We start from the raw sequence: 223,644 nt of genomic DNA, 5'->3' as shown, positions 1-223,644 counted from the left end.
ACGCCACGCTGTCGATCGACCTCGAAGCCAAGGAGATCCGCGGCCCGGATGGCGGCGTGGTCAAGTTCGATCTCGACGACTTCAAGCGTCACTGCCTCTTGAACGGCCTCGACGATATCGGGCTGACCATGGAGAAGGCCGGCGCCATCGCGTCCTTCGAGAAGAAGAACGCCGAGCTGCGCCCCTGGGCCTGAACGGCTGAGGCACTTGTGATAGATAGCCCGGCCGCAAGCGGCCGGGTTCGTGTGGCTGAACGGAGGGACAGTCATGACACGCCCGCTTCTGGCCGGCGCCTGCGCCTTGGCGGCGATCCTTCTGGCGGTGTCCAGGGCGACCGCGGCGCCGCAGGCGCCCGCGCCTTCCGACCAGCCCGCCGCCGATCAAGGGGCGGCCGATCAAGGCGCATCGAGCACTTCTGACGCCGCTCCCGCCGACACCGACAAACAGGCGCCGATCCCGTTCGAGGACGGCCAGCTCACCATCACGCAGCCGGAGCAGGACGGCGAGAAGATGCTCGCCTATGACGGCAAGCAGCTGGCCAGCAATTACGACGTCTCCTTCGACAGGATCGTCAAGATCGGCGACGTCAACGTGGCGCTGGTCGATGTCGGCGACGGCGGCAACCAGTGCGGCCCGGCCAAGGTCATCGTCTGGAAACCGAAGGACGGCGAGATCCGGACCACGACGGTCGAGCAGGACGAATGCGGCGCGCCGCCGGCCGCGGTTTCCGACGACGCCATCTATTTTGTGCCTTTCCTGCTGCCCGGAGCAACCAAGCCGGCCTTGCAATGGTCGCCGACCGAGGGGCTGACGACCTCCGGAAACCTGACCTACACGCCGGAACCCGGCACCGACTGGAAGGACGTCGATGCGTCGAAATACGACAACATCATCGACGCGTTCCATAACGAAGCGGTCTACAAGGCGGCGCAGGCGCTGCTGGGCGACGATATGCCCGACATGGCGACCAGCCTGCTGGTCGGCGGCGGCACCGAAAAGACCGCTTCCGGCGCCTTCTATGCCACCGGCTGCGTGCCGCATGACTGCGGCGGCAATGACGGCTTCATGGCGGTCGACCCGGTCAAGCACAAGGTCTATTTCGCCCGCCGCGGCGACAATGGGGAGCCGAATGCCTGGCCGCCGGTGAAGGACTGGCCGGCGGATATCAAGAAGGCGTATGACGACACGCAGGGGAATTAGCCCGAGCGTCAATTGCCAGCTTGCGTCCTTCGCGCCTCCCCTCTGTCCCGCCAGCATCGCGTTGTCTGGCTCACGACTGGGCTGTGGATGCGTTTCAGAATGACCTAACAAATCCTGCGAGGCCCCATGCGCAAGCTGATCTCCACCGGTTCCCCCTTCGAGAAAACCGCCGGCTATTCGCGCGCGGTGGTGCAGGGCGACTGGTGTTTCGTCTCCGGAACGACCGGCTACGACTATGCCACGATGACGATGCCCGACACGGTCGAGGCGCAGACGCGCAATTGTCTTGCCACCATCGCCAAGGCCCTTGCCGACGGCGGCTTCGACATGGCCGATGTGGTGCGGGCGCATTACTATATTACCGACCAGGCCTATGTTGACGTGGTCTTCCCGATACTCGGCGAGGCGTTCGGGGACATCCGCCCGGCGGCGACGATGATCGTCTGCCAGCTCAACAAGCCGGAGATGAAGATCGAGATCGAGGTGACGGCGCTCAGGCGCACTGTCTGATGCCTGTCGCCCAGGCTGCGAAGCGGCTGGGCACAACGACGGCGTGGAGCGAGGAGCGGCCCATGGTCAAGGTCAGACGCATCGTCGCGAATATCGAAACGCCCGACATTGCGGCGGCAAAGCGCTTCTATCAGGGCGTGCTTGGCCTCGATCAGCTCATGGATATGGGCTGGATTGCCACGTACGGCTCCCAGCAGACCATGGCCGTCCAGATCAGCTTCATGTCGCAAGGCGGGTCGGGCACGCCGGTGCCGGACCTCTCGATCGAGGTCGACGATGTCGATGATGCGCTGGACCGCATGCGCAAGGCTGGCTTTGCCGTCGAATACGGCCCGGCCGACGAGCCCTGGGGCGTGCGGCGCTTCTATGTGCGCGATCCGTTCGGGCGGCTGGTGAATATCCTGTCGCATCGGTGATGGCGCGCCTACCGGCCTCTTGCGAGATGCTGGCAGGGCAGAGGGGGGTGTGAAGGAACTCGAGGCTCGTCCCCTTGCGCGCAGCCCGCCCGGCGTTTAGCAAGACCGCGGTTCAATTCTCTCCCCAGGACGGTTCTCCATGGCTTCGAAAAATCTCCTCCTGCTCGCCGGCGACGGCATCGGCCCCGAGGCCATGGCCGAAGTGAAGAAGTTGATCGCGGCCATGAACGCGAAGCTCGGCAGCGGGTTTGCCACCGACGAGGGGCTGGTCGGCGGATGCGCTTACGACGCGCATGGCGCGGCGATCTCCGATGCCGACATGGAAAAGGCTGTTGCTGCGGATGCCGTGCTGTTCGGCGCCGTCGGCGGGCCGAAATGGGACAAGGTGCCCTACGAGGTGCGCCCCGAGGCCGGCCTGCTGCGCCTGCGCAAGGACATGGAGCTGTTCGCCAACCTGCGTCCGGCGATCTGCTATCCGGCTTTGGCCGCCTCCTCCTCGCTCAAGCAGGAGGTGGTCGAGGGCCTCGACATATTGATCGTGCGCGAGCTGACCGGCGGCGTCTATTTCGGCGAGCCGAAGCAGATCATCGACCTCGGCAACGGCCAGAAGCGCGGCATCGACACCCAGGTCTACGACACGTTCGAGATCGAGCGTATCTCCGGCGTCGCTTTCGAGCTGGCACGCACGCGCAAGAACCATGTCACCTCGATGGAAAAGCGCAACGTCATGAAGTCGGGCGTGCTGTGGAACGAGGTGGTCACCCAGACGCATCAGGCGAAATATGCCGACGTCAAGCTCGACCACATGCTGGCCGATGCCGGCGGCATGCAGCTGGTGCGCTGGCCAAAACAGTTCGACGTCATCGTCACCGACAATCTGTTCGGCGACATGCTCTCGGACATCGCCGCCATGCTCACCGGCTCGATCGGCATGCTGCCGTCGGCCTCGCTCGGCGCGCCGGACGTCAAGACCAAGAAGCGCAAGGCGCTCTACGAGCCGGTGCACGGCTCGGCGCCCGACATCGCCGGCAAGGGCGTCGCCAATCCGATCGCCATGATCGCCTCCTTCGCCATGTGCCTGCGCTATTCCTTCGGCATAACGGTGGAAGCCGACAAGCTCGAAGCGGCGATCGCCGCCGTGCTCGACGACGGCCTGCGCACCAAGGACATCATGTCCGAGGGCATGACCGAGGTCGGCACCACCGAGATGGGCGACGCCATCATCGCCAAGTTCCTGGGCTGATCCCCATGGCAGAGGCGGCGGTCGACGTCCGCTGGGCGACGACCGAAGACGCCGAGGCGCTCGCCACCGTGCTTTGCGCAATGGCGGCGCATTATCGGCAGTCACCGCTCGACCATGCCCGGGCGACGGCCACGGCAAAGCAGTGGCTCGGCGAGGAAAGCCCGGCCTATCCGCATTTCGCGCTGGCCTTCGCCGGTGGCGAGGTGGCCGGCCTGGCCTCGGTCGCGATCGCGCATCCGGGCACTGATCTCGACCGGCTGATGTTCTTGAAAGACCTGTTCGTACGCCAAGAGGCACGAAACGCGGGAGTGGGTGAGGCGCTGATCGGCTTTCTCGCCGGCTATTGCCTCGACAAGCGCATTGGCCGCATCGACCTCACCGCCGAGGACTGGAACGAGGGTGCGCTGCGCTTCTACGAGCGGCTCGGCGCCGAACGCCACGGCCAGAAGATCTTCCTCAGGCTGTCGGGCGAGGCACTAAGGACGGCGGCCGTCAGAATCTAACTCCGGTCGGCACCGGCCCCCACTTGTTGTCGCCGGCCTGGGTCGGGATCAGGCCGAAGACCAGGGTGGCGAGCCAGCCGACATAAGGCACGAAGCAGAGGATGGCGAGCCAGCCGGTCAGGCCGAGATCATGCAAGCGGCGCACGACGAGCGCGACCCACGGCAGGAACGTGAGCAGGACGTAAAGACCGAGAAGGCCGAACATGACGACCGGCTCATCGCCGCCGCCCTCGAGGTCGCCGCGCGACAGGTCTGCGGACAAGCCGACGCCGATGGCGACGACTAGACCGATCGTCCAGAACAGGCAAAAGCCCCAGAACTCCTTGCGCCGGGAGCGGCCGGAGAAGTTGACGTAGTTCGTCGTCACGCCACGCCAGAAATAGCTCCAGAGGCCGGTCGATTCCACCGTTCCGGCCTCGGCGTTGCGGCCGAAATGCGGCTGCCCCGCAGGCGAGCTGCCCGGCAGCGGACGGGCAGGAACTGGAACGGCGTTGTCAACCGGATCGATCATCCGGCCGCGGACCGAGAAAACATTGCCGGCACGTTCGCCGTTCGGCTGGAACTCGACCTGGGCTCCCCTGGCAAGCGTTGTCTCGCGACGCAGTTCCTCGCGCGCGAAACTGTAGCGCCTGCCGTCGGCGCCGCTGATGAAGCCGAAGCCCTGGTGCTCGTCATAGTGAAGAACTTCGCCGCGCATCAGATCCCCCCGAGCGTCGAATTCTTTCCCTTTGCTCGATTTGACATGAGCGCCGGCCGGCGGGCAAGAGCGATGGCGTTCAGCCGGCTATCGCAGAGGCGGCAAATCGGGATAGAAGCCGCAAGTCGCCTAATAGACCGCGAAGCAATGGCCCAGAAGGACTCGACACTGCTGCCAGAAGCGGCCGACGCTCCCCGCGGCCAAAGACGGAAAATCTGCATCGACGCCACCGGCCTGCTCGCCTGGCGCGGCGCGCTGGCCGGCATCCAGCGGCTGGAAGACTTCATGGTCAGGGCAGCGCTCGCCGATCCCGACCCGGATGTCGAGGTGGTGACGCTCGATTTCTCCAGCCATCGTTTCCGGCCGCTCGAAAAATTCGAAGTCGAGCAGTTGGGCGTCAGCGAGATCGCGCCGTTCCGGCAGCGGCCACGACTGCAAGCCACTGCCGCGCTGCGGCAGGGGTTCGAAGCGGTGCGGCGCCATCCAATGGCCAAGAGTGAAGCCGATCGCCAGCTTGCGGGAATGGTGACGAACGGCCGTCCCGGCTTCACCTTCACGGTGTCGAAGCTGTTGCTGCGGGCCTATCGCTTCTCTAGGCGAGCCCGTCTCTGGGCCGGTTTGCTTCGGGGCGATGCGGCGCAGCCGACGAAGGATGTCGGGCCTCGAACGGTGCTGATCAGCAACCAACTGCTGGTCGGCGAAAAGGTAGCGGCGGTTTGCGCCGGCCCCGACAACATAGCCTTTCTTTGCCACGACATGATCCCGACCATGCGGCCCGACCTTGTCGCCAAGAACAGATGGCAAGCCGCCTTCGGGCCCAATCTCGAACGGCTGGTGCGGTCCGGCGCGGCGGCCTTCTGCACCTCCGACACCGCGGCGACGATGCTTGGCGATCACATGCGCAAGGCCGGCATAGATCTGCCGGTCGTCCATCGCTTCCCGATGCCCTCGCTGCTGCATGAGAAGGCCGCGCGGCTGAGAATGACGTCGCGGCTCGAGGCTGGCGAGCCCTACATCCTTTATTGCTCGACCGTCGAGATCCGGAAGAACCACATCATGCTCGCCCGCATCTGGCAGCAGGCGCTCGACGAAGCCGTTTGGTTGCCGAAGCTCGTCTGCGTCGGCCGCTGGGGCTGGATGGTCGAGGAGCTCAGCGCCTATCTCAAGGCTCATCCGGGGCTGAAAGAAAAGATCATCTTCGCGGGTCCGGTCAGCGACGAGGAGCTTATCGGCTATTATCGAAGTGCCACCTTCGGCGTTTTCCCCTCGCATATCGAGGGCTGGGGCTATGCAGCTTCGGAGTGTCTGGATTTCGGAGTCCCGGTCATCGTCTCGACCACGCCGTCGCTGATCGAAGCGACCGGCGGCCTGATGCCCGCGGTCGGTTCGACCGATCAGATCGGCTGGTATCGCGCAATCCGACGGATGACAGACGACGCTGCCTGGCGCGATTTGCTGGCCGGCCGTATCGCCGAAGAGCACAGGCCGACATCGCCTGCCGAAAGCTGGGCGGCGATAAAGGCCGGGCTCAAGGCGGCAGCAGCCTGCGCCAATTGACTCTTTACGCAAAGCGCGTAAAAGCCGGCAGCGAACGGGATCGTCTTCAATGCGCGGCCATTTGGCTCTTCTGGCATTCGATGCCCCCAGCCACGATGCACAGCATTGGGCCGGGCGTTTCGACGCGTCCGTCCGTTCTCGCAAAACTACGGCCAAAACCACCACCAAAACGGTGTGATTCCCTTGGCCTAACCACCCTCTCCCGGGTTCGGCCCGGGGGACAGAACCCGCATGAGGCCGGCGGGTTTTCTCCAACAACCAAGCGGAGAGGGACAGGAGATTTCGATGAGTTTCAAGGTTGCGGTAGTCGGCGCCACGGGCAATGTGGGCCGCGAAATGCTCAACATTCTGGACGAGCGCGGCTTCCCGGCGAGCGAAGTGGTGGCATTGGCCTCGCGCCGCAGCCAGGGCACCGAAGTGTCCTTCGGCGACCGCACGCTGAAGGTCAAGGCGCTCGACACCTACGATTTTTCCGACACCGACATCTGCGTCATGTCGGTCGGCGGCAACGTCTCCAAGGAGTGGTCGCCCAAGATCGGCAAGCAGGGCTGCGTCGTCATCGATAATTCGTCGGCCTTCCGCTACGACCCTGACGTGCCGCTGATCGTGCCGGAAGTGAATCCGGACGCGGTCGAACTCTTCTCGCGCAAGAACATCATCGCCAATCCGAACTGCTCGACGGCGCAGCTCGTCGTGGCGCTGAAGCCGCTGCACGATGTCGCCACCATCAAGCGCGTCGTCGTCGCCACCTACCAGTCGGTCTCCGGCGCCGGCAAGGAAGGCATGGACGAGCTGTTCACGCAGACCCGCGCGGTCTTCGTCGCCGACCAGGTCGACGTCAAGAAGTTCACCAAGCGCATCGCCTTCAACGTCATCCCGCATATCGACGTCTTCCTCGACGACGGCTTCACCAAGGAAGAGTGGAAGATGGTCGCCGAGACCAAGAAGATGCTCGATCCCAAGATCAAGCTGACGGCGACCTGCGTGCGCGTGCCGGTGTTCATCGGCCACTCGGAAGCCGTCAACATCGAGTTCGAGAAGCCGATCACCGCCGACGAGGCGCGCGAGATCCTGCGCGAGGCTCCCGGCTGCCAGGTCTTGGACGAACGCGAGAATGGCGGCTACATCACGCCGCTCGAGTCGGCCGGCGAGGACGCCACCTTCATCTCGCGCATCCGCGAGGATTCGACCGTCGATAACGGCCTGTCGATGTGGGTCGTCTCCGACAATCTGCGCAAGGGCGCGGCGCTCAACGCCGTCCAGATCGCCGAGCTGTTGGTGGAGCGGGGCCTGATCCAGCCGAAGAAGAAGGCGGCTTAGTTCCGCTCACGGGCCGCACCGCCGCTTCGCGGCTGGCCCTCCGCGAGGGCGCCGGACGACCGGCGGCCCGCGGTCGCGGGCTCGGCCTTCGGCCGTTGGGTTCTCGCTCACGGGCCGCGCGTCGCGGGCGCCCTTCCGCCGATAGCTCTCTTTTCCCCGTTCACGGGAAAGGTCGCGGCAGGAGGATGAGGGTGGCGCCGGAATATCCAGGTGTGACGAGCGATGCCCGCTGCTTCCATGTGCTGAGGCGCTAGCCACTGCTCTCCGCAGCCAGTTGCCGCAGGAGGCCGAGCGCCTCTTCCGCCCGCTCCGCCGGGACGAACAGATGGTCGTGATAAAAGGCCGAGACCGGATTGACGCCCATGCCGGCAGCGGCGAGCCGCGTCGTGATCGCGGCCAGAAAGCCGACGGCGTCGAGCGACGAATGGATGTCGAGCGTGATCATCCGGCAGCGGAACGTGCCGGCGAGGCCGGCTAGCTTCGCTTGGTCCTCCGTCACGATCAGCGTCAGACCTTCCCGCTCGCGAAACTGCATGACCGGGTCAAGACCGTGCGGCACGGCCACACCCGGCGCCAGCGTCGCGAAAACATGGACATCGGGGAGCAGTTTCGGCGTCATCGACGCCAGTAGTCTTTGGAGATTGGTCTCGCCGGTCATTCTCTCTCCTTCGGGCATGCATTCTCACTCAATCATGCGTTCGAAAAAAGCGCACCGGCCCTTGTCGGATCGCCGCCCTGCCCGCCGTCCTTGGCTCGAAGCTGGCAAAACAGCCAGGCTCCAGCCAAGGAGGGAACACCAATGAGCATTTCAGAAGCCGCTCCTGTCTCAAATGGCGCCTTGTGGACCGGGCGCGTGCTTAGCGCCATTGTCATCCTTTTCATGATCTTCGACGGCGTCATCAAGCTGCCGCCGCTGCAGATCGTCACCGAGACGATGACACAGCTCGGCTGGCCGGATGACCCCAACATCGCGCGGCTGCTCGGCATCGTCGGTCTGATCTCGACTGTGCTTTATGCGCTGCCGCGCACGTCCGTCCTCGGCGCCATCCTGCTCACCGCCTATATGGGCGGCGCGATTTCCACGCATGTGCGCATCGGCAACCCGCTGCTTTCGCACACGCTGTTCGGCGTCTATCTCGCTGTTGTCCTGTGGGGCGGGCTCTATCTGCGCGACCCCAGAGTGCGCGCGCTGATCCCGTTCAGCCGCTGAGCCGGTTCGTTCTGGTGATTCCACCGGCTGCGGCGACCGCAAGGCTTCGAAGCCGGGTTGCCAAGCTGCGTTACCGAACGCTAATTCGTGAGCACTCTCAATGCTGTCGAGGCCGGTTGGCGCAACCCGCGCCTGCCTTCGAAACAGCAATATTCGTTCGCTTCGGGATCAAATTAGCCGTTTGCGAGTTAAAGCTTGGCGGCGAGGACGGCGATCCCGTGAGAGAGGAACTGAAATGAAGAAAGCGATTACCATTCTGGTGCTGACGGTGGCGCTGGGCGCCTGTTCGCAGACGGAAAAAGGAGCGGCGATCGGCGGCTTGGGCGGTGCTGCGGTCGGAGCGGCCGTCGCCAATGACCCGGTCGAGGGCGCAGTGGTCGGTGGCGCTGTCGGCGCCGTGGCAGGCGCGTTGATCGGCCGTGCCAGCGAAAGCGGCAAGTGCCGTTATCGGGACCGCTACGGGCGCGTTTATATTGCTCGTTGCCCGTCGGGATATTGAGATATCGACGGGCCTGACCAAAAGAACGGCGGGGTTGGCCCGCCGTTCTTTTGACCTGTTTTGACCGAGGCCGAGATTACTCGGCGGTCGCGGCTTCCGCCTCGGCGGGTGCTGCGGACGCGGCCGCAACGGCAGCGGCGGCGTCTTCCTGGGCCTTCTTCAGCAGGGCTGCGCGCTCCTGCGCCTTCTTGCCGGGCAGGGCCTTGTTCGGGTTGGAGCGGGCCGGACGCTTGGCGATGCCGGCCTCGTCCAGGAAGCGCAGCACGCGGTCGGTCGGCTGGGCGCCGTGCGAGAGCCAGTGCTTGACGCGGTCGGCATCGACCTTCACGCGTTCGCCGTCCTTCGGCAGCAGCGGGTTCCACGACCCGAGCGCCTCGATGAAACGGCCGTCGCGCGGCGAACGGGCGTCGGCGACGACGACGTGGTAATAGGGACGCTTCTTCGAGCCCGCACGGGCCAGTCTGATCTTCAGTGCCATTCTTTATCTCCTAACAAGCTCTGAGTTCGTTGATTGGGTTGCGGCTTTGGCCTTGTGCAAGTCGTAATCCCAAGACCGCTGCGCAGTTTGGGCGACATACACCAGCTTCAGCCGGTTTTCGTCACGCCGTTGTTAGCGGCGATCTGTTCGTGATGCCGGATGACTTCGCGGATGACGAAGTTCAGAAATTTCTCCGCAAAATCCGGATCGAGATGCGCATCCTTCGCCAGTTGGCGCAGGCGGGCGATCTGCTGCTGCTCGCGCGCCGGGTCGGCTGGCGGCAGGCCATGCTCGGCCTTCAGCACGCCGACCGCCTTGGTGCAGCGGAAGCGCTCGGCCAGCATATGAATGAGGGCGGCGTCGATGTTGTCGATCGAAGCGCGGTAGCCCGCCAGAACGGCGCGTGCCTCGGCCATATCCTTCTCCTCGTTCATCGCCCCCCTCACTTCTTCTTGCCAAGGCCAGGCAGCCCGCCGCCGCCGAGACCGGGAAGGCCCGGCAGTTTCATGCCGCCGGGCAGGCCCGGCAACCCGCCGCCGGGAAGTCCGCCGGGCAGCCCGCCCGGCAGGCCTTTGCCGAGACCGGCAGCCTGGGCCTGCTTCTGCAAGGCCTCCAGCTGCTTCGGGTCCATCTTGGAAAGGTCGGCCATGCCGCCGCCGGGCATCATGCCGCCAAGGCCCATCTTCGAGGCAAGGCCGCCCATCATGCCGCGCATCATGCCGCCGCCTTTGCCCTTGCCGCCCATCGCCTTCATCATGTCGGCCATGCCGCGATGCATCTTCAAGAGCTTGTTGATCTCGGCCGCGTCGGTGCCGGAGCCGGCGGCGATGCGCTTCTTGCGCGAGTGCTTCAAGATATCGGGGTTGGCGCGCTCGGCCTTGGTCATCGAGGAGATGATGGCGAGCTGCCGGCGGAACATCTTGTCGTCGAAGCCGGCCGCGGCGAGCTGGTCCTTCATCTTGCCCATGCCGGGCATCATGCCCATGATGCCGCCCATGCCGCCCATTTTCGACATCTGCTGAAGCTGCGCGGCAAGGTCGTTCAGGTCGAACTTGCCCGACTGCATCTTCTTGGCCATCGCCGCCGCCTGCTCGGCGTCGATGGTCTCGGCGGCCTTCTCGACCAGCGAGACGATGTCGCCCATGCCGAGGATGCGGTCGGCGATGCGCTTGGGGTGGAATTCCTCCAGCCCGTCCATCTTTTCGCCGGTGCCGATCAGCTTGATCGGCTTGCCGGTGACGGCGCGCATCGAAAGCGCGGCGCCGCCGCGGCCGTCGCCGTCCATGCGGGTCAGCACCAGGCCGGTGATGCCGACGCGCTCGTCGAAGCTTTTCGCTAGGTTGACGGCGTCCTGGCCGGTCAGCGAGTCGGCGACCAGCAGGATTTCGTGCGGCGACGACACCTTCTTGATGTCGGCCATCTCGACCATCAGCGGCTCGTCGATATGGGTGCGGCCGGCGGTGTCGAGGATGACGACGTCGTGGCCGCCGAGCTTTGCCGCCTGCACGGCGCGCTTGGCGATATCGACCGGGCTTTGGCCGGCGATGATCGGCAGCGTGGCGACCTTGGTCTGCTCGCCGAGCTGGAGCAGCTGCTCCTGCGCGGCCGGACGCCGCGTGTCGAGCGAGGCCATCAGAATTTTCTTGTTCTGACGCTCGGTAAGGCGCTTGGCGATTTTGGCCGAGGTCGTCGTCTTGCCGGAACCCTGCAGGCCGACCATCATGACGACGACGGGCGCGGGCGCGTTGAGGTCGATAGCGACGCCCTCGGCACCGAGCATATCGACCAGCTCGTCATGGACGATCTTGACGACCATCTGTCCGGGCTTGATCGACTTCAGCACCGCGGCGCCGACCGCCTTCTCGCGCACCTTGTCGGTGAAAGAGCGAACCACCTCGAGCGCCACATCGGCCTCAAGCAGTGCCCGGCGCACCTCGCGCAACGCCGCAGAGACGTCCGCCTCCGACAGCGCACCGCGGCCGGTCAGGCCGTTCAGGATGGAGCCAAGGCGCTCTTGTAGGGACTCAAACATTGATCAGACCGCCGTGCGAGAGCGCCTTGGATTCATGCCGATCGCTGTCGGGCCTGCGGCCCTCCACGCCTCTTGTGCGCTCCTGCAGTGATTCAAACATCTTGCTTCCTTCGATCTCGGTTCATTCGACCCGAGAGGTAGTGCGTTCGCGCCGGGTCGCCAAGCAAAAGCGCAAAGCCAAAAAGCACCCGGGGGCGCATCGCGCTGCCGGGTGTTGGCCTCCAGGATCGGTTTACAGCTCTCGCCTCAAAGAGGCTTCGGCGTCCTGGTCGGCTTTCGCGGAGAGGGTCTCGTCGCGGAATTCGTGCGCGTCTAGACAGGAAATCGGCGGCGGAGTCAAGGCTGGGGTCGTTTTGAAGAGCAAGACACCGCGCCCAAAGGCGGTTCAGGGCAGCTTTTCGCCGTCCAGGATGCGCGTATAGAGATCGAGATAGCCGTTTGCCGTCTTGGCGATGGGAAATCGCGCGGCGGCGGATGCACGGCACTGCTCAGGGGACAAGCCGGCGATGTCGGCCAAGGCCTGCGCGAACTCGGCATCGGTGTCGAAGAGGCGACCGGTGGCGCCGTCGACGATTTCGGGCAGCGCGCCGCGCCGTGTCGTCAACACCGGCGTGCCGCAGAGCATCGCTTCGACCGGCGCCATGCCGAACGGCTCTTCCCAGGCGATCGGGTTGAGAAAAGCTCTGGCTTCTCCCAGCAGGCGCAGCTTCTCGTCGCCGTCGACGACGCCGTGGTAGCGGAAGCGGCGGCCGAGGCTCTTGAAGAAGACACCCTGGCGGCGAACCTTGGTGCGCTGCAGGAGCTGCCAGCGCGAGCCGCCGGCGATATCGAGGTGGAAATCGAACGCACGGGCGAGATCGACAGCCCGGTTGAGGTTCTTGCCGGCGCGGGCGATGCCGGCCAGAAACAGAAGCCTGTCCGTCTTGCGGGCGGACAGCCGATAGGCGTCGACCGGAAAGCCGTTGTGGACGAAGGTTTCCCGCCCGTGGTTGCGCGAATGGCTGGCGCTGACGAAGTTCCAGTTTGGCCTGTTTTGCGTGAATTCCGGGTCGAAGCCGTGCATCGTATAGAGCGCCGGCCGCGAAATCTCGATGTACCAGCCATTGAAATGCACGATGTCGGTGTCGGCCGGGATCGCAGCGCGGCATTCGGCGGCCGAAGAGGCCTGCCGCACTTCGCACAGCGGATGGCTCGAGCCGCGACCGGCGATCAGGACCACCTTGTGGCCGAGACGCGAAAGCTCTGTTGCCAGCCAGTCGACCTGCCGCTCAGTGCCGCCATAGCCTTTGCAGGGAATGGTGCGTTCCGCCACCAGCGTGATGCGCATCAGGCGAGCCCGTCGGTTTTCTGGTTGACCACGGTTTGATCAAGAAACCGGCTTCCGCTTTTTTGGATCATGGCTCGTCCGGCCCGACCTTCAGGGGTGAGCGGCGATGCAGAAGCAGGAGCATCGTCAGCAGCGTGCTTACGATGCCGATCGCGGCGATGAGAACGGCGTCCCAATTGGTCCAGCCGGGGCCTTCCAGCGGCTTGGCGTTGAACAGGGCGAAGGAATTGTAGCTCTGCTGGTGCGAGATCAGCAGGAAGCCGATCAGATTGTTGCCGAGATGGGCGCCGAATGCAGCGCCGAGATTGCCGGTCACATAGACCAGCAGCGTCAGCAGCAGCGCGAAGGCGGCGATCGAGACCAGCACGCTGGCATTGATGGCAAGCGTCGAGGCCGGGCTCCAATGCAACGCGGTGAACAGAAGCCCCGGCAGCGCGGCCCAGATCAGCGGGCTGCCAAAGCGGCTGGCGAGGCCACGCAGCAGATAGCCACGGAACAGAGCCTCCTCCGATGAGGTCTGCAGAAAGGCGAGCGGCACGATCGCGAGAAGCAAGAGCAGCCAGGACGAGAACGCGATCGATCCGCGGACGATCTCCGGCTGCAGCCAATAGAGCAGCACCTCGGAGAACAAGGAGGTTGTCAGAACCGCGACCAGGCCTTTGAGAAACCCGCCGCGCGAGATGCGGCGGTCTGGGCCGATCAGCGCCGAGAGCGGCTCGCCATGAACGAAACGCATCGCGGCCCAAAGACCGATCCAGATGCCGGCAAAGGACGCCAGCGCGGTGAGGATGCCGGCGGGAGAGGCAAGGAAATCCTGGATCGGCTGTCCGGTCGCCGGGCCCGGGAGGCGCAAGACGATGAAGGCGGCGGTGCCGGCGACGAGCACGACCAGCGTCACGGCGAGCCAGAAGAGAACGACGATCGCCGTTCCGAGCAGGAACCGGAGCAGGGTGGTTTTCTCGTTCGGCGAGCGCCGGTAGCGCTCGAAGGCGGCGTTGTCGATGATCACACGGGGTCCCCTGCCGGGCGCTTTACGGTCGCATGATCTAGGGGATCGGCGTTTTCGGCGCAATCTCTCCCGTCAGATCCAGCAACCAGTTGGGCCGCTCGACCGCGGGGATCATCGAAACTGGCGGCAGATCAGCCACGGCCTTCCATCGGCGCCGGGCCACCCGTCTAACGCTGCCGCCGGGAATCCGAGCCGGTCGACAACAATTTCGGCTCTCGATTAACCGTTTTGCCGCTTTTTGCCCTTAAGAAGCTTGCCATGAAACGCGTTATCGCCATCGCCGACCGCGCGGCCCTCGTCTCGTTGAAGCTGCTCGCAGCGCTCAACCTGCTGTTTTTCCTTTCGTTCCTGCTCGTGCTGCTGCTGGCCGGCCGCGCGCATGCCGAAGCGCCCGCCTGCGGCGGCAGCGACCTGCTGGCGGGTCTTGCAAAGAGCGATCCCGCCGCCTTCAAGAAGGTCGAGACCGAAGCCGACGCCGTTCCAAACGGCCGGGGGCTGTTGTGGAAGCTCGAGAAACCAGGCGAGGAGCCGTCCTATCTCTTCGGCACCATGCACATGACGGACGCGCGCGTCACCACGCTGCCTGCCGCGGCCCAAAAAGCCTATGAAGGCGCCGACACCATCATCATCGAAACCACCGACGCCCTCGACAAGGCCAAGATGATGGCCGCCATGGCCGCCGAGCCTGGCCTGATGATGTTCACGGACAACACGACGCTGTCCTCGCTGCTGTCGCCCGAGGATGCGGCAGTACTGAACAAGGGGCTCGATGCACGCGGCATTCCGCCTCTGACGGTGGCCAAGATGAAGCCGTGGATCCTGTCGGCCATGGTGGCGCTGCCGGCCTGCGAGGTGGCGCGCCAGAGCGCCGGCGCGCCGGTGCTGGACGTCAAGCTGGCCGCCGACGCCAAAGCGTCCGGCAAGGACGTCGAGGGGTTGGAAACCGCCGTCGACCAACTGCGCGCCATGGCTTCGCTGCCGCTCGCCTACCACATGAAGGGGTTGGTCGAGACGCTGAAGCTCGGCGACAAGGTGAACGACGTCAACGAAACCATGATCGTGCTCTACCAACGCGGCGAGGTCGGCATGTTCTGGCCGCTGTTTCGCACCGTGCTGCCCGACACGGCGGACGACCAGGCCGGCTATGCCGCCTTTGAGCAGACCATGATCACCAGCCGCAACAAGGTCATGGTCGCGCATGCCATGCCGATTCTGGCCAGGGGCAATGCCTTCATGGCGGTCGGCGCGCTGCATCTGCCCGGCCCTGACGGACTGGTCGAAGATTTCCGCAAAGCGGGGTATAGTGTTACCGCCGTCAACTGAGTCGTCTGGCGGCTGGGGAGCGGAAAATGCCGGTTTTTCAGCGCTTTCCGTCCGCCTGCGTGAAACCCATTAGGGGATCCGCGCGTTGATGGCTGCTATTTGATGCCTTTCATTCCAAGGAGGACACGTTTCATGGCGAACCCTAACGACCCCTACACCCCGTCGAGCACGCCGCCCTCGAGGGGCGGTGGTGGCGGCAGCGGGTGGCTGATCGCCCTAGTTGTCATTATCCTGGCCATTGTTGCGTATTATGTTTTTGGCAGAACCGGTGGCGAGCACGCCCCCGCGACTTCCGAGCCGCCGGCCGCGACGACGCCGGCCCCGGCGCCTGCAACGCCTGAACCTGCGCCCGCAACGCCTGCTCCAGCTCCGACGCCAGCCCCGGCACCCGCGCCCACTCCGACGCCTGCCCCGGCTCCGGCACCTGCGCCGTCTCCGTGATCAGGCTATAGCTCCACGACGAACGGCCCGCCGAAAGGGGGGCCGTTTTTGTTTAACTACACCTTTGCCATCCTCGGGCGTTCGGCGCCGGCCGTGACGAGCACCTAAATATGGATCGGCTTGAAGAACGTGGCCAGCGCCGCTTCCTTGACCGCCTCCGACATGGTCGGGTGGGCATGGCAGGTGCGGGCGAGGTCTTCCGAGGAGCCGCCGAACTCCATCAGCACCGCTGCCTCGTGGATCATCTCGCCGGCGCCGAAGCCGACGATATGAACGCCGAGCACGCGGTCGCTCGCCTTGTCGGCGAGGATCTTCACGAAGCCGTCGGTGTGCAGCATGGCCCGCGCGCGGCTATTGGCGCTGAAAGGGAACTTGCCGACCTTGTAGTCGATGCCGGCCTTTTTCAGCTCCTCTTCGGTCTTGCCGACCGAGGCGATTTCGGGACTGGTGTAGACGACGCTCGGGATAACGTCGTAGTTCACATGACCGGCCTGGCCGGCGATCGTCTCGGCTACCGCCACGCCCTCGTCCTCGGCCTTGTGCGCCAGCATCGGCCCGGCAATGACGTCGCCGATGGCATAGATGCCGGGCACGTTGGTCCTCAGATGCCCGTCGGACTTGACCCGGCCGCGCTCGTCCATCTCGACGCCGGCTTCTTTCAATCCAAGGCTGTCGGCATAGGGGCGGCGTCCGGTCGCGACCAGCACGACATCGGCCTCGATCGTTTCCGCCGCGCCGCCCTTGACCGGCTCGAACGTCACGCTGGCGCCCTTCTTGGATTTGGCGACGCCGGTGACCTTGGCGCCGAGCTTGAACTCGAAGCCCTGCTTGGACAGCAGCCGCTGGAATTGCTTCGAGACCTCGCCATCCATGCCGCCGAGGATGGTGTCGAGGAACTCGACAACCGTGACCTTGGCGCCGAGCCTGGCCCAGACCGAGCCGAGCTCGAGCCCGATGACGCCGCCGCCGACCACCACAAGACTGCCCGGCACCTTGGCCAGCGACAGCGCGCCGGTCGAGGACACGATCACCTTCTCGTCGAAGTCGACCTTGACACCCGGAATGCCGGCGACGTCGGAACCGGTGGCGATGACGATGTTCTTGGTCTCGATCTCCTCGACCTTGCCGCCCTCGCCGGTGACCGACACCTTGCCGGCGCCGATCACCTTGCCGGTGCCGCGGAACGAGTCGATCTTGTTCTTCTTGAAGAGAAAAGCGACGCCGTTGACGTTGGAGGCCACGGTCGCATCCTTGTGCGCCAGCATCTTCTTCAGATTGAGTTTTGGCGCGCCGACCTCGATGCCGAGCATATCGAAGGCATGACCGGCTTCGGCGAACATCTCGGAGGCGTGGAGCAGGGCTTTCGACGGGATGCAGCCGATATTGAGGCAGGTGCCGCCGAAGGTGGCGTTCTTCTCGACCACCGCTGTCTTCAGGCCGAGCTGTGCCGCCTTGATGGCGCAGACATAGCCGCCCGGTCCCGATCCGATGATTACGACGTCATAAGCCATGATGGTGTCCTTCTGGTCTGGCCTTCAGCGGCCGCCGCTCACATTCAGGATCGCGCCCGTTATATAGGAGGCCGCGTCCGACAAAAGGTAGAGAACCGCGCTCGCGACCTCGTCGGCCGTGCCCGCGCGCTTCAGCGGCAGCAGATCCTGCATCCGCGCCACGCGCTCGGGCTGGCCGCCGGAGGCATGGATGTCGGTTTCGGTGATGCCTGGACTGACGGCATTGACGCGGATGCCTTCCAGCGCCACCTCGCGCGCCAGACCAACGGTCAGCGTGTCGATCGCGCCCTTGGAAGCGGCGTAGTCGACATATTCGCCGGGCGAGCCCAGTCGTGCCGCCGCCGAGGACAGATTGACGATGGCGCCGCCCTTGCCGCAGTGACGGGTCGACATGCGCTTGACGGCCTCGCGGGCGCAGAGGAAGGAGCCGACGACGTTGATGCGCATCATGCGCTCGATCCGCTCGGCGCTCATCTCATCGACACGCGCCTTGACGTCGACGATGCCGGCATTGTTGACGAAGGCGTCGAGCCGGCCGAAGGCCCGGTCCACCGCCTCGAACATCGCCACCACATCGGCCTCGTTGCCGACATCGCCCCTGACCGCGAAGGCCTCGCCGCCCGCGGCTTCGAGCTCGGCGACGAGCGCCTCGGCGGCGGCCCGGTTGGAGACATAGTTGATCGCCACCCCATAGCCTGCCCGACTGGCCTGCCGGCATATGGCAGCGCCGATGCCGCGGCTGCCGCCGGTGACCAGCAGCGTCTTCTTGTCGGCATTCATTCCTGGCAGCCTTTCAGGGCAAAGACGTCCCACGGTACTTTTGAGAAGCCCGCCGGACCATAAGCGGCTGACATTTCGAGCGACGGTCCGAGATCGGGAAAGATCAGGCTCTTCGGCGCATCCGCGCCCTCGGCCGGCAGCAGACCCACGACGCCCTTCTCATCGGCGCTATAGATCACGCCTTCCCAGACCGTGCAGGCGGCGAGCTCCTCGCCGGTGACGTCGCCGGTCGGGCATTTGTACATCAGCGAGCCGTGCGGCCGCCCGGCGGAGCCCTCGGTCCACATGGCGATGCCATCGAGCACGGTATTGTTGTCGAGTATCATGCGGAATGTGTTGGCGATCGTCGCCGAGGTACCCGTCGGGCTGAAATCGATCTCGGCGCCGCTTTTCGCCTCGCCATAGGCGGCAAGCTGGATCGGGCAAGCGGCCTGGGCATCGGCTGCTACGAGAGCCGCACCGGCGGCAAGCGCGACCGGCCTCGCGGTGCTGAGCCAACGGGCCTTCACTCGCCGCCCCGCCCGCGAGCCTTCATGCTCCACCTCAGAGATCGAGCACCAGCCGCTCGGGATCCTCCAGGCTTTCCTTGACGCGGACGAGGAAGGTCACCGCTTCCTTGCCGTCGACGATGCGGTGGTCGTAGCTGAGCGCCAGATACATCATCGGGCGGATGACGATCTGGCCGCCGACCACCACCGGCCGCTCCTGGATCTTGTGCATGCCGAGGATACCGGACTGCGGCGCATTGAGGATCGGCGTCGACATCAGCGATCCGTAGACGCCGCCGTTGGAGATCGTAAAGGTGCCGCCCTGCATGTCGGCAACCGAAAGCTTGCCGTCGCGCGCGGCGAGGCCCAGCCGGCCGATCTCCTTCTCGATCTCGGCGATGGACATCTGGTCGGCATCGCGCACGACCGGGACCACCAGGCCCTTGTCGGTGCCGACGGCGACGCCGACATGCGCAAAGTTCTTGTAGATGATGTCGGCGCCGTCGATCTCGGCATTGACCGCCGGGATCTCCTTCAGCGCATGGGTGACGGCCTTGGTGAAGAAGCCCATGAAGCCGAGCTTCACGCCATGCTTCTTCTCGAACACGTCCTTATACTTGGCCCTCAGCGCCATCACCGCGCTCATATCCACCTCGTTGAAGGTGGTGAGCATGGCGGCGGTCGACTGCGCCTCCTTGAGCCGGCGCGCGATCGTCTGGCGCAGCTTGGTCATGCGCACGCGCTCCTCGCGCGAAGCATCGTCGGCCGTCGACGGCGCGCGGGCCGCGACCGGTGCGGGAGCAGGAGCAGGAGCCGCTTTCGGCGTCTCGGCCGGCTGCGATGGCGCGCCCTTAGCGATGGCATCGAGGACGTCGCCCTTCAGCACTTGGCCGCGCTTGCCGGAGCCCGTCAGTTGCTCGACCGAGAGATTGTGCTCGGCGATCAGTTTGGCCGCAGCCGGCGCCGGCGGCATGGTGCGCGGCTCGACCGGGCCGGCGTCGCCGGCCATCTTGGCGGTTTCGGCGGCGGCCTGCTTGGTCGTGGATGCGGCGTCCGGACTGGACGCCTGCGCCACCGCCTGCGGCTTGGTGGCGGGAGCGGCGGCTGCGCCGCCGGCCGAAATCGAGCCGAGCAGCGCCCCGACATTGACCGTCTCGCCTTCCTTGACGGTGATCTCGGAGAGCGTCCCGGCGCCCGCGGCGGGCACCTCCACCGTCACCTTGTCGGTTTCGAGCTCGACCAGCGGCTCATCGGCGGCGATCGCGTCGCCGACCTTCTTGAACCACTTGCCGACGGTCGCCTCGGTGACGGATTCGCCGAGAGTGGGGACGCGGATTTCGGTAGCCATTGTGCCTGTCCGTTCTCTTGTCTTCTTGAGGTCTGTTTGGTCCGGGTCTGCTTACTCGCCCAGCGCGTCGTCGAGCAGGGCGGAAAGCTGGCTGAGATGCTTCGACATCAGTCCGGTGGCCGGCGAGGCCGAGGCCGGCCGGCCGGTATAGCGCACCCGCTGATGCTTGGCGTCGATATGCGCCAGCACCCATTCGAGATAAGGATCGATGAACGACCAGGCGCCCATATTCTTGGGCTCCTCCTGGCACCACACCATCTCGGCGTTGCGGAAACGCGACAGCTCGGTGATCAGCGCCTTGGCCGGGAACGGGTAGAGCTGCTCGACGCGCAACAGGTAGATGTCGGTGATGCCGCGCTTCTCGCGCTCCTCGTAGAGGTCGTAATAGACCTTGCCGGAGCAGAGCACGACACGGCGGATCTTGGAATCCTTCACGAGCTTGATCGGCTGGTCGGCCAAGAGCTGCGCATCGTCCCACAACAGTCGGTGGAACGAGCTTTCGCCCGCCATCTCCGACAGCGTCGACACCGCCCGCTTGTGGCGCAGCAGCGACTTCGGCGTCATCAGGATCAGCGGCTTGCGGAAGTCGCGCTTCAACTGCCGGCGCAGGATGTGGAAATAGTTAGCCGGCGTCGTGACGTTCGCCACCTGCATGTTGTCCTCGGCGCAGAGCTGCAGGAAGCGTTCGAGGCGGGCCGAGGAATGTTCCGGCCCCTGGCCTTCATAGCCGTGCGGCAGGAGGCAGACGAGGCCCGACATTCTCAGCCACTTGCGCTCACCGGACGAGATGAACTGGTCGAACACCACCTGGGCGCCGTTGGCGAAATCGCCGAACTGCGCTTCCCAAAGCGTCAGCGCCTTGGGCTCGGCGAGGCTGTAGCCATATTCGAAGCCGAGCACCGCCTCTTCCGAGAGCATCGAGTTGATGACTTCGTAGCCGGCCTGGGCCGCAGATAGATTGTTGAGTGGAATGTAGCGCGTCTCGTCACGCTGGTCGTAGAGCACGGAATGGCGCTGCGAGAAGGTGCCGCGCTCCGAATCCTGGCCGGAGAGCCGGATCGGATTGCCGTCGAGCAGGATGGCGCCGAAGGCCAGCGCCTCGGCGGTCGACCAGTCGATGCCGTCGCCGGACTCGATCGCCTGGCGGCGGTTCTCGAGGAAGCGCAGGATCGTTTTGTGCGCCTCGAAATCCTTCGGCACCTCGGTCAGCTTCTTGCCGATTTCCTTCAGCGTGCGGACCGGCACCGCGGTCTTGCCGCGCCGCTGTTCGTCCTGGTTGTCGGCCGTGCGCAGGCCGGACCAGGCGCCGTCAAGCCAGTCGGCCTTGTTCGGCTTGTAGGACTGGCCGACTTCCCACTCCTGTTCCAGATGCGCGCGCCAGTCGGCCCGCATCTTGTCGACCTCGGCCTGGGTGATGTGACCCTCGGCGATCAGCCGGTCGGCATAGACCTGCACAACCGTCTTATGGCTGCGGATGTTGCGGTACATGATCGGCTGCGTGAAGGACGGCTCGTCGCCTTCATTGTGGCCGAAGCGGCGGTAGCAGAACATGTCCACCACCACCGGTTTGTGGAACTTCATGCGGAATTCCGTCGCCACCTTCGCGGCATGCACCACCGCTTCCGGATCGTCGCCGTTGACGTGGAAGATCGGCGCTTCGATCATCTTGGCCACATCCGACGGATAGGGCGAGGAACGCGAGAAGCGCGGATTGGTGGTGAAGCCGATCTGGTTGTTGATGATGAAATGCAGCGTGCCGGCGACGCGGTGGCCGCGCAGGCCGGAGAGCCCGAACATCTCCGCGATCACGCCCTGGCCGGCAAACGCCGCGTCGCCATGCAGCAGCAGCGGCATTACCTTGGCGCGCTCGGACAGCGGCACGATCTCGCCGCGCTCGCGGCCAGCGAGCTGGTCCTGCTTGGCGCGCGCCTTGCCCATCACGACCGGGTCGACGATTTCCAGGTGCGAGGGGTTGGCCGTCAGCGACAGGTGCACCTTGTTGCCGTCGAACTCGCGGTCCGAGGAAGCGCCGAGATGGTACTTCACGTCGCCCGAGCCCTCGACGTCGTCGGGAGCGGCCGAGCCGCCTTTGAATTCGTGGAAGATGGCGCGGTGCGGCTTGGCCATGACCTGCGAAAGCACGTTGAGGCGGCCGCGATGGGCCATGCCGAGCACGGCCTCCTTCAGGCCGAGCTGGCCGCCGCGCTTGATGATCTGCTCCAGCGCCGGGATCAGCGACTCGCCGCCGTCGAGGCCGAAGCGCTTGGTGCCCTTGTACTTGACGTCGATAAATTGCTCGAAGCCTTCGGCCTCGACCAGCTTCGACAGGATCGCCTTCTTGCCGGTGGCAGTGAAGGTGATCTCCTTGTCGGCGCCCTCGATGCGCGCCTGGATCCAGGCCTTTTCCTCAGGGTCGGAGATGTGCATGAACTCAACGCCGAGCGTCGAGCAATAGGTGCGGGTGAGGATATCAAGCATCTGCCGGATGGTGCCGAACTCGAGCCCCAGCACATTGTCGAGGAAGATCGGCCGGTCGTAGTCGGCTTCGGTGAAGCCGTAATTCTCCGGCGACAGCTCGTTATAGTCCTCAAGCGGCTTGGCGATGCCCAGCGGGTCGAGATTGGCGTGCAGGTGGCCGCGCATGCGAAAGGCGCGGATCATCATGATGGCGCGCACCGAATCGCGCGTCGCCTGGTGAACGTCGGCATCGGAAAGGGCCGCGCCGTTGACGACCGCCTTTTCCTTCACCTTCTTTTCGATGTGCTTTTCGACCAGGCCCCAATTGCCGTCGAGCGCCGAAACCAGCTCACCATTGGCCTGCATCGGCCAGGAAGGCTTCGCCCAGGAAGCGCCCTTGGCGTTCTTGCGCACGTCGCCCGCATCGTCCTTCAGCGCGGCGAAGAAGTCCTGCCATTCCGGATCGACGGAGCCGGGGTTGTCCTCATAGGCGGCATAGAGCGCGTCGATATAGTCGGCATTGCCGCCATAAAGGAACGAGGTGAGCGAGAATTGGTCGTTGGCCTGATCTTGTCTTGCCATTTTCGTCTGCGGAGCCTGGCTCCGTCTCCTTTTATGGAAGGGAGTAGGGGAGTAAGGCAGTAGGGGAGTAGGGCATTTTTTGCCGCTGATCTTTCCCTGCTGCCCTATTCCCTTACTCCCTACTCCCTTAACCTTTGATCGCCTCGACCAGCGTCGTGCCGAGCCGCGCCGGTGACGGCGAAACCTTGATGCCGGCCGATTCCATCGCCGCGATCTTGTCTTCCGCGCCGCCCTTGCCGCCGGAGATCACCGCGCCCGCATGGCCCATGGTGCGGCCGGCGGGCGCCGTGCGCCCGGCAATGAAGCCCGCCATCGGTTTCTTGCGGCCGCGCTTTGCCTCGTCCTTCAAGAACTGCGCGGCGTCTTCCTCGGCCGAGCCGCCGATCTCGCCGATCATGATGATCGATTTGGTCTCGTCGTCGGCGAGGAACATCTCGAGCACGTCGATGAACTCGGTGCCCTTGACCGGGTCGCCGCCGATGCCGACAGCAGTGGTCTGGCCGAGGCCGACATTGCTGGTCTGGAAGACCGCTTCATAGGTAAGCGTTCCCGAGCGGGAAACAACGCCGACCGAGCCCTTGCGGAAGATGTTGCCGGGCATGATGCCGATCTTGCATTCGTCGGGGGTCAAAACTCCCGGGCAGTTCGGGCCGATCAGCCGCGAGGAGGAGCGGTCGAGCCGCGCCTTGACCTTGACCATGTCCATAACCGGGATGCCCTCGGTGATGCAGACGATCAGCGGGATCTCGGCCTCGATCGCCTCGATGATCGCTTCGCCCGCGCCTGCCGGCGGCACATAGATGACGGAGGCGTTGGCGCCGGTCTTCTCCTTGCCCTCGGCGACGGTGGCGAAGATCGGCAGGGTCTCTCCCTTCGCGCCGGTCCAGGTCTCGCCGCCCTTCTTCGGATGGACGCCGCCAACCATCTTGGTGGCGTGATAGGCCAGCGCCTGCTCGGTATGGAAGGTGCCGGTCTTGCCGGTCAGGCCCTGCACCAGCACCTTGGTATTCTTGTCGACGAGAATGGACATCGCGGCCCTTTTCTAAAAACCGTTGATCGAGGAAGGCGAAACGCGCCGGTAGAGGCCGCTCACCATGTCTTGCCAGGCGTCGCTGCCAGCGGGCTTGAAGTGCAATCGCATGCGGTAAGTATCAGTGCCGTCAAAACTGTAAGTCACGCGAGCCGAGCCGCGCGGCGACGACCGTTCCAGCACAAGCTCGTTGCCGTTCCATGTGCCCGTAGCCGGTGTGACCGGCACGAAACCCATCGAGTCGAACTGATGCATGGTGACGACGTCGTTCGGCTGATCGAAGCCGAACACATTATGCGCGCCGAACGAGATCGTGCCGTCGCGGCGCTGGCGGTAGCGCTGGACCACGAACTGGCCGCCGAACTGCGCGTCCGCAAGCACTTCCGAAGTCGCGGCGCCGGCATCGGTCCATTGCGTCGCCGCGACATCTTCCTCGCCACGCCACGCGCCGACCAGCGCCTGCAGGCGCTGGTGATCGGCCGAGAGGGATGAGAAAGGCGTCGCGTTCATGGCTCAGAGCCGCTTCAGATCGGTGACGGTGAGGTCGCTTTGGGCATTGCCGGTGTTGAGGGTGGTCGCCGGCTCGAACATAAGCACCACGGGCTCGACAGTCAGCGACCGCGGCCGATGCTCGACGCCGCGCGGCACGACAATGAAATCGCCCTCGCCGAGCTCGACCGGCCCGTCGCGGAAATCGATGGCGATCTTGCCGCGCAGCACGAGGAAGGCCTCGTCCTCGTCATCATGCGCGTGCCAGTCGAAAACCTCGCCGAACTTGGCGACCTTGGCTTGGCTGTCGTTGACGTCGCCGGCGATGTGCGGATCGAAGACCTTGGCGATCTTCGCATCCGCCGCCTCGACCAGATTTATCTTGCGCGGAGGCATCCGCTTTAGCCCTTCACCGCCTTGACGATCTTCTTGGCCGCGTCGTCGAGGTCGTCTGCCGAGACGACGTTCAAGCCGCTGTCATTGATGATCTTCTTGCCGAGCTCGGCATTGGTGCCTTCCAGCCGCACGACCAGCGGCACCTTCAGCCCGACTTCCTTGACCGCGGCGATCACGCCCTCGGCGATGACATCGCACTTCATGATGCCGCCGAAGATGTTGATCAGGATGCCTTCGACCGCCGGATCCTTGGTGATGATCTTGAAGGCCGCCGTCACTTTCTCCTTCGAGGCTCCGCCGCCGACATCGAGGAAGTTGGCCGGCTCGGCGCCGTAGAGCTTGATGATGTCCATCGTCGCCATCGCGAGGCCGGCGCCGTTGACCATGCAGCCGATATTGCCCTCGAGCGCGACATAGGCGAGGTCGTATTTCGACGCCTCGATCTCCTTCTCATCCTCTTCGGTGGTGTCGCGCAGCTCCATCACGTCGGGATGGCGGAAGAGAGCGTTGTTGTCGAACGACACCTTGGCGTCCAGCACGCGCAGCTGGCCGTTCTTCATGACGATCAGCGGATTGACCTCGAGCAGGCTCATGTCCTTCTCGACGAAGGCCCTGTAGAGCAGCGGGAACAGCGTGCCGCCGTCTTGCGCCGCATCGCCGTCGAGCTGCAGCGCGGCGTTGAGCTTCTTCACATCATCGGCCGTCACGCCCTTTTCCGGATCGATGGCGACGGTGAGGATCTTTTCCGGCGTGTCATGCGCGACCGCCTCGATATCCATGCCGCCCTCGGTCGAGACGACGAAGGCGATGCGCCCGACGGAACGGTCGACCAGGATCGACAGATAGAGCTCGCGGTCGATATCGGCGCCGTCCTCGATATAGAGGCGATTGACCTGCTTGCCGGCCGGTCCGGTCTGCTTGGTGACCAGCGTTTGGCCGAGCATCTCGTTGGCGTTGGCGACCACTTCGGCCGCCGACTTCGCCAGCCGCACGCCGCCCTTGGCGTCGGGGCCGAGTTCCTTGAACTTGCCCTTGCCGCGGCCGCCGGCATGGATCTGGCTCTTCACCACATAGAGCGGGCCGGGCAGCGTCTTGGCGGCGGCTTCCGCCTCGCTCGCCTTGAACACCGGAACGCCGCTTGCGACGGGCGCGCCGAACGACTTCAGCAGCGCCTTGGCCTGATATTCATGGATGTTCATGCGCTTGGTCTCCGGAGAGGGACGATTACTTGCCGGCGAGATGCGGGGCGATCTTGGTGCAGGCCTCGGTGAGGCCCTGCACGGCCGCCACCGAATTGTCGAACATCTTCTGCTCGGCCTTGGAGAGGTCGATCTCGATGACGCGCTCGACACCGCCGGCGCCGATCACCACGGGGACGCCGACATAGGTCCCCTTGACGCCGTACTGGCCAGACAGGTGCGCAGCGCAGGGCAGCACGCGCTTCTTGTCTTTCAGGTACGATTCGGCCATGGCGATGGCCGAGGCGGCCGGCGCGTAATAGGCTGAGCCCGTTTTCAAGAGGCCGACGATCTCGGCGCCGCCGTCGCGGGTGCGCTGCACGATCTGGTCGAGCTTGTCCTTGGAGGTCCAGCCCATCTTGACGAGGTCGGGCAGCGGGATGCCCGACACGGTCGAATAGCGGATCATCGGCACCATCGAATCGCCATGGCCGCCGAGCACGAAGGCGGTGACGTCCTCGACCGAGACCTTGAACTCTTCCGCCAGGAAGTAGCGGAAGCGGGCGCTGTCCAGCACGCCGGCCATGCCGATGACATGGCTGGTCGGCAGGCCCGAAAACTTCTGCAGTGCCCAGACCATGGCATCGAGCGGGTTGGTGATGCAGATGACGAACGCCTTCGGCGCGTATTTCTTGAGACCCGCGCCGACCTGTTCCATGACCTTGAGATTGATGCCGAGAAGATCGTCGCGGCTCATGCCGGGCTTGCGCGGCACGCCGGCGGTGACGATGCAGACATCCGCGCCCTCGATGCCGGCATAGTCGTTGACGCCTGTCAGTCTGGAGTCAAATCCGTCGACCGGCGAGGACTGGGCGATGTCGAGACCCTTGCCCTGCGGAATGCCCTCGGCGATGTCAAACAGCACCACGTCGCCGAGATCCTTCAGGCCGATCATATGGGCGAGCGTGCCGCCGATCATGCCCGAGCCGATGAGCGCTATCTTGTTGCGTGCCATGTCAGGATGTTTTCCCTTTGTCTGTGACGGTGCCGTGACGGGGGCCGGGGGCCGGAAGGAATGCGGGAAACCGCAGGATTTCGCCGAACCCAATAGCTCCGGCATGGAGAAAATTCAAACGGTTATTTTGCACCTAGTGTTTTCAATCGGTTAGATGCATTGGGAATTACGTAAACGTCAAAATTTTCGAGGTAACTGAACAGAATTTATACAATAAACGATGAAACCAGAAGGCCTTCATCCCGGCGATGACGCCGTTGTGATTTTAGGACGGGCGGACAGAGGCAAGTGGGGCGGCCGAGCGGTTTGGCAGGTGCGCATTCAAGCGACGAAGCGCTTATCGCTTCGCGTCGCTCTGTCTAAGGATGACGACTCCAGGCGGCTACGTTCACGCCTGCCGCGCCTCCGCGGGTTCCGCCCCGACTTGCCGCCTCTCCGCCCAGCCTTCCAGCCAGTCGCGGCTCTGCATTTCGATCAGTCGCGAGGCAGTGCGCTCGAATTCGAAGACTTCCGTGCCGCGCCTGGCGGTGTAGAGCCCCTCGGGGGGCGCGGCGGCGCTCATCACCAGCCGCATGTGGTGGTCGTAAAGCGTGTCGATGAGCAGAATAAAACGCTTGGCTTCGTTGCGCTTGCCTTCGCCGAGCACCGGCACATGGTCGATGAAGACGGTCGAGAAGCGGTCGGCGATGGCCAGATAGTCGCGCGCGCCGAGCGGCTTTTCGCAGAGATCGGCGAAGGAGAAACGGGCGGCATCGCCGGCAGCGCGCGGCACCACGAGCTGACGCCCTTTCAGCGTCAGCGTCATCGCCGCGGTCGGCCTGCCATGTGTCATCGTCTTCCAAGCGTCGTCGAGCGCGCGGTCGGCCGCGGCGTCGGCGGGCGTGACATAGATCGGCAAGCGGTTGAGCTTTTCCTGCCGGTAGTCCTTTTCGGCATCCAGCGTCAGCACATGCGCATGACGTTCGAGCAGGCCGATGAAGGGCAGGAAAAGCTGCCGGTTGAGGCCGTCTCGATAAAGGTCATGAGGCGCGACGTTGGAGGTGGCGACCAGCACGACGCCTTTGGAAAACAGCGCCGAGAACAGGCGCGACAGGATCATGGCATCGGCAATGTCGGTGACCGAAAACTCATCGAAGCACAGCACCCAGGCCTCCTCGGCCAGCGCCCTCGCCACCGGCGGGATCGGATCGTCTTCCTTGACATCGCCGTTCTTGCGCGCCGCCCGGTGTTTTTGGATGCGGTCCTGCACGTCGGCCATGAAATCGTTGAAATGGACGCGGCGCTTTCGCCTGACCGGCAGGAGATCGAAGAACATGTCCATCAGCATCGTCTTGCCGCGCCCGACGCCGCCATGGATGTAAATGCCCTTGACGGCCTCGCGCGGCTTGTTGCTGCGCGCGAACAGCCAGCCCAGCGCGCTCGATTTCTGCGCCAGCCTTTTTGCGGAGATCTCGTCGGTCAGCCGGTCGAGCGCGGCGACGACGCGCTCCTGCGCCGGATCGCGTTCGACCACGCCGGTTTCCACCAGATGGTCGTAGCGCTGCCTGACGGTCGCATGCGTCTGAAGGCCGTCACGCAGGTGCATAGGTCACGTCGTTCTCGGGCAATTTCGGAAAGCGGCTTGTCATCCGAAACTGCGTGAAACAATAGGGGAGGGTCCGCCCTACCTTGTAAGCGAGATCGGCTGGCCGTTGGAAGTCTGGCCGTCGAACTTTTCGCCGCCGGAGGAATAGAGCCTGGCCAGCGTGCCGCCGTTTTCGTCGTAGAGCGTCAGCTGCTTGCCGGCGACATTCCACGACTTGATGCCGTCGATCGGAGCCGGGCAATGCAGCGGACCGGCGCGGTAGCCGGCGCCGAACTTGGTCTGCGGCGTCGCCACTTTGCAGCTCTGGCCGGAGACACTGACATTCCAGACGCCGGCGACGCTGGCCGCGGTCAGGTCCGCAGCGCCCGTGGGCGCCGAACCGTCCGGCGGCAGAGAAGCCATCTGACTGTTCTTCGGCGCGGTGGGGAATTGCGACGGGTCGGTGGTGCCCGGAGCAGCCGGTGGCGGCAGCTGGTTCTGCGTCACCGTGCCGGAGGGCGCCGGCGTGAGCGGCGCCGGCTGCTGATCGTCCATCGATGAGAAGCGCGAGGTCGAGCAGCCGCTCGCAACGAGCGCGGCCAGCGATACGGCCAAAAGGCCAGTCTTCGAAAAAGTCATTCCAACCTCCGTCGGATCCGGTGGGGGGCGCCGTCCGCGTAAACACTCGCTTCACCAAGAAGGCGAAGGTGGCAGAATTTCAACCCGATATGGTTAAAATAGGGTTTTCGGAGCTGGTGTTGCAAATTTGTCGCGACGGCCTTCCTTACCGGGGCCCCAGTCGAGAAATTGGACCGTAACGTCTTGAAATTTCAGGCTTGCAGCCGCGCGCTGGGCACGAAGACATACCCGTCCGGACCAACGATATAGCATTCGCGCAAGCCATGCGGCTTGTCGATCGAGCCGGCCAGCACGATGTGGCCGAGTGCTGCGGCCTTTTTTTCGACCGCATCCGGATCGGCGCCATAGAGGCGCAGCTCGATGCCGGCGCCACGCGTTTCGGCTCCGGCGAAGACGCCGGTTATCGGATTGTCGAGATAGGAATGGTCGGCATGCAGCATGAAGATCGAGCCGAGCAGCTCGATGGCCGCGAAATCCTCGTCGGCATAGATGATGCGCGCGCCTAGCACATCGCGGCAGAAAGCCTCCATCGCCGCCATGTCGGTGACAAGCAAGTTGACGCCCAGCCCATGCGACAGCGAGCGGCCGAAATCCTCGGCCTTCATCCACGGTGTCCCGGTCCGCTTCTTCGCCACGGTGCTGTCCCTCCACACATCGTCGATCCTAGTCGAAGCCGACCGTTGGCCCTTGGCATTCCCCAGCAAAATGCTTGCGCCAGGCGGCGGCGTCCTTATTTCAGGACAAGCGACAGGGAGTGGGCGGAGAAACGATGGCCGCAAGAACAAGAGCAGCCAACCGCTACTATAGCGGCCCACTCAGCGATCATTTCGACGGTAGCCTCTTTTTCAATCCCGAGGGCAGGCCGCCGGCGCGCTTCACCGATTTGCTGAAATGGCAATTGAGCGGTGGGCGCTCGAAATGGCCGGCGGCCTGGCCGAGCCCATATCCGCAGGCGAAGCCCGAGCAACGGATCGAAGGCGCCGCGCTTCGGCTCACCATGGTGGGTCACGCCTCGCTGCTCATCCAGACAGCCGGCCTGAATATCCTGACCGACCCGGTTTGGTCCGAGCGTGCCTCGCCTTTCGGCTTCGCCGGACCGAAGCGGGTCAACGCGCCGGGCATCGCCTTTTGCGACTTGCCGCCGATCGACCTGGTGCTGCTCAGTCACAACCACTACGATCATCTCGACCTCGCGACCCTCAAGCGGCTAAAGCAAAGCCACGACCCGATGGTGATCACGCCGCTCGGCAACGATGCGATCATCGGCACTGCCGTGCCCGGCATGCGCGTGTCGGCACATGATTGGGGCGACAGCGTCGAAGTCGCCAGCGACGGCATCATCCACATCGAGCCGGTGCATCACTGGTCGGCGCGCGGCGGGCGCGACCGGCGCATGGCGCTGTGGGCGGGCTTCGTCGTCGATACGGCGGGCGGCAAGGTCTATTTCGCCGGCGACACCGGCTTCCATGGCGGCACCAACTACCGCCGAATGGCGGAAAAGCATGGCGGGTTTCGGCTGGCCATCCTGCCGATCGGCGCCTATGAGCCGCGCTGGTTCATGGCCCCGCAGCACCAGAATCCGGCGGAAGCCGTCCAGGGCATGAGGCTGTGCGGCGCCGTCCATGCTGCCGGCTGCCACTGGGGCACCTTTCAGCTCACCGACGAGCCGATCGAGGAACCGGCGCAAAAGCTCGCCGAGGCACTGACGGCCGAAGGCATTTCGCCGAAGCGTTTTCGCGCCATGCGCCCGGGCGAAGCATGGGATGTGCCGCCGCATGGCTAAGGAACCCAGCCCGGGCAAACGCGTTGGTTGCACAGCGCAAATCCGCCTCGGAGCCTTCCATGATCAAGTGGATCATCATCCTTCTTATCGTTGCCGCTGCGGCAAGCCTGCTTGGCATGCCCGCGCTCGCCGGCGCCGCCGCCACAGGTGCCCGCATCCTGATCGGTATTGTGCTGATCATCTTCCTGCTGATCGTGCTCGGCGTCTTCGCCGTGACTTAGCTCGCATATTCGCCGCGGCAGGCCAGAGCCGCGTTCCTGGCCAGGAGTCGCGTTGCACTGGTAATTCCCGCCCGTTTCCGCCATATAGCGCCAAACGGAATTGGAACGACCGGTTAGATGGCAGGCACTGCCCCATTCGCCAAGATGAACGGCATCGGCAACGAGATCATCGTCGCCGATATGCGCGGCCGTGGCGACAAGGTGACCGCAGCCGCGGCGATTGCCCTCAATGCCGACGCGGCGACCAAGTTCGATCAGATCATGGCGATCCATGATCCGCGCACGACCGGCACTGCTTATTACGTCGACATCTTGAATTCGGACGGCACCGGTGCGCAGGCCTGCGGCAATGGCATGCGCTGCGTCGTGCAGGCGCTTGCGGCCGAGACCGGCCAAAAGACCTTCACCTTCGAAACCCGCGCCGGCATTCTCAATGCTCAGGAACATGCCGACGGCTCGATCTCGGTCGACATGGGCAAGCCGCGTTTCGGCTGGCAGGAGATCCCGCTTGCCGAGGAGTTCCGCGACACCCGCATGATCGAACTGCAGATCGGCCCGATCGATGCGCCGGTGCTGCATTCGCCTTCGGTCGTCTCGATGGGCAATCCGCACGCGATCTTCTGGGTCGATCGCGACGTCTGGTCCTACGAGCTCGACCGATTCGGTCCGCTGCTCGAAAACCATCCGATCTTTCCCGAGCGCGCCAACATCACCATCGCTCAGGTCACCTCGCCGGAGACGATGATCATCCGCACCTGGGAGCGCGGCGCGGGTCTCACCAAGGCCTGCGGCTCCGCGGCCTGCGCCGCCGTGGTGGCAGCCGCCCGCACCAAGCGCACCGGCCGCAGCGTGTCGCTGGTCACGCCCGGCGGCGGCGAGCTCAATGTCGAGTGGCGCGACGACGATCACGTCATTTTGACCGGCGCCGCCGAATGGGAGTTTTCCGGCAGCTTCGACCCTTCGACCGGCGCCTGGGCCCGCGACACGGAAAGCGCCGCCTGATGTCCGCTCTTCAAAAGGGCCCGGCGCCCGAAGGGCCTATCGGCAACGGTATCGACGTGGTCACGTTCGGCTGCCGCCTCAACACCTATGAATCGGAGGTGATGCGCCGCGAGGCCGAGACCGCCGGCCTCGGCGCGCTGGAAGGCGGCGCCGTCATCTTCAACACCTGCGCCGTCACCGCCGAAGCCGTGCGCCAGGCCAAGCAGGCGATCCGCAAGGCCCGTCGCGAGAAACCTGAAGCGCGCATCATCGTCACCGGCTGCGCCGCGCAGACCGAGCCGCAGAATTTCGTCGCCATGGACGAGGTAGACCTGGTGCTCGGCAATGAGGAGAAGCTCAAGGCGAACTCCTACCGCGCGCTGCCGGACTTCGGCGTCAACGATACCGAGAAGGCGCGCGTCAACGATATCTTCTCGGTCCGCGAGACGGCGAGCCACATGGTCGACGCCATCGAGGGCCGGGCGCGCGCTTTCGTGCAGGTGCAGAATGGCTGCGACCATCGCTGCACCTTCTGCATCATTCCTTACGGCCGCGGCAATTCGCGCTCGGTGCCGATGGGCGCCGTGGTCGAGCAGGTCAAGCGTCTCGCAGCCAATGGCTATGCCGAGATCGTGCTCACCGGCGTCGACATGACCAGCTTCGGCGCCGACCTGCCGGGCAGCCCGAAACTTGGGAAGCTGGTGAAGACGATCCTGCGACAGGTGCCCGAGGTGAAGCGGCTGAGGCTGTCGTCGATCGATTCCATAGAAGCCGACGACGAGCTGCTCGACGCGATTGCCACCGAGCCGCGGCTGATGCCGCATTTGCATCTGTCGCTGCAATCGGGCGACGACATGATCCTGAAGCGCATGAAGCGCCGGCATTTGCGCGATCAGTCGATCCGCTTCTGCGAGGACGTGCGCAAGCTCCGTCCCGGCATCGTCTTCGGCGCCGACATCATCGCCGGCTTCCCGACCGAGACCGAGGCGATGTTCAAAAACTCGGAGAAAATCGTCGCGGAATGCGGCCTGACGCACCTCCACGTCTTCCCGTTCAGCCCGCGCGAGGGCACGCCCGCCGCGCGCATGCCGCAGCTTGGCCGCGAGGTGGTGAAAGAGCGTGCCGCAAGGCTGCGCGCCGCCGGCGAGGCCGCCTACCGTCGCCATCTGGCCGCCCTTGCCGGCACGCGGCAATCGATCCTGATCGAGCGCGATGGGCTAGGCCGAACCGAAGGTTTCACGCTTGCCGCGATTGGCGTTGGACAGCCGGGTGAGATCGTCGAGGCGGTTGTCACCGGCCATGACGGCGCCCGGCTGATCGCGGCGCCGCTCGCCGCGCAAGCCGCCTGAGACTGCAAGACGTATGGCTGGTTTCTTCAAGAAGATATTTTCGTTCGGCAAGAAGGAAGTCGTCGAGGAGCGCGTCGACGGGACCGCGCCCCTGCCGCCGATCAAATGGGACGCGCTCGAGGCGCTGAAACCGGAAACCGAGCAGGAGCCTGCGAAGCCCGAACCTTCACCGGACATTCCGCCGGCGCCGGAACCCGTCATCCCGCCGGCACCGGAGCCGGTCGTTCCATCCGAGCCGGAGCCGCTGCCGCAGCCCCAGCCGGAAGAAGAGCCGCGGCCCGCCCCGGAGCAGCCGCAGCCGCCTGCACCCGAGGAAGTGCCTGCTCCGCCCGAACCTGCACCTGAGCCGGTGCCCGCGCCGGCACCGCAGGAGGTGCCTGCACCCGCGCCGGCCGAGCCGGAGATCGAGCCTTCGCGTCCGGAGCCGCAGCCGGTGCCGGGGCCCGTCGAAGTGCCGACGACGCCCAGCGAAGTCCCGGCCGAGGCGCCAGCGCCGATCGAAGTTCCACCGGGCGAGGCACCTTCTATCGAGCCATCTTTAGAGGTCGGCGCCGCGCCTCATCCGCCTGCCGGCACCTTCTTCCCGTATAGTGACGGGGAGAAGGAAGAAGCGCCAACGCCGACGCCCCCTTCTCCGCGTTCTTCACGGGGAGAGGATGAGGGTGAGGCGCAGCGTCAGCCTGCGGAGGATTTGCCGCCACCGGAGCCGGCTCCGCCGGCGGAAGCCCTGCCTCCCATTCGCCAGGCTGCGCCGGTCGAGCCGGGGCGGATCCTTGCCGAGATCGCGCCCGAGCCGGAAGCCATCCCCGCGCCGCCGCCGACCCCCGCTGCCGGCAAGGTGACGGTCGCCAAAAAGGTCGAGCAGAAGGCCGAGCCGCAGAAGGCACCGGAGCCGGCCCCGCGACGCTCCTGGTTCCAGCGCATGCGCGACGGGCTTGCCCGTTCCTCGCGCGAGCTCACCGGCAACATCGCCGGCGTCTTCACCAAGCGCAAGCTGGACGAAGACACGCTGCAGGATCTGGAGGACGTGCTGATCCGCGCCGATCTTGGCGTCGAGACGGCGCTGCGCGTCACCGATTCTCTCGCCTCAAGCCGATACGGCAAGGACGTTTCCGACTCGGAGGTCCGCGCCGTGATGGCGGCGGAAGTCGAAAAAGTCCTGACCCCGGTCGCCAAGCCGCTCGAGCTCGATCTCAGCCACAAGCCGCATGTCATCCTGGTCGTCGGCGTCAACGGCACCGGCAAGACCACGACCATCGGCAAGCTGGCGGCCAAGCTGACCGAAGGCGGGCTTTCGGTCATGCTGGCGGCCGGCGACACGTTCCGCGCGGCCGCCATCGAGCAGCTGAAGATCTGGGGCGAACGCACGAAGTCGCCGGTCATCGCCACCAAGCTTGGCGCCGACGCCGCCGGCCTCGCCTACGATGCCTTCGAGAAGGCGAAGGAGGCGGGCTCCGACGTGCTGATCATCGACACGGCCGGCCGCCTGCAGAACAAGACCGAGCTGATGGCGGAGCTGGAAAAGATCGTGCGCGTGCTGGGCAAGCTCGATCCGGAGGCGCCGCACACCGTGCTGCAGACCGTCGACGCCACCACCGGTCAGAATGCGCTCAGCCAGGTCGAGATCTTCCGCAACGTCGCCGGCGTCAACGGCCTGGTGATGACCAAGCTGGACGGCACGGCGCGCGGCGGTATTCTGGTGGCGATCGCCGCCAAGCATAGATTGCCGGTCTATTTTATCGGCGTCGGCGAGCAGGTCGACGACCTCGAACCCTTCTCGGCCAGCGAATTCGCCAGAGCGATCGCCGGCGTTGCTTGAACGATCCCAAAAGCGCCGACTTTCGGGACAACAAGGACTTCCATGAACATCCTCGAACGCGACCCGTCCGACCCGCAGAAACAGAAGAAGGAGGGCATCAACCCCCCGCTCAAGCTGGTGCTCGAGCTCGGGCCGCTGCTGGTCTTCTTCTTCGCCAATGCGCGCGGCGAATGGCTGGCGCAGAAATTTCCGGCCTTGGCCGAGCTCGGCGGCCCGATCTTCGTCGCCACCGGCCTGTTCATGGCCGCCACCGCGTTGGCGCTGATCGCCTCGTGGCTGCTCACCCGCACCTTGCCGATCATGCCGCTGGTGTCGGGCGTCGTCGTCCTTATCTTCGGCGCGCTGACGCTCTATTTGCAGGACGACGTCTTCATCAAGATGAAGCCGACCATCGTCAACACGCTGTTCGGCGGCGTGCTGCTCGGCGGCCTTTTCTTCGGCAAGTCGCTGCTTGGCTATGTCTTCGACTCGGCTTTCAGCCTCGATGCCGAAGGCTGGCGCAAGCTCACCTTCCGCTGGGGCCTGTTCTTCCTCTTCCTGGCCCTCGTCAATGAAGTCGTGTGGCGGAATTTTTCAACGGATGCCTGGGTTACCTTCAAGGTCTGGGGCATCATGCCGATCACGCTTCTCTTCACCTTCAGCCAGATGCCGCTGATCATGCGCCACTCGCTGGAGGAAAAAACCAAGGAAGGGCAGGCGAGTAAATAGAGCAGGTTCCGGGAGGGGGCGGCATGGAATTCCTCACCACGCGCGATGAGTTGAGGACGATCTACAAGACGCCGCGGCCGACCGACGGGTCGATCCGCAAGGAACTCAAGGCGCTCGATGGCCACTGCCGTTCCTTCATCGGCAAGAGCCCATTCGTGCTGATCGGCTCCTCCGACGGCGCCGGCAATGCCGACGTGACCCCGAAGGGCGACAAGCCCGGCTTCACCGCCATCCTCGACAGTTCCACCATCGCCATCCCTGACCGTCCAGGCAACAACCGGCTGGACACGCTGGAAAACATCGTTCGTTACCCGTCGGTAGGGTTGCTCTTCCTCATTCCCGGCATGAACGAGACGCTGCGCGTCAACGGCGAAGCCCACATAACCATCGACGCCGGACTGCGCGCCCGCCTGGCCGTCGACGGCAAGGAGCCGCTGAGCGTCATCGTGGTGACGGTCAAGGCCGCTTACATGCACTGCGCCAAGGCCTTTATGCGCTCCGAGCTGTGGGAGCCGGAGACCTGGTATGACCGCGCGAGCCTGCCGACGCTCGGCCAGATCATCCGCGATCAGCTGGCGCTTACAGAGAGCGCCGGCGAGATCGACCGCGAACTGGACGACGATTACCGGCAGACCATGTGGTAGGCTCCCGGGCTATTCGTCCGAACCGCCCCCGTCACCCTTGCTGAACCTCCTCGCCATATCCGGCAGCCTGCGCGCCGCCTCGACCAATTCGGCCCTTGTCGCGGCGCTTGCCGCCAACGTGCCCGCGGATTGCCGCGTCACCGTCTATGACGGGCTCGGCCGCTTGCCGATCTTCAACCCGGATGAAGAGGGCGCGCGCACGCCGTGTGAGGCAAGATACCTGATCGAGGCCGTCACCCGCGCCGATGGCGTCATCGTCTCCTGTCCCGAATACGCCCATGGCGTGCCGGGCGGCATGAAGAACGGGCTCGACTGGCTGGTGTCGCGCGACGCCGCCGTCGGCAAGCCGGCGTTGCTGGTGCACGCCTCGCCGCGCTCGCTCTTTGCCCGCGCCGCCCTTGCCGAGATCATGCGCACGATGTCCTTCGCGCTTTACGAAGAGAGCGCGCTGGAGATCGCGCTGCTCGGCAAGAAGCCGTCGGAGGTGGAAGAAATCCTGGCTGAGCCGACCAGTCGGCAGGCGATGCGCGACGCGGTTCGGGCTTTCGCCGGCTTTATCCGCGGCCGCTGACGCCGATGCCGGTCAATAGGTCTTCGCCCCATTCACCATCAGCCAGACCACATAGAGCGAGGTGGTGCCGCAGATGTAGAGGCGGTTGCGCTTGGCGCCGCCGAAGACGCAGTTGGCGACGACTTCCGGCACTTTGATCTTGCCGATCAGCGTGCCGTCCGGCTCGTAGCAATGGATGCCGTCGGCGGCGCTCGTCCAGATGCGCCCGCTTTCGTCGAGCCGGAAGCCGTCGAACAGGCCGGCCGTGCAGTCGGCGAAGACCTTGCCGCCCGAGACCTTCTTGCCGGCCTTGCCGACATTGAAGACGCGGATATGCGCGGGGTTCTTGGCGCCATGGGTGCGGCCCGTGTCGGCGACATAAAGCAGGCTTTCATCGAGCGAGAAGGCGAGCCCATTGGGCCTGACCATGTCGGTGATGACGGCATCGATCTCGCCCGTGCCGGGGTCGACGCGGTAGACATTGCAGGCGCCGATCTCGCTCTCGGCGTGGTCGCCTTCATAATCGCTGTCGATGCCGTAGGCGGGATCGGTGAACCAGATCGAGCCGTCGGAACGGACGACGACGTCGTTGGGCGAGTTGAGCCGCTTGCCGCGCCATTTGTCGGCGACGGTGGTGACCGAACCGTCAGGCTCGGTGCGGCTGACGCGGCGGCCCGAATGCTCGCAGGTGATCAGCCGGCCCTGCCGGTCGACGGTATTGCCGTTGGAATTGCCGGACGGCTGGCGGAAGACGCTGACGCTGCCATCGGTCTCGTCGTAGCGCAGCATGCGGTTGTTGGGGATGTCGGACCAGACGAGGTAGCGGCCGGCGGCGAACCAGGCCGGGCCTTCCGCCCACCGGCACCCGGTGAACAGCTTCTCAACCCGCTCATTGGCGTTGAACAGCCGCGAGAAACGCGGATCGAGAAGTTCATAGTCAGCGGCCGTCATGCTTTCCCTCCCGGCAATCAAAAGACGCGCGATCAAGCCAGCACAGAGCGGAGAAGGCAAGATCGCGGATGCCTCTCACGGCATGTTGACGCGTGGAGGGGCTAAGACGCCATTAACCGGCTATGCGCTGCTTGCAATGGTGCATTGCAACATCTTTCTTTTGCAATGCACCATTCCTATGTCATTCTCGCAATCGATCAGGGAGGAATAACTCAGAAGGAACCTCGTCATGATCTTCGACAACCTCGTCACCCGCGCTCGCACCAACCTCGCCAAGCGCCGCCACTACAATCGTCTCGTCGCAGAAATCGAGAACCTGTCGAGCCGCGATCTCGCCGATCTGCGTGCCGACCGCTCCGAGATGCTCTACCAGATCCACAAGCAGATTTACGGTTGAGTCCGAGGCCGGTCGAGCCGGCCTTTGCGCCGCGTCGCTTCGCTCCTGCCTCGCACTGGAATGACGACGCAAGGGGCGCCTAACCCGAAACCGCCAGGGCCTTCTCGATCTGCGGCAACAGCAAATCCTTCGCCGATTCCGGCGTCAGCGGCCCGACATGCTTGTAGGCAATCTTGCCGTCCTTGCCGATGACGAAGGTCTCCGGCACGCCGTAGACGCCCCAGTCGATCGCCGCGCGCCCGGCCGGATCGACGCCGATCGCCTGGTAGGGATTGCCGAGATCGCCAAGGAAGCGACGGGCGTTTGCCGGCTCGTCCTTGTAGTTCAGCGCGGCAAGCGTGAACCGCTTGTCCTGCGACAGCGCCAAAAGCACCGGATGCTCTTCCCGGCACGGCGCGCACCATGATGCGAAGACGTTGACCAGCGTCACCTTGCCGGCGAAGGATCTTGAGTCCAGCCCTGGCAGGTTCGAGCCTTCGAGCGGCGGCAGGTTCGTCTGCGGCGCCGGCAGGCCGATCAGGGCCGAGGGAATTTCAGACTCGTCGCGGCCGGACAAAAGCTGCGACAGGAACAACCCCGCCAAGCCCAGGAAAACCAGCAGCGGCAGCAGCACGAACAGGCGGCGACGGGGCGACGCCGGGGCTCCGGTTTCGGCGCTCACGGCTTCGCCGTCCCGGCCTTGTCGGAGCGCCGCCGCACGCCGGCCGCGTCGAGCGCCGCGAGCTCACGCTTGCGCGCCCGCTGGTCGAGCAGGATCCAGGCGATCAGCCCGACGAGCACGATCGCGCTGATGGCATAGGCGGCGGCGACATAGAGAGCATGAGCACTCATATCAGCCGCTCCATCTGGGCACCTTCCGCGCCTGCCATGCCAATCCGTTCGACCATGCCTTCCCTTAACTCTGCGTCACATGCCGCGCAATCAGGCGCGGCGCCGCAGTTGAGAAACGCCCCAGCGCCTCAATCCGTCCCGTGCCGCAACGCCAGCGCCGCGGCCAGCGGCCCCACCACGGCAAGAAACAGCGTCAGCGCGGCAAGAATGAGGAAGGGCTGCAGGAACGGCGCGGGATCGGCCACCGCGCCATAGCTCGCCGAGACGCCGAAGATCAGCACCGGAATGGTGAGCGGCAGCACCAGCACGGAGATCAAGAGCCCGCCGCGCGGCAGCGCCACAGCCACAGCCGCTCCGGCGGCGCCGATGAAGGTTATGGCCGGCGTGCCGACAAGAAGCGTAAATGCCGTCGCGCCGATACCGAGCGGCTCCATGTTCATGAACAGGCCGAGCAAAGGTGCCGCGATCACCAGCGGCAGCACGCTGCCCGCCCAATGCGCCAGACACTTGGTCAGCACCGTCAACGCCAGCATGTGACGGTCGCTGTTGAGCACCAGAAGATCGAGCGAGCCGTCCTCCCGATCGGCCTGGAAGAGGCGATCGAGCCCAAGCAGGCAGGCGAGCAGGGCGGCGATCCACAGGATCGCCGGACCGATGCGCGACAACAGGTTGAGGTCGGGCCCGACGCCGAACGGGATCGTGGCAATCACCGCCAGGAAGAAGATGACGCCGATCAGCGCGCCGCCGCCGGCGCGGATGGAGAGGCGGATATCGCGGAGGAAGAGGGCTAGCATGACTTGATATGCCTTCGCCCAGGGGTGCCTCGCGCCGACATCAGTCACCCATCCTCAACGTCTTTGCTCCCTCGAGCCCGAGCGGCAAATGCGTGGCCGCCACGATGATGCCTCCCTCTCGGCAATGCCCTCTCATCAATCCCGCGAATCGTTCCTCCGAGGCCTTGTCCAATCCCGCGGTCGGTTCGTCGAGCAGCCAGACCGGCCGGCGGCTGACCAGGAGCTTCGCGATCGACGCGCGCCGCCTTTGCCCGGTCGAAAGGTAGCCGAACGGCAGGTGCCCGAGCCCATCCAATCCGACCGTCTCCAGCGCCTGCCCCACGCTCAAACCAGCCTCGCCCTGGAAGGCGCGCCAGAAGCCCAGGTTTTCTTCGACGCTCAATGCCGTCTTCATCGCATTGAGATGGCCGAGATAGTGCGAGGCCGAAGCGACCGATGGAAACTCGTCGCCGCCGCCCTCGACCTTCACCTTGCCTTCGGCCGGCGGCAGCAAGCCGGCGATGACCCGCAAAAGGGTCGATTTGCCGGCGCCGTTCGGCCCGGTGACGACGAGTGCCTCGCCCCTGTCGAGGGCGAATTCGATGCCGGAAAAAACCGTCTCGCCGCCGCGCTCGCCGCCCAGATTTTCGGCGATCAGCCGCATCCTTGCCCGTCCCGAAAGCACCGTTTCGCGGCCGCCGCCGCATCGCACAAATTTGCTTTTCGACTGTCTAGAACTATTCCAGAAAATTCTCTATATGCGGTTCATCCGTGCCAGCGGTCGGCGCGGGAACAGAATTAGCGCCGAACCAGCGCACGCGCCGCCTTCAACGGCTCGGGTTGCTCGGGAGCGGACAGCGGAAATGGCCGTACCCGCACCTTTGCGCGTGATTGCATGCCAACGGCGTCCGTTCCCTTTCAGGCTGAACAGACAAGGACGGATCGCCGTGACGAAATCCCTCGATAGTTTCAACTGCCGCCGCACCCTGACCGTGGGTGGCGCGGACTATGTCTATTTCGACCTCGCAGAGGCGGAGAAAAACGGCCTTGGCGGCATTGCCCAGCTGCCCTATTCGATGAAGGTGCTGCTGGAGAACCTGCTGCGCAACGAAGACGGCCGCTCGGTCACCAAGGAAAGCATCCAGGCGGTCGCGGCATGGCTCACCGACAAGGGCACTGCCGGCGTCGAGATCGCCTACCGCCCGGCGCGCGTGCTGATGCAGGATTTCACCGGCGTTCCGGCCGTTGTCGATCTCGCGGCCATGCGCGACGGCATCAGGGCGCTCGGCGGCGATCCGGAAAAGATCAACCCGTTGGTGCCTGTGGATCTCGTCATCGACCACTCCGTCATCGTCGACGAATTTGGCACGCCGATGGCCTTCGCCCGCAATGTCGAGCTCGAATATGAGCGCAACGAGGAGCGCTACAAGTTCCTGAAGTGGGGCCAGCAGGCCTTCCGCAACTTCCGCGTCGTGCCGCCGGGCACCGGCATCTGCCACCAGGTCAATCTCGAATATCTGGGACAGGTGGTGTGGACCAACGCGGAAGAGGGCGAGACCACAGCCTATCCCGACACCTGTGTCGGCACCGATTCGCACACCACCATGATCAACGGCCTGGGCGTGCTCGGCTGGGGCGTCGGCGGCATCGAGGCCGAGGCCGCGATGCTTGGCCAGCCGGTCTCCATGCTTCTGCCGGAGGTGATCGGCTTCCGCCTCACCGGCAGGCTCAAGGAAGGCGTCACCGCCACCGACCTCGTGCTCACCGTCACCCAGATGCTGCGCAAGAAGGGCGTCGTCGGCAAGTTCGTCGAGTTCTTCGGCCCAGGCCTGTCCAACATGACGCTGGCCGACCGCGCCACCATCGGCAACATGGCGCCGGAATATGGCGCCACCTGCGGCTTTTTCCCGGTCGATAGCGAGACCATCCGCTATCTGACAATGTCCGGCCGCGAGGAAAGCCGCATCGCGCTGGTCGAGGCCTATTCCAAGGCGCAGGGCATGTGGCGCGACGCCGGCTCGGCCGATCCGGTCTTTACCGATCTGCTCGAGCTCGATCTCGGCGACGTCGTGCCGTCGATGGCCGGCCCGAAGCGCCCGGAAGGCCGCGTCGCGCTGCAGGATATTCCCGCCGGCTTCGCCAAGGCGATGGAGACCGAGTACAAAAAGGCCGTCGAGATCTCGAAGCGTTACGCCGTCGAAGGCACCGCTCACGATCTCGGCCATGGCGACGTCGTGATCGCCGCCATCACGTCGTGCACCAACACCTCCAACCCAAGCGTCTTGATCGGCGCCGGCCTGTTGGCTCGCAATGCCAACCGGCGCGGCCTGAAGCAGAAGCCGTGGGTGAAGACCTCGCTGGCGCCCGGAAGCCAGGTGGTCGCCGAATATCTCGAGAAATCCGGCCTGCAGAAGGAACTCGACCAGATCGGCTTCAACCTGGTCGGCTTCGGCTGCACCACCTGCATCGGCAATTCCGGCCCACTGCCGGCGCCGATCTCCAAGACCATCAACGACAAAGGCCTGATTGCTGCCGCGGTGTTGTCCGGCAACCGCAACTTCGAAGGCCGGGTTTCTCCGGACGTCCAGGCGAACTATCTCGCCTCGCCGCCGCTGGTGGTGGCGCATGCGCTGGCCGGCACCGTCACCAAGGACCTCACCACCGAGCCGCTCGGCGAGGGCAGCGACGGCAAGCCGGTCTATCTCAAGGACATCTGGCCGACCTCGGCCGAGATCCAGGAGTTCATCGAGAAGAACGTCACGCGCGAGCTTTTCGCCCGCAAATATGCCGACGTCTTCAAGGGCGACGAATATTGGCAGAAGGTGAAGGCGCCGGAAGGCCAGACCTATGCCTGGGACGATCATTCGACCTATGTGCAGAACCCGCCTTATTTCGCCGGCATGGGCCGCGCCTTCGGCAAAGTGGGCGACATCAAGGGCGCGCGCGTGCTTGGTCTCTTCGGCGACAAGATCACCACCGACCACATCTCGCCGGCCGGCTCGATCAAGGCGGCTTCGCCGGCAGGCAAGTACCTCACCGAGCACGGCGTCGGCGTCGCCGACTTCAACCAGTACGGCACGCGGCGCGGCAACCATGAGGTGATGATGCGCGGCACCTTCGCCAACATCCGCATCCGCAACCACATGCTGGGCGAGAACGGCCGCGAAGGCGGCTACACGATCCACTATCCTTCGAAGGAGGAGATGTCGATCTACGACGCCGCCATGGAATACAAGAAGGAAGGCGTGCCGCTAGTCATCTTCGCCGGCGTCGAATATGGCAACGGCTCCTCGCGCGACTGGGCAGCCAAGGGAACCAACCTCCTTGGTGTCCGCGCCGTCATCGCCCAGTCCTTCGAGCGCATCCACCGCTCGAACCTGGTCGGCATGGGGGTCATCCCCTTCGTCTTCGAGGACGGCACCTCATGGGCTTCCCTCAACCTCAAGGGCGACGAGCTGGTCGAGATCGACGGCCTGGATGCCATCAAGCCGCGCCAGAAGATGACGGCCAAGGTCACCTATGGCGACGGCACGCTGAAGAACGTGCCGATCATCTGTCGCATCGATACGCTGGACGAACTCGACTACTTCAAGAACGGCGGCATCCTGCAATACGTGCTGCGCGATTTGGCTGCGTAGCGACAGGGAATAGGGTAGGCATAGGCAGGGGGGAGATACTCCCACTGCCTAGTGCCTACTGACGTTCTAATTAAACTGCGGCAGGCCAAGCATTCTCCGCCCGGCTCAAAGTCCAAGTCCGATTGGCGCGCAATAGAAATCCTCCGGCAGCAGCAAACTTACCCCTTCGCGGCGATGCGGTCTCGAAATCGAACCGGGTCGAAGAATGCAGTGGCCCCTCCCGTCGCCGCCTTACCTACGGTCGCGGCGACAAAATTTCACCGCAACGTGACTTCCCGTTGACTGTCCGTTCTGCCACATATTTTAGCAACCAGAACAAGGCCGGCGTGACCGGCGGGAATTGGAACGGTCATGGCATTGCGAGGACCATTGCGGCTTACGGCAGTTGCGCTGGTCCTCACGGCGTTGAGCCGCGTGGCCTCGGCAGCCGAGCTTGAGAAAGCCGCGACCGGCAAGCCGCAGACTGAAAAGCCTTTGGGCGTCGTCGAGTTGTTCACCAGCCAGGGCTGCAGCTCCTGTCCGCCGGCCGATGAATTCTTCGCCGAGCTGGCGGCGAAGGAAAATGTCGTCGCGCTCGCATATCACGTCAATTACTGGGACTATCTGGGCTGGCAGGACACGCTGAGCAACAAAGAGAACACCGAGCGGCAGTATGACTATATGCGCGCCTTTGGCAGCCGTTCGGTCTATACCCCGCAAGCCGTCATCAACGGCCGCAGCCATGTCAACGGCGCCAACCGCAAGGAGATAGACGGCGAGCTGGCCCGCATGGACAGGACCGGCGAGGGCATGCGGGTCGGCATCAAGGTGAGCCGCACCAGCGATCGGGTCATGATTGACGCCGGCGATGCCGGCAATGGGCCGACCGACGCCCATGTGGTGATCGTCTATTTCGATCCGCCGCAGATGGTGAAGATCGGCCAGGGCGAAAACAGCGGCCGCAACATGACCTATTGGAACGCCGTTTCCGACATCCAGATCGCCGGCATGTGGAACGGCAAGGCGCAGCGTTACGAGCTGCCGATGACGGAGATTGCGAAGAAGGGCGGCTGTGCCGTGCTGCTGCAGTCCGTCGGCAAAGACGGCGTCCCGGGACCCATTCTCGGCGCCGCGCTCATCCGCAAGCCTGACCGGCTCTGACGGCTCCGCTGACAAAACCTGATCGCCGACGAAAGCCGGCCGGGGCCCACGAAGCAGAGCATCCAAGGCAAAGCGACCCGAGCCGCACCCGATTCTCCTGACGACGCGGCTACGCCTGCGTCAGTTCAGGGCTGAGGACACGGATGCGATGCACGAATGCTTTGCCGACCCGGAGGCGATGCGGTTTTGGAACGCACCAGTCCAAACCAAGCGGACCGAGACCGAGCGCACCGTGCTCAGATATGTCGCCTGCACCCCGTCCTACCATCGGCACTGGGCGGTCGCCGACATTGAGACTGACCGCTGCCTCGGCCTCGTCAGCTATCACGATGGCCACATCCGCAACAAGCGTGCGGCCATCGGCTATTTCATCAACCCCGCATATCAGAGCCGGGGCATGGCCACCGAGGCTGTCTCGGCGATGCTCGACTTCTGTTTCGACCATCTCGGCCTGCACCGTCTGCAGGCGTTCATCGATCCCAACAACACCCCGTCGCGCAAATTGGTCGAGAAACTCGGATTCGGGCGCGAAGGCCTACTGCGTGATCATCTGCGTGTCGGCGGCATCTGGCGCGATGAGATCCTGTATGCGCTCCTTAGGACTGGTCGCTCATCCAGCACAGCGGTTCCAGCTCTCATTCCCTGATCGTGCATTGTGATGACGCCCGCCTAGCCGCGAAACAGGGGCCGGCGGGCCAGAGCGGACAGGCATGAAAAAACCGGCGTCAGCTTGCTTCTGACGCCGGTTATTCAGGTTTTGGGATCGTCGCACCTGATTTTTCCAAGGAAAAACCGAGGTTGGTTCGATCCGACGCTGACCCGTGGGCGGGGGGCTTGGGGTTTACGAGCCGGTGCCGGACCGAACCGTCTCAGGCAACGCGGGTAAACTCGTCGGACATTGGGGCATGAGCGCGGATAATTTGTGGCGACAATGTGGCAGAGCATCACCAATTCCAACACGCGTTTTGCAAACGTGACTGGACCTTTCGGAAACGGCGGACCGCAAGCCTGCTTCGCCGGCCCTTGCAATTCGGCCGCGAAAGCGCGAACCTTGGCCGGCGCAAGATTCAATCGAAGGATCGCGGCATGACCGATCACAGCAGCGGGACGGAGGATGGGGAAGCATCCGGAATACTGATCCCGCTGCATGAGGCGCGCAGCGCACGCCTCGACCAGCCGGTGCGCTTCGACCGGCGCGAGCTCGACCAGATCCTAAGGCTTTACGGACGCATGGTGGCGGCCAATGAATGGCGCGACTATGCGATCGACCATCTTTCCGATCGCGCTGTCTTTTCGGTCTTCCGCCGCGCCAGCGAAGTGCCGCTGTTCCAGATCGTCAAGGACCCGAAACTGGCGCGCCGACAGGGCGCCTTCGCCGTCATCGCCGCCGGCGGGCGCATCCTCAAGCGCGGCCAGGAACTCGGCCGCGTGCTCGGCGTATTCGATCCCAAGCTGAAGCTGGTCGAAGCTTAACTGTCCAATTTGCCGCGAAAACTCCGCTCCGGCAGTGACTCCGGATCCGGCGGCACTTCCGCGCCGCCGTTGAGCGGCAGCTGCATGAACACGGTGTCCAGCCAGCGCCCATGCTTGTAGCCCGAGCCTTCCAGGCGCCCGGAGTGACGAAAGCCGAGCTTCTCGTGCAGGCGCACCGAGGCGCTGTCGGCATGGCCGTCGCCGATCACCGCGACGATCTGGCGAAAGCCGGCCAGGCGCGCCGCCTCGATGAGCGCCAGCATCAGCAGGCGGCCGATGCCCTGGCCCTTGGCCTCGGGCGCCACATAGACCGAGTCCTCGACGGTGAAGCGATAGGCGGGCCGGGGCCGGAACGGTCCGGCATAGGCGTAGCCGAGCACGACGCCGTCCCTTTCAGCCACAAGATAGGGAAAGCCGCCTCGTGCCAAACTGTCGAATCGATCGCCCATTTCGGCGCGGCTGGGCGGCTCCAGTTCGTAGCTTGCGGTGCCGTGCGTGACCGCGTCCGCATAGATTTCGGTTATTCGGTCGAGGTCGGCCGCAGTAGCGGCTCTGATCGCGAGATTGCTCATAAATTGTGCAGTTCGTCCTCTTGCTTCAATAACAGCAGAGGAGCGCACAAAAGGAAAGGGCGGCCGTTGGGCCGCCCTTTCCGAAGTCTATGGTCCAGCCGGACGGCTACCGTTTAGCGGCGGTCGCCCATGAACTGCAGCAGGAACATGAACAGGTTGATGAAGTCGAGATAGAGTTGCAGCGCGCCCATGATCGCCTTGCGGCCGGCGACATCCGCGACGTCACCCTCGAAATACATCTCCTTGATGCGCTGCGTGTCGTAGGCGGTCAGACCCGCGAACACCAGCACGCCGATCGCCGAAATGGCGAAGGCCAGCGCCGACGACGCCAGGAAGATGTTGATGACCATCGCGATCAGCAGCCCGATCACGCCCATGATCAGGAACGAGCCGAACGCGCTCAGGTCGCGCCTGGTCGTGTAGCCGTAGAGCGACAGCCCGCCGAAGGCCGCGGCCGTGGCGAAGAAGGTCTGGGTGATGCTGGTGCCGGTGTAGACGAGGAAGATCGTCGACAGCGACAGGCCGACAAGGCCGGCATAAACCCAGAATGTGGTCTGCGCCGCAGCCACGCTCATCGCTTGGATCCTGAAGGACAGGAACATCACGGCAGCGAGAGGCGCCAGGATAACAACCCAGCGGAACGCGCTAGCATAGATGAGCTGGCCGAAGGCGGTGAGCTGGCCGTCGCCGGTGACGGCCAGCTGGAATGCGCCCCAGGCGGCAATGCCTGTGATGAGCAGGCCAAGCCCCATCAGGTTATAGACTTTGATCATATAGGCCCGCAGGCCCTGATCGATATCGACGCGCGCGCCGGAGGCGGCGGACGTCTGGTAGTTGCGAATGGGATCAGCCATTGGAAATCCTCTATTGCTTCTGCCCCGTCCGGTGACAGGTCCTTGGAGCGACCTCCTTGGACCAGGCGCCGCTGGCGGGACTCCAGCATGCCTAGCGCGAAATATGAGCGTTCTCGACCTCAAGAACAAGACGGTAACGAGCGGTAACGCTTCGTGAGAAGGCAAAAGCCCGATTTTCAGCCTTTTCCCGCCGGCATTCTTACCAAGATTTAACGCAGACAGGCCATCGAAGGGCGCTGCCGGATCAAAGCTCGCGCAGCACCGGCGCCGCCTTGTGGCCAAGCACCCGCCAGGTGCCGGCAAGGCCGATGCCGACGGTGACGGCGAGCGAGACGAGGATCGTCGCCACCGCAACTTCCGGCATGAAGTGCGACGGCAGCGTCATGATGCGGGCCACCACGAACCATGCCGCGACGCCGCCCGCGGCAAGCGCGAACAGCGCGGTCGCAAGACCGATCAGCACATATTCCAGCGAGAAGGCCGCAATCAGCGTCCTCCTTGTCGCGCCGAGCGTCTTCAGCACCACCGCGTCGTGGATGCGCGCCCGGTTGCCGGCGGCCAAAGCCCCGGAGAGCACCAGCACGGAGGCGATCAGCGCCACGCCGGCTGCGGCGCGGATCGCAGTGCCCAGCTGCGCGACCAGCCGGTTGACGATGTCGAGCGCGTCCTTGACCCTCACCGTCGTCACTGCCGGAAAGGCGCGGGTGACAGCGTTGAGCAGCCGCGCGTCGTCGGCCGTGGTGGCCTTTCTGTCGGTCAGCGTCGCCAGCCAGCCATGCGGCGCGCCGGCGAACGTATTGGGCGAGAAGATCATGACGAAATTGATACCCATGGTTTCCCACTCGACCTGGCGGAAACTGGCTATTCTTGCCGTCACGTTGCGGCCGAGCACGTTGATCGTGACCGTGTCGCCGAGCTTCAGCCCGATCGCTTTGCCTTCCTCGGCCGAGAACGACACCAGCGGCTCGCCGGAATAGTCCTGCGGCCACCATTTGCCTTCGGTCAGCGTAGCGTTTTCCGGCTGCTTTGCGTCATAGGTCAGCCCGCGGTCGCCGCGCAGCACCCAGGCGCCGTCGGCGGGGACCTTCACCTTGTCGACGTCGATGCCGTTGAGCGCCATGATCCGGCCGCGCAGCATCGGCACCTTGACCAGCATCCCTTGCGGCGCTTCCTTTTCGACCAGGCCGGCAAAGGCATCGACATCGCTGCTCTGGATGTCGACGAAGAAGAAGTTCGGCGCCCGCTCCGGCAGGCTGCCGGAGATCTGGCGTCTGAGATTCCCGTCGATTAGCGCCAGCGTCACCAGCAGCGTCAGGCCGAGCCCGAGCGACAGCACCACCGATGGCGTCAGCGCGCCGGGCCGATGGATATTGCCGAGCGCCAGCCTGAGAGAGACCGAGCGCAGCCGCGGGCTTCGCCGGGCCAGCCATTGGACCAGCGCCGCCACCAGCCGCAGCACCAGGAAGGCAAAGACGGTGGCGCCGACGAAGATCGAGGCGATGCGCCGATCGTCGGCGAAAAGGATGGCGAGCGCCGCCAGCGCGAGCACGATCGTCAGCGCGGCGCCGACATAGGGCAGGCGCGGCAGGCCGCGGCTTTCGAACCCCATCTCGCGAAACAGCGCCGTTGCCGGCACGTCGCGGGCGCGGCCGAGCGGCAGCAGCGCGAAGGCCAGCGTCACCAAAAGGCCGAACAGTGCCGCCATCGCAAGCGCGCCGGGATAGAAGCCGCCTTGCGCCGGCACCGGAATGACCGACTGCAGGAGCGCGCTCGCCACGAACGGCATTGCCGCACCCAGGATCAGGCCGAGCACGATGCCGAGCCCGGCAATCAAAAGGATCTGCACGAGATAGATGGCGAAGACGAAGCCGCCGGAGGCGCCGAGGCTCTTGAAGGTGGCGATGACGCCGCGCTTGCCGTCGAGATAGGCGCGGACCGCATTCGCCACGCCGACGCCGCCGACCACAAGCGCCGTCAGCCCGACCAGCGTCAGGAACTGCGAGAAGCGCTGGATGTTGGCGGAAAGCGCCGGTGCTGCGTTGCTGCGCGTGCGAATCGACCAGCCGGCCTGCGGAAAGTCTTTCGCCGCTTCGGCTTGAATGCCTTTGATCCGCGCCTCGCTCGCGCCATCGGGCAGTCGGATCTTATAGGCGTTCTCGACCAGGCTGCCGGGCTGAACCAGCCCTGACGCGACCAGCCCGTCGTGCGAAATCATCAGCCGCGGCGCGAAGCCGAAACCGTCGGAAATCACGTCGGGTTCGCTGACCAATCGGGCCCTCAGCTCGAACGTTGCGCCGCCAAGCTTCAAGCGGTCGCCGATTTGCAGATTGAGGCGATCGAACAAGAGATCGGGCGCGGCGGCGCCGAAGATGCCGGATCTCTCGCCGAACAATTCATTCCTGGGCAGCTGCGGATCGGTCTCCAGCGTGCCGTAAAGCGGATAGGCGTCGTCGACCGCCTTGGCTTCGACCAGCGCCTGGTCGGAGCCGTCCTCGAGCCGCGCCATCGAGCGCATGCCGGAATTCAGCGAGACCGTGCCGAGGCTCTTGATGAAGCCGAGCTCGGCGTCCGAAGCGCTGCGCTGGTTGATCTGGAAGCGCAGGTCGCCGCCGAGCAGCGTCTGGCCCTGGTTGGCGACGCCGGCGGTAATCGCCTGCGCCACCGAATTGACGCCGCCGATCGCCGCGACGCCAAGCGCGATGCAGGCGAGGAAGATCATGAAGCCGGACAGGCCGCCGCGCATCTCGCGCAGCGAGAAGCGGAGGGCCAGCCTCAAAGTCCGCATCAGGCCGGCACCCTAGCCTGTCTTGGCGCGTCCTCGATGCGTCCCGAGCGCATCGACACCTGACGCGAGCAGCGGCCCGCAAGCGCCGGATCATGCGTGACCAGCACCAGCGTCATGCCGCGCTCGGCCGCCTTGGCGAAGAGGAGGTCGGCGATCTGCTTTCCCGTCGCCTGGTCGAGGTTGCCGGTCGGCTCGTCGGCAATGAGGATGCGCGGCGAGGGCGCCAGCGCCCTGGCGATCGCCACGCGCTGCTGCTCGCCGCCCGAAAGCTCTCCCGGATAGTGCGTCACGCGGTCGCTCAAGCCGACCGCCGCGAGTTCCTGCGCGGCCACGCCGAACGGGTCGTTGTGCCCAGCGAGCTCCAGCGGCACCGCGACATTCTCGAGCGCCGTCATGTTGGGGATGAGGTGGAAGGACTGGAAGACAATGCCGATGTTTCGCCCTCGAAACGAAGCAATCTGGTCCTCGCTTTTGCCGTTGAGCAATTCGCCGGCGATCCGCACCGTGCCCGAATCGACCCTTTCCAGCCCGGCCAGAACCATCAGCAAGGTGGACTTGCCGGATCCCGACGGGCCGACGATGCCGGTGGCTTCGCCGGCGGCCACATCGAGGCTGACGCCCTTCAGCACATGGACGGAGGAGGCGCCCTCGCCGAGCGTCAGCGAGACATCCCTCAATGCGATGACGGCTTCTGTCACAATGAATGCGCCCTATATGGTGGAAGAAGGAGGCAAAAAATGTCTCCTTTGCATGAATCGTGTCGGTCATATGGGGCTCGCCGCATGGCTTTCAAACACTCAGCTGCCGCAGCCCTCACTCTTCTCCTGGCGGTTTGCGGCGCTATTTCGCCGGCGCGCGCAGATACGTTCAAGATCGTCGGCTTCGGCGACAGCCTGATGGCGGGGTTCAGCCTTGGTCCCGATGAGGGCTTCACCGATAAATTGCAGGCGGCCTTGAAGGCAAAAGGCCTCGACGTCGCCGTCGGCAATGCCGGGGTTTCCGGCGACACCACAAGCGGCGGCCTCGCGCGGCTCGACTGGTCGGTGCCCGACGGCACCGGGCTCGTCATCCTCGAGCTCGGCGCCAACGACATGCTGCGCGGCGTGTCGCCCGAGATCGCCGAGAAAAATCTCGACGCTATGTTGGCCAAGTTGAAGCAGCGGAACATTCCGGTGCTCCTGGCAGGCATGCTTGCAGCGCCCAATCTGGGCGCCGAGTACCAGAAGGCCTTCGACGCCATCTACCCGAAGCTTGCCGCGAAATACGCCGTTCCGCTCTATCCGTTTTTTCTTGACGGGGTCGCCGGCCACCCGGCCATGCAGCTGGAGGACGGTCTTCATCCCAACCCGAAGGGAATAGACGTCATGGTCAAAGGCATTCTACCGGTCGTGGAAAAAGCCATCGCCGCCAAGGGCGGCGCGTGATGGGACCAAAACGCCACGGTTTCCCCAGGGGAAAGCTTGTGGACAACAAACCGCTTGCCCCGCATGGCTATCGATGATTCGCTAGGGGCGAGAGTTTCGATTCGAGGACAGGAGGCTTCCCATGCCGCGTCTTTTCACCGCCCTCGAAATTCCGCGTGATGCCGCGCTTTCACTCTCGCTGCTCCGGGGCGGCCTGCCCGGAGCCCGCTGGATCGACGTCGAAAACTATCATCTGACGCTGCGCTTCATCGGCGATGTGGAGGGCCATATCGCCGACGACATCGCCAATGCGCTCGATCGCGTCAACCGTCCCTCCTTCCCCCTGGCGCTCTCCGGCGTGGGCGCTTTCGGCGGCAAGAAGCCGCACGCCGTATGGGCCGGCGTGTCCGCCTCGCCGGACCTGGTGGCGCTGCAGGGCGAGATCGACCGCATCTGCCAGCGGCTCGGCCTGCCGGCCGATCCGCGCAAATTCTCGCCGCATGTGACGCTCGCGCGCCTGCGCAATTCGAGCCCGGCGGACGTCGCGCAATATCTGTCGGCGCGCGGCAACTTTTCCACGCTGCCCTTCCGGGTCGGCCGCTTCGTCTTGATGTCGTCGCGCGATTCGGTCGGCGGCGGCCCCTACATCGTCGAGGAAGCCTGGCCGCTGGTTGGCGCCGATCCGCTCGCTTCCAGCCGCTTCGCCAGCGCCTCCGACGCCTCGCGGATCATGCGGTAGACCGAAACGAAGGCCTGCTGGTCTTCGTAATAGGGGTCCGGCACATCGCGCGCGATACCGCTTGCAAACTCCAGAAAGAGATGGATGCGGTCGCGCGCGGCCTGCGGCGCTAACGCCTTCAGATCGCGCACATTCGTCCGGTCCATGCCGAGAATCACGTCGAAGCGCGAGAAATCGTCCAGCGCTATTTTGCGCGCCTTTTGCGCGGAAATGTCGATGCCGTGCCTTGTGGCTACCGCGATCGAACGCGGATCGGGCGCGGAGCCGACCTCCCAGCCGCTGGTCGCGGCCGAATCGAGAAGGATGGCCCGGCCTTTCCCGCGCTCGGTCCACACGGCGCGGAAGATGCCTTCGGCCAAGGGCGAGCGGCAGATGTTACCGAGGCAGACGAACAGAATGGATTTTATGGGCTTTGCGCTCATCGATCCGGCGCTATGGTTGGATTACCTCCGAATAGCACGGGAACCCGACATGACCAGGGAAAAACTCAACAAGGAAGCGATTACCGCAGCGCTGGCGGAACTCGAAGGCTGGTCGCTGGCGGCCGACGGCGCCTCCATCAAGCGCAGCTTCGGCTTCAAGAACTTCTCCGAGGCCTTCGCCTTCATGACCCGCGTGGCGCTGGCCGCCGAGAAGATGGACCACCACCCCGATTGGTCGAACGTCTACAAGACCGTCGACGTCACGCTGAACACGCATGACGCCGGCGGCGTCACGGCGCTCGACATCGAACTGGCGAAGCGGATGAACCGCTATTTCGGCTGACGACTGCCGATAAGTCCGATTCCGATTTGCCGGGCTGGCAACGGTGGAGACCTTGCAGGGGGGTGCCGCTTTCACCACATCTTCCGCGGTGGCCGAAACGCAAGCTGGCGCGTGGCCGAGGAGAGATTGATGGCGCAGGAATCCCGTTTCGATTTCTTTGGCTTCGGCGACAGGCTCGCCGGCGAAGGCGAGGTGCGCGAGAAGTTCTGGCGCACCGCCAAGAAGGCTGCCCGGCAGATACCGTTCATGGAGGAGGTGGTCGCCGCCTACTATTGCGCCATGGACAAGGACACGCCGCTGCGCACCAAGGGTACCCTGCTTGCCGCGCTCGGCTATTTCGTGCTGCCGGTGGATTTCATCCCCGACTTCGTGCTCGGTCTCGGGTTCACCGATGACCTTGCCGTGCTCACCGCGGCAATCACCGCCGTCAGCGCCCATATCACCCCGGCGCACCGGCAGGCCGCCAGGGACGCCCTCGCCGACAAAGGTTGATCCTGGCTGACTTTTTCGCCACAACGAAACCGCGAAACCGCCCGCGCGAAAAGACAAACTCTTGCCGCTTTCGTGCCCTCCAAGTTCGCGCCGGGACATCGCGACCGCCGCGTGGAAGCGGCGGCGCGAATGCGGCGGTTTCCTGGGGTGAGTTCCTTTTGTTGGGAAAAATTCACCGTTTGGTAACCCTGATTAAATCAAAATGAAGCGACGGCAGGACGCCATGCGGCCCGCCTCCGCACCATTTCGGAATACGGGAAGAACGATGCGCGGATTGATTGCTACAGTTTCCAGCCTGGTCCTGGCGGCCGCCTTCGCGGCGCCGGCGCTGGCGCAGCAGGCGACCAAGATCGGCCAGCACAACGCCTGGGGCACCTACAGCTATCAGTCGGCAGGCGGCAAGGTCTGTTATGTGCTCACGGTGCCGACCGACAAGCAGCCGCCGAAGCTCGACCATGGCGACATGTTCTTCTTCGTCAGCCAGCGGCCCGGGCAGCAGGTGTCCTATGAGCCGCAGTTCATCGCCGGCTACAACTTCCAGGAAGGCTCCAAGGCCACCGTCACCATCGACAAGAAGTCCTTCTCGATGTTCACCCGCGGCAAGTCGGCCTGGGTCGAGAACGCCGCTGAAGAGCCGGTGCTGATCGCCGCCATGAAGACGGGCACCGACATGAAGGTGCAGGCGAAGTCCGGCCGCGGCAACCCGACTTCCTACGTCTTTTCGCTGAAGGGCATCTCGGCCGCGCTGGCCTCGATCGCCAAGTGCAAATAGGCTGAGGCTCCCTTGGCGGAGGATAGCAATATCGAAGTCCGTGTTCCGCAAATGCGGCCAGGGACAAGCGACTAAGGCGACAGCGCCAAGCTCGCCATTCAGCCTTGCTGCTCGACGGCCCTGCGCCGCCTGATCGCCTCGGCGATGAACACGCGTGACAGCGCGTGATAGAGCGGCTCGTTGGAGATCAGCCGCGCCGTGCCGTAGCCCAGCATCGCCGCGCACATCAGCGCGATGACGTTGTCGTGGTTGCCGGTCATTTCGAGGATGATGACGAAGGCCGTCATCGGCGCCTGCACGACGCCGGCGAAATAACCGGCCATGCCGAGCAGCGCGGCGAGGCCTGTTCCGGCGCCGAACGCCAGGCCAAGCGTGCTGCCGAGACCGGCGCCCACCGCCAGCGACGGCGCGAAGATGCCGCCCGGAATGCCCGACACCATCGACAGCACGCCGGCCGCGAATTTTTCCAGGAAGAAGAACGCGGGTAGCGGCGCGCCTTCGACGGCGCCGCGGGCCTGAGCGTAGCCGGTTCCGAACGTAAGGCCGCCCGAGACGAGACCGATCGCGGCAACCGCCAGGCCGCAGATGCCTGCCACGAGCAGCGCGCGCCACAATGGCTGCAGGCCATTCCAGCGTCGGACGCGCCGCGTGATCCTCAGCGCCAACAGCGAAAACAGCGCGCCGAAGCCGCCGCCGATGACGCCGCAGGCAATCACCAGCGGCCAGTCGGTGGCGAAGGCCACCGTGTCCCTGGCGACGCCGAAATAGGTGTAGTTGCCGAGCAGGCCGAGCGAGGCGAGGCCGGCGAGGATCACCGCCGTCAGCACCAGCCCGTTGGTCCGTGACTCATACGCGCGACCCATCTCCTCGATGGCGAAGACGATGCCGGCGAGCGGCGTGTTGAAGGCGGCGGCGACGCCGGCAGCCGAGCCGGCCAGGATCAGGCCGCGCGCCTGCGCCATGCCGCCCCAGCGCGCCGCCTGAAGCATGAGTGAGGCGCCGACCTGCACCGTCGGGCCCTCGCGGCCGATCGATCCGCCGCAGGCGAGACCGATGACGGTAAGCGCAACCTTGCCCGCTGCCAGGCGCAGCGAAAGAAGGTGGCCGCGATCCTCGTCATCGCGCAGGTGACGGGCGGCGATCGCCTGCGGAATGCCGCTGCCTTGCGATCCCGGAAAGAAGGAATGGGCAAGCCAGGCGCAAATCACGAAGCCGGCGGGCGTCATGACCAGCGGCAGATAAAAGCGCCAGCTGCCGCTATCGCCGCCGGTGACGACGTGGAACAGCGCCTGCGCCCGGTCGGCCAGCAGGGCGAACAGCACGCTGATCAAGCCGATCGAGATGGCGCCGGCCCAGAACACAAGGCGCGGCTGCCAGACGCGGCGCGACGCCCACATAGCCTGCGAGCGCCGCAGCATCGGGTATCTACGCGATATGCCGGCCATGCCTGTCCTCTGGGTGATGACCCGCCCCTAGCACACTGAGAGGGAGGATCAAGCCTGCGAGGTCAGGTCAGGTCGAGGCGAGCGACGAAAATCGGAGATCGAGGAGCCAGGGCAGGACCGCGGTTTGGATATCCCGCCGGCCTGCGCCGGCGGGCAGCAGGGCTGGCGAGTCCCACCATTCTCACATCGCCATCTTTTCACATTCGGCCTGGGCCTTCTTGGTCGACGTATCGATCATGTAGGCTTTGCCTTTGGCGTCGGTGATTATCATCATGCAATGCTTGATCGGCTTCGCCATCTTCATCATTTCGGCGCTCATCTTGGCGTCAGGCATCATGGTGCCCATATGGCCGTCGGGCATGATCGCCGTCATTTGCCCACCCTTCATCATGGTCATCGTGCCCATCGTATCCTCGGCAAACGCCTGCGAGGCAAAAAGGCTTGCGAGACCGGCGATGGCAACAAGCTTGATCGAATGCATTCCGCGTACTCCCATTTCTGCAAGGGCATGGTCGCCCCTTTCAGGTTCGCGGGTGCGCTTCGAGCTGTTACGTCAACACGAATATGTGATCTCAGCCGGGGCGGGAATAGCGACACCGGCCGCCTGTGCCGCCGACATGACTCCGGTCGCAAGCTGTGCTATGCGCGCGTTTCATTTCAGGCACGATGCTGAAATCGGCCGCAAACCGCTTATATTGGCGCAACCATGACCCTTTCATTCGATCTGACCGCCGAAGGCGCCCGCGACCCCTTGCGCGCCCGCGCCACGCCGGCCGAAAAGCCGTCGCTGATCGGCCTGACGCGTGCCGAGCTTGGCGCCGCTCTGGTTGAGGCCGGCATCGTGCCGGAGCGCCAGGCGAAGATGCGCGCCCAGCAGCTCTGGCACTGGATGTATGTGCGCGGGGTCTCCGACTTCGCCCATATGTTCAACATCTCCAAGGATCTGCGCGCCGAGCTCGACAAGCATTTCACCGTCGCGCGGCCCGAGATCGTCGAGGAGCAGATCTCTTCCGACGGCACGCGCAAATGGCTGTTTCGCTTTCCGCCGCGCGGCGCCGGCCGTCCGGTCGAGATCGAGACCGTTTATATTCCGGAGGAAGGCCGCGGCACGCTCTGCATCTCCTCGCAGGTCGGCTGCACGCTGACCTGCTCCTTCTGCCACACCGGCACGCAGAAGCTGGTGCGCAACCTGACGACGGAAGAGATCCTGGCGCAGCTGCTTACCGCGCGCGACCGGCTCGGGGACTTCCCCGACCGCGGCACGCCGGACGGCGCCATCGTGCCGGCCGAGGGCCGCAAGGTGTCCAACATCGTTATGATGGGCATGGGCGAGCCGCTCTACAATTTCGAGGCGGTGAAGAAGGCGCTGCTGATCGCTTCCGACGGCGACGGACTTTCCCTATCGAAAAGACGCATCACGCTGTCGACCTCGGGGGTCGTGCCGGAGATTGCCCGCACCGGCGAGGAGATCGGCGTTATGCTGGCGATCTCGCTGCATGCCACCAATGACGACCTGCGCGACCTGCTGGTGCCGATCAACAAGAAGTATCCGCTGAAGGAACTGATCGCTGCCTGCCGCGCCTATCCGGGTCTCTCCAACGCCCGCCGCATCACCTTCGAATATGTGATGCTGAAGGACGTCAACGATTCCCTCGAGGATGCCAAGGCGCTGGTCAAGCTGCTCAGGGGCATTCCGGCCAAGATCAACCTGATCCCGTTCAACCCGTGGCCCGGCACCAACTATCAGTGCTCGGACTGGGAGACGATCGAGAAGTTCGCCGACTACATCAACAATGCCGGCTACGCCTCGCCGATCCGCACGCCGCGCGGCCGCGACATCCTCGCCGCCTGCGGCCAGCTCAAGTCGGAATCGGAACGCATGCGCAAGGTCGACCGGCTGGCGCTTGAAGCGATGATGATCGCGGGGCACGGCGAGGAGTGAGGCGTATCATCGCCTATCTCGTCCGCTTCGCCGCCATCCTGATCGGCTATGTGATCGCCTCGCTGGCGGCGAGCGCCTTTCTCAACGTGCTGTTCCTCGGCTATTTCGGCTATGCGCCGGAGCCCGGACATCAGACGATCGCGCCCGCGCTCTATTTTTCGGTGCCTTTCCTGGCATTGTTCGTCGCCTATTTCGGCTTCATGCCGGCAGCGATCGTCATCCTGATCGCGGAAGTGCTCGGCCGCCGCGACTGGCTGTTCTATGCGCTGGGCGGGGCCGTCATCGCCGTCGTCTTCCTCGGCTTCGCGCATAACATCGGCGACGGCGATTTCGATGTCGCCGACAACAATGTCAGGCTCGCGCTGATCGGCAGCGGCATGGTCGGCGGCATCTTCTATTGGCTCTCTGCCGGCCGCTGGGCCGGAAGCTGGCGCCGCGAGGCGCTGCCCGATCTGGAGCCCTGAGCTCGGCGCGGGCTTTACTTCGCCTGTGCCGTCAGGATCTTGAACGCGAAGGCCGAGAACACGCCGCCGAACAGATAATCGACCACGCGCGTGACGCGCGGGCTCGCCTTCATCGCCGCCGCGAATTTCTCCGCCGCGAGCACCATCGGCGCCGTCACCGGGATCGACAGCACGATGAATGTGATGCCGAGGAAGAACAGCTTGCCGGGTGCTTTCGGGTCATGCGCGGAGACGAATTGCGGCAGGAACGTCATGAAGAACAGGATGATCTTCGGGTTGAGGAGATTGACCCCGAGCCCGGCCGCCCAGCTGCGGAACAGCGAGATTTGCGGTCCCGTCTTCTTCTCCGGCGAAAAGGCCGAGCCTTTGGCCACCGCCTGCCAGGCTAAAAACACCAGATAGCCGGCGCCGAAAATCTTCAGCGCAAAGAAAGCCATGGGAGAGGCCACGATCAGCGCCGAGACGCCGACCACCACCAGTGTGGTGTGGACCAACGTGCCGCATAGCGCGCCTGCCATCGAGGCGAAGCCGGTGGCTCGGCCCTGGCTCAGCGTGCGCGACACGAACAGCGTCATGTCCGGTCCCGGCGTGATCGCCAGGATGAGCGTGGCGATGGCGAACTGGATGAGCGTCGAAGTGTCGGGAATGAAGGACATGGGTCGCCTCGGAGTGGATCGCGCAGCTCTATAGCGCGGCGATTTTTGCGTCGCCAGCGTCTGCCCAGGCAAACATCTGGCCCAGCCTGTGCCATCGGCGGGCATCTGTTCGTCTCTTGCGCCGCCCGGAACGGCCGTGATACCTCGCCCGCGAAGCCATCTTCCCGCGGAACCGCCAAAATGTCCAAGATCAAAGACGTCAAGAAAGTCGTGCTCGCCTATTCCGGCGGCCTCGACACCTCCATCATCCTGAAATGGCTGCAGACCGAGCTCGGCGCCGAAGTCGTCACCTTCACCGCCGATCTCGGCCAGGGCGGCGAGCTGGAGCCGGCGCGCCGCAAAGCCGAGATGATGGGCATCAAGGACATCCGCATCGTCGACGTGCGCGAGGAATTCGTTTCGGACTTCGTCTTCCCGATGTTCCGCGCCAATGCCGTCTATGAAGGCACCTATTTGCTCGGCACCTCGATCGCCCGGCCGCTGATCTCGAAGCACCTGGTCGAGATCGCCAAGGAGACCGGCGCCGACGCGATCGCGCATGGCGCCACGGGCAAGGGCAATGACCAGGTTCGCTTCGAATTGTCGGCTTACGCGCTCAACCCGGACATCAAGGTCATCGCGCCGTGGCGCGACTGGTCATTCAAGTCGCGCACCGACCTTCTCAACTTCGCCGAGCAGCATCAGATCCCGGTGCCGAAAGACAAGCGCGGCGATGCGCCGTTCTCGGTCGACGCCAACCTTTTGCATTCCTCCTCGGAAGGCAAGGTGCTCGAGGATCCGTGGAGCGAGCCGCCGGAATTCGTCCACCAGCGCACCGTCTCGCCGATGGACGCGCCGGACGTCGTCACCGAGATCGAGATCGAGTTCCTGAAGGGCGATCCGATCGCGCTCAACGGCAAGAAGCTGTCGCCGGCTACCATGCTGGCGGCGCTCAACGACCTCGGCCGCGACAACGGCATCGGTCGCCTAGACCTTGTCGAAAACCGTTTCGTCGGCATGAAGTCGCGCGGCGTCTACGAAACCCCCGGCGGCACCATCCTGATCGCCGCCCACCGGGCGATCGAATCGATCACGCTCGACCGCGGTGCCGGGCACCTCAAGGACGAGTTCATGCCGCGCTATGCCGAGCTGATCTACAACGGCTTCTGGTTCTCGCCCGAGCGCGTGATGCTGCAGGCAATGATCGACAAGAGCCAGGAAGACGTCGAAGGCGCGGTGCGGCTGAAGCTCTACAAGGGCAATGTCATCGTCACCGGCCGCAAGTCGAAGAAGACGCTCTATTCCGATGCGCTGGTCACCTTCGAGGATGATCGCGGCGCCTACGACCAGAAGGACGCCGCCGGCTTCATCCGTCTCAATGCGCTGCGGTTGCGGACGCTGGCGGCAAGGAACCGTCGCTGAAGCTGCTAATCTCCCCCGCAAGGGGGAGACTAGCCATCTCCCGGCTTTCGCCAATCTCCAAGCCCAACAAAAAAGCTCGGCGCATGGCCGGGCTGTTCTGCTCACAGAGACTCTCTCATCAGTTGGCGTCGATCGCCTCGGCGATGCGGGCGATGGCCTGCTGGTAGACGCTTGCCGAATTCCAGCCGGCGATGGCGCCCATATTCGCCTCATATCCCGCGCCGGCCTGCCAGCCATGGGCTTTGAGGAAGTTGGCGGTGGAAGCCAGCGCGGTGTTCCTGTCGCGCAGATTTCCGTTGCCGACGCCATACTTCAGAACATTTCCGGGCAGGAACTGCGTATGGCCGATCTCGCCATGCATGGCGCCGACCGAGGAGGCGGTCAGCGCGCCGCGATCGACCAGCTTCAGGGCGGCGATGGCATGCGGGGTGAAATAGTCCGGGCGGCGGCAATCATAGGCCAGCGTCAGAATGGCGGAGATCGTGTTCTGGTTGCCCATCGACGCGCCGAAGCCAGTCTCCATGCCCCAGATCGCAAGCAGGACGCCCGGCGGCACGCCGTAAGTCTGTTCGATCCTGTCGAACATCGCCGCGTTCTGCTTCTTCAACGCACGGCCCTTGGAAATGATCGCGGCCCCGCCACGACGCTGCATGAACGCTTCCACCGAGCCGCTGAAAGCCTTGTGGATCGCGCGGTCGGCAGCGATCGTCCTTGTCGCGTAAGTCGCGCCGGCCAACGCGGACAGACCCCTCTGGCCCACGCCCTCGGCTTGTGCTTCCGCGGCAAATTGCTGTTTCCATGCGTCGAAGCCGGCGCCGTTCTTGCCGCAGCTGGCCGCGGCCTGCGCGCCTGTCGCCAGCCCGAAAGCCGCCACAACGGCGGCCATGAAAATCCTTCCCTTGGCAAAAAATGCCATATCGTTCTCCTGGTTGCCTGAATCACGTCCCGGCTGCAAATCTGCCAGTGAAGCGCCCGGTTGTCACCGCCCGCGCGGGCTGCGCGGCGCTTGAAGCTGGCGAATGCCGGGGAATTTGCCCACGATCAAGCATAAATTATGGCGCAAGGATTTATTGTGTGTGTCTTTTGGGAAGACGTCGATGTTGTGATCATTGGCGCAGGCTCGCCTATGCGGCTGCCCAATCCGACCGTTCCGAAGCGCGCGCCACACTGTTGCAGGCGGTGGCGGAGAAGATCTTCTTCGCCGGCGAGCATGTCGCCGAACCGCTCACCCAGGCTTTGTTGCGGCGCGACATTGTCAGGCGAAAGCGTGGCCAGGTGGGGCGTCGCCCTGCTCGCGACGAAATAGAAACGGAACGACGGCCGGCGACGGGCGTTTGGGCGTTGCCCAACTTTCGTTGACCTTTTTCCCGCGGTTCGATGACCGATGAAGCTGTTCGACTGCCCTCATTGCGGCCACCGTCTCTATTTCGAGAACGCGCAATGCCTGAACTGTTCAAGCCTGGTGCTTTACGATCCGGAGCGGGCGTGTTTCGTGCTTTCCGGCGGCGACGCCGTTCCATGCGGAAATGCCGACGAGTGCGCCTGCAACTGGCGGGCCGAGCCGGGCAGGATTTTCTGCCGAGCTTGCGCGCTCAACCAATTGATCCCCGACCTTTCGGTGGAGGGCAACCGTCGGCGCTGGATCCGCGTCGAGGCGGCCAAGAAACGCGCCGTCTATTCGCTGCTCGCCTTCGGCTTGCCGGTGGCGCCCAAGGCCGGACCGCAGGACGAGGCCGGGCTCGCTTTCGACTTCCTCGCCGATCCGATCGGCGGCGGACCAGGCGGCGAGCGGATCCTGACCGGCCACGACAACGGCAGGATCACCCTTAACGTCGCCGAGGCCGATTCCGCCGAGCGCGAGCGGCGGCGTGTCGAGATGGGCGAGAACTACCGCACCTTGCTCGGCCACTTCCGCCACGAGCTCGGCCATTATTACTGGGATCGGCTGATCCGCGACGATCCCGAGCGGCTTTCAGGCTTTCGCGCTCTGTTCGGCAACGAGCGGGTCGACTACGAGCAAGCGCTGAAGGCCCACTACGCCAAGGGCGCGCCGCCGGACTGGGAGCAGCGCCACATCTCGGCCTATGCGGCGTCCCACCCCTGGGAAGACTGGGCCGAGACCTGGGCGCACCACCTGCACATCACAGACACGCTTGAGATGGTGCATGCGCTGAATTTTCCGCTCGGCCGGCTGGAGACGGTGGAAGCCAACGACCTGCCGCCTGGCGATACAGGGGGACATCCGTTGCGGGAGCCCGCCGAACCCGATCCGGCGCCGGAACCGTTCGAAAGGATCCTCGCCCGCTGGCTGGTGCTGTCGGAGGCCTCCAATTCGATCAACCGCTGCATGGGTCTGCCCGACCTTTATCCCTTCGTCATTTCGGAGGTGACGGCGCAAAAACTGGCCTTCGTTCACCAGCTTTTGACCGACTTGCCCAAAACAAATGGAACAATTCGTGAGCAGGCGACGGCACTTTAGCCGGAACGCATAAGGTTCTGGTTCGTTTTCGAGCCCGAGGGAGCGTTGAGAACGGAGAGAAATCATGAAAAGTCTATTGTTTCCGGCACTTGCCGGTGCGCTGCTTGCCATGTCGGGCGCGGCGCTTGCCGACACGCCCGTCTCGGCAGTGACGGATCTGAATGTCCGCGCCGGCCCCGGCCCGCAATATCCCGTTATCGGCGTGCTGGCTGCCGGCCAGTCGGCGACGCTCAGAGGCTGCATCGAAGGCAGCAAATGGTGCACCATCGCCGAAGCCGGCGGCAAAGGTTGGGTCTATTCCGACTATGTGACTGCCGAATTCGGCGGCAGCCGTGTTGTCGTGACGCGCCGGCCGGCCGATGCCGGCATTGCCGTCGTGGCTCCGCCGACCGATGATATCTACACCACTGACACCTACACCGGCGCCATCGTTTCCGGCGACGACGCCATCGAGCCGATCGCCAGGCCGCCGGCCGAGGTCGGCACCTATGTCACCACGCACCGGGTCGAACCGGTCTATCTCGAGGGCGAAGTGGTGACCGGCGCGGTGCTGCCCGATACGGTCGAGCTGCGCGAGATCCCGGATTACAACTACCGCTATGTCTATGTGAACAACCAGCCGGCGCTGGTCGATCCGGGCACGCGGCGCATCGTCTATGTGATGCGCTGACCTAGGGTATTCGAGAGGCGGCCGTCGGGAAACGGGCGGCCGGCTTTCGAAGAATGTCAAGGTTGGGTCAGGCCACCTGCAGCTGTTCGACAGCCGCCGATTTCGACCTGCAGCCACCATTTCAGGATACGCTTCGCTCGTTGTTCCGTCTTGGCACGAGGAACGCGGGGCGGCTTCGCCAAACGCTTCACGCCCTTGGATGCGCCCGGTCGTAGATGTCGAGCAGCCTTGCCGTGTCGACGCCGGTATAGATCTGGGTGGTCGACAGGCTGGCATGGCCGAGCAGTTCCTGGATGGTGCGCAGGTCGCCGCCACGGCCGAGCAGATGCGTGGCGAAGGAATGGCGCAAGGCATGCGGCGTCGCGGTTTCCGGCAGGTTGAGGGCCGAGCGCAGCTTCGCCATCTCGCGCTGGACGATGGCCGGATTGAGCGGGCCGCCGCGAGCGCCGCGGAACAGCAGCTCTTTCGGATCGATGTGGAAGGGACACAGCCGCCGGTATTCGGCGACCGCCCTGAGCGCCACCGGCAGCACCGGCACCAGCCTTGTCTTGCCGCCCTTGCCGGTGATGCGCAGCACCGTGTCGGCCTCGGTGGCGAGATCGGCCCCGGTCAGGCCCAGCGCTTCCGAGATGCGCAGCCCGGAGCCGTAGAGCAGCGTCAGCACGGCGGCGTTGCGGGCGGCGATCCAGGGTTCTTCCGCCAGTTGGCCCTCGACAGTCACGACCTGCTTGGCATCGCTCGCCGTCAGCGGTTTCGGCAGCGATTTCGGCTGACGCGGCGCGCGCAGAGCGGCCGCACCCGCCGCGTTGACGAGGCCGCGCTTTTCGAGAAAGCGCAGCAGCGAACGGACGCCGGCCAGGCCGCGGCCGAGCGTGCGGGCGCCGGCGCCGCCGTTGCGGCGCGCGGCGAGGAAGCCGCGCAGGTCGGCCGGCCGCAGGTCGGCGATATCGGAGATGCCTGGCGGGCCGCCGCAATGCCCGGTCAGGAAATGCAGGAACTGGCGCGTGTCGCGCTCATAGGCTTCGACCGTTTCGGGCGACAGCCGGCGCTCGCGCGCCAGCATCTTGAGCCAGCTCTCGCGCGCCGCCTGGAGGTCGGGTTTTGCCGGGATGAGGAATTCCTGCATGCCGGCATTTTCGGGCAGTCAGGTTAGGAAGCGGTGAAGAGCCGATCATTGAAATGGCGGCTTCAGAGGGTTAGAGCAGGGCAAAGGAAGTGATGCCGATGTCGAAGCTCGAGAACCCTGTACAGATGGCCGTGATCGGCGCCGCGCACGGCATCAAGGGCGAGTTGCGGGTGAAAACCTTCACCGGCGATCCGCTGGCGCTCGCCGACTACGGGCCGCTGCATGCCAAGGATGGCCGAGCCTTCCAGATCCTCGACATCCGGCCGGCCGGCACGGTCGTGGTGGTGCGCTTCAAGGGCGTCAGCGACCGCAACACGGCCGAGGCGCTTGCCGGCACGGAGCTGTTCGTCGACCGTTCGGTGCTACCGGACGACGGCGAGGAGGACGAGTTCTACCATGCCGACCTCATCGGCCTTGAGGTGAGGGACGATACCGGCGTCATCGGCAGGGTCGTCGCCGTGCATAATTTCGGCGGCGGCGACATACTCGACGTCACGCTCGCGGGCCGCAAGGGTGTGCTGATCCCGTTCACGCAAGCCGCGGTGCCGCATGTGTCGATCGCCGACGGCTTCGTTCAGGTCGATCCCCTGGCGGCGGGGCTGGTCGAGGACGAGGATAGCGAAGCCGCCGGGCGGCCCGGTTTCGACCCGAAGGGCCGGCCGCGCGGACCGAAGGACGCCGGGGGCAACCGGTGAGCTTTGCCGCCTCGGTGCTGACTCTCTACCCGGAGATGTTTCCGGGTGCGCTTGGGCTTTCGCTCGCCGGCCGGGCGCTGGAAGCCGGCACCTGGTCGCTGGAAGCGATCCAGATCCGCGATTTCGCCACTGACCGGCATCGCACCGTCGACGATACGCCGGCCGGCGGCGGCGCCGGCATGGTGATGCGCGCCGACGTGCTGGCCAGGGCGATCGACCACGTTTCGCCGCAGGGCGATGAACGTCCAAGGTTGCTGATGAGCCCGCGTGGAAAACCGCTGACGCAGGCCCGGGTGCGCGAGCTCGCCGCCGGGCCGGGTGCCGTCATCCTGTGCGGCCGGTTCGAGGGCGTCGACCAGCGGCTGATCGAGGCGCGCGGTCTGGAGGAAGTCTCGATCGGCGATTTCATCCTGTCGGGCGGCGAGCCGGCGGCACTGGTGCTGCTCGATGCGGTGGTGCGGCTGCTGCCGGGGGTGATGGGCAACGCCGTCTCGGGCGAGGAAGAAAGCTTTGAGAACGGCCTGCTCGAGCATCCGCATTACACGCGGCCGCAGGAGTTCGAGGGCAGGCAAATCCCCGAAGTGCTGACCTCCGGCAATCACAAGAAGATCGCCGCGTGGCGTCGCGCCGAGGCTGAGAAGCTGACGCGGGAGCGCCGGCCCGATCTGCTGGCCGGTGCTCAGCCCTTGGTAAAGTAATAAAAGGCCAGAAACAGGCCGACGGCGACGACGAAGCCGCGCACGACACCTTGCGGCACGCGCCTGGCGATCCACACCCCGGCATAGCCGCCCAGCGCCCCGCCGGGGATCATGACGATCGCCTGCGGCCAGGCGACGACGCCGCCCGAAACGAAAACCAGGATGGCGATCGCCGCGATGACCACCGCCAGCATGTTCTTCAACGCATTGAGCTTGTGGTAGTCGCCGGTCTGCGTCAGGCCGAGGGTGGCAAGCATCATCACGCCCATTCCGGCGCCGAAGAAACCGCCATAGACCGAGGTCAGGAATTGCGCCAGCGATCCGGCGAGCGAGCCGAGCGAGGCCTGGTGCTCCGGTCCGGCCGCCGGCTTCAGCCACGGACCGGCCGCGAACAGGGCGGTCGCGGCGATCAGCAGCCAGGGCACAAGCGCGCGGAAGGACGTGTTGGAGAGCGCCAGCAGAATGAGCGAACCGGCCAGCGCGCCAAAGCCGGATATCACGCAGAGCACAAGCGCCTGGCGCCAGAAATGCCTGATGTCGTCGAGATAGGCGAGCGTCGAGGTGATGTAGCCCGGAAACTGTGTCACCGAGGACGTTGCGTTGGCAACGATCGGCGGCAGGCCGACCAGCGTCAAGGCACCGAAGGTGACGAAAGTGCCGCCGCCGGCGACGGCGTTCACCGCGCCCGAGACAAAGCCTGCTAAGAAGAGCAGGACGGCATCGAAGAATGTCATCGAGGGAGGCCTGGGAAATAGCTTTCTCCGACTTAGAAAGCTTGCATGGCGCGCGCAACCCGGCACGGAGGCAATATGATGGGGCCATAGTTTTCAAAAATTAGGCGTCAAAGGCGTGACAAAGCGCCGAAATAGCTGTATGTCGCCGCCCGAACCGGAAGAACGATCTTCCGGACCCGTCAACAAATGGCGGTGTAGCCGTCCCTGTCCGATGCCCCCGATTTGAATGTCTGGGCAAAGGACATAGCCGAGCGGTCATTGGAACTGCAAGGCAAGTCGAGGACGCTCTGGCTGTCGGAAGAACAAGAAGTGGATATTTGAGATGGATCTCATCCGTCAGCTCGAGGCCGAGCAGGCCGCCAAGATCGAAGCCAAGCGCAAGCTGCCCGAATTCCAGCCTGGCGACACCGTGCGCGTCCAGGTGCGCGTCACCGAAGGCAGCCGCACCCGCGTCCAGGCCTATGAGGGCGTCGTCATCGCCCGTTCCGGCTCCGGCTTCCAGGAGAATTTCACCGTCCGCAAGATTTCCTACGGCGAAGGCGTCGAGCGCGTGTTCCCGGTCTACTCGCCGATGGTCGAAGGCGTCGAGATCGTGCGCCGTGGCAAGGTGCGCCGCGCCAAGCTCTATTACCTGCGCGACCGTCGCGGCAAGTCGGCCCGCATTTCGGAAAACACCGGCGTGCGCGCCCGCAAGCTGAACGATGAAGAGCGTGATGCGCTGAACGCCGAACGCGCCCGCATCGAGGCCGAGAAGGTCGCCGCCGCCGAGGCGCTGGCTGCTGAGAAAGCCGCGCAGGACGCCGCCGAGAAGAAGGCTGCGGAGTCTGCGTCGGCCGAATAAGGCGCTTCCGCAGATTGTTTTGGAAAGGCGGCTTCGGCCGCCTTTTTCGTTTGGATGTGCAAGCGGCGCTTGCCTGCAGCATGCCGCCGGAACGCGCCGAGCTGAAAGCCCTGCATGGCACGCTGACCCGGCTGGTCGCCGGGTTGCGCGAAGCGGTTGCGGATTGCGCGGATGGTCCGTCGCAGGCTGGGTTCGGGAAGCGTGCCGATCAGAGCATGGGAATCCGCTTTGGCGCTCATCGGTGCAGCGGATCGGCTTGCAAGGCGCTTGCGGAAAGCTAAAGTCGGCGCCGGTTTTTCTCTTGGGGCGAGCGTAGCGCCGCCAGTCACGTTCGGGAGTTCGTCATGATCAAGTCGAAACTGCTGCTGGCCGGCCTATTGGCCTGCCTTCTCGCGCCCGCTGCGGCGCTCGCCGACACGCTGCCCGATCTCGGCGGCAGAAAGGTCGTGGTGGTGACCGAAAACGCTTACCCGCCGCTGCAGTTCATCGACAAGAAGACCGGCAAGCAGATCGGCTGGGAATATGACGCGATGGATGAGATCGCCAAGCAGCTGAACTTCAAGGTTGAGTACCAGAACACCTCCTGGGACGCGATGATCCAGGCCGTTTCCGACAACCAGTACAATATCGGCATGACCGGCATCACCATCAAGGACGAGCGCAAGGCGAAGGTCGACTTCTCGGACCCTTACATGCGATCGGAACAGTTCATGCTGGTGCGCGGCGACGAGAGCCGCTTCACCGACGCCAAGAGCTTTGCCGCCTTCAAGGACGGGCTGATCGGCGCGCAAGCCGGCACGACGCCCTTCTACACCGCCGTCTACAGCGTGCTCGACGGTAATGAGCAGAACCCGCGCATAAAATTGTTCGAGACCTTCGGCGCCAGCGTGCAGGCGCTGAAGTCCGGCGATGTCGACGTGGTGCTGACGGACGGCACCGCCGGCAAGGGCTATGTCGACGCCTCCGAGGGCAAGCTGAAGCTGATCGGCGGGCCGCTCGGCAGTGAGGATTTCGGCTTCATCTTCCCCAAGGGCTCCGACCTGGTGAAGCCGGTCAACGCCGCGATCGCCGCGCTCAAGGCCGATGGCACGCTCGATGCGCTGAACAAGAAGTGGTTCCTCGACTACAAGATGGGGCAGTAGGCTCCTTTGCTGCGATTGATCGGCGACGGCGGCGGGCGGAAAACCGCGAAAGTCTCATTCCTTCCCACCCCCCTCTGTCCTACCGGACATCTCCCCCGCAAGGGGGGAGATTGGCTGTCGCCTTCGCTTTCGCAAATCGCCGACGTTGCAAGAAGAGCGCCGGCGACAAAGCTGCTGATCTTCCGTCCTGCGGGGGAGATGCCCGGCAGCGCAGAGGGGGCTGTGCCGGAACGCGGCCTTCGCAACGATGCTGGCGGCACATCCTGATGACCGCCACGACGTCCACCGCCAAATCCGAATTCCCCTGGTGGCTGGCCGCAGCGGCCGTCCTGGCGCTCGCCGCGGCGCTGGCCATCGCCGCCAGCGACCTTTACGCTGAGGTCTTCGCCACCGTCGCCAAGGGCATCGGCATCACCGTCTTCGTCACCGTGGTCGGCTTCGCGCTGGCCTCGGCGCTTGGACTCGGCATCGCGCTGATGGCCTTGTCGGGGTCGCAATGGCTGCGCCAGATCGCGCGCTTCTATGTCGAGATCATCCGCGGCGTGCCGATCCTGGTGCTGCTGTTCTGGATCGCTTTTGCCGGGGCGCCGGCATTCGTCGCGGCGTGGAACGCGCTGACGGCGCCGCTGCAGAGCGCCGGCTGGATCGGCGAGCTCCTGGTGCGCGACATCTCGCTTCTGTGGCGCGCCATCATGGCTCTGACCATCGGCTATTCGGCCTTCATCTCGGAAGTGTTCCGGGCCGGCATCCTGTCGGTCGAGAAGGGTCAGATCGAGGCGGCAAAGGCGCTCGGGCTGACGCGCGTGCAGCGCTTCCGGCTGATTGTCTTTCCGCAGGCGATCCGCACCATCCTGCCGCCGCTCGGCAACGATTTTGTCGCCATGGTCAAGGACTCCTCGCTGGTCTCGGTGCTGGGCGTTGCCGACATCACGCAGATCGGCAAGGTCTATGCCGCCGGCTCGTTCCGCTTCTTCGAGACCTATTCGATCGTCGCCTATATCTATCTGATCTTGACGGTCGGCCTGTCGCTGGCGCTGCGGGCGCTCGAGAAACGGCTGCGACGGCAGCATGAGCAATAGCCCCCGGGCCAAGAGCGCGCTACGCTTCCTGGGTTAGTAACGTCCAGGAGCTGACCCATGAATTTCGACAAGGCCAATGCGGCGCTGGATTCCGTCTATTCGGCCGAGACGCCGGAGGCGCTCGCCAAGGCCTATGCTGAATGGGCGGCGACCTATGACGGCGAGACCGCCTCGCTCGGCTATCTGCTGCCCTTCCTTATCACCGCCTGGGTGGCGCGGCATGTGCCGGCGGGCGAAGGCCCGCTGCTCGACGCCGGCTGCGGCACCGGCCTGTCCGGGCCGTCATTGAAAGCGCTGGGCTATGGCGACATCGCCGGTCTCGACCTTTCAGACGACATGCTGAAGATCGCAGGCAGCCGCAATGCCTATGGCGAGCTGAAGAAGGCGATGCTCGGCGGTCCGCTGCCCTGGCCCGACAGTCATTTCCGCGCCTTCTTCTCGACCGGCGTCTTCACCATCGGCCACGCGCCGGCCGAGGGCCTGCACGAACTCGTGCGCATCACGAAGAGCGGCGGCCACGCCATCTTCACAGTGCGCGACCAGGTTTTTGAGAGCGGTGGCTTCCAAGCGGTGTTCGACGATCTCAGGCAGGCAAGGAGGTGGCGGCTGGCCGAGGAAAGTCCGTGGTTTCGCTGCTATGCGATCGGCGACCCGCACGCGCTGGTGAAGACTTTCGTATTCGGGGTGCTGTGAGCGCGGCTTCCCCTTCTCCCCTTGTGGGAGAAGGTGTCGCCGAAGGCGACGGATGAGGGGTGCTCCAGGGAAAGCCAGCGTCTCACTCCGCTGGAACAGCCCTCATCCGTCTCGGCGCTGCGCGCCGATCCACCCTTCTCCCACAAGGGGAGAAGGCAAAGCTACCGCAATTGCCGAAAAGCCAAAACGTTGATATGAGCAGCGCCATGGAAGAGCTTTTCGGCGATCCGGCCTATAAGGGTTTCGTGCTGCAGGACAGGAAGCGCCTGCCGTCGCGATTTGCCGCGCGCGTCTGCGGCGCGCTCACCAGCCGACTTAGCTGAGGCGACTTATCCGATCGCTTCGCCGGTCGGAAGCCCCGGCGACAGCTTTTGCCATTCTCATATCGACGGATTTACGCACATGAGCGCACCGCGCACCCTCTACGACAAGATCTTCGACGACCATGTCGTCGACCGCCAGGACGACGGAACCTGCCTGCTCTATATCGACCGCCACCTCGTCCACGAGGTCACCAGCCCGCAGGCCTTCGAAGGCCTGCGCATGAGCGGCCGAGACGTTCGCCATCCTGAGAAGACGCTCGCCGTGGTCGACCACAACGTGCCGACCTCGCCCGAGCGCAAGTTCGGCATCAAGAACGAGGAAAGCCGCATCCAGGTCGAGGCGCTGGCCAAGAATGCCAAGGATTTCGGCATCGAATATTATTCGGAGAACGACGTCCGCCAGGGCATCGTCCACATCATCGGGCCGGAGCAAGGCTTCACGCTGCCCGGCATGACCATTGTCTGCGGCGACAGCCACACCTCCACGCACGGTGCGTTCGGCGCGCTGGCGCACGGCATCGGCACTTCGGAAGTCGAGCATGTGCTGGCGACGCAAACTTTGATCCAGCGCAAGGCCAAGAACATGCTGGTGCGCGTTGACGGCCAGCTTCCGGAAGGCGTCACCGCCAAGGACATCATCCTCGCCATCATCGGCGAGATCGGCACTGCCGGCGGCACCGGCTACGTCATCGAATATGCGGGCGAGGCGATCCGCTCGCTGTCGATGGAAGGTCGCATGACGATCTGCAACATGTCGATCGAAGGCGGTGCGCGCGCCGGCTTGATCGCGCCGGACGAGACCACCTTCGCCTATGTGAAGGACAAGCCGCGCGCGCCGAAGGGCGCCGCCTGGGACGCCGCGCTTGCCTACTGGAAGACGCTGCATTCCGACGAAGGTGCGCATTTCGACAAGGTGGTCGTGCTCGATGCGCAAAAACTGCCGCCGATCGTCTCCTGGGGCTCCTCGCCCGAGGATGTCGTCTCGGTGCAGGGTTTCGTGCCGAATCCGGCCGACATCGCCGACGAGAACAAGCGTTCCTCGAAGCTGCGCGCGCTCGACTATATGGGGCTGACGCCCGGAACCAAGATCACCGACATCACGCTCGACCGCGTCTTCATCGGGTCCTGCACCAATGGCCGCATCGAGGACCTGCGCGCCGCCGCCAAGGTTGTCGAGGGCAAGAAGGTCAATCCGCGCGTGAACGCCATGATCGTGCCGGGCTCCGGCCTGGTGAAGGAGCAGGCCGAAGCCGAAGGGCTCGACAAGATCTTCGTCGCCGCGGGCTTCGACTGGCGCGAGCCCGGCTGCTCGATGTGCCTGGCGATGAACGACGACCGGCTGAAGCCGCATGAGCGCTGCGCTTCGACCTCGAACCGCAATTTCGAGGGCCGGCAGGGTTTTAAGGGCCGCACCCATCTGGTCTCGCCGGCCATGGCGGCGGCGGCGGCAATCGCCGGCCATTTCGTCGATATCCGCGACTGGAAGTAACGGCCTGCCGCGGACGCGATCAAAGGCCCGGAGCGCACCGCGATCCGGGCCTTTTGTCGGTCAGCGGTCGCCGAGCCGGATAATCTCGTGGAACTCCTCACGTCGGCCAGGCTCGTCGGCAGCGACGATCAGCGCCAGTTGCTGCTCGTCGAAAATCTTGAACCACTCGTCCCATTCGACCAGCTCGTAGCCGCCGGCGTTGGGAGGCCGCTCCGGGCGGTCGTCGTCCTCATAGGCGTTCTGGCCAAAAACCAGGCGCAGCATGGGTTGCGTGCCGGCCTCGGGCGAAATGTCGACAATGGCCGGAAATCCGGCGCGCGCCGCCGCCCAGGAACGGATCGCATCGTGCTCGGTCAGGGTGATTGTACCGGCCATCGGCGTTCTCCTGTTTTGTGTTGAGAACGCCGGTCTCCCGGAGCTGTTCCGTGCCGTCGCTTAACCGCTTGTTTGTGCTTCCCGACTAGCATCTCCCCTTGGGTAACTTGGGGAAGTCACGGTCCGTTGGACACCGGTCTGCTCATAGCGCTGCTCAATCCGACGATAGCGCTGGCGCTCGGCGCTGCGTTCCTCGTGCTGTGGTTCTATCAGCGCCATCGTCCGTATCTGGCGGTGCTGGCGGCGAGCTACTGCCTGTCGGCGTCGGGTTTCCTGCTGCAATATTTCACGCTGCCGCTCGGCATCGTGGCGACCAAGCTGATCTCCAACATCTGTTTCACGATAGCCGCCTGCTGCCTTTCCGGCGCGATCATCGCCCGCTACGGCCGGCGCGTGCCCTATTTCGGCATCGGGCTCATGGCCGGCGGCGGGCTCGCCGCCTTCGCATGGTTCATGTTCGTCGAGCCGGATCTTACCTGGCGCGTGCTCAGCATGAATTTCGGCTTCGGCGGCCTGAGCCTGCTCGTCGCCGCCGAGCTCAGGACAGTGCGCAACAATGGCCCTGAGAAAATCCTGGTCGCGCTGGCCCTGCTTTCCGCGCTGAACTTCACCGCCCGTACCCTGATCGTCGTCATCGCGCATGGACCGTTCCCAAGCTATGACGGCTTCTACGGCTCGTCCTACTGGACGACGGCGCTGCTCTCGCACGCGCTTTTGTCGCTTCTGATCGCGCTCTGCCTGTTCACGGCGGCCGCCCTCGATGTGCTGAAGGCACTGAAGGCCGAGACGCACACCGACCCGTTGTCCGGCCTTCTCAACCGGCGCGGCTTCGAGGACCGGGCAGCACTTCTGCTCGATCAATGCGCCAAGGCCGGGTTTCCCGTCGCGTTGGTGCTTGCCGACCTCGATCACTTCAAGGCGCTCAATGACCAGCACGGACATGAGGCAGGCGACCGAGTGATTGCCGATTTCGCTGCCAAGCTGCGCTTTGCCACCGGCGCGCGCGGCGCAGCGGGCCGCATCGGCGGCGAGGAGTTCGCCGTGCTCCTGCCGCTCAGCGATCTCGCCGCGGCGCGCCTGTTCGCCGAAGCGATCCGCACCTTCTATTCGGCCGGGGCCGTCGACGGCCTGCCGCTCGGCACCAGGGTGACAGCGAGCTTCGGCGTCGCCGCCCGCAGCGGCGCGGAAGGGCTGGCGCCGCTGATGCGGCGCGCCGACGAGGCGCTTTACAAGGCCAAGAGGAATGGCCGCGACAGCGTCCGCCTTTCCTACGAGCGCCCCGAAACCGCCTTCGTGCCCGAAGCGGTGAGCGTCGGCTGAAATCGCAGACTACCCGTCCAGAGCACCTGACAACAGCCAACATCACCGGGCGTTAACGTGTTTTTCGCCCGTCGATGGTTTTCTGCCCGGGGGGCTTCGAAGGGAACATGGGCAGCGCCGATTTCATCCTGATGATCAACCTGCTCGTCGCCGGGCTGTTGGCGGCGGCCTTCGCGGCGATCGCCGTCCACGACGTCGGGCGTGTGTCGGCGCGCTGGCTGGCTTTCGGCTATTTGCTCGGCATGGCCTATTTTGCCATCGAGTTCAGTATCCCCGCTTTTGCCGATGCCCGGCTGCCGGTTGTCATGGCCTTCGCTGTCTTCCTCGGCGCAACCATCGCTTTCAACGGCGGGCTTGCCCACAAATATGGCGTGACGCCGCCCTGGGCGCCGATGCTGGTCTTCCTGGCCGTGGCCTCGGCCGCCGTCTATCTGGTGCAGGACCTGCCGCGATACTCGCTCACCCGCATGTTGGCCTATCAGCTTCCTTATGCGGCCATGCAGTGCACCGCGCTTGGCATCGTGCTGTCCTCCAGGCAGCGGCTCCAGCGGCTCGATCACCTCCTGATGCTCGTGCTCGCGGCAAGCGCCCTGCAGTTCGCATCAAAGCCTTTCATCGCCGGCGCGCTGGGCGGCTGGGGCGCCAATCCGCAATCCTATGTGCAGACGGGTTATGCACTGGTGTCGCAGTCGCTTGGCACCGTGTTCGGTCTGGCGCTGGCGCTGCTCGCGCTCGCCATCCTGGTGCGCGACGTGCTGGCCGAGGCGATGTCGAAATCGGAGACGGACACGCTGTCGCGGCTCCTCAACCGCGGCGGTTTCGAACGCCATGCCGAGTTGGCGTTGCGCGATGCGGTGCGCCGGGGCGTACCGGTGGCGCTGGTCATTGCCGACCTCGATCACTTCAAGAGGATCAACGACAGCTACGGGCATGCCTGCGGCGATCGTGTCATCGAGACCTTCGCAGGCCTGCTGCGCGAGGCGGCGGCCGAGCATCACGTCGCCGGCCGCATCGGCGGCGAGGAATTCGCCATCATCCTGCCCGGTACCAACCTTGCTGCCGCGCGATTGTTCGCGGAAGGCGCGCGCAGCGCGTTTGGCGGGCTGCCGATCGAAGGCCTGCCCGCCGATCATCGCTGCAGCGCGAGCTTCGGCGTCGCCGAGCTTGCCACGGATGAGGATTTTCCAGATCTGCTGCGGCGCGCCGACGAAGCGCTTTACGCGGCCAAGAATGCCGGCCGCGACTGCGTGCGCGTCTCGCTCGGGACCGCGCGCCGGCAGTTCCCGGCGGTCAGCGGCAGGGGCTGAGGTTGGGCATCTCGCCGTCGGAGAGGCCGTACATATAGGAACGGCCCTTGATGAAGACCGGCGGCTGGTAGCAGCCCGGGGCGCCGGCAGCGTCGGAATCGTAGATGACATCTGGCTGGCCGGCGCCGGTGAAGTTCGAGAGCTGCTTGGCGTGCCGGCCCTCGCCGACGATGATGCGCTTGTAGCCGGCGGCGCTCTCGATGACGAGATTGCCGAAGGAATCGGCATAGACGCGGTCATGATGGCGCAGGCCGGCTTCGGCCGGCACAGCAACGGCGGTGGCAAGTGCAGCCAGCGTCGCGACCGCCAGGCCTGCCCGCACTGAATTCGAACGCATGTCGCTCTCCCTTGGACGGTGCGACCCTCGGGATCGCCCTGCAAACGTCGTGCGAATCGGAAATTAACCCTTTCTTAACCTTTGTTAAGGGGCAGACAGGCTTCAGGAGGGGAACTTAATGAACATGGTTAATTTCGGCGCCTTGGCTCCACTCCGTCCATCGCCCCGCCCCGGCCCAGGCGAGCTTGATCTTGGCGCATTGCGTGGCTAGCGTGCCGCGCACGAAAGGGGCAGCACATGATGTTTGGCCGTGCGATTTGGGTGTCGCTCGTTGTTCCGCTGCTTCTTGCGGCTGCGGCCTGTATGCCGCAGGACGGCGTGCCGAAGGCGGCGAATACTTTATCGCCAACAGTCTCGCCCGTTCCAACCAGCCAACCCGTCGCTCCCGGGGCCGGAGCTGCCGCAGCGCCCAAGACATCGGCAACAGCTTCGCCACCCGCAACCAAAATCACCACCGACTTGACCATGCCGCGAGCCGGCGTCGGAACGGCCACCTACAGATGCGGCGATGGCGGCATGATCACCATCCAAAATCTCGGCTCTTCGCTGCGCGTGCTCGGGCCGGATGGCTCGGCCGAAGTGTTTCCAGCGTCGCCCGCCAATCAAACCAGCCGCTACCAGGAAGCGGCGACGCATGACGCAATCGTGATCGACGGTCGCGAGGCGCTGGTGATGAAGAAGGGGTCCACGCCGCAGAGCTGCAAAAGATAACGGATCTTATTGCACTGCAGCGACGTTGCGCCGGCTGCAGATCGGCCGCTAATCGATTGAAGCTGAATTTCCCCGTTTTGTCAGACTAAATGACGTTTCCAAAACGATTTTCCGGCTTTGACGCGGTGCAAAAAGCGCATTAGAAACCCGCTATCCGAGGCCCTATGTCGTGGCGGCAAAAGCCGCATCCTTCGCGGCTCAGGAACGCCGATCTGGGGGAGCCATGAGCAAATCACCAGCCACCCGCGCAATTGCCAGACGTGAACGGCCGCTTTCGCCGCACCTGACGATTTACAGGCCCCCGATCACGATGACGATGTCGATCATCCATCGCATCACCGGCGGCGCGCTCTATTTCGGTACGCTCCTGGTGGCGGCCTGGTTGATCGCTGCGTCGAGTTCGCAGGCTGCGTTCGACTGGGTCAACTGGGCCTTCGGCTCCTGGCTCGGCCGACTGGTCCTGTTCGGCTACACCTGGGCGCTGATGCACCACATGCTGGGCGGGTTGCGCCATCTCGTCTGGGACACCGGCGCCGGGCTCGAAAAACACACCGCCTCGAGGATCGCATGGGCAACGCTCGCCGGCTCGATCGTGCTGACGCTGCTGATCTGGATCGCGGGCTACATGGCGCGGGGGGCACTCTGATGACCGCAAAGAATTCGGACATGCGCACGCCGCTCGGGAGGGTTCGCGGCCTTGGTTCGGCCCGTGAGGGTACCGGCCATTTCTGGCGCCAGCGGCTGACGGCGGTGGCCAATATCCCGCTCATCCTGTTCTTCGTCGGCTTCCTGATCGCCCTCAACGGCCACGGCTATGCTGAAGTGCGGGCGTCGCTCGCGAACCCCTTCGTGGCGCTGGTGCTGTCGTTGGTGCTGATTTCCGCGCTCTACCACATGCGGATCGGCATGCAGGTCATCATCGAGGACTATGTGCATGGCGAGGGCATGAAGCTGGCGCTGATCGCCCTCAACACATTCTTCTCAATAGCAGTCGGCGTCGCCTCGCTCTTCGCTCTGCTCAAACTCGCATTCGGAGGCTGACGTCTTGGCCAGCGCAAACACAGCCAGCACGGCTTCGGCCTACACCTTTGTCGATCACAAATTCGATGTGGTGATCGTCGGCGCCGGCGGCGCCGGGTTGCGCGCCACGCTCGGCATGGCCGAGCAGGGGCTGCGCACCGCCTGCATCACCAAGGTGTTTCCGACACGCTCGCACACGGTCGCGGCGCAAGGCGGCATCGCCGCCTCGCTCTCCAACATGGGCCCAGATTCCTGGCAGTGGCACATGTACGACACGGTCAAGGGCTCAGACTGGCTGGGCGACGTCGACGCCATGGAATACATGGTGCGCGAGGCGCCGGCCGCCGTCTATGAGCTCGAGCATTACGGCGTGCCATTCTCGCGCACCGAAGAGGGCAAGATCTATCAGCGGCCGTTCGGCGGCCACATGATGAATTATGGCGACGGCCCGCCGGTTCAGCGCACCTGCGCCGCCGCCGACCGCACCGGGCACGCCATCCTGCATACGCTCTACGGCCAGTCGCTGAAGAACAACGCGCAGTTCTTCATCGAGTATTTCGCGCTCGACCTGATCATGGAGCCGGACGGCACATGCACCGGCGTGGTGGCGTGGAACCTCGACGACGGCACCATCCACCGCTTCTCGGCAAAGGTGGTGGTGCTGGCGACCGGCGGCTATGGCCGCGCCTATTTCTCCGCCACCTCGGCGCATACCTGCACCGGCGACGGCGGCGGCATGGCCGCGCGGGCCGGGCTGCCGCTGCAGGACATGGAGTTCGTGCAGTTCCATCCGACCGGCATCTACGGCGCCGGCTGCCTGATCACCGAAGGCGCGCGCGGCGAGGGCGGCTATCTTGTCAATTCCGAGGGTGAGCGCTTCATGGAGCGCTACGCGCCGTCGGCCAAGGACCTCGCCTCGCGCGACGTGGTCTCGCGCTGCATGACGCTGGAGATCCGCGAGGGCCGCGGCGTCGGCAAGAACAAGGACCACATCTTCCTGCATCTCGACCATCTCGATCCGGCGGTGCTGCACGAGCGGCTGCCGGGCATCTCCGAATCGGCCAAGATCTTCGCCGGCGTCGACCTGACCAAGGAGCCGATCCCGGTGCTGCCGACGGTCCACTACAATATGGGCGGCGTGCCGACCAATTATTGGGGCGAGGCGCTCAACCCGAGCTTCGACAACCCCGACCGCGTGTCGCCCGGCCTGATGGCGGTGGGCGAGGCCGGCTGCGCCTCCGTGCATGGCGCCAACCGGCTCGGCTCCAACTCGCTGATCGATCTCGTCGTGTTCGGCCGCGCGGCCGCAATCCGCGCCGGCCAGGTGATCGATCGCAAGTCGGCGATTCCGTCGCCCAATCAGGAATCGATCGACAAGATCATGGACCGCTTCGACAAGCTGCGCCACGCCAGCGGCTCGACCCCGACCGCGGCGCTGCGCGAAAAGATGCAGCGGGCGATGCAGGAAGACGCAGCGGTGTTCCGCACGCAGGAATCGCTGGAAAATGGCTGCAAGCGCGTTTCGCAGATCTGGAGCGAGCTCAAGGACGTCAAGGTCTTCGACCGCTCGATGATCTGGAACTCGGACCTGGTCGAGACGCTGGAGCTCGAAAACCTGATGGTCAATGCCATCGCCACGGTCTACGGCGCCGAGGCGCGCAAGGAGAGCCGCGGCGCGCATGCGCGAGAGGATTTCTCGGCGCGCGACGACGCCAACTGGCGCAAGCACACGCTGGCCCACGTCGGCGAGGACGGCAAGGTGACGCTTTCCTACCGCCCGGTGCACACCGACCCGCTGCTGGCGGAAAAGGATGGCGGCATCAGCCTGGCCAAGATCGCGCCAAAGGCCAGGGTCTACTGACATGGCATTGGCGGCCGCGGGATATTCCGGCACGCCCCTTCCGGCCAAGCTCGGCCTGAAGGACGGCATGGTCGCCGCCTTCATCGCGCTGCCGCCGGAGCTCGACGAGTTGGCTGGGGCCGTCGCGTTTGCCGGGGTCGACCGAGTGCCCAACTGGTCGGCGATCTCGGGCAACCGGAAATACGATGCCGTGCACGCTTTCACCCGGCAGCGCGCCGAGATCGAGGACGGCCTGGCCGGCATCGAGACGGCGATCAAGCGCGACGGCATGGTCTGGGTCTCCTGGCCGAAGAAGGCTTCGAACGTGCCGACCGACGTCACCGAGGACGTCATCCGCGCCGAGGCGCTCAAGCGCGACCTTGTCGACGTCAAGGTCGCGGCCCTCAACGAAATCTGGTCCGGGCTGAAGCTCGTCATCCGAAAGGACCGCAGGTAATGGTCGAACTCACGCTTCCCAAGAATTCGAAAGTCCAGCAGGGCAAGACCTGGCCGAAGCCGGAGGGCGCCACCAATCTGCGCGAATACCGCATCTACCGCTGGTCGCCGGACGACGACGAGAATCCGCGGATGGACGCTTATTTCGTCGACATGGACGATTGCGGCCCGATGGTGCTCGACGCGCTGCTGTGGATCAAGAACAAGATCGACCCGACGCTGACGCTGCGCCGCTCCTGCCGCGAAGGCATTTGCGGGTCCTGCGCCATGAACATCGACGGCTCGAACACGCTCGCCTGCACCAAGGGCGCCGACGACATTTCCGGCGCGGTGAAGATCTATCCGCTGCCGCATATGCCGGTGATCAAGGACCTCGTGCCCGACCTCACCAACTTCTATGCCCAGCATGCCTCGATCGAGCCATGGCTGAAGACGGTCTCGCCGACGCCCGCCAAGGAATGGCTGCAAAGCCATGAAGACCGCGAGAAGCTCGATGGGCTCTATGAGTGCATCCTGTGCGCCTGCTGCTCGACCTCGTGCCCAAGCTACTGGTGGAACGGCGAGCGCTATCTCGGCCCGGCAACGCTGCTGCAGGCCTATCGCTGGCTGATCGATTCCCGCGATGAGGCGACCGGCGAGCGGCTCGACAATCTCGAGGATCCGTTCCGGCTCTATCGCTGTCACACCATCATGAACTGCGCGCAAACTTGCCCGAAGGGGCTCAATCCGGCGAAGGCGATCGCGGAGATCAAGAAGATGATGGTGGAGCGGCGCGTCTAGAGTTTAGCGGCTCAAGTTCGTACGCAGCGATTCTTCGCGCCCCCCTCTGGCCTGCCGGCCATCTCCCTCACGGGTGGGGAGATTGGCTGTCATCGCGGCTTTCGCCAATCGCCAACGTTGAAGGATGAGCGCCGTCGGCGAAGCTGCTGATCTCCCCCCAAGTGGGGGAGATGTCCGGCAGGACAGAGGGGGGCGCTGTCCCGCCGACGTTCCGAAGGTTCTGCCTTGTCGCGGCGATCCGATTTCTGTCAAAATCGGTACCCGGAGAACCGACCTTATCGAAAAGCCAAACCCAATGACCGATCTCCCCGTCCTCTCTTCCGTCGAAGCCCGCGTGCTCGGCTCGCTGATCGAGAAGAAGGAGCTGACGCCGGACGTCTATCCGCTGACGCTGAACGGTGCGCATGCCGCGGCCAACCAGAAGACGGCGCGCGAGCCGGTGATGGCGCTGGAGCTGACCGACGTTAGGCGCGCGCTCAGCTCGCTCGAACAGAAGGGTCTGGTGCGCCAGGCTTTTGCTTCACGGGTCGAGCGCTACGAACATCTGATGGCGCAGCGCTTTTCGCTGACCACGCCGCAGATCGCGATCGTCGGTCTGCTGCTTCTGCGCGGCGCGCAGACGGCGCATGAGCTGCTCGCCCGTTCTGAGCGCATGGCACGCTTCGGGTCGATCGAAGAGCTTCGCGATAATCTCGACCTCCTCATCGGCCGCCGGCCACCGCTCATTCTGCTGCTCGAACGTGCGCCCGGGCAGCGCGAGGAGCGGTATGTGCATTTGCTCAGCGGTCCGGTGGAAGCATCAGCGGCGGCAGCGCCATGGGAACCGCCGCAATCCTCCGACGCTTCCGATCTCGAAGCGCGGGTGCGGGCTCTGGAGGAAGAGGTTGCTTCGTTGCGGGCGAAGATCGAGGCGCTGGGCGGCTAGCGTGAGATGATGGCGGGACAGCGCCCCCCTCTGTCCTGCCGGACATCTCCCCCACAAGGGGGGAGATTGGCAGTTCCAGCGCTTCGCTCGTTCATGCGGCGTCGGTGACTGGCCAAAGCCGGCGCGATAGCCGATCTCCCCCCTCGTGGGGGAGATGCCCGGCAGGGCAAAGGGGGGCGCGAAGGATCGCTGCCCCGCGCAGCCTACGTCAGCCCAGCCTGGCGTCCAGCGAGACTTTGATGGCGCCGAGCGCCTTTGAGACCGGGCACTCGGCCTTGGCCTTCTCGGCCAGTTCCTGGAACTTTGCCGCATCGATGCCCGGGACCTTGCCGACCAGGGTGATGGCGCTGCCGGTTATGCCGGTGCCGGGCACCAGTGTCACAACAGCCTTGGAGTCGAGCGCGGTGGCCGGGGTGCCGTTCTCGGCGAGGAAATGCGACAGCTGCATGGCGTAGCATCCGGCATGGGCGGCGGCGATCAGCTCTTCCGGATTGGTGCCGGATTTGCCGCTCTCATCCTCGAAGCGCGCCTTGAAGGAATAGGGTATGCCCTTCAGAGTCCCGCTCTGCGTTTCCAGCGTGCCCTTGCCCTCTTTCAGATTGCCTTTCCAGACGGCGTTTGCGGTGCGGTCCATGAAGTCCTCCTGGCTTGTCGGGGTTCGCGCCGGCGGGCGCCGGCGTTCCCCTGAACTATAGCGCGAGCGCGCCGGAAGACCATGGCGCGATTGTGCCCGCGAAGTCGACGCCCGCAAAAAAATTCTCGAAAAAAACGCGTGCAAAAATGTCGACTTCCCGGCGGCCGGACCGTCCTGGGGCGGCCACGAAGTTCGGGGCCGAAGGAGGTTGAAGATGGACAATCTGTTTTTCGCACTTTGGAGGCGCCCCGGCCGAAGGGTGCAGCGACCGGAAGAGTTCTGGCTGGATCCCCCGGCCTTCGGCCTCGGCCGGCTGGCGGCGGCCGTGGCCATAATCGGGATTGCGGCATGCCTGCTCGATCATGCGGCGGCCAGAAGCAAGGCTGACAGCATCGCGGTCGCCTCCTATGGTTCATCGCAGGAAGGGAACTGACAATGAAATATGTCCTGCTGGTCTACGGCGAGGAAAAGGACCTCTTCGCGCTCACACCGGAACGATCCGCCAAGCTCGACGCCGATTCGCTCGCCTATGACAGGGAACTCGATCGACAAGGCAAGCTGATCATCGCGCAGGCGCTGCAGCCGGTGAAGATGTCGAAGTCGCTCAGGCGTCGCAAGGGCAAGCGGCTGGTCACCGACGGGCCGTTCGCCGAGACGAAAGAACAGCTGCTCGGCTTCGTCATGGTCGAGGCCGCGGATCTCGACGAGGCGATGGCGATTGCAGACGGCATTCCGCTAGCCGAGCTCGGCACCGTCGAGGTCAGGGCTGTCTACGACATACCGGGGTCATGACCCGGAGCTATTAGCGGTTTGTTCATCGCCGCAATTGTCGCGAGTTGAAGCGATGCTGTACTTCTTCTATCGTTGCCGCGGTTTCGGGGGAATTCGGCATGCCTTTTCTGCTCGCTATGCTTGGCCTGCTCGGCGTGGCGGCCATCTGGTGGTACCGGCTGAAGGCGATGAACGAGGCGGCCAGCGAGGTCGCCGACGTTATCGGCCGCGTGCAGGGCAATATCCGCCGCAAGAAGCTGCGCAAACAGGCGGCACTTTCGCCGCTGACGGCGATCGACGATCCGGTCGTGGCCGCCGCGACGCTGATCACCGCGATCGTTTCGGAACATGGCCCGATCCTGCCGCAGCGCGAAGCCGTCATCCGTGAGGTGATCGCGCAGATTGCCGACAACCCTAAGAAAACCGACGAGGCCGTCGTCTACGCCAAATGGGCGGCCGCGCAGGTCGACGACACCACGATCGTCATCGACAAGCTGGCGCCGTTCCTGCGCGAGCGCCTCGAGCCGCACGAACGGGACGATCTGCTCAGCATGCTGAACCGGGTGGCACAGGGCGGCGAGCACCGCCTGCGCATCGCCGATCAGCGGATGGTGAGGCTGCGGCAGAAGCTGGGTTTTGAGGTCAATTAAGCTGAAGCAGTGGCGGCCGGATCGCCTACCTTCGTGATTGGCCGAAACGCTTCTCGCATCGTCATTCTATGGCGGAGCAAGGAGCGAAGCGACGCGGCGCAGACCATAGAATCCATTCCGTTACCTATAAGCGTTGCAGCGGTGCAGAATTCTGCTCGGCGGCATTCTTCGACCAAGGTCACCGCATGGATCCTCGGGTCTTGGCGTCCGCTTCGCTCCCGCTCCCGCCGTGGATGACGACGTCGCGTAGGCACCGGCCAATTGCTAGGCGCTAGATCGCTTCGCCCTTCAATAGCCGCGGCATGTCGCCTGACAGGCCAGACGCCTGACGGATGAAGAAGTCCTTGAGCTTCGGCATGCGCTCGACGATACCGAGGCCGAGGTCGCGCACGGCGCGCAGCGGGCCGATGTCGTTGGAAAACAGGCGGTTCAGCACGTCGGTGGTGACGCCCATCTGCAGCGTGTCGAAGCGGCGCCATTGCTGGTAGCGCTCGAGCACGTCGAGCGCGCCGATGTCCTGGCCGAGCCGGTCGGCCTCGACCACCACTTCGGCAAGTGCTGCGACATCCTTGAAGCCGAGATTGAGGCCCTGACCGGCGATCGGATGGATGCCGTGAGCCGCATCGCCGGCGAGCGCGATGCGCGGTGCGACGAAGGCGCGCGCAAGGATCAGGCCGAGCGGCCAGGCGCGCGGCTTGTCGGCGACGCGGATCTCGCCGAGCTTCAGCCCAAAGCGCTGCTCCAGCTCATGCTCGAAGACGAACTCGTCGCCCTCGACCAGCTTCTGCGCGTCTTCCGTGCGCTCCACCCAGACGATCGAGGAGCGATTGATACCGTCCTCCTCAGGCTTCAGCGGCAAGGTGGCGAAGGGGCCGGCGGGCAAAAAATGTTCCTCGGCGCGGCCATTGTGCGGGCGCTCATGCGCGACTGTGCAGACGATGCCGGACTGGCCGTATTCCCATTTTACCGTCCTGATGCCGGCCATGTCGCGCAGCTTCGAATTGACGCCGTCAGCGGCGATGAGCAGGCAGGCCTTGAGCGCGGCACCGTCGGCCAGATGCACGGTGATGCCGGCGCCGTTCGTGTCGAAGGCGCTGACGGCCATGCCTTCGATGACGTCGATGCCGAGTTTTTCGGCGCGGCGGCGCAGCGCGCCGTTGAGAACCCGGTTGGCCACCATATGGGCGAAGGGTTCGCCGGGCTCCACCTCGCCGTCGAAGGTCAAAAACACCGGGCGCACCGGATCGGCGGCGCGCGAATCGGTGACGATCATCTCGGTGATCGCCTGCGCCTCGGGCGCGATCTCGTCCCAGACGCCGAGCTGCTCTAGCATGCGGCAGGCGGCGGCGGCGATCGCCGAGGCGCGGCCGTCCTTCTGCCAGACGCCGGCAGGTGCCGCATCGACAATGGCGACGGCAAGGCTCGGTCGCGCCTGCTTCAGCGACACGGCCGCGGCAAGGCCGACATAGCCGGCGCCCGCCACCAGCACGTCCACCGAGGTTTTGTCCGCTGCATCCGCCTTGCGGTCGACCATGGCACTTTCCTTTCGCGGCCTCCGGCCACCGCGGCGGCCGTTGCAGCTTGACTGCCCGGCTCTCCTGTCCGAAACCCGCCATGACACATCTTCAAGGGACGTGGAACATGGCGGCCATGGACGAGCTTCTCGACATTCTCGACCTCGAGCAGCTCGAACACAACCTGTATCGTGGTCGCAGCCCCAAGCTCGACTGGCAGCGCGTGTTCGGCGGCCAGACGATCGCTCAGGCGCTGGTCGCCGCCCAGCGCACTGTCGAGCCCGGGCGCCATGTGCATTCGCTGCACGGCTATTTCATGCGGCCCGGCGACACCAAGGTTCCGATCGTCTATGAGGTCGACCGCATCCGCGACGGCGGCTCTTTCACCACGCGCCGGGTGGTGGCGATCCAGCATGGGCAGGCGATCTTCTCGCTGGAAGCCTCGTTCCAGCAGGACGAGGTCGGGCTGGAGCATCAGCTGCCGATGCCACGCAACGTGCCGGCGCCCGACACGCTTCTGTCGCAGCGCGAGCTGCTCGGCAAGTTCGGCGAGGCGGTGCCGGAAGGCATCAAGCGCTACTGGGAGCGCGACCGGCCGATCGAGATGAAGCCGGTAATGCTCAAGCACTATACCAGCCGCGAAAAGCTGGAGCCGGAGCAGAATATCTGGATCCGCACCACAGGCCCGGTGCCGGAAGACCGCGCCACGCAGGCGGCGGTTCTTGCTTATCTCTCCGACATGACGCTGCTCGACACCTCGACCTTCGCGCATGGCCGCGCCATCTTCGATCGCGACATCCAGGCGGCCAGCCTCGACCATGCCATGTGGTTCCACCGCAGTCATTCGCTGGACGACTGGATCCTCTACACGCAGGACAGCCCCTCCACGCAAGGCTCGCGCGGTTTCACCCGCGGATCGCTGTTCGCGCGCGACGGAACGCTGATCGCCTCGGTCGCGCAGGAAGGCCTCATCCGGCTGAAACGCTGAGCCGGCTTCGAAGCAAGCCTAGAAAGCAGGCATTTTCCAAATTTTGCCCATTTTTTAATCATGAGCCATTGCGGCACTGCGCCCGTTTGTTGAGCAAGCGCTGCTGATCACCTTTGTTTACAACAGGTTAATGTCCTGCTTCGGCAATTGGCACGGAGCTTGAATCCTGTCCTGCACTCTCCGGCTCTCCTCGGGATCGGTGAAGGTGTGCAAACGCGGGGGACCGCAACAGCAAAGGGTGAAACCTTATGAAAATCGTGATGGCAATCATCAAGCCGTTCAAGCTCGACGAGGTGCGCGAAGCGCTCACCGCCGTCGGCATCCAGGGCCTGACCGTCACCGAAGTCAAAGGCTACGGGCGTCAGAAGGGACATACGGAAATCTATCGCGGCGCCGAATACGCGGTCAGCTTCCTGCCCAAAATCAAGATCGAGGTCGCCGTCGGCGCCGACATGGTCGACAAGGCCGTCGAAGCCATCAGCTCCGCCGCCAAGACCGGCCAGATCGGCGACGGCAAGATCTTCGTCTTCGGCATCGACCAGGCGGTGCGCATCCGCACCGGCGAAACAGACACCGACGCGCTCTGAGCGGCGACCAGCTATTCCAACGGAGAGTTCAATGAATATTCCTTCCCCCTTGAAGACGACGGGACGCGCGGCCGCTGCGCTCGCTCTCGTAGCGTTCAGCACCGCCGCCGCTTTCGCGCAGGAGGCCGCTCCGGCAGCCACGGCCGCAGCGCCGGCCGCCCCGGCGCCCGCGCTCGACACTGGCAACACCGCCTGGATGCTGACCTCGACGGCGCTGGTGCTGATGATGACCATCCCGGGCCTGGCGCTGTTTTACGGCGGCATGGTGCGCAAGAAGAACGTACTCGCCACCATCATGCAGAGCTTCGCCATCACCTGCCTGGTGACGGTGCTGTGGTTCATGTTCGGCTACTCGCTGGCCTTCTCCGACGGCGGCGGCATGAACAAGTTTATCGGCGGTGCCTCGAAATTCTTCCACCACGGCATCACCACTTCCTCGCTGTGGGCGCCCGGTGTGGCGAACATCCCTGAATTCGTCTTCTCGATGTTCCAGATGACCTTCGCCATCATCACCCCGGCGCTGATCGCCGGCGCCTTCGCCGAACGCTTGAAGTTCTCGGCGCTGCTCATCTTCATGGCGCTGTGGCTGCTGGTCGTATACGCGCCGGTCGCGCACTGGGTATGGGGCGGCGGCTTCCTCGCCACCGCCGGTGTGCTCGATTTCGCCGGTGGCACCGTCGTCCATATCAATGCCGGTGTCGCGGGCCTGGTCTGCGCGCTCGTTCTCGGCAAGCGCGAGGGCTACGGCACCACCAACATGGCGCCGCACAACCTGGTCTATTCGGTGATCGGCGCCTCGCTGCTGTGGGTCGGCTGGTTCGGCTTCAACGCCGGTTCGGAACTGGCGGCCGACGGCCTCGCCGGCGCTGCGATGTTGAACACGCAGGTCGCCACCGCCGCGGCGGCGCTGGCCTGGATGTTCGCCGAATGGATCGTCGCCAAGAAGCCTTCGGTGCTCGGCATCATCTCGGGTGCTGTCGCGGGCCTTGTCGCGGTGACGCCGGCTTCCGGCTTCGTCAACCCGACCGGCGCCTTCTTCGTCGGCATCATCGCGGGCGTCGTCTGCTACCTGTCGGCGGTCAAGCTCAAGCATGCCATGGGCTATGACGACTCGCTCGACGCCTTCGGCGTCCACGGCGTCGGCGGCATCGTCGGCGCACTGCTGACCGGTGTGCTCGCCGATCCGGCGATCAACAGCCTGTCGTCGGGCGCCTCGCTCGCCAAGCAGGCATACGGCGTCGCTGTCACCATCGTATGGACGGCGGTCGCCACCTTGGTGATCCTCTACATCGTCAAGGCGCTGGTCGGCCTGCGTCCGAGCACCCAGGAAGAGGTCGAGGGTCTCGACGTCACCCAGCACGGCGAAGTCGTGCCGTAAGGGACCCTGCCAATGACCGGCGGATACTCCTCCCGCCGGTCCGGATATCAACGAAGGCCGCGGCGCGGCTTTCCCGATTTACTCCCAAGATCCCGTCGTGATGCTCTTGAAAGGGGCTCACGCCTTGAGGCCCGGAAGATCTTCCGGGCCTCCTTTTTTCTCGGATATGAGCATGGAGCGTTTCGATCACATTCACTTGATCGCGAATGTGTGAAACGTCCGCCCTTCCGGTTCCGTACTGGGATTGCGACCGCCATCGTGGTGTCGCCAAATATCAGGGAAGGAACCGACCAATGAACTGCAAGAATATCTTCCTGGGAGCAATGGCTCTGTCGATGGTCAGCGGTGTTGCACTTGCTGGCGCGCTCGACTCGCCTGACAATATGGCCCCGTTCTTCACCGATTCCAGCATGAAGACCATGAAGTCCGAGGCCGATTTCAAGGCCGCCTGGGCGACGACGGCAAAAGACAAGCAGGACGCGATGATGAAGGAGTGCCAGGACGCGGCGATGAGCAAGCCGCATGCCGAATTCTGCGCCAACCTGATGCAGTACGCCGGCCATAAGTGATGTGCGGCAGGTCGGGTCCTTACGGGCCTGACCGTTTCGTCTTTGCCAATGAGGGATGGCGGGCTTCATGGGCCCGCCATCTCCTTTCCGGGAGCATCTCGGCAAAAGGCATGGTTAATGCGCCCTTAACCTTCCCGCCGATAGTCTGGGAGACGAATCTCCCGGCATGCGTCACGCATCCGGCCAGGCATCGACACACGGGGAAGAGGCATGCGTTCAGGCGCTTCAGCACCGCTCGCGCTGACCGATACGGGGCACGGCATCCAGGCGTTCGCGCGGCGGCAGGTTGGGCGCCTGGTCGGCGCCGGGATGTTCGTGTTCACCGCTTTCGGCGTCGCCAGCCTCGCTACCTGGAACGTCGCCGATCCAAGCTTCTCGCACGCCACCAACAATCTCGTCACCAACGCCATGGGCTATGCGGGCGCGGTGTTTTCCGACCTTGCCATGCAGTTCTTCGGCCTTGCCGCCGTCGCCGGGCTGGTGCCGGCGGTGATCTGGGGTTTTCTGCTCTTCTCCGCCCGCGGCGTCGACAGGCTGGGCAAGCGCGGGCTTGCCTGGTTCGGCTTCGCGCTGCTTGCCGCGGCGATTGTCGGCTGCGTGACGCCGCCCAACACCTGGCCGCTGCCGACCGGTCTCGGCGGCGTGTTCGGCGATATGGTGCTGAAGATCCCGGGCATCGCCGTCGGCGGCTATCCGAAGGGCCTTTTCGCCACCATCATCGCCGTTGTGCTCGCCATGCCGGCGCTCTGGCTGTTCGCCTATGGCTCGGCGCTGATCGCGCGCAAGAACGGCTTTGCCGTCATGGCGCGCGCCGCCGAGCCGGAACCGCGCGAGCAGGACGATCTGCTCTTCGATGAGGATGAAGACGAGGGCGACGAAGGCATTCTTGCGCTCGGCGCCATCACCCATTGGTGGCTGTCCTTCCGTGCATGGATGCATCGGCGTGCCGCGCGCCGCAGGCAGGAGCGTGACGAGTTTGAGCCTCAGATGGAGCCGCGGGCCAGCGCCTGGCGCCGCGCCGCCGAACGGGTCGAATCGGCCGAGTATGCCGAATCCAGGATGAGCCCCGGCGGCCGCGCCCGTGTCGAGCCGGAATTCTTCGCCGCAATGGTCAACGACCGCAGCGCTTCGGTCGATCCCATGGACGACAATGTCTTCGACGACGAAGAGGCCGATCTCGACGACTTCGACGACGAGGAGCCGGTCCAGCGCCGCGCCAATGTGCGCAACTTCCGCTCGGACGCGGCGACGCGCGTGGAGGCGCCTGCGCCGCGCCCGGTGCAAGGCGCACGCGTTCAGCGCGAGGCGCAGACCTCGCTCATCGGCTCCGGCACGTTCGAGATGCCGTCGCTGCATTTCCTGTCCGAACCGAAGAACGTGGCGAAAGACCCAAGCCTGTCGAAGGACGCGCTGGAGCAGAACGCAAGGCTGCTCGAAGGCGTGCTCGAGGATTTCGGCGTCAAGGGCGAGATCATCCATGTCCGCCCGGGTCCGGTCGTCACCCTCTATGAGCTGGAGCCTGCGCCCGGCATCAAATCCTCGCGCGTCATCGGCCTTTCCGACGACATCGCCCGCTCGATGAGCGCGATCGCCTGCCGCGTCGCCGTCGTGCCCGGCCGCAACGCCATCGGCATCGAGCTGCCGAATGCCAAGCGCGAGACGGTCTATCTGCGCGAGATCATGGCGAGCCGCGACTTCGAAACCACCAAGGCGAAGCTCGCCTTGGCGCTCGGCAAGACCATCAACGGCGAGGCGGTCATCGTCGACATCGCCAAGATGCCGCATGTGCTGGTCGCCGGCACCACCGGCTCGGGCAAGTCGGTCGCCATCAACACCATGATCCTGTCGCTGCTCTACCGGCTCACCCCGCAGGAATGCCGGCTGATCATGATCGATCCGAAGATGCTCGAGCTCTCGGTCTATGACGGCATCCCGCATCTGCTCACGCCCGTCGTCACCGATCCGAAGAAGGCCGTGGTGGCGCTGAAATGGACGGTGCGCGAGATGGAAGACCGCTACCGCAAGATGTCCAAGGTCGGCGTGCGCAATATCGACGGCTTCAACGCACGCGTCAGCCAGGCCGAAAAGAAGGGTGAGAAAATCTCGCGCACAGTGCAGACCGGCTTCGACCGCCAGACCGGCGAGGCGATCTACGAGACGGAGGATCTCGACCTCGAGCCGATGCCCTATATCGTTGTCATCATCGACGAAATGGCCGACCTGATGATGGTGGCCGGCAAGGACATCGAAGGCGCGGTGCAGCGCCTGGCGCAGATGGCGCGCGCCGCCGGCATCCACGTCATCATGGCGACGCAGCGCCCGTCGGTCGACGTCATAACCGGCACCATCAAAGCCAACTTCCCCACCCGCATCTCCTTCCAGGTGACGTCGAAGATCGACAGCCGCACCATCCTCGGCGAGCAGGGCGCCGAGCAGCTGCTCGGCATGGGCGACATGCTCTACATGGCGGGCGGCGGCCGCATCCAGCGTGTCCACGGTCCCTTCGTCTCGGACGACGAGGTCGAACGCATCGTCGGCCATCTCAAACAGCAGGGCGTGCCGGAGTATCTCGACGCCATCACCGAGGATGACGAGGAAGACGACGAGGACGGCGCCTCGGGCCGGGGCGGTTCCGGCGGCGGCGGGAGCGGCAATTTCGAGGATTCCGACGATCCCTACGATCAGGCGGTGGCCGTGGTGCTGCGCGACGGCAAGGCCTCGACCAGCTACATCCAGCGCCGGCTGGGCATCGGCTACAACCGCGCGGCGTCAATCATCGAAAAGATGGAGAAGGAAGGCATCGTCGGCCCGGCCAACCACGCCGGCAAACGCGAGATTCTCGTTCCCACCGAGGACGATAAGTTCTAGCCCGGCGAGGCCTACGGGAGGCGGCCGGCAACTTTGAACCCTCTGGCGCGTTGATGCGACCAAGCGCCGTGCGACCCGCCAAACTTAGGCCCAACTGGCGGTCCAGAGACTGCGACCAAGGCAAATCACAGGAAGTGACCGGCATGAAGACCCAGACAGATTTCGCTCCGACCCGCCGACAGCTGCTCGGCCTTGGCCTGGTGCTTGCGGGCGCCGCCGCCATCAATGTCGTGCCGGGCTTCCAACTTCTGGCCTTGGCTCAGGCCGCCGTTCCGCCGGCGGCGCAAAAGATCGCCGACCATTTTTCCTCGGTCAAATCGATGAGCGGCGAATTCGTGCAGTTCGGCCCGAAGGGCGAGCAGACCGGCGGCAAGTTCTTCCTCGAACGTCCCGGCAAAATCCGTTTCAACTATGACGGATCGTCGAATTTCCGGGTGATCTCGGACGGCAAGTCGGTCGTCATCCTCAACAAGAAGCTGAACACCTCCGACCTCTATCCGCTGTCGAAGACGCCCTTGAAGCTTTTGCTCGACGACCGGATCGATCTCTCGGGCGGGCGCGTGAAGGCCGTCAAGGAAGAAGACGACCTCACCACCATCCAACTCTCCGACAAGTCGGTGTTCGGCAACGCCAAGATCACCATGATGTTTGATCCGAAGACCTATGAACTGCGCCAGTGGACGATCACCGACGCGCAGGGCAAGGACACAACGGTGATGATCTTCAACGTCAAGGAAGGCGTCTCCATTCCGGACGGCACCTTCGCGATCGATTATACGGCGAACCGCGAGCTCAATACCAAGACGCGGTAGGTCCGCCCATATTCAGGGCAGGGCCGGCTTGCAGCGCGGGCCGGCTTGTCTTTATGGCGCGTGGCTGGCAGTAGATCGGCGATCTTTTGCCGGACCTGCCTGAATGCCCTTCACCATAGCCACCTGGAACATCAACTCGGTGCGTCTGCGCATGCCGATCGTCGAGCGGCTGCTCAAGGAGCACGCGCCGGACGTGCTCTGCCTGCAGGAAACCAAGGTCCCGGACGAGCTGTTTCCGGAAAAGGCTTTCCGCAAGGCCGGATACCAGCACATCCTGTTCCACGGCCAGAAAGGCTATCACGGCGTGGCGACGGTGGCGCGCCGGCCGATCGCGCTGGTCGAGAAGCGGCGTTTCTGCGAGATCGACGACAGCCGGCATCTCTCGGTCAGGGTCCAGGCCGGCGGCAGGTCGATTCTGCTGCACAATTTCTACGTTCCGGCCGGCGGCGATGAGCCGGACCCGGAGATCAACCGGAAATTCCGCCACAAGCTCGATTTCGTCTATGAGATGAACAGCGTGCCGGCGAGCGAGCACGATGCCTCGATCCTGGTGGGCGACCTCAACATCGCGCCGCAGGAGCATGACGTGTGGTCGCACAAGCAATTGCTCAACGTCGTCAGCCACACGCCGGTCGAGACCGAAAACTTCGAGGCGATGCGGCGGGCCGGCGGCTGGGTTGACCTGATGCGGCTCAACGTGCCGGCCGAGCAAAAGCTCTACACCTGGTGGAGCTACCGCGCGAAGGACTGGCAAGCATTGGACCGCGGCCGGCGGCTCGACCATATCTGGTCGTCCGCCAATCTGGTGCCGAGCTTTGCCGGTTACGAGATTGTCAAGGCGGCGCGCGGCTGGGAGAAGCCGTCGGACCATGTGCCGGTCATCGCGAAGTTTGAATTGGATTGAGCGCTATCAATCGGCAGAGACGCTGCGGCGCGTCTATTCCGTAAACCGTGGCGCGAGCTCCTCGATGCGGGCGATCATCTCTTGGAATTCCTCCAGGATGCGCTCGTGCAGCTGCACCGCGAGCTCCGGATATTCCTCGAGGATGCGGCGAAACATCTTTCGGCTCAAGCGGATCACTTCCGAATCGATCGCGGCCGAGGCGCTGGTCAGCCGGTTGGTGTCGGCGATCAGGGCCAGTTCGCTGAGCATGGCGCCGGGGCCTGCCGTGCCGATCGGGACGCGTTCGCCGGTGCCTTGCTCGCGATAGAGGACTATCCGCCCGCTAACGACGATATAGGCCGAGTCGGCCACGTCATCCTCGCGGTAGAGCTTGTGGTCGGCCTGCAGAAAAGTGGTCTCGGCGCCGAAGGCCAGCAGGCGCAACTGTTCCTGCGTGAAGCCCTGAAAAAGCTTCACGGCGGACAGGATGCGGATGTCGTCATCCAGCGCCATGCTAGCTGTGTCCCCGAGCGGTCAGTCCAGTCCCTCCTTTGGAGCGCCGTCTCCTTGCGGGAGCGCGCACTCCAACTTTCAATCACGCATCGTGCGATGCGTGCAGCGAGCCGATCCATCACCCTCCAGCATCAGGATCGTACCCGAGGCAATCCCGCCCGACCGCCTATCTGTTTGGTTCGACGCATTTCCGATCGGAAAACCGCTTTCACACTTTTCCTGGAATCGCTCTAGATCATGAAATGTTTAAGGAACCAGCTTGTAGCCGCCGCTTTCTGTCACAAGAATTTCGGCATTGGAAGGATCGCGCTCAATCTTCTGGCGCAGCCGGTAGACATGGGTTTCCAGCGTGTGGGTGGTGACGCCGGAATTGTAACCCCACACTTCTTCCAAGAGCACGTCGCGCGTTACCACCTTCTGGTCGGCGCGATAGAGATATTTGATGATCGAGGCTTCCTTTTCGGTCAGCCGCACCTTGGCGCCGCGCGGATCGATCAAAAGCTTCTGGCTGGGCTTGAAGGTGTAGGGGCCGACCGAGAAGGTGGCGTCCTCGCTCTGCTCGTGCTGGCGCAACTGCGCACGGATGCGCGCCAAGAGCACCGCGAAGCGGAAAGGCTTGGTGACGTAATCGTTGGCGCCGGCCTCGAGCCCCAGAATGGTGTCGGAATCGGTGTCGTGGCCGGTCAGCATGATGATCGGGGCCTTATAGCCGCCCTTGCGCAGGATCTTCACCGCCTCGCGACCGTCCATGTCTGGCAGGCCGACGTCCATGATGAGCAGATCGACAAGGCCGCCGCGCGCCGTGGCGACGCCTTTTGCGGCAGTGGCTTCCTGCTGGACGTCGAATTCCTCGTAAAGCGCCAGTTGCTCGACGAGGGTGGCTCGCAGGTCGTCGTCGTCGTCAACGATCAGAATGGTGCGTGATGTCATGATCAATCCGTTGTTTTAAAAAGAATATTCAGTTGACCTCCCCCCATTTATGCGGAAGCTCACCGGCGCAACAGTCGTTCACAGTGATTTGTTCCGTGAGACAATCATACAAGAAAAAACGCGCGCGCAATGCGGCAGGCGAATTTTTGCCGAAAGGCCTGCATGTCCTGGTTGTGCGTGCGAGGCCCGGCAACCCTGCGCAGGGCTTGCTGCAAGCCGGCCAAACGGTGTTTCCCTGCGCCCTCGGGCGCGGCGGCATTTCCGCCAGCAAGCGCGAGGGCGACGGCGCGACGCCACTGGCTGCAATGCGGATATTGTCGGGCTATTTCCGCAACGACCAGTTTCCCGGCGGCCGCCGGACGGGGCTGACGATGGCGCCGATCGGCCCGGATCTCGGCTGGTGCGAGGTGCCGGACGACCGCAACTACAATCGGCCGGTGAAGATCCCTTACGGCGCCAGCCATGAACGGATGCGGCGCGCCGACCGGCTCTACGATGTGTGCCTGGTGCTGGACTGGAACATCGCGCCGCGCCGGCGCGGACGCGGCAGCGCGATCTTCTTCCATCTGGCGCGCCCCGGCTTCACGCCGACGCAAGGCTGCGTCGCGGTAACGGCGCGCACCATGGCGAGGCTGCTGCCGCTGCTGTCGGAGCGGACCGTGGTGAAGGTGGTGAGGTAGGGGAGTAGGGGGGTAGGGGAGTAGGGGATGTCACGGCGGACGCACGTCCACCGAACCGAGAGTCCCTACCTACTCCCCTACTCCCCTTTTTCCTTTAGTGCCGCTTAGGCTGCTGCCAACCCGCATCGAGCAATCCGATCCGGCCAAGGTCCCGGTTCATCGCCTTTGCGACGTCCCTGCGCTCGACGCCGATGTCGCGCAGCTGGCAATCGGAGAGATCCTCGACGGATTCGTCGGAAAGCCGAGCGGCGACCCGGGCCTGGCGCAGCCACTCGAACGCCGAACGCAGCCAAAGTGTGATGCCGGAGTCGGATTTCCGGGCGGCGTGGGACTTCAGGACGATCTCGGTCATGGCGCTATCCGTGTTCTCCGGATATCAAATCCGGTTTGATGGTTTATCGATGCAGCCATCTTGCCGGATTGAAAAACAAACGGGAAACGAGTAGTTCTTGTCCGATCATCAAGTTTTGTTTGGAGATTGGGATGGCCCGCTTGCTGCCCGGAACGCGTGCGTTGAGGACGTTCGAGGCAGCGGCGAGGCACGTCAATTTCACCCGTGCCGCGGACGAGCTTGGCCTGACGCCGGCGGCGGTCAGCCACCAGATCAAGGAAATAGAGGATCAGCTCGACCTCGTGCTGTTCACGCGCACCAGCCGCACCATGCGGTTAACCGAAGCGGGAAACGTTCTGTTCGAAGCTTCGGTCGATGCGCTTGACCTGCTTGGCCGCGCCGTTACCCGCGCGCGCAAAATGACGAGAGGCACGGCGCTGCTGAAAGTGACGCTCGACGCGCAGTTCGCAACCAAGTGGCTGATGCGGCGCGTCGACGGTTTCCGCCGGCAGAAGCCGGGCGTCGAGTTGCGCTTCGATATTACCTATGAAGTCAGGGATTTCGAGCGGGACGATGTCGATATCGGCATTCGTTTCGGCAGCGGCAAATATCCCGGGCTCTGCGCGCACCGGCTGTTCGAGAACATCATCATCCCCGTCTGCAGCCCGGCGCTGCTCGCCTCAGGCCCGCCGCTGAAGGAGCCGCGCGATCTCTTCCACCATACGCTGGCGCATATCGAATGGTCACGGCAGGGCGTCACTTGGCCGAACTGGAGCATGTGGATGCACGCGGCAGGGGTCGAAGATTTCGACGACAGCCGCACCCTTGTCTTCGCGTCCTCGACCGATGCCGCGCAGGCGGCGCTCGACGGCAATGCGGTGGCGCTTGCCGACTTCGCCATGGTGGCCAACGACCTTTCGCAAGGGCGGCTGATCCGGCCCTTCGAACTCGGCATCAAGGTCGCGCCGGAGTTCGCCTATTTCCTGGTTTATCCGGAAGCGATGAAGGACGACGCGCGCATCGTCGCCTTCCGCGAATGGCTTCTCGACGAAGTCACGAAAGACGCAGACGCGGGTTAGCGACGCTTCGGACCGCGCTCTCTCTCTGTTTGGCGCAATTCCGACGGAACCGTTTCACACTTTTCCTGGAAGTGCCCTAGCCTGCCGGCGCGGCCGGCGCGCCGAACCAACCGATCACGGCGCCGATGATGAGCAGCACGCCGAGCCAATGGCCGGCATCGATCAGCGTGAGGTCCCAGCCAAAGCCCTGATAGCGGTGGTTGACCGACAGCGTGGTGGCGACGAAGCCAAACCAGAGCACAAAGCCGAAGATCACGCCGGCGAGTGGGTTGGGCTCGCCGCCGGTCATCGCGCCGACCACCAGCGTCATGACCAGCGCCATGACGAGCTCGGCGACGAAGCTGACGATGAACGGAACGGCCGAGCGCTTCATCGTCGCCGGATCGAGCTTTGCCGCCTTCAGCCAGGGCCTGCTCAGGCCCATGTACCAGGCGGCACCGAACAGCCACGCCATGACGGCCGCGGCGATCACCGCCAGCCAGTTCACCGTTGAGAAATCCATAGAATCCCCTTCCCGAAAGATGAGCGATGGAATCCCTGTTCGCCGGCTGCGTCAAGCCGAAGCGGCGGAAACCCATCGCCACACGGTCGTGCGCTTGACCTCGGCATCCTCCAGCACGCGCGTCACCGGTACCTGGTAGACGGCGAGCGATTGCAGTCCGGTCTTCGGCAGATAGGCGCGCCCGGGATCGCCGACGAGGATGTCGGCGCCGCGCGCCTTGAGGCTCGTGAACCACGGCGTCAACCTCTCCGCCAAAGGCTTGTCGTAGAAGACATCGCCGGCCAAGACGACGTCCCAGCCGTCATCCGTGCCGATGGAGTCCGCATCCAGGAAATCGGCCTTCACGCCATTGGCTTCCAGGTTGAGGGCGATAACCGTCGCGCAAAAGGGATCGATATCGGCCGCGGTCAGTTCAGCCGCGCCGGCCTTCAAGGCAGCGATGGCGACCATGCCGGAGCCGGAAGCGAAGTCGAGCACGCGTTTGCCCTGCACCGTCGCCGGATGGTCGAGCACATAGCGGGCAAGGCCTTGGCCGCCGGCCCAGGCGAAAGCCCAGAAGGGCGGCGGCAGGCCGATCTCGGCCAGCTCCTCCTCGGTGCGCAGCCAGAGGTCGTGCGCCTCGTCAGCCAGGTGCAGCAGCACTTCCGGCACGTGCGGCGGCGCCATCAGCGCCGTATTGTCGAGGATGAATGTCTTTGCGTTTTTGGGGGTGAGCCTGGTCACGGCGCCGGGTCGAGGCCGGCCATGCGGCAGACTTCTTTCCACTCTGCCGGCGTCACCGGCTGCACGGAAAGCCGGCCAAGCCGCACCAGCGCCATGTCGGCCAGCTTCGGATTGGCCTTGACCTGTTCCAGCGTCACCGGCTTCGGCACGTCCTTGCAGGCGCGGATGTCGACGCATTCCCAGCGTGGGTCGTCGGTGGTGGTGTCGGGGTGGGCAAGCGCGCAAACCTCGGCGATGCCGACGATGTCGAGGCCTTCATTGGAATGGTAGAAAAAGCCGAGATCGCCGATCTGCATGGCTTTCATGTTGTTGCGCGCGGCGTAGTTGCGCACGCCGTCCCACTGCGTGCCGGCCTTGCCCTTCGCCTTCAGCGCCTCGAAGGAAAAGACCGAAGGTTCGGACTTGAACAGCCAGTAGTTCATCTCAGTTGTCCCCTTGCCATTGTCGGTTCGCCACGATTGAAGCGTTGGCGCTCTTCCTTATCGTTTCCCCGTTCTCGCGGGGAGCGGGAGCGCCGCGACCGGTCACGCGGCGGCGGGCTTCTGGAAGACCCAGTTCCATGGACGGATTTCGACGCTTTCGAACAGGCCGGCCTTGGCATAGGGGTCGGCGGCCGCCAGGGCTTGCGCGCCGGCCATGTCGGGCGCCTCGATCATCACCAGGCTTCCGTCAGGCTTGCCGGCAGCGTCGAGGAAGGGCCCTGCAAAGGCAAGTCTTCCTTCGTTGATCAGGCCTTCCAGGAACGCCGCATGCGCCGGCCTCGTGTCGGCGCGCAGCTGCAAGCTGCCGGGCTTGTCCTTGCAAATCAACGCAAACAGCATGTTTCAACTCCGAGGCTTCAAATGTCGGTTTCGGTCTTGAGCGGCCGCGTCATCAGCGCCGTCACAGCCTGGCCGATGGTCACCTTGCCATCGAGAATGGCGGCGACCGCGGCAATGATCGGCGCCTCGATGCCGCGCTCGGCGGCTATGCGGGCGGCAATGGCGGCCGTCGGCACACCCTCGGCGAGCGGCAGGCCGGTGAGCTCCTTGCCTTGGCCGAGCGCCAGGCCGTAGGCGAAGTTGCGCGACTGCGCCGAGGAACAGGTGAGCAGCAGGTCGCCGAGGCCGGAGAGTCCCATCAGCGTTTCCGGCCTGGCACCGAAGGCGGCGCCGATGCGGCGCAGCTCGACGAAGCCGCGCGTCACCATGGCGGCCTGGGCGCTGGCGCCAAGCCCGGCGCCCGTTACCGCGCCGGCGGCGATGGCAAAGACGTTCTTCAGCGCGCCGCCGATCTCGACGCCGATGAGATCGTCGCTGGAATAGCAGCGCAGGTTCTCGGCCGAGAAGCGGGCGGCGAGATCGGCCGCCAGTTCTCCGTCGCGGCCGGCCACCACCACGGCCGTCGGCAGGCCGCGCGCGACATCGCTGGCGAAGCTCGGGCCGGAAAGTGCCGCGACCGGGTTGTCGGGCAGGTTTTTCTCGACGATCGAGGACAGCAGCGCGCCGGTATCGCGCTCGATCCCCTTGGCGCAGAGGACGAGCGGCACGCCGGATGGCACATGGCCGGCGGCGACGGTTAGCACCGCGCGCAGCGATTGCGCGGGCGTTACCGCCAGCACGCAATTCGCACCGTCGAGCGCAGCAGCGATATCGCTGGTGGCGACGATGCCGGGCTCGATCGCGATGCCGGGCAGATAGTGCGGGTTTTCGCCACGGTCGATCGCGGCGACGGTGTCGGGATCGCGGGCATAGAGGCGGACAAAATGGCCGGCGCGCAGCATGGCGAGCGCCAGCGCCGTGCCCCAGGCGCCGCCGCCAAGCACCGCTACGCGCCAGCCGCTGGGCGCCTTGGCCTGTGCGCCGTTCGTGACCGCGTCAGTCATGCCTTTGCCCCGCGACGGCCCGAGCCGACCAAGGGAGCGGAAACACTGTCCAGCGGCCAGCGCGAGCGCGGCACGAAGTCGGCGGCGCTCGCGTCGACCATCCCGGCGCGCAGCCGCTCGATGCCCGCCCAGGCGATCATCGCGGCATTGTCGGTGCAAAGCTTTTGCGGCGGCGCGACGAATGCGAAGCCGGCCTTGGAACAGCGCGCCTCCAACGTCGCCTTGATCGCGCGGTTGGCGGCGACGCCGCCGGCGACGACCAGCGCCGGCTTTGCCGTGTCGGGAAATTCCTTGCGGAAACGGGCGAGCGCCCGCGCGACACGGTCGCCCAGCGCATCGGCCACCGCAGCCTGGAAGGAGGCGCAGATGTCGGCGACGTCCTGGTCGCTGAGCGGCGCGATTGCCGTTGCCGCCTGGCGCACAGCCGTCTTCAGGCCGGAGAAGGAGAAATCCGGCTGCGCCGAGCCTTTCATCGGACGCGGGAAGGCAAAGCGGCTCGCATCGCCGCCGGCCGCGGCCTTTTCGACATTCGGCCCGCCCGGATAGGGGAGGCCAAGCATCTTGGCCGTCTTGTCGAAGGCTTCGCCCAGCGCATCGTCGATGGTCGTTGCCCAGCGCTGGTAGTCGCCGACGCCGCGTACAGCGACGATCTGGGTGTGGCCGCCGGAGACCAGCAAGAGCAGATAGGGAAAGTCGAGCCCCTCGGTCAGCCGGGCAGTCAGCGCGTGACCTTCGAGGTGGTTGATGGCGATCAGCGGCTTGTTCGCGGCGGCGGCGATCGCCTTGGCGGTCATCAGACCAACGATCAGCCCGCCGACCAGCCCCGGCCCGGCAGTCGCGGCGACGGCGTCGACCTCATCGAGCGATACGGCCGAATCGGTCAGCGCTGCCTCGACGATCCCATCCAGCGCCTCGACATGGGCGCGCGCGGCAATCTCGGGCACGACGCCGCCGAAGGCGGCATGCTCCTCGATCTGGCTCAAGACGACATTGGAGAGGATTTCGGGCGCGGAGTCGCCGTCCAGCGCCACCACGCTGGCGGCCGTCTCATCGCAGCTTGTCTCAATGCCCAGAACGCGGATCAATTCGTCGCTGTCCTCGAAGATTGTGTCTCCGACCTTTCCTATATAGGAGGTCTGTCGATAGTCAGGTGGTGCCGGCCTGCGAATGGCGGTTTTCTGCGCTTCCGGCGCTCACGTACCCAAAAGTACGCTCCGCTCCGGTTCTCGAAATCCGCCATTTTCGGCTCGGCCTGACCTGAATCTCGGCAGACCTCGGAATCGCCTCGGGGGTTATCACGGACCGCGCGCCATGCAAACAACCTTGAAAATCGGAACACGCGGCAGCCCGCTGGCGCTCGCCCAGGCGCATGAAACGCGGGCGCGGCTCATGCAGGCGCATGGCCTGCCCGAGCAGGCCTTCGAAATTGTGCCGATCTCGACCAGCGGCGACCGCATTCAGGACCGGCCGTTGTCGGAAGCGGGCGGCAAAGGCCTGTTCACCAAGGAGATCGAGGAAGCGCTGCTCGATCGCCGCATCGATATCGCCGTGCATTCCTCGAAGGACATGCCGACGGTGCTGCCCAACGGGCTGGAGCTTTCCGTCTTCCTGCCGCGCGAGGACGCGCGCGACGCCTTCATCGGCAAGACCGCGAAGCGGATCGCCGATCTGCCGCATGGCGCCACGATCGGCTCGTCGTCGCTCCGGCGCCAGGCGCTGCTCCGCAGGATGCGGCCGGACCTCAATGTGGTGATGTTCCGCGGCAATGTGCAGACCAGACTGCGCAAGCTGGATGAGGGCGTGGCCGAAGGCACCATCCTCGCCTATGCCGGGCTGAAGCGGCTCGGGCTCGAGAGCGTGATCACCGATCTGATGCCGCTGGATGTCTTTCCGCCGGCGCCGGGGCAGGGGGCGATCGGCATCGAAAGCCGCATCGGCGACGGCGTGGTCGAAAATATGCTGGCGGCTATTCACGACATGCCGACCGGCCAGGCGCTGGCCTGTGAGCGCGCCTTTCTTGCTGCGCTCGACGGCTCCTGCCGCACGCCGATCGCCGGCCATGCGACCGTCTCGGACGAAAACCTGTCTTTCGCCGGGCTGATCATCTCGCCCGACGGCACCGAGTCGCATGAGGTCAGATTGAACGGCCCGGCCCGGGACGCGGCGAATATCGGCGCGGAAGCCGCGCGGGCCGTTCGCGCCAAGGCCGGCGCAAAATTCTTCGACGGCTGGGCCTGACATGGTCCGCGTCCTGGTGACGAGGCCGGAACCGGGCGCCTCCCGCACGGCCCGGCGGCTTCAGGCCCAGGGGTTCCAGCCCGTCCTGCTGCCACTGACGGAAACAGTGGCGTTGCCGGTCGAGGCAAGCGTCTTGCCCGCTGCTGCCGCGGTTGCCGTCACCAGCGCCAATGCGGTGCGCTATGCGCCCAAGGAACTGGTCGCCGCGCTTGCCGCCCTGCCTTGCCATGCGGTCGGGACAAGGACGGCGGAAGCCTGCCGTGCGGCTGGATTTACGTCCGTCTTTGAAGGCCCAGGTGATGCCGAAGCACTGGCCGGCCAGATAACCGCCGAACTTACGGGCAAGGAGATGGTTTATCTTTGTGGCCGGGTGCGCTTTCCGGTGTTCGAAGAACGGCTGGCGGCAGCCCGGGTGCGTGTCCGGCCTGTCGAGACCTACGACACCATCGAATTCGATTATGGCGACGATGCCGTCGTTGCCCGATTGTCGGGCACGCCGGTCGAGGCAGTGCTGCTCTATTCGGCCAAGGCGGCACCCGTGATGATTGGCCTGGCCATGCGCCCAGCACTGCGGCATCTCTTTGAACGGGCGGAGTTTTTGGCCCTGTCCGTAAGAATCGCCAAAGAATTGGACGGGGTTGGCGGGCAAAAGGTTCGCATTGCCTCTAAATCCGACGAGGACGCGCTGTTCCAGCTTTTGTCGCTACCGAGCTGAGCCGCGTCATCACACCGCCCCTTTTCACCGCTTGGTGATGTGGTAGAGCATCCTTGAGCTCTAGACCCTTCGAACCATCCTCAAGCCAATTTGCGGAGCCCAAGCATGGTCAAGACGCCTAAGGTGCGACATTCGAAGAGCCGCCGCGAGCCGGTGACCATCGAACTCGAACCCGGCGCCGTCTCGCGAATCAGCGACGAGGATGCCGCCAATACCGATACCAACACGGAACGAACCGACGAGGCGAAGGCAGAGGAAGGGGCTGCTGCTTCGCAGCCGGAAGCTCCCGAAGAGCCGATCCATGCCGAACAGGCCGACATCGAGCCGTGGGAACACACCGACGCGGCGCGGGGCGGAGCTGACCAGGCTGGAACCAACAAGGATGGGGCGCAAGCCTCCTATCCGGGCACGGATGAGGCTCCGAAGAGCGAACCAAAAAGCTTCGGCTACAGTTTCGAGGATGCGTCGGCAGCCAAGACCAGTTCTGCCGCCTCGGCGTCGAAGCCGAGCGAAACCCGAAGCGACGATCGCGACTTCCCGGCCGCCAGGCGCTCAGGCGTCAACATGATTGCTGCCGGCGTGATCGGCGGCGTTGTCGCGCTTGCCGGCGCCGGTCTTCTGCAAGCGGTAGGGCTGCTCGGTTCTCCGACTTCGGTCGGCGGGCCCTCGCTCGACGGCGTCACCGGCGAGATCGCTTCGCTGAGAAGCCAAATCGCGGCACTTAAGGAGGCGGCCGATACCGGCGCTTCGGCCAAGGTCGACGGCCTGTCCTCGGCGCTCGACCAGGTGAAGTCGGACGTCGCGGCGCTGAAATCCTCGCCCGGCCAGGGCGACGACGGCGCCGCGCTCAAGGCGCTCACCGACAAGGTCGGCCAGGTCGAGACGTCGGTCGCCGACCTGCAGAAGGCCGGAAATGCTGCACCGGTCGATGTCGCCCCGCTCAACGAGAAGCTCGCCGGGCTCGACGCGCTTGTGAAATCGGCGGGCGACGCGGCGAAGGCGGCGGACAGCCGGATCGCGGCGCTGGAACAGTCGGTGCAGCAGCTCTCCGGCAAGGTCGAGGCGCAGGCCTCGCAGCCGAAGATCGCGTTGGCGATTGCCGCTTCGGCGCTGAAGGCGGCGCTCGATCGCGGTGCGCCGTTCGCGACCGAGCTCGACACGTTCGCCGCCATTGCACCTGACTCGCCGGAGCTTGGCGTTCTGCGCGGCTATGCGGAAAAAGGCGTGCCCACGCGAGCCACCATCGCTTCCGAGGCCGAAGCCGCCGCCAACGCCATGATCGAAGCGGCAACGCCGGTCGACCAGAATGCCGGCTTCTTCCAAAGCCTGGTGTCGAGCGCGAAATCGCTGGTGCAGGTGCGGCCGGTCGGCGCCGTCGAAGGCAAGGGCGTGCCGGAAACGGTCGCGCGCATTGAAGTGGCAGTCAACCAGGGCGACTATGCCAAGGCGCTCGCCGAATACGATACCCTGCCCGATGCGTCGAAGGCGGCCGGCGCCGACTTCGCCAGCAAACTGAAGGCGCGGCTCGAAGTCGAAAAGCAGATCGAAGCGCTGATTGCCGGCGCCACCAAGGCATGAGGACCGTCAGATGATCCGCATCCTCGCCTTCCTCGCCGTCGTGTTCGCGCTGGGGCTCGGCTTTGCCTGGCTGGCCGACCGTCCGGGCGAGATGATCATCACCTTCAACGGTTACCAGTACCAGGTCACGCTGATGGTGGCGGCGGTGGCGATCGTCGCCGTGGTCGCAGCGGTGATGATCGTCTGGTGGCTGATCAAGTCGCTGTGGAACAGCCCCTATGCGATCTCGCGCTATTTCCGGGTGCGCCGCCGCGATCGCGGCTACCAGGCGCTGTCGACGGGGATGATCGCAGCCGGCGCCGGCGACGGCGCGCTGGCGCGCAAGAAGACCAAGGAGGCGGCCAAGTTGATCAGTTCCGACCAGGAGCCGCTGATCAACCTGCTCGATGCGCAGGCCTCGCTGCTCGAAGGCGACCATGACGGCGCGCGGGAAAAGTTCGAGCGCATGCTCGATGATCCGGAGATGCGACTGCTCGGCCTGCGCGGGCTCTATCTCGAAGCTGAGCGACTGGGCGACCGCAACGCCGCGCGCCACTATGCCGGTCGTGCCGCAGCTGTGGCACCGCAGCTTGCCTGGGCGGCGGAATCGACGCTTGAAGAGCTGACCGAGCGCGGCGACTGGGACGGCGCGTTGAAGCTGGTCGAGGCGCAGAAATCGACAAGGCAAATCGAACGCGATGCCGCCAACCGCCGCCGCGCCGTGCTGCTCACTGCCAAGGCGCAGGCGCTGGTCGACAGCGATCCGAACGCTGCCCGGACCGCGGCGCTCGAAGCCAACAAGCTGGCGCCCGATTTCGCGCCGGCCGCGGTGATCGCGGCCAACCTGCTGATTAAGCACAACGATGTGCGCAAGGGTTCCAAGATCCTGGAGACCGCTTGGCGGGCCGAACCGCATCCGGACATTGCCGAGCTCTACATCCATGCGAGGCCGGGCGATGCCGTGCTCGATCGCCTCAACCGGGCGAAAAAGCTGCAGGAATTGAAGAAGAACCATGCCGAATCGTCGATGGCGGTGGCGCGCGCCGCGCTCGACGCGCAGGATTTCGCCACCGCCAGGCGCGAGGCGGAATCCGCCATCCGCATTGATCGCCGCGAAGGCGCCTATCTGTTGCTGGCCGACATCGAGGAGGCCGAAAGCGGCGACCAGGGCAAGGTGCGGCAGCTGCTGTCCAAGGCTGTGCGCGCGCCGCGCGATCCGGCCTGGGTGGCGGACGGTGTCGTCTCGGAGCGCTGGGCGCCGGTATCGCCGATCACCGGCAAGCTCGACGCGTTCACTTGGCGCGCGCCGATGGAGCGGCTCGGGCAACTAATCGACAGCGAGGTTGAGGAGGAAATTCCCGCGATCGCTGCATCGGCGCCCGCTTTGCCGGCTGACGAGAGAGCGATCGACCTTGAGCCCGATAGTTCGGCCGAGAAGGCGGCCGCCGAGGCGCCGAACGGCATCGAGAGGGAAACCGCGGTCGCCGCCGCCGATGACACGGTGGTCGAGCAGGCGCCGGAGTTGCCGCGCTTGCCGGATGATCCCGGCGTGACGCCGGAAGACGAGGCGGAAAAATCGCCGCGCCGGTTTCGTTTGTTTTGAGGCTCGGCTTGGCGGACAGGGAAAAAGCATCGATGTTCGAACGCGTATTGTCCTTCCTGAGGGATTTGCCTGTTGCGGGCGCGAGCAAGCCAAGCGCGGACGATCCGCGCGTCGCGGCCTCGGCGCTGCTCTATCACGTGATGAACGCCGACGGCGTGCGCCAGGATATCGAGTGGGAGCGCTTCAAGGAGATCCTGGCCGAGACCTATTCGATCAGCGGCGACGAGCTCGACGCGCTGGCCGCCGCCGGCGAGCGTGCCGATAACGAGGCGATCGACCTCTATGCCTTCACCAGCGTGCTCAAGCGCCATCTGGATGCCGAGGCGCGCAAGGCCTTCATCGGCCTGATGTGGGAGATCGTCTACGCCGACGGCGAGCTGCACGAGCTCGAGGACAACACCGTCTGGCGCGTCGCCGAACTGATCGGTGTCGAGCGCCACGACCGCATCGAGGCGCGCCGCAAGGCGGCGGCCGAAGCGCCGGGCGCGCGGGGCACATCGAGCGACGAATAGCTGGACCTTTCTTCTTCCATGCCACCCAGACCCAGGCCGAGACCAAAAATCCTGATCGTGCTGCATCAGGAGACTTCGAGCCCCGGCCGCGTCGGCCATATGCTTCTGGAAGAAGGTTTCGATCTCGACATTCGCCGGCCGCCGCTTGGCGAAGAGCTTCCCTGCACTTTGGACGGCCACGCCGGGGCGGTGATCTTCGGCGGGCCGATGAGCGCCAACGACCAGGACGAGTTCGTCCGGCGTGAGACCGAGTGGCTCGAAATCCCGCTCAAGGAAAACCGGCCTTTTCTTGGGATCTGCCTCGGCGCGCAAATGCTCGCCAGGTATCTTGGCGGCAGGGTCGAGGGTCATGGCGAAGGACTGGTCGAGATCGGCTGGTATCCGCTGAAGGCGACCGACGCCGGCAAGAAACTGCTGCACTGGCCGGAGATGGTCTACCAATTCCACCGCGAGGGCTTTTCCCTGCCGAAGGACGCGACGCTGCTCGCCACGGCCGAAACCTATCCCAACCAGGCTTTTCGTTATGGCGAGAATGCCTGGGGCATTCAGTTTCATGGCGAGCTGACCAGGGTGATGATGCAGCGCTGGGTGGTGCGAGGCGCGCATCGCTTCGAGCTGCCCGGCGCGCAGCCCGGCCGCGATCATCTCGGCGGCCGGCTGATCTGGGACATGCACCTCAAGCGCTGGCTCGGCGAATTTTTGAGCCTGATCTTCGGCAAGCCGGCCGTCGGATAGATTTTGCCGCAATTGCAGAGGGAAGCCGCTGCACTCTTCTAGTCCGGCCGTCAAGTTGCTGCGCCGGCAATTAGTTCCTGCTATTCAAATGCCGCACCTGCCGCAGCGCAGGGAACAACCAAGCCCAGATCCCGGCGACCGCGACGGCGCCGATGCCACCGATCACCACCGCCGGCACGGTGCCGATCAGCGCCGCCATGGTGCCGGCGCGGAACTCGCCAACCTCGTTGGAAGCGCCGACGAAGACCTGGTTGACGGCGTTGACGCGGCCGCGCACCTCGTCGGGCGTCCAGAGCTGGATCAGCGTCTCGCGGATATAGACGCTGAACATGTCGGTGGCTCCGAGCATGGCGAGCGCCACGATCGACAGCCAGGTGATGGTCGAGACGCCGAACACGACGGTGAAGGCGCCGAACAAGGCGACGAAACCGAGCATGATCTTGCCGGCATGGTCGCGGATCGGATGGCCGGCGAGCCAGACCGCCACGGCGATGGCGCCGATCCCAGGCGCCGAGCGCAGCAGGCCGAGGCCCCAGGGCCCAAGCTCCAGAATGTCGCGGGCATAGACCGGCAGCAGCGCCGAGGCGCCGGAGAGCAGCACCGCGAACAGGTCGAGCGAGATCGCGCCGAGCACGATCTTCTCGCCCCAGATGTAACGAAAGCCGGCAAACAGGGTCTGCATCGTCGGCTTGTCGGTAGCCGTCTGCTGCGCGGGCTTGGGGATGGTGAAGACGAGCAGCGCGGCGACAAGCATCAGGATCGCCGCAGTAGCGTAGGCGATCTCCGCCGAAAGGCCGTAGAGCAGGCCGCCGGCGACCGGGCCGACGATGGTTGCCGTCTGCCAGGCGGACGAATTCCAGGCAATGGCGTTGGCGAAATCCTGTGGCGGCACCAGATTGGCGACCAGCGAGGACGAGGCCGGCCCGTAGAAGGCGCGGGCGATGCCGAACATGGCGAGCACGACGAAGATCGGCAGCGGGCCGCCAAGGCCGCGCAGCGTCAGCAACAACAGAGTGAGCGCACAGCCGGCCTCGACGAACGACGCCAATGTCATGATCAGGCGGCGGCCGAAGCGGTCGGCGACGACGCCGGTGACAAGCACCAGGAGCAGCGACGGCAGGAACTGGACGATGCCGACGATGCCGAGGTCGAAGGGATTGCGCGTCAGGTCGTAGATCTGCCAGCCGACGGCGACGGAGACGATCTGGGTGGCGAAAGTGGTGAGGAAGCGCGCCGTCCAGTAGCTGAGATACGGCCGGTGCCGGAAGGCGGCGTAGCGCTGTTCAGGTGAAGTTGCTTCGGCGGTCATGATTCGAGGGCCCCGTTGTGACATCGGCCGGCGGGGCACTTCCACGGTGGGCGCTGGTCCGGTCGGAGACCCTTAGCCCAGTTCGCCTCGTTGCGCGCGCAAAAAATCGGCGCGGCATGAAGGATCTTCGGGATTGTCGTTCGCGGTGGAAAGAGGCTCAGTCTCCCAGCGCGGCGGAAATCGCTTGCAACCCGCCGCGCAATTCCGCCTCTTTCGGCCAGCCGAAGCCGACGCGGAAGAAGCGCTTCGGCATCTCGAACCAGTGGCCGGGGCCGACATAAGTGCCGTGTTCTTCCAGGAGCCGCAAGTAGAACCGGTCGAGGTCGAAATCCGCATCGACATTCAGCCGCGGGAAGCCGACCACACCGCCTTGCGGACGCACCCAGTCGACCAGCGGCTCGCCGTCGATCCAAGCCTGGACGATATCGCGGCGCTTAGCCATCTCCGGCAACAACGATGCAAGGAAGGCATCGCGCCGCTCGAGCATGAAGCGTGCGATCGCCTCGTCGATGACACTGCCGCAGATGCCGATCTGCTCCTTGGCGGCGAGGAAAGTCTCTTGCAGAGCGTGGTCCTTGCTGACCAGCCAGCCGATGCGGATGCCCGGAATGCCGAATGCTTTCGAAAGGGAACAGACGCTGATCGCGCTTGGACTGAGCGATGCCGCGGAGGGCAGGCGCTCGCCATAGGACAGATCGCGATAGGTTTCGTCGACCAGCAGCCGGCAGCGGCGGGTTTCGGCAAGCGCGACCAGCGCGTCGAGATCGGCGCCGGTCATCATCGTGCCGGTCGGGTTGTGCGGGCAGGTGACGCTGATCAGCCTGGTGTTCGGCCGCACCGCCGCCGCGACGCGCGCGGCATCGACGGCGAAGCCCTCGTCGAAGTCGAGATCGACATAGGTGATGGCGCAGCCGATCGCCTTGGGCGTCTCGATATTGGTGGCATAGTTCGGCCGCACGACGACGAGATGGTCATCGGCCGAAAGCAGCGAGGTAGCAATGATGAACAGCGCGCCGGCAGCGCCGGCTGTAACCAGCACGTCGTCCGGGGAGAGCTCTTTGTCCTGCCCGGCGATCAGCGCGCGCAATTTCTTGTCGCCGCGATGCTCGCCGTAGAACAAGGTGAGGTCGGGCAGCGAGAGGCCGATATCGGCAAGCTTCTGGTCGGCGATCGAGCTTTCGGAGAGATTGAAGCGGATCCGGTCGTAGCCGTATTCCTCCGGCGCTTCCTTCTCGATCACCATCCTCGCATAGTTCATGGCCACCCGAACAGCATTCGCTTGTCTTATCCAAGCCAAAAGCAGGAAGCCTGCCAAGGCGGATTCCTTGGCAGACTTCTTCAAACCGTTGGCACAGGGCCAAGATCGTTCAGGCGGGGGCCTTTACCTTCCTGGCCTTTGCCGGCTTCTCCGGCTCGGCTTCGGCCTTGCGGCCGAGGCCGATCGACTTGGCGAGCTCGGAGCGCGATGCCGCGTAGTTAGGCGCGACCATCGGGTAGTCTGCCGGCAGGCCCCATTTGGTCCGGTAGGCTTCCGGGCTCAGCCCGAAATGCACGCCGATATGACGCTTCAGCGATTTGAACTTCTTGCCGTCCTCGAGGCAGATGATGTAATCCGGCGTCACCGAGCGCCGGGGATTGACGGCAGGAACGGGCGGCGGTGCCGGCGGAGTCGGCGGCTGGTTCAGGGCGCCGATCGAGGAGGCGACACTGGCGATGAGCTCGCCCAGGCCCGAAGCAGGCAGCCGGTTCTTGGCGACATAGGCCGACACGATGTGGGCGGTGAGCTCGAGCAGGTCGACATCTTCCTTGGCTGTATTGGTTTCCTCGTCCACGTCAGTCCTCCTCTATGCCGCACGGCCGCAAATCGGGATGAAAAATCAGCGCGCTGCCGCGCTCTTGGCGCGCCGAGGCGGGCGCATGTGCGGCAGGCCGGCGGATTCCTAGTCGGCAAATCTGCGCGGCGCAACGACAGGTCGTGCGACTACACGTTATTTTGAACGACTATACTGAAAAGTAAAAATATCAGACGATCAGCGCCTTATCGCGCCACAGTCGAAACCCGCCTTCGAAGGCACGTGTGTTGTCGCCGCGCCTGGATTTTGCAGGCAATTCATCGAGCTTGTCGACATTGCCGCCGCCTATGACCACATAGTCCGGCTGCAAGGCGGCGCGAAGCCTGTTTACGACATCGAAAACGTATCTGCGCCATTTTTTCTTGCCGTGCTTTTCCAGGCCGCGCTCGCCGACATAGTCCTCGAAGCTGCCGCCCTTCTTGTAAGGAAGATGAGCAAGCTCCATCGGCTGCCCGACATTGTCGAGGATCATGGCGGCGCCCAGGCCGGTGCCGAGGCCGAGGAACAGCATACGGCCGCCGTCATAGCTGCCGATCGCCTGCAGGAGCGCGTCGTTGACGACTTTGACCGGCTTGCCGAAGGCGGCGGCGAAATCATAGCCGTTCCAGCCCTTGCCGAGATTGAAGGGATCGAGCGACGGCTTGTTGTCCCTGACCGGACCGGGATAGCCCATCGAAATGACGTCGTAATCCAGGCCCTCGGCCAGCTTCTTCACCGAAGCCACCATCTGCTCAGGTGTCAGGCCCGGCCCGGACTCGGTGCGGCGCATCTCGCCGCCCGCGCTGGTGAGAATTTTCACACGCGATCCGCCGACGTCGATGGTGAGGACGACTTGCCCGTCCTTCGTCGAAGCCCGTTTTGCTGCTTTCGCCATCCGGTCCCCTGAGAAGCTATTTCGTCGGATTGATCCAGCCGTTGGGCGGGCCGAAGCCGTTCATGGCGTCGGCCGGCCCCCAGGTCTTCGGCGCGTAAATCGGAGGCGGCGTGGTGTCGCCAAGCACCGGTCCGACGATCCGCCATGCAAGCTCGGCCGCGTCCTGGCGCGTGAAGAGCTGGCCGTTGCCGTTCATCGCGTCGCCGATCAGCCGCTCATAGGGCGGCATGTCGCCCTTGGTGTCGTCGAGCGCGGTCAGTTCCACCTGCTCGCCGATCATGTCGTCGCCGGCTACCTTGCGCTGGGCGCCGATCGAGATCGCCACCTGCGGATCGATACGGAAACGGACATAGTTGGCGTCGCCCGGCTTGATCGGATCGAACACGTCGAGCGGCGGACGCTTCAGCCGCACGATCACTTCTGTCGCATGCACCGGCATGTTCTTGCCGGCGCGGATGAAGAAGGGCACGTCCTGCCAGCGCCAGGTGTCGACGAAGAAGCGTACGGCGGCGAAGGTCTCGACCGGCGAGTTCGGCCGCACGCCCGGTTCGGCCAGATAGCCGTCGAACTGGCCGCGCACGACATCGTCCTTGGTAAGCGTTCGGATGGCGCGCAGCACCTGAACCTTCTCGTCGATCAAATCGTCGGCAGAGCGGCCGACCGGCGGCTCCATGGCGAGCAACAGCAGGATGTTGAGCAGATGGTTCTCGATGACGTCGCGGATGCAGCCGACGTCGTCATAGAATTTGCCGCGGCCTTCGATGCCAAAATCCTCGGCCATGGTTATCTGCACGCTCTCGACGAAGTTGCGGTTCCAGATCGGCTCGAGGAAAGCGTTGGCGAAACGGAAATAGAGCAGGTTCTGGATCGCTTCCTTGCCGAGATAGTGGTCGATGCGGAAGATGGACTGTTCGTCGAACACCAGGTGCAACACGCGGTTCAGCCAGCGGGCCGACTGCAAATCGTGGCCGAAAGGCTTTTCGACCATCAATCTGGCGCCCCGCGCGGTGCCGGATTGTTCGAGCCCCTGGACGACGGTTTCGAACATGGTGGGCGGCACTGCCATGTAATGCAGCGGCCGCTGCGCCGAGCCGAGCGCCGTCTTCAATCTCTCGAATGTCACCGGGTCGCGATAGTCGCCGCTGACATAGCGCAGCAGCGAGGCGAGCTTGGCGAACACCGTGTCGTCGACGGCGCCCAGCGCATTGACGATGCCGTCGCGGGCACGGTCCACCAGCTTGCCAAGATCCCAAGGATCGAAAGCGACGCCGATCACCGGCTCGCTCAGCGTTCCCTTGGCGACCATGTGATAGAGCGCCGGAAATATCTTCTTGTGCGCAAGATCGCCGGTTGCCCCGAAAAGCACCAGCGTGTCGGACCTCTCCTGGCTCATCCCGTCACTCCCGCTCTCACGCCTTCGGCTTTTCGACATGGCCGCCGAAAGCGTAGCGCATGGCGGACAAGAGCTTGTCGGCGAAGGCGGATTCGCCTTGCGAGGAGAAGCGGTCGAACAGCGCCGAGGAGAGCACCGGCGCCGGAACGCCGGTGTCGATCGCGGCCTTCAAGGTCCAGCGGCCTTCGCCGGAATCGGAGACGCGGCCGCCGAACTGGGCGAGCGACGGATCGTTCTTCAGCGCGCCGGCGGTGAGATCGAGCAGCCAGGAGCCGATGACGCTGCCGTGGCGCCAGACTTCGGCCACGGCGGGCAGGTCGATGTCGAACTGATAGTATTGCGGGCTTTCGAGCGGGCTGGTTTCGGCGTCCGCCGTGCGGGCGCGCTTGCCGGCATTGGCCGATTTCAGGATGTTGATGCCCTCGGCGTAAGCGGCCATGACGCCGTATTCGATGCCGTTATGAACCATCTTGACGAAATGGCCGGCGCCGCTCGGCCCGCAATGCAGATAGCCGTAAGGCGCGGTTCCTGCGTCCTTCGGCGGATTGGAGCCCGGGTCGGCGCCCGGCGCCAGCGTGGCGAAGACCGAATCCAGGTGCTTCACGGCGTCGTCGGGGCCGCCGATCATCAGGCAGTAGCCGCGCTCCAGCCCCCAGACGCCGCCGCTGGTGCCGACATCGACGAAATTGATGCCCTTGGTCGCCAGCTTCGCGGCCTGGTCGACGGCGTCGTGATAATAGGAATTGCCGCCGTCGATGATGATATCGCCCGGCTCCATCAGCGCCGCAACCTGGTCGACGATCCTGCCGGTGATCGCCGCCGGCAGCATCAGCCAGGCGCAGCGCGGCTTGGCGAGCTTGGCGACGAACTCCTCCAGCGAGGCGGCGCCGATGGCGCCGTCCTTGACCATGCCGGCGACACTTGCCGAATTGATGTCGTAGACGACGCATTCGTGGCCGTCGCGCATCAGGCGGCGCACCATGTTGGCGCCCATCCTGCCCAGTCCCATCATTCCGATCTGCATGGTGTTATCCTAATAGCTTGAGGAAAGAACCTTACTGGCTATCCGAAGGATCGATGCCGACGGTGAAGTCGACATTCTCCCAACGGCTCGCTTCGGGCCAGAAAAATGTGAAGACGACCGTCGATCCCGGCTGCAGGCCGGCGACATCCAGGTCAACCAGGTGGACGCCGAAGGCGTTCTCCACCGTGTTGTCGTCGCGCACCGTCAGCCATTTGTCGCTACTCCAGTGAACCACGCCGCGCGTCGCAAGTTCCACGCGCAGGAGCTTGCCGGCGGGAAGCGAGCGGATCTTGTTGTTGAAGCGCCATGTCCTGAACGGCGACACGGTCTTGCGCTTGATGTAGCGCTCGACGCCCTGCGGCGGCATGTCGAAGACCTTGCCGTCGCGCAGCGAGCGCAGCAGCTTGATGTGCTCGGCATGCGCCCAGACCAGCGGCATGGCGCTGCCCGATGGCGCGCCGAGCCGCAATTCGCGCTCCGGCAGGTCGGGTCTGTCCCACACCTGCTCCGGCAGCAGGCCGCCTGCACCGGCAGAGCGCTCGAAGGTCTCGAGCAGCTCGGCCGCTTTGCCGGGTCGCCCCGCGGCCAACTCGTGATGCGCGCGCTCGCCGGCGAGCAGCGGCCAGGGCCGGCCCCGGCCGATGCCATCGAAGGGCGAGCCATCCTCATGCTCGCCATAGCCGTCGCCGGTATAGCGGTACCAGAGCGGGCCCTGCGGCAACTCGCAGCGCAGAAGCGCGTCGATGGCTTTGACCGTGTTCACGATGCGCGCATCGTCGGCGGCTCTCAGTCCGAAGCGGACCAGCGCCAGCGCGTCGGGACTTATGATGGCCTCGGCCGGCCGATGGCTATCGCCGGGCGGGCGGTTCTTGATCGGCACGAAACCGTCCTTCGGCGAAGCGGCGCCAGCACGGTCGGGCGGTGCGATGCGGACATAGTAGCCGTCGACGCCCTCCCTGGCGCAGAGTTCGGTGCCGGTGACATAGGTCCAGCGCTCGATCTGGTCGTTCCAGCAATCGGCCGTCTCGCGCAGATAGTTTGCCGGCTCTTTTTTGTCGCAAGCATCCAGCATGTCAGCCGCCGCAAGCAGCGCCGCGATCTCGACGGCGAGCGTGAACGGGCTGTAGCCGGCGTCCTCTTCCCAGCGGTCCTCGCCGGTGACCGGGCCGTTGCGCACCACATAGGAAGCCGCGCTTTCGATCATGGCTAGGAAGTCGTCGAGCTTCGCGCGCGGCAGATGACCCGCGCGGCGGAGCGCGTCGGCAAGCAGCAGCGGAAAGGCGCATTCGTCCATCTGAATGCCAGGCCAGTAGGGCGTGCCGCTCGCCCAGCAGTTCTGCGGCCAATGACCGTCCGGCTGTTGGATCGAGCGGAGATAGGTGAGAATATCGAGCGCCTGCCAGGCGTCGCCGGCTGCAAGGAAGCCCCCCGCCGTTTCGACCAGGTCGCGCGGCCAGACCAGATGGTAGCCGCCGAGATCGTCGTCGCCCTTGTTGAAGCCCCAGGGGATCGAAAGACTGGCGACTGCGGCTCCAGGCCTGGCGATCGACAGATGCGAGGCAAGCACCGCGGTACTGACGCGGTAGGTATTCAGGCCGGAGGCGGCTTGCCTGTCGAGCGTCTCCAGGCCGGACTGAAATTTCCGCCAGCTGGCGGCATAGGTTTCGGCGGCCGCATCGAAACCGTCCTTCAGGCTGGCCAGCGCGGCTTCAGCCGCCTCTTCCGGCGAGGCGCCGAAGCCGAGCGCCAGCAATGCGGTGCCCTTGCCTGTCGAGAAGCCGATCTCGCCGGTCAGCGCCACATTGCCATCCTCCGCGCGCTCAGCGGCAGGATCGAGCGCGCCGCTATTTCGCAGCTGCTGCCAGCCGTCGGAGAAACCGACATAGCCGGCCGAGCAGGCGCCACAGGGCAGCGAGGCGGCAAGCGCGAGCGAGACGCCGCGGCCTGACGCAAAGAGGATACGCTGCCCCTTGTGCTCGCCGAGCCAGGCGGTGTTGCCCATGCCGCGATTGACGAGATGCGGCGCGAGCAGCGCGTAGACCTGGTAGTCCGAGGCTGAGCCTTTGAGCGCCGCGAATGTAATTTCCTGCAGCAGAACGGGCCGTTTCGAATCCGTAACAATGCGCTTTTCAATCCGATAGGAGCCATTGACCGCCGTGTTGACCAGGCGATAGCCGGGGACGCCGGCTTCGAATGGCTCGACAAGATGGGCGGCATCGCGTTTCTCTTCCGAGAAATAGCCATCGGGACCGGTAATGATCAGCCCCAGGTCGCGCGTGCAGGCGCTGTCGAGGCGGGGATAATAGACCTCGTTCAATATGCCGTGACTGATGGTGAACCAAAGCAGGCTGTTCGCTGAAAGCCCGGTGCCGACGCCGCTCTTGGCGCTTGACGTCCAGCGCGCGGGAATTCCCGGGGCGCCCTGAGCAACGGTCGGCGTCACTGCCATCAATTGGCCTCCTGCGGCCGTTCCTAGACCAGGAGCCGGCGGCTTTTCAATCGCCGCACCCGAAGTTGATCGGGCTCGGGTCGCTTGACCCATCGTTGACAGCGGCGCCGTCAAGCGCTCACTATTTCTCGGGCAGGGAGGAACTGCGGAAACAGGATCGAGGCCGCGCGGCGCAGCTTGGCTGTCGTTCCACGGCATTCATCAGGGGGACAGGGAGGAGACATGTCGGAGGTATCTCCCCAGCTGATCGATCGGCTGCTCGCGATCTCGCGGGCGCTCGCCGGCCATATCGATCCGGGCTCAGCGTTCCGGGCGACAGCGATCGAAATCGGCACGCTCATCCCGCACGACCATATCGATCTGGCGGTGTTGTCGCTCGATGGGCGCATGCATGCCTGCTACGAGGCCGGCTTCCATACCAGCTGGAGCGATCTGGCGCAGCATCCGGTCGAGGGCAGCCCGATCCGGCGCGTGCTGTGGGGCGACACGCCTTATCTTCTGACCGACAACGCGCTTCTCGACGACCGATTCCACTTCGAGGGAGCGTTCGACGGACCGATCTTCGCCGCCAAGCTGCGCAGCCGCATCATCGTGCCGCTGCGGGCACGCGGCAGCGTGATCGGCGCGCTCAACATCAGCCGGCACAAGGCCGGCTGCTACTCGCAAGAGGACGTCGAGGTCGCTCAGCAATGCGCCGACCTCATCGGGCCCTATATGTTCGCGCTGATCCAGACAGAGGAAGCGCGCCGCGCCATGCTCGCCGAAAGCGAGGCGCGCAACCGGGCGGAACTGCTGAGAGTCGGCGCCTCGCAACTGACCGAGGGCATGGAGCGCGAGCGGCGCCGCATGGCCATGGACCTGCACGACCAGACGCTCGCCGACCTGGCCCGCATAGCACGACAGGTTTCAGCTTTCCGCAGCCGGGGCGTGGCGCGGACGGCCCAGCTTGCCGATCTCGAGCAGGAGGTGGCGGGCTGCCTGGCGGAGCTGCGCCACATCGTCGACGACATGCGGCCGAGCGTCCTGGAACTGTTCGGGCTGCGCGACGCGGTCGAGGCACATCTCAACCGCAGCGTTGCCAGGGCCAAGCCGCCGATCGCGGTGCGCATCGCCGACACCAGCGACGGCAGCGCCGACGGCCTGTCGGAAACGCTTCGCACCGCGCTCTATCGCATCGTGCAGGAAGCCATCAACAATGCGGTCCGTCATGCCGCGCCAAGCCGCATCGAGGTGCAGCTGGCGTCGACGGCAACCACATTCAACGTGACCGTCACCGACGACGGGCATGGCTGCGGCGCGATCGATCCCGCCGCTCAAGGCGGCATCGGCCACATGCACACGCGAGCGGCCCTTGTCGGGGCGCGGCTGCGTTTCGAGCCGGCCGACCGCAAGGGCGGCACCAGGGTCGTGATCGAGATCGATCGCGAGTCCGCCGAGGCCGAGGCGGCGGCGTGCGGCACCGCGATAACCGAAGCTCAGCCGGTGGCGGAGGCAGTCTGATGCTGGTCATGATCGCCGAAAATGACGGGCTGCATCGCACCTTCGCGCGGCGGACCGTCGAGCAATTGTGGCCCGGCGATGTCGAGGTGATCGAAGCCGGCGACGGCGAGGACGCCATAAATCTTGCGGCGGAACGGCAGCCGCCGCATGTCGTGCTCGACTTGCAACTGCCCAAGGCGACCGGGATCGAGGTGGCGCGCGCCATCTGGAGCCAGCGCGCCGGCACGCATATCCTGTTCTGGTCGAACTTCGCCGACGAGGCCTATGTGCGCGGCGTGGCCCGCATCGTGCCGCCGGGATCGGTCTATGGCTATGTGCTGAAATCGGCGACGGAAGAAGGCATGCGCTCGGCGCTGCGCGGCGTGTTCCGCGAGGGGCATTGCATCATCGACCGCGAGATCCGCGGCATCCAGCACCGCGTCCAGGACCGGTTCGAGGGCATCACCGACGGCGAATATGAAAGCCTGATCGACATCGCGCTCGGCCTCACCGACCGAGCGATCGCGGCGCGGCGCGGCCTGTCGATCCGCGGCGCGCAGAGCCGCATCAAGCATGTCTACGAGAAGCTCGGAATAGTGCCGCCGGAGGAGGGTGCTGGCGAGGCGTCGGTGTTCAATTCGCGCACCCGCGCGATCTATCTGGCCATGGCCCGAGGCCTGATCAACATCGATGCGCTGCGGCGCGAGCAGGAGCAACTCGACGCCTGGCTCGCGCAGGCAACGCCGTTGCAGGAGCAGTAAGCCCCGCGATGGGCGAACAGGCTCAGCTTGAATGCTGATTGCTCTTGGCCCTCAGAACGATCGGCTCGGTCTCGATCAATCGAAGCGACCTGACCATATCAGCCGTCCGCGCCTTGTATTTGAGAAAGTGCGGCGCGGTCAGGTGAGCTTGGTATGCGGAATGATCGACATAGCATTCGATGACGCGCACCGTTTCGGGCGAACCCTTTATCGAGACCGCGTGCAGGAACAACACGCCAGGCTCGTTCTGCACCGAGGCCTCGATCTCTTCGGCGAGCAAGGCCCTGAAGCTTTCGAGCTGGGATGCCTCGATCTCCAGTTCCGCAATCCGCACGATCGGCCTGCCGCATCTCTCTGCCATCCATGGTTCTCCTGTCTGCAGCCGTGGATGCCGGTGCCGACTGTGCAAAACCACAGTCGGTGCTGCGCTTAGACCGCTATCGCCCGGTCCGCGTCCCGACTAGCTTTTGTCCTACAAAAACAAAAATCCCGGGGAAGCGCTCATGCCGTTCGTCAGCATACGGATACTCGAGGGTCATTCGCAAAAGCGCAAGAACGAGATCTCTCGCCGGGTCACCGAGGCGATCAGCGAGGTCGCCGGACTGCCCATGGACGCGATCTGGGTGGTGATCGAGGACGTGCCGGGCAGCGACTGGTTCGTCGCCGGCAAGCCGGTGCGGGAACCCAAGAGCCCGTGATGTCGATCCCGGCGCGCGCCCGTCATTCCGGCTTTGATGACGTCGTCGGCAATGCGGCGATGGAGCGGCTCGCCACCGGCTACGGCTTCATCGAAGGTCCGGTGTGGCATCCCTATGAGAAATGGCTGGTCTTTTCCGATATTCCGCAAAGCCGCATGTACCGGCGCAGCGCTTCCGGCGAAATCGCGGCGTTCCGCGACCCGAGCCACATGGCCAACGGCAACACGCTCGACCGGCAGGGGCGGCTGGTGACCTGCGAGCACGCCAGCAGCCGCGTTACCCGCGCCGAGCCGGGCGGCACCACGACCGTTCTCGCCACGCATTACCAGGGCAAGCAGCTCAACAGCCCGAACGACATTGTCGTTGCTACTGGAGGCTCGATCTATTTCACCGATCCGACCTACGGCCGAGCGGAATTTTACGGCGTGCCGAGGCCGCAGGAACTGTCCTACCAGGGTGTCTACCGGATCGACGGCGACGGCGCCGGGCTGACGTTGCTTGCCGACGATTTCGCGCAGCCCAACGGGCTCTGCTTCTCGCTCGATGAATCGCGGCTCTTCGTCAACGATACCACGCGTGGCCACATCCGTGTGTTCGGCGTCGAATCCAATGGTGACCTCAATGGCGGCGCCGTATGGGCTGTGACCGAGGGCGATGCGCCAGGCGCGCCGGATGGGATGAAGATCGACAGCCGCGGCAACCTCTATTGCACCGGCCCGGGCGGCATCCATGTCTTTGACGCGTCGGGCGATCTCCTCGGCGTCATCGCGACGCCGGAAGATTGTGCCAATTTCACCTTCGGCGACGAGGACCTGCGGAGCCTCTACATCGCCGCGTCGACGTCGCTCTACCGGCTGAGGGTACGGGTGCCGGGATTGAGGCTGTTTTGAGCGGGACCGTTCGCGCTCAGATCGGATAGCCGGCCCGCAGGGGCCGGTGGGAAGTGCAGCAGTCAACACATCTGGGAGGATAATGACATGAAGAAACTACTGGTCTTGAGCGCCTTTGCAGCCATGCTCGCCTCGGGCACCGCGCTTGCCGACACGAGCGGCAAGAAGATCGCCTTCTCCAACAATTATGCCGGCAATTCGTGGCGCCAGGCGATGCTCGACAGCTACGCCATCGTCACCAAGAAAGCGGTCGAGGACAAGGTCGTGGCGGCGGCGGATGTCTTCACCACCGCCGACAAGGAAGTGCCGACGCAAGCCGCGCAGGTGCAGAACCTGATCCTGCAGGGCTATGACGCCATCGTCATCAACGCCGCCTCGCCGGATGCGCTGAACGGCGCCATCAAGCAGGCCTGCGACGCCGGCATCGTCGTCGTTTCCTTCGACGGCATCGTGACCGAGCCTTGCGCCTACCGCGTCGTCGTCGACTTCAAGGACATGGGTAGGCAGGAAGTCGAGCAGATGGCCAAGTTCCAGCCGAAGGGCGGCAATTTGCTGGAAATCCGCGGGCTGGCAGGCACCTCGATCGACGATGCCATCCATGCCGGTATCCTCGAAGGCGTCGCCGCCCATCCCGAGTTCAAGATCGTCGGCTCCGTGACCGGCGACTGGGACCAGACCACGGCGCAGAAGGCGGTGGCGACCATCCTGCCGTCGCTGCCGGAGATCGTCGGCGTCGTCGACCAGGGCGGCGACGGCTACGGCGCCGCGCAAGCGTTCGCCGCCGCCGGCAAGCCGCGTCCGACCATCATCATGGGCAACCGTCAGGACGAGCTGAAGTGGTGGAAGGAGCAGAAGGACAAGGACGGCTACCAGACCTGGTCGGCCTCGATCGCGCCCGGCGTGTCGACGCTCGCCTTCTGGGTAGCGCAGCAGGTGCTCGACGGCCGCAAGGACGTGCCGCACGATCTGCTGGTGCCGTATCTCGCCTTCACCCAGGACAATTTCGAGGCCGCGCTGCCGAAGATCAAGGAAGGCGGCGTCGCTACCCACGAATACACCCAGGAAGACGCGATCGCGGCCATCAAGGCCAACATCAAGCAATAGCGGCGCGACATTGCCAGCCGCATCGCCGACCGGATATCGTTGAGGATGCTCCAGGCTATTGCAGACATCGTCAGGCTGGACGGCGCCGAAAAGCACTTCGGCGCCGTCCGCGCGCTCAACGGCGTCGACTTCCATGTCGGCGCCGGCGAATGCGTCGGGCTGGTCGGGCACAACGGCGCCGGCAAGTCGACGCTGATGCATATGGTTGCGGGCACGCTGCGGCCCGATGGCGGGCAGATCGCGGTGCGTGGCAACCAGGAAGCGAGCTATTCCGTGGCGCGCGCGCTCGAGCTCGGCATACGCTGCGTGTTCCAGGAGCTGTCGCTCTGCCCAAACCTCAGCGTCGCCGAGAACACGCGCATCAACCATCCCTCGCTCAGCGGGCTCGGCTGGCGGCGCAAGGCCGCCGATCTCATCCAGGCCAAGCTCGACGAGATCTTTCCCGACCACGGCATCGCGGCGGACGACATTGCCGGCGATCTGTCGATCGGACGCCGCCAGATGGTCGAGGTGGCGCGCGCCTTCACGCTGACCCGCGAGCCGCTGCATCTGGTCATCCTCGACGAGCCGACCTCGTCGCTCGATGCGCACACGGCCGGCCAGCTGCTTTCATTCGTGCGCCGCTTCGTCGCCGCGGGCGGCAGCTGCATCCTGATCTCCCATGTGCTGGGCGAGGTGCTGCAGAATGCCGACCGCATCGTGGTGATGCGCGACGGCAAGGTGGTCGCCGCCGACGCCGCAAGCGCGTTCGACCGGGACAAGCTGGTCGCCGCGATGGGCGGCGCCGGGGAACATCAGAAGGCCGCCGCCGAGACCCGCAAGGTCGCGGTTGGGGCTCTCAGGGTGCGGGCGCGCCCGGCGCGGCAGCAGGATGGCAAGGAGCTTGTCGCCCGGGCGGGCGAGATCATCGGCCTTGCCGGACTCGCGGGGCATGGCCAGACGGGCCTGCTGCTCGCGATCTTCTCGGCCGCCTCGCGCGCCAGGGCCGGCATCGAAGTGACGGCGCCGGTGGCGCTGGTCGCCGGCGACCGCCAGGCGGACGGCATCTTCGCCCAATGGTCGATCGCCCAGAACATCGGCATCCGCTCGCTTCAGCGCCTGCGCGACGGCCTGCTGATCTCGCCGCAGCGCGAGGCGGAGCTGGCCGAATTCTGGAAGAAGAAGATCGGCATCCGCACGCCGGACATGAACAACAACATCTATTCGCTGTCGGGCGGCAATCAGCAGAAGGCGCTGTTTGCGCGCGCGCTCGGCTCCGATGCCGAGATCGTGCTGATGGACGATCCGATGCGCGGCGTCGACATCGGCACCAAGCTCGAAGTCTACGACCTCGTGCGCGAGGAGGCCGGAAAGGGCCGCACCTTCCTCTGGTACACGACCGAAACCGAAGAGCTCGACAATTGCGACCATGTCTATGTCTTCAAGAACGGCCGCATCGTCGCCAATCTTGGGCGCGACGAACTGACGGAGGAGAAGATCATCCAGTCCTCGTTCGGCGACACGGCCTGAGATGACGGCGATCGCTCCCGGCACGGTCCCCAAATCCTCGCGCGGCAGCGCGGCCCGCGCACGCACGCTGCGCAGCCTGCTGCCGGCGCTGTCGCTGGCGCTGGTGCTGATGGCCATCGCCTGGCTCAATCCGCGCGCCATCAGCTATTTCGGCTTCAATCTAATGCTGAACCTGGCGATCCCGATCGCGCTGGCGACGATCGCGCAGATGTTCGTCATCGCCGGCAATGAGCTCGATCTCTCGATCGGCACTTTCGTCGGCTTTGTCGGCTGCGTCACCGCCACCTGGCTCAGGGATGCGCCGTTCATCGGTGTCGCTGTGCTGCTCGGTTCAATCGGCGTCTACGCGCTGCTCGGCGCTCTGATCCATCTGCGCAACCTGCCCTCGATCGTGGTGACGCTCGGCATGAGCTTCGTCTGGCAGGGGCTGGCTATCCTCATCCTGCCGAAGCCGGGCGGCAAGGCTCCGGACTGGCTGCTGGCGATCATGTCTTTCAAGCCGCCCTATATCCCGTTCCCTATACTGGCGGCATTGCTCATCGCGGCGATCGTGCATTTTGGCCTGATGCGCACTTCATATGGCGTCATCCTGCGCGGTTCCGGCGGCAATGCCGCGGCGCTCAGGCGCGCCGGCTGGTCGCTGCTCAAGACAAAGATCGTGCTCTTCGCGTTGACCGGCCTGTTCGGCGTGCTTTCCGGCATGGCGCTGATCGGCATCACCACTTCGGCCGACGCCAATATCGGCAACGGTTACACGCTGCTTTCGATTGCCGGCGTCATCCTTGGCGGCGGCGAGTTCGTCGGCGGCCGGGTGTCGCCGATCGGCGCGGTCATCGGCGCGCTGACGCTGGCTTTGGCCGCCTCGCCGCTCTTGACCTTCATGCACATCCCGCCCGATTGGCAAGTGGCCGCCAATGGCGCGATCCTGATCATCGTGCTGGCGGCCCGGGTGCTGATCAGCCGCAGGGAGAGGTGAACGATGACCTCGGTCCGGATGCTGCTTGAAAAACCCTGGCTCTGGTCCTTCGTCGGCGCCGTTCTCGTGTGGGTGGCAACCGTCGCCTTCACCGGCGGCTATGGCGCCGGCGGCATGGTCACGGCGGCACTTTCGCTTGCCGTCTTCACCGTCATCGTCGGCGTCGGCCAGATGTTCGTCATCACGCTCGGCCCCGGCAATGTCGACCTGTCGCTGCCCGCCAATATCGGACTGGCGAGCGCGGTGGCGATGAAGGTTATGGGCGGCAGCGATTCGATGATCGTCGTCGGGCTGTTGGCGGCGCTCGCCTGCGGCGCGGCGATCGGCGCCATCAACTATCTGCTGATCTGGGCGCTCAGGATTCCGCCGATCATCGCGACGCTGTCGGCGAGCTTCATCATCCAGTCGGTCGACATCAGCTACGGGCGCGGCCTGCAGATCAAGCCGCCGCCTGGCTTTGCCGATTTCACCAACTGGCAGGTGCTGGGGATCCCGGTGCTGGCGATACTGACGGTGGTCTTCACCATCGCCGCGGCGCTGGCGCTGCAGCGCATGATCTATGGCCGCTCAGTGCTGGCGATCGGGCAGAACATCCGCGCCGCCTGGCTCGCCGGCGTCAATGTCGGCCGCATCCGCTTCCTCACCTACACGCTTTGCGGCGCGCTGGGTGGCATCGACGGCGCGCTGCTTGCCGGCTATTTCCGCGGCGCCAATGTCGATATCGGCAATGAATATCTGCTCGCCTCCATCGCGGTCGTCGTCATCGGCGGCACCTCGGTCGCCGGCGGCAAGGCCAACGTGCCCGGCGTCTGGGGCGCCGGCCTGTTCCTGGTGCTTTTGCTCACCATGCTCAACACCTTCGGCGTCAGCGCCGGCGTGCGGCTGGTGCTGACCGGGCTGATCATCGTCGGGGTGATCACGGCGGCGGGTGGCGAGAAGGCTGTGCGGTGACAAGTCGCGAGGAGGGGGTCGCTCTGCGGGGTCTCTCCAGCCAAATTTGACCATGTGGACAAAGGTCGGGCGTCGTTCCATAGTCCTCCCGTCTGACATGTTTTGAACGGCCGGCTCGACACGGTCGTCGAGCAGAGGGGATTTCAATGGAAAACGATCATCGCAAAACGCAACGCGCCGGCCTGTCGCGGCGCAATGTGCTGGAACTCGGCGCCCTCGGGCTGACCGCGGCGGCGCTGCCCGGCGTGGCCTTCGCCAAGGACAAGAAGCTGAAGGTGGCGGCGATCTTCGCGACGCCGATCGAGGAGCCCTGGGACAACCAGATCCATGTCGCCCTGCAGAAGGCCGAGAAGGAGCTGGGCATCGAATACAAATGGTCGGAGAAGGTGCAGACCGCCGACTTCAGCCGCGTGATGCGCGAATATGCGCAAGGCGGCTACCAGTTGGTGCTGGGCGACGCCTTCGCCGCCGAGCGCGAATCGCGGCGCACGGCAAAACAGTTCCCGAAGACGGCCTGGCTGTTCGGCTCCGGCGCCGGGCCGGCCGAACCCAATTTCGGCGTCTTCGACAACTGGATCCACGAGCCGGCCTATCTCTCCGGGCTGATCGCCGGCAAGATGTCGAAGTCGGGCACGATCGGCGCTGTCGCGGCAATGGGCATTCCGGAAGTGAACCGCCTGGTCAACGCCTTCTTCGCCGGCGCCAAGGAGGTCAATCCAAACATCAAGCGGAAGGTCGCCTTCATCGGCTCCTTCTTCGATCCGCCGAAGGCCAAGGAGGCCGCGATCGCGCAGATCGATGCCGGCGTCGACGTCATCTATGCCGAGCGTTTCGGCGTCATCGAAGCGGCGGTCGAAAAGAAGATCTACGCCATCTCCAACATGTCCGATCAGTCGAGCCTCGGACCCGACACGGTGATCACCGGCCCGGTATGGAATATGTATCCGACGGTCGAGCAGGCGATCAAGCTGGTCAAGGCGGGCGTCTTCACCGCGCAGGACTATGGCGACTTCTCGCGCATGGCCAAGGGCGGCTCCGATCTCGCCCCCTATCACAAGTTCGAGAAGACGCTGCCGGCCGAGGTCAAGGACCTGGTCGCCAAGAAGAGAGCCGAGATCCTGGAAGGCAATTTCCGCGTCGACGTCGACGAGAACACGCCGGTGTCGGATTGACCAGTGCCCTCCCCCTTGCGGGGAGGGGTGCCGAGCGAAGCGAGGCGGGAGGGGTCGTCTCAACCGCTCGACCTTGACGACTGAAGATGGAGCGCGTCGCGGGCGACCCCACCCGGCCCTGCAGGCCACCCTCCCCTCGAGGGGGAGGGATATTAGGAGCATCCTTGCCCGTCCCACTGATCGAAATGCGCGGCATCACCAAGAGCTTCGGCGCCGTCAAGGCGAACGAGGGCGTAGATCTCAGCGTCGCCCCCGGCGAGATCCTTGGCCTGCTCGGCGAGAACGGCGCCGGCAAGACGACGCTCATGAACGTGCTGTTCGGCGCTTATGCGCCGGATGCGGGCGAGATCCTGGTCGAGGGCAGGCCGGTCGCCATCCACAATTCGGCCGATGCACTCGCGGCCGGCATCGGCATGGTGCATCAGCATTTTCATCTGGCGCCGCGGCTGACGGTGCTGGAAAACCTCTTGATCGGCATTGCCGGCAAGTCCGGCCGCATCGACCGCACGGGCGGGCTGGCGCGGCTGAAGGAGATCGGCCGCCAACATGGCTTACATCTCGATCCCGGCCTGCCGGTCTCGGCGCTCTCGATCGGCGAGCAGCAGCGGCTGGAAATCATCAAGGCGCTGTTTCGCGGCGCCAGGCTCCTGATCCTCGACGAGCCGACGGCGGTGCTGGCGCCCAGCGAGGTCGATGGCCTCTTCGCCGCGCTGCGCTCGATGGCGGCGCAAGGGCTCGGCATCATCTTCATCTCGCACAAGCTCAACGAAGTCAGGGCGCTCACGCATCGTTGCGTCGTGCTTCGGCATGGCAAGGTCGCCGGCCGCGTCGATCATCCGGCAGGAACCACCTCGGCCGAGATGGCCAAGCTGATGTGCGGCCACGAAATCATGCCGCCGATCAAGGAGGTCTCGACGCCGGGCGCGCCCGTGCTGACGCTCGACGGCGTTTCCACCTCAGGTCATGGCGGCACGCCGCTGCGCGAGGTCTCGCTCTTTGTCCGCGCCGGCGAGATCCTCGGCGTTGCCGGCGTCTCCGGCAATGGCCAGCGGGCGCTGGCTGATGTGATCTCCGGCATGCTGTCGCCGAGTGCCGGTTCGATGACGATAGCCGGCAAAGCAGTTGCACAATTTTCGCCGCGGGCGCTGCAGGCGCTCGGACTCGGCCGCATCCCGGAAGACCGGATGACGACCGGGCTGGTCACCAACCTGCCTTTAGCCGACTCCATGGTGCTGCCCCGCATCGGCACCGAGGCCTTCAGCCGCATGGGGCTGCTCGATCCGGTGGCGATCCGCGCCTTCGCCGAAGCGCAGATCAAGGCCTATGACATACGCTGTCCCGGGCCCATGACGCGCGCCGGCGCGCTTTCCGGCGGCAATCTGCAGAAGGCGCTTTTGGCGCGCGAGCTCGCCTTCGACCCGAAGGTGCTGATCGTTTCGCAGCCGACGCGCGGCCTCGACATCGGCGCTGCACGGTTCATCCACGAAAAATTCCTGGCCATGCGGGCGAAGGGTTGCGGGATCATCGTGATTGGCGAGGATCTCGAGGAATTGCTGATGCTCTGCGACCGCATCACGGTGATGTATGAGGGTCGCATCGCCGGCACGCTTTCCGGCCCGGAGGCCACCGTCGCGAGGCTTGGGCTGCTGATGACCGGCGCGGAGGGGAGGGCGTAGAGCTATGGAATTGCCTCGGGAGCACGCCTGATGTTCCGTCTCGAAGTCCGCAGCTCGACGCCGGCCTGGTTCAATCTCGCACTACCGCTACTCGCCATCGCCGTCGCGCTGGTTTTGTGCAGCGGTCTCATCGCCGTCGCCGGCGCCGGTGTCATCGAAGCCTATGGCGTGATGCTCTCGGCCTCGCTCGGCGACAGCTACGCAATCACCGAGACGCTGGTGCGCGCCGCGCCGATGATCTTCACCGGCCTTGCGGTGGCGATCGCCTTCCGCGCCAAATTCTGGAACATCGGGGCCGAAGGCCAGCTGCTGGCCGGCGCGGTTGCGAGTTGTGCCGTAGGCGCCATCCCGATGCCAGGACCGCTCGCCATCCTGCTGATGGCGCTGGCCGGCGCGGCGGCCGGCGCCCTCGTCGCGCTGGTGCCGGCGACGTTGCGCGTCAAATTCAAGGTCGACGACGTGGTCAGCTCGCTGCTGCTCAACTCGGTCATCTATTACGCGCTGATGGCGCTGATCGAGGGGCCGTGGAAGGACACCTTTTCCGGTTATCCGATCTCGCCGCCAATCGAGGATTCCGCCAATTTCCCGGTGCTGATCGAAGGCACAAGGCTGCATATCGGCGTCGTCGTGGCGCTGATCGCAGCGCCCGTTTGCTGGTTCCTGATCGCGCGCACCACGCTCGGCTTCCGCATCCGCGTCACCGGCGAGAATGCGGAGGCGGCCCGCTATGGCGGCATCAATACCCAGCGCGTGCTGCTCTCCACCGCGCTGCTTTCCGGCGCGCTGGCCGGACTGGCCGGCGTCGGCGAGGTTGGTGGCGTCCATTTCCAGGTGATGAGCGACATCTCGCCGGGCTACGGCTATTCCGGCATCGTCGTCGCGATGCTCGCCAGGCTCAATCCGCTCGGCGTCGTGCCGGCCGCGATCTTCCTTGCCGCGGTCATGACCGGCGCCGAGGCGATGTCGCGCGCGACCGGCGTGCCGGCCTTCCTCAGTGAGGTCATCCAGGGTACAGCGCTGCTTGCGATGCTGGTGGCGCTGCTCTTCACCGCCTATCGCATCCGCCGCGTGGGGGCGTCCGCATGAGCGCGGTGTTAGAGCAGATTTTTCAGGTCGGCTTTCTCGCCGCCATCATCCGTATCGCCACACCGCTCGCCTTCGCCACGCTAGGCGAGATGTTTTCCGAGCGGGCGGGCGTGCTCAATCTCGGCATTGAAGGCATCATGCTGTTGGCGGCCATGGCCGGCTTCACCGCCGCGAGCCTGAGCGGCAGCCTGTGGCTGGGCGTGCTGGTGGCCGTGCTTGTCGGGGCGGCGATGGGCGCGGTGCATGGGCTGTTCACGGTGGTCTTGGGCCTCAGCCAGCATGTCTGCGGCATCGGAGTGACGCTGTTCTGCTCTGGGCTCGCCTATTTCCTCTACCGGCTGATCTTCGGCCAGCAATCGGTGCCGCCCAGCATCAAGGGCTTTCAGCCGGCGCCGATCCCCCTGCTGTCGGACATTCCGATCCTGGGGCCGGCGGTGTTCAACCAGTTCACGCTGGTTTATCTCGCGATCATCGCCGTTCCGTTTGCCGCCTTCGTGCTCTACCGCACGCCCTGGGGGCTGTCGGTGCGCATGGTCGGCGAGAACCCGCGCGCGGCGGATTCCGCCGGCGTCAGCGTGATCGCCACGCGCTTCCAGGCCGTGATCCTCGGCGGCGCGCTGATGGGTCTTGCCGGCGCCTTTCTCACCATGGCGCAGTTCAACGCCTTCACCTTCGGCGTGGTGTCGGGGCGCGGCTGGGTGGCGATCGCGCTGGTGGTGTTCGGCCGCTGGGACCCGTGGCGTTCGGCGGGCGCGGCATTGCTCTTTGCCTTCGTCGACGCGCTGCAGCTCAGGATGCAGGCCAGCGGCCTCGGGCACATCCCTTACGAAGCCTTCCTGATGCTGCCCTTCATCTTCACCATCGTCGCCATGGCCTTCATTTCGCGCAACGCGGTCGCGCCTTCGGCGCTGCTGAAGCCGTTTCGACGCGAGGAACGGTAGGTAGATTCTTTCCTCTCCCCCGATCGCCGGGGTAGAGGAAGGGCGCCAAGCTTGGGACGCCTCAGATCGCCGTGAAGGCGTTGTCGACGAAGAGATGCGCGCCGTTGACGAAGCTCGATTCGTCGCTCGCCAGGAACAGCGCCGCCTTGGCCACTTCCTCCGGCTCGCCGATGCGGCCCTGTTGCGCGGCCATGGCGGCATCGGAAACATCGACGCCGAGCTTGCCGAGGTCGGCGACCTCGCGCATTCCGTGCGGCGTGCGGATGAAGCCGGGACAGATGGCATTGCAGCGGATGTTGCGATCGCGGAACTCCACCGCGATGGCACGCGCGAACATGTGGCAGGCGCCTTTAGTGGTGTCATAGAGCACTTCGTTCGGCGTCGCCGCCACCGCCGAGATCGACGAGGTGCAGACGATCGAGCCGCCGCCGGCGGCGATCATGCCCGGCAGCACCGCGCGCGTCATCAGGAACATCGAACGCACATTGACGGCGTGCAGCCAGTCCCATTCCTGCAGAGTCGTCTCCAAGAAGGGTTTAATCACAATGGTGCCGGCGTGGTTGAACAGCACGGTCACCAGCCCGAATTTTTCCGCGGCCGCCTTCGCCGCCGCCTCGACCTGCGCCTCATCGGAAACGTCGGCTACGAAATGCTCCGCATCATGGCCGCGCGCGCGGATCGCCGCGGCGGTCTTGCCGGCGGCCTCGCCATTGCGGTCGATGATCGCAACCTTGGCGCCTTCGGCGGCAAACAGCTCGGAAGCCGCTCCACCCATGCCCGTCGCGCCACCCGAGATGATGGCGACCTTGCCCGCCAGCCTTCCACCCATGTTTTTCTCCCTGAGTCCTGTGAGACTATTTTGATGCTATCCCCTCGCGTACCGAGTAGCCAAGCGCTTGAACGAGGCCGTTTGCCGCCGAAAAGCCGGAGCTACAGGCATTTTGTCGGATCCTCCGGTGGCGCATCCCCGCACGTTTTCGATCTCGGCTGAGAATAAACGCCCCTCAAGTTGCCGTTTCCGAGGACGTCCTTCCAAAAACCGGCGAAAAATAGCACTCGACAAAGTCTACTATCTTTATAGATTAATGGCCGAGACGGAGGTTCGACCATGACCTACATGCAGAATGCTCAGCGCAAGGGCCAGAGGCTGACCGCCGACCAGAGCTGGAGGCCCGCCTATGGCGGAACCTTCGCCTATCTCGTTTTCGCGCTGGCATTCGTGTTCACCGGCGCGGTGGTGCTTGGGATCATCCCCTGACAGAGCCGGGGCCTACGGCCCCGCCGTCCAAAAATCTGAGTTGGAGTAACCGGAGAAGATAACTGGCCGAGCGCCAGGCGCGTCGGCGCGCCTGCGCGCATTGGATTGTTCGAGGTGGAGCGGGGCAAGCCAACGTGACGGAGGAGATGGCAATGCCGATCGAGTTCACGCATGTTCCCGGTAAGCCTGCGAATGGCAGCTTCTTCTACGATTTCGCCGAGACGGCGACCAAGCTGTCGCTGATCGAGGATGCGGGGTTCCGCAAGCTGGTGATCGACGATCCGGCCGGCCTGCTCGCCAACATGGACATCGCCGCGCAGACGCTCGACCGCACCCCGGCGCTGGAAGTGGTGCTGACGCACTGGGCCGGTGTGGTCGAGCCGGCGGTGGCGGCAAGGCAGCTCGCGGCGCTCGACTTGAGAGGCGGCGGCCGCCTGTCGCTCAGGATGCTGAGCGAGCCGCTCCAGGACAGTGATGCCGAGGCGCGGCCGGTCGGCCACAGCGTGGTGTTGCAACGCATCGACGAATATCTTGTGCTGCTGAAGCGGCTGTGGTCGAACGACAAGCCCTTCGACCATGAAGGCGCCTTCTACAGCGTCAAAGGCGGTTACGTGCCGCGCAAGGGCCCGCATGGCGGCAACCTCACCATCCGGCTTGGCGGCCAGTCCGGCACCGCGCTGAAGGTCGCCGGCCGGCATGCCGATATATTCGAGCTGGCGGCCGGCTCGCCGGACGAAGTCGCGCAGTTGATGCAGCGTGTGCGCGGCGCTGCAGCCGAGCACGGCCGCGCCGGCAGATTGCGCTTCGCGCTTCCCGTCCGCATTCGCCCCGAAGGCTGGTCCGGCGCCTCCGACCACAAGGCGGTCGAGGTCGCGGGGCCGCCGGCGCGGCTTGCGCTCTCGCTGTTGCCCTATGCCGCGCTAGGCATCGAGGAATTCATGATCGGCGGTATCGACCGTCCCAGCGAGATCGCGCGGATCGCGAGACGGTCACGCTGATCGCGAATTCGCTGGCTCGGTGCGACGCCGACACCCTGGCGCCAGGAACGTTCGCGTCGCGCTCGTTCACCGGGGCACACCTTCGGTGAAATCGCGGAGCGAGGTGAGACCGGCCGCTGCGGCTGCCGGTTTCATCAAGACGGGACATAGTGAAGACATTGATCAAGGTCACTGCGGTCGACATGGCTTGGCTCCGTCTGTCCTGGCGGCGGCGGCTAACCGTGAAGACGAAAGCGATGCCGGGAACGGAACGGTGCACGCAAAAAGATTTGTGACCGGCGGATTCTGCGATCCCGAAATCCCGATATCAATCCCGTTCTTCTGCGATCCGCGACAGCGCGGCGATGACCGCCTCCGAGCTCGCCAGCGCGCCGAAGACGCCGTCCTCGACCGTCACCATATGCAGCGCGGCTTCGTGCGCCCGGCCGTCGCCGCTGGCGCAGGCGTCCGCAATCGTCAGGCATTGGAAATTGCGGTCGCAGGCCTCGCGCAGCGTCGTGTGAACGCAGACATCGGTCGTGCAGCCGGTGAACATCAGATGGGTGATGCCGCGCGCCCTCAGCACCAGTTCCAGATCCGTATAGGTGAAGCCGCCGTTACAGGTCTTGTCGACAATGATGTCCTCGGGCCTGACTTCTATGTCGGCGACGATCTGGAAGCCTGGGCTGGAGCGCAGCAGGATATCGGTGCCGTCCAGTCCCGCCCGCTTGCGGCGCCATTTTTCGTAAGCCGTCATATCGGCCATGTCGGCGCGGTAGCCTTGCCTCGTATGGACGATTGCGAGGCCGGCGGCGCGCGCGGCCGCAATCAGCCGATTCACCGTCGGCAGAATGGCCCGCAGCGGCGAAGGGTCATAGCCTTTCCTGGCGAAATAGCCTGTCGGCGACAGGAAATCCGCCTGCAGGTCGATCACGAGCAGGGCGGTGTCTTGCGGCACCAGCCTTCCGTCATAGGGGAAGTCGAACGGGGTCGCCTTGATCATCGCCTGCTGCCTCGGTTGTGGCTGACATGGTGGCCCAGCGACGGCGTCGCAGTCCAGACCTCACGGCGTCCCCGGCTACCGGCGCGCGACCCGGATATTTGATGGTGATGGACATCTTAATAGTTGACTCGGTAACTCATGTTTTCTAGTCAGACGGCATTGGCGTGCAATGATGAAGCGAGGACTAGCCTTGTCCCGGAACAGTCTTTTTGTGGTGCTGGCCGCGTTCGCCATTCTTGCGGCCGGCTCCTTTCTTCCCGACGTCGCGCTGGCGCAGGAGCAGCCGGCACCCGCGGCACCGGCCGCACAAGCGCCCGCTCAGCAGCCCATAACAGCTCCGGCAGCCGTGCAGGCAGCTCAGGCCCCGGCCGCGGCACAGCCCCCGGCGACGGAGGCACCAACCGCTGCCGCACCGACCGAACCGCGCGTTCAGCCGGCGCCAGGCACTGCCGGGGGCGAAGAGACTTCCGCCATTGCGCTGACGCTGCCGCATGACCTGCCGCCCTGGGGCATGTTCATGAATGCCGACATCGTGATGAAGGCGGTGATGGTCGGACTTGCTCTCGCTTCTCTGGTCACCTGGACGATCTGGCTCGCCAAGTCGCTGGAGATCCTCGGCGGCAAGCTCAAGGCGCGGCGCGCGGCGAACGCGATCGGCAATGCCGCGACGCTGATGCAGGCCGGCCGCGCGCTCGGCCACAGCGGCGGCCCGGGCGCGCTGCTGGTGCGGGCGGCGGAGGAAGAGCGCGCGCTCTCGGCCGGCGCGTTGGATCACATCTCGGGCGACGGCCTGAAGGAGCGCGTCACCTCGCGGCTGTCGCGCATCGAGGCGGCAGCGTCCCGGCGCATGTCGCGCGGCACCGGCCTGCTCGCCACCATCGGCTCCACGGCGCCCTTCGTCGGCCTGTTCGGCACCGTCTGGGGCATCATGAACGCCTTCATCGGCATCTCGCAGGCGCAGACCACCAATCTTGCGGTGGTGGCGCCGGGCATCGCCGAAGCCCTGCTCGCCACGGCAATGGGTCTGGTGGCTGCGATCCCGGCGGTGGTGATCTACAACGTCTTCGCGCGATCGATAGCCGGCTACAGGCAGATCCTCGCCGACGCCTCGGCAGGCGTCGAGCGGCTGGTCAGCCGTGACCTCGATTTTCGCACGGTGCCGCCGGCAACCGCGTTGGCAGCGGAGTGAGCGGCCAATGGCGGCGCGGATTCGCGAGACGGCCGGCGACGATCTCGAGGAAAGCCACGAGATCAACGTCACCCCGTTCATCGACGTCATCCTGGTGCTTTTGATCATCTTCATGGTCGCGGCTCCGCTTGCGACCGTCGACGTCAATGTCGACCTGCCCGGGTCGACGGCGACGCCGGCGCCACGGCCGGAGACACCGCTGTTCCTGACGCTGAAAAGCGATCTTTCTCTGGCGATCGGCAATGAGGCTGTGCCGCGACCGAGCTTCGCCACCGTGCTCCACAGCCGCACCAAGGGCGACAAGCAGACGCGCATCTTCCTGCGCGCCGACAAGACGGTGGGCTATGGCGAGCTGATGGAGGCGATGAACCTGCTGCGCGCTGCGGGCTACCTCAAGATCGCGCTGGTCGGGCTGGAGACGGCGTCCGGCACCGGGGCTGCGGCCGCCACCTCCGCGCCGGCGACAAGCGGAAGCGCGGCGCAATGACGCAAGCGATCGCCGCCTTGTCCACCCAGCCACGCTTCGGCTTCCGCGAAGCCGGTCTGTGGGCAAGCGCGGCCACGGTTATTTTCGCCGCGCATGTCGCGGTCGCTTATGCGGTGCAGAATCTGAGCTTTACCGAGGTGCCGGACGGCGGCGCGCCGCCGGCGCTGGCTGTCGAAATGGCGCCGCTGCCGACGACGCCTGCCGTGCCGGAAGAGGCGGCCATGCTGGACACGGTCGCGCCGGACCAGCCAGATGCGGCGGAGGAGACGGAAAAGCCCGCCGAAGTGAAACCGGTGACCGATCCGGCGCCGGTCGTGAAATGGGTCGAGCCGGTCGCCGAGCCGCCGGTCGTTTCCGACAAGGCGGCGGAGGCCGAACCGGCGGAGACAGCAGCTGCGCTCAGCGAGCGGCCGCCGCTGGACGAGGTCGTGCCCGACCCTGTCGAGACAGCTACTCCCGACGTCGTCGTTCCGCTGCCGCAGCCAAAGCCTTTCGAGGCGCAGCCGAAGGCAAGCCAGCCCGTCGAGGCGAGGAAAAAAGTGGAAAAGAAGCCGGTCGAAAAGCCGAACCAGAGGAAAAGGGCAAAGGCCGCGCCGCCAAAGGCCGTGACGATGGCCGGCATCGATGCCAACGCAGGCGCGAAGGCCGCCGCGCCGCAATCCTCCGACTCGGTGTCGCGATCGAGCGTCAGCCCGTCGCGCTGGAATTCCAACTTGGCGGCATGGATCAGGCGGCATACCCGCTATCCGAGCGCGGCGCGCTCCAGGCGCGTCGAGGGCACGCCTACTGTAACCTTCACGGTAGACGTCTCCGGCAGGGTGGTCTCTGCCCGGCTGGCGCAATCCTCGGGCGATCCGGATCTCGATCGCGCCGCGCTCGGCGTGTTGCAGGGCGCGTCGGTGCCGGCGCCGCCGGCCGAACTCGGCGCCCACGTCACCCGCACCGCGCCTTTCGTCTTCAGCCTGCGCGATTAGATGCCCCGCCGCGCCATGCAACTTTGAGGCTTGACTGGCGGGCGGTAGGGAATAGGGTAGCTGCGAACATATCGGCCTCGGTCGCCGGACGGCAAGAATGCCTCGTATGCCTCGCCTGTCGGCGGCGGCTGCGGGGCTTTTTCATTTTTGGGGCATTGCTTGAAACGGCGTATCGAGATCGGCGTCCTCTATTCGCGATCCGGCAGCTACCAGCTCGTCTCGGACGCGTGCCGCACGGGCGCGATGCGGGCGATCGCCGACATCAATGCCGACCGAAGCTGCGGGATCGAGCTGGTGCCGGTCGAACGCGATCCGCAAAGCAATGCCGACCGCTACGCCTCACTTTGCGAGGATATCTTCCGGACCAGCAGCGCCCGCCACGTGATCGGCTGCATTACCTCCTGGAGCCGCAAGGAGACGATCCCTGTGCTGGAGAAGGCGGGCGGCATGCTCTGGTATGCCTGCCCCTATGAGGGGTTCGAGGCCAACGAGCATGTCGTCTACATGCATGCCTGCCCGAACCAGCATCTGGTTCCGCTGATGGCTCATGTCGCGCCGCGTTTCGGCGCCAACGGCTTCCTGCTCGGCTCGAACTATATCTGGGGCTGGGAGATGAACCGCGTCGCGCGCGACCTGATCGCCGACGCTGCGGGCAAGGTGCTCGGCGAGCGCTACCTGCGCATCGGCGAAACCGACGTTTCGCGCCTGATCGATGAAATCCGCGCCACGCGGCCGAATTTCATCCTCAACAACCTCATCGGCACCTCGTCCTATGCCTTCCTGGCGGCATATCGCGACTTGGGACGCGAGAATGCGGCCTTCAAGGCCGATGCCTGCCCGGTCATATCCTGCAATCTCACCGAGGGCGAGTTGCCGGCGATCGGCGAAACGGGCAGGGGCCATTTGTCGGCCGGACCCTATTTCGCGCCGCGCCCGGCTGCCTTCGCCTCGTCCTTCGAGGCGTCCGCCTATGCATCGGTGCAAGTGATGGCGGACGTGCTCTCCGGCGATCCCGACGCCGGCCCGGCGGCGTTCTCAAAAGCCTTCGCCGGGCGCCGCTTCACGACGCGCCTGGGGCCTATCGCAATCGATCCGCACACGCAGCATGCAACCCTGCCGGTGATCATCGGGCGCATCGCCGATGGATTTTTCGAGGTCGTCAGCCGCGAGGAAGAGGTGGCGCCCGATCCCTATCTGTCGCGTTACGACCCGGCGAAGACCTTCGGCCGTCCGCGGCTCAGGGTGGTGTCGTGAGCCGGTCCGCACGCATCCCCAATCTCGGCGGCGCGCGGGTTTTCGTGCTGCATCGCCCGCACGCGACGGTGCAGGCGATCACCAGGCAGCTGTCGGCGATCGGCCTTGAGGCGGTCGAATGCTGGCCGCAATTGCCGGCAGAGGCGCTTGCCGCGGATTTCGTCTTCTTCGACGCCGATCTCGGCTTCGACGAGCAGTTCCCGTGGCAGCCGGGCGAGGCGCCGATGCCCCTGGTGGCGCTGATCGGTTCGGAAGCGCCGGGCCGCATCGAATGGGCGCTGTCGCAAAAAGCCGACGCGCAATTGTTGAAACCGGTCGGCAATGCGGGCGTGTACAGCGCGCTGCTGATCGCCCGGCAAAGCTTCGAGGCGGGGAAACGGCTGGCCGACGAGATCGCGTCGCTGCGCCAGCGCGTCGGCGAGCGCCAGACCATCGTGCGCGCGGTCGCGGCGCTGTCGAAAGGCAGCGACGACGATCGCGCCTATGCGCAGTTGCGGTCGCTGGCGATGAGCTGGCAGATCAGCGTCGAGGAAGCGGCCCGGCGGATCGTGGCGATGACGGAAAACGAGGATGGCGGTGACCAATCCCATCGCGCCTGATCTCCCGGCGCCGGGCCAAATGCCGGTCAAGCCGCGCGCCGGCGTCTGGCGCCGGCTGCTCAAGCGGCCGCTGGCGCTGCTCGGACTCTTCATCGTCGCCATCGTGCTTGCTGGCGCCATCCTGGCGCCGTGGCTGACCGGCTACGATCCCAACGAGCAGATGTTCGACGGACTGACGCTGGAAGGTTCGCCCTTGCCGCCGAACGCCAAGTTCTGGCTGGGCACCGACCTGCTCGGCCGCGACCTGTTGACCCGCATCCTGTTCGGCGCCCGCACCTCGCTGATCATCGGCATCGTCGCCAACGGCGTGGCGCTTCTGATCGGTACGCTGGTCGGCGTCACGGCCGGTTATTTCCGCGGCTGGATCGGCAGCGCGCTGATGCGCTTCACCGACCTGATGATGGCCTTCCCGGCACTGCTTCTCGCCATCTGCCTGGCGGCGGTGTTCGAGCCGAGCCTTTGGATCGTTGCCATGGTGATCGCGCTGGTCAACTGGGTGCAGACCGCGCGCGTCATCTACACCGAAACCTCGTCGCTGTCGGAGCGCGAGTTCATCGATGCCGAGCGCACGATAGGGGCGAGCGCGCCGCGCATCCTGTTGCGCCATATCCTGCCGCATCTGCTGCCGACCATCATCGTCTGGGGCACGCTCGGCATCTCGACCACGGTGCTGCTCGAAGCCACGCTCAGCTATCTCGGCATCGGCGTGCAGCCGCCGACGGCCTCCTGGGGCAACATCATCTTCGAGAACCAGACCTATTTCCAGGCGGCGCCCTGGCTGGTGTTCTTCCCCGGCGCCGCGATCCTGGCGCTTGCGCTTGCCTTCAACCTGATCGGCGACGCGCTGCGCGACATCCTCGACCCGACGCAGAGGGGGCGGGCATGATCGCCTATCTCGGCCGACGTCTCATCCAGTCGCTGCTCATCCTGCTCGGCGTCTCGCTGATCACCTTCGCGCTGCTCTATCTGCTGCCGGCTGATCCAGTGCGCCAGATCGCCGGCCGCAGCGCGACGCCCGACACGGTTGAAAACATCCGCAGGCAGCTCGGCCTCGACCAGCCCTTCATCGTCCAGTACTGGCACTATCTCACAAGGCTGCTCAGCGGCGATCTCGGCCGCTCCTACATCCAACGCTCTGAAGTCACCGAGCTCATCGTCTCGCGGCTGCCGGCGAGCCTGCTTCTGATGGTCGGCGCCATCCTGTGCGAGCTCGCGATCGGCCTTACCATGGGCCTGATCGCCGCCGTCAAGCGCGGCACCTCCACCGATCAGACCTTGATGGTCGCCTCCTTTGTAGGCGTCTCGGCGCCGCAATTCGTCGTCGGCCTGCTCCTGCTCTATGTCTTCGCCGTCCGGCTCGGCTGGTTCCCGATCGGCGGCTACGGCAGCTGGCGGCATCTTGTGCTGCCCTCGCTGACCATGGGCATACTCGGCGCCGGCTGGTATGCGCGCATGATGCGCTCGTCCATGATCGACGTTCTGCGCCAGGACTATATGCGCACCGCCCGCGCCAAGGGCCTGGCGCGCGGCGCCATCCTGTTCCGCCATGCGCTGCCCAACGCCATCCTGCCGGTGGTCGCCATGATCGGCATCGACATCGGCGTCTTCATGGGCGGCATCGTGGTGGTCGAAAGCGTCTTCGGCTGGCCCGGCATCGGCCAGCTCGCCTGGCAGGCCATCCAGCGCGTCGACATCCCGATCATCATGGGCGTCACCCTGGTCTCGGCCTTCGCCATCGTGCTCGGCAACCTGCTGGCCGACATCATCGCGCCCTTCATCGACCCCCGAATTAAACTCAGATGAACAAGGCAACAACCAGAGAAAGGGAACAGTGACATGAGACGATTTCTGGCATCCACCGTGGCGGCCTCGGCGCTTGCGCTGATGCTCGGCATGGCAAGCGCGCGCGCCGACGACGCGGTCGACCCTAACGCCAAGCAGGGCGGCGCCATCACCATCACCTACAAGGACGATGTCGCGACGCTCGATCCGGCGATCGGCTACGACTGGCAGAACTGGTCGATGATCAAAAGCTTGTTCGATGGCCTCATGGACTATGAGCCCGGCACCACCAAGCTGAAGCCCGACCTTGCCGAAAGCTACGAGATCTCGCCGGACGGCAAGACCTTCACCTTCAAGCTGCGCCACGGCGTGAAGTTCCACAATGGCCGGGAGATGACGGCCGACGACGTTAAATACTCGCTCGACCGCGTCACCAATCCGAAGACGCAGAGCCCGGGCGCCGGCTTCTTCGGCTCGATCAAAGGCTATGACGAGGTCGCCGCCGGCAAAGCGAACAGCCTCTCCGGCGTCACCGCGGCCGATCCCTATACGATCAAATTCGAGCTGACCCGCCCGGACGCCACCTTCCTGCATGTCATGGCGATCAATTTCTCGCATGTGGTGCCGAAGGAGGAGGTCGAGAAATACGGCGCCGACTTCGGCAAGCATCCGGTCGGCACCGGCGCCTTCAAGCTTGCCGAATGGACGCTCGGCCAGCGCATCGTCTTCGAGCGCAACCCCGACTACTGGCACAAGGGCCTGCCGCATCTCGACAAAATCACCTTCGAGATCGGCCAGGAGCCGATCGTGGCGCTGCTGCGCCTGCAGAAGGGCGAGATCGACGTGCCCGGCGACGGCATTCCGCCGGCCAAGTTCCAGGAGGTGATGAACGATCCGGAGCAGAAGGCCCGCGTCGTGGTGGGCGGGCAATTGCACACCGGCTACATCACCATGAACACCACCATGCCGCCCTTCGACAATGTGAAGGTGCGCCAGGCGGTGAACATGGCGATCAACAAGGACCGCATCGTTCAGATGATCAACAACCGCGCGGTGCCGGCCAATCAGCCGCTGCCGCCGTCGATGCCCGGTTACGACAAAGCTTTCAAGGGCTACCCCTATGACGTCGCCAAGGCCAAGGCCCTGCTTGCCGAGGCCGGCCACCCCGATGGCTTCGAAACGCAGTTGTTCGCCATGAACACCGACCCCAATCCGCGTATCGCGCAGGCGATCCAGCAGGATCTGGCGGCCATCGGCATCAAGGCCAGCATCCAATCGCTCGCCCAGGCCAACGTGATTGCCGCCGGCGGCGACAAGTCCGGCGCGCCGATGATCTGGTCAGGCGGCATGGCCTGGATCGCCGATTTCCCGGATCCGTCCAACTTCTACGGACCGATCCTCGGCTGCGCCGGCGCGGTGCCGGGCGGCTGGAATTGGGCGTGGTACTGCAACAAGGATCTCGACGCCAAGGCGGCCGAAGCCGATTCGGTCGTCGATCCGGCAAAGTCCGCGGATCGCGAGAAGATGTGGAGCGCGATCTACGACAAGATCATGGAGGACGCACCCTGGGCGCCGGTCTTCAACGAGCAGCGCTTCACGCTGAAGTCGGCCCGCATGGGCGGCGCCGACAATCTCTATGTCGACCCGGTCCATATCCCGATCAACTACGACAATGTGTATGTGAAAGATGTGCAGTAACTGCGACTACACCATCCACGGGCGCCATCACCACTTCGGCTGGGACAATTCCTTTGCCCCGGCCGAGCGCGTGGCACCTGGCTCGACGATCGAGTTCCAGTGCCTGGATTCTTCCGGCGGGCAGCTCAAGGCCGACAGCACCGTCGGCGATATCGCCAATCTCGATTTCGGCATGATCAACCCGGTGACCGGGCCGATCTTCGTCGAGGGCGCCGAGCCCGGCGACGCGCTGAAGGTGACGATCGAAATGTTCAAGCCGTCCGGCTTCGGCTGGACGGCGAACATTCCGGGCTTCGGTCTGCTTGCCGACGACTTCAAGGAGCCGGCACTCAACATCTGGAAATATGACCCCGGCTCGCTCGAGCCGGCGCTGTTCGGCAGACAAGGCCGCGTGCCGCTGAAGCCGTTTGCCGGCACGATCGGCAACGCGCCGGGCGAGATGGGCCACCATTCGGTGGTGCCGCCGCGGCGCGTCGGCGGCAATCTCGACATAAGGGACCTTGCCGCCGGCACCATTCTCTATCTGCCGGTGGAAGTGGCAGGCGCGCTGTTTTCGGTCGGCGACACGCATGCCGCGCAGGGCGACGGCGAAGTGTGCGGCACTGCGATCGAGAGTCCGATGGACGTCGTGCTCAAGCTCGACCTCGTGAAGGACGCGCGGCTGAAGACGCCGCGCTTCACCACGCCGGGCCCGGTGACGCGGCATCTCGACGCCAAAGGTTATGAGGTGACGACCGGGATCGCGCCTGACCTGATGACCGGCGCCAAGCAGGCGGTCAGTCAGATGGTCGACCTGCTGGCCGGCCGATACAAGCTCGACCCGGTTGACGCCTATATGCTGGTCTCGGTCTGCGGCGATCTCAGGATCAGCGAGATCGTCGACATGCCGAACTGGGTGGTGTCGTTCTACTTCCCGCGCTGCGTGTTTGAATGAGAGGTCGGCGCCCCACCCCCGCCCCGCTGCTTCGCAGCGACCCTCCACACAAGAGGGAGGGTAAAACGCCAGCGCCCTACCTCCCCCTCGTCGGGAGGTCGGACCAAAGGTCCGGGTGGGGACCGGCGCTCCGACTTGCTCGGGGAGAGCAATGACGCAAAGCGTTCGCGAAGTTCCATCAGCGCTGGCCGGCGAGGCGGTGCTGGAAATCGCCGGCCTCAGCGTCAGCCTGCGCGGCGAGGATGGCGAGCGCGAGGTGGTATCCGGCCTGTCGCTGTCTCTCAAACGCGGCGAGACGCTGTGCATCGCCGGCGAGTCCGGCTCCGGCAAGTCGATGACCGCGCTGGCAATCATGCAATTGCTGCCGCAGCCGGCCGGCCGCATCGCCGCCGGCACGATCCGGCTTCGCGATAAGGATGGCAGTGCCGTCGAGCTGACGGTGCTCGACGAACGGCGCATGCGCGACATTCGTGGCGACCGCATCGCCATGATCTTCCAGGAGCCGATGACCTCGCTCAATCCGGTGCTGTCGATCGGCCGGCAGCTCACCGAGTCGATCGAGGCGCATACCGGTGTATCCCACACGGAGGCCAAGCTGCGCGCGGTCGCGGCGCTAAAGGCGGTGCGCATCTCCGAGGCCGAAAGCCGGCTGAAACAATTTCCGCACGAGCTGTCCGGCGGCATGCGCCAGCGGGTGATGATCGCGATGGCGCTGGCGCTCGAACCCGCCGTGCTGATCGCCGACGAGCCGACGACGGCGCTCGACGTGACGGTGCAGGGCGAGGTGCTGGAACTGCTGCGCGACCTGCAGCGCCAGCACGGCACCAGCGTGATCCTGATCACCCACGACATGGGCGTCGTGGCCGAAATGGCCGATCGGGTGATCGTCATGCGCAACGGCCGCATGGTCGAAGAGGGGACGACATCGGCTATTTTTGCCAGGCCGCAAGCCGCGTATACGCGCGAGCTCCTTGCCGCCGTTCCGCGCATCGGCTCCGGCGCGCGCCGCCGGGCTTCCGGCGAGTCCGACGTGGCGGCAATGCAAGACAAGGTGGCGGTCGTGAAAGACCTGCATGTCCGCTTCGACCTGCGCGGTGGCTTCTTCGGCCGCGTCAACCGAAGGGTGCATGCCGTCGAAGGCATTAGCTTCTCGATCGCGCCGAACGAGACGCTGGCGCTGGTCGGCGAATCCGGCTGCGGCAAGTCGACCACCGCCAAGGCGCTGGCCGGCCTCGTTCCTTATAGCGGCGGCGTGACGATCGGCGGACGCGAATTGTCCCGCCTCGGGCGCGACGAGCGCAAGGCGGTGCGACGAGACGTGCAGATGGTCTTCCAGGACCCTTATGCCTCGCTCGACCCGCGCATGCGCGTCGGCGAGCTGGTGGCGGAGCCGCTGCTGATCCATGGCATCGGCTCGAAGGAAGAACGGCGGGAGCGCGTGGCAGCGCTGTTCGAGCGGGTCGGTCTCTCGTCTGAGCAGATGGAGCTTTATCCGCATGAATTCTCGGGCGGCCAACGCCAACGCATCTGCATCGCGCGGGCGCTGGCGCTGAGGCCGAAGCTGATCATCGCCGACGAGAGCGTTTCGGCGCTCGACGTTTCGGTGCAAGCGCGCGTGCTCGATCTCTTGAAGGAGCTGCAGCGCGAATTCGGCGTCGCCTATCTGTTCATCTCGCACGACATGGCGGTGGTCGAAAACGTCTCGGATCGTGTCGCCGTCATGTATCTCGGCCAGATCGTCGAGATCGGCAGTCGCGACCAGGTGTTCTCCAATCCGCGCCATCCCTATACGCGGCGGCTGATCGAGGCCGTGCCTGTTCCCGATCCGTCATTGCGCCGGACACGCTTTGCCCGTCTCGACCGCGAAATTCCAAGCGCGACGCGGCGGATCGGCGAGAGCGTGCCGAAACTGGTGCTCAAGGATTTCGGCGGCGGACATTTCGCCGCCGTCGGAGATTAATCAGGATCACGGCCTGCCGCATTCAGCCTGGCATTCGATTGGCTTTCGGGAGCGGCGATCTGTCCGTTTCGGGATGTACGCGAATGATGGTAGAGCAAGAAACCGCCACTCACCCATTCCGGATTCTCAATGTCGGTCTTCACACGCCGCAGACTCCTGCAGGGCGCTGCGGCGGCCGGCGCGGCCGGCATCGGCCTCTCGACCGCCGGCAAGTTCGCCGGCTGGGCGGCGGCGAAACCCGAACCGCTGATCTTGAAGACGGCAGGCATAGCAGCGCAGTTGATGGCCGGCGCGCCAACGAAGAATGTCCTGACCTATGGCGAGGCCGGCCCGCCGCCGGTCATCAGGATGAAGAAAGGCAAGCCATTCGCTGCGCGGCTCGTCAACGGCATCGACGACCCGACGACCATCCATTGGCATGGCATCCGCGTTCCCAACAAGATGGACGGCGTGCCGTTCATGATCCAGCCCTATGTGTATCAGGGCGATCATTTCGACTACGCCTTCGCGCCGCCAGACGCCGGCACCTTCTGGTATCATCCGCATTGCAACACGCTGGAACAGATGGGCCATGGGCTGACCGGCGTCATCGTGGTGGAAAACCCGAACGATCCTCCCTTCGATGCCGAAGTGGCGCTCAATCTGCGCGACTGGCGCCTCGGCGATGACGGCCAGTTCATCGCGCAGTTCCGGCCGCGCGATGCGGCGCGCAGCGGCACCTATGGCACGGTGCGCACGGCCAACTGGCTCGACCAGCCGCAATATGACGCGCCGGCCGGCGGGCTGGTGCGGCTGCGGGCCGCCATCACCGACGTCACGCGCATTTATGGCTTCCGCGTCGACGGCGCCGAGGCCACCGTCATCGCGCTCGACGGCAATCCGGTGCCGCAGCGCTTTGCGCCCGACGCCCTGCAGCTCGGGCCCGGACAACGGCTGGAGCTTGCCATCCGCATGCCCGACGACGAAGGCGCGATCGTCAGCCTGCGGGATGTCAGGGGCACGAAGCCAAAGGTTCTGGCGACACTGCGTGCGGTCGGCCAATCGCTCAAGCGCGATCTTCGCGATCTCGGCCCGCTCGAGCCCAATCCGGTGGCGGAGGTGGACGTCGCCGCCGCGAGGCGCATTCCGCTGGCGCTGAGCGCCTCGGCCGAAAATGTCGCGGCCGACAGCATCTGTGGGTCGCTCGGCTATAGTTTCTGGGCCATCAACAAGGTACCGTGGCCGGGCGACACGCCGGACCCGACCGCGCCGCTGGCCGAGCTGAAACTCGGCCAAAGCTACATCATCGACATGGAAAACCTGACGCCGCACGCGCACCCGATCCACCTGCACGGCATGAGCTTCAAGGTGCTGTCGTCCTCGACGCGAGCGGTCCAGCCGCTTATCTCCGATACCTATCTGATCCAGCCCGACGAGAAGGTGCAGCTGGGCTTCGTCGCCGACAACCCCGGCGACTGGCTGCTCCACTGCCACATCATCGAGCACCAGAAGACGGGCATGACGAGCTATTTGCGCGTGGCGTGAGCGCAAGGAGCGATAGGCGCCCTCGCCTTTGCCCGGAATTTGCGGACCTCGACGGGTTGACGCCCTTGCCCGCTTGCCTAGGTAGGCAAGAGGCGCTGGGGCGGCACGCAACTCCGACCGACGGCATGACAACTTTGCGCATTCGAAAACTTGCCCTTGTTGCGGCAGGCATCTCCATCCTGTCGTCCTGCGTCATCCCCGACGATACGTCGCGGGTCGCGAAAGAGGATGCCACCACGGCCGCCGCCCGCAGGGAAATGGTCGGCCTCAGCGAGGCCGATGTTCGCATGTGCGCCGGCTTTCCGACCGCGACCGCCGATGTGGGACCTTCCGGCCAGATCTGGACCTATCAGCGCAGCGTGCAGCGCGGCAATCTCAACATCGCGGTGCCGACCATGGCCCTGGGCGCTATCCCCGCGGTTGGAGGGTCCGTCAACGTCGCGCCCGGCGGCTATTGCAACACGCAGATTCGCATGCTCGGCGGCCGTGTCGCGGAAGTGACCTATGCCGGCGACAACAATTTGCCCAACAGCATCGATGCGCTCTGCGTCAGCACGGTGGACGCCTGCGTGGCCTATGCGCGACAGCGCAATCGCAAAGCGACGGCGGTCTCCAGGTGATCGGGCAATACCGGCCACGCGGAGCGTCCAATTCGCACTTATCCTGGAGCTGTCTTAGCGTCCGCCGGGATGAATGGCGCCGGGCTCTTTTTCGGAGGCGCCGGGTGAGGCTTGCCGGCCCGTGTCTCTGCGGGTTTCGGGCGGCGAGGCGTCCATCAGGTTCCTGACCTTGGCGTTGTTGTGCGCATGGATGATGGCTCGGCCGAGATGGAGCAGGATTCTCACCACTGACATTGGTACTTCTCCGTTGAGATGGCGGATATGTCGGCGGCGGGACGCCCAACCCAATGCGCCCCGTCTGTTTCGTGGGAATGACGCGGAAGATGGCTTCTCGTTGCCAATTCGTGACCTGGAAACAGAGCAGGCCGGCGTGCAGGACGCAGGATGCTAGTGGAAACATGATCTGACGCCCATATGTGCGGCGGGAAAGAAAAGTGATCCTGGTCGCCGCAAATCGTCCCGAATCCGAAGGTCTTTCGGCCGCCCAATTCGAGACGATGGAGAGGTCGATGAAATTGTCCGTCCTTACCCTTGCCGGCACCATGCTGGCGCTGGCGCCCGCGGTTCAGGCGGCGCCGATGATCGGTATCCCGGCTGGAGACGGCCTCGTGCAGCAGGCGCATGTGACATGCGCGTACCTGACGGAAGACGGCTATTGCGTGCGCCCGCACAAGAAGCACAAGCATTGGAAGCGCGAGCGGCACTACCGGCCGATCTATCGCACCTACGAGCCGCAGCCGTCGGACGAGTATTACTGGCGCTACGAGCGCCAGCGGCCGATTGTCCGCGTCATCCCCGGCTATCCGCGGCAGGATGAAGACAATTGGGACGATTGGGATGACTGAGCGACTGGCGGGCCCAGAGCCCGCCCCTGCTTTCGGCTGGTGGAGCTGAGGGGGATCGAACCCCTGACCTCATCATTGCGAACGATGCGCTCTCCCAGCTGAGCTACAGCCCCGTTCCAGCGGATCGGCTTGTATCGGTCGCGGCGGTTTGATGTCAAGGCGAAACGGCTGCCCGGCATCGAGCGCCGAAATGGCCGGGCCTTGCCCGTTCCGCGCGCAATGGCTACATGTCGGCGACAATTTGGAGACCGGCATGATCGCCCTTATTCAAACCATCGTCATGGCGCTTGATATCTACTGGTGGATCATCATCGCTTCGGCGATCTTTTCCTGGCTCTATGCCTTCAACGTCGTCAACTCGCGCAACCAGTTTGTCGGCACCGTCGGCAATATGCTTTACCGTCTGACCGAGCCGGCGCTGCGGCCGATCCGCCGCTACATGCCCGATCTTGGCGGCATCGACATCTCGCCGATCATTCTTCTTTTGATCATCTTCTTCATCCGCCAGTTTTTGATCACCACCGTCTGGTCCTGGGTCGCTTAAGGCCGATCCATGGGCTCGCCGTTTCGTCCGCGCGACGACGGCATCGACCTTTTCGTGCGGCTGACGCCGAAGGCGGCGGTGGATCGGATCGAAGGCCTTGAGATGACCGCCGACGGGCGCAGCCATCTCAAGGCCCGTGTGCGCGCGGTGCCGGAGAACGGCGCCGCCAATACGGCGCTGGAGCGGATGGTGGCGAAGGCGCTCGGCGTGCCGGGATCGGCGGTTTCGGTGGTGGCCGGAGGCACGTCCCGGCTGAAGACGCTGCGGATAGGGGGTGATGCGGCCGAACTGGCGAAGAGCGTCGAGGCGCTTTCCGGGTAATCCAAACTTGAGAGGCAGGGCGGGCCGGCGCCCGCCTTTGTCCTGCCGGACATTTCCTCCGCTTGGGTTCCCACTCGGGGAGATCGGCAGTTCAGCGCCGGCGCTTCAATCTCCCAGCGGCAGCTTCGGATCGTCGACCTTCAGCGTGTTCACGCTCTGCTTGATGCGGCGCAGGTTCTCCAGCACCTTCGGCCCGCGCGATTCCGCCACCGTGGTGGCGATCATGTCGAGAATGGCAAGCAGTGCGTAGCGCGACGAGGTCGGCTTGTAGATATTGCCGTCCTCGAAAGACTGCAGCTGGATGACCGTGTCGGCGACCTTGGCCAAAGCCGAATCGGGCGCGGTGATGGCGACGGTGGCTGCCCCATATTGCTGCGCGACCTCGACCGCCTCGATGACCGAGCGGGCATAGCCCGAGACCGAGAAGGCGACCAGCGTCGTCTCCGGTGTCGCGACCGCCGCATACATGCGCTGTAACTGGCCGTCGACCTGGGCGAGCGCCGAGAGGCCCAGCCGGAACAGCCGATTTTGCATCTCCGTCGCCATCATCGAGGAGATGCCGCCGGAGCCGATGCACAGCACATTGCCGGAACCGCCGATGCGGGCGCCGACAGCCATCAGCGTCGTCATGTCGAGATTTTCGCTGGCGCGCTGGATGGCGGCGACCGCTGCCTCGGTAATGGCGGAAGCGATGCGCTGCTCCCGCGCGTCGCGGCTGAGCGGTTCCGGCGACAGGTACTGACCGCCGATGGCGATCGCCTGCGCCAAATAGAATTTGAAATCGCGCAGGCCCTCGCAGCCGAGATTGCGGCAGAAGCGGGTGACGGTTGGCTCGCTGACGCCGACACGCGCGGCAATCTCCGAAATCGCTGCCTTGGAGGCGAAATCGAGATCGGAAAGCACCAAGCCGGCCAGCCGGCGGTCCGATTTGGTGCCGTCCTGCGACATCAGTTGCAGGCGGGTGATGATGTCGGCCGGGGTCTTCATCCTTTCATCTCACAGCGGCAGGCCCGTCGCCTTGTCGAAGAGATGGATGTTGCGCGGGTCGACGCTCACTGGCAGCCGGTCACCCGGCTTCACCTGCAGCCGGTCGCGGAACACGGCGCGTACCGTGTCGTCGCCGATCGAGCCATAGACATGGGTCTCTGAGCCGGTCGGCTCGACCACGTCGACGTCGATGGCGATGGCATCGTCACGCGCGCCGATGATGAAATGCTCGGGGCGGATGCCCGCCTCGACCGTGTCGCCGCCGGACGCTGTCTTGCCGGCAAGCGCCAGCCGGCCGCCGCTTTTGGTCTCGAACCAGGACTTGGCGTCGGCGGTCTTCAGCGCGCCGGAAACAAAACTCATCGACGGCGAGCCGATGAAGCCGGCGACGAACTTGTTGGCCGGCCGGTCGTAGAGTTCGAGCGGCTGTCCGACCTGTTGGATGCGGCCACGATCCATCACGACGATGCGGTCGGCCATGGTCATGGCCTCGATCTGGTCGTGGGTGACGTAGACGATGGTCGATTTCAGCCGCTGGTGCAGCGCCTTGATCTCGGTGCGCATCTGCACGCGCAACTGCGCGTCGAGATTGGAGAGCGGCTCATCGAACAGAAAGACGGAGGGCTCACGCACGATGGCGCGGCCCATGGCGACGCGCTGACGCTGGCCGCCGGACAACTGCCTGGGATAGCGGTCGAGATAGGAGAAGAGGTTGAGCACGCCGGACGCTTTCTTCACCTTGTCGTCGATCGCGGCACGCGTCTCGCCGCGGATCTTCGGGCCGAAGCCGATATTGTCGGCGGCCCTCAGATGCGGGAACAGGGCATAGGACTGGAAGACCATGGCGATGTTGCGCTTCTGCGGCGGCAGGTCGTTGGCACGGGTGCCGCCGATCACGAGATCACCGGAGGAGATCGTCTCCAGCCCGGCCAGCATGCGCAGGAGCGTGGACTTACCGCAGCCGGACGGACCAACCAGCACGACGAACTCGCCGCTCTTGATCTCGAGGTTGATGTCCTCGAGGATTTTATGCTGGCCGAAGGATTTCGACAGGTTGCGAAACTGGACATCGGTCATGGTCACGCTCCCAAAATGTCATCGATGAAAGGCAGGTAGCCGGCTGTCAGTCCGGCGTCCACCGGCACCACGGCGCCCGTTATGCCGGATGCGCGGTCGGAAGCAAGGAAAGCCACGGCCTCGGCCACTTCCGACGCATTCACGATGCGGCCGAGCGGATAGAGCCGCTTCAGCCGGCCGAGGATCTCGGGATCCTTAGCCAGGCGATGATCCCAGGCGGCGGTGCGGATCGAGCCAGGGCAGACGACGTTGGCGCGCACGCCGCTGCGGCCAAGTTCGACGGCGATCGACTTGGCGTAAGCGTTGATGCCGGCCTTGGCGGCGGCATAGGCCGGATTGCCGAAATGCGCGATGGCGTTGACCGAGGAGATGAAGACGACGCTGCCCGAGCCGCGCGCGGCCATCGCCTTGACCAGCGGATCGGCGAAACTCATCACGCCGGCGAGGTTGAGGTCGAGCTCCTGTTCTATTCTGTCCGGCGTCAACGCTTTCAGCGTCTCGGCGCGCGTCCAGCCGGCATTGTTGACAAGGATATCCGGCACGCCGTCCTTGTCGAGCAGGCTTGAGATCGCCGCTTCGATCGAGGTGCGGTCGAGCAGGTTGAAAACGTGGCACGAGGCGATGTACGTGCTGGTCAGCGCCTCGGCCGACTGGTCGCAGCCGACGATGCGGCCGCCGCGCTCGGCCATCAGCGCCACGATCGCCGAGCCAAGACCGCCGCCGGCGCCGGTGACGACAATTGTCTTGCCCTCGAAATCGCCCTGCGACGCCACGATCAGTGCTCCTCGCCACTTCCGACAGGGAGAGAACGCTACTCAACGAAATGTAATTAAGCAACATGATAAACCGCTTGCTTCCCCAAAAAACGTCGATAATGTAGGAAAGTAACATAAATCCTGTGCCCGCCGGGCCAGGCGCGAATGCGCATCACGGGAGGAGATCAGATGAGCCTTGCGAAATGGACTGTCGGCCTGTTGGCCGGAATGAGCATGCTGGCGCTTGCCGCGCCCGCCGATGCGGGCGAGGTGCGCGTCACCGTCGCCGAATACAGCGCCAAGACCGGCCCCTATTTCGAAGAGGTGAAGAAGGAGTTCGAGGCGGCCAATCCCGGCATTACCATCAAATATGAAGTGGTGCCGTGGGACGTGCTCCTGCAGAAGCTGACCACCGACATCACTGCCGGCACCAATGCCGATCTGTCGATCATCGGCACGCGCTGGCTGATCGACTTCGTGCAGCAAGACGTCGCCGAGCCGCTCGACAGCTACATCAAGCCCGAGTTCAAGGACCGCTTCATAGATACCTTCCTGCAGCCCTCGATCATGAACGGCCATACCTATGGCCTGCCGATCGCCGCCTCGGCGCGTGCCATGTATTACAACAAGGAGCTGTTCGAGAAGGCTGGCATAGCCAAGCCGCCGGCAACCTGGACCGAGTTGCAGGAGGACGCGCGCAAGATCAAGGCGGTCGGCGCCTTCGGCTACGGCCTGCAAGGCAAGGAGATCGAGACGGACGTCTATTACTACTACGCGATGTGGTCATTCGGCACCGAGATCCTCAACAAGGACGGCACGTCGGGCCTGAGCACGCCGGGCGCGCTTGAAGCGGCCAAGCTTTACAAGTCGATGATCGACGAGGGCCTGACCGAGCCTGGCGTGACCTCCAACAACCGCGAGGACGTGCAGAACCTGTTCAAGCAGGGCAAGGTCGGCATGATGATCACCGCGCCATTCCTCTCCAACCAGATCAAGGAAGAGGCGCCGAGCCTGAAATACGGCGTCGCCGCCATTCCGGCCGGGCCGACCGGCGCGCGCGGCACCTATGGCGTCACCGATTCCATAATCATGTTCAAGAACTCCAAGAACAAGGACGAGGCCTGGAAGCTGCTCGACTTCCTGTTCACCAAGGAGCAGCGCGCCAAGTTCACGCAAGGCGAAGGCTTCCTGCCCGTGAACAAGGAAGAGGCGAAGATGGACTATTACGTCAACAACGCCGACCTCGCCGCCTTCACCGCGCTGTTGCCCGACGCTCGCTTCGCGCCGGTCATCCCGGGCTGGGAAGAAATCGCCCAGATCACTTCCGACGCCATGCAGAAGATCTATCTCGGCAGCGCCGAGCCGGAGGCCGCTTTGAAGGAGGCGGCAGACAAGGCCAACGGCGTACTGAAGAAATAGGGCGTATCTCCCTGCGCCCGTGGCGCGCCCCACCCCGTCGGGGCGCGCCACATCTCTCCGGCTTGGCAATCGCAGGAAAACGGGCGCGGTTTTCTGTCGGATTGCGGAAAAACGACCGGGCAATCGGTTCAGACAAGGACAATTATCAATGTCGGCTCAAACGCCGGCGAGGAATGCAAATCCTGAAGCAATTGCCCAGGAAGAACGACAGCCAAGCCGGCAGGCCAGCGAAATTCCAATGCGGGGACGTGCCTTGAGCACCAATGCCACTGCCATCTACCCGCAACGCGGTGCAAGCCAGCCGATGCAAAGCCGTATCGTGCCCTATCTGCTGACGCTTCCCAGCCTTTTGCTGGCGGCGGTGGTGATCTTCTGGCCCGTCTGGGATCTCGTGCAGATCTCGACGCATGACGTGAATCGCTTTGGCCAGCTGCGCGACTTCAGCGGCCTGGCCAATTTCCGGGCGCTTGCTGCCGATCCCGATTTTGTCGCCGCCCTGTGGCGCACCGGCCTATGGACCGTGCTGGTGGTCGGCGGGGCGCTGCTCTTGTCGATCCCGGTGGCGATCATACTCAATACCGACTTCTACGGCCGTGGGCTGGCCCGCGTCATCATCATGCTGCCCTGGGCGGTGTCGCTCACCATGACGGCGGTGGTATGGCGCTGGGCGCTCAACGGCGAAAGCGGCATGCTGAACTCGGGGCTGATGAAGCTCGGCCTGATCAGCCAGAACATCCAGTGGCTGGCGAGCGCCGAGACCGCCTTCCCGATGCAGGTGCTGATCGGCATACTGGTGACGGTGCCGTTCACCACCACGATCTTCCTCGGCGGCCTGTCGTCGATCCCCGACGATCTCTACGAAGCCGCGGCGCTGGAGGGCGCGACCCCCTTACAGCAGTTCCGCGAGATCACCTTTCCGCTCCTAAAACCGTTCATCAACATCGCGATCGTGCTCAACACGATCTACGTCTTCAACTCCTTCCCGATCATCTGGGTGATGACTCAAGGGGGACCGGCGAACTCCACCGACATATTGGTCACCCATCTCTACAAGCTCGCCTTCCGCATCGGCAAGCTGGGCGAGGCTTCGGCGGTGTCGCTGGTGATGTTCGTCATCCTGCTCATCTTCACCATGATCTATGTGCGGCTCGCCATGCGGGAGCAACGCGCATGAGAAACGGCAAGCTGAAACGCTCGATCATCGCCTGGCTGCTGCTTGCGCCATTGATCGTGGTGACGATCTTCCCCTTCGCGGTGATGTTCCTCACTGCGGTCAAGCCGCGGACCGAAGTGCTGACGCCAACATGGTGGCCGAGCGAATTCCGCTGGTCGAATTTTGCCGATATGTGGGTGGCGACCGGTTTCGGCCAGGCGCTTCTCAATTCGCTCTATGTCTCGGCGCTCGCCACGATCGGCGCCATCCTGATCTCGGTGCCGGCGGCCTATGCCATGTCGCGCTTCCGCTTTGCCGGTTATGGCGCGTTCCGCCAGTTCCTTCTGATCTCGCAGATGATCTCGCCGATCGTGCTGGTGCTTGGCCTGTTCAGGCTGATGGCCGCCTGGGGGCTGGTCGAGAGCACGACGGCACTCGGCTTCATCTACATGGCCTTCAACGTCGCCTTCACCGTCTGGATGCTGCAGAGTTATTTCGACACCATTCCGCGCGACCTCGAGGAGGCCGCCTGGATGGAAGGGGCCGGCCGCTGGCTGACGCTGCGAAAAGTGTTCCTGCCGCTTTGCCTGCCGGCAATCGCTGTGACGGCGATCTTCACCTTCATCAACGCCTGGAACGAGTTCGTCGTGGCGCTCACCATGTTGCGCAGCCAGGAAAGCTACACGCTGCCGATCCAGGTTTTCTCGCTGGTCGCCGGCCGCTACACGATCGAATGGCACCATGTCATGGCGGCAACGCTGCTGGCGACGCTGCCGGTGGCGATCCTCTTCATCTGGCTCCAGCGCTACCTGGTCCGCGGGCTGGCATTAGGAGCGGTGAAATAGCAATCCCGGCAATTCCAGGAAAACTGTGCAGCGGTTTTCCGTCCGGAATTGCCAAAAACAAATAGTCCACGGAGTTTTGATGCGCATCTTCACCGCCTCCCTGGCGACGGAAACCAACACCTTCTCGCCGGTGCCGACCGACCGGGCCTCGTTCGAGATGGCCTTCTATGCCGGCCCGGGAAAACATCCGGAGACGCCGACGCTGTGCTCCTCGCCGATCGTGGCGCTGCGCCGGCGTGCGGCCAGCGAAGGCCTGACCGTCATCGAAGGCACCGCCACCTGGGCGGAGCCCGGCGGGCTGGTGCAGCGGCAGGCTTTTGAGGCGCTGCGCGACGAGATCCTCGACCAGCTCAATGCCGCCCTGCCGGTCGATGCGGTGATCCTCGGCCTGCACGGCGCGATGGTGGCGCAGGGTTATGACGACTGCGAGGGCGACCTGCTGGAGCGTGTGCGCGCTATCGTCGGGCCGAAGGTGGTGATCGCCTCGGAATTCGATCCGCACAGCCATCTGACGCCCAAGCGCGTCGCGGCCTCCGACATCATGGCCTATTTCCTCGAATTCCCGCACACCGATTTCTACGAGCGCGGCGAGCATGTGGTCGAGCTCGGCCTTGCCGCGGCGCGGGGCGAAATCAAGCCGGTGATCTCGACCTTCGACTGCCGCATGATCCAGGTGCTGCCGACCAGCCGCGAGCCGATGCGCTCCTTCGTCGACAAGATCAAAGCGCTGCACGGCAAGGACGGCGTGCTGTCGGTCTCGGTCATCCACGGCTTCATGGCCGCCGACGTGCCGGAAATGGGCACGCGCATCCTCGTAATCACCGACAACGACAAAGAAAAAGGCGACCAACTCGCCGAGACGCTGGGACGCGAGCTCTATGCGCTGCGCGAAAAGACGGCGATGACGATGCTCTCCGCGTCCGCCGGCATCGAGCGGGCGCTTGCCGTGCGTGCGGCACAGAAGGACAAGCCGGTGGCGATCGCCGATATCTGGGACAATCCGGGCGGCGGCGTGCCGGGCGACGGCACCATCGTGCTCTCCGAATTGCTGGCGCGCGGGATCGATAGGGTCGGCGTCGCCACGATCTGGGATCCGATCGCGGTGACCTTCTGCCAGGCGGCCGGCGATGGCGCCGTCATCGACCTGCGCTTCGGCGGCAAGGCCGGGCCGCAGGCGGGCGAGCCGATCGACGCGCGCGTCACGGTGCTCAAGGCCGTCAGCGAGGGCTGGCAAAGCTTCGGGCCGAGCCGGGTGACGCTCGGGCCGGCTGCGGTGGTTCGCATCGAGGGCACCGAGGTCGACGTCATCCTCAACACCAACCGCACCCAGACCTTCGAGCCGGACATCTTCTCCAATATCGGCGTCGATCCGATGTCGAAGGACATCCTGCTGATCAAGTCGACCAACCATTTCTACGCCGGCTTCGCGCCGATCGCCGCCGAGGTCATCTATGTCGCGGCGCCGAGTTCTTATCCCAGCAATCCGGCGGTGACGGATTACAGGAAGCTGAGGAGACCGATATGGCCGAGGGTGAAGGATCCGTGGAAGGATGAGGCTCCTCCTTCTCCCCCTGTGGGAGAAGGTGTCGCCGCAGGCGACGGATGAGGGGTGCTCCAAGGAATGCTGACGTCTCACTCCGCTGGAACACCCCTCATCCGTCTCGGCGCTCCGCGCCGATCCACCTTCTCCCACATGGGGAGAAGGGAGGGGCGCGCTACACCAACCCTCTTTTCACCATCATCGCCTCGGGCGAAGGCATCTTGCCGCGGAAGGCCGTGTAAAGCTCTTCCGGATCCTTCGCTCCGCCGGCGGCGTAGATGTTCTTCCTCAGCCGCTCGGCCAGTTCCGGGTTGAAAGGATCGCCTGTTTCCTCGAAGGCGGAAAAGGCGTCGGCGTCCAGCACCTCCGACCACATGTAGGAATAGTAGCCGGCTGAATACCCCTCGCCGGCGAAGATATGACCGAAATGCGGGGTGCGATGACGCATGGCGATGGTGTCGGGCATATGCAGCTTTTCCAGCGTTTCGGCCTCGAACGGAAGCGGCTCGGCCGGCGCGTCCGGCCTTGCGTGATAAGCCATGTCGATCAGCGCCGAGGCGGTGAACTCGACCGTGGCGAAGCCGGCGCCGAAGGTGCGGGCGGCGAGCATCTTGTCGAGCAGGTCCTTCGGCATCGGCTTGCCGGTCTTGACGTGCAGCGCATGCTTTTCCAGCACCGCCGGCACCGTCAGCCAATGCTCATAGAGCTGCGAGGGCAGTTCGACGAAGTCGCGGCTGACCGAGGTGCCGGAGACCGACGGCCAGGTGACGTCGGTCAGCATACCATGCAGCGCATGGCCGAATTCGTGAAACAGCGTTTTTGCTTCGTCGACGGAGAGAAGGGCCTGCTCGCCGGCCGGCGGCTTGGCGAAGTTCATGATGTTGTAGATGACCGGCATCGCGCCTTCCCCAAGCTTGTAGCCGGATTTCAGCGCGCTCATCCAGGCGCCGGAGCGTTTCGAGGGCCGCGCGAAGTAATCCGCCAGAAACAGGCCGCGCTCGCTGCCGTCCGCGTTCTTGACCACGAAGACGCGCGCGTCGGGATGCCAGGCGGCAATGCCCTTCTTCTCTTCGAAGCTGATGCCGAACAGCTTGGTCGCGACGTCGAAGCAGGCGTCGATGACGCGCTCGAGCTGCAGGTAGGGCTTCAGCTCGGCCTCGTCGAAGGCGAATTTCTCGGCGCGCAGCTTCTCCTGGTAGAAGCGCCAGTCCCATGCCGCGAATTTTTCGTTGCTGCCGGCTTCGGTGGCCAGCCGCTCCAGCTGCTTCTGATCGGCGGCCGCCTTTTCCAGCGCCTTTTCCCAGACCGGATCGAGCAGGTTGTGCACCGCCTTCGGCGTCTTCGCCATCGTGTCGTCGAGCTTAAGCGCCGCGAAAGACTCATAGCCGAGCAGCCTCGCCTTCTCGGCGCGCAGCTTCAGCATGTCGCGCACCACATCGGTATTGTCGCTGGCGCCGCCATTCTGGCCGCGCATGATGAAGGCGCGGAAGGCGATCTCGCGCAGGTCGCGGCGTTCCGAGAAGGTCGAGAACGGCTCGTAGATCGAGCGCGACAGCGTCACCGCATAGCGACCCTTCTGGCCACGCATCTCGGCCGCCTCGGCCATCGAGCTCTTCAAGAAATCCGGGAGGCCGACGAGGTCAGCCTCGTCGAGGAACAGCGCCCAGTCGCGTTCGTCCGCCAGCACATTCTGGCCGAATTTGGTGCCGAGCGAGGAGAGTTCCTCGTTGATTGCCGCCAGCCGCTTCTTGCCTTCCGCATCGAGCTTCGCACCGGAGCGGACGAAGCCTTTCCAGGTCTTTTCCAGCACACGCAACGTCTCGGCATCGAGGCTCAGCCTGCCGCGGCGCTGGTAGAGGTCGTCGATGCGGGCAAACAGCTTCTCGTTCATCGAGATCGCGGAGAAGTGCCGCGACATCTTGGGCGAAATCTCGCGCTCCAGCTGCTGGATGGTGTCGTTGGTGTGGGCGCCGGCACGACACCAGAAGATCGACGAGACATGGTCGAGCGGCTCGCCGGCGAGCTCAAGTGCAGCCAGCGTGTTTTCGATCGTTGCCGCCTCGCTGTTGCCGGCGATCGCGTCGATCTCAGCCTTGTGCGCTGCCAGCGCCGCGTCGAATACCGGCCCGAAATCATTGTCGCCGATGCGAGTGAAATCGGGCAGGCCGAGCGGGCCTTGCCAAAGCGTCAGCGGATGGGCGGCGAGGTCGACGGTCTTTGACATGGGCAAATCCATAGGCGCTTTTGGTGGGGCTGAATGCAGGCGGGTTATCCCGATGTAGGGCGGTGCTCGGCACCGCGCAACAACAGGATCAGTAGGCGCTGCAGTCCTGCGCGACCGCCGTCTGGGTGCTGGCGGTTATGCGGCCGCCGACGACGGTGAAGGTCTCGCGCATCAGCGTGTCGTTCTCGGGGAAATCGTAGCAGGCGAGCACCGTGGTCTCGCCCTTTTCGCTCTTCTCGATGCGATGGCGGATGGCGGCGCCGGCAACCGCGCCTTGCCATTCGTCGATCGACGCGAGGAATTCCTGCTTGTCCTGGACGACGCCGACATCGTCGAGCTTCATGTGCACCTCTTCAGAAAGCAATTCGGACAGTTCGGTGCGGTCGGCGACCAGGAGTGCCGAATACCAACGATCGATGACGGCGCTGTCATCGGCGCTGGCGCAGATCGTCGCGGACAGCAGCAGCGCTGCCGCAAGGAAAAACCTACACCAGATCCGCTCCATCAACCCTCCATCAAAGCTCCGGCCGCTCGAAATCGCCGGTCTCCTTGTTCATCACCCAGAGCTCGCCGGTCGAGATGTCGAACCAGGCGCCGTGCAGGGTAAGCTTGCCCTTGCCCTCGAGGATCGAAACGCAAGGGAATGTCCTGAGATTGGCGATCGAATAGCGGATCGAGATGCGCTCCAGCGCCGTCTGGCGCTCGGTCGCTGTCATGAAGGTGCTGGACGAGACGGTCTCGGCAGCCGGCGCGATCAGGCTCATCCATTTGCCGATGAAATCGCCGGGCGACAGCGGCGCAAAATTGGTATCGAGCGCGGCGCGGATGCCGCCGCAGCGGCCATGGCCCATCACCACGATGTTCTTAACCTTCAGGCTCTGCACGGCGAACTCGAGCGCGGCAGAGGTCGAGTGGAACTCGCCGTCCGGCTCATAGGGCGGCACGAGATTGCCGACATTGCGCAGCACGAAGAGCTCGCCCGGCCCGGCATCGAAGATCGCTTCGGGGGCCGAGCGGGAATCGCAGCAGGCGACGATCATGGTCTCGGGCGCCTGGCCCTCGCGCGCCAGCGAGCGGTAGCGGTCGCTTTCGGCGGGATAGCGGCCGCTCATGAAGTTGCGATAGCCGGTCAGCAGATGTTCGGGGAGATGGGGCATGGGCGCCTTTCCGGGTTTGGGCGGCAGCTCGTTGCGATCGAAAAAGCCTCTAGCGGCAAAAGCCGGTCGCGGGCAATGCCGAATTGCGGATGGCGGCGTCGCAAACGCATGCCGGCCGCCCCGTTCGGTCATGCCCAGATGGCGACCTGAATGCCGAAGCGGTCGGTCAGCGGCGGATCGGGCGAGGGCCGCGCCTCGCCGCTGGCGATGCGGCCGGCGATCAACATCATGGCGGCCGCGTCGAGGAAGTCGTCGCTGGCGGCACCCTTCGGCGGCGCCTGGTCGAGGAAGGTCTTGTCATAGCCTTGCCGGCAAAGCAGCGCCTTGCGCTCCTCCATGCCGGCCGGGTTGATAGTGCCCTTGATCTTCTTGGGCAGGATCATCGCGGTGCCGCCGTTCAGCCGACAGAAGGCGACTTCCGGGTGCGATTCGAAGATGCGGCCGCGTAAATCCGGTCGCGCGATCAACAGCTGGTCGATCTCGCGAATCTTCGAAAAAATACCGAAGGCCTGGATGGAAACGCCGCGCGGCGGATCGGAAGTCGTCATAGCCACCTCGCTTGCCCGCCGGTGCGCGGCATACCAGGCTTCCTCCGTGGTGAAGTTGCCGGTATCGGCGTAAAGCGCAGCGCGCGATGGTATGGCAAAGACGCTCGACTGCCGTGCTCCGAGCAGCGGCCGCACCAGCGCCTCCGGCCCGCGACCGCCGCGGTTGGAAAAATCAGGCAGGCCGATCGGCATGTCGACGGCGATCGTGGCGTCGGGCAGGGCGTGTAGCAGAGCCTCGAAAGTCGCGAAGACCGATGCCGATGGCGGCGCGCCAGGTTCGCGATGGACGGCGATCCAGCCGGCCTTGCAGCCGTCGACGCCGGCCAGCACGCCGCCGCCTGGCGTCACGCCCGCTTGTCCCGCCCGGGATGAAGGAGATGGCGAAGCTGCACCATCGCCATCGGATGCGAAAGGCTCTGCGCGTCCGTCTCGAGCTGCAGCTCGTCGCCGCCGCGTTTCGCCGTGCGCGCCAGGATCTCGTAGACGGCGGCCGTGGTCGACTGCAGCGCCTTCGCCGCCGGCTGGCCGGAAAGGATGCGGGCGAGATAGACGGCGGCCGTCAGGTCGCCCAACCCGTTCGGCGGCTTCTCGATCAGGCGGTGCTCGGCAAGCAGCGCCTGGCGGCCGTCGAGGAGGAAGTTACCGGTGCCGCCCGCCATCATCGAGGGTGCCGAGGTGACCAGCATGGTGGAGGGACCGGCGTGCAGGGCGGCCGCCGTCACCGATTTGATGTCGGGCAGCGGCGCTCCGGCCATCCATTCGAGCTCGTAGCGGTTGGGCGTGGCGATGTCGGCGATCGGCATCAGCCTGTCGCGCAGCGCGACGGCCGTCGGCTCCGGCACATAGAGCCCGCCCGAATCGCCCATCACCGGGTCGCAGACATAAAGGGCATCCGGCGTCCTCGCCTTGACGGCCGCAACCAGCGAAGCGACGGCCTCCGCCTGGCCGGCCTCACCGAGATAGCCCGAGAGCACCGCGCTCACCTCGCCCAGCCACGGCGCGCGCTCGAGGTCGGCCATCAGCGCCTTGAACTGATCGAGCGGCGGCACGATGCGGGTGGCGCGGCTGTGGCCTGGGTGCCAGGGCAGGATCACGGTCGGCACCGCCCAAACCGGGAAACCCAGCGTCTCCAGCGCGAAGACCGCGGCGCGGTTGCCGACCGAGCCGCGGGCGACATGACTGGAGATGACGATGACCGCGCGCGGCGCGTCGGTTTTATCAGCAATCATGAAATTCGGTTCCTAGCCACTCTGCGTGGCGGCATACACCAGCCACACCAACAGCCCAATGGCGATGATGAGGCCGAGCGTTCGGCCAATGCGGGTGCCCCAAACTTCGATCGGATCGGAGCGGTCGGCATCCGCCGCGGTCACGTGGTCGCGTGCGTCCTTCGCGGTGCGGGCGACGAAGGAAGCGCCGCCCGGCGTCGTTTCGCGCGCCACGCGCTCAAGGATGCGGCGCGATTCATTCTCGTCGTCCCGGCGCTCGGCCATGGCAAATGTCCTTTCCGGCCCGGAGCTTAGCCTGTTCGGTCGCGTATTCACAGGGGCGAGCGGCCAAGATCAGAGCGCTGCCACGACCGGGTCATTTTCTTGCGCACGGATTGTGGTAATGCTTCGCATCACAACTTCTGTCGAGGGGACCAATCATGTTCGCCGAGCGCCTTCTTCTACCCTCCGCTTTCCGCAATTTGCCGGCCTTGCTGATGATGGCCTTCGTGCTGCCGCTGCTTGCCGGCTGCGGCTACAACACCATCCCGACGGCGGAGGAGAATGCCAGGGCGGCCTGGAGCGAGGTGCTCAACCAGTATCAGCGTCGCGCCGACCTGATCCCCAACCTGGTCGAGACGGTGAAGGGCTACGCCTCGCACGAGAAGGACACGCTCGACGCGGTGGTCCAGGCGCGCGCCAAGGCGACGCAGATCACGGTGACGCCGGAGACGCTGAAGGATCCGGAAGCCCTCAAAAAATTTCAGGATGCCCAGGCCGGGCTGACGGGCGCGCTGTCGCGGTTGATCGCGGTCTCGGAAAACTATCCCGACCTCAAGGCCAACCAGAATTTCCTCGCGCTGCAGGCGCAGCTCGAAGGCACCGAGAACCGCATCGCGGTGGCGCGTCGCGACTACATCCAGGCGGTCAGGGAGTACAATCTGACACTGAGGACCTTCCCGTCGGTGCTGTGGGCGACATTCTGGTTCCGCGGCAATGAGCCGTTTGCGAACTTCACCGTAGAGGAAGACAAGATGCAGGTGCCGAAGGTGGATTTCGGCACGAGCACCAAGCAGGGCGGGTGAGCGGCGCGACTCAAATTTATTCGAGCTTGCAGGCCTTGCGTTCCTTCGCGCCCCCCTCTGTCCTGCCGGACATCTCCCCCTCTTGGGGGGAGATCGGCAGTTTCGCTGACCGTGCATCTCCTGCAACGCAGGCGGTTGGCGAAGGCGGCGGTGACATCCAATCTCCCCCCCTGCGGGGGAGATGGCCGGCAGGCCAGAGGGGGGTGGGACGGAATGCCTTCATCGGCGTTTTGCTGAGCATCTTCTGCCTCCTCCTCGCCTTTGCCGCCCTTGCCGCCGACCTGCCCCCGCTCACTGGCCGTGTCGTCGACAATGCCGGCATTATCGACGCCGGCACGCGCGCGGCGCTGACCCAGAAACTGGCCGATTTCGAGAAGAAAGGCTCCGACCAGATCGTCGTCGCGACCATCCCCACCCTCGGCGGCGAGGAGATCGAGCCCTACGCCAACCGGCTGTTCCGCTTCTGGAAGCTCGGCCAGGCCAAAGAGAACAATGGTGTTCTTCTCCTGGTTGCGCCGAATGATCGCAAGATGCGCATCGAGGTCGGCTATGGGCTGGAAGGCACGCTGACCGACCTGCACACCAAGCTGATCATCGAGAACGACATGGTGCCGGCCTTCCGCGCCGGGGACTTCTCCGGCGGCATCAGCAAAGCCGTCGACGACATGATCATGGTGCTGGAGGGCAATCCGGAGGAGCTGGAGGCGCGCGGCAAGCGCAACGAGCAGGCGCCGTTCAACTCCGACGACCTGTTCTTCGCCATCTTCATCACCATCTGGGCGCTGATCTTCTTCGGCGGCATCGCGCTGACGGTGCTGCCGCCGATCTTCGGCCAGAAGATCGGGCCCGGCCGCTACCGCTGGCTCGGCATGACCTTCGAGCCCAGCCGGCGATCATCCGGCGGATGGTCGTCCGGTGGCGGCGGCTGGTCGTCGGGCGGTGGAGGCTGGTCCTCCGGTGGCGGCGGTGGCGGGTTTTCCGGCGGCGGCGGTTCGTCGGGCGGCGGCGGCTCCTCTGGAAGCTGGTGAGAAACCATGGCAACGCGACCGATCAGCCCCGAGGACCATGACCGCATCGCCGAGGCCATCCGTGCCGCGGAAGCAAGGACCGACGGCGAGATATACTGCGTCGTGGCGGGGTCCAGCGACGGCTATTTCTTCCCGGCCGCGTTCGCGGCGGCGCTCGCCACGATTGTCGTCAGCCTCGCAGTGGCCTACGGGCTGGAAGCCTTGTGGCTGACCATCCGTTTGCCGCATTTCGTGCTTGCTCAGCTTCTGGCGTTTGGCTGCATCCTTGCGCTCCTCTGGGCGCTGCCCGGCTTGCGAATTCACCTCGTGCCGAAACGGCTGCGCTACCAGGCGGCGCATGCCAATGCGATGAAGCAATTTCTCGCCCGCAACGTCCACCGCACCCAGGCGAGGACGGGCGTGCTGATCTTCGTCTCCATCGCCGAGCGCTATGCCGAGGTCGTTGCCGACAGCGGCATCGATGCTAAGGTCGGCCAGCATGTCTGGGATGGCGTGGTGCGGGACCTGACACAGCACGCGGGCGACGACCGACTCGCCGACGGCTTCGCCAAGGCGATCGAATCGGTCGGCGCGGTGCTGGCCGAGCATTTCCCGGTTACCGCCGGCGACACCAATGAATTGGATGACCATCTCGTCGAGATCTGACGGAACTGGCTGAAAATCTGCTCTGCCGGGGCCGGGTGAGGGCTGGTTTTCGGCGCCTCCGATGCCGCCAAGCTCGTTTGTGAGAAAGCGCGGGCGCGACAGCGCGGACTCTTTGCAGTCGGGCCAAGCGGGTTTATGATTAACAAATCATGAACACGCTGACGATCGACATCCGGAAAGCCGACCCTCGCGATGCAACAGCTATCGCGGACGTGCACCAGGAGGCATGGCGCGGCGCCTATTCCGGCATCATCCCGCATCGCACGCTGACGGCCATGATCAATCGCCGCGGCCCCGATTGGTGGGCGAACGCGATTCGCAAGGCAGCTACCGTGCTGGTGGTCGAGATCGGGGGCACGATCGCCGGCTATGCCACGATCGGCAGGAACCGCGCCCGCGAGCTCAGGCAGCAAGGCGAGATCTACGAGCTTTACCTGCGTCCGGAATATCAGGGCATCGGCCTCGGCAGCAGGCTGTTCAAGGCGGCGCGGACGCGCCTTGCCGACCACGGCCTCAGAGGCCTGGTGGTGTGGGCGCTGGAGGACAATTACAACGCGCTGGCCTTTTATGCCGGCAATGGCGGCCGCGACGTCGCCGAAGGCGTCGAGGTCTTCGAGCAGAAGGCGCTGAAGAAGGTTGCCTTCGTCTGGGAATGATGGCCGCCACTTAAAACGCGTTGGGGTGACGTGCTTCAAGTCTTCGTTTGATGCATATCGTTCGCCCAAAACCGCTGCGCAGTGTTGGGCGACATGCATTGGGTTACAATCCATCACAAACTGTGCGCTTCCGTTAGGGTCCAGTGCTATTCGCCGCATTGCACCATGAAGCGCCGCCCGCTATCGATCTCACAAATCGAGAGAGGGATTTCAGCATGCGCATCGAAGCCGTACCAACGGGGAAGAATCCGCCCGAGGACATCAACGTCATCATCGAGGTGCCGATCGGCGGCGAGCCGATCAAGTACGAGATGGACAAGGAGGCCGGCACGCTGTTCGTCGACCGCTTCCTGCACACCTCGATGCGCTATCCCGGCAATTACGGCTTCGTGCCGCACACTCTGTCCGGCGACGGCGACCCGATCGACGTGCTCGTCTGCAACACGCGCGCGCTGGTGCCGGGCTGCGTCATCAATGTGCGGCCGATCGGCGTCTTGATCATGGAAGACAATGCCGGCCAGGACGAGAAGGTGATCGCGGTTCCCTCGCCGAAGCTGACGCTGCGCTACGAGAATGTCACCGAATACACGCACCTGCCGGAAATCACCCGCCAGCAGGTGCAGCACTTCTTCGAGCACTACAAGGATCTCGAGCCCGGCAAATGGGTCAAGATCGAGGGCTGGCACGATTCCAACTATGCCAAGAAGATGATCGTCGAGGCGATCGAACGGGCGAAGGCGGTCAAGTAAGTAAGCGGCAGCCAACGGCTGGGCGATGGGGCTTGGGCGAAGCCCTCAACGTCGTCATCCCAGGGCGAAGCAGGAGCGCAGCTCCGTCGCGGAGACCCTGGGATCCATGCCGTGAGGTCGCGCGAAGATCGTTACGGAACAGAATTACTGCACCGTGGCAACGCCTTGATGTAACGGCATGGATTCTTGGGTCTGCGCCGCGTCGCTTCGCTCCTTGCTCCGCCCAAGGATGACGAATGCGCAACCTTCGCCGTCTCGCATTCGTCGAACACCCTCTGATTTCTAGTTATCTACTCGCCCGAAGTCCGGCACGTTGCCGATCACCTCGCGCTTGTCCTTGCCGCAAGCAAAACCCTTCGCCTTTTGGTCGGCGAGCTTGCGGGCCTGATCGTTGGCCTGAGGGTTGCCGGTAGCGAGCACGAGGCCGATTGTGCAGCCCTCATGCTCCTCCGGCTGCGCGACCTTGGCGACGACCAGCACCTCGGTCGGCTTGTTTTCGTTTTCGGGATTGCTGATCTCGCGACGATGAATGACGGCGAAGGGCACCGCCTTGTCGCCATTGGTTTCGATGCGCCACTCGACCTTCGGGCCAGCGGTGTTGAACCCGGAGAAACTCTCCCAGCTGGCGGTCATGTCGTCGGAGGGAAAACCGTAGTAGACGGACTCGCGCGCGTCGTCATAGCCGATCAGCACCGGATAGCCGCGATAGCCGGCGCAGGCGAGGTTCGCCCAGTCGCCGTCGCCTTCTTCCGATTGCGCGTAGGTCACGCAGTCCTTCTTCCAGTCGAGGTCGGTATAGGCGCTGGAAATGTCGCCGGCATGGGCCGAGCCACCAAGGATGACAAAGGCAGTAAGAGCAAGCCAGGCGCGCATCCGAAGACCTCCGTTTGGTGCAGCAGCGTAGCGTTAAAACCCGCGTGAGCCTAGGAAGCTGGGTTGGCGCGAAGGGTCAATTGTCTAGGCCGGTGCTGCTCCTCACCTGCCTGCCGGCATCCTCTCCCTGTATAGCGACGGGGAGAGGGGCGCTCTCCTCGATGGTTTCGCCAACAGCCGACGTTGCAGGAAAAGCGCCGAAGCAGCGGACCACTAGTTCTTCAAGCTGGCTTCAATCAGCAGATCGGCGTTACGGGCGACTGATGCCGCCGGTCCGCCGAGGCCGAACAATTGGCCGCTGATATAGGCGCCTTCGATCAGCAGCAGCAGCCCATCGCCCAGCGTGTCCGAATCACGCGCACCCATCGCTGCCGCCATGGCGCGCAGGCGCCGGCGCAATTCCTGCTTGTTGTTCTCGCTCACCACCCGCGCGGGATGGCCGTGCTCGGGATATTCGACCGCCGCATTGGTCATGCCGCAGCCGCGATAGTTCGGCCTCTGCGTGCGTTTGCCCACGCGGGTGAGGAAAGCGATGATCTGCGCGCGCGGGTTGCCAGGATGCGCGTCCACGGCGTCGTCGAACCGCTGCCAGAATTCGAGGTCGTACTTGCGCAGATAGGAAGCGGCGAGTTCGTCCTTGGACGGGAAGGTCCGGTACAGGCTGGGCTTGGTGACGCCGGCGCGCCTGACGATCTCGTCGACGCCGATCGCCCGGATGCCTTCGCGATAGAACAGGTCGCGCGCCACGTCGAGGATCTTGTCGGCAGCCTTCGGCGCCGGCGCCGTGCCGGCTCCGCTGATCGACGCTTCAATTTTATTGTCCGATGGCATTCAACAAACTCGCTTGACAATGTTACTGACCGGTACGTATGAATGGCGCCGCTCCATTGCAACGTACCGGTCAGTAACATGATAGCTCATTCCCGCCCCTTTGGCCAGCGCTACGCCTTCGTCGTCGTCGCAGTCATCTTCTTCTGCCTGCTGATCGCCGCCGGGCTTCGTTCCGCGCCGGCGGTCATGATGCTGCCGCTGGAAGAGAGCTTCGGCTGGCGGCGCGATGTCGTCTCGCTTGCCGCCGCTGTCGGCATCTTCCTCTATGGCCTCACCGGGCCGTTTGCCGCGGCGTTGATGGAGCGGATCGGGCTACGCCGCACGCTGCTTGCCGCGCTGCTGATCATGTCGGGTTCCACAGCGCTCAGCCTGCTGATGACCAAGCCGTGGCATCTGCTGCTCACATGGGGGGTATTTTCGGGCATCGGCTCGGGCGCGGTCGCCACCGTGCTCGGCGCCACCATCGTCAATCGCTGGTTCAAGACCAATCGCGGCCTGGTGATGGGGCTGATGTCCGCCTCGAGCGCGACCGGCCTGCTGGTGTTCCTGCCGCTGCTCGCCTCGTTGGCTCAGTCGGGAGGTTGGAAGCCGGTCGCCGTTGCCATCGCCATTGCCACGGCGGCTCTCGTGCCGCTGGTCTTTCTGCTGGTGCCGGAGCGCCCGGCTTCCATCGGCCAGGTGCGTTATGGCGCCGATGCCGACGACGTGCCGCCGGTGTCGCCGGCCGCGCAAGGCAATTTCCTGGCGCATACGCTGAACACGTTGCGCCGTGCCGCGGGAACCAGGGTGTTCTGGTACCTGTTCGCCACATTCTTCGTCTGCGGTTTCACCACAAACGGCCTCGTCGGCACGCACCTCATCGCCTTTTGCGGCGACATGGGCATCGGCGAGGTGCAGGCAGCCGGGCTGTTGTCGATGATGGGCATCTTCGACCTGATCGGCACGACGCTGTCCGGCTGGCTCACCGACCGTTTCGATCCGCGCAAGCTGCTTGGCGTCTATTATGCCGTGCGCGGCCTGTCGCTGATCTATCTGCCCTATTCCGGCTTCTCGGCCGTCAGCCTGATCATCTTCGCCGTGCTCTATGGGCTCGACTGGATCGCCACCGTGCCGCCGACGCTCAGGCTCGCCAACGAAGCTTTCGGCGACCGCAGCGGCCCGATCGTGTTCGGCTGGATCGTCGCCGGCCACCAAGTGGGCGCCGCGGCGGCGGCGGCCTTCGGCGGCACGATGCGCGAATTGCAGGGCAATTACGAGCTTGCCTTCCTGATCGCCGGCATGACCGGCATAGCCGCGGCCTGTATTTCGCTCTTGATCAACACGAGCAAGCCGGCTTTTGAGCCGGAACCGCAGGCGGCGTAAGCGCGACTTCTCCTTCTCCCGCAAGGGGAGAAGGGGAGAGCTGTGACCTGTTATCAAAATTTCATGGTTCCGATATGCGCCTGAAACATTGAGGCCGGAGGTTGGCGGTCCCGTTCAACGCCATCCGGAGACAGCCATGAACAAGCTCTCGTTGACCCGCCGCGCTTTCGTCACCTCGGCCAGCGCCTTTGGCCTAGTCGGCGCCTCCGGACTCGCGTTGCCTTACTATTCCCGCGCCAATCAGCGCCCGGCCTTCACCCACGGCGTCCAGTCCGGCGATATCGACGCCACCTCCGGCATGGTCTGGACCCGCACCGACCGGCCGGCGCGCGTGATGTACGAAGTGTCGACCACCGAAAGCTTCGCCGACGCCGTCAGGCTGGCGCCGCTCGATACCTCGCCCGCCAGCGACTATACGGTGAAGCGGCTGCTCACCGACCTCGCCGCCGACCAGGACATTTTCTACCGGATGACGGCCGCCGATCTTTCCGACATCAACGCCGTCTCCGAGCCGATCGTCGGCCGTTTCCGCACCGCGCCGGCGTCGAAGCGCGACGTGCGCTTCGCCTGGTCGGGCGACACCGCAGGCCAGGGCTGGGGCATCGACGAGACCGGCATGAAGACCTACTCCACCATCGCCAAGCACACGCCTGACTTCTTCCTCCATTCCGGCGACACGATCTATGCCGACGGCGCCATGAAGGACGAGGTCGACCTGCCCGGCGGCGGCAAGTGGAAGAACGTCGTCATGATCGACGGCAAGCGCAAGGTTGCCGAAACGCTGGACGAGTATCGCGACCAGTGGAAGTACAACATGATGGACAAGCACGTGCTCGCGCTTAGCGCCATCTGCCCGACCTTCTACCAGTGGGACGACCACGAGGTGGTGAACAACTGGTCGGATTCGAAGGACCTGACGACCGACAACCGCTACACGGAAAAATCCATCCCTGTGCTGGCGGCCCGCGCGGCGCGCGCCTTCCATGAGATGACGACCATCCGCTACGAACCTTCGGAACCGGGACGCGTCTATCGCAAGATCGCCCACGGGCCGCTGCTCGACGTGTTCTTCCTCGACATGCGCTCCTATCGCGGCCCGAACGGCCCCGACATGGAGGACACGCTGACGCCGAAGTCGCGCATGCTCGGCGAGCAGCAGACGCAGTGGCTGAAGCGCGAGCTGGCGAATTCCAAGGCGACCTGGAAGATCATCGCCGCCGACATGCCGCTCGGCCTCGTCGTCTGGAACGACGCGGCCAAAAAGGCCGGAGCCGAGGCGGTCAGCAACGGCGACAATGGCGCGCCAAAAGGCCGCGAGCTCGAGTTCGCCGACCTGCTGCGCTACATCAAGAACGCCGGCATCACCAACACGGTGTGGCTGACCGCCGACGTCCACTATACGGCGGCGCATTACTACAATCCGGACAAGGCGCAGTTCCAGGATTTCAACCCGTTCTGGGAATTCGTCTCCGGCCCGATCCACGCCGGCACCTTCGGTCCCAACGATCTCGACATGACCTTCGGGCCCGAGCTGAAGTTCATCAAGGCGCCGAGCGCCGAGCAGGGCCAGAACCTGCCGCCATCAGCGGGCCTGCAGTTCTTCGGCCTGGTCGACATTTCCGGCGCCACCGAGCAGCTAACGGTGCGGCTGATGGATCGCGACGACAACCAGCTCTACAAGGTCACGCTCGATCCGGTGCGGTCGGCTTAGGGTCGGCGCCAGGCACCCCCCTCTGCCCTGCCGGACAGTCCGGCAGGGCACAGGGGGGTGTCCCGGAGTGCCACCTTTGTCAGGTAGCCGTCGCAATATTAATCCGGATAGCAGGTCGCGGGAATGTTCGGCCAGACGGCGGTGTCGCAGTTGGCTGCCTTCTGGCGCTGCTTGAAGGCGGCGCTGACCGGGCCGGTGACGATCGGGTCGACCCCGTCCGGGGCGTCGGCAAACATCTGCTGCGCGGTTTTGGCATCACGGGGCGAGGGGTCAGCTTCTCTCAGGGCGGCCGCCGACTGTGCGGCGCCAGCCGCAACAAGCACGCCAAGCGCTGCCCACGCGAAAACCGGACGCAATCTGGACATCTGATCGGTCATGAACATGAAATTGCCCGGCCCCTCAAAGGTTCCGCCTTGGTTAACAGAATCATTTCACACCAAGACCTTTAAGAATCAGTGACCATTTATTTGGGGCGGGGCCTCCCCTTTCGCAATTGCGAAAAACCTTGTATGAGCCGCCCAACGAAAAAGGCGGCGCTTTCGGGCCTGCTGCCTGCAACGCTCCCGAGACCAGACAATGAACCTCCGCAATATCGCGATCATCGCGCATGTCGACCATGGGAAAACCACGCTCGTCGACCAACTCCTGAAACAGTCCGGCGCCTTCCGCGAAAACCAGCGCGTCGCCGAGCGCGCCATGGACTCCAACGACCTCGAAAAAGAACGCGGCATCACCATCCTGGCCAAGGCGACCTCGGTCGATTGGAAGGGCACCCGCATCAACATCGTCGACACGCCCGGACACGCCGACTTCGGCGGCGAGGTCGAGCGCATCCTGTCGATGGTGGATTCGGCGATCGTGCTCGTCGACGCCGCCGAAGGGCCGATGCCGCAGACCAAATTCGTCGTCGGCAAGGCGCTGAAGGTAGGTCTGCGGCCGATCGTCGTCATCAACAAGATCGACCGCCCGGACGCCCGTCACATCGAGGTGGTCAACGAGGTGTTCGACCTGTTCGCGGCGCTCGATGCGACCGACGAACAGCTCGACTTCCCGATCCTCTACGGCTCGGGCCGCGACGGCTGGGTGTCGGAAAATCCTGAAGGCCCGAAAGACCAGGGCCTTGCGCCGCTGTTCGATCTCGTCGTCAAGCATGTGCCGGCGCCGACGGTGCATCCCGGTCCGTTCCGCATGATCGGTACGATCCTCGAAGCCAATCCGTTCCTCGGCCGCATCATCACCGGCCGCATCGAGTCCGGTTCGCTGAAGCCCAACCAGGCGGTCAAGGTGCTGCACCATGACGGCACGCAGATCGAGACCGGACGAATCTCGAAAATCCTCGCCTTCCGCGGGCTCGAGCGCCAGCCGATCGAGGAAGCCCAGGCGGGCGACATCGTCGCCATCGCCGGCCTGTCGAAGGGCACCGTCGCCGACACCTTCTGCGATCCGAGCGTGAGCGAGCCGCTGCATGCGCAGCCGATCGACCCGCCGACGGTGACCATGTCCTTCCTGGTCAACGACAGTCCGCTTGCCGGCACCGAGGGCGACAAGGTGACCAGCCGCGTCATTCGCGACCGGCTGCTGCGCGAGGCCGAAGGCAATGTGGCGCTCAAGATCGAGGAATCGCCGGAGAAGGATTCCTTCTTCGTCTCCGGTCGCGGCGAGTTGCAGCTTGCCGTGCTGATCGAGACGATGCGCCGCGAAGGCTTCGAGATCGCCGTGTCGCGCCCGCGGGTCGTCATGCAGAAGGGCGATGACGGCCAGTTGCTGGAGCCGGTCGAGGAAGTCGTCATCGACGTCGACGAGGAGCACGCCGGCGTGGTCGTGCAGAAGATGTCGGAACGCAAGGCCGAGATGGTCGAGCTGCGCCCCTCCGGCGGCAACCGCCAGCGCCTTGTCTTCCATGCGCCGACCCGCGGCCTGATCGGCTATCAGTCGGAACTGTTGACCGACACGCGCGGCACCGCCGTGATGAACCGGCTGTTTCATGCCTACGAGCCCTACAAGGGCGAGCTGCCCGGCCGCACCAATGGCGTGCTGATCTCCAACGAACAGGGTGAGTCGGTCGCCTATGCGATGTGGAACCTGGAGGATCGCGGCCCGATGATCATCGATCCGGGCGTCAAGGTTTACCAGGGCATGATCATCGGCATCCATTCCCGCGACAACGACCTGGAAGTGAACGTGCTGAAGGGCAAGAAGCTCACCAACATCCGCGCCGCCGGCAAGGACGAGGCGGTGAAGCTGACGCCGCCGGTCCGCATGACGCTGGAACGCGCGCTGGCCTGGATCCAGGACGACGAGCTGGTCGAGGTGACGCCGAAGACCATTCGGCTCAGGAAGCTCTATCTCGACCCGAACGAGCGCAAGCGCTTCGAGAAGTCGGCCAAGGTGATGGGCGCGGCGTAGGGTTTTAGCCCAGGCAGTTACTCAAGGGAGGGGGCATCGCTCCCTCTCTTTTCACTTCATGCACATGCGGCCGAAACGACAGCGTCACGGCCGGTCTCGCCGGAGAGGTCGACGCGTACCACCATGCCGTCGCGCACCGGCCTGCGCAGGGCTTTGGCGCCGCACGGTTCGATGGCGAGCAACCGCCGCGCTTCCCAGGCCTGCAGCCTCGACCGGGAGATGCCGAGCTCGCCGGCGAGCAAGCGGTCAAGCCGCAAGGGCGTTGCGGCATCGAGCCGAAGCTCAAGCCAAAGCGCCGTCGCGCCTTCCGGCCTGCCATCCAGCGCCTCCTTTCGCACCGTGACTTCCGGAGATTCTTCGATCCGCCCGACCCGATTTCTGAGCGCCACGGCATCGAAGCCATAGTGTCGGACCAGCGTCGGATCGTTGCGCTCCAGTGCAGCCAGCAGCGCCGGTGCGATGTCGCGACGGTTGCATCGCTCAAAAATGGCGCGGTTCCAGGAATTGTCGCAGTCGGTGCAGCGATAGATCAGCCAGGCATCGATGCGCTTGCCGTTGGCGTTGACGCGGAACTTTCCGCTGCATTGGTAAGGTTTGACGCCGCCGCAGCGATTGCAGTTGATGAGAGGTCGAGGCGCGACTGCGGGCGCGACCACCCAGCGAATGCGCAAAGTTCGAGACATGCCGATAGGCCCTTCCCGTCGGGAAGTCCGTCAGCGCGGCAATGTCCGAGATGCCCATGCGGGCACGGTGTGGCGAAAGGCTGTAGTGGTTGAAAATCAGGCGCCCGCGCAATTGCGCGACGGCGGCTCAGCAATGCCAAACCGGTCTCGAGCCGCCGCCTGAAGAACACATGAAATGATGCAGGCGCCGCCAAAGCGCGCCTGCGCGTGCTTTCGGGAGTAGACGAGACCGGCGTTTACTGAGGCAAAGTGAAACTCGAAATCGGGAAGGATCGGCTCTTCTAGCCGTGCGACGGCGGGCGGGCAAGAGTATGCCGCCCGCCGTGTTTCACTCTGACGACCTTCGGGCGCTTTGGCGCTACATCATCTCGATGATCGGCGCGACCTCGACGCTGAAGGCCGGGTTCATCAGGATCGGACAATCCCTGGCCTTGGCGACGGCATCGTCGATATCCTTCGCTTCGACGATCGTGTAGCCGGCGGTTGGATTGCTGCCGCCATTGTTCTCGACCGCGCCGCCGGGCAGCACCGTTCTCGACATGCCGACAGGATTGCCGCCGTCGATCACGGCCGAACCCAGCTTGTCGTACCAGCCGGTCCAGGCATCCATCGCGGCTTTGCGCTCGGCCTCGTCGGTCGGCATCTTGCCGGAGCCGTGATAGACATAGAGAAATTTCGCCATGTTCTCCTCCCTTTTCGGCAGCGTCGAGCCGGGATGCGGCAGCGCCGCCTGGCGGTATGCGGCTATGCCGCAATCCGATATGCGGCTACGCCGCAATCGTTGATATGCGAGCTAGCCGCAATCATCGATATGCGGGCTAACCGCAATCGTTGATCATCGACCCAAACGGCGGGGCGGGCAACGAGAAATTCGACGTTGCTAATGTGAGGCCGGTGAGCCTCACCTTGCCATGGCGTGGTATTCGGGGTTCGGTCGCATGTCGACCGCGGCGGCCACACGGTTCGACATGTTGAAGAAGGCGGCAGTCGAGGCGATGTCCCAGATGTCGCGATCGCTGAAGCCCACCTGTCGCAACGCGGCGCGGTCGCCCTCGACGATCTTGGCTGGCTCCTCCGTCAGCTTGACCGCGAATTCCAGCATCGCCGTCTCCCTTTCGGGCAAGCCGGCGGCGCGGAAATTCATCACCATCATCTCGCCAAGAGCGGGCTCACCGGAAAGCTGGCGCACCGCCGCGCCATGCGCGGTCAGGCAGTAGTAGCACTGGTTGATCGAGGAAACGGCGACCGCGATCATCTCGCGCTCCAGCTTCGACAGGCCGGACTCGCCCAGCATCAGCTCGTTGTACATGTCGGTGAAGGCGCGTAGCTTCTTCTCGTCGAAGGCGTAGGCCAGAAGCACGTTGGGCACGAGGCCGAGCTTTTCCTCGCATTTGGCGAAATAAGCCTTCGTCGCTTCGCTCAGCTCCGCCCGGGCCAGGTCGAGCGCCGTAATCCTGTCGGTCATATCCGTTCTCCTCGCAGGGTGAGCGTCGGTTCGATTTTCTTAAAGCGTCGTCAAACCTTTGTCGCCAAATAGCGCTCATCTGCTACCATAGACCCAAAAGCATGTGACGGGAGGGACTTCACATCATGGCCAGCCTGAAAACCGCAAGCCAGCCGAAAAAAACCAGTCCGGCAAAAGGAGGCGCGGCAAGGGCAGGCGAAAAGCCCGGCAGGCTCGCCGACTATCTCCTCGCCCGCACGCCGGCCGAAGACATCGCCGCCTATGACGTCGCCGACCTCGAACGCGCCGCCGATCTCGCCGGCCGGGCGGTCGCCAGGCACAGAAAGGGCGATTGCATCATTGCCATAGACGTGGATTCCGGCGTGACGCGCCAGGGCCGGCCGATGACGGTCATCACCGTCGTCAACGACAACATGCCGTTCCTGTTCGATTCCATCCTCGGCGAGATCACCGAGAGCGCCGGCGAGCCGCTTTTGGTCACCCATCCCGTCATCGTCGTCCGGCACGGCAAGAGCGGCATCGAGGAGATCCTCGGAGACGGCGGCTCCGTCAAGGGCGAAACCAGCCATGACCGGCTGAGCGTCGTCCACGTCCATATCGGCCGCCTTTCGGCGGATCAGGCCGAAGCCCTGGCCGGCCGTCTGAAGAAGCTGCTGGACCAGGTGCGCGCCGCCGTCGCCGATTGGAAGCCGATGCTTGCCCGGCTCGATCAGGCCATCTCGGAATTCCGCTACGCGCCGGTGCCGCTCGACAAGGCGCATGTCACCGAGGCGATCGCCTTCCTCGAATGGCTGCGAGACGACAATTTCACCTTCCTCGGCATGCGCGAGTTCAACTACACCGGCGGCGAGAAGAGCGGCATGCTGGAGCGCGCCGACAAACCCGGCCTCGGCATCCTCGCGGATCCCGACGTCCTGGTTCTCAGGCGCGGCACCGAGGCGGTGTCGACAACGCCGGAGATCCGCGCCTTCCTGCATGGGCCGGAACCGCTGATCGTAACCAAGGCCAATGCCAAGTCCCTGGTGCACCGGCGCATCTATCTCGACTATATCGGCGTCAAAACCTACACCGCCAAGGGCGTGCTTTCAGGCGAGCTGCGCATCGTAGGCCTGTTCACCTCGACCGCCTACACGCGTTCGGTGATGAAGATCCCCTATCTGCGCTCGAAGGCCGAGACGGTCATCGCCAAGTCCGGCTTCAATCCACATGACCATTCCGGCAAGGCGCTGATCAACGTGCTGGAGAGCTATCCGCGCGACGAGCTGTTTCAGGTTCCGGTGCCGATCCTCAGGAAGCACGCCGAAGCCATCCTCGGACTGATCGAACGGCCGCGCGTCAGGGCGCTGGTGCGGGTCGATCAGTTCGACCGGTTCGTCTCGATTCTCGTCTTCGTGCCGCGCGACCGCTACGACAGCGTCGTGCGCGAGAAGATCGGCACCTACCTGAAGACAGTATTTCAGGGCCGGCTGTCGGCATATTATCCGGCCTTCCCAGAAGGCGGGCTGGCGCGTGTGCATTTCATCATCGGCCGCTCCGGCGGCAAGACGCCGAAGGTCGAGCCGGCAACGATAGAGGCAGCGATCCGCGACATCGTGCGCACCTGGGACGATGCGCTGCGCGAAGCAGTGTCGGAATCGGGCGCCGATGCAACGCTTACGGCAATTGCCTCGCGCTTTTCGGAAAGCTATCGCGATTCGTTCTCGCCGGCCGTGGCGCTGGCCGATGCAGGACGCATCGCCAGGATCGATGCGGCCAATCCAATCGCCATCGACTATTACCGCCATGCCGACCAGAAGCCGCACCAGGCGGCGCTGAAGATCTATCACCACGGCAGTCCGGTGGCGCTGTCGCGGCGCGTGCCGGTGCTGGAGAATATCGGCTTCCGCGTCATCAGCGAGCGCACCTTCGAGGTTGGCGACGAAGCCTCCGGCATGGTGTTCATCCACGACATGGAGCTGGAGAACAGCTACGGCAAGCCGATCGACCTCGGCGACGGTGCGCTGTTCGAGGATGCCTTCCTGTCGGTCTGGCGCGGCGACGTCGACAATGACGGCTATAACGGCCTTGCCCAGACCGCGGGTCTCTGGTCGGGCGAAATCACGATCCTGCGCGCCTACGGCCGCTATTTGCAGCAGGCCGGTATCCCGCAGAGCCAGGATTTCATCGCCGCCGCGCTCAACCGCTATCCGGAGATCGCGCGCGGCCTGCATCAGCTGTTCGTTGCCCGCCTTGGCCCGACGGCCGAGACCGAGGGCGTGGTCGCCGCCAAGCACCTCAAGGCCAAGATCAAGGACGCGCTGGAAGAGGTGCCCAACATTGATGACGACACCATCATCCGTCGTTATCTCAACCTGATCGAAGCCTCGCTGCGCACCAATCATTTCGTTGCCGATACGAAAGACAAAGGACAGTCGCTGGCGATCAAGCTGGATTCGCAGGCGGTCGACGGGCTGCCGGCGCCCCGCCCCTGGCGCGAGATCTTCGTCTACGGCTCGGAGGTCGAGGGCGTTCATCTGCGCTTCGGCCCGGTGGCGCGCGGCGGCCTGCGCTGGTCTGACCGCGCCCAGGACTACCGCACCGAGGTGCTGGGTCTGGTCAAGGCGCAGCAGGTCAAGAACGCGGTCATCGTGCCGGTCGGCGCGAAGGGCGGCTTCTATCCGAAGAAACTGCCGATGAGCGCCGGCCGCGACGCGATCTTCGAGGCCGGCACTTCGGCCTACAAGAATTTCGTCTCCAGCCTGCTTTCGATCACCGACAATATCGGTGTCGACGGCATCATCCCGCCGGCCGGCGTGGTGCGGCGCGACCAGGATGATCCCTATTTCGTCGTTGCCGCCGACAAGGGCACGGCGACCTTCTCCGATACGGCCAACGCCATTTCGGAGACGCACAATTTCTGGCTGGACGACGCCTTCGCCAGCGGCGGCTCGGCCGGCTACGACCACAAGAAGATGGGCATCACCGCCAAGGGCGCCTGGGAAGCGGTGAAGCGGCATTTCCGCGAGATGAACCGCGACATCCAGACCGAGCCCTTCACGGTCGTCGGCGTCGGCGACATGTCGGGCGACGTGTTTGGCAACGGCATGCTCCTGTCACCGGCAACCAAGCTGATCGCCGCCTTCGACCACCGCGACATCTTCATCGACCCCGACCCGGACATGGCGGCCTCGCTGGCCGAGCGCCAGCGCATGTTCGGACTGCCGCGCTCGTCGTGGCAGGACTATGACAAGTCAAAGCTGTCGGAAGGCGGCGTCATCGTCTCGCGCAGCCTGAAGTCGATAACGCTGCCGCAGGCGGCGGCCGCCGCGATCGGCCTCGCCAAGACCACGGCAACGCCGGTCGAGATCATGAACGCCATCCTCAAGGCGCCCGTCGATCTTTTGTGGTTCGGCGGCATCGGCACCTATGTCCGGGGCTCCGGCGAGACCAATGCCGATGTCGGCGACCGCGCCAACGACGCCATCCGCGTCACCGCGCTCGACGTGCGCGCCAAGGTCATCGGCGAGGGCGCCAATCTCGGCGTCACGCAGCGGGCGCGCATCGAGTTCGGTATGAAGGGCGGCCGCTGCAATTCCGACGCCATCGACAATTCGGGCGGCGTCAACTGCTCGGACGTCGAGGTCAACATCAAGATCGCGCTGGCGTCGGCCATGCGCAAAGGCTCGCTGGCGCGGCCGGCGCGCAACAAGCTGCTTGCCGAGATGACCGACGAGGTGAGCACGCTGGTGCTTTCCAACAACTACCAGCAGACGCTGGCGCTGTCGCTGGCGCGCAAGCGCGGGCTGGCCGACATCGCGCACCAGGCGCGCTTCATGACGGCGCTCGAAGCGCGCGGCCTGCTCGACCGCGCCGTCGAGACGCTGCCTTCGCCGGCGGCGCTTGCCGAGCGCGAGGCTCGCGGCGAGCCGCTGACCAGGGCCGAGCTCGGCGTGCTGCTTGCCTATGCCAAGATCGTGCTCTTCTCCGACATCGTCGCCAGCGACGTGCCGGACGATCCGCATTTCGACCGCGATCTGATGGGCTATTTCCCGGAGCGGATGGCGAAGAAATTCGCCGGCGAGATCCGTGCCCACCGGCTGCGGCGCGAGATCATCGCGCGCGTCGTCGCCAACGATCTCGTCAATCGCGGCGGGCCGTCTTTCGTCAACCGGCTGCAGGAAGCGACGGGCCGCACAGCGGGCGCCGTCGTGCGCACTTTCGCCCTGGTGCGCGACGGTTTCGCGCTGCCTTCGCTCTACAAGGAGATCGATGCCCTCGACAACCAGATCGACGGCCAGACGCAGCTCGATCTCTACCAGGCAGTCAGCCGGCTCATCTTCATGACCAGCGGCTGGTACCTGAAGAACGACCTATCCTCCGCGCCGCTGGGCCAGCGCATCGCCGACTTGCAGGAAGCGCGCAAGGCTTTGGAGCCGAAGCTCATCTCGCTGCTGCCGGCCTTCTCACGCGAGCGGATCGAGGCGCGGCGCCATGACCTGTTTGAGGGCGGCGCGCCCGACAAACTTGCCGAAAAGCTGGCGCTGGCCGAGGTGAGCGACCTGATCCCGGACATCGCGCTCACCGCACGCACGGCCAATGCCGACATCGTCAGCGCCGCCAGGGCCTTCTTCGCCGTCAGCGACGCTTTTCGCATCCCTCGCGTCGAGGAGGCCGCGCGCTCGATCATGCCGCCGGACTATTACGACCAGCTGGCGCTGTCGCGCGCGACCGACACGATCGGCGCCGCAAGGCGCGGCATCGCGGTGGCGGCGCTTACCGGCCACGGCAAGGCGGCGGATCCGGTGGCGGCCTGGCTGGAAGCCGGCGGCGAGCAGGTCGGGCGCATCCGCGAGCGGCTGCAGGCGCTGACCGAAGGCGGCGACATCACCGTGTCTCGGCTGTCGGTGGCGTCCGGCCTGATGAGCGACCTGACGGGGATGTAGGTTTACCCTGCCCCTTGCGGGGAGGGTCGCTGCGAAGCAGCGGGTCGGGAGGCAGCGCCGACCCCCATGCGGACCTGAGGTCCGACTTCCCCAGAAGGAAGAGGTCGCGGCCGGCGCTCTTGTTCCCGCTGACGCGGAGTGGAAACGCGCAAGCCACTGAGCGGCGGCGCCGTGCTTGTTCATTTGCATCGCCGCCCGAAAACATGCAGACATGCGCGGGTCGCGGGCGGACGATGCCGGAGGGGACATGGCCGAAGTAGCAGTGCAGCGGGCAACGGGGCGCGGCATCTGGGGCTGGATGTTCTTCGACTGGGCGGCGCAACCCTTCTTCACCGTCGTCACCACCTTCATCTTCGGGCCATACTTCGTCTCGCGCATGGCGAGCGACGCCACAACCGGGCAGGCTGCCTGGGGTTACGGCATCGCTGCCGCGGGTCTCGTCATCGCGGTGCTTTCGCCGGTGCTCGGCTCGATTGCCGACCAGACCGGGCCGCGCAAGCCATGGATCGCCTCCTTCGCGGCGGTCAAGATCATCAGCCTTACGCTGCTTTGGTTCGCCGCGCCCGGCTCCAGCCTATTCCTGATCGTGCTGCTCTTCTCGCTCGCCTCTGTGGCCGCGGAATTCTCCACCGTCTTCAACGATTCCATGATGCCGCGCCTAGTGCCCAAGGAGGACATCGGCAAGATCTCCAACATCGCCTGGGGGCTCGGCTATCTCGGCGGCATGGTGGCCTTGATCTTCGTGGTGCTGTTCCTGGCCGGCAATCTGGAAACCGGCAAGACGATCATCGGCCTCGACCCGCTGTTCGGGCTCGATCCTAAGCTCGGCGAGGACGCGCGCTTCACCGGGCCGATGTCGGCCGGATGGTACTTCCTGTTCATCCTGCCGATGTTCATCTTCACGCCGGACGCCATCAAGGGGCTTTCAATGGGCCCGGCGGTGCGGGAGGGCCTGTCGGAATTGAAGTCCACGCTCTTCGAGGTGCGCAAGCGCGTCGGCATCTTCCGCTTCCTCGTCGCCCGCATGATCTATCAGGACGGCGTCAACGCGCTCCTGGCGCTCGGCGGCACCTTTGCCGCCGGCATGTTCAACTGGTCGATCACCGAGATCGGCATGTTCGGCATCATCCTCAACGTCGTCGCGATCTTCGGCTGCTGGATCGCCGCGCGCCTCGACACCGCGCTCGGATCGAAGGCCGTGGTGATGATTGCGCTGATGCTGCTTTTGCTGGCTACGATCGGCGTCGTGTCGACCGGGCCAGGCTTCACGCTGCTCGGCCTAATACAGCTGCCCACCACCGATTCCGGCGGCCTCTTCGGCACCGCGGCCGAAAAGGCCTACATCCTCTACGGCCTGCTGATCGGACTCGCCTTCGGGCCGGTCCAGGCCTCCTCGCGCTCCTACATGGCGCGCAGCGTCACGGCCGCCGAGTCCGGCCGCTATTTCGGCATCTACGCGCTGGCCGGCAGGGCAACGAGCTTCCTGGCGCCGTTCCTGGTGTCGACGATCACGCTGGCCAGCGGCTCGGCACGGCTCGGCATGGCGGTGATCGCGCTGTTCCTCGGCCTCGGCATGGCAATCCTGGTCAGGACGCCATATCCGGCAGACAAGCCGGTGGAATAGCGCTCTCCTTCTCCCCTTGTGGGAGAAGGTGTCGCCGAAGGCGACGGATGAGGGGTGCTGGACGGAATGAGGCGGCGGCAATTTCAAGCGCATTGCCAAGCTGGAACACCCCTCATCCGTCTCGGCGCTAAGCGCCGATCCACCTTCTCCCACAAGGGGAGAAGGGAAGAAGGGCACTCAATGCCTGAAGTGCCGCACGCCGGTGAACACCATGGCGATGCCGTGCTCGTCGGCGGCGGCGATCACGTCCTCGTCGCGCATCGAGCCGCCGGGCTGGATCACGGCCGTGGCGCCGGCCTCGATGGCCGACAGCAGGCCGTCGGCGAAGGGGAAGAAGGCGTCGGAAGCGACGACCGAACCCCTGGTCAGCGGCTCGGCCAGGCCAGCCGCCTCGGCAGCGTCGAGCGCCTTGCGGGCGGCGATACGCGAGGAATCGACGCGGCTCATCTGGCCGGCGCCGATGCCGACGGTCGAGCCGTCCTTGACGTAGACGATGGCATTCGACTTGACGTGCTTGGCGACGCGGAAGGCAAATTTAAGGTCGGCCATCTCGGCCGGAGTCGGCGCGCGTTTCGTCACCACCCTCAGCTCGAGGTCGTCGACCACCGCATTGTCCCGGCTTTGCACCAACAGCCCGCCGGCGACCGATTTGGCGACCGTGCCGTCGGCGCGCGGGTCGGGCAGACCGCCGGTGACCAGAAGGCGCAAGTTCTTCTTCGCCGCTATGATCGCCGCGGCCTCATCGGTGGCATCGGGCGCGATGATGACCTCGGTGAAGGTCTTCACGATCTCTTCCGCTGCCTCGGCGTCGAGCATGCGGTTCATGGCGACGATGCCGCCATAGGCCGAGACCGGATCGCAGGCCAGCGCCTTGGCGTAAGCCGCCTTCAGCGTCGCGCCCTCGGCGACGCCACACGGGTTGGCGTGCTTGATGATGGCTATCGCCGCTGACCGGGTCGGATCGAATTCACCGACCAGCTCGAAGGCGGCGTCGGTATCGTTGATGTTGTTGTAGGAAAGCTGCTTGCCCTGCAGCTGCCTGGCGGTCGCGACGCCCGGGCGCTTGTCGCCGGAGAGATAGAAGCCGGCGCCCTGATGCGGGTTCTCGCCATAGCGCATCACCTGGTCCAGACGGCCGCCAAAGGCCCGCCAGGTCGGATGCTCGATTTCGAGCGTGTCGGCAAACCAGCCGGAGATCGCCGCATCGTAGGTCGCGGTGCGGGCAAAGGCCTTCGCCGCCAGCTTCTTGCGGAAATCGAGCGACAGCGAGCCGAGATTCATCTCGAGCGCGTTGAGCACCGAGGCATAGTCGGCAGGGTCGGTGACGATGGCGACATAGGCGTGGTTCTTGGCCGAGGCGCGGATCATCGCCGGGCCGCCGATGTCGATGTTTTCCACGATCGAGGCGTAGCCGGCGCCAGAGCGGCGGACCTCCTCGAACGGGTAGAGGTTGGACACGACGAGGTCGATCGGCGGGATGTGGTGGTCGTGCATCGCTTTCGCGTGCTCTGGGTCGTCGCGCACGCCGAGCAGGGCGCCATGCACTGAGGGATGCAAGGTCTTGACGCGGCCGTCCATGATCTCGGGAAAGCCGGTCAGCTCCGAAACATCGCGTACGGCCAGGCCGGCCGCGGCGATCTCCTTCGCGGTGCCGCCGGTGGAGACCAGCTCGACGCCGGCGGCGGCAAGGGCTTTGGCAAAGTCGATCAAACCGGTCTTGTCGAAAACAGAAAGCAGCGCGCGGCGAATCGGAACGAGGTCGGGCGCCGGAATGTTCTTGGCGGGGACGGCCATGGCTGGCGGCCTTTCAAGGCTGGTTGGGAACGTTCGCGGGCCGTAGCATATGAGGCTCGGAAATCAAGCGCGCAACTCGGGTTCCTTGGCCGCGAATCAGTTGTTCTCGGGATAGCCGGCGACGGCGGCGCGCGTCAGCTGCCAGTGCACCTCGGCGATCTCCGAGGCCTTGAAGGCAAGCACGATCTGCCGGCTGCGGCGCGGTCCGCCGAGCCCGGCGAAATAGATCGATTCCTCGATTTCCGGCGCCACTTCGGCACAAGTGAACACCCAGGTGTCGCCCTGGGAGGCCGCCAGGGTCAGGCGGCCCTGCTCGTCGTGCAGCAGGCCGATGTCGGGATGGATATGGAAGCGCACGGTGACGAAATCGCGGCCATTGTTGCGGATCGCCGCACCTCCGGGGCGAAGGAAGCGGTCGCGGCCGGTCAGCACATTGCCGTTCTCCGCCAGCTTCACCTCCCGCTCGTGCAGCAAGCCGAAGCGCGCGGCATAGCCGTCGTGGCGCGCGACAAAGCCCTGCACACCCTTCTGGTCGATGCGCTTGCAGGGCACGTGCTGCGGGCCGCCGATCAGCGGCGAGCCGAGTAGGTCGCTGACCCGCAACGAGTGACTGAAGCGCGCCGAGGACGTGTCGTTGACGGTGGCGGTCGAATGCGCGGCGGTGGCGCGGGCGAGCGGCCGGAATTCGGCGGCGCCATAAGTGTCGATGCCTGCGTTGACGATGAAATGCTGGCGCCCGGAGGAAAGCTCGAAGGCGAGGCAGCCGGCATGCGCCGCGTTGGAGATGTCGACAGGCGGCGGCAGGCCGGTGTCGGCAATCACCGTGACGCCGCCCATCGACAGGCGCTCATAGCCGGAATGGGGCGCGTGCAGCAGCGGCGCGCCGACCGTGTCGTCATGACGCAGGATGGTGGCAATGCGATCGTGGATGGTGGCGCCCATGCCGTTGAAGCGGGCAAGGCTGCCGTCCTGGTGGCGGAAGAAGCGCAGCGCCGGCAGCATGCGGTCGATGGCATTGATCAGCGCCGGCGGCGGCGCCTCGGCCTGGTTGGCATAGGTCTGGCGCAACGGCAGAAGGTCGGCCAGCAATTCCAGCACCGTCATCGGGTTGCGCGAGATGTGACCGCCGTCCGGCAGGATCTGGTGGTCGAGCTCCTCGGCCAGGTTGCGCGTGGCGGCGCGCAGCGCCGAGGCCGGCGCGGGTAGCGACAGGGTGGAGAAGGCGAGCGCGATGCGAGCGCGCAGCCTGTCCTTGCCGTCCGGCATCTCGCGCGCCATCGATCTGAGATAACGGATCTGCATGGCGAGCGATTTGAGGAAGGCGCGGTAGAACGGGAATTCGGCGCCTTGCAGCACGACCGAGGAATGCTGCAGCCAGGCAATCACCCGCTTGGCTGTCGTGCCAGGCTCCCAGGCGACGCCCGATATCTGGTTGCCGTGCATGACGATCCAGTCCGAGACCAGGGCGCGAGCATTGGCGGCGGCGAGCTCGGTGCCGGCAGCGCGCATATGGCGCAGCCAGCGGAAGCCGTGCAGCGACTTTTGCCAGCCGCGGTTGGGCACATTGATCTGGAAAGGCGATTTGCCGCCGGTCTCGACCATGTGGCCGGACAGCGGATAGCGGCCATAGTAGATTTCGAGCGCGATCTGCGGGTCGGCGAGCCTCAGATCCGGCGGCGCGATGAGGACGCGCTCGGGCGTGCGGCCGGAATAACGCCAGCGATAGATAGGACCGGCACGAAGGCGCCGGCGCGTTTTGCGCCAGAACTCCCTCGCGACAAGCGTCCAAAGACGCGTCGTGCTGCCGGCAGCAAGTGCCAAAACCCCTCCTGATAGTCGTCAGCCCCTAAGCACAAGCTTATATGATTCAAGAACTTATGCGAAGGCGGATTCCACGAAGTGAACCCCTTCACGCGGCCATGACCTGGGCATCGCTAAAAAAGTCGGCAAGATTTATGCAATAACGTCCTAAATCGTCCTTCTCATCCGGGCGGCAAAGAAGCCGTCGAGCCCCGAAACCCCCGGTGAATTCAGCACCAAATCGGCGGGGGTGGTGCGCAGCGTGCCATCGGGCGTGAGGAAGGGATCGAGGCCGGCGAATTCACCCGCTTGGATCGGATCGGCGATCACGCCGCGAGTTCCGGCAAGGAAGACGCGATAAAGCTCCTCGCCCTCGATCGGGTCGAGCGAGCAATTGGAAAAGACGAGCCGTCCGCCCGGTTTGACGAGAGTGACGGCGTGAGCGAGCAGGCGCCGCTGCAGCGTGGCGAGCTTCTCGACATCGGCCATGGTTTTGGTCCACGGCACGTCGGGATGCCGGCGCACGGTGCCGGTCGAGGAGCAGGGCGCGTCGAGCAGCACGGCGTCGAACGGCTCCGCCGGCCGGTAGTCGAGCAGGTCGGTGTGCGCCAGTTCGGCCGAAAGGCCGAGGCGTTTTAGGTTCTCACCCAGCCTGGCCAGCCGGTTCTTTGAACTGTCGACGGCGGTGACGTTCGCGCCGGCGAGGATCAGCTGGGCCGTCTTGCCGCCGGGCGCGGCGCAAAGATCGGCGATGCGTTGTCCCTCGATGGCGCCGAAAAGGCGCGCGGGCAGGGCTGCCGCCGCATCCTGCACCCACCAGGCGCCGCCGGCGAAGCCGGGCAGATCGGTGACGCCGGTCTGCAGCTTCTCGACGCGCACCGTGCCGGTCGGCAGCACGATGCCGCCCAGCTTCTCCGCCCAGAGCGAAGGGTCGGTTTTAACGGTGAAATCGACCGGAGCCTCATGGCGATGGGCAGCAAGAATGGCCTCCGCCCTGGCGGCGCCATAGGCTGTGGCCAGTCGGTCTGCGAACCACTGGGGCGCCTCGGTCGTCGCGGCGAGCGTCGGCGCCAGCTCGGCGCCCTTGGCACGCGCCAGCGAGCGCAGCACGCCGTTGACGAGACCGGAGAAACGCAGCGTGCGTGGGTCGGACTTGGCGTGGGTGACGGCGAGGTCGACGGCGGCGCTGTCGGGGATGTCGAGAAACAAGATCTGCGCCGCAGCCACGTGCAGGATGTGCGAGAGCACGGTGGCGTTGGCCGGCAACGGCCTTTCCAGACGCCTTGCGAGCAGTCCGGCAATGGTCATGCGGTGGCGCAGCGCCGTGACCAGAATGGCGCGCACCAATGCGCGGTCGCGCTGGTCGAGCGCCTTGTATTGCGGGTGGCCGTGCTCGTTGTCGGTCAGGCCGTCGAGCGGGGTATGGGCATCGATGACGGCGGCAAGCAGGCGGGCGGCCGCCTTGCGCGCCGCGAGGCCGGCGACCGTTTCGCTCGCACTTGCGTCACCTCTGCCTTGGGTTTGCGGTCGGCGCTTCGCTCCGCTCACGACCACGGACCTTTGGATCCTGTGCCGCGGGGGCCGGTCGGGTTGCGACCCCAGGGATTGGGCTTCGGCCGCTCCGGCTCGGCCGGCTGGCTCCATGGCCCTGCCTGCGGCTCGTCCGGCTGGCCTGGCGCAGGGGCTTCGCGCCGCGCGGCTTGGGCGGCGCCGCTCATCTCGCGCGCCATCTGCTGCAGGGCGGCGATGCGGTTCTCTGTGCTCGGGTGGGTCGAGAACAGATTGTCCATGCGCTCACCGTGCAACGGATTGATGATGAACAGATGTGCCATCGCCGGATTGCGCTCGGCATCCGGATTGGGAATGCGCTCGGCGCCGCGCGCGATCTTGTCGAGCGCCGAGGCGAGCCACAACGGATTTCCGCAAATTTCGGCGCCGCGCCGGTCGGCCTCGTATTCGCGGGTGCGGCTCACCGCCATTTGCACGATCATGGCGGCAAAGGGCGCAACGAGCATGGCGACAAGCACGCCGACGAAGCCCAGCGGATTGTTGTTTTCGCGGCTGCCGCCGAAGAAGAAGGCGAAATTGCCGAGCATCGAGATCGCGCCGGCAAGCGTCGCGACAATCGTCATGGTAAGCGTGTCGCGATGCTGCACATGGGCGAGTTCATGCGCCATCACCGCCGCGACCTCTTCGTGGCTGAGCCGCTCCAGCAGGCCGGTCGATGCGGCTACAGCGGCGTTTTCGGGATTGCGGCCAGTGGCGAAGGCGTTCGGCTGCGGACTGTCGATCAGATAGGTCTTCGGCATCGGCAGGCCGGCCTGCTTGGCCAGCGCCTCAACGATCGCATAATATTCGGGAGCGTTCCTGTCGTCGACCTCGATGGCGCGGTTCATCGACAGCACCATCTTGTCGGCATTCCAGTAGCTGAACAGGTTCATGCCGGCGGCCAACAGCAAGGCGATCACCATGCCGCCGGTGCCGCCGATCAGAAAGCCGACGCCCATGAACAGCGCGGTCATCGCAGCAAGGAGCATGGCGGTGCGAAGCGTATTCATCGTCTCTTCCGTCTGGCGTGGTGGCGAATAGGGGTCGATCCTGCCATTGTCATGGCTATATGATGGGAAAGGCTGGTCCCCGTTTCAATCGGCAGGAAGCATCGCATGACCGATCAACCCAACAAAACCGAAGGCGCCAAGCCGCAAAGGACGCTGTCGCCTGAGGCGCAACGCGCATTGGCGGAAGCGGAAGCCAGGCGGAAGGCATACCGCGACGCGGAAGCCCGCCTGCCGAAAGAGTTCGGCGGACGCGGCGGCAAGGAACCCGGGCGCTACGGCGACTGGGAGGTGAAGGGTCTGGCCACTGATTTTTAATGACACTCAAGGCGCGTCGCGCTGAAGCGGATTCAGGCGACGCGCCTTAAGTCATTGTTCGTGCTGTCGTCTTCGCAAAACCGCTGCACACCGCGACATGCATCAGGCCGCGTCGCGCTGCGGCTCGATGATCATCCAGCCATTGTCGTCGGTGGCGACGCCGAGCGCATCGTAGGTGGCGATGCTGGCGTGCTGCGTCACGACCGGATGGACATGCGTGGCGCTGATCACCATCACCGAGGCGCCGGAGGCTTCGCCCGCGGCGATGCCGGCCGGGGCATCCTCGAAGACGAGGCAATCGCGCGCCTCGACGCCGAGACGCTTTGCCGCCAAAAGAAAACAGTCGGGCGCCGGCTTGCCGCGGGTGACGTCCTCGGCCGAGACCATGATGGCGGGCACCGGAATGCCGGCCGCCGCCATACGCAGCAGCGCGAGTTCCCGCGGCGCCGAGGTGACGACCGCCCAGCGCTCCGGCGGCAGCGACTTGAGAAACGCCACAGCACCCGGAATCGGAACGATGCCCTCGAGGTCGGCCGCCTCGGCCTCGAGCAGCGCATCGGCTTCCACGACGGGATCGACGCCGGGAAGCTTCAGCGCGGCGATGGTCTCGATCGCGCGCTTGCCGTGGATAGTCGGCAGGAAGCTCGCGACGTCGAGGCCGTGACGGCGAGCCCACTTGGTCCACACGCGTTCCGCCGCGGCGATCGAATTGAGGACCGTGCCGTCCATGTCGAAAAGGAAAGCGGCGAACTTTCTGCCTGGGAACATCGGATATCCTGGGGGAATCGTTTTCGGGGAGCGCGAAACGCACCGCTATCCTAACCTCCGAAGCGGAGCCTGCAAAGGCGCATGCCGGCATTTCGACTCGCCGCCGGAACAACGCTCCTCATTGCGGCGTTCTCCAACCAGTCTTGCAAGACCACCAACAAGGGCATGACCACCAACAAGGGCAAGACCACCAACAAGGGGAAGTGATGCTGATCAGGCTCGGCTACGAACTCGCCATCGAATGCGATGCCGCGACGCCGATCATCGCGCTTCTCGACATCCACCCGGATCGCCATGCCGACATCAAGCGGCAGACGCGCTTTCTCACCTCGCCTTCGGTGCCGACGACCACCTATCGCGACAGCCATGGCAATATCTGCCGCCGCTTCACGGCGCCGGCCGGCGGTTTTCGCATCCTCTTTGATGGGGTGGTCGAGGACAGCGGCGAGGCCGACGAGATCAACACGCTGGCGCGCGAAATGCCGGTGGCGGAGCTGCCCGACGAGGTGCTCGTCTACCTGCTCGGCAGCCGCTATTGCGAAACCGATCACCTCAGCAACCTCGCCTGGGAGCTGTTCGGCCACCTGCCGCCCGGCTGGGCGCGCGCGCAGGCGATCGTCGACTATGTCCATAGCCGGCTTTCGTTCGGCTACGGCTATGCCCGCGCCACCCGCACGGCGGCGCAGGCGCATGAGGAGCGCGTCGGCGTTTGCCGCGACTTCGCGCATCTCGCGATCGCGCTCTGCCGCGCGATGAACATTCCAGCGCGCTATGTGAACGGCTATCTCGGCGACATCGGCGTGCCGGCCGATCCGGCGCCGATGGATTTCTCAGCCTGGATGGAAGTGTTCCTCGACGGGAAATGGTACGCGTTCGATCCGCGCCACAATCGTCCAAGGATCGGCCGCGTCGTGATCGCGCGCGGCCGCGACGCCACCGACGTGCCGCTGCTGCACAGCTTCGGCCCGCATCGGCTTACCCTGTTCAAGGTGTGGACCTATGAGCAGGAAGGCAACCTGTTCAAGCCGCCGCATCACGGCATCAACAGGACCGCGAGCGCCCAGATGCTCGCGTAAGCCAGGCGGCTGTTTCACTGCGGCGCCAGCACCAGCGCTGACCCGCTTTGGCACAGGGCGCACTGTGCCGAAGCGGGAAGGGCCGCAATGGCTCCGCCACTCATGGTAAGCGCTTTATGAACGGCATTTCCCTATTGCGTTTCCATTTACCCGCCATTCACCTTCCTGTCTGCCGTGTTCCAGCAGAAACAATGAGTTAGCTGTCGCTCCGCGCTTTCGAACAGAAGGGTGGCCGTGTCTGGCCGAAGTCCTGCAGCGCTTCCGTTGAGCGGCACCGAAGCCGCAGCAGGCGGGGGTGAGGATGCGGCAGTTGAAAGGTCTCGTTTGTGGGGTGGACGGCTTTGCGCGGGATCGCGGAGGCAATTTCGCGGTTCTGTTTGGGGCTGCCGCATCGGTGCTGGCGCTGGGGGTGGGATTCGCAGTCAATATCGCGCAGGTCTACAATGCGAGATCGAGTCTGCAGAGCGTCGTCGATGCCGCTGTGACCTCGACGGCACGCGATCTCACCCTTGGTGTCATCAAGGAAGCCGATGCCGACGCGTCGGTACAGGCATTTCTCGACGCCAACAGCGCGGCCGGCATCCTGCAGGCCAAACAGATCGTGCTCGACAAGCTCACCATCGACAGGACATCGAAGACCGTGCAGGTGAATGCGCATGCCGATGTCGGCCTCTATTTTCCGCTGTTCAGCGTTGGCGATATGCAGCGTGTCGGCGCCTCGACCACCGCGCTCTATTCAGACAAGAAGATCGAGGTGGCGCTGATGCTCGACATCACCGGCTCCATGGCGGCCAACAAGCGCGCCAAGACCAATAAGATCGGCGACCTGCAGGCGGCCGCGTCGCAGACGGTCAAGGATCTCCTGGGACAGAACCGGGATCCCAGCGAGCCTCGGGTCCGGGTGGCGATCGTCCCCTATGCCGAGGCCGTCAACACTGGCGGCCTCGCCGACACCGTCTTCGTCGAGACGTCGGCCGGACCGAAGCTGCCGCCGCCGATCGATGCGCCGCTTGCCATTTCCGTGACGACCGCGCCTGACAAATGCGCCACTGAACGCACGGACAAGGACGGCTATGCCGATTATTCGTCCGACGGCCCGTATACGCTGCGGCAGGACAACAATGGCAGGACCTATCAGGCCAAGGTCAACCGCGACTACCGCATGAAAGTGTGTCCATCCGCGGCGCTGGTTCCGCTGACGGCCGATCAGAACACGCTGCTCACGGCCATCGGTCATTTCCAAGCTGCGGGCGTGACGGCAGGTGGGATTGCCGCGCAATGGGGCTATTACATGCTTTCGCCGTCCTGGCGTTCGGCCATCGCCGATGCCCGCCTGGGCGCGGGTCCGGCGAATTTCGATCCGAAGAAAGTGGCAAAGATCGCCATCCTGATGACGGATGGCCAGTTCAACACCGCCTTTGCCCGCGGGCGCGGCACGTCCGCGTCCGACGACGAGGGCCGGAGGTCGCGCGCCAATGCCGAAGCCATTTGCGAGAATATGAAGCACGACGGCATAGAGGTTTTCACCATCGGCTTCGATCTCAACGATCCGTCGATGACGACGACCGAGAGGGATCAAGCGAGATCCGTATTGAAGGACTGTGCGACCGACGACACGTCGTCGCTGAAGCATTTTTACGAGGCCGCCACGGGCACCGAACTGTCAGATGCCTTCGATCAGATCACCCGCAATATCGAGAAGCTCACCATCAATCGCTGACCCACAGGGCAGGCCGCGAGAAAAGGAAAAGGCCGCCGCTTCTTGACGAAGCAGGCGGCCTTCCGTGTTTCCGTCCATGACGCGGCTCCTGGCGGCGACCCCTTCGGGTCACCTGCCGCGCGTCTCGCGCCTTAACGGGAAGACTGCTTCCCGGAAGTGCAATCCGCTGAGCTCACGTTATGGAAAACGAAATCACTCGACATCGGATCACCTCCTTTCGGTTTGTTGAACACAGCCAAATGATGGGGTGCGTCGCGGCAAAACACAAGATGACGCTACGGAATGGCCGTGCATCGGGCGAGGATCATCCTCGCGCGATGCTTTTGCGCAACAGATCGGGATTGCGGTCGACGGGCCGGTGGACGACAGTGGCGCTCGAGGGCGGGGTTCGCCTATTGGGAGGTGGGAATGGACGCCGCCGACAGAGCCGCGCGGATCGTACGCAGGGTCGTCGAGACGTTGAAGCCGGGTTTTGCGGTCAGGCTTTGGACCGGCGAGCGGATCGGGCCCGCCGGCGGTCCGGTGCTTGCCATCAACGATCAGGACATCGTCTGGCAACTGGTGCGGCGTCCTGCCTTCTCGACGCTTGTCGAGATGTGGATTTCCAAGACCGTCGACATCGAAGAGGGCACGCTGTTCGACTTCTACGCCGTGCCCTCGCAGGGCAGGCTCAAGACGAAGCTCAGATCATTGCCCAAGCTGGAGATCCTGCGCGACCTGCCGGTGGTGCTGTTCTCGCGAAAACAGATGACGGCGCGCAGCGACCTCTCCGGCCGCAACCCCTATGTCAGCGGGTCGAACAAGGAAGCGATCCAGCATCACTACGACATCTCGAATGCCTTCTACCGGCTCTTCCTTGACGAGCGCATGGTCTATAGCTGTGGGTATTTCAAGGATTTCGCCAACCGCATCGACCAGGCGCAAGTCGACAAGCTCGACCATATCTGCCGCAAGCTCAGGCTGAAGCCCGGCGAAAGGCTGCTCGACATCGGCTGCGGCTGGGGCGCGATGCTGATCCATGCGGCGAAGCATTACGGCGTCGTCGGCCATGGCGTCTCGCTGTCGCGGGCCCAGACGGAGCTTGCCCGCGAGCGCATCCGCGCCGAGGGTCTCGAGGACCGTATCACCATCGAGATCAAATCCTACGCCGAGCTCTCCGGCACGTTCGACAAGATATCGTCCATCGGCATGTTCGAGCATCTGGGTATTGCCAATCACGACGCCTACTTTTCGGCCGTCCATCGTCTGCTCAAGCCCGGCGGAATCTATCTGCACCACGCCATCACCAGGCGCAGCAAGGGCGACATCCGCAAGACGTTGCGCAAGGGCCCGGAATACAAGGCGCTGATCAAATACATCTTCCCAGGTGGAGAGCTCGACACGATCGGCATGACGCTCGGCAATCTCGAGGCGCGTGGCTTCCTCGTCCATGATGTCGAGAACCTTCGCGAGCATTATCAGCGCACCTGCCGGCTGTGGGCCGAGCGTCTCCATGCGCGCTTCGACGAGGCGATCGCCGAGGTCGGCGAGGCGAAAGCGCGGCTATGGCTGCTCTATCTCACCGGCTGCTCGATCGCCTTCGAACGCGCCTCGGCGCAGATTTTCCAGACCGTCGCCACCAAGCGCGCGCGGGGACCAAGCGGCCTGCCGCCGACGCGTGAAGATTTGTACCGGTAGGGACAAGGCAGGTCAGGCGAACCGCACTTCCGCGCCGATCTCGACGCGTGCCGGCCGGTCGACGGTGCAATAAACGCCGATATTGTGGGCGTTGTAGCGGACCAGGTTGCGCAGGATGCCGGGGTCGTTGTCGAAGCCGTCCTGGGCGATGATGGTGAAGCCGCAGCGGCGGCAGGGCTCGGAGATCGTGAGCAGCAGATCGCCGATCGCGAGCTTGCGGCCGAGCCATTCCGTCTCCGGGAAGGAGCCTTCCACCGGCTCCATGTCGACGACGATGTTGGGGCGAAAGCGGCGCGAATCTGGCACGCCTTGCGGATGCAGCGCCTTCAGCCGCGCCAGCGAGGCGGTGGTGAGCAGATGGATCGGCGTCCTGCTGTATCGCTCGGCCGTCAGCGGGCCGGCATAGCCCGGCGCGTGCTCGCGGAAGTAAGGCCGGATCGAGGCGTCGAAGCCGAGAAATCCGGAAAGAACCCGGTCGCTTTCCGGGTCGGGCGCCGGCAGCCAGTCGCCGCCGGGCACAGCCACTTCGAGCCGGCGGTCTTCGGTCAGCCGGGTGCGGATCAGCGGCACCTTGTGCCATTTCGGTCCGCGGTCCGGCCTGGCGATCTCGCCATCCGAGGCATCGACCAGGCCGAACAGCCGGTCGCCGTCGACAGTCGACGTGCCGACGGAGATGGCGTCCAGCCGCTCGCCGGCGAGCGAGCTCGCCGGATAGCGCCATAGCTGGCTGACGGTGCCGAGTGCGGCCTGCGCGTTCATCAGGCCCTTTTATTCTGCCGGTTGGCAACGAGATCGTCGACCACGGCCGGATCGGCGAGCGTCGAGGTGTCGCCGAGCGCGCCGTAATCGTCCTCGGCGATCTTGCGCAGGATGCGCCGCATGATCTTGCCTGAACGGGTCTTGGGCAGGCCCGGCGCGAACTGGATCTTGTCGGGCGTTGCGATGGCGCCGATCTCCTTGCGGACATGGGCGACAAGCTCCTTGCGCAGATCCTCGCTCGACGTCGTGCCGGACATCAGCGTGACGTAGCAGTAGATTCCCTGACCCTTGATATCGTGCGGATAGCCGACGACGGCGGCTTCCGAGACCTTGTCGTGGCTGACCAGCGCCGATTCAACTTCCGCCGTGCCCATGCGGTGGCCTGAAACGTTGATGACGTCGTCGACGCGGCCGGTGATCCAGTAGTAGCCGTCGGCGTCACGGCGGCAGCCGTCGCCGGTGAAGTATTTGCCCTTGTAAGTCGAGAAATAGGTCTGCACGAAACGGTCGTGATCGCCATAGACGGTGCGCATCTGGCCGGGCCAGGAATCGGTGATGCAGAGATTGCCGTCGGCCGCGCCTTCCAGCACCTTGCCTTCGCCATCGACCAGCTGCGGCTTGACGCCGAAGAAGGGCCGTGTCGCCGAGCCGGCCTTAAGGTCGGTGGCGCCCGGCAGCGGCGTGATCAGGATGCCGCCGGTCTCGGTCTGCCACCATGTGTCGACGATCGGCACCTTGGCGTTGCCGACGACGTTGAAATACCACTCCCAGGCTTCCGGATTGATCGGCTCGCCGACCGTGCCCAGCACGCGCAGCGACTTGCGCGAGGTCTTCTTCACATGGGAATCGCCGGCGCCCATCAGGGCGCGCAGCGCCGTCGGCGCGGTGTAGAAGATGTTGACCTGGTGCTTGTCGACGACTTCCCAGAAGCGCGACTGCGACGGGTAGTTCGGCACGCCCTCGAACATCAGCGTCGTGGCGCCGTTGGCCAAAGGGCCATAGACGATGTAGCTGTGGCCGGTGACCCAGCCGACATCGGCGGTGCACCAGTAGATGTCGCCGTCATGGTAATCGAAGACATACTGGTGCGTCATCGAAACATAGACGAGATAGCCGGCGGTGGTGTGCAGCACGCCCTTCGGCTTGCCGGTTGAGCCCGATGTGTAGAGGATAAACAACGGGTCCTCCGCCTTCATCTTCTCGGGTTTGCAGTCGGCCTTAACGGTCGCGGCCTCATCGTGGTACCAGACGTCGCGGCCCGGCACCCAGCCGGTCTTGCCGCCGGTGCGTCGCACCACCACCACTTTTTCCACCTTGGTGCCGGCCTTGGCGGCGATGTCGATGGCCTTGTCGGTGTTGTCCTTCAGCGCAATCGGCTTGCCGCCGCGCAGGCCCTCGTCGGCGGTGATGACGATGGTCGACTTGCAGTCGTCGATGCGGCCGGCCAGCGCATCGGGCGAGAAGCCGCCGAAGACGACCGAATGGATGGCGCCGATACGCGTGCAGGCAAGCATCGCGTAAGCCGTTTCGGGGATCATCGGCATGTAGATGGTAACGCGGTCGCCCTTCTTGACGCCGTGCTTCTTCAGGACATTGGCGAAGCGGCAGACATGCGCATAGAGCTCGTTGTAGGTAATCTTCCTGTCATCGTAAGGGTTGTCGCCTTCCCAGATGATGGCGGTCTGGTTGCCGCGCTTCTTCAGATGCCGGTCGACGCAGTTGTAGGAAACGTTGGTCTGGCCGTCCTCGAACCACTTGATCGAGACCTTGCCGTCGAAGGAAGTGTTCTTGACCTTGGTGAAGGGCTTGAACCAGTCGATGCGCTTGCCGTGCTTGCCCCAAAACTTGTCCGGGTTCTTCACGCTGTCGGCATACCATTTGAGATAGGTGTCGTTGTCGATCAGCGCGTTTTTCTTCCACGCCGGCTGGACGCGGTGGACATGGACATCGGACATTTTTTAGCTTTCCTCCGAAACCGTTCCGCCGGCTTGATGTGCCGACGGCATCACGGCGAAGCAGCCGTGAATTCGCGGCATTATTAACAGTTCCGCCGTGACGGCAATATTAGACGTTGGATTCGCGCGGCGGGATGACGCAGGGGCAAGTGCAAACGCCTGTCAGCACTCTCGCCCTAGGGCTGCTAACCGTCTGTTTTTCCGATGGAAAACTTGGGTCTGATGTGCGAAAATCAATAGACGGTTAAGCAACGAGGCGCAGAGTTTCGCGTTGGGAGGAAAGGAGAATCAACTGAGGACGGCAATGCGCCATCATCTCGAAATGGACTTGATGCTCAGCGGCTATGGGCTGACCACGGCCAAGATCCTTTATCACTTCCCAGACCATCCCCATCTGCTGCAAAGCTATATCTGGCAGGATTACGACATCGCGCCGGAGTTTCCGGTGCTGATCCGCTTCATCGAATTCTGGAAGACCAAGCTCGACGGCCCGCTGCATTCGGTGACGTACACGCACCAGAAGCTGATCGCGCCGAACGAGTGGCGGAAAGTGGACGGGGAGTTCGTGCTGCACTGAGCGGCGCAGAGGTTCTCTGGACGTCCGACGTTTGGCGGAAACGCCCATCACTCGTTATCCCCGGGCGGAGCAAGGAGCAGCAGCTAATCGCAAACGTTCACGCTTGCCCTGATAGGGACGGCCGTAATGACGTGGCTCCGAGCATCGTGTTCCGCCAAGCTGAATGACGACGGGGGAATAGGAACGGCCCGCTTCGCTTCAAGCGCCGGCGAAAGCGTTATCATTGTCGGGTCGGTAACAAGATCGTTACGGAGGTGTCGAGGCGCTTAGCGACTGCCGAAGATCGCCGAGCCCAGCCTGACGCTGGTCGCGCCGAAGGCGATCGCGGTCTCGTAATCGCCGGACATGCCCATCGAGAGCATTGCGACGCCGGCCTCGCGGGCGATCTTTTCCAAAAGCGCGAAATGCGGACCGGGATTCTCGTCCGCCGGCGGGATGCACATGAGGCCCTCAATGGCGAGGCCGTGCACCTCGCGGCAGCGTTTGACGAAGGCGACGGCGTCGCGCGGCTCGATGCCGGCCTTCTGCGGCTCGGAACCGGTGTTGACCTGGACATAGAGTTTCGGCGCCCGGCCTTGTCTGGCGGTCTCCTTGGCAAGCTCGGCGGCGATCTTCTCGCGATCGACGGTCTCGATGACATCGAAAAGCGCCACCGCTTCCTTCGTCTTGTTGGATTGCAGCGGCCCGATCAGGTGCAGCTCGATGTCGGGAAACGCCGCTTTCAGCGCCGGCCATTTACCTTGAGCTTCCTGCACGCGGTTCTCGCCGAAAACACGCTGGCCCGCCTCGATGACCGGGCGGATATCTTCGGCCGCGAAGGTCTTCGAGACCGCAACCAGCATGACGGCGCCGGGCTCACGCTTTGCCTCGCGTTCGGCGCTTGCGATCTTCGCCTTGACCGCGCGAAGCTGTTCGACGGGGCTCGTCATGTCCATATCCTGCCCATAGTTTTAGCACCAACGCCGGATCGCCACAGTTGACGGGTCTGGCAATCCATGGTGAACACCGACATTGTCTCGGCTGCCGGCCTTGCCCAGGGCCGCGCACCCGCTTTTAAGTGAAAAACATCTGATGGCAACCGAACGATACAATCCGCGCACGTCAGAGCCCAAATGGCAGAAGGCCTGGGCCGAAAAGAAGCTGTTCGAGGCCAGGAACGAGGACCCGAAGCCGAAATACTACGTGCTCGAGATGTTCCCTTATCCCTCGGGGAAGATCCATATCGGCCACACCCGCAACTATACGATGGGCGACGTCGTCGCGCGCTACAAGCGGGCCAAGGGCTTCAACGTGCTGCACCCGATGGGTTGGGACGCCTTCGGCATGCCGGCCGAGAATGCCGCGATGCAGAACAAGGTCCATCCCAAGGACTGGACCTACGAAAACATCGCCGTCATGCGCGAGCAGCTCAAGATGATGGGCCTGTCGCTCGACTGGGCGCGGGAGTTCGCCACATGCGACGTCGACTACTATCACCGCCAGCAGATGCTGTTCCTCGACTTCGTCGAGAAGGGGCTGGTGACGCGCAAATCCTCCAAGGTCAACTGGGACCCGGCAGACATGACGGTGCTCGCCAACGAGCAGGTCATCGACGGCCGCGGCTGGCGCTCGGGCGCGCTGGTCGAGCAGCGCGAGTTGACGCAGTGGTTCTTCAAGATCACCGATTTCGCGCAGGATCTCTTGGAGTCGCTCAACCTGCTGGAGGAATGGCCTGAAAAGGTCAAGCTGATGCAGCATAATTGGATCGGCCGCTCGGAAGGGCTGCTGATCCGCTGGCCGCTGGCGGCTGCAAGCTCTGCCAAGATCGGCGGCGACATGCACGAGCTGGAAGTCTACACAACCAGGCCGGACACCATCTTCGGCGCCTCCTTCATGGCGGTCGCGGCGGATCACCCGCTGGCCAGACAAGCCGCCGAGAACAATCCGGCGCTGGCCAAGTTCATCGACGAGGTCCGTCATATGGGCACCTCGGTGGCGGCGCTTGAGACGGCGGAAAAGAAGGGTTTCGATACCGGCATCCGCGTCGTCCATCCTTTCGACGACAGCTGGACGCTGCCTGTTTACGTCGCGAATTTCGTGCTGATGGAGTATGGCACGGGCGCCATCTTCGGCTGCCCGTCGGGCGATCAGCGCGACCTCGACTTCGCCAACAAATACGGCCTGCCGCTAGTCCCGGTAGTGATGCCGGAAGACGGCGACGCAAAAAGCTTCCAGATCACCGAGGAGGCCTATGTCGACGACGGCGTGATGATCAATTCGCGCTTCCTCGACGGCATGAAGCCGCAGCGCGCGTTCGACGAGGTGGCGAAGCTGCTCGAACAGAAGACGATCGGCGGCCGGCCGATGGCGGAGCGCAAGGTGAATTTCCGCCTGCGCGATTGGGGCATCTCGCGCCAGCGCTACTGGGGCTGCCCGATCCCGATGATCCACTGCGAGGCCTGCGGCGTGGTGCCGGTGCCGAAGGCCGATCTGCCGGTGAAACTGCCTGACGACATCGAGTTCGACCGTCCGGGCAATCCGCTCGATCGGCATCCGACATGGCGTCACGTGAAATGCCCGCAATGCGGGCGCGACGCGCGGCGCGAGACCGACACGATGGATACGTTCGTCGATTCGTCGTGGTATTTCGCGCGCTTCACCGCCCCCTGGGCAAACGAGCCGACCGAGCCGAAGGCGGCGGACGAGTGGCTGGCGGTGGACCAGTATATTGGCGGCATCGAGCACGCGATCCTGCATCTGCTCTATTCGCGCTTCTTCACACGTGCCATGCGCGAGACCGGCCATTTGAACCTCGCCGAGCCGTTCAAGGGCCTGTTCACGCAAGGCATGGTGGTGCACGAGACCTACCGCGTCGGCGGTCCGTCGACAAATGGGCGCTGGCTGTCGCCGAGCGAGGTCAGGATCGAGGACGCCGGCGGCAAGCGCCGCGCCATCGAGATCGCGACCGGCGAGGAAGCGTCGATCGGCGCGCTCGAGAAGATGTCGAAATCGAAGAAGAACACGGTGAGTCCGGAGGAGATCACCGACGGCTACGGAGCCGATACCGCGCGCTGGTTCATGCTGTCGGACTCGCCGCCGGAGCGCGACGTCGAATGGACCGACGAAGGTGCCGCCGGCGCGCATCGCTTCGTGCAGCGCGTCTGGCGCCTGGTGCAGATCGCGGCCGAACAGCTTGGCGACGTGAAGCCGGCCGCGGCGAGCGAAGGCGAGGCAGGTGCCGTTTCCAAGGCCGCGCACAAGATCCTTAAGGCGATCGGCGAGGACATCGAGAAGCTCGGCTTCAACCGAGCTATCGCCCGCATCTACGAGCTTGCCAATGCGCTGGCCGTGCCGCTCAACGACGTCGCCGAAGGCAAGGCTGACGCGGCGCTGAAGGGCGCCTGCCGCGAGGCCGTCGAGATCCTGGTGCATGTGATCGCGCCGGTGATGCCGCATCTGGCCGAGGAATGCTGGGAGGCGTTGGGCGGCACCGAGATGGTCGCCGAACGGCCGTGGCCTGCCTACGATCCGGCCCTGGTCGTCGACAACGAGATCATGTTGCCGGTGCAGGTCAACGGCAAGAAGCGCGGGGATTTGACAATTGCCCGCGACGCGGATCAAGGTGCCGTCGAAAAAGCGGTGCTGGCTCTCGACTTCGTGCAGAAAGCGCTCGATGGTAAAGCCCCGCGCAAGGTGATCATCGTCCCGCAGAGGATCGTCAATGTCGTTGCCTGATCCGGAAAAGTCACAGGCGGCGCGTTTGCTGCGCCGCGCTGCTCTCAGCGGCCTGGTCGCCTCGCTGGCACTGGTCTCCGCCTGCACGGTACGGCCGCTCTATTCCAGCGCGCCGCTCACCGCCGGGGCGCAGGTCGGGGCCGCCGCCGAGCTGGCCTCGATCTCGATCAAGCCGGTGAGCACGCGCCCTGCACAACAGGTGCGCAACAATCTGATCTTCGCTTTCGGCCAGGGCTCGGGCGAGCCGGCATCGCCTGCCTATACGCTCGACCTCGGCGTCACCGAGCTTGTCGAGTCGGCGGCCATCGTTCAGGTGCAGACCGAAGAGGACGAGCCGACGGCCGGCACCGTGACCCTTACCGCCAATTATGTGCTCAGAGACGCCGCGACCGGCACTGTGGTCGCGCTCGGCAAGCGCTCGATTCCTTCCTCCTTCGACCGGCCGCGCCAGGAGTTTGCGGCCTACCGGGCGCAGATCGACGCCGAGAACCGCGCCGCCCGCGAGCTCGCCGATCTGCTCAGGCTGGCGATCGCCCAGGACCTGGCCAAGAATGGCAAGAAGGCCTGAGCTGGTCTCTGAGCGCCGCCGCGCTTTTCCCCTATTCGATGCAACAAAAAGGCCAGCTTATCCCGGCCCTTTTTGTTGTCTGATCTCGGGCCTCAGCCAATCTTCTGGCCGGTCTTGGCCCAGTCGGCGAGGAAGGCGGCGAGGCCCTTGTCGGTGAGCGGATGGTTGACCAACGCCTTCAACGTCGCCGGCGGCGCGGTCACGATATCGGCGCCGATCAAAGCCGCCTGCTTGACGTGGTTCACCGTACGCACGGAAGCGGTCAGGATCTCGGTCTTGAAATCATAATTGTCGTAGATGGTGCGGATTTCCGAGATCAGCTCCATGCCGTCCGAGCCGGTGTCGTCGATGCGGCCGACGAAAGGCGAGATGAAGGAGGCGCCGGCCTTGGCGGCAAGCAGCGCCTGGTTGGCCGAGAAGCAGAGCGTGACGTTGACCATGCGGTTCATCTCGGTGCGGATCGTCTTGCAGGCCTTCAGACCATCCAGCGTCAGCGGCACCTTGATGGCCACATTCGGCGCGATCTTGGCCAGCACCTCGGCCTCGGCCATCATGTCCTTGTACTCGGTCGCCACGACCTCGGCCGAGACCGGGCCTTCGACAATGTCGCAGATCTGCTTGGTGACCTCGGCGATCTTGCCGCCCGATTTCAGGATCAGCGACGGGTTGGTGGTGACGCCATCGAGCAGCCCCAGATCGTGCAGCTCCTTAATTTCCTTGATGTCAGCGGTATCGACAAAAAACTTCATGGCTGTCTCCTTGGGGATTGCCTGACGCCGGCCAGGCAGATGCGGGGGTCCCCTTTGATCTAGAGCAAAGTCGGGGCAAGGTCACGCCCGATGATCGAAGATTCGCCCTTTGTCGCGGCCGCGCCGGTGCTGGTGCCGATGCCGGCCGAACGGCCCTACACATATGCCGTGCCGCCAGGCATGCGCGTGGTGCCGGGCTCGATCGTGCGCGTGCCGCTGGGGCCGCGGCAGGTCGCCGGCATCGTCTGGGACGCCGTCGTCGAATCCGTCGATCCGAAAAAGCTGCGGCCGATCGAGGAGGTCTTCGACTGCCCGCCGATCGACAAGGCCATGCGCCGTTTCGTCGACTGGATCGCCCAATACACGCTGTCGGCGCCCGGCATGGTGGCGCGGATGTTGTTGAGGGCGCCGGAAGCTTTCGACCCGGAGCCGTGGATCGAAGGCCTGCAGCGCACGCTTGCCGAGCCCGACCGATTGACCGACGCGCGACGCCGCGTGCTGGAGACGGCCGAAGGCGGGCTTGCCTGGACGCGCTCCGGTCTCGCCCATGCGGCGGGTGTCTCCTCGACCGTCATCGATGGCTTGAGGGCACAAGGCGTGTTCGAGACGGTGATGATCCCGCCAAGGCCGGTGGTCGCCGCACCCGATCCCGGCCATGCTGTGCCGGCATTGATGCCGGACCAGAAGGCGGCGGCCGAGAAGCTGCGCGCGGCGATCGCCGCCGGCGCCTTCAACGTCACCCTGCTCGACGGCGTCACCGGATCGGGCAAGACGGAAGTCTATTTCGAGGCGGTGGCGGCGGCGCTCGACAAGGGCAAGCAGGTGCTGATCCTGCTGCCGGAGATCGCGCTGACGCACGCTTTCCTCGAACGCTTCCAGGACCGCTTCGGCGCCAAACCGGCGGAGTGGCATTCGGACCTGCCGCCCCGGATGCGCCAACGCGTCTGGCGGCAGGTGGCGGAGGGCGGCGTGCGCGTCGTCGCCGGGGCGCGCTCGGCGCTGTTCTTGCCGTTCAAGGAGCTAGGCCTGATCGTCGTCGACGAGGAGCATGACCCGGCCTACAAACAGGAAGACCGCGTCTTCTATAATGCGCGCGACATGGCGGTGGTGCGCGGCCATATCGGCGCTTTCCCGGTCGTGCTCGCCTCGGCGACGCCGTCGGTCGAGAGCCGCGTCAACGCCAGCCAGGGCCGCTACCAGCGCGCGGTGCTGTCGGCGCGTTTTGCCGAGGCGGCGCTCCCCGACCTGAAATCGATCGACATGCGGCGCGCGCCGCCGGCGCGCGGCGGTTTTCTGTCGCCTCTCCTTCTGGAGCAGATGGAGCGCACGCTGGAGAGACAAGAGCAGTCGCTGCTCTTCCTCAACCGGCGCGGCTATGCGCCGCTGACGCTCTGCCGCGTCTGCGGCCATCGCTTCGGCTGCCCGGTCTGCTCGGCCTGGCTGGTCGAGCATCGCTTTCGCGGCCAGCTCGTTTGCCACCATTGCGGCCACAATGAGCGGCGGCCGGAAGCTTGCCCGGAATGCGGCACGCTCGATCATCTGGTCGCCTGCGGGCCGGGCGTCGAGCGCATCGCCGAGGAAGTGGTGGCGCATTTCCCGGAAGCCCGCACGATCGTGTTGTCGTCCGATCTCTTGGGCGGCGTGCGCCGGCTGCGGCTCGAGCTCGAGGCCGTCGCCAATGGCGAGGCCGATATCGTCATCGGCACGCAGCTCGTCGCCAAGGGTCACAACTTCCCCGGCATGACGCTGGTCGGCGTGGTCGACGCCGATCTCGGCCTCGCCAATGGCGATCCGCGCGCCGCCGAGCGCACCTTCCAGCTGCTCAGCCAGGTGACCGGGCGCGCGGGCCGCACCGGCAAGAAGAGCCTCGGCCTGCTGCAGACCTACCAGCCCGACCATCCGGTGATGCGGGCGATCGTCTCGGGCGATTCGGAAGCCTTTTACGAGCGCGAAATCGCGGAGCGGGAGCGGGCCGTACTGCCACCGTTCGGCCGGCTCGCCGGCATCATCGTCAGTGCGGCGACACGCGCCGAGGCCGAAACCCATGCGCGGGGCTTGCGGCGCGCGGCACCTACAGCCTCCGATCTCTTCGTGCTCGGACCGGCCGAGGCGCCGCTGTCGCTGATCGGCGGCCGCCACCGCTTTCGGTTGCTGGTGCAAGGCGAGCGGCGCGCCGACATGCAGGGCTTTATTCGAGCCATGCTGGCGGATGGGCCGAAGCTGCGCGGCTCCGTCAGGGTGCAGGTCGACATCGACCCGCAGAGCTTCCTATAAGCGAGAAAGACAGCCCCAACGGAGTGCTCGCTTTATGAAAACCCTCGGCCTTATCGGCGGCATGAGCTGGGAATCGACGGCAATCTACTACCGACTGCTCAACGAGATCGTGCGCGAGCGGCTGGGCGGGCTGCATTCGGCGAAGCTGTTGCTCTGGTCGTTCGACTTCGCCGAGATCGCCGAACGCCAGCATGCCGGCGACTGGGACGGCGCCGGTGTCCTTCTGGTAAAAGCAGCGCGCAAGCTGGAGGCCGGCGGCGCCGAGGGCCTGATGATTTGCACCAACACGATGCACAAACTCGCCGACACGGTGCAGGCGGCCATCTCGATTCCGCTTCTCCATATCGCCGACGCAACTGGACACGCTGTTGTCGCTGCAGGCGTGAAGCGCCCGGCGCTGCTCGCGACGCGCTTCACCATGGAACAGGATTTCTATAAAGGGCGGCTCGCCGACAAATACGGCCTGCAGCCGGTCGTGCCCGGCCGGGCCGGCCGCGACATGGTGCACCGGCTTATCTATGATGAGCTCTGCCAGGGAGTCGTCAAAGCCGACTCGAAGTCCGCCTATGTCGAGGAAGTCGGCCGTCTGCGGCGCGACGAAAAGATCGACGGCCTCATCATGGGCTGCACCGAGATCACCATGCTGATCGGCCAGGGCGATTTCGACATGCCGGTGTTCGACACCACGCGCATCCATGCCGAGGCAGCGATCGAGTTCGCATTGTCCTGATCGGGCGCTCTTCTGTCGCGTCTTGTCTTGCGTCCTGTCAAATGTGCCGGCCGCCATCTGGCGCGCGGATTTTCCTCGGCTAGAATGCCGGCTATTTCAGAACAAGACTTTACGAGGGGGGATCAGATGGAGTTCGCGTTTCCGTGGCCGGCGAGCCAGGGCGAGTGGCTGGCATGGTCGAGCGCCGTCGTGACGCTGCTCATCGGCCTCGTCCTCTTCCTGGCGCCGAATCTCGCCTTCCGCATCCTGCGCCTGCAAGCGAAGCCGGAGAAAGCGGCGGCGATCGCCGAAGGGCGCGGCCGCATGTCGGGCTTCTATCTCGGCGTCAGCCTGTGCTGCATCCTGCTCGCGCAGCCGCTGCTCTATATGGCGCTCGGCTTCTCATGGCTGTTCACCGCTTTCGGTCGGCTTTTGTCGATGATGTCGGACGGCGCCAACACACCTTTCAACTGGGCTTCCATCGTGGTTGAATTGGCCCTGGCGGCGCTGCCGCTTGCCTTCGCCTTCGGCTTCGTACCGTGAATTCGTGACTAATCCGCCGCTCAGGCTCGGCCTTCGCCGCCTGATGCGACAAAAGTGCCTGAAAACCATGCCGGACGATGCATTGCGGTCTCAAAAGGCCTGTGCTAGACGGCAATCGACTTTCGGCCGGGGATAGCGGAAGCCATCCCTCCGTGCTTGGAAAAATCGTAGTAAGGTCAAAGATTTAGCCAGAGTTTTCGCTCGCGCCAACAATCTGCGGCCTGTCAGACAAGAGAAAAGACGGTCCGTGGCCCAATCGTCATCGCCAATCTCAGCTGTCGCAGAGCGCTATGCAAGCTCGTTGTTCGAGCTCGCGCTGCAGGAAAATTCGGTCGCCCAGGTCGAGGCCGACCTCAACGATTTCGAGGCGATGCTGAACGGCAGCGCCGACCTTGCCCGGCTCATCAACAGCCCGGTGTTCTCCAGCGACGATCAGGCCAAGGCGATCGGGGCGATCATCTCCAGAGCCAACATCACCGGCCTCGTCGGCAATTTCCTGCGCGTCGTCGCCCGCAACCGCCGCCTGTTCGCCGTGCCCGGCATGATCAAGGCGTTCCGCCAGATTGCCGCCGACCACCGTGGCGAGGCGTCCGCCGAAGTCACCTCCGCGCATGCGCTGACGGATGCGCAGCAGGCCGAACTCAAGGCGACGCTGACCGGCATCGCCGGCAAGGATGTGGCCATCGCCATGACCGTCGACCCGTCGCTGCTCGGCGGCTTGATCGTCAAGATGGGCTCGCGCCAGATCGATACGTCGCTCAAAACCAAACTCAATTCGCTCAAGCTTGCACTGAAAGAGGTCGGCTGATGGACATCCGCGCCGCGGAAATTTCCGCAATTCTGAAAGACCAGATCAAGAATTTCGGCAAGGAGGCCGAAGTCTCCGAAGTCGGCCAGGTTCTGTCCGTCGGTGACGGCATTGCCCGCGTCTACGGGCTCGACAACGTCCAGGCCGGCGAGATGGTCGAATTCCCGGGCGGCATCCGCGGCATGGCGCTGAACCTCGAAGCCGACAATGTCGGCGTCGTCATCTTCGGCAACGACCGCGACATCAAGGAAGGCGACACCGTCAAGCGCACCGGCGCCATCGTCGATGTTCCGGTCGGTCCCGGCCTGCTCGGCCGCGTGGTCGACGCGCTCGGCAATCCGATCGACGGCAAGGGCCCGATCCAGGCGACCGAACGCCGCCGCGTCGACGTCAAGGCGCCCGGCATCATTCCGCGCAAGTCGGTGCATGAGCCGATGTCGACCGGCCTCAAGGCCATCGACGCGCTGATCCCGGTCGGCCGCGGCCAGCGCGAACTGGTCATCGGCGACCGTCAGACCGGCAAGACCGCCATCATCCTCGACACGATGCTGAACCAGAAGTCGGTGCACGACAACGGCCCGGAGAAGGAGAAGCTCTACTGCGTCTACGTCGCCGTCGGCCAGAAGCGCTCGACCGTCGCGCAGTTCGTCAAGGTGCTGGAGGAGCGCGGCGCGCTCGACTACTCCATCATCATCGCCGCGACCGCGTCGGATCCGGCGCCGATGCAGTTCCTGGCGCCGTTCGCCGGCTGCACCATGGGCGAATATTTCCGCGACAACGGCATGCATGCCCTCATCAGCTATGACGATCTGTCGAAGCAGGCCGTCGCCTACCGCCAGATGTCGCTGCTGCTGCGCCGCCCGCCGGGCCGCGAAGCCTATCCGGGCGACGTGTTCTACCTGCATTCGCGCCTGCTGGAGCGCGCCGCGAAGCTCAACGACGATAATGGCAACGGCTCGCTGACCGCGCTGCCGATCATCGAGACGCAGGCCAACGACGTGTCGGCCTACATCCCGACCAACGTGATCTCGATCACCGACGGTCAGATCTTCCTCGAGACCAACCTGTTCTTCCAAGGCATCCGCCCGGCGGTGAACGTCGGTCTGTCGGTGTCGCGCGTCGGCTCCTCGGCGCAGGTCAAGGCGATGAAGCAGGTCGCCGGCTCGATCAAGGGCGAACTCGCGCAGTACCGTGAAATGGCGGCCTTCGCGCAGTTCGGCTCCGACCTCGACGCCGCCACGCAGCGTCTGCTCAATCGCGGTTCGCGCCTGACGGAGCTCCTGAAGCAGCCGCAGTTCTCGCCGCTCAAGACCGAAGAGCAGGTCGCGGTGATCTTCGCCGGCGTCAATGGCTATCTCGACAAGCTGGCGCTGAATCAGGTCGGCAAGTTCGAGCATGGCCTGCTCAGCCACATGCGCTCGGCCGGCAAGGACGTGCTCGACGGCATCCGCAAGGAGAAGGCGCTGTCGGACGACCTGCGCGGCAAGCTCAAGGCCGAGATCGACGCCTTCGCCAAGACCTTCGCTTAACGAGCAGCCGGACGCACGGGATCAGGTTTGAAGCATGCCTTCATTAAAAGACCTTCGTAACCGTATCGCCTCGGTCAAGGCGACGCAGAAGATCACCAAGGCGATGCAGATGGTCGCCGCGGCGAAGCTGCGTCGCGCGCAGGAAGCGGCGGAAGCGGCGCGTCCCTATTCCGAGCGGATGGGGGCGGTGCTGGCCAACATCACCCAGGCGATCGGCGGCGGCGGCGATGCGCCGGCGCTGATGACCGGCACCGGCAGGGACGACGTGCATCTGCTCATCGTCTGCACCGCCGAGCGCGGCCTGTGCGGCGGCTTCAACTCCCAGATCGCGCGCCTGGCCCGCGAGCATATTCGTAAGCTTCTCGCCGACGGCAAGCAGGTCAAGATCATCTGCGTCGGCAAGAAGGGTTTTGACATCCTGCGCCGCGAGTACGGCTCGCTGATCCTCGAGCGCGTCGACTTGCGCGAGGTCAAGACGCTCGGCTTCGTCAATGCCGATGCGATTGCGCGCAAGGTGATCAATCTGTTCAACCAGGGCGGCTTCGACGTCTGCACGCTGTTCTATTCTCAGTTCAAGTCGGTGATCAGCCAGATTCCGACGGCGCAGCAGATCATCCCGGCGGCCCCGGCTTCCGCCGCTGCCGAGACGAGCAACGGCGCCACGGCCGTCTACGAATACGAGCCGGAGCCGGGCGAGATCCTCTCCGACCTCATCCCGCGCAACATCGCGGTGCAGATCTTCCGCGCGCTGCTGGAAAACGCGGCCGGCGAGATGGGCGCCAAGATGAGCGCGATGGACAATGCGACGCGCAACGCCGGCGATATGATCAACAGGCTGTCGATCACCTACAATCGCCAGCGGCAGGCGCAGATCACCAAGGAACTCATCGAAATCATTTCGGGCGCCGAGGCGCTCTAGGCGCGCCCCGCCGCCGAGGCCATCGACCTCGCGGCAGACGGCGTGAGCAACAGACAGACGAAAAGGGCAAAGACGATGGCGAAAGCAGCTACCCCGAAGACCGCCGCCAAGGCGGCACCGGCCCCCAAGGCGGCAAAGGCTCCGGCAGCAGCCGCGAATGCCGCTCCGGCCAAGAAGGCGGCCGCTCCGGCCAAGGCAGCGGCTCCGGCGAAGGCGGCCAGCGTTGCGGCGAAGCGGGTCGGCGCCGCCGGCAAGGTGCGCCAGGTCATCGGCGCCGTCGTCGACGTCCAGTTCGAAGATCATTTGCCGGCCATTCTGAATGCGCTGGAAACCGACAATGTCGGCAACCGCCTGGTCCTCGAAGTCGCCCAGCATCTCGGCGAGAACACCGTGCGGTGCATCGCCATGGACTCGACCGAAGGTCTCGTGCGCGGCCAGGATGTCTATGACACCGGCGGACCGATTTCGGTGCCGGTCGGCCCGGGCATGCTCGGCCGCATCATCAACGTCATCGGCGAACCGGTCGACGAGGCCGGCCCGGTCGACGCCGTCGAAATGCGCGCCATCCACCAGCCGGCCCCGGCCTATGTCGACCAGTCGACGGAAGCGCAGATCCTGGTCACCGGCATCAAGGTTCTCGACCTGCTGGCGCCTTACGCCCGCGGCGGCAAGATCGGCCTGTTCGGCGGCGCCGGCGTCGGCAAGACCGTGCTGATCCAGGAGCTGATCAACAACGTCGCCAAGGCCCACGGCGGCTTCTCGGTGTTCGCCGGCGTCGGCGAGCGCACCCGCGAAGGCAACGACCTCTATCACGAGTTTATCGAATCGGGCGTCAACAAGAAGGGCGGCGGCCAGGGCTCGAAGGCCGCGCTGGTGTACGGCCAGATGAACGAGCCGCCGGGCGCGCGCGCCCGCGTCGGCCTGACCGGCCTCACCGTCGCCGAGTATTTCCGCGACCAGGGCCAGGACGTGCTGTTCTTCGTCGACAACATCTTCCGCTTCACTCAGGCGGGATCGGAAGTGTCGGCGCTGCTCGGCCGCATCCCCTCGGCCGTGGGCTATCAGCCGACGCTCGCCACCGACATGGGCGCGCTGCAGGAGCGCATCACGACCACGACCAAGGGTTCGATCACCTCGGTGCAGGCCATCTACGTTCCGGCCGACGACTTGACCGACCCGGCGCCGGCCACGTCCTTCGCCCACCTCGACGCCACGACCGTGCTCAACCGCGCGATCTCGGAAAAGGGCATCTACCCGGCCGTTGATCCGCTCGATTCGACCTCGCGCATGCTCGACCCGATGGTTGTCGGCGAGGAGCACTACCAGGTCGCCCGCCAGGTGCAGTCGATCCTGCAGCGCTACAAGTCGCTGCAGGACATCATCGCCATCCTTGGCATGGACGAGCTGTCGGAAGAGGACAAGCAGACCGTTGCCCGCGCCCGCAAGATCGAGCGCTTCCTGTCGCAGCCGTTCTTCGTCGCCGAAGTGTTCACGGGCTCGCCCGGCAAGCTGGTCGACCTTGCCGACACCATCAAGGGCTTCAAGGGCCTCTGCGCCGGCGATTACGACCATCTGCCCGAAGCCGCCTTCTACATGGTCGGCGGCATTGAGGAAGCGGTCGAGAAGGCGCAGCGCCTGGCGGCTGAAGCGGCGTAAAGAAGCGAATAGCGAATAGGGAGTAGCGAATAGGGATCAGTGGGCCGGCCGAGTTTTTCACTACTCGCTACTCGCTATTCCTACTCGCTAGATTGGCATGGCTGAAGCTTTCAAGTTCGAATTGGTCTCGCCGGAGCGGCTGCTCGTTTCCGAGCAGGTCGAGTCCGTCGTCATCCCGGGCGCCGAAGGCGAGATGACCGTGATGGCGCAGCACGCTCCGGTCATGACCACGATCAAGCCCGGCGTCGTCACGGTGAAAACCGCGGCGGGCAAGGAAGAGCGCTACGTCGTGTTCGGCGGCTTCGCCGACATCCTGCCCTCCGGCTGCACGCTGCTGGCCGAATCGGCGGTCGCCGTCGGCGACATCGACCGCGCTGACCTCGCCCGCCGCATCCAGGAAGCCAGGGAAGACGCCGCCGACGCCAAGGACGACGAGGCCCGCAGCAAGGCCGAGCAGTTTCTCAGCCAGCTCACCACGTTGGAAGGCGCGCTGCTGCCGGCCTGACGGCGGCGTCTTACGATGGACTGAAAGAGAGCGGGCTTGCCCCGGGGCTTGCCCCGCTTTTTTGTTTGCGCCGTTTTCTCGTTTTCTCGTTTGGGAGACGGTCCGCCCTGCTTGTCAGGGTGTCGTGCCGTTTCATGCAAACGGCGAGCCGCTCTAATCTCGTCAGCAAGGCAGTGCGCCTGTTCTGAAACTCGAACGGGGGCCGACTATGCCACACGGCAGGTCGTGAACGGTCGGGCGAGTAGTCGGTACAGACGCGCTACTCGGCCAGCTGGGGCGGTTCTTTGCCGATGCCGATCGCCGCGAGAGCCAGCTTCGGACCGCCCTGCTTGAAATGGACGAGATGAGTGGCGACAGACTCGATCAACTTCTGTCGCTCCGGATGAGCTTTGGCAAAGCCGGCGAGGTCGAACACGGCCTCCGTCATCTCCGCCGTCGGCAGAATCCGGGCGAAGATGTCGCTGAGGGCGGTATCGAGTGGATCGGTGAAATGGCCCTCCGGCAAGCTGCCACCGCGCGCGGCGCATGCGGCGATCCAGGCGGCGACCACCAGCGTCAGGTGTACGAACTCGGTCCCGGCTTCGAGGCATTCGATGGCTGACGCGACGATGCGCTGCGGCAGTTTCTGGCTGCCGTCATTGGCGATCTGCGCCGTGCGATGGGCAAGCGCGGTGTTGGAGAAGCGCTGGGCGAGCTCGGCCGTGTAGGCGGCCGTATCGAGACCTGCATCCTGGGGCAGCGTCGGCACGGCTTCGGCCCACAATGCGTCGACAAACCGTCGGATCGACGGGTCGGCGAAGGCGCGGTCGACGGTGGCGTGGCCGCTGAGCAGGCCAAGATAGGCGATGCCGGAATGCGCGCCGTTGAGCAGCCTCAGCTTCATGTCCTCGAAGGGACCGACATCCTCGACCATGGTGACGCCGAATTTCTCCCAGGCCGGCCGCCCGGTGGGGAAACGCTCCTCAATCACCCATTGCCGGAACGGCTCGGTCATCACCGGCCAGGCATCCTCGAGACCAAGCTCGCCGGCGATGCGGGCGCGGTCGGCGTCGGTGGTCGCCGGCACGATGCGGTCGACCATGGAAGACGGGAAGGCCACTTCGTTGGCGACATGGCTGGCGAGTTCGGTATCGCCCTGTCGAGCGAGCCCGGCATCGCCCTGTCGAGCGAGCCGTAAGTCGCGCAGTTTCGCGAACTCGAGCAACAGCTTGTGCAGCGTGGCGCCGTTGGCCGGAAGGTTGTCGCAGCACAGCACCGTGAAGGGCGGCGTGCCGGCGGCGCGGCGGCGCGCAAGCGCCTCGGCCAGGAAACCATGCGCCGTCTTCGGCGATCCAGGGTTTCCCAGATCGTGGACGATGTCGGGATGAGTTTCGTCGAGCCTGCCGTCGGCGGCCCTTAGATAGGCCTTTTCGGTGATGGTCAGCGTGACGATGCGGGTGCGCGGATCGGTGAGCGCGGTAAGCACAGCGTCCGGATCTTCGGGCGCCACCAGCAACGACAGGATCGAGCCGATGATCTGCAACTGCTCGCCGGCGCTTTCCCTCACCGCCAGCGTGTAGAGACCGTCCTGCGGCGACAGCGCATCGCGTGTGTCGGGACTGCGCAGCGAGAGGCCAATGATGCCCCAACCCGTATCGCCATCGGCCAGGCAGGCGTCGACATAGGCCGCCTGATGAGCGCGATGGAAGGCGCCGACGCCGAGATGGACGATGCCGGGCGTCACGGCGCCGCGATCGTAGCGGGGTATGGCGAATGTGCCCGGCAGCTGCGCGATCGTGGCGTTCGACAGTCGGCTGTTCATTGGTTTGAAGTCTCCGATCGGCGCGTCGAGCCTGGCAGGAATGGCGGCAGCGGCGTAGCACCCGCCGCTGCCCCGTACAATGGCCGGGCTTTATGCAAAAGTCATCATACAACCAGCTGGTTTTTGTATGTTGACATTACTCTTTGTCAATCTACCAATGGGTTAGCCTGGGAGGAGCGAAGTGGCTGCATTGACTGATCCGGACCTGCTGTTCGCGCCGGAAACGCGAACGCTGGCTCGTGCCCTTCATGCAGGGGTCAAGGACCTGCCGATCGTCAGCCCGCATGGCCACACGGACCCGCGCTGGTATGCGCTCAACAAACCCTTTCCCGACCCGGCGCAGCTCCTGATCGTGCCGGACCACTACATCTTCCGCATGCTGTTCAGCCAGGGCGTTCGGTTGGAAGAACTCGGCGTGCCGACGCTCGACGGTGCACCGGTCGAGACCGACGGCCGAACGATCTGGCGGCGCTTTGCCGAGCATTACTATCTCTTCCGCGGCACGCCGACCCGGCTCTGGCTCGACCATGTGTTCGAGCATCTGTTCGGCATCGACGAGCCGCTCAACGCCAGCACCGCCGATCGGTGCTACGACACGATCGCGGCGATGCTTCAGCGCGCCGACTATCGGCCGCGGGCGCTGTTCGAGCGCTTCAACATCGAGGTGATCGCCACCACCGAAGGCGCGCTCGACGATCTCAAATGGCATCGCATGATCCGTGACAGCGGTTGGCAGGGCCGCGTCGTTACCGCCTACCGGCCGGACGCCGTGGTCGATCCCGATTTCGAAGGGTTTCTAGCCAATCTCGATCGCCTGGGCGAAATCACCGGATGCGACACCGGCACATGGGCCGGCTATCTCGAGGCGCACCGAAAACGCCGCGCCTATTTCAAGGAATTCGGCGCCACCTCGTCCGATCACGGCCATCCGACCGCCGACACCGCCAATCTTTCCGACACGGCGGCGCAGGAACTGTTCGACAGCATCCGCCGCGGCTCGGAAGACGAGCGCGAGCGAAAACTGTTCCGCGCCCAGATGCTGACCGAGATGGCCAAGATGAGCCGCGACGACGGGCTGGTAATGCAGATCCATCCCGGGTCGTGGCGCAATCATTCGCCGGCTGTTTTCCAGAAATTCGGCCGCGACAAGGGCTTCGATATCCCGACCCGGACCGACTATGTGACGGCGCTGAAGCCGCTGCTCGACTGCGTCGGGCTGGAGCGTGACCTGACGATCATCCTGTTCACGCTCGACGAGACGAGCTATGCGCGCGAGCTGGCGCCGCTCGCCGGCGTCTATCCGGCGCTGAAGCTTGGGCCGGCCTGGTGGTTCCACGACAGCCCGGAAGACATGCGCCGCTTCCGCGAAATGACCACCGAGACGGCGGGCTTCTACAATACGGTCGGCTTCAACGACGACACGCGCGCCTTTCCATCGATCCCGGCGCGCCACGACGTCGCGCGGCGTCTCGACTGCGCCTTCCTGGCGCGGCTCGTCGCCGAACATCGGCTGCGCGAGGAGGAAGCGCATGAGCTGGCGCGCGAGCTTGCCTACACGCTTGCCAAGAAGGCGTACCGGCTCTGAGGCGGTCGCCAGGATTTGAGAGGCATGAAGTTCCGCGTCATCCAGTCGGACGTCTTGGTCGAACATGGTCGGCAAGATCACGGTCTGGGAAGCGATGCGCTCGATCTGGCCGTTCTACGGCGCGGGTATCGTGGTTCTGGCGCTGGTGACGTATATTCCCGCGATCTCGCTGTGGTTGCCAAGTGTCTTCAAGTAGGCGTCCTCAAATAGGGCGTTCAGATAGGGGAGTGCGACGGTGGCCGGGCCCATGACGGATCTCAGGGTCGAACGGAAGCCGAAGCTGTCGGAAACGGTGGTCGCGGCGATCCGCAAGCAGCTGTTGGCGGGCGAGATCCCGCCCGGGCACAAGCTGCCGACCGAAGGGCAGCTCACGGAAACCTTTGGCGTCAGCCGCACCGTCATTCGCGAGGCGCTGGCAAAGCTTGCCGCCGACGGTCTCGTCGAGGCGCGGCAGGGCGCCGGCGTCTTCGTAACCGAACACATCTCCACCACGCTCGGCGTTTTAGCCGCCGATATGGGCGCCAAGGATTCGATCGCGCTCAACGTGCTCGAGGTGCGGCTGGCGATCGAGATCGAATCGGCCGGCCTTGCCGCCATCCGCCGCAACGCGGCGCAAGAGGCGGCGATCCAGGAGGCTTTCTTCGAGTTCGAGCGGCTTCTGCTCGCCAGCCAGCCGACCGGTCCGGCGGATCTCGCCTTCCATAGGGCAATCGCCAGCGCCACCAATAACCCGTTCTATGTCGAGATGCTCGACGTGCTCGGCCGCCGCGCCATCCCCTGCGACGTCACCTCGCCCTGGTCGGCCGAGCTCGTCCAGTCCGACGAGTACCAGCGCGGCCTGCAGCGCGAGCATCTGGTGATCCTCAACGCGATTTCGGCGGGCGACGCCAACGCCGCGCGCGAGGCGATGCGGGCACATCTCACCTCCAGCCAGCAGCGCTACCGCGAGCGCCTGCAGGCGCGGCAGGCCTATTACGCAAAGTCCGTGGCGGCTGCGTCGACCGGATAATCATTCGAGCAAGGTAGAGATGGACCAGACACACACCGGCGCTTTCATCTGGGCCATGGCTGGCGACAATGTCGACCATATTGACGTCGACCAGGTGGCGATGGACCAGCTCAAGTGAGCGATCTTTTCGCCTTCAGCCTTGCGGGAAATCGCATCCTCGTAACCGGCGCCAACACCGGCATCGGCCAAGGCATTGCAGTGTCGGTCGCGCGCGCCGGCGGCGCCGTCATCGGCGTCGGGCGCTCGGCGATGGATGAAACCGCGGAGAAGATCGCGGCCATTGGTGGCCAGTTCGAAACCGTGGCCGCCGATCTCGGCGATCCTGCTGCGGCTGCCGTCATGCTCGACCGGATATGGGACGAGAAGGGACCGCTCGACGGCTTGGTCAACAATGCCGGCATCATACGACGCGCCGACGCGGTCGATCTGACCGAAGCCGACTGGGACGAGGTGATGGACATCAATTTGAAGACGGTCTTCCGGCTTTGCCAGAGTTTTGCCAGACGCGTGCTGGCCGAGCCCGGGCGGCGCGGCAAGATCGTCAACATAGGCTCGGTGCTGAGCTTCCAGGGCGGCATCCGCGTCGCCTCCTACACCGCTTCGAAACATGGTGTGCTTGGCCTCACGAGGCTGCTCGCCTGCGAATGGGCGGCGAAAGGCATAAACGTCAACGGCATCGCGCCGGGCTATATCGAAACCAACAACACCGAAGCCTTGCGCGCCGACCCCGACCGCAGCGCCGCCATCCTCGGACGCATTCCCGCGGGGCGCTGGGGCCGGCCGGGCGACATCGGCGACGCGGCCGTTTTCCTGCTCGCGCCCGCGTCGGACTACATGCATGGCGCGGTGATGCCGGTGGACGGCGGCTGGCTGGCGCGGTGACCATTCTGCCAATTTCGAACGGAAGCTAAGCGATGACGCCTCTCTTTTCACATGCCGGCGAAAAAGCCTGGGAGCCGACGCCCGACGGCAACAGACGGCGCGTGCTGGTGCACACGGCCGAACTGATGATGGTCGAATTCGCCTTCGACAAGGGCGGCCTCGGCGCGCTGCATTCGCATCCGCACGTCCAGGCAAGCTATGTCGCCGAAGGCCGCTTCGAAGTCACCATCGACGGCAAGTCAGAGATCCTGGCAGCGGGAAGCAGCTTCATCGTGCCGTCCAACCTGGTGCACGGCGTCAGGGCGCTGGAAGCGGGGCGGCTGGTCGACAGTTTTGCGCCTTATCGGGCCGACTTCCTATAGCGATATTCCTGTTGCCAAAGAAAAACCCGCGCCGTGAGGCGCGGGTTTGTTGCCTGGGCGCTCGTGGCACCGCCGCGGTACTCAAACATTGCCGCAGGACGACAACGGTGCCGCAACATGGTGAAGATAGGTTTAACGAAGAGGACTGGCACTCTGCCGGCATATCGGCCAAAGAGACGGCGCGCCGCAGCTTTGGCAACGGATGAACTAAGCCGGCGGGAGCGGAAGTCGGAAATGGACGTCGCACGAAAATCAGAAGCCTTTTTGCGCAAGGCCATCAGGCGGCCGATCAGAGAGGTTCGGCGCTTGGCGCTGGATGTGAAGCGGCTGTGGCGGCTTTGGTTTGCTGGACGCTCGGCGCCTTACAAGAAGATATTCATTGCCGGTTGCGCGCGCAGCGGCACGACGCTGACCCAGCGCCTGATGGGGTGTTTCGAGGACACCTTCGTCCATCGAGCCGAAGCGAAATACACCCAGCTGGATATGTTGGACCGCTCCGAATCCAACCTTGTCGTCAAGCGCACGGATCGGGGTCATATGCATCTGGCGAAATTGCCCGCCGCCATTGGCCTGATCTATTGCGTTCGCCATCCTTTCGACGTGCTCACCAGCTCGCATCCGGAAAGCAGGGCGGAGCGCCGGTTCCATGTCACCTCCGAACGCTGGCTGGCCGAGTACGAGGCCTTGCTGCGGCTGAGAAAGGCGCAGCCGGAGCGCGCGATCGTCTATGTCCGTTACGAGGACATGATCGCTCGGCCGGACGAGGTCCAGGAGAGGATCGCGCGAGCATTCGACCTCAGGCCGCGTATCCGCTTCAGCGAGGATGCCGGCAACCCGATACGGGCAACATCGCTCAAGAAGTGGGAACGGAACGAGGAATACCTTGCCTATCTCAAAGCCCTGCCCGCCGCCTTCCTCGCCCGGCTGAGAGGGTTCTGTGACGAGTTCGGCTATGACATGCCGGAGTGGGCAAACGCATGACGTCGATGCTCGGCCTTTCAGCCGAACGGCGAGGACCGTTGATTACGCCCGATATGCTGCCGGGCGATGAGGGAGCCAGCATAAACGGCCCATCGCTGGTGAGGATGCCGGCGTGGGCGACCGGCCGGCTCGCAACGTATCACCTCTATTTCGCGCATCACAACGGCACCTACATCCGCCTAGCCTATTCAGATACGCTGCAGGGTCCTTGGAGCGTTCACCCGGGCGGCGTGCTTTCGCTTGGCGAATGTCCTTTTCTGAGGGATCACATCGCCTCTCCCGACGTGCATGTCGACGAGCAGACCCGACGCATCGTCATGTATTTTCACGGCCCCGAGCGACATGGCCGCGAGCAGACGACCTTTGCGGCGACATCGGTCGACGGCCTTTGCTTCAACCCCAGTCCCCAGGCGCTAGGGCCGTTCTATGCGCGGATCTTTCGGCATGACGGCTGGTGGTATGGGCTTTTCGGCACCGGCAGTATCAGGCTTCGCCGATCTATCGATGGTCTTTCCGGTTTCGAGGAAGGGCCGGTCGTGCTGCCGGGCTCGAGCCGGGTTCGGCCGCGGCATGTGGCGGTGCAGAAGAACGGGGATTCGCTGATTGTCTATTATACGCGCAAGGGCGACGCGCCGGAGCGCGTGATTTACGGCAGCATCGACCTTTCCAAGGACTGGCGGCGCTGGGTCGTGCGCGGCAGGACCGAATTGCTGAGACCCGGCACCGACTACGAGGGCGCCGGCCTGCCGGTTCGCCGCAGCAAGGCGGGCGTGGCAAGAAGCAAGGAGAACGGGCTGCGCGATCCGGCCATTTTCGAGGAGGATGGCCGGACCTGGCTGCTCTATGCCATTGCGGGCGAGAGCGGCATCGCGCTGGCCGAAATCCGACCGGGGGAACCCCGGGCTGCCGGGCTGCGAAAATTGATTGCGGATCTATGGAGCCGGCTTGGAGTCTAACGCGCCCTGCCTTTGCTAACCTCGGCTCAGTGGACACTGCCGACCGCCTTGCCCTGCCATCTCGGTATCGCCGGGTTGAGGCGCAGGGAGGAGCCGACACCTCCGGCAGAGACGGCGGCGCCGGCAGGCAAAAACGGCGGACAGCACGGGTTGCGATGGCGTTCGGGCGATCCGCGCCTTAAGAACGTGACCTCAGCCGAAACCGGGAATCACTCTCAAATGCAAAACGCGATGGCGGGGCGGGCATCGGTGGCGGGCATTGCGGCGGAGGGGCGCGATCCGAAGCGGCGCGTGCTGAAGGACGTGTTCGGCTTCGACGATTTTCGACCCGGTCAGGCCGAGGTGATAGAGGCGCTGCTGTGCGGCCGCCACGTGCTGGCGGTCATGCCGACCGGCGCCGGCAAGTCGCTCTGCTACCAGGTTCCGGCGCTGGTCCTTGGCGGGCTCACCATCGTCGTCTCGCCGCTGGTGGCGCTGATGCAGGACCAGGTCGCGGCGCTGCGGCTCGCCGGCGTCGCCGCCGATACGATCAACTCCTCGCTCGATCGCGATGCCAATGTCGCGGCGTGGCGCCGCGTCGCCTCGGGCCAGACGCGTCTGCTCTATCTGGCGCCGGAGCGGCTGATGACCGAGCGGATGCTCGACGCGTTGGCCAGGCTCGACATCCGGCTGATCGCCGTCGACGAGGCGCATTGCATCTCGCAATGGGGGCCAGCCTTTCGGCGCGAATATGAGGACCTTGCGCGGCTGCGGGACCTCTTTCCGAAAGTGCCGATGATCGCGCTGACCGCGACCGCGGACGAAACGACGCGCACCGACATTTCGGCGCGGCTGTTTGCCGAGCGTGTCGACACGCTGGTGCTGGGCTTCGACCGGCCGAACATCAAGCTTGCCATCGAGCCGAAGCAGGACAGCAAGCGCCAGCTGCTGCGTTTCGTCGAACGCCATGCGGGACAGAGCGGCATCGTTTATTGCCTGTCGCGCAGGAAGACAGAGGAGATGGCGGCCTTCCTCGAAAAGAACGGCGTCACCGCGCTCGCTTACCATGCCGGCATGAGCAAGGAGGCGCGGGACGCGAACCAAAACGCTTTCATGACGCTGTCCGGCGTGGTCATGGTGGCGACCATCGCCTTCGGCATGGGCATCGACAAGCCGGACGTCGCCTATGTCTTCCACACCGACCTGCCGGCGAGCCTCGAGGCCTATTACCAGGAGATCGGCCGTGCCGGCCGCGACGGGCGGCCGGCCGAGGCGCATATGCTCTACGGCCTCGGCGACATCCGCACGCGGCGCCTGTTCATCGACGACGAGGATGCCTCGCCGGAGCACAAGCGGCGCTCGCATGGCCGGCTGGACACGCTGATCGGCTATTGTGAGACGGCGCAATGCCGGCGCCAGGTCCTGCTTGGCTATTTCGGCGAAGGCGCCTCGCCTTGCGGCAATTGTGACAACTGCCTCAGCCAGGCGCCGCGCGCGGACGGAAGCATCGAGGCGCGCATCATCCTTTCGGCCGTCGCGCAAACCGGCGAGCGGTTCGGGGCCTCGCACATCGTCGACATCCTGCTCGGCCACGAGACCGAGAAAGTGCTGGCCCGAGGTCATCAAAGGCTTGCCAGCTTCGGCACCGGCGCGGCGCACAAGCGACCCGCGTGGCTGTCGCTGATCCGCCAGCTTGTGGCGGGCGGGTACCTGGTGCCGGACCCGGACGGCTATGGCGGCCTTGCCATTTCCGAGAGCGGCCGCGCGCTCGGGCGCGGCGAGATCGCCTTCGAGTATCGCGTCGAGACGCGGCACCGTTCCCTGCGCGACAAGGCGCGTTCGGCCCAGGCAGCGGCGGACGCCGAAGACCTGGACGCCGCGCTGCTCGCCACGCTCAAGGCGCTGCGGCTGCGCCTGGCGAAGGAACGCCAAGTCCCGGCCTATGTCGTTTTCTCCGATCGCACGCTGATCGCCATGGCCGAGCGCTGCCCGCGCGACCTCGCTGCCTTCGCCGAGGTGAACGGTGTCGGCGAAGCCAAGCTCAAGGAATTCGGCGAGGTCTTCTTGAGCGCGATTGCGGAGCATCAATCCGGCGGATCAGGTTGAGGCAAAATCGGCCGGCGCATCACGCTCGTCCGGCCCAACCTAAAAACCGGATCACGCATTCAAACGATGATTGCCCGCAGCCGACGCGCAACGCCCGCCCTCAAGTTGCGCCCTGGATGGCCCCGACCATGGTTCTCACAGCGTCCAAGGGCTGCAAGCCGGCCTCGCGCACCAGCGTGCACGCTGGCGCTCATGCTCGGCCGGTCATTTTCGGGCGATGGTGCCGCGGCCCTGCGGGCGCTCGTTGCGCATCGCCGAAGGTGAGCCGTTGAAATGTGAACGGCGCCGATCGGTGGTTCCGCGCCGTTCCTGTGGAAACATTCCTGTTGCAATCTTCGAGGCAAACAGCTCGAATAAAGTCTTTCCGGGGGAACAAGAATTGTGAACAAGGGTGTGGTACGGCTTATTCCAAAGCCGAGGGCCTCAATATTCATCTGTGGTTGCGGTCATACCGGGTCGACCTTGCTCGCCCGGATATTGGCCGCGCATCCGGATGTCTTCAGTGTTCCGCGGGAGACAAGCGCTTTCGTCTCGGACAAAGGCGCCAGATGGACTAAGCTAAGCTTGCTTTTGCTTGAGGCGGCGATTTCGCGCCGGAGCGTCTGGGTCGAGAAAACCCCCGGGCATATTCATTACACCCGTCAGATACGCGAGACGATCCCGGATGCCCGTTTCATCGTGGTGACGCGCGATGGCCGTGATGTCGTGGCATCGCTCGGGCAGCGCTACGAGGGCGATTTCGACAGAGCTTTCCAAAGGTGGGTCGCCGACAGCAGGGCCTCGATGCTCTGCATCGAGAGGGGCGGGGCCATGTTGTGGCGCTACGAGGACTTTATCGAGTCGCCTGCGCTCTCCATCGAACGGCTATGCCGCTTCATGGATGTGGCCTTCGATGCTGCCATCCTGGACTATCACCGGCATCCGGTCGTCTGGGGAAGGGCAAGAAGAGTTCGCACGGCGCATTCGGCTCGCCGTTCGACGCAGGTCAACCAACCGATCACCGACTACAGGGGCGGCTGGCGATCGAAGCTGCCTGCGGAATTCGCCTCGCGTTTCGAGGCAGGTGAGGCCCAGGAGCTGATGACCTATTTCGGATATCGCTGAGGGCGACTGTCGCGCTCCTTCGCCAAGGCTTCGGAGGCTATCTCGCTCGCTCTTAAGGGATTTGAGGCTTGTCCTGCGAAAGCGCGCAGCTCGAAGCAGGATGGCGGAGAGGGAGGGATTCCCTTTCACCTCTATGATACTGAAAATACTAGTCTTTTCGCGCTTTTTGTTACACAGTTTGTTACACAGCTACAACTACGATTTATAACCGCTCTAAGCTCGCAGCTTTTGGGCTCGCCTGCCCAATCCATCCGATCTGTCGAAACCGATGGCTTGTAGGACACTCCCGCGTGTGTACGTTGGGGCTTGGGTCAGAAGGTGACCCACAGCAAAGACGGGAGCGCCGCAGCGCAAAAGATCTCATCGGTCAAGGAACAGATAGTGAAGTAGCCTGTGACAATCGGCGCCAGCATCACCTCCAAAGCCGACCAGGAAAAACCCGCAAAAAACGTCGCCCTCAGATACCCCGTCGGCAATGAATATGGGACCGAAGTTGCGCGGCAGATCGGGCGTTAGATGCCTTCATGACATCTGAACCTGAGCAGGCTCCTACGCCGCGAGCCGGCACATTTCCGAACGGAGTTTCGTCCGGCTGCGCAAAAAGGTGCCCTGTCGAGACTTACTTGTTGGCCAAATGGCTTAGCAGGGACGAACTCGTGAAGAGATTGATAATGCAACACTATCAGTCGTTGTGCTGATCCGACAGGCTGTGCGTTTTGGCACGAAAATCATGGCGAAAAGCGCACCGGCACTTTACTCTCCAAATTATGATTCGCCTCGATCCCGCGACCGCCAGCTCCTCTGCGCCGCCCTCCGTTCCCGCGTGGGCGATCACAAGCGCCGGCGCGCCGAGTGACGGCGACGCCGCCTTCCGGGCCGGCGCCGCCCTGGGTGCCCTCGACACGCTCGCCCGCGCGCAGGCAGCCTGGGCCGGCGCTTGGCGGCAGCGGCTGGCGGTTCGCTGCGCCGCCTCCAGCATGCGGCTCGCCGGCCGCGCCGAGGATGCGGCCGCCTTGCGCGATGCCTGGCATTTGCGTCCCCTACGTGCTGACCCCGGTCCCGCAGGCGCCGTCTTTGGCGCCTGGCGGCAGTTGGCCAGGCAGCCGCCCGCCGCTACGCCCGGCCGGCTCGGGAAGATACTCGACCAGCTTGGCCTCCATTGGGACGGCGCCGCGCTCGCCGACCTTTGCACGCAGATCGAAAAACTCGGGGTATCCCAGCGGTCGGCGCCATTCGACGCCGCGGCGATCGCCGCTGAGGTCGTCGCCATGCGTCCCGATGCCGAAGTCTTTGGCTGGTGGCTCGCCGACCTGGTACTGGCGCAACGCCTGGGCTGGCCGCAGCCCCTGCCGCTCCTAATGGCGCAGGGTTTTGGACCATCTTTCCGCACCGAGGCCGGCGGTGGCCGGCGCATCCGGCCCGGGGACAAGAATTTTGAGCGGGCGGTTTGCATCGCGCTCGTCGCGGCCGCCGCGGACGCTTGTCGGTTGGCCGCCGAGCTGTCGCGCCGGGCCGAAAAACTCCTGGCGGTGGCGCCGAAACTGCGCGCCAAAGGCGCCGGCGACGTAATCTTTCTGCTGCTCAGTGAAGACGCCGTGTCCGGATCGCTGACGACGGACAATCTGTCGCGCTTTGCATCGCGACGGCTGTTCGAACGGCTGCAGCAACTGGAGGTCGTGCGCGAGCTCTCCGGCCGCCCCACATTCCGGCTGTTCGGGCTGTAGCGATGAGCGAAGCGTCCGCCCGCCGCAAGCCAAACGATCAGCCGGCGCTGCTCGACACCGAACTGGAACATCTGCCGCCGGAGCTGCGCTGGTGCGAATGGATGGCCCGCGTCGAAGCGGTGATCTTTGCGGCAAATGAACCGGTGACACGTAGTGTCCTCGCGCGGGTGGTGGGAAAAAACTGCAATATCGAGCTGATCATCGACGACATTCGCGCCGAACTCGCCGGCCGCCCTTACGAGCTGGTCGCGGTCGCCGGCGGCTGGCAGCACCGGACCAAAAAGGTTTTTGGCGACGCCATTCACGCAGCCTTCGGCACGGCAGCGGGCGAGGGAGCAAAAGAACTGTCGCAGGCGGAGGCGCTTGTCTTGATGTGCATTGCCTATTTCCAGCCGATCACCCGTGGCGAGCTGTCGAGCTTTTTCGGCAAGGAGGTGTCACGTGACCTGATCGGCGTGCTGCGCGCTGAGCAGCTGGTCGCCTCGGGGCCGCGCAGCCCGCAGCCGGGCGCGCCCTACACCTATGTGACGACCAAAACTTTTCTGTCGCAGTTCGGGCTCGACACGCTGCGCCAGCTGCCGGATTTCGAGGCGCTCGAGGACGCCGGGCTGCTGTCGAAGGAGAAGCTGCTGGATCATCCCAGGGTTTGCAGATATCGACGATGATGGCGCCAGCGCCGCGCTCGACGAATAGATGATCCCATCACGGCGGGACACACGCGATCTCGCCGCTCGTCACATAGAAGATTGCGCCACGCACGCCGTCTGGTCTCGCCGGCTGGGTCCTTCGCGTGACGGAAGGGAGGTGGCGGCACGCGTCCGCTTGTCGATGAAGGATAAGCGAACAGGCAATTGATCGAGCCTGGTCGCACATGTCGATCACCATTGAGAGCTCTCGAAGGGAGAAAGTTCAATTGAACCACGTCTACCTTGAGCTTCTCGCGACGATTGAGGCGTTAAGATCCAGCCCATCGGGGCGACCATTCAGACGCTGATGGACAAGGTTCGCGACCTTTCACAGACGATCAAAGCCCTGAAAGACGATCTCCACCAGACAGCCGGCTATGGCCTGCTAAGAACCTAGCCAGCCGGCGAGTGCCCATCCCGGCCATTGTCAGCGAGGCGGCCATCCCAACAAGATCGCCTTGCCGCCACCGCCAATGGCGGATGCTGACAGCAGCGCCATAAGAACGCCAACGTAGATGGGGAAGATCATCCTCGGGCTATTCGTCCTTCCAAATGACAGTCTTCCCCCGAAAATCCCAATGAAATTTGAGGTTGGCTTTCAGTACCTCGGTGGGGATCCTCGGCTCGATCGCTGTGTGGAGAGCGTTATACGTTTCTCGGCAGAAGCTCGGCGGCGGGACATTCAGCTTGTACCCCGACGGGTACCTAAAATCTTGCTGAGAATTCATCAGGTCAAGGTTGTTGGCAATCATCTTCACGTTCCCAATCGGCGGCATTCCTAGGGCCACTGCGGCTTCGTAAATGTCCTCGATCTTGTGACCGAAGCCGAGCCGGAGACCGCGTTTCGACACGCCCTTTGAAGCTAGATACGCTTTCAAGAGGAGTTCTAGGTGTGAGCTTTCGAGAGGTTGTCCATTCGGACCGGACCGAGGAGACTGGAGTTACCACGCTTCAGCATCCATC

224 protein-coding genes and 1 tRNA gene (1 of these 225 only partly in view) are annotated in these 223,644 nt (G+C 64.7%); 139 read left to right on the top strand and 86 right to left on the bottom strand.

The features are described from left to right. From leuD to P9228_RS01100, 6 genes are all read left to right on the top strand, one after another. Positions 1 to 194, top strand: partial view of a 3-isopropylmalate dehydratase small subunit gene (gene leuD / locus P9228_RS01125; RefSeq protein WP_278051877.1) — the final stretch only. 412 nt of this gene lie to the left of the window's left edge; the window shows 194 of its 606 coding nt (coding positions 413–606); the start codon falls outside the window, past its left edge; the stop codon is at positions 192 to 194. Between the two features lie 73 nt (positions 195 to 267). Continuing rightward, on the top strand, positions 268 to 1,200 hold the full coding sequence (locus P9228_RS01120; protein ID WP_278051876.1) for a hypothetical protein: 933 nt from the start codon (positions 268 to 270) through the stop codon (positions 1,198 to 1,200). Positions 1,201 to 1,326: 126 nt separating this feature from the next. Further along, on the top strand, positions 1,327 to 1,710 hold the full coding sequence (locus P9228_RS01115) for a RidA family protein (RefSeq protein ID WP_067323608.1): 384 nt from the start codon (positions 1,327 to 1,329) through the stop codon (positions 1,708 to 1,710). Between the two features lie 62 nt (positions 1,711 to 1,772). After that, entirely contained in the window at positions 1,773 to 2,126 is a 354-nt protein-coding gene (locus P9228_RS01110; protein ID WP_066991913.1) for a VOC family protein, read from the top strand. A gap of 139 nt (positions 2,127 to 2,265) precedes the next feature. Further along, entirely contained in the window at positions 2,266 to 3,369 is a 1,104-nt protein-coding gene (gene leuB, locus P9228_RS01105; RefSeq protein WP_278051866.1) for a 3-isopropylmalate dehydrogenase, read from the top strand. A 5-nt stretch (positions 3,370 to 3,374) separates the two neighbouring features. After that, positions 3,375 to 3,872 carry a GNAT family N-acetyltransferase gene (locus P9228_RS01100; RefSeq protein ID WP_278051865.1) on the top strand — a complete coding sequence of 166 codons (498 nt, stop codon included), beginning with the start codon at positions 3,375 to 3,377 and terminating at the stop codon, positions 3,870 to 3,872. On the opposite strand, the gene P9228_RS01095 is transcribed toward P9228_RS01100, so the two are convergent. Next, positions 3,862 to 4,569, bottom strand: coding sequence for a DUF805 domain-containing protein (locus P9228_RS01095; protein WP_278051863.1), 708 nt, complete (start codon positions 4,567 to 4,569; stop codon positions 3,862 to 3,864). The genes P9228_RS01100 and P9228_RS01095 overlap by 11 nt on opposite strands. 147 nt (positions 4,570 to 4,716) lie before the next feature. Between P9228_RS01095 and P9228_RS01090 the strand changes: the two genes are divergently transcribed. Beyond that, positions 4,717 to 6,126, top strand: coding sequence for a glycosyltransferase (locus P9228_RS01090; protein WP_278051861.1), 1,410 nt, complete (start codon positions 4,717 to 4,719; stop codon positions 6,124 to 6,126). A 285-nt stretch (positions 6,127 to 6,411) separates the two neighbouring features. After that, the gene (locus P9228_RS01085; RefSeq protein ID WP_278051859.1) at positions 6,412 to 7,446 is read left to right on the top strand and encodes an aspartate-semialdehyde dehydrogenase; all 1,035 of its coding nucleotides are present in this window, start codon (positions 6,412 to 6,414) and stop codon (positions 7,444 to 7,446) included. A gap of 250 nt (positions 7,447 to 7,696) precedes the next feature. Here P9228_RS01085 and P9228_RS01080 read toward each other — a convergent pair whose 3' ends face one another. Next, complete coding sequence (locus tag P9228_RS01080; RefSeq protein WP_278051857.1) at positions 7,697 to 8,104, bottom strand: ACT domain-containing protein; 408 nt, start codon at positions 8,102 to 8,104, stop codon at positions 7,697 to 7,699. Positions 8,105 to 8,245: 141 nt separating this feature from the next. Here P9228_RS01080 and P9228_RS01075 point away from each other — a divergent pair, with 141 nt between their 5' ends. Then, positions 8,246 to 8,656 carry a DoxX family protein gene (locus tag P9228_RS01075; protein WP_127240950.1) on the top strand — a complete coding sequence of 137 codons (411 nt, stop codon included), beginning with the start codon at positions 8,246 to 8,248 and terminating at the stop codon, positions 8,654 to 8,656. A 235-nt stretch (positions 8,657 to 8,891) separates the two neighbouring features. Further along, positions 8,892 to 9,155, top strand: coding sequence for a YMGG-like glycine zipper-containing protein (locus P9228_RS01070; RefSeq protein ID WP_066991674.1), 264 nt, complete (start codon positions 8,892 to 8,894; stop codon positions 9,153 to 9,155). Positions 9,156 to 9,231: 76 nt separating this feature from the next. On the opposite strand, the gene rpsP is transcribed toward P9228_RS01070, so the two are convergent. The 5 genes from rpsP to P9228_RS01045 form a co-directional block, all read right to left on the bottom strand. After that, the gene (gene rpsP / locus P9228_RS01065; RefSeq protein ID WP_066991677.1) at positions 9,232 to 9,633 is read right to left on the bottom strand and encodes a 30S ribosomal protein S16; all 402 of its coding nucleotides are present in this window, start codon (positions 9,631 to 9,633) and stop codon (positions 9,232 to 9,234) included. A 107-nt stretch (positions 9,634 to 9,740) separates the two neighbouring features. Continuing rightward, on the bottom strand, positions 9,741 to 10,067 hold the full coding sequence (locus P9228_RS01060; RefSeq protein ID WP_066991680.1) for a chorismate mutase: 327 nt from the start codon (positions 10,065 to 10,067) through the stop codon (positions 9,741 to 9,743). A gap of 8 nt (positions 10,068 to 10,075) precedes the next feature. Continuing rightward, positions 10,076 to 11,665, bottom strand: a complete 1,590-nt coding sequence (gene ffh / locus P9228_RS01055) for a signal recognition particle protein (RefSeq protein ID WP_127243210.1) — start codon at positions 11,663 to 11,665, stop codon at positions 10,076 to 10,078. A gap of 385 nt (positions 11,666 to 12,050) precedes the next feature. Beyond that, positions 12,051 to 12,992 (bottom strand): glycosyltransferase, encoded by a 942-nt coding sequence (locus P9228_RS01050; protein WP_278051846.1) that lies wholly within the window; start codon positions 12,990 to 12,992, stop codon positions 12,051 to 12,053. A gap of 67 nt (positions 12,993 to 13,059) precedes the next feature. Further along, positions 13,060 to 14,001, bottom strand: a complete 942-nt coding sequence (locus P9228_RS01045; RefSeq protein ID WP_278051844.1) for a CPBP family intramembrane glutamic endopeptidase — start codon at positions 13,999 to 14,001, stop codon at positions 13,060 to 13,062. A gap of 258 nt (positions 14,002 to 14,259) precedes the next feature. Between P9228_RS01045 and P9228_RS01040 the strand changes: the two genes are divergently transcribed. After that, the gene (locus P9228_RS01040) at positions 14,260 to 15,324 is read left to right on the top strand and encodes a TraB/GumN family protein (protein WP_278051842.1); all 1,065 of its coding nucleotides are present in this window, start codon (positions 14,260 to 14,262) and stop codon (positions 15,322 to 15,324) included. 545 nt (positions 15,325 to 15,869) lie between these two features. Here the strand turns inward: P9228_RS01040 and lpdA are convergent. The 13 genes from lpdA to P9228_RS00975 form a co-directional block, all read right to left on the bottom strand. After that, positions 15,870 to 17,276 carry a dihydrolipoyl dehydrogenase gene (lpdA, locus tag P9228_RS01035; protein ID WP_278051840.1) on the bottom strand — a complete coding sequence of 469 codons (1,407 nt, stop codon included), beginning with the start codon at positions 17,274 to 17,276 and terminating at the stop codon, positions 15,870 to 15,872. 24 nt (positions 17,277 to 17,300) lie between these two features. Then, the gene (locus P9228_RS01030) at positions 17,301 to 18,056 is read right to left on the bottom strand and encodes an SDR family oxidoreductase (RefSeq protein WP_067323632.1); all 756 of its coding nucleotides are present in this window, start codon (positions 18,054 to 18,056) and stop codon (positions 17,301 to 17,303) included. Further along, the gene (locus P9228_RS01025) at positions 18,053 to 18,475 is read right to left on the bottom strand and encodes a hypothetical protein (protein WP_245307513.1); all 423 of its coding nucleotides are present in this window, start codon (positions 18,473 to 18,475) and stop codon (positions 18,053 to 18,055) included. The genes P9228_RS01030 and P9228_RS01025 overlap by 4 nt, the downstream gene beginning before the upstream one ends. A 124-nt stretch (positions 18,476 to 18,599) precedes the next feature. Next, a complete protein-coding gene (gene odhB / locus P9228_RS01020; RefSeq protein WP_067323636.1) occupies positions 18,600 to 19,892 on the bottom strand; it encodes a 2-oxoglutarate dehydrogenase complex dihydrolipoyllysine-residue succinyltransferase in 1,293 nt (430 codons plus the stop codon). A gap of 51 nt (positions 19,893 to 19,943) precedes the next feature. Then, entirely contained in the window at positions 19,944 to 22,931 is a 2,988-nt protein-coding gene (locus tag P9228_RS01015) for a 2-oxoglutarate dehydrogenase E1 component (RefSeq protein ID WP_095782743.1), read from the bottom strand. A 127-nt stretch (positions 22,932 to 23,058) separates the two neighbouring features. Beyond that, on the bottom strand, positions 23,059 to 23,961 hold the full coding sequence (gene sucD, locus P9228_RS01010; protein ID WP_278051835.1) for a succinate--CoA ligase subunit alpha: 903 nt from the start codon (positions 23,959 to 23,961) through the stop codon (positions 23,059 to 23,061). A gap of 12 nt (positions 23,962 to 23,973) precedes the next feature. Next, complete coding sequence (locus tag P9228_RS01005; RefSeq protein ID WP_067323643.1) at positions 23,974 to 24,471, bottom strand: DUF1579 family protein; 498 nt, start codon at positions 24,469 to 24,471, stop codon at positions 23,974 to 23,976. A 3-nt stretch (positions 24,472 to 24,474) separates the two neighbouring features. After that, complete coding sequence (locus P9228_RS01000) at positions 24,475 to 24,846, bottom strand: cupin domain-containing protein (protein WP_278051833.1); 372 nt, start codon at positions 24,844 to 24,846, stop codon at positions 24,475 to 24,477. 5 nt (positions 24,847 to 24,851) lie between these two features. Next, positions 24,852 to 26,045 carry an ADP-forming succinate--CoA ligase subunit beta gene (gene sucC / locus P9228_RS00995; RefSeq protein WP_127240720.1) on the bottom strand — a complete coding sequence of 398 codons (1,194 nt, stop codon included), beginning with the start codon at positions 26,043 to 26,045 and terminating at the stop codon, positions 24,852 to 24,854. A 25-nt stretch (positions 26,046 to 26,070) separates the two neighbouring features. Beyond that, positions 26,071 to 27,039, bottom strand: coding sequence for a malate dehydrogenase (mdh, locus tag P9228_RS00990; RefSeq protein ID WP_095825158.1), 969 nt, complete (start codon positions 27,037 to 27,039; stop codon positions 26,071 to 26,073). A gap of 388 nt (positions 27,040 to 27,427) precedes the next feature. Further along, complete coding sequence (zapE, locus tag P9228_RS00985) at positions 27,428 to 28,624, bottom strand: cell division protein ZapE (protein ID WP_278051829.1); 1,197 nt, start codon at positions 28,622 to 28,624, stop codon at positions 27,428 to 27,430. Positions 28,625 to 28,702: 78 nt separating this feature from the next. After that, positions 28,703 to 29,242: a protease inhibitor Inh/omp19 family protein gene (locus tag P9228_RS00980; RefSeq protein ID WP_095779966.1), complete on the bottom strand. Its 540-nt coding sequence runs from the start codon at positions 29,240 to 29,242 to the stop codon at positions 28,703 to 28,705. A gap of 191 nt (positions 29,243 to 29,433) precedes the next feature. Next, positions 29,434 to 29,877, bottom strand: coding sequence for a VOC family protein (locus tag P9228_RS00975; protein ID WP_278051826.1), 444 nt, complete (start codon positions 29,875 to 29,877; stop codon positions 29,434 to 29,436). A 134-nt stretch (positions 29,878 to 30,011) separates the two neighbouring features. Between P9228_RS00975 and P9228_RS00970 the strand changes: the two genes are divergently transcribed. From P9228_RS00970 to P9228_RS00935, 8 genes are all read left to right on the top strand, one after another. Beyond that, positions 30,012 to 31,025, top strand: coding sequence for an MBL fold metallo-hydrolase (locus tag P9228_RS00970; RefSeq protein ID WP_278051824.1), 1,014 nt, complete (start codon positions 30,012 to 30,014; stop codon positions 31,023 to 31,025). A 59-nt stretch (positions 31,026 to 31,084) separates the two neighbouring features. Then, entirely contained in the window at positions 31,085 to 31,246 is a 162-nt protein-coding gene (locus tag P9228_RS00965; RefSeq protein WP_066991727.1) for a DUF1328 family protein, read from the top strand. Positions 31,247 to 31,363: 117 nt separating this feature from the next. Continuing rightward, positions 31,364 to 32,248 (top strand): diaminopimelate epimerase, encoded by an 885-nt coding sequence (gene dapF, locus P9228_RS00960; protein ID WP_127247355.1) that lies wholly within the window; start codon positions 31,364 to 31,366, stop codon positions 32,246 to 32,248. After that, a complete protein-coding gene (gene mtaB, locus P9228_RS00955; RefSeq protein WP_278051817.1) occupies positions 32,248 to 33,576 on the top strand; it encodes a tRNA (N(6)-L-threonylcarbamoyladenosine(37)-C(2))-methylthiotransferase MtaB in 1,329 nt (442 codons plus the stop codon). Before dapF ends, mtaB begins: the two co-directional genes overlap by 1 nt. A 13-nt stretch (positions 33,577 to 33,589) precedes the next feature. Continuing rightward, positions 33,590 to 35,395, top strand: coding sequence for a signal recognition particle-docking protein FtsY (gene ftsY / locus P9228_RS00950; RefSeq protein WP_278051815.1), 1,806 nt, complete (start codon positions 33,590 to 33,592; stop codon positions 35,393 to 35,395). A gap of 42 nt (positions 35,396 to 35,437) precedes the next feature. Next, a complete protein-coding gene (locus tag P9228_RS00945; RefSeq protein ID WP_278051814.1) occupies positions 35,438 to 36,103 on the top strand; it encodes a septation protein A in 666 nt (221 codons plus the stop codon). Between the two features lie 23 nt (positions 36,104 to 36,126). Next, positions 36,127 to 36,747: a pyridoxamine 5'-phosphate oxidase family protein gene (locus P9228_RS00940; RefSeq protein WP_066991742.1), complete on the top strand. Its 621-nt coding sequence runs from the start codon at positions 36,127 to 36,129 to the stop codon at positions 36,745 to 36,747. A gap of 37 nt (positions 36,748 to 36,784) precedes the next feature. Next, positions 36,785 to 37,318, top strand: a complete 534-nt coding sequence (locus P9228_RS00935; protein ID WP_278051813.1) for an NADPH-dependent FMN reductase — start codon at positions 36,785 to 36,787, stop codon at positions 37,316 to 37,318. A gap of 12 nt (positions 37,319 to 37,330) precedes the next feature. On the opposite strand, the gene P9228_RS00930 is transcribed toward P9228_RS00935, so the two are convergent. Continuing rightward, on the bottom strand, positions 37,331 to 38,248 hold the full coding sequence (locus P9228_RS00930; protein WP_127326023.1) for an SMP-30/gluconolactonase/LRE family protein: 918 nt from the start codon (positions 38,246 to 38,248) through the stop codon (positions 37,331 to 37,333). Between the two features lie 229 nt (positions 38,249 to 38,477). Between P9228_RS00930 and P9228_RS00925 the strand changes: the two genes are divergently transcribed. Then, positions 38,478 to 38,645: a hypothetical protein gene (locus P9228_RS00925; protein WP_082953829.1), complete on the top strand. Its 168-nt coding sequence runs from the start codon at positions 38,478 to 38,480 to the stop codon at positions 38,643 to 38,645. A gap of 79 nt (positions 38,646 to 38,724) precedes the next feature. On the opposite strand, the gene P9228_RS00920 is transcribed toward P9228_RS00925, so the two are convergent. The 4 genes from P9228_RS00920 to ccmA form a co-directional block, all read right to left on the bottom strand. Further along, positions 38,725 to 39,306 (bottom strand): DsbE family thiol:disulfide interchange protein, encoded by a 582-nt coding sequence (locus P9228_RS00920; protein WP_278051808.1) that lies wholly within the window; start codon positions 39,304 to 39,306, stop codon positions 38,725 to 38,727. Then, positions 39,303 to 39,476, bottom strand: a complete 174-nt coding sequence (gene ccmD / locus P9228_RS00915) for a heme exporter protein CcmD (protein ID WP_278051806.1) — start codon at positions 39,474 to 39,476, stop codon at positions 39,303 to 39,305. The genes P9228_RS00920 and ccmD overlap by 4 nt, the downstream gene beginning before the upstream one ends. Before the next feature lie 128 nt (positions 39,477 to 39,604). After that, on the bottom strand, positions 39,605 to 40,270 hold the full coding sequence (gene ccmB, locus P9228_RS00910; RefSeq protein WP_095779955.1) for a heme exporter protein CcmB: 666 nt from the start codon (positions 40,268 to 40,270) through the stop codon (positions 39,605 to 39,607). A 40-nt stretch (positions 40,271 to 40,310) separates the two neighbouring features. Next, on the bottom strand, positions 40,311 to 40,913 hold the full coding sequence (gene ccmA, locus P9228_RS00905) for a heme ABC exporter ATP-binding protein CcmA (RefSeq protein WP_127323818.1): 603 nt from the start codon (positions 40,911 to 40,913) through the stop codon (positions 40,311 to 40,313). A gap of 283 nt (positions 40,914 to 41,196) precedes the next feature. On the opposite strand from ccmA, the gene acnA reads away from it, so the two are divergent. The 4 genes from acnA (at position 41,197) to P9228_RS00885 (ending at position 46,500) form a co-directional block, all read left to right on the top strand. Next, positions 41,197 to 43,887, top strand: a complete 2,691-nt coding sequence (gene acnA / locus P9228_RS00900; RefSeq protein ID WP_067323680.1) for an aconitate hydratase AcnA — start codon at positions 41,197 to 41,199, stop codon at positions 43,885 to 43,887. A gap of 351 nt (positions 43,888 to 44,238) precedes the next feature. Next, positions 44,239 to 45,027 (top strand): thioredoxin family protein, encoded by a 789-nt coding sequence (locus tag P9228_RS00895; protein WP_127323820.1) that lies wholly within the window; start codon positions 44,239 to 44,241, stop codon positions 45,025 to 45,027. A gap of 91 nt (positions 45,028 to 45,118) precedes the next feature. Next, positions 45,119 to 45,673, top strand: a complete 555-nt coding sequence (locus P9228_RS00890; protein WP_278052868.1) for a GNAT family protein — start codon at positions 45,119 to 45,121, stop codon at positions 45,671 to 45,673. Between the two features lie 440 nt (positions 45,674 to 46,113). After that, on the top strand, positions 46,114 to 46,500 hold the full coding sequence (locus P9228_RS00885; protein WP_095779977.1) for a DUF2794 domain-containing protein: 387 nt from the start codon (positions 46,114 to 46,116) through the stop codon (positions 46,498 to 46,500). Here P9228_RS00885 and P9228_RS00880 read toward each other — a convergent pair. The 4 genes from P9228_RS00880 to P9228_RS00865 form a co-directional block, all read right to left on the bottom strand. After that, a complete protein-coding gene (locus tag P9228_RS00880; RefSeq protein ID WP_127216035.1) occupies positions 46,497 to 47,072 on the bottom strand; it encodes a GNAT family N-acetyltransferase in 576 nt (191 codons plus the stop codon). The two genes, P9228_RS00885 and P9228_RS00880, sit on opposite strands and share 4 nt — an antisense overlap. 113 nt (positions 47,073 to 47,185) lie before the next feature. Continuing rightward, entirely contained in the window at positions 47,186 to 47,926 is a 741-nt protein-coding gene (locus P9228_RS00875; RefSeq protein WP_095799621.1) for a Bax inhibitor-1/YccA family protein, read from the bottom strand. Positions 47,927 to 48,170: 244 nt separating this feature from the next. Then, on the bottom strand, positions 48,171 to 50,711 hold the full coding sequence (locus P9228_RS00870; protein ID WP_278051796.1) for an ABC transporter permease: 2,541 nt from the start codon (positions 50,709 to 50,711) through the stop codon (positions 48,171 to 48,173). Further along, the gene (locus P9228_RS00865; protein WP_067323692.1) at positions 50,711 to 51,409 is read right to left on the bottom strand and encodes an ABC transporter ATP-binding protein; all 699 of its coding nucleotides are present in this window, start codon (positions 51,407 to 51,409) and stop codon (positions 50,711 to 50,713) included. Before P9228_RS00865 ends, P9228_RS00870 begins: the two co-directional genes overlap by 1 nt. A gap of 84 nt (positions 51,410 to 51,493) precedes the next feature. On the opposite strand from P9228_RS00865, the gene P9228_RS00860 reads away from it, so the two are divergent. Both P9228_RS00860 and thpR read left to right on the top strand, forming a co-directional pair. Continuing rightward, positions 51,494 to 52,135 (top strand): arylesterase, encoded by a 642-nt coding sequence (locus P9228_RS00860; protein ID WP_095799624.1) that lies wholly within the window; start codon positions 51,494 to 51,496, stop codon positions 52,133 to 52,135. 121 nt (positions 52,136 to 52,256) lie between these two features. Further along, complete coding sequence (gene thpR / locus P9228_RS00855; RefSeq protein ID WP_066991784.1) at positions 52,257 to 52,853, top strand: RNA 2',3'-cyclic phosphodiesterase; 597 nt, start codon at positions 52,257 to 52,259, stop codon at positions 52,851 to 52,853. Here the strand turns inward: thpR and P9228_RS00850 are convergent. Next, positions 52,757 to 53,275 carry a low molecular weight protein-tyrosine-phosphatase gene (locus tag P9228_RS00850; RefSeq protein ID WP_095799625.1) on the bottom strand — a complete coding sequence of 173 codons (519 nt, stop codon included), beginning with the start codon at positions 53,273 to 53,275 and terminating at the stop codon, positions 52,757 to 52,759. The two genes, thpR and P9228_RS00850, sit on opposite strands and share 97 nt — an antisense overlap. Before the next feature lie 49 nt (positions 53,276 to 53,324). On the opposite strand from P9228_RS00850, the gene P9228_RS00845 reads away from it, so the two are divergent. The 3 genes from P9228_RS00845 to P9228_RS00835 all read left to right on the top strand — a co-directional run bounded on the left by P9228_RS00845 (position 53,325) and on the right by P9228_RS00835 (position 54,882). Next, positions 53,325 to 53,618, top strand: a complete 294-nt coding sequence (locus tag P9228_RS00845; protein WP_066991930.1) for a 4a-hydroxytetrahydrobiopterin dehydratase — start codon at positions 53,325 to 53,327, stop codon at positions 53,616 to 53,618. A gap of 129 nt (positions 53,619 to 53,747) precedes the next feature. Next, positions 53,748 to 54,110, top strand: a complete 363-nt coding sequence (locus tag P9228_RS00840) for a YkvA family protein (protein ID WP_066991933.1) — start codon at positions 53,748 to 53,750, stop codon at positions 54,108 to 54,110. Between the two features lie 265 nt (positions 54,111 to 54,375). Then, positions 54,376 to 54,882, top strand: coding sequence for an invasion associated locus B family protein (locus tag P9228_RS00835; protein ID WP_066991787.1), 507 nt, complete (start codon positions 54,376 to 54,378; stop codon positions 54,880 to 54,882). Positions 54,883 to 54,980: 98 nt separating this feature from the next. Here the strand turns inward: P9228_RS00835 and P9228_RS00830 are convergent, their stop codons facing one another. Both P9228_RS00830 and P9228_RS00825 read right to left on the bottom strand, forming a co-directional pair. Then, positions 54,981 to 56,327, bottom strand: coding sequence for a chloride channel protein (locus P9228_RS00830; RefSeq protein ID WP_067323698.1), 1,347 nt, complete (start codon positions 56,325 to 56,327; stop codon positions 54,981 to 54,983). Between the two features lie 181 nt (positions 56,328 to 56,508). Beyond that, entirely contained in the window at positions 56,509 to 56,808 is a 300-nt protein-coding gene (locus P9228_RS00825; protein ID WP_067323700.1) for a hypothetical protein, read from the bottom strand. Between the two features lie 225 nt (positions 56,809 to 57,033). Here P9228_RS00825 and rlmN point away from each other — a divergent pair, with 225 nt between their 5' ends. Together rlmN and P9228_RS00815 are read left to right on the top strand one after the other, a co-directional pair. Beyond that, entirely contained in the window at positions 57,034 to 58,269 is a 1,236-nt protein-coding gene (gene rlmN / locus P9228_RS00820) for a 23S rRNA (adenine(2503)-C(2))-methyltransferase RlmN (protein WP_278051786.1), read from the top strand. Beyond that, a complete protein-coding gene (locus tag P9228_RS00815; protein WP_066991800.1) occupies positions 58,266 to 58,733 on the top strand; it encodes a hypothetical protein in 468 nt (155 codons plus the stop codon). Before rlmN ends, P9228_RS00815 begins: the two co-directional genes overlap by 4 nt. Before the next feature lie 14 nt (positions 58,734 to 58,747). On the opposite strand, the gene P9228_RS00810 is transcribed toward P9228_RS00815, so the two are convergent. Then, positions 58,748 to 59,389 (bottom strand): LysE family translocator, encoded by a 642-nt coding sequence (locus tag P9228_RS00810; protein WP_278051782.1) that lies wholly within the window; start codon positions 59,387 to 59,389, stop codon positions 58,748 to 58,750. 180 nt (positions 59,390 to 59,569) lie between these two features. On the opposite strand from P9228_RS00810, the gene P9228_RS00805 reads away from it, so the two are divergent. Next, on the top strand, positions 59,570 to 60,790 hold the full coding sequence (locus P9228_RS00805; RefSeq protein ID WP_278051781.1) for an argininosuccinate synthase: 1,221 nt from the start codon (positions 59,570 to 59,572) through the stop codon (positions 60,788 to 60,790). Positions 60,791 to 60,908: 118 nt separating this feature from the next. Here the strand turns inward: P9228_RS00805 and P9228_RS00800 are convergent, their stop codons facing one another. Continuing rightward, positions 60,909 to 61,706: a lytic transglycosylase domain-containing protein gene (locus P9228_RS00800; protein ID WP_278051779.1), complete on the bottom strand. Its 798-nt coding sequence runs from the start codon at positions 61,704 to 61,706 to the stop codon at positions 60,909 to 60,911. 468 nt (positions 61,707 to 62,174) lie between these two features. On the opposite strand from P9228_RS00800, the gene P9228_RS00795 reads away from it, so the two are divergent. Next, on the top strand, positions 62,175 to 63,269 hold the full coding sequence (locus tag P9228_RS00795; protein WP_278051778.1) for a putative zinc-binding metallopeptidase: 1,095 nt from the start codon (positions 62,175 to 62,177) through the stop codon (positions 63,267 to 63,269). 64 nt (positions 63,270 to 63,333) lie between these two features. After that, entirely contained in the window at positions 63,334 to 63,939 is a 606-nt protein-coding gene (locus P9228_RS00790) for a DUF1236 domain-containing protein (RefSeq protein ID WP_066991818.1), read from the top strand. A 187-nt stretch (positions 63,940 to 64,126) separates the two neighbouring features. Here P9228_RS00790 and P9228_RS00785 read toward each other — a convergent pair whose 3' ends face one another. Next, positions 64,127 to 65,065, bottom strand: coding sequence for a tyrosine recombinase XerC (locus P9228_RS00785; RefSeq protein WP_278051774.1), 939 nt, complete (start codon positions 65,063 to 65,065; stop codon positions 64,127 to 64,129). Positions 65,066 to 65,163: 98 nt separating this feature from the next. On the opposite strand from P9228_RS00785, the gene rimM reads away from it, so the two are divergent. Continuing rightward, complete coding sequence (rimM, locus tag P9228_RS00780; RefSeq protein ID WP_066991935.1) at positions 65,164 to 65,760, top strand: ribosome maturation factor RimM; 597 nt, start codon at positions 65,164 to 65,166, stop codon at positions 65,758 to 65,760. Then, a complete protein-coding gene (gene trmD, locus P9228_RS00775; protein ID WP_127403547.1) occupies positions 65,757 to 66,458 on the top strand; it encodes a tRNA (guanosine(37)-N1)-methyltransferase TrmD in 702 nt (233 codons plus the stop codon). Before rimM ends, trmD begins: the two co-directional genes overlap by 4 nt. Here the strand turns inward: trmD and P9228_RS00770 are convergent. Then, complete coding sequence (locus P9228_RS00770; protein WP_278051773.1) at positions 66,440 to 67,192, bottom strand: sulfite exporter TauE/SafE family protein; 753 nt, start codon at positions 67,190 to 67,192, stop codon at positions 66,440 to 66,442. The genes trmD and P9228_RS00770 overlap by 19 nt on opposite strands. 322 nt (positions 67,193 to 67,514) lie before the next feature. Between P9228_RS00770 and rplS the strand changes: the two genes are divergently transcribed. The 6 genes from rplS to leuC all read left to right on the top strand — a co-directional run bounded on the left by rplS (position 67,515) and on the right by leuC (position 72,759). Further along, positions 67,515 to 68,033, top strand: a complete 519-nt coding sequence (gene rplS, locus P9228_RS00765) for a 50S ribosomal protein L19 (protein ID WP_040974610.1) — start codon at positions 67,515 to 67,517, stop codon at positions 68,031 to 68,033. A 14-nt stretch (positions 68,034 to 68,047) separates the two neighbouring features. After that, on the top strand, positions 68,048 to 68,314 hold the full coding sequence (locus P9228_RS00760; RefSeq protein ID WP_176477574.1) for a hypothetical protein: 267 nt from the start codon (positions 68,048 to 68,050) through the stop codon (positions 68,312 to 68,314). 63 nt (positions 68,315 to 68,377) lie between these two features. Next, the gene (locus tag P9228_RS00755; protein ID WP_278051771.1) at positions 68,378 to 69,175 is read left to right on the top strand and encodes a transporter substrate-binding domain-containing protein; all 798 of its coding nucleotides are present in this window, start codon (positions 68,378 to 68,380) and stop codon (positions 69,173 to 69,175) included. A 266-nt stretch (positions 69,176 to 69,441) separates the two neighbouring features. Further along, entirely contained in the window at positions 69,442 to 70,254 is an 813-nt protein-coding gene (locus tag P9228_RS00750) for an amino acid ABC transporter permease (RefSeq protein WP_095799636.1), read from the top strand. 57 nt (positions 70,255 to 70,311) lie between these two features. Continuing rightward, positions 70,312 to 70,947 (top strand): class I SAM-dependent methyltransferase, encoded by a 636-nt coding sequence (locus P9228_RS00745; RefSeq protein ID WP_278051767.1) that lies wholly within the window; start codon positions 70,312 to 70,314, stop codon positions 70,945 to 70,947. Between the two features lie 402 nt (positions 70,948 to 71,349). Then, the gene (leuC, locus tag P9228_RS00740; protein ID WP_066991840.1) at positions 71,350 to 72,759 is read left to right on the top strand and encodes a 3-isopropylmalate dehydratase large subunit; all 1,410 of its coding nucleotides are present in this window, start codon (positions 71,350 to 71,352) and stop codon (positions 72,757 to 72,759) included. 60 nt (positions 72,760 to 72,819) lie between these two features. On the opposite strand, the gene P9228_RS00735 is transcribed toward leuC, so the two are convergent. Next, entirely contained in the window at positions 72,820 to 73,134 is a 315-nt protein-coding gene (locus tag P9228_RS00735) for a hypothetical protein (protein ID WP_066991843.1), read from the bottom strand. A gap of 126 nt (positions 73,135 to 73,260) precedes the next feature. On the opposite strand from P9228_RS00735, the gene P9228_RS00730 reads away from it, so the two are divergent. Further along, positions 73,261 to 74,454 (top strand): GGDEF domain-containing protein, encoded by a 1,194-nt coding sequence (locus P9228_RS00730; RefSeq protein WP_127247335.1) that lies wholly within the window; start codon positions 73,261 to 73,263, stop codon positions 74,452 to 74,454. Between the two features lie 107 nt (positions 74,455 to 74,561). After that, a complete protein-coding gene (locus P9228_RS00725; RefSeq protein ID WP_278051765.1) occupies positions 74,562 to 75,761 on the top strand; it encodes a GGDEF domain-containing protein in 1,200 nt (399 codons plus the stop codon). Here P9228_RS00725 and P9228_RS00720 read toward each other — a convergent pair. After that, entirely contained in the window at positions 75,745 to 76,098 is a 354-nt protein-coding gene (locus P9228_RS00720; RefSeq protein ID WP_278051763.1) for a hypothetical protein, read from the bottom strand. The genes P9228_RS00725 and P9228_RS00720 overlap by 17 nt on opposite strands. 516 nt (positions 76,099 to 76,614) lie before the next feature. Between P9228_RS00720 and P9228_RS30955 the strand changes: the two genes are divergently transcribed. The 7 genes from P9228_RS30955 (at position 76,615) to P9228_RS00685 (ending at position 81,830) form a co-directional block, all read left to right on the top strand. Next, positions 76,615 to 76,809 carry a hypothetical protein gene (locus tag P9228_RS30955; protein WP_336619659.1) on the top strand — a complete coding sequence of 65 codons (195 nt, stop codon included), beginning with the start codon at positions 76,615 to 76,617 and terminating at the stop codon, positions 76,807 to 76,809. A gap of 223 nt (positions 76,810 to 77,032) precedes the next feature. Then, the gene (gene sdhC, locus P9228_RS00710) at positions 77,033 to 77,455 is read left to right on the top strand and encodes a succinate dehydrogenase, cytochrome b556 subunit (protein ID WP_067322933.1); all 423 of its coding nucleotides are present in this window, start codon (positions 77,033 to 77,035) and stop codon (positions 77,453 to 77,455) included. Then, a complete protein-coding gene (gene sdhD / locus P9228_RS00705; RefSeq protein WP_095799641.1) occupies positions 77,455 to 77,850 on the top strand; it encodes a succinate dehydrogenase, hydrophobic membrane anchor protein in 396 nt (131 codons plus the stop codon). The genes sdhC and sdhD overlap by 1 nt, the downstream gene beginning before the upstream one ends. Before the next feature lie 4 nt (positions 77,851 to 77,854). After that, positions 77,855 to 79,690: a succinate dehydrogenase flavoprotein subunit gene (sdhA, locus tag P9228_RS00700; protein ID WP_278051759.1), complete on the top strand. Its 1,836-nt coding sequence runs from the start codon at positions 77,855 to 77,857 to the stop codon at positions 79,688 to 79,690. A 1-nt stretch (position 79,691) separates the two neighbouring features. Further along, positions 79,692 to 80,126: a DUF3052 family protein gene (locus P9228_RS00695; RefSeq protein WP_067322940.1), complete on the top strand. Its 435-nt coding sequence runs from the start codon at positions 79,692 to 79,694 to the stop codon at positions 80,124 to 80,126. Beyond that, a complete protein-coding gene (locus tag P9228_RS00690; protein ID WP_278051755.1) occupies positions 80,126 to 80,905 on the top strand; it encodes a succinate dehydrogenase iron-sulfur subunit in 780 nt (259 codons plus the stop codon). The genes P9228_RS00695 and P9228_RS00690 overlap by 1 nt, the downstream gene beginning before the upstream one ends. Before the next feature lie 295 nt (positions 80,906 to 81,200). Continuing rightward, complete coding sequence (locus P9228_RS00685; RefSeq protein WP_067322943.1) at positions 81,201 to 81,830, top strand: DUF480 domain-containing protein; 630 nt, start codon at positions 81,201 to 81,203, stop codon at positions 81,828 to 81,830. A gap of 208 nt (positions 81,831 to 82,038) precedes the next feature. Here the strand turns inward: P9228_RS00685 and P9228_RS00680 are convergent, their stop codons facing one another. Continuing rightward, positions 82,039 to 82,464, bottom strand: a complete 426-nt coding sequence (locus P9228_RS00680) for an OsmC family protein (protein WP_095779974.1) — start codon at positions 82,462 to 82,464, stop codon at positions 82,039 to 82,041. Positions 82,465 to 82,678: 214 nt separating this feature from the next. On the opposite strand from P9228_RS00680, the gene P9228_RS00675 reads away from it, so the two are divergent. The 3 genes from P9228_RS00675 to P9228_RS00665 all read left to right on the top strand — a co-directional run bounded on the left by P9228_RS00675 (position 82,679) and on the right by P9228_RS00665 (position 83,885). After that, a complete protein-coding gene (locus P9228_RS00675) occupies positions 82,679 to 82,897 on the top strand; it encodes a hypothetical protein (RefSeq protein ID WP_095831801.1) in 219 nt (72 codons plus the stop codon). A 2-nt stretch (positions 82,898 to 82,899) separates the two neighbouring features. Next, complete coding sequence (locus tag P9228_RS00670) at positions 82,900 to 83,256, top strand: YciI family protein (protein ID WP_095782697.1); 357 nt, start codon at positions 82,900 to 82,902, stop codon at positions 83,254 to 83,256. 98 nt (positions 83,257 to 83,354) lie between these two features. Further along, positions 83,355 to 83,885: a hypothetical protein gene (locus P9228_RS00665; protein ID WP_095799646.1), complete on the top strand. Its 531-nt coding sequence runs from the start codon at positions 83,355 to 83,357 to the stop codon at positions 83,883 to 83,885. Between the two features lie 271 nt (positions 83,886 to 84,156). On the opposite strand, the gene P9228_RS00660 is transcribed toward P9228_RS00665, so the two are convergent. Then, positions 84,157 to 85,419, bottom strand: coding sequence for a ubiquinone biosynthesis hydroxylase (locus P9228_RS00660; protein WP_278051742.1), 1,263 nt, complete (start codon positions 85,417 to 85,419; stop codon positions 84,157 to 84,159). 107 nt (positions 85,420 to 85,526) lie between these two features. Here P9228_RS00660 and tesB point away from each other — a divergent pair, with 107 nt between their 5' ends. The 7 genes from tesB (at position 85,527) to P9228_RS00625 (ending at position 93,505) form a co-directional block, all read left to right on the top strand. Continuing rightward, positions 85,527 to 86,387, top strand: coding sequence for an acyl-CoA thioesterase II (tesB, locus tag P9228_RS00655; RefSeq protein WP_278052867.1), 861 nt, complete (start codon positions 85,527 to 85,529; stop codon positions 86,385 to 86,387). 248 nt (positions 86,388 to 86,635) lie between these two features. Continuing rightward, a complete protein-coding gene (locus P9228_RS00650; RefSeq protein ID WP_066998360.1) occupies positions 86,636 to 86,974 on the top strand; it encodes a P-II family nitrogen regulator in 339 nt (112 codons plus the stop codon). Positions 86,975 to 87,170: 196 nt separating this feature from the next. After that, positions 87,171 to 88,352, top strand: coding sequence for an ammonium transporter (locus P9228_RS00645; protein WP_245322420.1), 1,182 nt, complete (start codon positions 87,171 to 87,173; stop codon positions 88,350 to 88,352). 293 nt (positions 88,353 to 88,645) lie between these two features. Beyond that, on the top strand, positions 88,646 to 88,921 hold the full coding sequence (locus P9228_RS00640) for a hypothetical protein (protein WP_066998346.1): 276 nt from the start codon (positions 88,646 to 88,648) through the stop codon (positions 88,919 to 88,921). 210 nt (positions 88,922 to 89,131) lie between these two features. Beyond that, positions 89,132 to 91,789: a DNA translocase FtsK gene (locus tag P9228_RS00635; RefSeq protein WP_278051737.1), complete on the top strand. Its 2,658-nt coding sequence runs from the start codon at positions 89,132 to 89,134 to the stop codon at positions 91,787 to 91,789. A 143-nt stretch (positions 91,790 to 91,932) separates the two neighbouring features. Further along, positions 91,933 to 92,601 carry an outer membrane lipoprotein carrier protein LolA gene (locus P9228_RS00630; protein ID WP_066998340.1) on the top strand — a complete coding sequence of 223 codons (669 nt, stop codon included), beginning with the start codon at positions 91,933 to 91,935 and terminating at the stop codon, positions 92,599 to 92,601. A gap of 103 nt (positions 92,602 to 92,704) precedes the next feature. Continuing rightward, positions 92,705 to 93,505, top strand: a complete 801-nt coding sequence (locus P9228_RS00625; protein ID WP_278051733.1) for an exodeoxyribonuclease III — start codon at positions 92,705 to 92,707, stop codon at positions 93,503 to 93,505. Positions 93,506 to 93,538: 33 nt separating this feature from the next. On the opposite strand, the gene P9228_RS00620 is transcribed toward P9228_RS00625, so the two are convergent. Next, complete coding sequence (locus tag P9228_RS00620) at positions 93,539 to 93,997, bottom strand: cyclic nucleotide-binding domain-containing protein (RefSeq protein ID WP_067322970.1); 459 nt, start codon at positions 93,995 to 93,997, stop codon at positions 93,539 to 93,541. Between the two features lie 246 nt (positions 93,998 to 94,243). Next, complete coding sequence (locus P9228_RS00615) at positions 94,244 to 94,927, bottom strand: response regulator transcription factor (protein WP_066998380.1); 684 nt, start codon at positions 94,925 to 94,927, stop codon at positions 94,244 to 94,246. Between the two features lie 146 nt (positions 94,928 to 95,073). On the opposite strand from P9228_RS00615, the gene P9228_RS00610 reads away from it, so the two are divergent. Beyond that, positions 95,074 to 95,607 (top strand): L,D-transpeptidase, encoded by a 534-nt coding sequence (locus P9228_RS00610; RefSeq protein WP_278051725.1) that lies wholly within the window; start codon positions 95,074 to 95,076, stop codon positions 95,605 to 95,607. 94 nt (positions 95,608 to 95,701) lie between these two features. Here the strand turns inward: P9228_RS00610 and P9228_RS00605 are convergent, their stop codons facing one another. Next, entirely contained in the window at positions 95,702 to 95,959 is a 258-nt protein-coding gene (locus tag P9228_RS00605) for a hypothetical protein (protein WP_278051723.1), read from the bottom strand. 131 nt (positions 95,960 to 96,090) lie between these two features. Here P9228_RS00605 and gcvA point away from each other — a divergent pair, with 131 nt between their 5' ends. Further along, the gene (gene gcvA / locus P9228_RS00600; RefSeq protein ID WP_278051721.1) at positions 96,091 to 97,017 is read left to right on the top strand and encodes a transcriptional regulator GcvA; all 927 of its coding nucleotides are present in this window, start codon (positions 96,091 to 96,093) and stop codon (positions 97,015 to 97,017) included. A gap of 76 nt (positions 97,018 to 97,093) precedes the next feature. Here gcvA and P9228_RS00595 read toward each other — a convergent pair whose 3' ends face one another. The 6 genes from P9228_RS00595 to tsaD all read right to left on the bottom strand — a co-directional run bounded on the left by P9228_RS00595 (position 97,094) and on the right by tsaD (position 101,188). Then, entirely contained in the window at positions 97,094 to 97,519 is a 426-nt protein-coding gene (locus P9228_RS00595) for a DUF1761 domain-containing protein (RefSeq protein WP_127216600.1), read from the bottom strand. 51 nt (positions 97,520 to 97,570) lie between these two features. Continuing rightward, positions 97,571 to 98,242, bottom strand: a complete 672-nt coding sequence (locus P9228_RS00590) for a methyltransferase (RefSeq protein WP_278051715.1) — start codon at positions 98,240 to 98,242, stop codon at positions 97,571 to 97,573. Continuing rightward, positions 98,239 to 98,664 (bottom strand): EVE domain-containing protein, encoded by a 426-nt coding sequence (locus P9228_RS00585; protein ID WP_067322984.1) that lies wholly within the window; start codon positions 98,662 to 98,664, stop codon positions 98,239 to 98,241. Before P9228_RS00585 ends, P9228_RS00590 begins: the two co-directional genes overlap by 4 nt. Positions 98,665 to 98,766: 102 nt before the next feature. Next, on the bottom strand, positions 98,767 to 99,063 hold the full coding sequence (locus tag P9228_RS00580; RefSeq protein WP_278051713.1) for a YciI-like protein: 297 nt from the start codon (positions 99,061 to 99,063) through the stop codon (positions 98,767 to 98,769). Between the two features lie 17 nt (positions 99,064 to 99,080). Further along, on the bottom strand, positions 99,081 to 100,106 hold the full coding sequence (locus P9228_RS00575) for an NAD(P)H-dependent glycerol-3-phosphate dehydrogenase (RefSeq protein ID WP_278051712.1): 1,026 nt from the start codon (positions 100,104 to 100,106) through the stop codon (positions 99,081 to 99,083). After that, positions 100,103 to 101,188, bottom strand: a complete 1,086-nt coding sequence (gene tsaD / locus P9228_RS00570; RefSeq protein ID WP_278052866.1) for a tRNA (adenosine(37)-N6)-threonylcarbamoyltransferase complex transferase subunit TsaD — start codon at positions 101,186 to 101,188, stop codon at positions 100,103 to 100,105. The genes P9228_RS00575 and tsaD overlap by 4 nt, the downstream gene beginning before the upstream one ends. A 229-nt stretch (positions 101,189 to 101,417) precedes the next feature. Here tsaD and hemC point away from each other — a divergent pair, with 229 nt between their 5' ends. From hemC to P9228_RS00540, 6 genes are all read left to right on the top strand, one after another. Then, a complete protein-coding gene (gene hemC, locus P9228_RS00565) occupies positions 101,418 to 102,344 on the top strand; it encodes a hydroxymethylbilane synthase (RefSeq protein ID WP_127216349.1) in 927 nt (308 codons plus the stop codon). Position 102,345: 1 nt separating this feature from the next. Next, positions 102,346 to 103,059, top strand: coding sequence for a uroporphyrinogen-III synthase (locus P9228_RS00560; protein WP_127241131.1), 714 nt, complete (start codon positions 102,346 to 102,348; stop codon positions 103,057 to 103,059). A gap of 105 nt (positions 103,060 to 103,164) precedes the next feature. Beyond that, positions 103,165 to 104,637 carry a mitofilin family membrane protein gene (locus P9228_RS00555; RefSeq protein WP_278051708.1) on the top strand — a complete coding sequence of 491 codons (1,473 nt, stop codon included), beginning with the start codon at positions 103,165 to 103,167 and terminating at the stop codon, positions 104,635 to 104,637. 10 nt (positions 104,638 to 104,647) lie between these two features. Further along, the gene (locus P9228_RS00550) at positions 104,648 to 106,219 is read left to right on the top strand and encodes a heme biosynthesis protein HemY (RefSeq protein WP_278051706.1); all 1,572 of its coding nucleotides are present in this window, start codon (positions 104,648 to 104,650) and stop codon (positions 106,217 to 106,219) included. A gap of 32 nt (positions 106,220 to 106,251) precedes the next feature. Continuing rightward, positions 106,252 to 106,731, top strand: a complete 480-nt coding sequence (locus P9228_RS00545; RefSeq protein WP_278051704.1) for a TerB family tellurite resistance protein — start codon at positions 106,252 to 106,254, stop codon at positions 106,729 to 106,731. Positions 106,732 to 106,749: 18 nt separating this feature from the next. Further along, positions 106,750 to 107,466, top strand: coding sequence for a glutamine amidotransferase (locus tag P9228_RS00540; protein ID WP_095826259.1), 717 nt, complete (start codon positions 106,750 to 106,752; stop codon positions 107,464 to 107,466). A 70-nt stretch (positions 107,467 to 107,536) separates the two neighbouring features. Here P9228_RS00540 and P9228_RS00535 read toward each other — a convergent pair whose 3' ends face one another. From P9228_RS00535 to P9228_RS00505, 7 genes are all read right to left on the bottom strand, one after another. Beyond that, positions 107,537 to 108,775, bottom strand: a complete 1,239-nt coding sequence (locus P9228_RS00535) for an MFS transporter (protein ID WP_278051703.1) — start codon at positions 108,773 to 108,775, stop codon at positions 107,537 to 107,539. 157 nt (positions 108,776 to 108,932) lie between these two features. Beyond that, a complete protein-coding gene (locus P9228_RS00530) occupies positions 108,933 to 110,033 on the bottom strand; it encodes a pyridoxal phosphate-dependent aminotransferase (protein WP_278051702.1) in 1,101 nt (366 codons plus the stop codon). A 109-nt stretch (positions 110,034 to 110,142) separates the two neighbouring features. Beyond that, entirely contained in the window at positions 110,143 to 110,607 is a 465-nt protein-coding gene (locus P9228_RS00525) for a MucR family transcriptional regulator (RefSeq protein WP_066998275.1), read from the bottom strand. A 190-nt stretch (positions 110,608 to 110,797) separates the two neighbouring features. Next, positions 110,798 to 111,502: an ROK family protein gene (locus P9228_RS00520; RefSeq protein WP_278051701.1), complete on the bottom strand. Its 705-nt coding sequence runs from the start codon at positions 111,500 to 111,502 to the stop codon at positions 110,798 to 110,800. Positions 111,503 to 111,518: 16 nt separating this feature from the next. Beyond that, positions 111,519 to 112,895 (bottom strand): glucose-6-phosphate dehydrogenase, encoded by a 1,377-nt coding sequence (gene zwf, locus P9228_RS00515; RefSeq protein ID WP_278051700.1) that lies wholly within the window; start codon positions 112,893 to 112,895, stop codon positions 111,519 to 111,521. Between the two features lie 16 nt (positions 112,896 to 112,911). Continuing rightward, positions 112,912 to 113,919: a phosphogluconate dehydrogenase (NAD(+)-dependent, decarboxylating) gene (gene gnd, locus P9228_RS00510; protein WP_095779804.1), complete on the bottom strand. Its 1,008-nt coding sequence runs from the start codon at positions 113,917 to 113,919 to the stop codon at positions 112,912 to 112,914. 31 nt (positions 113,920 to 113,950) lie between these two features. Continuing rightward, entirely contained in the window at positions 113,951 to 116,368 is a 2,418-nt protein-coding gene (locus P9228_RS00505; protein WP_278051699.1) for a glucan 1,4-alpha-glucosidase, read from the bottom strand. Positions 116,369 to 116,590: 222 nt separating this feature from the next. On the opposite strand from P9228_RS00505, the gene P9228_RS00500 reads away from it, so the two are divergent. Next, positions 116,591 to 117,868, top strand: coding sequence for a GAF domain-containing protein (locus tag P9228_RS00500; RefSeq protein WP_095826252.1), 1,278 nt, complete (start codon positions 116,591 to 116,593; stop codon positions 117,866 to 117,868). After that, on the top strand, positions 117,868 to 118,608 hold the full coding sequence (locus P9228_RS00495; protein ID WP_066998258.1) for a response regulator transcription factor: 741 nt from the start codon (positions 117,868 to 117,870) through the stop codon (positions 118,606 to 118,608). Before P9228_RS00500 ends, P9228_RS00495 begins: the two co-directional genes overlap by 1 nt. A gap of 22 nt (positions 118,609 to 118,630) precedes the next feature. Here P9228_RS00495 and P9228_RS00490 read toward each other — a convergent pair whose 3' ends face one another. Continuing rightward, a complete protein-coding gene (locus P9228_RS00490) occupies positions 118,631 to 118,969 on the bottom strand; it encodes a putative quinol monooxygenase (RefSeq protein ID WP_095826251.1) in 339 nt (112 codons plus the stop codon). Positions 118,970 to 119,111: 142 nt separating this feature from the next. On the opposite strand from P9228_RS00490, the gene P9228_RS00485 reads away from it, so the two are divergent. The 10 genes from P9228_RS00485 (at position 119,112) to P9228_RS00440 (ending at position 129,611) form a co-directional block, all read left to right on the top strand. Beyond that, on the top strand, positions 119,112 to 119,306 hold the full coding sequence (locus P9228_RS00485; RefSeq protein ID WP_067323038.1) for a 4-oxalocrotonate tautomerase family protein: 195 nt from the start codon (positions 119,112 to 119,114) through the stop codon (positions 119,304 to 119,306). After that, the gene (locus tag P9228_RS00480) at positions 119,306 to 120,196 is read left to right on the top strand and encodes an SMP-30/gluconolactonase/LRE family protein (protein WP_095826272.1); all 891 of its coding nucleotides are present in this window, start codon (positions 119,306 to 119,308) and stop codon (positions 120,194 to 120,196) included. The genes P9228_RS00485 and P9228_RS00480 overlap by 1 nt, the downstream gene beginning before the upstream one ends. Positions 120,197 to 120,283: 87 nt before the next feature. Continuing rightward, positions 120,284 to 121,300: an ABC transporter substrate-binding protein gene (locus P9228_RS00475; RefSeq protein WP_066998252.1), complete on the top strand. Its 1,017-nt coding sequence runs from the start codon at positions 120,284 to 120,286 to the stop codon at positions 121,298 to 121,300. 45 nt (positions 121,301 to 121,345) lie between these two features. Further along, positions 121,346 to 122,809, top strand: a complete 1,464-nt coding sequence (locus P9228_RS00470; RefSeq protein WP_278051698.1) for a sugar ABC transporter ATP-binding protein — start codon at positions 121,346 to 121,348, stop codon at positions 122,807 to 122,809. A 1-nt stretch (position 122,810) separates the two neighbouring features. Beyond that, on the top strand, positions 122,811 to 123,785 hold the full coding sequence (locus P9228_RS00465; RefSeq protein ID WP_127247317.1) for an ABC transporter permease: 975 nt from the start codon (positions 122,811 to 122,813) through the stop codon (positions 123,783 to 123,785). A 3-nt stretch (positions 123,786 to 123,788) separates the two neighbouring features. Then, entirely contained in the window at positions 123,789 to 124,736 is a 948-nt protein-coding gene (locus tag P9228_RS00460) for an ABC transporter permease (protein ID WP_095779808.1), read from the top strand. A gap of 146 nt (positions 124,737 to 124,882) precedes the next feature. Next, a complete protein-coding gene (locus P9228_RS00455) occupies positions 124,883 to 125,908 on the top strand; it encodes a BMP family protein (RefSeq protein ID WP_067323051.1) in 1,026 nt (341 codons plus the stop codon). Between the two features lie 164 nt (positions 125,909 to 126,072). Then, entirely contained in the window at positions 126,073 to 127,584 is a 1,512-nt protein-coding gene (locus P9228_RS00450) for an ABC transporter ATP-binding protein (RefSeq protein WP_127247316.1), read from the top strand. Between the two features lie 30 nt (positions 127,585 to 127,614). Then, complete coding sequence (locus tag P9228_RS00445; RefSeq protein WP_095799675.1) at positions 127,615 to 128,670, top strand: ABC transporter permease; 1,056 nt, start codon at positions 127,615 to 127,617, stop codon at positions 128,668 to 128,670. Then, a complete protein-coding gene (locus P9228_RS00440; RefSeq protein ID WP_127241718.1) occupies positions 128,667 to 129,611 on the top strand; it encodes an ABC transporter permease in 945 nt (314 codons plus the stop codon). The genes P9228_RS00445 and P9228_RS00440 overlap by 4 nt, the downstream gene beginning before the upstream one ends. Positions 129,612 to 129,672: 61 nt before the next feature. Here P9228_RS00440 and P9228_RS00435 read toward each other — a convergent pair whose 3' ends face one another. Further along, a complete protein-coding gene (locus P9228_RS00435; protein ID WP_095826244.1) occupies positions 129,673 to 130,440 on the bottom strand; it encodes an SDR family oxidoreductase in 768 nt (255 codons plus the stop codon). Between the two features lie 279 nt (positions 130,441 to 130,719). Here P9228_RS00435 and P9228_RS00430 point away from each other — a divergent pair, with 279 nt between their 5' ends. Together P9228_RS00430 and P9228_RS00425 are read left to right on the top strand one after the other, a co-directional pair. Beyond that, complete coding sequence (locus P9228_RS00430; protein WP_082953811.1) at positions 130,720 to 130,869, top strand: hypothetical protein; 150 nt, start codon at positions 130,720 to 130,722, stop codon at positions 130,867 to 130,869. Between the two features lie 152 nt (positions 130,870 to 131,021). Continuing rightward, positions 131,022 to 131,867 (top strand): LLM class flavin-dependent oxidoreductase, encoded by an 846-nt coding sequence (locus P9228_RS00425; RefSeq protein WP_278051697.1) that lies wholly within the window; start codon positions 131,022 to 131,024, stop codon positions 131,865 to 131,867. Positions 131,868 to 132,174: 307 nt separating this feature from the next. On the opposite strand, the gene P9228_RS00420 is transcribed toward P9228_RS00425, so the two are convergent. Continuing rightward, positions 132,175 to 132,849, bottom strand: coding sequence for an isochorismatase family cysteine hydrolase (locus tag P9228_RS00420; protein WP_278051696.1), 675 nt, complete (start codon positions 132,847 to 132,849; stop codon positions 132,175 to 132,177). 190 nt (positions 132,850 to 133,039) lie between these two features. Here P9228_RS00420 and exbB point away from each other — a divergent pair, with 190 nt between their 5' ends. The 12 genes from exbB to P9228_RS00360 all read left to right on the top strand — a co-directional run bounded on the left by exbB (position 133,040) and on the right by P9228_RS00360 (position 145,870). After that, on the top strand, positions 133,040 to 134,038 hold the full coding sequence (gene exbB, locus P9228_RS00415; protein WP_278051695.1) for a tonB-system energizer ExbB: 999 nt from the start codon (positions 133,040 to 133,042) through the stop codon (positions 134,036 to 134,038). Between the two features lie 7 nt (positions 134,039 to 134,045). Then, complete coding sequence (gene exbD, locus P9228_RS00410) at positions 134,046 to 134,525, top strand: TonB system transport protein ExbD (RefSeq protein WP_278051694.1); 480 nt, start codon at positions 134,046 to 134,048, stop codon at positions 134,523 to 134,525. Further along, positions 134,522 to 135,499: a TonB family protein gene (locus tag P9228_RS00405; RefSeq protein ID WP_278051693.1), complete on the top strand. Its 978-nt coding sequence runs from the start codon at positions 134,522 to 134,524 to the stop codon at positions 135,497 to 135,499. Before exbD ends, P9228_RS00405 begins: the two co-directional genes overlap by 4 nt. Positions 135,500 to 135,658: 159 nt before the next feature. Continuing rightward, positions 135,659 to 136,753 carry a transporter substrate-binding protein gene (locus P9228_RS00400; protein ID WP_095826242.1) on the top strand — a complete coding sequence of 365 codons (1,095 nt, stop codon included), beginning with the start codon at positions 135,659 to 135,661 and terminating at the stop codon, positions 136,751 to 136,753. After that, the gene (locus tag P9228_RS00395; protein WP_095826241.1) at positions 136,750 to 137,352 is read left to right on the top strand and encodes an ANTAR domain-containing protein; all 603 of its coding nucleotides are present in this window, start codon (positions 136,750 to 136,752) and stop codon (positions 137,350 to 137,352) included. The genes P9228_RS00400 and P9228_RS00395 overlap by 4 nt, the downstream gene beginning before the upstream one ends. A 19-nt stretch (positions 137,353 to 137,371) precedes the next feature. Then, positions 137,372 to 138,238 (top strand): ABC transporter permease, encoded by an 867-nt coding sequence (locus tag P9228_RS00390; RefSeq protein WP_176478976.1) that lies wholly within the window; start codon positions 137,372 to 137,374, stop codon positions 138,236 to 138,238. Next, the gene (locus tag P9228_RS00385) at positions 138,235 to 139,155 is read left to right on the top strand and encodes an ABC transporter permease (protein WP_066998214.1); all 921 of its coding nucleotides are present in this window, start codon (positions 138,235 to 138,237) and stop codon (positions 139,153 to 139,155) included. Before P9228_RS00390 ends, P9228_RS00385 begins: the two co-directional genes overlap by 4 nt. Positions 139,156 to 139,188: 33 nt before the next feature. Continuing rightward, entirely contained in the window at positions 139,189 to 140,832 is a 1,644-nt protein-coding gene (locus tag P9228_RS00380) for an ABC transporter substrate-binding protein (protein WP_278051692.1), read from the top strand. Beyond that, the gene (locus P9228_RS00375; protein WP_278051691.1) at positions 140,822 to 141,766 is read left to right on the top strand and encodes an acetamidase/formamidase family protein; all 945 of its coding nucleotides are present in this window, start codon (positions 140,822 to 140,824) and stop codon (positions 141,764 to 141,766) included. The genes P9228_RS00380 and P9228_RS00375 overlap by 11 nt, the downstream gene beginning before the upstream one ends. A gap of 151 nt (positions 141,767 to 141,917) precedes the next feature. Then, positions 141,918 to 143,726, top strand: a complete 1,809-nt coding sequence (locus P9228_RS00370; protein WP_278051690.1) for an ABC transporter ATP-binding protein — start codon at positions 141,918 to 141,920, stop codon at positions 143,724 to 143,726. Positions 143,727 to 143,855: 129 nt separating this feature from the next. Further along, positions 143,856 to 145,250, top strand: a complete 1,395-nt coding sequence (locus P9228_RS00365) for a multicopper oxidase family protein (protein ID WP_278051689.1) — start codon at positions 143,856 to 143,858, stop codon at positions 145,248 to 145,250. 125 nt (positions 145,251 to 145,375) lie between these two features. Beyond that, on the top strand, positions 145,376 to 145,870 hold the full coding sequence (locus P9228_RS00360; RefSeq protein ID WP_095799686.1) for a hypothetical protein: 495 nt from the start codon (positions 145,376 to 145,378) through the stop codon (positions 145,868 to 145,870). Positions 145,871 to 145,924: 54 nt separating this feature from the next. Here the strand turns inward: P9228_RS00360 and P9228_RS00355 are convergent, their stop codons facing one another. Then, positions 145,925 to 146,104 carry a hypothetical protein gene (locus tag P9228_RS00355; protein ID WP_278051688.1) on the bottom strand — a complete coding sequence of 60 codons (180 nt, stop codon included), beginning with the start codon at positions 146,102 to 146,104 and terminating at the stop codon, positions 145,925 to 145,927. Positions 146,105 to 146,379: 275 nt separating this feature from the next. On the opposite strand from P9228_RS00355, the gene P9228_RS00350 reads away from it, so the two are divergent. Continuing rightward, the gene (locus P9228_RS00350; RefSeq protein ID WP_143749611.1) at positions 146,380 to 146,715 is read left to right on the top strand and encodes a hypothetical protein; all 336 of its coding nucleotides are present in this window, start codon (positions 146,380 to 146,382) and stop codon (positions 146,713 to 146,715) included. 37 nt (positions 146,716 to 146,752) lie between these two features. Here the strand turns inward: P9228_RS00350 and P9228_RS00345 are convergent. After that, positions 146,753 to 146,828: transfer RNA gene (locus tag P9228_RS00345), tRNA-Ala, on the bottom strand. A gap of 140 nt (positions 146,829 to 146,968) precedes the next feature. Here P9228_RS00345 and P9228_RS00340 point away from each other — a divergent pair. Together P9228_RS00340 and P9228_RS00335 are read left to right on the top strand one after the other, a co-directional pair. After that, positions 146,969 to 147,259 carry a YggT family protein gene (locus P9228_RS00340; RefSeq protein ID WP_095782652.1) on the top strand — a complete coding sequence of 97 codons (291 nt, stop codon included), beginning with the start codon at positions 146,969 to 146,971 and terminating at the stop codon, positions 147,257 to 147,259. 9 nt (positions 147,260 to 147,268) lie between these two features. Beyond that, positions 147,269 to 147,580 carry a DUF167 family protein gene (locus P9228_RS00335; RefSeq protein ID WP_278051687.1) on the top strand — a complete coding sequence of 104 codons (312 nt, stop codon included), beginning with the start codon at positions 147,269 to 147,271 and terminating at the stop codon, positions 147,578 to 147,580. 105 nt (positions 147,581 to 147,685) lie between these two features. Here the strand turns inward: P9228_RS00335 and P9228_RS00330 are convergent, their stop codons facing one another. The 3 genes from P9228_RS00330 to P9228_RS00320 are packed head-to-tail and all read right to left on the bottom strand — an operon-like array spanning position 147,686 to position 150,417. Next, on the bottom strand, positions 147,686 to 148,567 hold the full coding sequence (locus tag P9228_RS00330; RefSeq protein WP_278051686.1) for a MurR/RpiR family transcriptional regulator: 882 nt from the start codon (positions 148,565 to 148,567) through the stop codon (positions 147,686 to 147,688). 9 nt (positions 148,568 to 148,576) lie between these two features. Next, positions 148,577 to 149,644, bottom strand: a complete 1,068-nt coding sequence (gene ugpC, locus P9228_RS00325) for a sn-glycerol-3-phosphate ABC transporter ATP-binding protein UgpC (protein ID WP_278051684.1) — start codon at positions 149,642 to 149,644, stop codon at positions 148,577 to 148,579. Between the two features lie 2 nt (positions 149,645 to 149,646). Further along, positions 149,647 to 150,417, bottom strand: coding sequence for an SDR family oxidoreductase (locus P9228_RS00320; protein ID WP_278051683.1), 771 nt, complete (start codon positions 150,415 to 150,417; stop codon positions 149,647 to 149,649). A 171-nt stretch (positions 150,418 to 150,588) separates the two neighbouring features. Here P9228_RS00320 and P9228_RS00315 point away from each other — a divergent pair, with 171 nt between their 5' ends. The 4 genes from P9228_RS00315 to P9228_RS00300 all read left to right on the top strand — a co-directional run bounded on the left by P9228_RS00315 (position 150,589) and on the right by P9228_RS00300 (position 155,422). Then, a complete protein-coding gene (locus tag P9228_RS00315; RefSeq protein ID WP_067002159.1) occupies positions 150,589 to 151,818 on the top strand; it encodes a sugar ABC transporter substrate-binding protein in 1,230 nt (409 codons plus the stop codon). A gap of 304 nt (positions 151,819 to 152,122) precedes the next feature. Then, complete coding sequence (locus P9228_RS00310; protein ID WP_067002161.1) at positions 152,123 to 152,992, top strand: sugar ABC transporter permease; 870 nt, start codon at positions 152,123 to 152,125, stop codon at positions 152,990 to 152,992. Then, positions 152,989 to 153,816 (top strand): carbohydrate ABC transporter permease, encoded by an 828-nt coding sequence (locus P9228_RS00305; protein WP_067001418.1) that lies wholly within the window; start codon positions 152,989 to 152,991, stop codon positions 153,814 to 153,816. Before P9228_RS00310 ends, P9228_RS00305 begins: the two co-directional genes overlap by 4 nt. 79 nt (positions 153,817 to 153,895) lie before the next feature. After that, a complete protein-coding gene (locus tag P9228_RS00300; RefSeq protein WP_278051682.1) occupies positions 153,896 to 155,422 on the top strand; it encodes a M81 family metallopeptidase in 1,527 nt (508 codons plus the stop codon). A 109-nt stretch (positions 155,423 to 155,531) separates the two neighbouring features. On the opposite strand, the gene P9228_RS00295 is transcribed toward P9228_RS00300, so the two are convergent. From P9228_RS00295 to P9228_RS00270, 6 genes are all read right to left on the bottom strand, one after another. Next, positions 155,532 to 157,586, bottom strand: coding sequence for a M3 family metallopeptidase (locus P9228_RS00295; RefSeq protein ID WP_278052865.1), 2,055 nt, complete (start codon positions 157,584 to 157,586; stop codon positions 155,532 to 155,534). 82 nt (positions 157,587 to 157,668) lie between these two features. Continuing rightward, positions 157,669 to 158,085 (bottom strand): nuclear transport factor 2 family protein, encoded by a 417-nt coding sequence (locus P9228_RS00290; RefSeq protein WP_278051681.1) that lies wholly within the window; start codon positions 158,083 to 158,085, stop codon positions 157,669 to 157,671. 10 nt (positions 158,086 to 158,095) lie between these two features. Then, positions 158,096 to 158,737, bottom strand: coding sequence for a carbonic anhydrase (locus P9228_RS00285; protein WP_067001427.1), 642 nt, complete (start codon positions 158,735 to 158,737; stop codon positions 158,096 to 158,098). A 128-nt stretch (positions 158,738 to 158,865) separates the two neighbouring features. Further along, on the bottom strand, positions 158,866 to 159,633 hold the full coding sequence (locus tag P9228_RS00280; protein ID WP_278051675.1) for a DUF429 domain-containing protein: 768 nt from the start codon (positions 159,631 to 159,633) through the stop codon (positions 158,866 to 158,868). After that, positions 159,630 to 160,514: a pyridoxal kinase PdxY gene (pdxY, locus tag P9228_RS00275; protein WP_095824173.1), complete on the bottom strand. Its 885-nt coding sequence runs from the start codon at positions 160,512 to 160,514 to the stop codon at positions 159,630 to 159,632. The genes P9228_RS00280 and pdxY overlap by 4 nt, the downstream gene beginning before the upstream one ends. 12 nt (positions 160,515 to 160,526) lie before the next feature. Then, positions 160,527 to 160,778, bottom strand: a complete 252-nt coding sequence (locus tag P9228_RS00270) for a hypothetical protein (protein ID WP_095824172.1) — start codon at positions 160,776 to 160,778, stop codon at positions 160,527 to 160,529. Between the two features lie 155 nt (positions 160,779 to 160,933). Here P9228_RS00270 and P9228_RS00265 point away from each other — a divergent pair, with 155 nt between their 5' ends. The 5 genes from P9228_RS00265 to ppa all read left to right on the top strand — a co-directional run bounded on the left by P9228_RS00265 (position 160,934) and on the right by ppa (position 164,656). Further along, positions 160,934 to 161,578 (top strand): LemA family protein, encoded by a 645-nt coding sequence (locus P9228_RS00265; RefSeq protein WP_067001437.1) that lies wholly within the window; start codon positions 160,934 to 160,936, stop codon positions 161,576 to 161,578. Between the two features lie 203 nt (positions 161,579 to 161,781). Beyond that, positions 161,782 to 162,606 (top strand): YgcG family protein, encoded by an 825-nt coding sequence (locus P9228_RS00260; protein ID WP_179293615.1) that lies wholly within the window; start codon positions 161,782 to 161,784, stop codon positions 162,604 to 162,606. Between the two features lie 6 nt (positions 162,607 to 162,612). Further along, positions 162,613 to 163,251 carry a TPM domain-containing protein gene (locus tag P9228_RS00255; protein ID WP_278051668.1) on the top strand — a complete coding sequence of 213 codons (639 nt, stop codon included), beginning with the start codon at positions 162,613 to 162,615 and terminating at the stop codon, positions 163,249 to 163,251. Positions 163,252 to 163,400: 149 nt separating this feature from the next. Continuing rightward, on the top strand, positions 163,401 to 163,907 hold the full coding sequence (locus tag P9228_RS00250; RefSeq protein WP_067001444.1) for a GNAT family N-acetyltransferase: 507 nt from the start codon (positions 163,401 to 163,403) through the stop codon (positions 163,905 to 163,907). A gap of 215 nt (positions 163,908 to 164,122) precedes the next feature. After that, entirely contained in the window at positions 164,123 to 164,656 is a 534-nt protein-coding gene (gene ppa / locus P9228_RS00245) for an inorganic diphosphatase (protein WP_067001447.1), read from the top strand. Positions 164,657 to 164,938: 282 nt separating this feature from the next. Here ppa and P9228_RS00240 read toward each other — a convergent pair whose 3' ends face one another. Both P9228_RS00240 and P9228_RS00235 read right to left on the bottom strand, forming a co-directional pair. Beyond that, complete coding sequence (locus P9228_RS00240; RefSeq protein WP_278051657.1) at positions 164,939 to 165,529, bottom strand: hypothetical protein; 591 nt, start codon at positions 165,527 to 165,529, stop codon at positions 164,939 to 164,941. A 213-nt stretch (positions 165,530 to 165,742) separates the two neighbouring features. After that, positions 165,743 to 166,360 carry a TetR/AcrR family transcriptional regulator gene (locus P9228_RS00235; protein ID WP_278051655.1) on the bottom strand — a complete coding sequence of 206 codons (618 nt, stop codon included), beginning with the start codon at positions 166,358 to 166,360 and terminating at the stop codon, positions 165,743 to 165,745. Between the two features lie 78 nt (positions 166,361 to 166,438). Between P9228_RS00235 and P9228_RS00230 the strand changes: the two genes are divergently transcribed. Both P9228_RS00230 and P9228_RS00225 read left to right on the top strand, forming a co-directional pair. Then, positions 166,439 to 167,722, top strand: coding sequence for an MFS transporter (locus P9228_RS00230; RefSeq protein WP_095799700.1), 1,284 nt, complete (start codon positions 166,439 to 166,441; stop codon positions 167,720 to 167,722). 136 nt (positions 167,723 to 167,858) lie between these two features. Further along, positions 167,859 to 169,433, top strand: a complete 1,575-nt coding sequence (locus P9228_RS00225) for an alkaline phosphatase (RefSeq protein WP_278051652.1) — start codon at positions 167,859 to 167,861, stop codon at positions 169,431 to 169,433. Positions 169,434 to 169,531: 98 nt separating this feature from the next. Here P9228_RS00225 and P9228_RS00220 read toward each other — a convergent pair whose 3' ends face one another. Further along, entirely contained in the window at positions 169,532 to 169,816 is a 285-nt protein-coding gene (locus P9228_RS00220; RefSeq protein ID WP_245307538.1) for a hypothetical protein, read from the bottom strand. A 193-nt stretch (positions 169,817 to 170,009) separates the two neighbouring features. Between P9228_RS00220 and typA the strand changes: the two genes are divergently transcribed. After that, the gene (typA, locus tag P9228_RS00215; RefSeq protein WP_067001463.1) at positions 170,010 to 171,839 is read left to right on the top strand and encodes a translational GTPase TypA; all 1,830 of its coding nucleotides are present in this window, start codon (positions 170,010 to 170,012) and stop codon (positions 171,837 to 171,839) included. A 56-nt stretch (positions 171,840 to 171,895) separates the two neighbouring features. On the opposite strand, the gene P9228_RS00210 is transcribed toward typA, so the two are convergent. The 3 genes from P9228_RS00210 to P9228_RS00200 all read right to left on the bottom strand — a co-directional run bounded on the left by P9228_RS00210 (position 171,896) and on the right by P9228_RS00200 (position 173,987). Then, positions 171,896 to 172,522 carry a DUF1062 domain-containing protein gene (locus P9228_RS00210; RefSeq protein WP_095799702.1) on the bottom strand — a complete coding sequence of 209 codons (627 nt, stop codon included), beginning with the start codon at positions 172,520 to 172,522 and terminating at the stop codon, positions 171,896 to 171,898. Positions 172,523 to 172,880: 358 nt separating this feature from the next. Continuing rightward, positions 172,881 to 173,204 (bottom strand): YciI family protein, encoded by a 324-nt coding sequence (locus P9228_RS00205; protein WP_095799958.1) that lies wholly within the window; start codon positions 173,202 to 173,204, stop codon positions 172,881 to 172,883. A 219-nt stretch (positions 173,205 to 173,423) separates the two neighbouring features. Then, entirely contained in the window at positions 173,424 to 173,987 is a 564-nt protein-coding gene (locus tag P9228_RS00200) for a peroxidase-related enzyme (protein ID WP_067001468.1), read from the bottom strand. A 125-nt stretch (positions 173,988 to 174,112) separates the two neighbouring features. Between P9228_RS00200 and P9228_RS00195 the strand changes: the two genes are divergently transcribed. After that, positions 174,113 to 178,909, top strand: coding sequence for an NAD-glutamate dehydrogenase (locus P9228_RS00195; RefSeq protein WP_278051645.1), 4,797 nt, complete (start codon positions 174,113 to 174,115; stop codon positions 178,907 to 178,909). A 247-nt stretch (positions 178,910 to 179,156) separates the two neighbouring features. Beyond that, complete coding sequence (locus tag P9228_RS00190; protein ID WP_127239473.1) at positions 179,157 to 180,533, top strand: MFS transporter; 1,377 nt, start codon at positions 179,157 to 179,159, stop codon at positions 180,531 to 180,533. 177 nt (positions 180,534 to 180,710) lie between these two features. Here P9228_RS00190 and purH read toward each other — a convergent pair whose 3' ends face one another. From purH to htpX, 4 genes are all read right to left on the bottom strand, one after another. Next, complete coding sequence (purH, locus tag P9228_RS00185; RefSeq protein ID WP_278051641.1) at positions 180,711 to 182,327, bottom strand: bifunctional phosphoribosylaminoimidazolecarboxamide formyltransferase/IMP cyclohydrolase; 1,617 nt, start codon at positions 182,325 to 182,327, stop codon at positions 180,711 to 180,713. Between the two features lie 96 nt (positions 182,328 to 182,423). After that, on the bottom strand, positions 182,424 to 184,148 hold the full coding sequence (locus P9228_RS00180; protein ID WP_067324937.1) for a heparinase II/III family protein: 1,725 nt from the start codon (positions 184,146 to 184,148) through the stop codon (positions 182,424 to 182,426). Positions 184,149 to 184,295: 147 nt separating this feature from the next. After that, entirely contained in the window at positions 184,296 to 185,681 is a 1,386-nt protein-coding gene (locus tag P9228_RS00175; protein WP_278051636.1) for an RsmB/NOP family class I SAM-dependent RNA methyltransferase, read from the bottom strand. Continuing rightward, entirely contained in the window at positions 185,672 to 186,685 is a 1,014-nt protein-coding gene (gene htpX / locus P9228_RS00170) for a zinc metalloprotease HtpX (RefSeq protein ID WP_278051635.1), read from the bottom strand. Before htpX ends, P9228_RS00175 begins: the two co-directional genes overlap by 10 nt. Before the next feature lie 105 nt (positions 186,686 to 186,790). On the opposite strand from htpX, the gene P9228_RS00165 reads away from it, so the two are divergent. Further along, complete coding sequence (locus tag P9228_RS00165; RefSeq protein WP_278051633.1) at positions 186,791 to 187,000, top strand: DUF1674 domain-containing protein; 210 nt, start codon at positions 186,791 to 186,793, stop codon at positions 186,998 to 187,000. Positions 187,001 to 187,102: 102 nt separating this feature from the next. Here the strand turns inward: P9228_RS00165 and P9228_RS00160 are convergent, their stop codons facing one another. Then, complete coding sequence (locus P9228_RS00160) at positions 187,103 to 187,768, bottom strand: HAD-IA family hydrolase (RefSeq protein WP_128373139.1); 666 nt, start codon at positions 187,766 to 187,768, stop codon at positions 187,103 to 187,105. A gap of 81 nt (positions 187,769 to 187,849) precedes the next feature. Here P9228_RS00160 and P9228_RS00155 point away from each other — a divergent pair, with 81 nt between their 5' ends. The 4 genes from P9228_RS00155 to P9228_RS00140 all read left to right on the top strand — a co-directional run bounded on the left by P9228_RS00155 (position 187,850) and on the right by P9228_RS00140 (position 192,241). Continuing rightward, positions 187,850 to 187,975 carry a hypothetical protein gene (locus P9228_RS00155; protein ID WP_278051631.1) on the top strand — a complete coding sequence of 42 codons (126 nt, stop codon included), beginning with the start codon at positions 187,850 to 187,852 and terminating at the stop codon, positions 187,973 to 187,975. Beyond that, entirely contained in the window at positions 187,975 to 188,844 is an 870-nt protein-coding gene (locus tag P9228_RS00150; protein ID WP_278051630.1) for a transglutaminase family protein, read from the top strand. The genes P9228_RS00155 and P9228_RS00150 overlap by 1 nt, the downstream gene beginning before the upstream one ends. Positions 188,845 to 189,145: 301 nt before the next feature. Next, on the top strand, positions 189,146 to 190,564 hold the full coding sequence (locus P9228_RS00145) for a pilus assembly protein (protein WP_278051629.1): 1,419 nt from the start codon (positions 189,146 to 189,148) through the stop codon (positions 190,562 to 190,564). Positions 190,565 to 190,972: 408 nt separating this feature from the next. Beyond that, positions 190,973 to 192,241, top strand: coding sequence for a cyclopropane-fatty-acyl-phospholipid synthase family protein (locus P9228_RS00140; protein WP_278051628.1), 1,269 nt, complete (start codon positions 190,973 to 190,975; stop codon positions 192,239 to 192,241). 12 nt (positions 192,242 to 192,253) lie between these two features. Here the strand turns inward: P9228_RS00140 and P9228_RS00135 are convergent, their stop codons facing one another. Then, positions 192,254 to 193,000, bottom strand: coding sequence for an MOSC N-terminal beta barrel domain-containing protein (locus P9228_RS00135; protein ID WP_067324949.1), 747 nt, complete (start codon positions 192,998 to 193,000; stop codon positions 192,254 to 192,256). Continuing rightward, a complete protein-coding gene (gene acs / locus P9228_RS00130; protein WP_278051627.1) occupies positions 193,000 to 194,955 on the bottom strand; it encodes an acetate--CoA ligase in 1,956 nt (651 codons plus the stop codon). Before acs ends, P9228_RS00135 begins: the two co-directional genes overlap by 1 nt. Positions 194,956 to 195,259: 304 nt before the next feature. Between acs and P9228_RS00125 the strand changes: the two genes are divergently transcribed. After that, complete coding sequence (locus P9228_RS00125; RefSeq protein WP_067001506.1) at positions 195,260 to 195,532, top strand: aspartate-semialdehyde dehydrogenase; 273 nt, start codon at positions 195,260 to 195,262, stop codon at positions 195,530 to 195,532. Positions 195,533 to 195,798: 266 nt separating this feature from the next. Here P9228_RS00125 and P9228_RS00120 read toward each other — a convergent pair whose 3' ends face one another. Further along, positions 195,799 to 196,461, bottom strand: a complete 663-nt coding sequence (locus P9228_RS00120) for a YggS family pyridoxal phosphate-dependent enzyme (RefSeq protein ID WP_127247285.1) — start codon at positions 196,459 to 196,461, stop codon at positions 195,799 to 195,801. 142 nt (positions 196,462 to 196,603) lie between these two features. Here P9228_RS00120 and leuS point away from each other — a divergent pair, with 142 nt between their 5' ends. Continuing rightward, positions 196,604 to 199,246: a leucine--tRNA ligase gene (gene leuS / locus P9228_RS00115; protein ID WP_278051624.1), complete on the top strand. Its 2,643-nt coding sequence runs from the start codon at positions 196,604 to 196,606 to the stop codon at positions 199,244 to 199,246. Next, a complete protein-coding gene (gene lptE, locus P9228_RS00110) occupies positions 199,233 to 199,814 on the top strand; it encodes an LPS assembly lipoprotein LptE (protein WP_278051623.1) in 582 nt (193 codons plus the stop codon). The genes leuS and lptE overlap by 14 nt, the downstream gene beginning before the upstream one ends. Positions 199,815 to 199,906: 92 nt before the next feature. Here lptE and fsa read toward each other — a convergent pair whose 3' ends face one another. After that, the gene (gene fsa, locus P9228_RS00105) at positions 199,907 to 200,563 is read right to left on the bottom strand and encodes a fructose-6-phosphate aldolase (protein ID WP_278051620.1); all 657 of its coding nucleotides are present in this window, start codon (positions 200,561 to 200,563) and stop codon (positions 199,907 to 199,909) included. Between the two features lie 90 nt (positions 200,564 to 200,653). Between fsa and P9228_RS00100 the strand changes: the two genes are divergently transcribed. The 8 genes from P9228_RS00100 to P9228_RS00065 all read left to right on the top strand — a co-directional run bounded on the left by P9228_RS00100 (position 200,654) and on the right by P9228_RS00065 (position 209,506). Then, a complete protein-coding gene (locus P9228_RS00100; protein WP_278051619.1) occupies positions 200,654 to 202,837 on the top strand; it encodes a primosomal protein N' in 2,184 nt (727 codons plus the stop codon). Positions 202,838 to 202,871: 34 nt separating this feature from the next. After that, complete coding sequence (locus P9228_RS00095; protein ID WP_278051618.1) at positions 202,872 to 203,567, top strand: aspartate/glutamate racemase family protein; 696 nt, start codon at positions 202,872 to 202,874, stop codon at positions 203,565 to 203,567. A gap of 126 nt (positions 203,568 to 203,693) precedes the next feature. Then, positions 203,694 to 204,089: a DUF4345 family protein gene (locus P9228_RS00090; protein ID WP_067324963.1), complete on the top strand. Its 396-nt coding sequence runs from the start codon at positions 203,694 to 203,696 to the stop codon at positions 204,087 to 204,089. A 247-nt stretch (positions 204,090 to 204,336) separates the two neighbouring features. Next, positions 204,337 to 204,897 (top strand): F0F1 ATP synthase subunit delta, encoded by a 561-nt coding sequence (locus P9228_RS00085; RefSeq protein ID WP_067324965.1) that lies wholly within the window; start codon positions 204,337 to 204,339, stop codon positions 204,895 to 204,897. After that, positions 204,897 to 206,426 carry a F0F1 ATP synthase subunit alpha gene (gene atpA, locus P9228_RS00080; protein ID WP_067001528.1) on the top strand — a complete coding sequence of 510 codons (1,530 nt, stop codon included), beginning with the start codon at positions 204,897 to 204,899 and terminating at the stop codon, positions 206,424 to 206,426. Before P9228_RS00085 ends, atpA begins: the two co-directional genes overlap by 1 nt. Before the next feature lie 34 nt (positions 206,427 to 206,460). After that, the gene (locus tag P9228_RS00075) at positions 206,461 to 207,345 is read left to right on the top strand and encodes a F0F1 ATP synthase subunit gamma (protein WP_067001531.1); all 885 of its coding nucleotides are present in this window, start codon (positions 206,461 to 206,463) and stop codon (positions 207,343 to 207,345) included. Between the two features lie 75 nt (positions 207,346 to 207,420). Next, positions 207,421 to 209,001, top strand: a complete 1,581-nt coding sequence (gene atpD / locus P9228_RS00070; RefSeq protein ID WP_067002177.1) for a F0F1 ATP synthase subunit beta — start codon at positions 207,421 to 207,423, stop codon at positions 208,999 to 209,001. 97 nt (positions 209,002 to 209,098) lie between these two features. Then, positions 209,099 to 209,506, top strand: coding sequence for a F0F1 ATP synthase subunit epsilon (locus tag P9228_RS00065; RefSeq protein ID WP_067001534.1), 408 nt, complete (start codon positions 209,099 to 209,101; stop codon positions 209,504 to 209,506). A gap of 259 nt (positions 209,507 to 209,765) precedes the next feature. On the opposite strand, the gene P9228_RS00060 is transcribed toward P9228_RS00065, so the two are convergent. Then, complete coding sequence (locus P9228_RS00060) at positions 209,766 to 211,307, bottom strand: mannitol dehydrogenase family protein (RefSeq protein WP_278051601.1); 1,542 nt, start codon at positions 211,305 to 211,307, stop codon at positions 209,766 to 209,768. Positions 211,308 to 211,488: 181 nt separating this feature from the next. On the opposite strand from P9228_RS00060, the gene uxaC reads away from it, so the two are divergent. From uxaC to P9228_RS00005, 11 genes are all read left to right on the top strand, one after another. After that, complete coding sequence (gene uxaC, locus P9228_RS00055; RefSeq protein ID WP_278051599.1) at positions 211,489 to 212,892, top strand: glucuronate isomerase; 1,404 nt, start codon at positions 211,489 to 211,491, stop codon at positions 212,890 to 212,892. A gap of 64 nt (positions 212,893 to 212,956) precedes the next feature. Continuing rightward, a complete protein-coding gene (locus P9228_RS00050) occupies positions 212,957 to 213,088 on the top strand; it encodes a hypothetical protein (protein ID WP_278052899.1) in 132 nt (43 codons plus the stop codon). Positions 213,089 to 213,139: 51 nt separating this feature from the next. Beyond that, positions 213,140 to 213,901 carry a FadR/GntR family transcriptional regulator gene (locus tag P9228_RS00045; RefSeq protein WP_082953895.1) on the top strand — a complete coding sequence of 254 codons (762 nt, stop codon included), beginning with the start codon at positions 213,140 to 213,142 and terminating at the stop codon, positions 213,899 to 213,901. A 114-nt stretch (positions 213,902 to 214,015) separates the two neighbouring features. Then, positions 214,016 to 214,783, top strand: coding sequence for a 2-dehydro-3-deoxy-D-gluconate 5-dehydrogenase KduD (gene kduD / locus P9228_RS00040; RefSeq protein ID WP_278051596.1), 768 nt, complete (start codon positions 214,016 to 214,018; stop codon positions 214,781 to 214,783). 32 nt (positions 214,784 to 214,815) lie between these two features. Next, positions 214,816 to 215,145, top strand: coding sequence for a cupin domain-containing protein (locus P9228_RS00035; RefSeq protein WP_095782624.1), 330 nt, complete (start codon positions 214,816 to 214,818; stop codon positions 215,143 to 215,145). Between the two features lie 234 nt (positions 215,146 to 215,379). Further along, on the top strand, positions 215,380 to 216,126 hold the full coding sequence (locus P9228_RS00030; protein WP_067324977.1) for a sulfotransferase: 747 nt from the start codon (positions 215,380 to 215,382) through the stop codon (positions 216,124 to 216,126). Next, entirely contained in the window at positions 216,123 to 217,082 is a 960-nt protein-coding gene (locus P9228_RS00025; RefSeq protein WP_067324979.1) for a hypothetical protein, read from the top strand. Before P9228_RS00030 ends, P9228_RS00025 begins: the two co-directional genes overlap by 4 nt. A gap of 219 nt (positions 217,083 to 217,301) precedes the next feature. After that, positions 217,302 to 219,167 carry a DNA helicase RecQ gene (gene recQ, locus P9228_RS00020; RefSeq protein WP_278051581.1) on the top strand — a complete coding sequence of 622 codons (1,866 nt, stop codon included), beginning with the start codon at positions 217,302 to 217,304 and terminating at the stop codon, positions 219,165 to 219,167. A gap of 564 nt (positions 219,168 to 219,731) precedes the next feature. Then, on the top strand, positions 219,732 to 220,271 hold the full coding sequence (locus P9228_RS00015; RefSeq protein ID WP_347404246.1) for a sulfotransferase: 540 nt from the start codon (positions 219,732 to 219,734) through the stop codon (positions 220,269 to 220,271). Positions 220,272 to 221,038: 767 nt separating this feature from the next. Further along, positions 221,039 to 221,995: a DUF1403 family protein gene (locus P9228_RS00010; protein WP_063169437.1), complete on the top strand. Its 957-nt coding sequence runs from the start codon at positions 221,039 to 221,041 to the stop codon at positions 221,993 to 221,995. A gap of 2 nt (positions 221,996 to 221,997) precedes the next feature. Further along, the gene (locus tag P9228_RS00005) at positions 221,998 to 222,660 is read left to right on the top strand and encodes an SMC-Scp complex subunit ScpB (protein ID WP_063169436.1); all 663 of its coding nucleotides are present in this window, start codon (positions 221,998 to 222,000) and stop codon (positions 222,658 to 222,660) included. Positions 222,661 to 223,644: the final 984 nt, after the last annotated feature.

The organism is Mesorhizobium sp. WSM4898 (genome assembly GCF_029625845.1).
Lineage (GTDB): Bacteria > Pseudomonadota > Alphaproteobacteria > Rhizobiales > Rhizobiaceae > Mesorhizobium.
This window is presented reverse-complemented; position numbering and strand designations above follow the sequence as displayed.

Bases quoted from the DNA above. Each gene is read 5' to 3' on its own strand.
- P9228_RS01120 (WP_278051876.1), top strand. From the start codon at position 268: ATGACACGCCCGCTTCTGGCCGGCGCCTGCGCCTTGGCGGCGATCCTT.
- P9228_RS01115 (WP_067323608.1), top strand. From the start codon at position 1,327: ATGCGCAAGCTGATCTCCACCGGTTCCCCCTTCGAGAAAACCGCCGGC.
- P9228_RS01110 (WP_066991913.1), top strand. From the start codon at position 1,773: ATGGTCAAGGTCAGACGCATCGTCGCGAATATCGAAACGCCCGACATT.
- leuB (WP_278051866.1), top strand. From the start codon at position 2,266: ATGGCTTCGAAAAATCTCCTCCTGCTCGCCGGCGACGGCATCGGCCCC.
- P9228_RS01100 (WP_278051865.1), top strand. From the start codon at position 3,375: ATGGCAGAGGCGGCGGTCGACGTCCGCTGGGCGACGACCGAAGACGCC.
- P9228_RS01095 (WP_278051863.1), bottom strand. From the start codon at position 4,569: ATGCGCGGCGAAGTTCTTCACTATGACGAGCACCAGGGCTTCGGCTTC.
- P9228_RS01090 (WP_278051861.1), top strand. From the start codon at position 4,717: ATGGCCCAGAAGGACTCGACACTGCTGCCAGAAGCGGCCGACGCTCCC.
- P9228_RS01085 (WP_278051859.1), top strand. From the start codon at position 6,412: ATGAGTTTCAAGGTTGCGGTAGTCGGCGCCACGGGCAATGTGGGCCGC.
- P9228_RS01080 (WP_278051857.1), bottom strand. From the start codon at position 8,104: ATGACCGGCGAGACCAATCTCCAAAGACTACTGGCGTCGATGACGCCG.
- P9228_RS01075 (WP_127240950.1), top strand. From the start codon at position 8,246: ATGAGCATTTCAGAAGCCGCTCCTGTCTCAAATGGCGCCTTGTGGACC.
- P9228_RS01070 (WP_066991674.1), top strand. From the start codon at position 8,892: ATGAAGAAAGCGATTACCATTCTGGTGCTGACGGTGGCGCTGGGCGCC.
- rpsP (WP_066991677.1), bottom strand. From the start codon at position 9,633: ATGGCACTGAAGATCAGACTGGCCCGTGCGGGCTCGAAGAAGCGTCCC.
- P9228_RS01060 (WP_066991680.1), bottom strand. From the start codon at position 10,067: ATGAACGAGGAGAAGGATATGGCCGAGGCACGCGCCGTTCTGGCGGGC.
- ffh (WP_127243210.1), bottom strand. From the start codon at position 11,665: ATGTTTGAGTCCCTACAAGAGCGCCTTGGCTCCATCCTGAACGGCCTG.
- P9228_RS01050 (WP_278051846.1), bottom strand. From the start codon at position 12,992: ATGCGCATCACGCTGGTGGCGGAACGCACCATTCCCTGCAAAGGCTAT.
- P9228_RS01040 (WP_278051842.1), top strand. From the start codon at position 14,260: ATGAAACGCGTTATCGCCATCGCCGACCGCGCGGCCCTCGTCTCGTTG.
- lpdA (WP_278051840.1), bottom strand. From the start codon at position 17,276: ATGGCTTATGACGTCGTAATCATCGGATCGGGACCGGGCGGCTATGTC.
- P9228_RS01030 (WP_067323632.1), bottom strand. From the start codon at position 18,056: ATGAATGCCGACAAGAAGACGCTGCTGGTCACCGGCGGCAGCCGCGGC.
- odhB (WP_067323636.1), bottom strand. From the start codon at position 19,892: ATGGCTACCGAAATCCGCGTCCCCACTCTCGGCGAATCCGTCACCGAG.
- P9228_RS01015 (WP_095782743.1), bottom strand. From the start codon at position 22,931: ATGGCAAGACAAGATCAGGCCAACGACCAATTCTCGCTCACCTCGTTC.
- sucD (WP_278051835.1), bottom strand. From the start codon at position 23,961: ATGTCCATTCTCGTCGACAAGAATACCAAGGTGCTGGTGCAGGGCCTG.
- P9228_RS01005 (WP_067323643.1), bottom strand. From the start codon at position 24,471: ATGAACGCGACGCCTTTCTCATCCCTCTCGGCCGATCACCAGCGCCTG.
- P9228_RS01000 (WP_278051833.1), bottom strand. From the start codon at position 24,846: ATGCCTCCGCGCAAGATAAATCTGGTCGAGGCGGCGGATGCGAAGATC.
- sucC (WP_127240720.1), bottom strand. From the start codon at position 26,045: ATGAACATCCATGAATATCAGGCCAAGGCGCTGCTGAAGTCGTTCGGC.
- mdh (WP_095825158.1), bottom strand. From the start codon at position 27,039: ATGGCACGCAACAAGATAGCGCTCATCGGCTCGGGCATGATCGGCGGC.
- zapE (WP_278051829.1), bottom strand. From the start codon at position 28,624: ATGCACCTGCGTGACGGCCTTCAGACGCATGCGACCGTCAGGCAGCGC.
- P9228_RS00980 (WP_095779966.1), bottom strand. From the start codon at position 29,242: ATGACTTTTTCGAAGACTGGCCTTTTGGCCGTATCGCTGGCCGCGCTC.
- P9228_RS00970 (WP_278051824.1), top strand. From the start codon at position 30,012: ATGGCCGCAAGAACAAGAGCAGCCAACCGCTACTATAGCGGCCCACTC.
- P9228_RS00965 (WP_066991727.1), top strand. From the start codon at position 31,085: ATGATCAAGTGGATCATCATCCTTCTTATCGTTGCCGCTGCGGCAAGC.
- dapF (WP_127247355.1), top strand. From the start codon at position 31,364: ATGGCAGGCACTGCCCCATTCGCCAAGATGAACGGCATCGGCAACGAG.
- mtaB (WP_278051817.1), top strand. From the start codon at position 32,248: ATGTCCGCTCTTCAAAAGGGCCCGGCGCCCGAAGGGCCTATCGGCAAC.
- ftsY (WP_278051815.1), top strand. From the start codon at position 33,590: ATGGCTGGTTTCTTCAAGAAGATATTTTCGTTCGGCAAGAAGGAAGTC.
- P9228_RS00945 (WP_278051814.1), top strand. From the start codon at position 35,438: ATGAACATCCTCGAACGCGACCCGTCCGACCCGCAGAAACAGAAGAAG.
- P9228_RS00940 (WP_066991742.1), top strand. From the start codon at position 36,127: ATGGAATTCCTCACCACGCGCGATGAGTTGAGGACGATCTACAAGACG.
- P9228_RS00930 (WP_127326023.1), bottom strand. From the start codon at position 38,248: ATGACGGCCGCTGACTATGAACTTCTCGATCCGCGTTTCTCGCGGCTG.
- P9228_RS00925 (WP_082953829.1), top strand. From the start codon at position 38,478: ATGATCTTCGACAACCTCGTCACCCGCGCTCGCACCAACCTCGCCAAG.
- ccmD (WP_278051806.1), bottom strand. From the start codon at position 39,476: ATGAGTGCTCATGCTCTCTATGTCGCCGCCGCCTATGCCATCAGCGCG.
- ccmB (WP_095779955.1), bottom strand. From the start codon at position 40,270: ATGCTAGCCCTCTTCCTCCGCGATATCCGCCTCTCCATCCGCGCCGGC.
- ccmA (WP_127323818.1), bottom strand. From the start codon at position 40,913: ATGCGGCTGATCGCCGAAAATCTGGGCGGCGAGCGCGGCGGCGAGACG.
- P9228_RS00895 (WP_127323820.1), top strand. From the start codon at position 44,239: ATGGCATTGCGAGGACCATTGCGGCTTACGGCAGTTGCGCTGGTCCTC.
- P9228_RS00885 (WP_095779977.1), top strand. From the start codon at position 46,114: ATGACCGATCACAGCAGCGGGACGGAGGATGGGGAAGCATCCGGAATA.
- P9228_RS00880 (WP_127216035.1), bottom strand. From the start codon at position 47,072: ATGAGCAATCTCGCGATCAGAGCCGCTACTGCGGCCGACCTCGACCGA.
- P9228_RS00875 (WP_095799621.1), bottom strand. From the start codon at position 47,926: ATGGCTGATCCCATTCGCAACTACCAGACGTCCGCCGCCTCCGGCGCG.
- P9228_RS00870 (WP_278051796.1), bottom strand. From the start codon at position 50,711: ATGCGGACTTTGAGGCTGGCCCTCCGCTTCTCGCTGCGCGAGATGCGC.
- P9228_RS00860 (WP_095799624.1), top strand. From the start codon at position 51,494: ATGGCTTTCAAACACTCAGCTGCCGCAGCCCTCACTCTTCTCCTGGCG.
- thpR (WP_066991784.1), top strand. From the start codon at position 52,257: ATGCCGCGTCTTTTCACCGCCCTCGAAATTCCGCGTGATGCCGCGCTT.
- P9228_RS00850 (WP_095799625.1), bottom strand. From the start codon at position 53,275: ATGAGCGCAAAGCCCATAAAATCCATTCTGTTCGTCTGCCTCGGTAAC.
- P9228_RS00845 (WP_066991930.1), top strand. From the start codon at position 53,325: ATGACCAGGGAAAAACTCAACAAGGAAGCGATTACCGCAGCGCTGGCG.
- P9228_RS00840 (WP_066991933.1), top strand. From the start codon at position 53,748: ATGGCGCAGGAATCCCGTTTCGATTTCTTTGGCTTCGGCGACAGGCTC.
- P9228_RS00835 (WP_066991787.1), top strand. From the start codon at position 54,376: ATGCGCGGATTGATTGCTACAGTTTCCAGCCTGGTCCTGGCGGCCGCC.
- P9228_RS00830 (WP_067323698.1), bottom strand. From the start codon at position 56,327: ATGGCCGGCATATCGCGTAGATACCCGATGCTGCGGCGCTCGCAGGCT.
- P9228_RS00825 (WP_067323700.1), bottom strand. From the start codon at position 56,808: ATGCATTCGATCAAGCTTGTTGCCATCGCCGGTCTCGCAAGCCTTTTT.
- rlmN (WP_278051786.1), top strand. From the start codon at position 57,034: ATGACCCTTTCATTCGATCTGACCGCCGAAGGCGCCCGCGACCCCTTG.
- P9228_RS00810 (WP_278051782.1), bottom strand. From the start codon at position 59,389: ATGTCCTTCATTCCCGACACTTCGACGCTCATCCAGTTCGCCATCGCC.
- P9228_RS00805 (WP_278051781.1), top strand. From the start codon at position 59,570: ATGTCCAAGATCAAAGACGTCAAGAAAGTCGTGCTCGCCTATTCCGGC.
- P9228_RS00800 (WP_278051779.1), bottom strand. From the start codon at position 61,706: ATGGCATTTTTTGCCAAGGGAAGGATTTTCATGGCCGCCGTTGTGGCG.
- P9228_RS00795 (WP_278051778.1), top strand. From the start codon at position 62,175: ATGAAGCTGTTCGACTGCCCTCATTGCGGCCACCGTCTCTATTTCGAG.
- P9228_RS00790 (WP_066991818.1), top strand. From the start codon at position 63,334: ATGAAAAGTCTATTGTTTCCGGCACTTGCCGGTGCGCTGCTTGCCATG.
- P9228_RS00785 (WP_278051774.1), bottom strand. From the start codon at position 65,065: ATGCAGGAATTCCTCATCCCGGCAAAACCCGACCTCCAGGCGGCGCGC.
- rimM (WP_066991935.1), top strand. From the start codon at position 65,164: ATGTCGAAGCTCGAGAACCCTGTACAGATGGCCGTGATCGGCGCCGCG.
- P9228_RS00770 (WP_278051773.1), bottom strand. From the start codon at position 67,192: ATGACATTCTTCGATGCCGTCCTGCTCTTCTTAGCAGGCTTTGTCTCG.
- rplS (WP_040974610.1), top strand. From the start codon at position 67,515: ATGGATCTCATCCGTCAGCTCGAGGCCGAGCAGGCCGCCAAGATCGAA.
- P9228_RS00755 (WP_278051771.1), top strand. From the start codon at position 68,378: ATGATCAAGTCGAAACTGCTGCTGGCCGGCCTATTGGCCTGCCTTCTC.
- P9228_RS00750 (WP_095799636.1), top strand. From the start codon at position 69,442: ATGACCGCCACGACGTCCACCGCCAAATCCGAATTCCCCTGGTGGCTG.
- P9228_RS00745 (WP_278051767.1), top strand. From the start codon at position 70,312: ATGAATTTCGACAAGGCCAATGCGGCGCTGGATTCCGTCTATTCGGCC.
- leuC (WP_066991840.1), top strand. From the start codon at position 71,350: ATGAGCGCACCGCGCACCCTCTACGACAAGATCTTCGACGACCATGTC.
- P9228_RS00735 (WP_066991843.1), bottom strand. From the start codon at position 73,134: ATGGCCGGTACAATCACCCTGACCGAGCACGATGCGATCCGTTCCTGG.
- P9228_RS00725 (WP_278051765.1), top strand. From the start codon at position 74,562: ATGGGCAGCGCCGATTTCATCCTGATGATCAACCTGCTCGTCGCCGGG.
- P9228_RS00720 (WP_278051763.1), bottom strand. From the start codon at position 76,098: ATGCGTTCGAATTCAGTGCGGGCAGGCCTGGCGGTCGCGACGCTGGCT.
- P9228_RS30955 (WP_336619659.1), top strand. From the start codon at position 76,615: ATGATCACCATCCAAAATCTCGGCTCTTCGCTGCGCGTGCTCGGGCCG.
- sdhC (WP_067322933.1), top strand. From the start codon at position 77,033: ATGAGCAAATCACCAGCCACCCGCGCAATTGCCAGACGTGAACGGCCG.
- sdhD (WP_095799641.1), top strand. From the start codon at position 77,455: ATGACCGCAAAGAATTCGGACATGCGCACGCCGCTCGGGAGGGTTCGC.
- P9228_RS00695 (WP_067322940.1), top strand. From the start codon at position 79,692: ATGGCATTGGCGGCCGCGGGATATTCCGGCACGCCCCTTCCGGCCAAG.
- P9228_RS00690 (WP_278051755.1), top strand. From the start codon at position 80,126: ATGGTCGAACTCACGCTTCCCAAGAATTCGAAAGTCCAGCAGGGCAAG.
- P9228_RS00685 (WP_067322943.1), top strand. From the start codon at position 81,201: ATGACCGATCTCCCCGTCCTCTCTTCCGTCGAAGCCCGCGTGCTCGGC.
- P9228_RS00680 (WP_095779974.1), bottom strand. From the start codon at position 82,464: ATGGACCGCACCGCAAACGCCGTCTGGAAAGGCAATCTGAAAGAGGGC.
- P9228_RS00675 (WP_095831801.1), top strand. From the start codon at position 82,679: ATGGACAATCTGTTTTTCGCACTTTGGAGGCGCCCCGGCCGAAGGGTG.
- P9228_RS00670 (WP_095782697.1), top strand. From the start codon at position 82,900: ATGAAATATGTCCTGCTGGTCTACGGCGAGGAAAAGGACCTCTTCGCG.
- P9228_RS00665 (WP_095799646.1), top strand. From the start codon at position 83,355: ATGCCTTTTCTGCTCGCTATGCTTGGCCTGCTCGGCGTGGCGGCCATC.
- P9228_RS00660 (WP_278051742.1), bottom strand. From the start codon at position 85,419: ATGGTCGACCGCAAGGCGGATGCAGCGGACAAAACCTCGGTGGACGTG.
- tesB (WP_278052867.1), top strand. From the start codon at position 85,527: ATGGCGGCCATGGACGAGCTTCTCGACATTCTCGACCTCGAGCAGCTC.
- P9228_RS00650 (WP_066998360.1), top strand. From the start codon at position 86,636: ATGAAAATCGTGATGGCAATCATCAAGCCGTTCAAGCTCGACGAGGTG.
- P9228_RS00645 (WP_245322420.1), top strand. From the start codon at position 87,171: ATGCTGACCTCGACGGCGCTGGTGCTGATGATGACCATCCCGGGCCTG.
- P9228_RS00640 (WP_066998346.1), top strand. From the start codon at position 88,646: ATGAACTGCAAGAATATCTTCCTGGGAGCAATGGCTCTGTCGATGGTC.
- P9228_RS00635 (WP_278051737.1), top strand. From the start codon at position 89,132: ATGCGTTCAGGCGCTTCAGCACCGCTCGCGCTGACCGATACGGGGCAC.
- P9228_RS00630 (WP_066998340.1), top strand. From the start codon at position 91,933: ATGAAGACCCAGACAGATTTCGCTCCGACCCGCCGACAGCTGCTCGGC.
- P9228_RS00625 (WP_278051733.1), top strand. From the start codon at position 92,705: ATGCCCTTCACCATAGCCACCTGGAACATCAACTCGGTGCGTCTGCGC.
- P9228_RS00620 (WP_067322970.1), bottom strand. From the start codon at position 93,997: ATGGCGCTGGATGACGACATCCGCATCCTGTCCGCCGTGAAGCTTTTT.
- P9228_RS00615 (WP_066998380.1), bottom strand. From the start codon at position 94,927: ATGACATCACGCACCATTCTGATCGTTGACGACGACGACGACCTGCGA.
- P9228_RS00605 (WP_278051723.1), bottom strand. From the start codon at position 95,959: ATGACCGAGATCGTCCTGAAGTCCCACGCCGCCCGGAAATCCGACTCC.
- gcvA (WP_278051721.1), top strand. From the start codon at position 96,091: ATGGCCCGCTTGCTGCCCGGAACGCGTGCGTTGAGGACGTTCGAGGCA.
- P9228_RS00595 (WP_127216600.1), bottom strand. From the start codon at position 97,519: ATGGATTTCTCAACGGTGAACTGGCTGGCGGTGATCGCCGCGGCCGTC.
- P9228_RS00585 (WP_067322984.1), bottom strand. From the start codon at position 98,664: ATGAACTACTGGCTGTTCAAGTCCGAACCTTCGGTCTTTTCCTTCGAG.
- P9228_RS00580 (WP_278051713.1), bottom strand. From the start codon at position 99,063: ATGCTGTTTGCGTTGATTTGCAAGGACAAGCCCGGCAGCTTGCAGCTG.
- P9228_RS00575 (WP_278051712.1), bottom strand. From the start codon at position 100,106: ATGACTGACGCGGTCACGAACGGCGCACAGGCCAAGGCGCCCAGCGGC.
- hemC (WP_127216349.1), top strand. From the start codon at position 101,418: ATGCAAACAACCTTGAAAATCGGAACACGCGGCAGCCCGCTGGCGCTC.
- P9228_RS00560 (WP_127241131.1), top strand. From the start codon at position 102,346: ATGGTCCGCGTCCTGGTGACGAGGCCGGAACCGGGCGCCTCCCGCACG.
- P9228_RS00555 (WP_278051708.1), top strand. From the start codon at position 103,165: ATGGTCAAGACGCCTAAGGTGCGACATTCGAAGAGCCGCCGCGAGCCG.
- P9228_RS00550 (WP_278051706.1), top strand. From the start codon at position 104,648: ATGATCCGCATCCTCGCCTTCCTCGCCGTCGTGTTCGCGCTGGGGCTC.
- P9228_RS00545 (WP_278051704.1), top strand. From the start codon at position 106,252: ATGTTCGAACGCGTATTGTCCTTCCTGAGGGATTTGCCTGTTGCGGGC.
- P9228_RS00540 (WP_095826259.1), top strand. From the start codon at position 106,750: ATGCCACCCAGACCCAGGCCGAGACCAAAAATCCTGATCGTGCTGCAT.
- P9228_RS00535 (WP_278051703.1), bottom strand. From the start codon at position 108,775: ATGACCGCCGAAGCAACTTCACCTGAACAGCGCTACGCCGCCTTCCGG.
- P9228_RS00530 (WP_278051702.1), bottom strand. From the start codon at position 110,033: ATGAACTATGCGAGGATGGTGATCGAGAAGGAAGCGCCGGAGGAATAC.
- P9228_RS00520 (WP_278051701.1), bottom strand. From the start codon at position 111,502: ATGGCGAAAGCAGCAAAACGGGCTTCGACGAAGGACGGGCAAGTCGTC.
- zwf (WP_278051700.1), bottom strand. From the start codon at position 112,895: ATGAGCCAGGAGAGGTCCGACACGCTGGTGCTTTTCGGGGCAACCGGC.
- gnd (WP_095779804.1), bottom strand. From the start codon at position 113,919: ATGCAGATCGGAATGATGGGACTGGGCAGGATGGGCGCCAACATGGTG.
- P9228_RS00505 (WP_278051699.1), bottom strand. From the start codon at position 116,368: ATGGCAGTGACGCCGACCGTTGCTCAGGGCGCCCCGGGAATTCCCGCG.
- P9228_RS00500 (WP_095826252.1), top strand. From the start codon at position 116,591: ATGTCGGAGGTATCTCCCCAGCTGATCGATCGGCTGCTCGCGATCTCG.
- P9228_RS00495 (WP_066998258.1), top strand. From the start codon at position 117,868: ATGCTGGTCATGATCGCCGAAAATGACGGGCTGCATCGCACCTTCGCG.
- P9228_RS00490 (WP_095826251.1), bottom strand. From the start codon at position 118,969: ATGGCAGAGAGATGCGGCAGGCCGATCGTGCGGATTGCGGAACTGGAG.
- P9228_RS00485 (WP_067323038.1), top strand. From the start codon at position 119,112: ATGCCGTTCGTCAGCATACGGATACTCGAGGGTCATTCGCAAAAGCGC.
- P9228_RS00480 (WP_095826272.1), top strand. From the start codon at position 119,306: ATGTCGATCCCGGCGCGCGCCCGTCATTCCGGCTTTGATGACGTCGTC.
- P9228_RS00475 (WP_066998252.1), top strand. From the start codon at position 120,284: ATGAAGAAACTACTGGTCTTGAGCGCCTTTGCAGCCATGCTCGCCTCG.
- P9228_RS00470 (WP_278051698.1), top strand. From the start codon at position 121,346: ATGCTCCAGGCTATTGCAGACATCGTCAGGCTGGACGGCGCCGAAAAG.
- P9228_RS00465 (WP_127247317.1), top strand. From the start codon at position 122,811: ATGACGGCGATCGCTCCCGGCACGGTCCCCAAATCCTCGCGCGGCAGC.
- P9228_RS00460 (WP_095779808.1), top strand. From the start codon at position 123,789: ATGACCTCGGTCCGGATGCTGCTTGAAAAACCCTGGCTCTGGTCCTTC.
- P9228_RS00455 (WP_067323051.1), top strand. From the start codon at position 124,883: ATGGAAAACGATCATCGCAAAACGCAACGCGCCGGCCTGTCGCGGCGC.
- P9228_RS00445 (WP_095799675.1), top strand. From the start codon at position 127,615: ATGTTCCGTCTCGAAGTCCGCAGCTCGACGCCGGCCTGGTTCAATCTC.
- P9228_RS00440 (WP_127241718.1), top strand. From the start codon at position 128,667: ATGAGCGCGGTGTTAGAGCAGATTTTTCAGGTCGGCTTTCTCGCCGCC.
- P9228_RS00435 (WP_095826244.1), bottom strand. From the start codon at position 130,440: ATGGGTGGAAGGCTGGCGGGCAAGGTCGCCATCATCTCGGGTGGCGCG.
- P9228_RS00430 (WP_082953811.1), top strand. From the start codon at position 130,720: ATGACCTACATGCAGAATGCTCAGCGCAAGGGCCAGAGGCTGACCGCC.
- P9228_RS00425 (WP_278051697.1), top strand. From the start codon at position 131,022: ATGCCGATCGAGTTCACGCATGTTCCCGGTAAGCCTGCGAATGGCAGC.
- P9228_RS00420 (WP_278051696.1), bottom strand. From the start codon at position 132,849: ATGATCAAGGCGACCCCGTTCGACTTCCCCTATGACGGAAGGCTGGTG.
- exbD (WP_278051694.1), top strand. From the start codon at position 134,046: ATGGCGGCGCGGATTCGCGAGACGGCCGGCGACGATCTCGAGGAAAGC.
- P9228_RS00405 (WP_278051693.1), top strand. From the start codon at position 134,522: ATGACGCAAGCGATCGCCGCCTTGTCCACCCAGCCACGCTTCGGCTTC.
- P9228_RS00390 (WP_176478976.1), top strand. From the start codon at position 137,372: ATGCCGGTCAAGCCGCGCGCCGGCGTCTGGCGCCGGCTGCTCAAGCGG.
- P9228_RS00385 (WP_066998214.1), top strand. From the start codon at position 138,235: ATGATCGCCTATCTCGGCCGACGTCTCATCCAGTCGCTGCTCATCCTG.
- P9228_RS00380 (WP_278051692.1), top strand. From the start codon at position 139,189: ATGAGACGATTTCTGGCATCCACCGTGGCGGCCTCGGCGCTTGCGCTG.
- P9228_RS00375 (WP_278051691.1), top strand. From the start codon at position 140,822: ATGTGCAGTAACTGCGACTACACCATCCACGGGCGCCATCACCACTTC.
- P9228_RS00370 (WP_278051690.1), top strand. From the start codon at position 141,918: ATGACGCAAAGCGTTCGCGAAGTTCCATCAGCGCTGGCCGGCGAGGCG.
- P9228_RS00365 (WP_278051689.1), top strand. From the start codon at position 143,856: ATGTCGGTCTTCACACGCCGCAGACTCCTGCAGGGCGCTGCGGCGGCC.
- P9228_RS00360 (WP_095799686.1), top strand. From the start codon at position 145,376: ATGACAACTTTGCGCATTCGAAAACTTGCCCTTGTTGCGGCAGGCATC.
- P9228_RS00355 (WP_278051688.1), bottom strand. From the start codon at position 146,104: ATGTCAGTGGTGAGAATCCTGCTCCATCTCGGCCGAGCCATCATCCAT.
- P9228_RS00350 (WP_143749611.1), top strand. From the start codon at position 146,380: ATGAAATTGTCCGTCCTTACCCTTGCCGGCACCATGCTGGCGCTGGCG.
- P9228_RS00340 (WP_095782652.1), top strand. From the start codon at position 146,969: ATGATCGCCCTTATTCAAACCATCGTCATGGCGCTTGATATCTACTGG.
- P9228_RS00335 (WP_278051687.1), top strand. From the start codon at position 147,269: ATGGGCTCGCCGTTTCGTCCGCGCGACGACGGCATCGACCTTTTCGTG.
- P9228_RS00330 (WP_278051686.1), bottom strand. From the start codon at position 148,567: ATGAAGACCCCGGCCGACATCATCACCCGCCTGCAACTGATGTCGCAG.
- ugpC (WP_278051684.1), bottom strand. From the start codon at position 149,644: ATGACCGATGTCCAGTTTCGCAACCTGTCGAAATCCTTCGGCCAGCAT.
- P9228_RS00315 (WP_067002159.1), top strand. From the start codon at position 150,589: ATGAGCCTTGCGAAATGGACTGTCGGCCTGTTGGCCGGAATGAGCATG.
- P9228_RS00310 (WP_067002161.1), top strand. From the start codon at position 152,123: ATGCAAAGCCGTATCGTGCCCTATCTGCTGACGCTTCCCAGCCTTTTG.
- P9228_RS00305 (WP_067001418.1), top strand. From the start codon at position 152,989: ATGAGAAACGGCAAGCTGAAACGCTCGATCATCGCCTGGCTGCTGCTT.
- P9228_RS00300 (WP_278051682.1), top strand. From the start codon at position 153,896: ATGCGCATCTTCACCGCCTCCCTGGCGACGGAAACCAACACCTTCTCG.
- P9228_RS00290 (WP_278051681.1), bottom strand. From the start codon at position 158,085: ATGGAGCGGATCTGGTGTAGGTTTTTCCTTGCGGCAGCGCTGCTGCTG.
- P9228_RS00285 (WP_067001427.1), bottom strand. From the start codon at position 158,737: ATGCCCCATCTCCCCGAACATCTGCTGACCGGCTATCGCAACTTCATG.
- pdxY (WP_095824173.1), bottom strand. From the start codon at position 160,514: ATGATTGCTGATAAAACCGACGCGCCGCGCGCGGTCATCGTCATCTCC.
- P9228_RS00270 (WP_095824172.1), bottom strand. From the start codon at position 160,778: ATGGCCGAGCGCCGGGACGACGAGAATGAATCGCGCCGCATCCTTGAG.
- P9228_RS00265 (WP_067001437.1), top strand. From the start codon at position 160,934: ATGTTCGCCGAGCGCCTTCTTCTACCCTCCGCTTTCCGCAATTTGCCG.
- P9228_RS00255 (WP_278051668.1), top strand. From the start codon at position 162,613: ATGGCAACGCGACCGATCAGCCCCGAGGACCATGACCGCATCGCCGAG.
- P9228_RS00250 (WP_067001444.1), top strand. From the start codon at position 163,401: ATGAACACGCTGACGATCGACATCCGGAAAGCCGACCCTCGCGATGCA.
- ppa (WP_067001447.1), top strand. From the start codon at position 164,123: ATGCGCATCGAAGCCGTACCAACGGGGAAGAATCCGCCCGAGGACATC.
- P9228_RS00240 (WP_278051657.1), bottom strand. From the start codon at position 165,529: ATGCGCGCCTGGCTTGCTCTTACTGCCTTTGTCATCCTTGGTGGCTCG.
- P9228_RS00235 (WP_278051655.1), bottom strand. From the start codon at position 166,360: ATGCCATCGGACAATAAAATTGAAGCGTCGATCAGCGGAGCCGGCACG.
- P9228_RS00230 (WP_095799700.1), top strand. From the start codon at position 166,439: ATGATAGCTCATTCCCGCCCCTTTGGCCAGCGCTACGCCTTCGTCGTC.
- P9228_RS00225 (WP_278051652.1), top strand. From the start codon at position 167,859: ATGAACAAGCTCTCGTTGACCCGCCGCGCTTTCGTCACCTCGGCCAGC.
- P9228_RS00220 (WP_245307538.1), bottom strand. From the start codon at position 169,816: ATGTTCATGACCGATCAGATGTCCAGATTGCGTCCGGTTTTCGCGTGG.
- typA (WP_067001463.1), top strand. From the start codon at position 170,010: ATGAACCTCCGCAATATCGCGATCATCGCGCATGTCGACCATGGGAAA.
- P9228_RS00210 (WP_095799702.1), bottom strand. From the start codon at position 172,522: ATGTCTCGAACTTTGCGCATTCGCTGGGTGGTCGCGCCCGCAGTCGCG.
- P9228_RS00205 (WP_095799958.1), bottom strand. From the start codon at position 173,204: ATGGCGAAATTTCTCTATGTCTATCACGGCTCCGGCAAGATGCCGACC.
- P9228_RS00200 (WP_067001468.1), bottom strand. From the start codon at position 173,987: ATGACCGACAGGATTACGGCGCTCGACCTGGCCCGGGCGGAGCTGAGC.
- P9228_RS00195 (WP_278051645.1), top strand. From the start codon at position 174,113: ATGGCCAGCCTGAAAACCGCAAGCCAGCCGAAAAAAACCAGTCCGGCA.
- P9228_RS00190 (WP_127239473.1), top strand. From the start codon at position 179,157: ATGGCCGAAGTAGCAGTGCAGCGGGCAACGGGGCGCGGCATCTGGGGC.
- purH (WP_278051641.1), bottom strand. From the start codon at position 182,327: ATGGCCGTCCCCGCCAAGAACATTCCGGCGCCCGACCTCGTTCCGATT.
- htpX (WP_278051635.1), bottom strand. From the start codon at position 186,685: ATGAATACGCTTCGCACCGCCATGCTCCTTGCTGCGATGACCGCGCTG.
- P9228_RS00165 (WP_278051633.1), top strand. From the start codon at position 186,791: ATGACCGATCAACCCAACAAAACCGAAGGCGCCAAGCCGCAAAGGACG.
- P9228_RS00160 (WP_128373139.1), bottom strand. From the start codon at position 187,768: ATGTTCCCAGGCAGAAAGTTCGCCGCTTTCCTTTTCGACATGGACGGC.
- P9228_RS00155 (WP_278051631.1), top strand. From the start codon at position 187,850: ATGCCGGCATTTCGACTCGCCGCCGGAACAACGCTCCTCATTGCGGCG.
- P9228_RS00150 (WP_278051630.1), top strand. From the start codon at position 187,975: ATGCTGATCAGGCTCGGCTACGAACTCGCCATCGAATGCGATGCCGCG.
- P9228_RS00145 (WP_278051629.1), top strand. From the start codon at position 189,146: ATGCGGCAGTTGAAAGGTCTCGTTTGTGGGGTGGACGGCTTTGCGCGG.
- P9228_RS00140 (WP_278051628.1), top strand. From the start codon at position 190,973: ATGGACGCCGCCGACAGAGCCGCGCGGATCGTACGCAGGGTCGTCGAG.
- P9228_RS00135 (WP_067324949.1), bottom strand. From the start codon at position 193,000: ATGAACGCGCAGGCCGCACTCGGCACCGTCAGCCAGCTATGGCGCTAT.
- acs (WP_278051627.1), bottom strand. From the start codon at position 194,955: ATGTCCGATGTCCATGTCCACCGCGTCCAGCCGGCGTGGAAGAAAAAC.
- P9228_RS00125 (WP_067001506.1), top strand. From the start codon at position 195,260: ATGCGCCATCATCTCGAAATGGACTTGATGCTCAGCGGCTATGGGCTG.
- P9228_RS00120 (WP_127247285.1), bottom strand. From the start codon at position 196,461: ATGACGAGCCCCGTCGAACAGCTTCGCGCGGTCAAGGCGAAGATCGCA.
- leuS (WP_278051624.1), top strand. From the start codon at position 196,604: ATGGCAACCGAACGATACAATCCGCGCACGTCAGAGCCCAAATGGCAG.
- lptE (WP_278051623.1), top strand. From the start codon at position 199,233: ATGTCGTTGCCTGATCCGGAAAAGTCACAGGCGGCGCGTTTGCTGCGC.
- fsa (WP_278051620.1), bottom strand. From the start codon at position 200,563: ATGAAGTTTTTTGTCGATACCGCTGACATCAAGGAAATTAAGGAGCTG.
- P9228_RS00100 (WP_278051619.1), top strand. From the start codon at position 200,654: ATGATCGAAGATTCGCCCTTTGTCGCGGCCGCGCCGGTGCTGGTGCCG.
- P9228_RS00095 (WP_278051618.1), top strand. From the start codon at position 202,872: ATGAAAACCCTCGGCCTTATCGGCGGCATGAGCTGGGAATCGACGGCA.
- P9228_RS00090 (WP_067324963.1), top strand. From the start codon at position 203,694: ATGGAGTTCGCGTTTCCGTGGCCGGCGAGCCAGGGCGAGTGGCTGGCA.
- atpA (WP_067001528.1), top strand. From the start codon at position 204,897: ATGGACATCCGCGCCGCGGAAATTTCCGCAATTCTGAAAGACCAGATC.
- P9228_RS00075 (WP_067001531.1), top strand. From the start codon at position 206,461: ATGCCTTCATTAAAAGACCTTCGTAACCGTATCGCCTCGGTCAAGGCG.
- atpD (WP_067002177.1), top strand. From the start codon at position 207,421: ATGGCGAAAGCAGCTACCCCGAAGACCGCCGCCAAGGCGGCACCGGCC.
- P9228_RS00065 (WP_067001534.1), top strand. From the start codon at position 209,099: ATGGCTGAAGCTTTCAAGTTCGAATTGGTCTCGCCGGAGCGGCTGCTC.
- P9228_RS00060 (WP_278051601.1), bottom strand. From the start codon at position 211,307: ATGAACAGCCGACTGTCGAACGCCACGATCGCGCAGCTGCCGGGCACA.
- P9228_RS00050 (WP_278052899.1), top strand. From the start codon at position 212,957: ATGGTCGGCAAGATCACGGTCTGGGAAGCGATGCGCTCGATCTGGCCG.
- P9228_RS00045 (WP_082953895.1), top strand. From the start codon at position 213,140: ATGACGGATCTCAGGGTCGAACGGAAGCCGAAGCTGTCGGAAACGGTG.
- P9228_RS00035 (WP_095782624.1), top strand. From the start codon at position 214,816: ATGACGCCTCTCTTTTCACATGCCGGCGAAAAAGCCTGGGAGCCGACG.
- P9228_RS00030 (WP_067324977.1), top strand. From the start codon at position 215,380: ATGGACGTCGCACGAAAATCAGAAGCCTTTTTGCGCAAGGCCATCAGG.
- P9228_RS00025 (WP_067324979.1), top strand. From the start codon at position 216,123: ATGACGTCGATGCTCGGCCTTTCAGCCGAACGGCGAGGACCGTTGATT.
- recQ (WP_278051581.1), top strand. From the start codon at position 217,302: ATGCAAAACGCGATGGCGGGGCGGGCATCGGTGGCGGGCATTGCGGCG.
- P9228_RS00010 (WP_063169437.1), top strand. From the start codon at position 221,039: ATGATTCGCCTCGATCCCGCGACCGCCAGCTCCTCTGCGCCGCCCTCC.
- P9228_RS00005 (WP_063169436.1), top strand. From the start codon at position 221,998: ATGAGCGAAGCGTCCGCCCGCCGCAAGCCAAACGATCAGCCGGCGCTG.